Annotated in this window: 141 protein-coding genes and 1 pseudogene; 47 read left to right on the top strand and 95 right to left on the bottom strand. The window is 67.5% G+C overall.

Annotated elements, in window-relative coordinates:
• Nucleotides 1-264 (top strand): hypothetical protein (locus JUB13_RS21575; RefSeq protein WP_456237119.1); only part of this gene is annotated, 264 nt, incomplete at its 5' end.
• Between the two features lie 71 nt (nucleotides 265-335).
• Here the strand turns inward: JUB13_RS21575 and JUB13_RS21570 are convergent.
• The 3 genes and pseudogenes from JUB13_RS21570 to JUB13_RS32240 form a co-directional block, all read right to left on the bottom strand.
• Complete coding sequence (locus JUB13_RS21570; RefSeq protein WP_207482502.1) at nucleotides 336-1,190, bottom strand: ADYC domain-containing protein; 855 nt, start codon at nucleotides 1,188-1,190, stop codon at nucleotides 336-338.
• 12 nt (nucleotides 1,191-1,202) lie between these two features.
• Nucleotides 1,203-1,535, bottom strand: coding sequence for a pentapeptide repeat-containing protein (locus JUB13_RS21565; protein ID WP_207482500.1), 333 nt, complete (start codon nucleotides 1,533-1,535; stop codon nucleotides 1,203-1,205).
• 96 nt (nucleotides 1,536-1,631) lie between these two features.
• Nucleotides 1,632-1,784, bottom strand: a pseudogene (locus JUB13_RS32240) (ester cyclase); the annotation flags it as partial.
• Between the two features lie 370 nt (nucleotides 1,785-2,154).
• Here JUB13_RS32240 and JUB13_RS21555 point away from each other — a divergent pair.
• Both JUB13_RS21555 and JUB13_RS21550 read left to right on the top strand, forming a co-directional pair.
• Nucleotides 2,155-2,379 (top strand): hypothetical protein, encoded by a 225-nt coding sequence (locus tag JUB13_RS21555; protein ID WP_207482498.1) that lies wholly within the window; start codon nucleotides 2,155-2,157, stop codon nucleotides 2,377-2,379.
• 361 nt (nucleotides 2,380-2,740) lie between these two features.
• Nucleotides 2,741-4,117 (top strand): metal-dependent hydrolase family protein, encoded by a 1,377-nt coding sequence (locus tag JUB13_RS21550; RefSeq protein ID WP_207482496.1) that lies wholly within the window; start codon nucleotides 2,741-2,743, stop codon nucleotides 4,115-4,117.
• Nucleotides 4,118-4,465: 348 nt separating this feature from the next.
• On the opposite strand, the gene JUB13_RS21545 is transcribed toward JUB13_RS21550, so the two are convergent.
• The 11 genes from JUB13_RS21545 to JUB13_RS21495 all read right to left on the bottom strand — a co-directional run bounded on the left by JUB13_RS21545 (nucleotide 4,466) and on the right by JUB13_RS21495 (nucleotide 16,802).
• Entirely contained in the window at nucleotides 4,466-5,173 is a 708-nt protein-coding gene (locus JUB13_RS21545) for an ABC transporter ATP-binding protein (protein ID WP_207482494.1), read from the bottom strand.
• 5 nt (nucleotides 5,174-5,178) lie between these two features.
• Complete coding sequence (locus JUB13_RS21540) at nucleotides 5,179-5,922, bottom strand: ABC transporter ATP-binding protein (RefSeq protein ID WP_207482517.1); 744 nt, start codon at nucleotides 5,920-5,922, stop codon at nucleotides 5,179-5,181.
• Nucleotides 5,919-6,944 carry a branched-chain amino acid ABC transporter permease gene (locus JUB13_RS21535; RefSeq protein ID WP_207482492.1) on the bottom strand — a complete coding sequence of 342 codons (1,026 nt, stop codon included), beginning with the start codon at nucleotides 6,942-6,944 and terminating at the stop codon, nucleotides 5,919-5,921. The genes JUB13_RS21540 and JUB13_RS21535 overlap by 4 nt, the downstream gene beginning before the upstream one ends.
• Complete coding sequence (locus JUB13_RS21530; protein WP_207482490.1) at nucleotides 6,937-7,830, bottom strand: branched-chain amino acid ABC transporter permease; 894 nt, start codon at nucleotides 7,828-7,830, stop codon at nucleotides 6,937-6,939. The genes JUB13_RS21535 and JUB13_RS21530 overlap by 8 nt, the downstream gene beginning before the upstream one ends.
• A gap of 65 nt (nucleotides 7,831-7,895) precedes the next feature.
• Nucleotides 7,896-9,065 carry an ABC transporter substrate-binding protein gene (locus tag JUB13_RS21525; RefSeq protein ID WP_207482488.1) on the bottom strand — a complete coding sequence of 390 codons (1,170 nt, stop codon included), beginning with the start codon at nucleotides 9,063-9,065 and terminating at the stop codon, nucleotides 7,896-7,898.
• 24 nt (nucleotides 9,066-9,089) lie between these two features.
• Complete coding sequence (locus JUB13_RS21520; protein ID WP_207482486.1) at nucleotides 9,090-9,899, bottom strand: enoyl-CoA hydratase/isomerase family protein; 810 nt, start codon at nucleotides 9,897-9,899, stop codon at nucleotides 9,090-9,092.
• Nucleotides 9,900-9,915: 16 nt separating this feature from the next.
• Nucleotides 9,916-11,451: an AMP-binding protein gene (locus JUB13_RS21515; RefSeq protein WP_207482484.1), complete on the bottom strand. Its 1,536-nt coding sequence runs from the start codon at nucleotides 11,449-11,451 to the stop codon at nucleotides 9,916-9,918.
• Entirely contained in the window at nucleotides 11,444-11,938 is a 495-nt protein-coding gene (locus JUB13_RS21510) for a (2Fe-2S)-binding protein (RefSeq protein ID WP_207482515.1), read from the bottom strand. Before JUB13_RS21510 ends, JUB13_RS21515 begins: the two co-directional genes overlap by 8 nt.
• Entirely contained in the window at nucleotides 11,938-12,762 is an 825-nt protein-coding gene (locus JUB13_RS21505; RefSeq protein WP_207482481.1) for an FAD binding domain-containing protein, read from the bottom strand. The genes JUB13_RS21510 and JUB13_RS21505 overlap by 1 nt, the downstream gene beginning before the upstream one ends.
• Nucleotides 12,759-15,824, bottom strand: coding sequence for a xanthine dehydrogenase family protein molybdopterin-binding subunit (locus JUB13_RS21500; RefSeq protein WP_207482479.1), 3,066 nt, complete (start codon nucleotides 15,822-15,824; stop codon nucleotides 12,759-12,761). The genes JUB13_RS21505 and JUB13_RS21500 overlap by 4 nt, the downstream gene beginning before the upstream one ends.
• A 105-nt stretch (nucleotides 15,825-15,929) precedes the next feature.
• Nucleotides 15,930-16,802 carry a helix-turn-helix transcriptional regulator gene (locus JUB13_RS21495; protein ID WP_207482477.1) on the bottom strand — a complete coding sequence of 291 codons (873 nt, stop codon included), beginning with the start codon at nucleotides 16,800-16,802 and terminating at the stop codon, nucleotides 15,930-15,932.
• A gap of 442 nt (nucleotides 16,803-17,244) precedes the next feature.
• Here JUB13_RS21495 and JUB13_RS21490 point away from each other — a divergent pair, with 442 nt between their 5' ends.
• The 12 genes from JUB13_RS21490 (at nucleotide 17,245) to JUB13_RS21435 (ending at nucleotide 31,278) form a co-directional block, all read left to right on the top strand.
• A complete protein-coding gene (locus JUB13_RS21490) occupies nucleotides 17,245-18,093 on the top strand; it encodes a hypothetical protein (protein WP_207482475.1) in 849 nt (282 codons plus the stop codon).
• A gap of 446 nt (nucleotides 18,094-18,539) precedes the next feature.
• The gene (locus tag JUB13_RS21485; protein WP_207482473.1) at nucleotides 18,540-19,994 is read left to right on the top strand and encodes a hypothetical protein; all 1,455 of its coding nucleotides are present in this window, start codon (nucleotides 18,540-18,542) and stop codon (nucleotides 19,992-19,994) included.
• A gap of 25 nt (nucleotides 19,995-20,019) precedes the next feature.
• Nucleotides 20,020-21,855 (top strand): TraB/GumN family protein, encoded by a 1,836-nt coding sequence (locus JUB13_RS21480; RefSeq protein ID WP_207482471.1) that lies wholly within the window; start codon nucleotides 20,020-20,022, stop codon nucleotides 21,853-21,855.
• 948 nt (nucleotides 21,856-22,803) lie between these two features.
• Entirely contained in the window at nucleotides 22,804-23,958 is a 1,155-nt protein-coding gene (locus tag JUB13_RS21475) for a transporter substrate-binding domain-containing protein (protein WP_207482469.1), read from the top strand.
• On the top strand, nucleotides 23,958-24,617 hold the full coding sequence (locus JUB13_RS21470) for an ANTAR domain-containing response regulator (protein WP_207482467.1): 660 nt from the start codon (nucleotides 23,958-23,960) through the stop codon (nucleotides 24,615-24,617). The genes JUB13_RS21475 and JUB13_RS21470 overlap by 1 nt, the downstream gene beginning before the upstream one ends.
• Nucleotides 24,618-24,658: 41 nt before the next feature.
• Nucleotides 24,659-25,900 (top strand): urea ABC transporter substrate-binding protein, encoded by a 1,242-nt coding sequence (locus JUB13_RS21465; RefSeq protein ID WP_207482465.1) that lies wholly within the window; start codon nucleotides 24,659-24,661, stop codon nucleotides 25,898-25,900.
• Between the two features lie 67 nt (nucleotides 25,901-25,967).
• Nucleotides 25,968-26,840, top strand: coding sequence for an ABC transporter permease subunit (locus tag JUB13_RS21460; RefSeq protein WP_207482463.1), 873 nt, complete (start codon nucleotides 25,968-25,970; stop codon nucleotides 26,838-26,840).
• 20 nt (nucleotides 26,841-26,860) lie between these two features.
• Nucleotides 26,861-27,937 carry a branched-chain amino acid ABC transporter permease gene (locus JUB13_RS21455; RefSeq protein WP_207482462.1) on the top strand — a complete coding sequence of 359 codons (1,077 nt, stop codon included), beginning with the start codon at nucleotides 26,861-26,863 and terminating at the stop codon, nucleotides 27,935-27,937.
• A 2-nt stretch (nucleotides 27,938-27,939) separates the two neighbouring features.
• A complete protein-coding gene (locus JUB13_RS21450) occupies nucleotides 27,940-28,656 on the top strand; it encodes an ABC transporter ATP-binding protein (RefSeq protein ID WP_207482460.1) in 717 nt (238 codons plus the stop codon).
• Entirely contained in the window at nucleotides 28,649-29,365 is a 717-nt protein-coding gene (locus JUB13_RS21445; protein WP_207482458.1) for an ABC transporter ATP-binding protein, read from the top strand. Before JUB13_RS21450 ends, JUB13_RS21445 begins: the two co-directional genes overlap by 8 nt.
• A gap of 73 nt (nucleotides 29,366-29,438) precedes the next feature.
• Nucleotides 29,439-30,428, top strand: coding sequence for an acetamidase/formamidase family protein (locus JUB13_RS21440; protein WP_207482456.1), 990 nt, complete (start codon nucleotides 29,439-29,441; stop codon nucleotides 30,426-30,428).
• Nucleotides 30,429-30,516: 88 nt separating this feature from the next.
• Nucleotides 30,517-31,278 (top strand): SDR family NAD(P)-dependent oxidoreductase, encoded by a 762-nt coding sequence (locus JUB13_RS21435; protein ID WP_207482453.1) that lies wholly within the window; start codon nucleotides 30,517-30,519, stop codon nucleotides 31,276-31,278.
• Between the two features lie 248 nt (nucleotides 31,279-31,526).
• Here the strand turns inward: JUB13_RS21435 and JUB13_RS21430 are convergent, their stop codons facing one another.
• The 3 genes from JUB13_RS21430 to JUB13_RS21420 all read right to left on the bottom strand — a co-directional run bounded on the left by JUB13_RS21430 (nucleotide 31,527) and on the right by JUB13_RS21420 (nucleotide 33,643).
• Nucleotides 31,527-31,919 carry a DUF4280 domain-containing protein gene (locus JUB13_RS21430; protein ID WP_207482450.1) on the bottom strand — a complete coding sequence of 131 codons (393 nt, stop codon included), beginning with the start codon at nucleotides 31,917-31,919 and terminating at the stop codon, nucleotides 31,527-31,529.
• A gap of 207 nt (nucleotides 31,920-32,126) precedes the next feature.
• Nucleotides 32,127-32,624: a GNAT family N-acetyltransferase gene (locus tag JUB13_RS21425; protein ID WP_207482448.1), complete on the bottom strand. Its 498-nt coding sequence runs from the start codon at nucleotides 32,622-32,624 to the stop codon at nucleotides 32,127-32,129.
• On the bottom strand, nucleotides 32,621-33,643 hold the full coding sequence (locus tag JUB13_RS21420; RefSeq protein WP_207482447.1) for an ABC transporter substrate-binding protein: 1,023 nt from the start codon (nucleotides 33,641-33,643) through the stop codon (nucleotides 32,621-32,623). Before JUB13_RS21420 ends, JUB13_RS21425 begins: the two co-directional genes overlap by 4 nt.
• Before the next feature lie 145 nt (nucleotides 33,644-33,788).
• Between JUB13_RS21420 and JUB13_RS21415 the strand changes: the two genes are divergently transcribed.
• The 5 genes from JUB13_RS21415 (at nucleotide 33,789) to JUB13_RS21395 (ending at nucleotide 38,257) form a co-directional block, all read left to right on the top strand.
• Entirely contained in the window at nucleotides 33,789-35,117 is a 1,329-nt protein-coding gene (locus JUB13_RS21415) for a methyltransferase domain-containing protein (protein WP_207482446.1), read from the top strand.
• A gap of 52 nt (nucleotides 35,118-35,169) precedes the next feature.
• Nucleotides 35,170-35,775 carry a type VI secretion system tube protein Hcp gene (locus tag JUB13_RS21410; protein WP_207482445.1) on the top strand — a complete coding sequence of 202 codons (606 nt, stop codon included), beginning with the start codon at nucleotides 35,170-35,172 and terminating at the stop codon, nucleotides 35,773-35,775.
• Nucleotides 35,776-35,788: 13 nt separating this feature from the next.
• Entirely contained in the window at nucleotides 35,789-36,322 is a 534-nt protein-coding gene (locus tag JUB13_RS21405) for a type VI secretion system tube protein Hcp (protein WP_207482443.1), read from the top strand.
• A gap of 24 nt (nucleotides 36,323-36,346) precedes the next feature.
• Complete coding sequence (locus JUB13_RS21400; protein WP_207482441.1) at nucleotides 36,347-36,982, top strand: Hcp family type VI secretion system effector; 636 nt, start codon at nucleotides 36,347-36,349, stop codon at nucleotides 36,980-36,982.
• 288 nt (nucleotides 36,983-37,270) lie between these two features.
• Complete coding sequence (locus JUB13_RS21395) at nucleotides 37,271-38,257, top strand: ligand-gated ion channel (protein ID WP_207482439.1); 987 nt, start codon at nucleotides 37,271-37,273, stop codon at nucleotides 38,255-38,257.
• Nucleotides 38,258-38,293: 36 nt separating this feature from the next.
• On the opposite strand, the gene JUB13_RS21390 is transcribed toward JUB13_RS21395, so the two are convergent.
• The 26 genes from JUB13_RS21390 to JUB13_RS21265 form a co-directional block, all read right to left on the bottom strand.
• On the bottom strand, nucleotides 38,294-38,872 hold the full coding sequence (locus JUB13_RS21390; RefSeq protein ID WP_207482437.1) for a hypothetical protein: 579 nt from the start codon (nucleotides 38,870-38,872) through the stop codon (nucleotides 38,294-38,296).
• A gap of 15 nt (nucleotides 38,873-38,887) precedes the next feature.
• Entirely contained in the window at nucleotides 38,888-39,499 is a 612-nt protein-coding gene (locus JUB13_RS21385; protein ID WP_207482435.1) for a J domain-containing protein, read from the bottom strand.
• A gap of 245 nt (nucleotides 39,500-39,744) precedes the next feature.
• Entirely contained in the window at nucleotides 39,745-40,584 is an 840-nt protein-coding gene (locus JUB13_RS21380) for an ion transporter (RefSeq protein WP_207482433.1), read from the bottom strand.
• Nucleotides 40,585-40,649: 65 nt separating this feature from the next.
• A complete protein-coding gene (locus JUB13_RS21375; RefSeq protein ID WP_207482432.1) occupies nucleotides 40,650-40,895 on the bottom strand; it encodes a hypothetical protein in 246 nt (81 codons plus the stop codon).
• Between the two features lie 161 nt (nucleotides 40,896-41,056).
• Nucleotides 41,057-41,599 (bottom strand): type VI secretion system baseplate subunit TssE, encoded by a 543-nt coding sequence (gene tssE, locus JUB13_RS21370; RefSeq protein WP_207482431.1) that lies wholly within the window; start codon nucleotides 41,597-41,599, stop codon nucleotides 41,057-41,059.
• A gap of 15 nt (nucleotides 41,600-41,614) precedes the next feature.
• A complete protein-coding gene (locus JUB13_RS21365; protein ID WP_207482430.1) occupies nucleotides 41,615-42,667 on the bottom strand; it encodes a helix-turn-helix domain-containing protein in 1,053 nt (350 codons plus the stop codon).
• Between the two features lie 71 nt (nucleotides 42,668-42,738).
• On the bottom strand, nucleotides 42,739-43,428 hold the full coding sequence (locus JUB13_RS21360; protein WP_207482429.1) for a toxin-antitoxin system YwqK family antitoxin: 690 nt from the start codon (nucleotides 43,426-43,428) through the stop codon (nucleotides 42,739-42,741).
• 6 nt (nucleotides 43,429-43,434) lie between these two features.
• The gene (locus JUB13_RS21355; protein ID WP_207482428.1) at nucleotides 43,435-45,486 is read right to left on the bottom strand and encodes a type VI secretion system Vgr family protein; all 2,052 of its coding nucleotides are present in this window, start codon (nucleotides 45,484-45,486) and stop codon (nucleotides 43,435-43,437) included.
• Nucleotides 45,483-48,116 carry a type VI secretion system ATPase TssH gene (tssH, locus tag JUB13_RS21350; RefSeq protein ID WP_207482427.1) on the bottom strand — a complete coding sequence of 878 codons (2,634 nt, stop codon included), beginning with the start codon at nucleotides 48,114-48,116 and terminating at the stop codon, nucleotides 45,483-45,485. Before tssH ends, JUB13_RS21355 begins: the two co-directional genes overlap by 4 nt.
• Nucleotides 48,113-49,144, bottom strand: a complete 1,032-nt coding sequence (gene tssG / locus JUB13_RS21345; RefSeq protein ID WP_207482426.1) for a type VI secretion system baseplate subunit TssG — start codon at nucleotides 49,142-49,144, stop codon at nucleotides 48,113-48,115. Before tssG ends, tssH begins: the two co-directional genes overlap by 4 nt.
• Nucleotides 49,108-50,901, bottom strand: a complete 1,794-nt coding sequence (tssF, locus tag JUB13_RS21340) for a type VI secretion system baseplate subunit TssF (RefSeq protein ID WP_207482424.1) — start codon at nucleotides 50,899-50,901, stop codon at nucleotides 49,108-49,110. Before tssF ends, tssG begins: the two co-directional genes overlap by 37 nt.
• Before the next feature lie 83 nt (nucleotides 50,902-50,984).
• Nucleotides 50,985-51,479, bottom strand: coding sequence for an Hcp family type VI secretion system effector (locus JUB13_RS21335; RefSeq protein ID WP_207482422.1), 495 nt, complete (start codon nucleotides 51,477-51,479; stop codon nucleotides 50,985-50,987).
• A gap of 32 nt (nucleotides 51,480-51,511) precedes the next feature.
• Nucleotides 51,512-52,984, bottom strand: coding sequence for a type VI secretion system contractile sheath large subunit (gene tssC, locus JUB13_RS21330; RefSeq protein ID WP_328702982.1), 1,473 nt, complete (start codon nucleotides 52,982-52,984; stop codon nucleotides 51,512-51,514).
• 31 nt (nucleotides 52,985-53,015) lie between these two features.
• A complete protein-coding gene (gene tssB / locus JUB13_RS21325) occupies nucleotides 53,016-53,534 on the bottom strand; it encodes a type VI secretion system contractile sheath small subunit (protein ID WP_207482421.1) in 519 nt (172 codons plus the stop codon).
• Nucleotides 53,535-53,710: 176 nt separating this feature from the next.
• On the bottom strand, nucleotides 53,711-54,877 hold the full coding sequence (gene tssA / locus JUB13_RS21320) for a type VI secretion system protein TssA (protein WP_207482420.1): 1,167 nt from the start codon (nucleotides 54,875-54,877) through the stop codon (nucleotides 53,711-53,713).
• A 1-nt stretch (nucleotide 54,878) separates the two neighbouring features.
• Nucleotides 54,879-58,976 carry a type VI secretion system protein gene (locus tag JUB13_RS21315; RefSeq protein WP_207482419.1) on the bottom strand — a complete coding sequence of 1,366 codons (4,098 nt, stop codon included), beginning with the start codon at nucleotides 58,974-58,976 and terminating at the stop codon, nucleotides 54,879-54,881.
• Between the two features lie 33 nt (nucleotides 58,977-59,009).
• Nucleotides 59,010-59,927, bottom strand: coding sequence for a DotU family type IV/VI secretion system protein (locus tag JUB13_RS21310; protein WP_207482418.1), 918 nt, complete (start codon nucleotides 59,925-59,927; stop codon nucleotides 59,010-59,012).
• Nucleotides 59,924-61,252: a type VI secretion system baseplate subunit TssK gene (gene tssK / locus JUB13_RS21305; RefSeq protein WP_207482417.1), complete on the bottom strand. Its 1,329-nt coding sequence runs from the start codon at nucleotides 61,250-61,252 to the stop codon at nucleotides 59,924-59,926. The genes JUB13_RS21310 and tssK overlap by 4 nt, the downstream gene beginning before the upstream one ends.
• Nucleotides 61,249-61,749, bottom strand: coding sequence for a hypothetical protein (locus JUB13_RS21300; RefSeq protein WP_211115609.1), 501 nt, complete (start codon nucleotides 61,747-61,749; stop codon nucleotides 61,249-61,251). The genes tssK and JUB13_RS21300 overlap by 4 nt, the downstream gene beginning before the upstream one ends.
• Entirely contained in the window at nucleotides 61,746-62,660 is a 915-nt protein-coding gene (locus JUB13_RS21295) for an SPOR domain-containing protein (RefSeq protein WP_207482415.1), read from the bottom strand. Before JUB13_RS21295 ends, JUB13_RS21300 begins: the two co-directional genes overlap by 4 nt.
• A 25-nt stretch (nucleotides 62,661-62,685) precedes the next feature.
• Nucleotides 62,686-63,159: an SPOR domain-containing protein gene (locus JUB13_RS21290; RefSeq protein WP_207482413.1), complete on the bottom strand. Its 474-nt coding sequence runs from the start codon at nucleotides 63,157-63,159 to the stop codon at nucleotides 62,686-62,688.
• 17 nt (nucleotides 63,160-63,176) lie between these two features.
• The gene (locus tag JUB13_RS21285) at nucleotides 63,177-63,512 is read right to left on the bottom strand and encodes a hypothetical protein (RefSeq protein ID WP_207482411.1); all 336 of its coding nucleotides are present in this window, start codon (nucleotides 63,510-63,512) and stop codon (nucleotides 63,177-63,179) included.
• A 197-nt stretch (nucleotides 63,513-63,709) separates the two neighbouring features.
• Nucleotides 63,710-64,252, bottom strand: a complete 543-nt coding sequence (locus JUB13_RS21280; protein ID WP_207482409.1) for a transglycosylase SLT domain-containing protein — start codon at nucleotides 64,250-64,252, stop codon at nucleotides 63,710-63,712.
• Between the two features lie 17 nt (nucleotides 64,253-64,269).
• Entirely contained in the window at nucleotides 64,270-66,291 is a 2,022-nt protein-coding gene (locus JUB13_RS21275) for a PP2C family protein-serine/threonine phosphatase (protein WP_207482407.1), read from the bottom strand.
• Nucleotide 66,292: 1 nt separating this feature from the next.
• A complete protein-coding gene (locus tag JUB13_RS21270; RefSeq protein WP_207482405.1) occupies nucleotides 66,293-68,233 on the bottom strand; it encodes a hypothetical protein in 1,941 nt (646 codons plus the stop codon).
• Complete coding sequence (locus JUB13_RS21265) at nucleotides 68,230-69,096, bottom strand: hypothetical protein (protein WP_207482404.1); 867 nt, start codon at nucleotides 69,094-69,096, stop codon at nucleotides 68,230-68,232. The genes JUB13_RS21270 and JUB13_RS21265 overlap by 4 nt, the downstream gene beginning before the upstream one ends.
• 121 nt (nucleotides 69,097-69,217) lie before the next feature.
• On the opposite strand from JUB13_RS21265, the gene JUB13_RS21260 reads away from it, so the two are divergent.
• Both JUB13_RS21260 and JUB13_RS21255 read left to right on the top strand, forming a co-directional pair.
• Nucleotides 69,218-70,483: a tetratricopeptide repeat protein gene (locus tag JUB13_RS21260; RefSeq protein WP_207482403.1), complete on the top strand. Its 1,266-nt coding sequence runs from the start codon at nucleotides 69,218-69,220 to the stop codon at nucleotides 70,481-70,483.
• On the top strand, nucleotides 70,480-70,830 hold the full coding sequence (locus tag JUB13_RS21255) for a hypothetical protein (RefSeq protein WP_207482402.1): 351 nt from the start codon (nucleotides 70,480-70,482) through the stop codon (nucleotides 70,828-70,830). The genes JUB13_RS21260 and JUB13_RS21255 overlap by 4 nt, the downstream gene beginning before the upstream one ends.
• 12 nt (nucleotides 70,831-70,842) lie before the next feature.
• On the opposite strand, the gene JUB13_RS21250 is transcribed toward JUB13_RS21255, so the two are convergent.
• The 6 genes from JUB13_RS21250 to JUB13_RS21225 all read right to left on the bottom strand — a co-directional run bounded on the left by JUB13_RS21250 (nucleotide 70,843) and on the right by JUB13_RS21225 (nucleotide 78,431).
• Nucleotides 70,843-71,331: a hypothetical protein gene (locus tag JUB13_RS21250; RefSeq protein WP_207482401.1), complete on the bottom strand. Its 489-nt coding sequence runs from the start codon at nucleotides 71,329-71,331 to the stop codon at nucleotides 70,843-70,845.
• A gap of 215 nt (nucleotides 71,332-71,546) precedes the next feature.
• Nucleotides 71,547-72,275 (bottom strand): GNAT family N-acetyltransferase, encoded by a 729-nt coding sequence (locus JUB13_RS21245; RefSeq protein WP_207482400.1) that lies wholly within the window; start codon nucleotides 72,273-72,275, stop codon nucleotides 71,547-71,549.
• Nucleotides 72,272-74,596, bottom strand: a complete 2,325-nt coding sequence (locus tag JUB13_RS21240; RefSeq protein WP_207482399.1) for an MFS transporter — start codon at nucleotides 74,594-74,596, stop codon at nucleotides 72,272-72,274. Before JUB13_RS21240 ends, JUB13_RS21245 begins: the two co-directional genes overlap by 4 nt.
• Before the next feature lie 2 nt (nucleotides 74,597-74,598).
• Nucleotides 74,599-75,777, bottom strand: a complete 1,179-nt coding sequence (locus tag JUB13_RS21235) for an ABC transporter substrate binding protein (RefSeq protein ID WP_207482398.1) — start codon at nucleotides 75,775-75,777, stop codon at nucleotides 74,599-74,601.
• Entirely contained in the window at nucleotides 75,777-76,988 is a 1,212-nt protein-coding gene (gene alr, locus JUB13_RS21230; RefSeq protein WP_207482396.1) for an alanine racemase, read from the bottom strand. Before alr ends, JUB13_RS21235 begins: the two co-directional genes overlap by 1 nt.
• Nucleotides 76,989-77,690: 702 nt before the next feature.
• Entirely contained in the window at nucleotides 77,691-78,431 is a 741-nt protein-coding gene (locus JUB13_RS21225) for a hypothetical protein (RefSeq protein WP_207482395.1), read from the bottom strand.
• A gap of 411 nt (nucleotides 78,432-78,842) precedes the next feature.
• On the opposite strand from JUB13_RS21225, the gene JUB13_RS21220 reads away from it, so the two are divergent.
• On the top strand, nucleotides 78,843-79,895 hold the full coding sequence (locus JUB13_RS21220; RefSeq protein WP_207482394.1) for a hypothetical protein: 1,053 nt from the start codon (nucleotides 78,843-78,845) through the stop codon (nucleotides 79,893-79,895).
• 83 nt (nucleotides 79,896-79,978) lie between these two features.
• Here the strand turns inward: JUB13_RS21220 and JUB13_RS21215 are convergent, their stop codons facing one another.
• The 5 genes from JUB13_RS21215 to JUB13_RS21195 all read right to left on the bottom strand — a co-directional run bounded on the left by JUB13_RS21215 (nucleotide 79,979) and on the right by JUB13_RS21195 (nucleotide 85,380).
• The gene (locus JUB13_RS21215; protein ID WP_207482393.1) at nucleotides 79,979-81,025 is read right to left on the bottom strand and encodes a cyclase family protein; all 1,047 of its coding nucleotides are present in this window, start codon (nucleotides 81,023-81,025) and stop codon (nucleotides 79,979-79,981) included.
• 284 nt (nucleotides 81,026-81,309) lie between these two features.
• Nucleotides 81,310-82,512, bottom strand: a complete 1,203-nt coding sequence (locus JUB13_RS21210; RefSeq protein ID WP_207482392.1) for an ABC transporter substrate-binding protein — start codon at nucleotides 82,510-82,512, stop codon at nucleotides 81,310-81,312.
• A 114-nt stretch (nucleotides 82,513-82,626) separates the two neighbouring features.
• Nucleotides 82,627-83,406, bottom strand: coding sequence for a 3-hydroxybutyrate dehydrogenase (locus JUB13_RS21205; protein WP_207482391.1), 780 nt, complete (start codon nucleotides 83,404-83,406; stop codon nucleotides 82,627-82,629).
• Nucleotides 83,407-83,454: 48 nt separating this feature from the next.
• The gene (locus tag JUB13_RS21200) at nucleotides 83,455-84,393 is read right to left on the bottom strand and encodes a BKACE family enzyme (protein ID WP_207482389.1); all 939 of its coding nucleotides are present in this window, start codon (nucleotides 84,391-84,393) and stop codon (nucleotides 83,455-83,457) included.
• 75 nt (nucleotides 84,394-84,468) lie between these two features.
• The gene (locus JUB13_RS21195) at nucleotides 84,469-85,380 is read right to left on the bottom strand and encodes a 3-hydroxyacyl-CoA dehydrogenase family protein (RefSeq protein WP_207482388.1); all 912 of its coding nucleotides are present in this window, start codon (nucleotides 85,378-85,380) and stop codon (nucleotides 84,469-84,471) included.
• A 195-nt stretch (nucleotides 85,381-85,575) separates the two neighbouring features.
• Here JUB13_RS21195 and JUB13_RS21190 point away from each other — a divergent pair, with 195 nt between their 5' ends.
• Nucleotides 85,576-87,102, top strand: coding sequence for a sigma-54 interaction domain-containing protein (locus tag JUB13_RS21190; RefSeq protein ID WP_328702981.1), 1,527 nt, complete (start codon nucleotides 85,576-85,578; stop codon nucleotides 87,100-87,102).
• A gap of 243 nt (nucleotides 87,103-87,345) precedes the next feature.
• Complete coding sequence (locus JUB13_RS21185; protein ID WP_207482387.1) at nucleotides 87,346-88,530, top strand: AAA family ATPase; 1,185 nt, start codon at nucleotides 87,346-87,348, stop codon at nucleotides 88,528-88,530.
• A 386-nt stretch (nucleotides 88,531-88,916) separates the two neighbouring features.
• On the opposite strand, the gene JUB13_RS21180 is transcribed toward JUB13_RS21185, so the two are convergent.
• Entirely contained in the window at nucleotides 88,917-89,909 is a 993-nt protein-coding gene (locus tag JUB13_RS21180) for a potassium channel family protein (RefSeq protein ID WP_236025117.1), read from the bottom strand.
• 255 nt (nucleotides 89,910-90,164) lie between these two features.
• A complete protein-coding gene (locus tag JUB13_RS21175; RefSeq protein ID WP_207482385.1) occupies nucleotides 90,165-90,548 on the bottom strand; it encodes a response regulator in 384 nt (127 codons plus the stop codon).
• Nucleotides 90,549-90,701: 153 nt separating this feature from the next.
• Here JUB13_RS21175 and JUB13_RS21170 point away from each other — a divergent pair, with 153 nt between their 5' ends.
• From JUB13_RS21170 to JUB13_RS21160, 3 genes are read left to right on the top strand one after another with little or no spacing between them, the layout of a single operon-like run.
• Complete coding sequence (locus JUB13_RS21170; RefSeq protein WP_207482384.1) at nucleotides 90,702-92,096, top strand: sensor histidine kinase; 1,395 nt, start codon at nucleotides 90,702-90,704, stop codon at nucleotides 92,094-92,096.
• Nucleotides 92,093-95,263 carry a PAS domain S-box protein gene (locus JUB13_RS21165; protein ID WP_207482383.1) on the top strand — a complete coding sequence of 1,057 codons (3,171 nt, stop codon included), beginning with the start codon at nucleotides 92,093-92,095 and terminating at the stop codon, nucleotides 95,261-95,263. Before JUB13_RS21170 ends, JUB13_RS21165 begins: the two co-directional genes overlap by 4 nt.
• A complete protein-coding gene (locus JUB13_RS21160) occupies nucleotides 95,253-95,702 on the top strand; it encodes a response regulator (RefSeq protein ID WP_207482382.1) in 450 nt (149 codons plus the stop codon). The genes JUB13_RS21165 and JUB13_RS21160 overlap by 11 nt, the downstream gene beginning before the upstream one ends.
• Nucleotides 95,703-96,081: 379 nt before the next feature.
• On the opposite strand, the gene JUB13_RS21155 is transcribed toward JUB13_RS21160, so the two are convergent.
• The gene (locus JUB13_RS21155; RefSeq protein ID WP_207482381.1) at nucleotides 96,082-96,897 is read right to left on the bottom strand and encodes a YsnF/AvaK domain-containing protein; all 816 of its coding nucleotides are present in this window, start codon (nucleotides 96,895-96,897) and stop codon (nucleotides 96,082-96,084) included.
• Between the two features lie 515 nt (nucleotides 96,898-97,412).
• On the opposite strand from JUB13_RS21155, the gene JUB13_RS21150 reads away from it, so the two are divergent.
• Nucleotides 97,413-98,315 carry a hypothetical protein gene (locus JUB13_RS21150; RefSeq protein WP_207482380.1) on the top strand — a complete coding sequence of 301 codons (903 nt, stop codon included), beginning with the start codon at nucleotides 97,413-97,415 and terminating at the stop codon, nucleotides 98,313-98,315.
• Entirely contained in the window at nucleotides 98,312-99,223 is a 912-nt protein-coding gene (locus JUB13_RS21145) for a YihY/virulence factor BrkB family protein (RefSeq protein WP_328702980.1), read from the top strand. The genes JUB13_RS21150 and JUB13_RS21145 overlap by 4 nt, the downstream gene beginning before the upstream one ends.
• A 340-nt stretch (nucleotides 99,224-99,563) precedes the next feature.
• Here the strand turns inward: JUB13_RS21145 and JUB13_RS21140 are convergent, their stop codons facing one another.
• Nucleotides 99,564-100,991, bottom strand: a complete 1,428-nt coding sequence (locus JUB13_RS21140) for an OmpA family protein (protein WP_207482378.1) — start codon at nucleotides 100,989-100,991, stop codon at nucleotides 99,564-99,566.
• Nucleotides 100,992-102,853: 1,862 nt separating this feature from the next.
• On the opposite strand from JUB13_RS21140, the gene JUB13_RS21135 reads away from it, so the two are divergent.
• Nucleotides 102,854-104,065 carry an MFS transporter gene (locus JUB13_RS21135; RefSeq protein ID WP_207482377.1) on the top strand — a complete coding sequence of 404 codons (1,212 nt, stop codon included), beginning with the start codon at nucleotides 102,854-102,856 and terminating at the stop codon, nucleotides 104,063-104,065.
• Between the two features lie 162 nt (nucleotides 104,066-104,227).
• Nucleotides 104,228-105,373: an alpha-hydroxy acid oxidase gene (locus JUB13_RS21130; protein WP_207482375.1), complete on the top strand. Its 1,146-nt coding sequence runs from the start codon at nucleotides 104,228-104,230 to the stop codon at nucleotides 105,371-105,373.
• Nucleotides 105,374-105,469: 96 nt separating this feature from the next.
• On the opposite strand, the gene JUB13_RS21125 is transcribed toward JUB13_RS21130, so the two are convergent.
• On the bottom strand, nucleotides 105,470-105,628 hold the full coding sequence (locus JUB13_RS21125; protein WP_207482373.1) for a hypothetical protein: 159 nt from the start codon (nucleotides 105,626-105,628) through the stop codon (nucleotides 105,470-105,472).
• 457 nt (nucleotides 105,629-106,085) lie between these two features.
• Here JUB13_RS21125 and JUB13_RS21120 point away from each other — a divergent pair, with 457 nt between their 5' ends.
• Complete coding sequence (locus JUB13_RS21120; protein WP_207482371.1) at nucleotides 106,086-106,481, top strand: response regulator; 396 nt, start codon at nucleotides 106,086-106,088, stop codon at nucleotides 106,479-106,481.
• A 20-nt stretch (nucleotides 106,482-106,501) separates the two neighbouring features.
• Here JUB13_RS21120 and JUB13_RS21115 read toward each other — a convergent pair whose 3' ends face one another.
• The 21 genes from JUB13_RS21115 to JUB13_RS21015 form a co-directional block, all read right to left on the bottom strand.
• Nucleotides 106,502-106,825 (bottom strand): hypothetical protein, encoded by a 324-nt coding sequence (locus tag JUB13_RS21115; RefSeq protein ID WP_207482369.1) that lies wholly within the window; start codon nucleotides 106,823-106,825, stop codon nucleotides 106,502-106,504.
• Between the two features lie 506 nt (nucleotides 106,826-107,331).
• Nucleotides 107,332-107,610 (bottom strand): hypothetical protein, encoded by a 279-nt coding sequence (locus JUB13_RS21110; RefSeq protein WP_207482368.1) that lies wholly within the window; start codon nucleotides 107,608-107,610, stop codon nucleotides 107,332-107,334.
• 693 nt (nucleotides 107,611-108,303) lie between these two features.
• A complete protein-coding gene (locus JUB13_RS21105) occupies nucleotides 108,304-109,332 on the bottom strand; it encodes a WD40 repeat domain-containing protein (protein ID WP_207482367.1) in 1,029 nt (342 codons plus the stop codon).
• Nucleotides 109,333-109,339: 7 nt separating this feature from the next.
• On the bottom strand, nucleotides 109,340-110,296 hold the full coding sequence (locus JUB13_RS21100) for a CobW family GTP-binding protein (protein WP_207482366.1): 957 nt from the start codon (nucleotides 110,294-110,296) through the stop codon (nucleotides 109,340-109,342).
• A gap of 11 nt (nucleotides 110,297-110,307) precedes the next feature.
• Entirely contained in the window at nucleotides 110,308-111,201 is an 894-nt protein-coding gene (locus JUB13_RS21095) for a metal ABC transporter substrate-binding protein (RefSeq protein ID WP_207482365.1), read from the bottom strand.
• A 17-nt stretch (nucleotides 111,202-111,218) separates the two neighbouring features.
• Nucleotides 111,219-112,094 carry a metal ABC transporter permease gene (locus JUB13_RS21090; protein WP_207482364.1) on the bottom strand — a complete coding sequence of 292 codons (876 nt, stop codon included), beginning with the start codon at nucleotides 112,092-112,094 and terminating at the stop codon, nucleotides 111,219-111,221.
• Complete coding sequence (gene aztA / locus JUB13_RS21085; RefSeq protein WP_207482363.1) at nucleotides 112,091-112,831, bottom strand: zinc ABC transporter ATP-binding protein AztA; 741 nt, start codon at nucleotides 112,829-112,831, stop codon at nucleotides 112,091-112,093. Before aztA ends, JUB13_RS21090 begins: the two co-directional genes overlap by 4 nt.
• 745 nt (nucleotides 112,832-113,576) lie before the next feature.
• The gene (locus JUB13_RS21080) at nucleotides 113,577-115,028 is read right to left on the bottom strand and encodes an amidase (protein WP_207482361.1); all 1,452 of its coding nucleotides are present in this window, start codon (nucleotides 115,026-115,028) and stop codon (nucleotides 113,577-113,579) included.
• A gap of 881 nt (nucleotides 115,029-115,909) precedes the next feature.
• Complete coding sequence (locus tag JUB13_RS21075; protein WP_207482359.1) at nucleotides 115,910-118,006, bottom strand: site-2 protease family protein; 2,097 nt, start codon at nucleotides 118,004-118,006, stop codon at nucleotides 115,910-115,912.
• Nucleotides 118,003-119,352, bottom strand: coding sequence for an efflux RND transporter periplasmic adaptor subunit (locus JUB13_RS21070; RefSeq protein WP_207482357.1), 1,350 nt, complete (start codon nucleotides 119,350-119,352; stop codon nucleotides 118,003-118,005). The genes JUB13_RS21075 and JUB13_RS21070 overlap by 4 nt, the downstream gene beginning before the upstream one ends.
• Nucleotides 119,349-120,140 carry an efflux RND transporter periplasmic adaptor subunit gene (locus JUB13_RS21065; protein WP_207482355.1) on the bottom strand — a complete coding sequence of 264 codons (792 nt, stop codon included), beginning with the start codon at nucleotides 120,138-120,140 and terminating at the stop codon, nucleotides 119,349-119,351. Before JUB13_RS21065 ends, JUB13_RS21070 begins: the two co-directional genes overlap by 4 nt.
• Nucleotides 120,137-121,759, bottom strand: a complete 1,623-nt coding sequence (locus tag JUB13_RS21060) for a TolC family protein (protein WP_207482353.1) — start codon at nucleotides 121,757-121,759, stop codon at nucleotides 120,137-120,139. The genes JUB13_RS21065 and JUB13_RS21060 overlap by 4 nt, the downstream gene beginning before the upstream one ends.
• 40 nt (nucleotides 121,760-121,799) lie before the next feature.
• The gene (locus JUB13_RS21055) at nucleotides 121,800-134,033 is read right to left on the bottom strand and encodes a DUF4347 domain-containing protein (protein WP_236025116.1); all 12,234 of its coding nucleotides are present in this window, start codon (nucleotides 134,031-134,033) and stop codon (nucleotides 121,800-121,802) included.
• A 428-nt stretch (nucleotides 134,034-134,461) separates the two neighbouring features.
• On the bottom strand, nucleotides 134,462-134,641 hold the full coding sequence (locus tag JUB13_RS21050; protein ID WP_207482349.1) for a hypothetical protein: 180 nt from the start codon (nucleotides 134,639-134,641) through the stop codon (nucleotides 134,462-134,464).
• Between the two features lie 121 nt (nucleotides 134,642-134,762).
• The gene (locus tag JUB13_RS21045) at nucleotides 134,763-136,730 is read right to left on the bottom strand and encodes a methyl-accepting chemotaxis protein (RefSeq protein WP_236025115.1); all 1,968 of its coding nucleotides are present in this window, start codon (nucleotides 136,728-136,730) and stop codon (nucleotides 134,763-134,765) included.
• 453 nt (nucleotides 136,731-137,183) lie between these two features.
• Nucleotides 137,184-138,107: an ROK family protein gene (locus JUB13_RS21040; RefSeq protein ID WP_236025114.1), complete on the bottom strand. Its 924-nt coding sequence runs from the start codon at nucleotides 138,105-138,107 to the stop codon at nucleotides 137,184-137,186.
• Nucleotides 138,107-139,099 (bottom strand): SIS domain-containing protein, encoded by a 993-nt coding sequence (locus JUB13_RS21035; protein WP_207482345.1) that lies wholly within the window; start codon nucleotides 139,097-139,099, stop codon nucleotides 138,107-138,109. Before JUB13_RS21035 ends, JUB13_RS21040 begins: the two co-directional genes overlap by 1 nt.
• Nucleotides 139,100-139,163: 64 nt before the next feature.
• A complete protein-coding gene (locus tag JUB13_RS21030; protein ID WP_207482344.1) occupies nucleotides 139,164-140,306 on the bottom strand; it encodes an ABC transporter ATP-binding protein in 1,143 nt (380 codons plus the stop codon).
• Between the two features lie 51 nt (nucleotides 140,307-140,357).
• Entirely contained in the window at nucleotides 140,358-141,170 is an 813-nt protein-coding gene (locus JUB13_RS21025; protein ID WP_207482343.1) for a carbohydrate ABC transporter permease, read from the bottom strand.
• Nucleotides 141,171-141,181: 11 nt separating this feature from the next.
• Complete coding sequence (locus JUB13_RS21020; protein ID WP_207482342.1) at nucleotides 141,182-142,078, bottom strand: carbohydrate ABC transporter permease; 897 nt, start codon at nucleotides 142,076-142,078, stop codon at nucleotides 141,182-141,184.
• 81 nt (nucleotides 142,079-142,159) lie between these two features.
• A complete protein-coding gene (locus JUB13_RS21015; protein ID WP_207482341.1) occupies nucleotides 142,160-143,434 on the bottom strand; it encodes an extracellular solute-binding protein in 1,275 nt (424 codons plus the stop codon).
• Nucleotides 143,435-143,679: 245 nt separating this feature from the next.
• Between JUB13_RS21015 and JUB13_RS21010 the strand changes: the two genes are divergently transcribed.
• The 6 genes from JUB13_RS21010 to JUB13_RS20985 are packed head-to-tail and all read left to right on the top strand — an operon-like array spanning nucleotide 143,680 to nucleotide 148,795.
• Nucleotides 143,680-144,894: an ROK family transcriptional regulator gene (locus JUB13_RS21010; protein ID WP_207482340.1), complete on the top strand. Its 1,215-nt coding sequence runs from the start codon at nucleotides 143,680-143,682 to the stop codon at nucleotides 144,892-144,894.
• A gap of 8 nt (nucleotides 144,895-144,902) precedes the next feature.
• Entirely contained in the window at nucleotides 144,903-145,871 is a 969-nt protein-coding gene (locus JUB13_RS21005; RefSeq protein ID WP_207482339.1) for an aldose 1-epimerase family protein, read from the top strand.
• Nucleotides 145,872-145,889: 18 nt separating this feature from the next.
• Entirely contained in the window at nucleotides 145,890-146,960 is a 1,071-nt protein-coding gene (locus tag JUB13_RS21000) for an amidohydrolase family protein (RefSeq protein ID WP_207482337.1), read from the top strand.
• Nucleotides 146,957-148,060, top strand: coding sequence for an amidohydrolase family protein (locus JUB13_RS20995; RefSeq protein WP_207482335.1), 1,104 nt, complete (start codon nucleotides 146,957-146,959; stop codon nucleotides 148,058-148,060). The genes JUB13_RS21000 and JUB13_RS20995 overlap by 4 nt, the downstream gene beginning before the upstream one ends.
• 1 nt (nucleotide 148,061) lies before the next feature.
• Nucleotides 148,062-148,475, top strand: coding sequence for a Rieske (2Fe-2S) protein (locus tag JUB13_RS20990; RefSeq protein WP_207482333.1), 414 nt, complete (start codon nucleotides 148,062-148,064; stop codon nucleotides 148,473-148,475).
• 47 nt (nucleotides 148,476-148,522) lie between these two features.
• Nucleotides 148,523-148,795 carry a hypothetical protein gene (locus JUB13_RS20985; RefSeq protein ID WP_207482331.1) on the top strand — a complete coding sequence of 91 codons (273 nt, stop codon included), beginning with the start codon at nucleotides 148,523-148,525 and terminating at the stop codon, nucleotides 148,793-148,795.
• Here JUB13_RS20985 and JUB13_RS20980 read toward each other — a convergent pair.
• The 4 genes from JUB13_RS20980 to JUB13_RS20965 form a co-directional block, all read right to left on the bottom strand.
• Complete coding sequence (locus JUB13_RS20980; protein WP_207482329.1) at nucleotides 148,776-149,579, bottom strand: alpha/beta fold hydrolase; 804 nt, start codon at nucleotides 149,577-149,579, stop codon at nucleotides 148,776-148,778. The genes JUB13_RS20985 and JUB13_RS20980 overlap by 20 nt on opposite strands.
• A gap of 81 nt (nucleotides 149,580-149,660) precedes the next feature.
• Nucleotides 149,661-150,026 (bottom strand): nuclear transport factor 2 family protein, encoded by a 366-nt coding sequence (locus tag JUB13_RS20975; RefSeq protein WP_207482328.1) that lies wholly within the window; start codon nucleotides 150,024-150,026, stop codon nucleotides 149,661-149,663.
• Nucleotides 150,027-150,613: 587 nt separating this feature from the next.
• Nucleotides 150,614-151,099, bottom strand: a complete 486-nt coding sequence (locus JUB13_RS20970; RefSeq protein ID WP_207482327.1) for a TY-Chap domain-containing protein — start codon at nucleotides 151,097-151,099, stop codon at nucleotides 150,614-150,616.
• A 226-nt stretch (nucleotides 151,100-151,325) separates the two neighbouring features.
• Nucleotides 151,326-151,769 (bottom strand): prolyl oligopeptidase family serine peptidase, encoded by a 444-nt coding sequence (locus JUB13_RS20965; RefSeq protein WP_236025113.1) that lies wholly within the window; start codon nucleotides 151,767-151,769, stop codon nucleotides 151,326-151,328.
• A 151-nt stretch (nucleotides 151,770-151,920) separates the two neighbouring features.
• Between JUB13_RS20965 and JUB13_RS20960 the strand changes: the two genes are divergently transcribed.
• The gene (locus JUB13_RS20960; RefSeq protein WP_207482325.1) at nucleotides 151,921-153,066 is read left to right on the top strand and encodes a calcium-binding protein; all 1,146 of its coding nucleotides are present in this window, start codon (nucleotides 151,921-151,923) and stop codon (nucleotides 153,064-153,066) included.
• A gap of 415 nt (nucleotides 153,067-153,481) precedes the next feature.
• Here the strand turns inward: JUB13_RS20960 and JUB13_RS20955 are convergent, their stop codons facing one another.
• Nucleotides 153,482-153,844, bottom strand: a complete 363-nt coding sequence (locus JUB13_RS20955; protein WP_207482324.1) for a hypothetical protein — start codon at nucleotides 153,842-153,844, stop codon at nucleotides 153,482-153,484.
• 1,292 nt (nucleotides 153,845-155,136) lie between these two features.
• Here JUB13_RS20955 and JUB13_RS20950 point away from each other — a divergent pair.
• Nucleotides 155,137-157,356: a PAS domain-containing hybrid sensor histidine kinase/response regulator gene (locus JUB13_RS20950; protein WP_207482322.1), complete on the top strand. Its 2,220-nt coding sequence runs from the start codon at nucleotides 155,137-155,139 to the stop codon at nucleotides 157,354-157,356.
• 171 nt (nucleotides 157,357-157,527) lie between these two features.
• Here JUB13_RS20950 and JUB13_RS20945 read toward each other — a convergent pair whose 3' ends face one another.
• Nucleotides 157,528-157,953: a hypothetical protein gene (locus tag JUB13_RS20945; RefSeq protein WP_207482320.1), complete on the bottom strand. Its 426-nt coding sequence runs from the start codon at nucleotides 157,951-157,953 to the stop codon at nucleotides 157,528-157,530.
• A gap of 96 nt (nucleotides 157,954-158,049) precedes the next feature.
• Nucleotides 158,050-159,807, bottom strand: coding sequence for a methyl-accepting chemotaxis protein (locus tag JUB13_RS20940; protein ID WP_236025112.1), 1,758 nt, complete (start codon nucleotides 159,805-159,807; stop codon nucleotides 158,050-158,052).
• 583 nt (nucleotides 159,808-160,390) lie between these two features.
• Between JUB13_RS20940 and JUB13_RS20935 the strand changes: the two genes are divergently transcribed.
• Both JUB13_RS20935 and JUB13_RS20930 read left to right on the top strand, forming a co-directional pair.
• Nucleotides 160,391-162,478 carry a hybrid sensor histidine kinase/response regulator gene (locus JUB13_RS20935; protein WP_207482318.1) on the top strand — a complete coding sequence of 696 codons (2,088 nt, stop codon included), beginning with the start codon at nucleotides 160,391-160,393 and terminating at the stop codon, nucleotides 162,476-162,478.
• Between the two features lie 76 nt (nucleotides 162,479-162,554).
• Nucleotides 162,555-164,282 carry a sensor histidine kinase gene (locus JUB13_RS20930; RefSeq protein WP_207482316.1) on the top strand — a complete coding sequence of 576 codons (1,728 nt, stop codon included), beginning with the start codon at nucleotides 162,555-162,557 and terminating at the stop codon, nucleotides 164,280-164,282.
• Nucleotides 164,283-164,468: 186 nt separating this feature from the next.
• Here the strand turns inward: JUB13_RS20930 and JUB13_RS20925 are convergent, their stop codons facing one another.
• The 5 genes from JUB13_RS20925 to JUB13_RS20905 all read right to left on the bottom strand — a co-directional run bounded on the left by JUB13_RS20925 (nucleotide 164,469) and on the right by JUB13_RS20905 (nucleotide 169,773).
• Nucleotides 164,469-164,672: a hypothetical protein gene (locus JUB13_RS20925; protein WP_207482314.1), complete on the bottom strand. Its 204-nt coding sequence runs from the start codon at nucleotides 164,670-164,672 to the stop codon at nucleotides 164,469-164,471.
• A gap of 332 nt (nucleotides 164,673-165,004) precedes the next feature.
• A complete protein-coding gene (locus tag JUB13_RS20920; protein WP_207482312.1) occupies nucleotides 165,005-167,245 on the bottom strand; it encodes a xanthine dehydrogenase family protein molybdopterin-binding subunit in 2,241 nt (746 codons plus the stop codon).
• Between the two features lie 3 nt (nucleotides 167,246-167,248).
• Complete coding sequence (locus JUB13_RS20915; RefSeq protein ID WP_207482310.1) at nucleotides 167,249-167,707, bottom strand: (2Fe-2S)-binding protein; 459 nt, start codon at nucleotides 167,705-167,707, stop codon at nucleotides 167,249-167,251.
• 9 nt (nucleotides 167,708-167,716) lie between these two features.
• Nucleotides 167,717-168,088, bottom strand: coding sequence for a c-type cytochrome (locus tag JUB13_RS20910; protein ID WP_207482308.1), 372 nt, complete (start codon nucleotides 168,086-168,088; stop codon nucleotides 167,717-167,719).
• 23 nt (nucleotides 168,089-168,111) lie between these two features.
• Nucleotides 168,112-169,773 (bottom strand): methyl-accepting chemotaxis protein, encoded by a 1,662-nt coding sequence (locus JUB13_RS20905; protein ID WP_207482306.1) that lies wholly within the window; start codon nucleotides 169,771-169,773, stop codon nucleotides 168,112-168,114.
• A gap of 663 nt (nucleotides 169,774-170,436) precedes the next feature.
• Between JUB13_RS20905 and JUB13_RS20900 the strand changes: the two genes are divergently transcribed.
• Nucleotides 170,437-172,134 carry a methyl-accepting chemotaxis protein gene (locus JUB13_RS20900; RefSeq protein ID WP_207482304.1) on the top strand — a complete coding sequence of 566 codons (1,698 nt, stop codon included), beginning with the start codon at nucleotides 170,437-170,439 and terminating at the stop codon, nucleotides 172,132-172,134.
• A 70-nt stretch (nucleotides 172,135-172,204) separates the two neighbouring features.
• Here JUB13_RS20900 and JUB13_RS20895 read toward each other — a convergent pair whose 3' ends face one another.
• Together JUB13_RS20895 and JUB13_RS20890 are read right to left on the bottom strand one after the other, a co-directional pair.
• Nucleotides 172,205-172,366 (bottom strand): hypothetical protein, encoded by a 162-nt coding sequence (locus tag JUB13_RS20895; RefSeq protein WP_207482302.1) that lies wholly within the window; start codon nucleotides 172,364-172,366, stop codon nucleotides 172,205-172,207.
• Between the two features lie 10 nt (nucleotides 172,367-172,376).
• Entirely contained in the window at nucleotides 172,377-173,039 is a 663-nt protein-coding gene (locus JUB13_RS20890; RefSeq protein WP_207482300.1) for a hydrolase, read from the bottom strand.
• 141 nt (nucleotides 173,040-173,180) lie between these two features.
• Between JUB13_RS20890 and JUB13_RS20885 the strand changes: the two genes are divergently transcribed.
• Nucleotides 173,181-174,074: a LysR family transcriptional regulator gene (locus tag JUB13_RS20885; protein WP_207482298.1), complete on the top strand. Its 894-nt coding sequence runs from the start codon at nucleotides 173,181-173,183 to the stop codon at nucleotides 174,072-174,074.
• Nucleotides 174,075-174,620: 546 nt separating this feature from the next.
• Complete coding sequence (locus tag JUB13_RS20880; RefSeq protein ID WP_236025111.1) at nucleotides 174,621-176,279, top strand: methyl-accepting chemotaxis protein; 1,659 nt, start codon at nucleotides 174,621-174,623, stop codon at nucleotides 176,277-176,279.
• A gap of 650 nt (nucleotides 176,280-176,929) precedes the next feature.
• On the opposite strand, the gene JUB13_RS20875 is transcribed toward JUB13_RS20880, so the two are convergent.
• Nucleotides 176,930-177,949: a zinc-dependent alcohol dehydrogenase family protein gene (locus JUB13_RS20875; RefSeq protein ID WP_236025110.1), complete on the bottom strand. Its 1,020-nt coding sequence runs from the start codon at nucleotides 177,947-177,949 to the stop codon at nucleotides 176,930-176,932.
• A 25-nt stretch (nucleotides 177,950-177,974) separates the two neighbouring features.
• On the opposite strand from JUB13_RS20875, the gene JUB13_RS20870 reads away from it, so the two are divergent.
• On the top strand, nucleotides 177,975-178,973 hold the full coding sequence (locus tag JUB13_RS20870) for a LysR family transcriptional regulator (protein WP_236025109.1): 999 nt from the start codon (nucleotides 177,975-177,977) through the stop codon (nucleotides 178,971-178,973).
• Nucleotides 178,974-179,172 lie beyond the last annotated feature (199 nt).

Here is a 179,172-nt window from a genome sequence, read left to right as displayed (position 1 = left end):
GCCGACCTCGTGAGCCAGGAGGTCGCGGACAAGGTCGGCAAGTGCTGGGGCCTGGGCTCCGACACGCCCAAGGACCCCGGCCCCTGGGAAGGGGAGCTGCGCAACATGTGGAAGCCGACCCAGCAGGAGGCGCTGTGGTTCCATGGCGGCAACCTATCGCAGTCGCGCTTCTACTCGCACTTCCTGGCGCTGCAGCTCAAGGCGCGCATGGAGGGCATCCCGACGCCGGTCTACAAGCTCCAACCGGTATATCACAAGGCCTGACCCTGGCGGCGGCGACACTGCCCAGGACCGGCTTCCGCCAGCGCGCCAGCCAGGTCGGCCGAAGGCTCCCGTCAGGGTGCCGACCGGTTCAGGACCAGCGCCCCTCGTGCGCGGGCTTCGTCATCGGTGCACATCTCACCGACATGGCCCGCCAGGCGCCGAGGGCAGGCCTTGGCGAGCGCATCCAAGGACGCGAGCCCGGGAACACGCGGATGATGCACGCAGACGGCCCCGGCCGGGTCCCACCCAGCCTCGAAGCTCAAAGTCGGGGAGCCACCGGATACCTGTATTCCAAGCGGATCGTAGACATCGACAAGCGTGCCGTCGAGGGTCCTGGAGACGCCGTCGCCACAGTAGTCGGCCATGATCATGCGCACACACGCCGCATGGAGCGGCGCCAGAGAATTCCCGTCTGGTCCGGCCTTCCAGGGCTTGTAGCCGAGGCGCACGCATTTGCCTACGGCGCCGCCGGTGCAGGTGAGGGCGAACTCGCCGGCCAGGGCCTTGCCCTCGCTCCCATGGGACGGGCCGATCGGAAAACCCAGGGCGATCCCGTCCGGTCCCGGAGCGCACAGGTTGCGCCAGCCGCCGTCCGGGTTCCGCACCGACAGCCCGTAGAGGATCGTCTCGCTCTCCGGGTCTGCGGGATCGACCTGGACGCTGTCGATGCGGATACCCATCTCCGCGCCAGCGGGATCCCGCAGGGAGATAACCATTCCGACGAGTGCCGCTCCTGATATCTCGCGGCCACCAAGGGATACTCGCAGCTCGGTCCCGATAACGGCGACTTGGGCGGTGACATGGACGTTGCCATCGTCACCGCCATGACCCGCCGTCGCGCCCGAGAGCATCAGGACAGCGACCGCCAACCCCACGGGTGCCTGAGAGCCCCGGAGCCAACCCTTGGACGGCACCCCCGCTTCCATCGGAGCTCCGCATCAGTGCGCGGGCCTGATGGTCTGGACCCGCAGCCTGCCGAGGTCGGGAGCGCCATCGCGCTCCGAAAAGGCCGGACCCTCGCCTCGATCCCCGCTGCCGTTGAGGCTCGCGCCATTCAGGCTCGTACCGTTGAGATTTGCCCCATTGAGGCTTTCGCCGTTCAGGTTCGTCCCGTTGAAGCTGACTCCGTTGAGATTCTCGCCATTATAGCTCAAGCCGTTGAAGCTCGTTCCGTTAACGCTGATGCCGTTGAGGCTCAGGCCCGCCAAGGCGCCATGGCTCACGGTGAGGAATGTTACAATCGTAACATAGAATACGCTGCTTTTCTCCATAGACATTTGACCCTCCCATTTCATTGATTCTCGGAAAGCACAACAAATACTCCAACACCCGCCAATATTACTGCGATATATTTGTTTCATGCAAGTTCATGCAGGCGACTGAGGGTGTGCCTGACCCTGCTGGCGTCGAAGAGCTTCGTAATCGTCGACACACCGGTTCTCGACGATACGGCCATCGGCGACCCGCATGACGTCCGCGGACAGATAGTCGATCCGCTGCCCGGTGCCGTGGGTGCCGTCGCGACTGCCGAGAAAGCGGTCCGTGACCTACAGATGGCCGACCGTCCGATCGCTCCGATCTGCTGGCGAACATGCACCCGGCCATTGGGAAGGCTCGCGGAAGCGGCGCTGCGCCGCCGGCGAGCCGCTCGGCTCCGGCGCGCGTCCGGCACCGGACGGCGGTCGGCATAGGCGGGAGAGACCATCTCCTCGAACAAGGCTTCGCTGCCGTTGTCCAGAAGCCCAAATAGCGCTGTGTCAGCGCCGCGATCCCTTCCAAAATCCGAGGAGGGGCCTCCTCTTGATCGATCAAGAGGAGGCCGCCCGACCGGGTGCCGGCTTTCGCCGCTGCGTGTTACCGTCTTGCGGATAGCAGGAAAGGGAGGTTGGCGTGCGCTACCATATCGCGGCAAGCGGCCAGATGGGCGTTGTCGGCCTGAAGCGCGATACGATCGCGGGTGCCCTCAAGAAAGCTCGCGAGCTTCGTGGCGAAGGCATCTACAGCGACGTACGTATTGTGGACAGCGACACCGGGGCTGAAGTGGATGAGGCGCAATCCGGCGACGCTCGCTCGCCAGCGGGCGACCGAACTCCGGACGTGCCGGGTCAGGGCTGAACGCGTAGTTCCATTTCAACCTGCCGGGGGGCGGCACGCCTGTCCGGCCGACGTGCCACGGGGTGACGGCACCGGTCAGGTCGCCCTGAGAGAGCAGCTCGTCCGCATGGACGAAACTGGGTGTGTCCCCATGCCCTTGGATCAGCATCCCCGACGGCCTCGGACATCGGAGCGGGCTATCGTTTGGGAGAGAACGCATTCGCGACCTTGATCCGCCGTCGAAACGGGGATTCATCCTGGAAGCGGTATGGAGCGGCAGAGGCGCGCAGCGGTTGAGCTGACATCCGGCGTCGGATTGCAATCCGTCGCGGCTGTGGCTGCGGCCGCGTGCCGGGCCGGTACCGGGAAGGAGAGCCGTCAAATGAGACTGACTTCATTCCTGCCCTGCCTGACATGCGCCGGGCTCATGCTGTCATCCGCCGCCCATGCCCAGGACAGGCCGGCCGCGCAGGCGCCCGACCGGTGGAAGATCATCCATGCCGGGACATTGCTCGCCCTGCCCGGCTCGCCAGCTCGGCAGAACGCCAGCATCATCGTCAGGAACGACAGAATCCACGAAGTGCGCGACGGGTTCGTCGAGGCCGGCGCGATGTCGGGAACGACAGGGAGCGCCGTCACGGTCGTCGACCTGTCGAAGCACTTCGTCCTGCCCGGCCTCATCGACAGCCACGTCCATATCACCGACGAGCGGTCGCCCACGACGCAGCTCGACCGGGTGACCAAGACGGGGGAGGCTATGGCCCTGGAGGGCACTCTCTACGCCCGGCGCACCCTGGAGGCGGGCTTCACGACCGTCCGCGACCTCGGCTCGCGCGGGAATCCCTCCCTCGCCCTGCGCGATGCGATCCGCAAGGGGCAGGTTCCGGGCCCTCGCATCGTGGCCGCGGGCCAGTCGATCTCCGCAACCGGCGGTCATTCCGACGTCAACGGCTATGCGCCCGACATCTTCCCCGAACTCGGGGAGAACATCTGCAACGGCGCCGATCAATGCCGCCACGCCGCGCGCCTGCAGGTGAAGCGTGGGGCGGACGTCATCAAGATCACGGCCACGGGCGGCGTGCTCAGCAACGTCGCGGCGGGCACAGGTCTTCAGATGTTCGAGGACGAGCTGAAGGCTATCGTGGACGCATCGCATGCGTTGGGCCGCAGGGTTGCGGCGCACGCCCATGGAGCCGATGGAGTGAACGCGGCCCTGCGGGCCGGCGTCGATTCGATCGAGCACGGCACCTATCTCGACGACGAGTCGATCGCGCTCTTCAAGAAGTCCGGAGCCTGGTTGGTCCCCACGGTCCTGGCGGGCGAGACCGTCACCGTGATGGCGGAACAGGAGGGCTTCTTCCCACCGGCGGTGCGGGACAAGGCGCGGGCCGTGGGGCCCCAGATGATCAACATGCTGCGCCGCGCCTACCAGGGCGGCGTGAAGATCGCCTTCGGCACGGACACCGGCGTCAGCCGGCACGGCCAGAATGCCAAGGAGTTCGCGCTGATGACGAGGGCCGGAATTCCGGCCGAGGTCGCGATCCGGATGGCGACGGTCGATGCGGCTGATCTCCTGGGCCTTTCCGGCCAGATCGGCACGATCGAGCCGGGCAAGGCCGCTGACGTCGTCGCCGTGACTGGAAATCCGACCGAGGACATCACTGAGCTGGAGCGGGTTGCGTTCGTGATGAAGGACGGCAACGTCCACAAGGGCCCCGAGCCCCTTGTGTCGGCAGGGGCCGCCACGCCGACCCCCTGATCGGACCGGGGGCGTCGCGCCCCACCGCGACGGGGCCGCGACGACCGGACCAAGGGGCCGTGGCGAGGCCGCCGCTCTCCGGCCCCTCGCCCGCCTCGCCGTCGGACGGCGACGGCGGGGCATCAAGCCGCACCTCGATGGCTTCCAAGCCCTCGCCCACGCCCTCGAAGATGGGAGCCCGGAGCTTCCCGTCAGGTGTCCGGCGGCGCATTGAATGGAGGCTCGTCCTTCAGCCGAAGGACCAGCCGGCCGAGGAGCGTGGCTTGCGCCTTCGCACTACCGGCTCGTCTGACAACATCCTCCTGGGGCTGGCCGTAATCCTTCCACGCCGCGGCCTCGCCCGAATCCTCACACGGCAATGATCTCCATGAGCCGGCTGCGGTCGTTGGCATTGGCAGCGGACCCGCTGAACACGACCCTTCCCCGCTCGATGGCATAGAAGCGGTTCGTCACCTCGAGCGCGCGATGCACGTTCTGCTCGACCAGAAGGATCAGCAGACCCTGGTCGCGCAGCGCCGTGATGATCTGGAAGATCTCGTCCACGATCATCGGCGCGAGGCCTTCGGTCGGCTCGTCGATCAGCAGGATGCGCGGCTTGCCCACCATGACGCGGGCCATGGCCAGCATCTGCTGCTCGCCGCCCGAAAGCGTCGTGCCCATCTGATGCCGCCTTTCCCTCAGACGGGGAAAGCTCTCGAAGACCCGGTCGAGCGCCGCGCGCTGCTCGGCCCGGGAGCGCCCAGGGGACTGGAGCAGGCCGAGCTCCAGATTCTCCTGCACGGAAAGTCCCGGGAAGATCCGGCGGTCCTCCGGAACGATCCCGAGCCCGAGGCGACAGATGCGGTCGGCCGGCTGGCCGCCGATCTCCGTCTCGGCGAACCGGACCGTGCCGGCCGTCGGCTTCACCCATCCCGCGATGGTCTTCACGATGGTGGTCTTGCCGACGCCGTTGCGGCCGAACAGGCTGACGACCTCGCCGGCATTCCCGACGAGATCGACGCCCTGCAGGACGTGGCTGAGCCCGTAATGGGCGTGCAGGTTCGTGACGTTCAACATGGTTCTCACGCGTGTCCGAAATAGGCCGCCTGGACGGCCGGGTCGGCGCGCACGGCGGCGGGGGTGCCCTCGGCAAGCTTGCGGCCCTGATGCATGACCACGACATGGTCCGACAGGGTCATCACCAGGCCGATGTCATGCTCGATCAGGAGAACGGTCATTTCGCCGGCCAGCCGGCGGATCATCTCGGCAGTTTCCGCCGTGTCGCCATGGCTCATGCCCTGGGTCGGCTCGTCGAGGAGCAGCACCCGCGGATAGCCCGCGAGGGCCACCGCGATCTCCAGCCGCCGCTGCTCGCCATGAGACAGGCTGCCGGCCAGCTCGTGCGCCTTGCCCGAGAGGCCGAAGCTCTCCAGCAGCTCGTCCGCCCGGCGAAGCGCGCGCGGGCTTCGTGCCACCGGCAGAAGGGACCGCAGCGGCGGCTCCAGGATCTGGGCGGCCAAGCGCAGGTTCTCGATCACCGAGAGCTCGAAGAACAGGTTGGTGATCTGGAACGAGCGGGCGAGCCCGGCGGCCAGCATCCGGAACGGCGGGCGGCCGGTCACGTCGACGCCTTCCAGCCTTACCATCCCGGCCGTCGGGCGGATGGCCCCGCTGATGAGATTGAACAGCGAGCTCTTTCCCGCGCCGTTGGGTCCGATAACCGAGGTGATGCGCCCGGGGGCCGCGTCGAAGCTGATGCTGTTGACCGCGACCAGGGCGCCGAAATTGACGGTCAGGTCGTGGACGGACAGGGCGGCGGCGCTCATCGGGGGGTCTCCGACCCGGTCAGGCGGTGCTGGAGCCACGGCCGTATCGCGCCGATCAGCCCCTTGGGCAGGAGGATGACGGACAGCATGAAGAGGACCCCGATCACGATCAGGTGGTGCTCGGTCCAGGTGCCGACGACCGAGCGGAGCGCCGTCAGCAGCACGCTGCCGAGGATGGGCCCGATCAGGGTCCCGACGCCGCCGACGATCACGGTGATGACAGCGTTTCCGGAGGTATGGAAGAACATCAGCTCCGGCGAGACGAAACCGCGCAGCATCGGGTAGAGGGCACCCGTCAGCGCCGCCACGTTGGCGGCCAGAACGTAGGCCAGCATGCGGTAGACCAGCGGGTTGGATCCCAGGAACGGCACGCGCCTGTCATTGGCGCGGATCGCGGTCAGGGTCCGACCGAACGGGGTGTCCATCAGATAGGCGATGCCGGCATAGAGCAGCAGGACGAAGGCCAGCACGAAGAGGAAGAACGCCGCTGGGTTCGCCGCCTCGACCGTGAAGAGACCGAGCGGGATGGTGATCTCCGGCACGCCGATCAGGCCGTCCGAGGCACCGAGCTCGCGCGTGTTGTAGACGACCTTGGCCACCACCTGGGCCAAGCCGAAGGTGATGAGCGCGAAATAGACGCCCTTCACCCGGTTCGCGATGAACCCGCCAAGCGTGCCGGCCAGCGTCGCGAGGACCAGCGTCATTCCCATGGCGAGCCAGAAGGAGGGCCCAATGTCGCGCAGGACGACCGCCGAGGTATAGGCGCCGAGCCCGAAATAGAGCGCCTGGCCGAGCGATAGCAGCCCCGTGTAGCCCAGCAGGATGTCCACGCTCATGGCCAGGCCCGCGAAGATCAGGGCCTCGGTGGCGAGCCTGAGATAGAAGGTGTCCCCGGCCGCCCAGGCGATCACGCCGAAGGCGATGGCGAGCAGGAGGAAGACGAGCGCCAGGAGGTGCACGGCATTGCGCACGGCTCCCCCGCCGCGGGTGGCCAGCCGGCCCGAGAGCATGACGTCACGCATTGCCGAGCTTCCCGAAAAGGCCCTGCGGCCGCACCATCAGGACCATGACCATGATCCCGAACACCAGCGGGTCCGACCACACGGGAGAGATGTAGAGGCTCGAGATCGCCTGCACCTGGGTCAGCAGCACGCCCGCGACCACCGCCCCCTGGATGGACCCCATCCCTCCGACGATGACCACCGTGAAGGCCATCAGGATGAAGTCCCGCCCCATGGTCGGGAAGACCGAGTAGATCGGGGCGAGCAGCACCCCCGAGAGCCCCGCCAGTGCCACCCCGAAGGCGAAGGTGCCGGAATAGACGAGGCGCACCGGCACCCCCAGGGAAGAGGCCATGTCCTTGTCCCAGGCAGCCGCCCGCACCATGGCGCCGAGGCGGGAGCGGAACACGACGAGCCACACGGCCAGGATCAGGGCGGCGCCGAAGACGATCAGGAACAGCCGGTAGTTCGGCAGGAAGATCCCGAGGATCTCGGTCCCGCCGCCGATCGGCGTCGGGGGCTTCTGCGTGTTGGGGCCGTAGACGAGCTTTAGGACGTCCTCGAGCACCATGCCGAACCCGAAGGTCAGCAGCAGCGTGAGGATATGGCGCTCGCGGCTGTGGAAGACGCGCTGGATCAGGACCTGCTCCGTCAGCCAGCCGATCGGCACCATCATCAGCGGGACCACTGCCAGCATCACCCAGAAGTCGAAGCCGAGCGCGCCGACGCTGAGCGCGAGGAAGGCTCCGATGGCATAGAACTCGCCATGCGCCATGTTGATGACGTCGAGCAGGCCGAAGATGATCGTCAGCCCCAGCGCCATCAGGATCACGGCAACCCCGAGCGAGAGGCCGTTCAGCATCTGGGGCGCCAGGACGAACTGGAAGTAGTCGAGAAACTCGGGCATCGGCCCCTCCGGGGTGAAGGCTCCCCTCCGGTCCCCGGACGGGACCGAGGGGAGCGGCACCTGCCTCAGAACTTCGTGCAGAGATCCTGTCCGATGGCGGCCTCGCCGGGGACCGTGCCGACGATGCGGAACTTCCCGTCCGTGACCTGCACCGCGTACATCTCCTGCACCGCCTGGTGATCGCCGCCGCGCATGGTCTTGGTGCCCTGCGGCGTCTGCCACTGGATGCCGCGCATCGCATCGCGCAGGGCGGCCGTGGCGGTAGTGCCCGCCTTCTCGACCGCGGCCTTGTAGAAGTGGATCAGGCCGAAGCTGTCGGCGCCGTACAGGTCCGGATCCGTCTTGTAGGCGGCGCGGAAGGCGTCGACGAAGGCCTTGTTCTCGGGCGTGCCGATCTCGGGCGAGTAGCCGACACCGGTGACGAAGCCCTCGGCCGCCTTGCCGATGGCGCCGATGTTCTGGGAGGTCACCGTGCCCGAGGCGCCGACGACGGTCAGGTTGCGCAGCAGCCCGTATTCCTCGAGCTGCGTCAGCAGGCGGACCGTGTCGTTGCCGGCCACGGAGGTGTAGATCACGGCCGGCCGCGACGCCCGGAGCTGGCCGAAATACTGGGTGTAGTCCTTGCTGTCGAGCGGGGCGAACACCTCGCCGGCATCGGACGCGCCCTTGTCGGTCGCGGCCTGCTTGAAGGCCGCGACGGTCGAACGGCCCATCTCGTAGTCGGGGCCCAGGAAGAAGACCTTGCTCTTCGGCTTCTCCTTGTTCAGCCACTCGGCCAGCGCCGCCGATTGCTGCCCGGCGCGGGCGTTCACCCGGAATACGTTGGGCGAGCATTTGTCGGTTGTGATCGAATCCGCGAAGGAGACGGTGGTCGCCAGCAGCCGGTCGTTCCGCTCCGCGACCTGCCCGACGGCCAGGGTGGAGCCGGAATTGACGGTCCCCGTCAGGAAGTCGACCTTGGCGACCTGGAACAGCTTCTCGGCCTTCTGCACGGCGACGGCCGGGTTGGCTTCCTCGTCCTCGAACAGCAGCTCCACCGGGCGCCCGGCGATGCCGCCCTTGTCGTTGACCTGCTTTGCAGCCAGCTCCAGGCCCCAGCGGACCTGCTGGCCGATCGGGGCGTAGGTGCCCGACAGCGGCGTCACGACGCCGATGCGGATCGGATCGGCGGCAAGCGCCGTCCCGGCCGAGGTCAGGAGCAGGGCGGCGGCCAGTGCAGATGTCTTCTTGGTCATTGTTTCCTCCCGCATGGTGTTGGTTCAGCGACCGACGAAGGACGGCTTGCGCTTCTCGTGGAAGGAGGCGACGCCTTCCCTGAAGTCCTCGGACGTCCGAAGGCGGCCGTAGGCCTGGCCCTCGATCTCGATGGCGCCCTGCACGGAGGTGTGCTGGCCGCGGTTCAGCACGGTCTTGATCGTGCGCTGGGCGAGCGGCGAGAAGCCGCGCAGCTCGTCCGCCAGGGCCGCGACCGTCTTCTCCAGATCGGCATCGGCCACGCATTCGGTGACGAAGCCCCACTCCGCGGCCTGGCGGCCGGGAACGCGCCGGGCGCGCATCACCATGTCCTTGGTCCGGGCGATGCCGATCATGTGCAGCAGCCGTGCCGACCCGCCGGAGCCGGGGATCATGCCGATGCGCATCTCGGGCAGGGCGAAGAAAGCGGTCTCGGAGGCGATGCGGAAGTCGCAGGCCAGCGACAGCTCGAAGCCGACGCCGAAGCAGTAGCCGCGGATCTGCGCGATCACCGGCTTGCGGCAGCGCTCGGGGGCCGCGATGTTGACGGCCAGCTCCGAGACATGCTCGGGCGAGGCCTCCATGAACCCCGCGATGTTGCCGCCCGAGGAGAAGTTCTCGCCTTCGGCGCGCAGCACGATCACGCGCACGCGGTCGTCGCGATCCAGGGCTTCGAAGACGGCGCGGAACTGGTCGCGCTGACGCATGGAGACGATGTTGAGCGGCGGGCGGTCCAGCACGATGTCCGCGCGCTCCCTGGCGGCATCGAACTCGACGCGGAAACCGTCGGGCTCCCGCAGGAGCGGGCTGTCGTCGGTGAACTCGTATGCGGGCATGGATCGGGACCTCTGCTTAGACGGCGTCGTGCCGTTCGTGGTGGAATTCGCCGGCCTGCAGCTTGCGGCGCAGGATCTTGCCGACCGGCGATTTGGGAATGGCGTCGAGGAAGACGTATTCGCGGGGGCGCTTGAAGTTCGCGAGCCCCGATCTCCGGCAGTGGCCGTCCAGGTCGGCCTCGCTCACGCCGGCCGTGCGCTTGACGAAGGCGACGACCTTCTGGCCCCAGCGCTCGTCGGGAAGGCCGGCCACGGCGACTTCGAGCACGCCCGCATGCAGCGAGAGCACGCTCTCGATCTCCACCGGCGAGACGTTCTCGCCGCCGGTGATGATCATGTCGTCGACGCGGCCGGAGACGAAGAGATCGCCATCCGCGTCGAAGAACCCGGTATCGCCGGTGAAGTACCAGCCGTCGTGCAGCGCCTTGGCGTCGGCGTCGGGGCGGTTCAGGTAACCCTCGAACGCCTCGTCGCCCGCGAGATCGGCGATGATCTGACCTTCCTCCCCTGGCGCCGCCAGCGCGTCCGGATCCGTGGAGCCCAGCTTCACGACGCGGATGCGCTGGTTCAGCGCGGCCCTGCCGGCCGATCCCGGCTTGGCCGGGGCGTTCTGGTTGATGGTGAAGGTGTAGACCTCGGACGAGCCGTAATGGTTCACGAAGAGCTGCGGCGAGAAGGCGGCGGCAAGGCGCTGCAGCAGACCGTCGGTCATCGGCGCGCCGGCGAAGCCCAGCTTGCGCACCGAGGAGACGTCGGTCCGCGCGAAACGCGGGTTCGCCAGCAGGTCGTGGTAGAGCGTCGGGACCAGGTAGAGGCAGGTCAGCCTCTCCTGCTCGATCAGCGCCAGGGCGTCCGTCGTGTCGAAGCGCGGCTGGCAGACGAAGGTCCCGTCGACCAGCGCCATCGAGAGCAGCGAGCGCACGCCCATGGTGTGGTAGAGCGGCATGACGCCCAGCGTCCGCTCGCCGAGGGCGTAGCAGTTCTGGGCCACATGGGCCACGGCCGCGGCCCGCTCGGTTCGGTGGCGGCGCGGAACGCCCTTGGGCCTTCCGGTGGTCCCCGAGGTGTAGAGCAGCAGCGACAGGCTCTCCGCACTCGCGCGGGAGACGGGTGCCGCCGCGGGGCCGGCCAGCAGGGCCTCGACGGCCAGGACCCCGCCCGCGGCCCCCTTCGCCGAGATCCGCAGCAGCGCCTGCGCGACCCTCGACTCCGCCACCGCCTCGGACGAGACGTCCTGGAAGAAGATCAGGGCGGCGCCGGCATCCGGCAGGCAGTAGTCGAGCTCTTCCGCCTTGATGCGCCAGTTGAAGGGGGCGACCGTCAATCCGGCGAGCTGGCAGGCCCAGTGGATGGTCGCCATCTCCCAGGTGTTCTGAAGGGCCGTGGCGACGGTATCGCCGGGCTTCAGGCCGAGGCTGTCGAAGGCGCCGACCAGGCGGCGGACTTTCTCGGACCATTGCCGGTAGGTCAGGCGAACCGGGCCGTCGACCAGGGCCAGCGCCTCCGGGCTGCGCTCGACGGTGGCGAGGAAGCTCCGGCCGAGGTCAAACATCCGCCACCTCCGTCGACGCCCCGGTCACGTCCATCACGGCCCGGACGATTCCGGCATAGCCGGTGCAGCGGCACAGGTGCCCGCTGAGCATGTCGCGCAGTTCTCCCTCGGTGGGTCTGGGGACGCGCTCCAGGTAGTCGGAGAGCGACATCAGGATGCCGGCGGTGCAGAAGCCGCATTGCAGGGCGTGGTGGCGGCGGAAGGCTTCCTGGAGGGCCGTCATGCGGCCCTCCGGGGCAAGCCCTTCCACGGTATCCACGCGCCGCCCGTCCGCCTGCACGGCCAGGGTCAGGCAGGTGCGCTGGGCCACGCCGTCGATGCGCACCGTGCAGGCGCCGCAGACGCCGTGCTCGCAGCCCACGCGCGTTCCATGCGCCCCCAGCTCGTGCCTGAGGAAATCGCTCAGGAGCATGCGCGGGTGCGCGTGTCCGGTCCGTGACCGGCCGTTCAGCGTGATCGTCACGGGGTGACGCGTGTCGGCGTTCATTATCGGCAAGAAAGAGCCTCCTCGATCACGGCCCTGCCGACGCCGCGGACGAGCGTCCGGCGGTACGCGGCCGTGGCATGCTGGTCGTCGTCGCCGCCGAGATCCCAGGCGAAGGCGTTCAGCGCCTCGTCCATTGCGGCACCGAAAAGGAAGGGCCAGTCGCGGGCGGTCGGGCGGTCCGCGACGCCACCGACGGCAAGGCGCAGGACATGGGCGTCGGCCACCGCGGCGCAGGCCGTGATGGCGAAGTCGCCATGGCGCATCGCGACCTCGCGGAATGCGTATCCGGTGCCGGACCCGCGCAGCGGGAAGCGCACGGCCTCGATGATCTCGTCCGCCGCCTTCACGGTGGTCAGCGGTCCCAGGAAGAAGGATTCGGCCGGAACGGCGCGGCGTGCCCGGGCCGAACGCAGCAGCACCTGCCCCCGCAGGGCCACGAGGCACAGCGGAATTTCGGCGCTCGGGTCGGCATGGGCGACGGAACCGCACACGGTCCCGCGGTTGCGCGTCTGGAAATGGCCGACCCAGGGCAGCGCCGCCGCAAGCAGCGGCACCTCCTCCGCCAGTGTGGAACGCGCCATCAGCTCCGACTGGGTCACGGCGGCCCCGACCTCGAGCCAGCCGTCGCGGCTGTCCAGCCTGCGCAGCTCCTCCAGGCGCGACAGGTCGACCAGCAGCCGCGGCTGGACGAGGCGCATGTTGAGCATGGGCATCAGCGACTGGCCGCCCGCGACGACGCGGGCGTCCTCGCCGCCCCGGGCGAGCGCAGCCAGGGCCTCCGCGACGCTGGCCGGGCGCAGATAGTCGAAGGCCGCGGGCTTCATCGGCGGATCCCCAGGAGCCGGAGCAGCCTGTCCAGCAGCCCAGGCTGCCCCCTTGGCCGCCCCGCCGGCGTGGCGGGACCGCCGGCGCGGCCGATCAGCCTGTCGAAGAACTGTCCGATCAGCAGGCGCGCGGCGCTGTCGAGCATGCGACCGCCGACCGCGGCCACCTTGCCCCCCACCTCGGCCGTGTAGGCGTAGTGGACGAGCGTCCCCTCTGCCGTGCGCTCCAGCCTCACCCGGCCGGTGCCTCTCCCGGTGCCGAGCGCGCTGGACCCGCTGCCGGTCAGGGTCAGCGCGTTGGGCGGGTCGAGGTCGGAAAGCGCGACCTCGGCGGTGTAGCGCCCACGCACGGGTCCGATGCCGACGACGACCTCCGCCCGATAGGTGTTCGGGCCGGCAAGCTGCAATGCCTCGCAGCCCGGAAGCAGCGCCGCCAGCTCCTTCGGATCGAGCAGGATCGCCCAGACCTGCTCCGGCGGGACGGGGACGGCCCGGCTGCCCTCCCCCTTCATGCCGCGGCCGTCGGGCGTCGTGGCTGGCAGGGCCGAAACCCGAGGGGCCTGGACCGCGGCCCCTGCCGGCCGCGGCGGTTCCGCGCCGTGGATCACGGCGGCGACCCTGGACGGGGTCAGCGGCAGCGACACGGTGTCGACGCCCAGGGCGTCCGCGACCGCGTTGGCGATGCAGACGGGCGTGCTCATGTTGTTGCCTTCGCCCGCCCCCTTGGCGCCCAACGGCGTCACGGGCGAGGGGCTTTCCCGGTGCAGGATCACCGGGACGGGCACCTCCACCGCGGTCGGAACGAGATAGTCGGCGAAGGTCCCCGACAGGAAGCGCCCGTCCGCGCCATAGGCGTATTCCTCGTAGAGCGCGACGCCGACCGCCTGCGAGAAGCCGCCGAGGATCTGCCCCTCCATCAGCAGCGGGTTCAGGATCCGCCCGGCATCGTGCATCGTGACGTAGCGGTCGATGCGGACCTGCCCGGTGACGCGATCGACCTCCACCCCGCAGAAGTCGAAGATGAAGCCGTAGCAGGCGGAGCTGTTGATGTGATCGCCGTCGGTCGGCGCCTTCAGCGGCTCCGGCGTCCAGAAGACGGTCTCCCTGAGGGCCGCCTCCTGCCCGTCGGGCAGCGTGCCCGGAGCCCAGTGCCCGGCCGCGGCCAGGCGCGAGAAGGACAGGGCGTTCTCCGGATTGCCGGCGGCGAAGACCTTGCCGCCAGCGAAGCGGATCTCGCCGGCCGGGGCGTTGAGCTGCCCGGCTGCGAGCCGCGCCAGCCTGTCCCGCAGCTTCGTCGCGGCGAGATGCGCGGTTCCCGCGACCGCGCCGGCGAAGCGGCTCGAATAGTTCCCGGCGGCGATCGACCACGCGTCCTTGGCCGTGTCGAAATCGGTGACGACGCGGATGTCCTCGAACCTCAGCCCCAGGACGTCGGCGACCACCTGCGCCAGGACGGTGCGGTGCCCCTGGCCCTGCGGCACCGAGGCGACCGAGACGGACACGCCTCCGGTCGGGTCGACGGCCACGGTGGCGCTGGCCTGGGCACCGTTCTTCGGACCGGCCTTGCGCCGCTCCTCGGCGGTCAGGACCGTGGTGATGTACCCCATGTTCGAGATCGAGGGCTCGACGACCGCGGCATAGCCGATGCCGTAGAGCCGCCCCTCGGCGCGCGCGGCGTCGCGCCGGGCCCTCAGGGCGGCAAGCCCGCCGCGCTCCACCGCCTCCTCGAGCGTGGCCGGGAAGTCGCCGGAATCCAGCAACCCGCCCGAGGCGGTCGTGTAGGGCATTGCCGAGGCCGGGACGAGGTTCCGCCGGATGACGTCCAGCGGATCGAGCCCGAGCGTCCGGGCGATGCGGTCCATCAGCCGCTCCAGCCCGAAATAGAGCTGTCCGCCGCCGAAGCCGCGGTTCAGACCGCTTGGCGTCTTGTTGGTGACGGCGATTCGGTTCACGACCGCGAGATGCGGGATGCAGTAGGCGCCCGTGAGGTTGCCGTGGTTCCGATAGAGCGAGGCCGGTTCGGGCGCGCGCAGATAGGCGCCGCAATCCTCGGTTTGCCGGAGGCTCAGGGCCAGCACCTTGCCGTCCGGCGCGACCGCGGCCTCCAGGTCCACGCGGCGCCCGGTGGCGGAGGTGGCGGCCATCAGGTGCTCCAGCCGGTCCTCGACCCATTTGACCGGCCGGCCGGCGGCGCGGGCGCAGACGCCCATGAGCACGATGTAGGGGAAGACGGCCTGCTTGTTGCCGAAGCTGCCCCCGGAATGCGGCGGGCTCCTGAGCCGCAGCCTGGAGCCCGGCACGTTCAGGGCCCGCGCCATCACGGGGTGCACCGCGAAGGGGCCGGAGAAGTTGGACAGGACCTCGTAGGAATCCTCGGCCGGGTCATAGTCGGCCAGCACCACGAAGCACTCCATGGGCGTGCAGGAGTTGCGCGGGTAATGGACCGTCAGGGCAACCCGATGCTCCGCGGCGGCAAGAACCCGCCCGGGCTCGCCATAGGTGAAGCTGCGCGTGTTGACGATGTTCGATCCGACGGTCGGGTGCAGGAGCTCCGATGCGGGATCGGCCGCCTGCTCCACGCTCATTACCGCCGCGAGAGGGCGGTAGCGCACCGCGACGCGGTCCAGCGCGTCCTCGGCCAGGTAGCGGTCCTCGGCCAGGACCACGGCCACCGGCTCGCCCAGGTAGCGGACACGGTCCACGGCGAGACACCAGTGCTCCATCGGAGCCTTCACGCCGACCAGGAAGGGGCTGGCGAAGCGACGCGCCTCGGCGCCGGTCACGACCGCGGCGACGCCGGGGAGAGCCAGCGCCGCCGAAGGATCGATGCCCAGCAGCTCGGCATGGGCGTGGGGGGAGCGCAGTATGGCGGCGTGCAGCGTCCCGGGCTTCACGGGAAGATCGTCGCCGTAGCGCCCGGCCCCGGTCAGAAGGGCAGCGTCCTCGATCCGCGGGATCGGCTGCCCGACCAGCGGCCCCCGGTCGCCGGCATGCGCGGCTGAATGCCCGGCTGCGCGGTCCCTGTCCCGGGCTGTCTCCTGAGCGGCCTTCAGCGCTGTCATTCGCCCTCCTCCAGAACGGGAAGGCTAGCGCTGCATCCGCGGATTCCGCTTACCGGGGAGTTCCGGGATTTACCCTACAGTCTCATTTTTCCGTTCTGCGGACGGTCACTGAAGCGAACCGGTCGGGTGGGAAGCGATCAGGTTGACGACGCGGCGGTATTCCGTCGGCGTCACGCCCTGGTTGTTCCGGAAGAAGCGCGTGAAATGGCTCGGCGCCGGGAAGCCCAGCCGGGAGGCGATCTCGCTCACGCTCTCGGACCCGTTCGCCATCGCGTCGATGGCGCTCTCCATCCGCAGGACGTTGAAGTACAGGGCCGGCGTGATCTGCACCGTCCGCTGGAACAGCCGGAACAGATGGGCCCGCGACAGGCCGGCCGCCATGGCGACGCGGTCGATGTTGAACTCCTCGCCCTCGACCAGCGTCTGGCGCATGAAGCGGACGGCGCTTCGGACCCGGAAGTCGCTGGCCGGCAGGCTGGCCAGGCTGCGGGAGCCGCGCAGGCTGCGCCATTCTGAGAAATGGTCGATGATCGCGATCATCAGATCCATCAGGGACTGCTCGTGCCGCTCCGCTGCGGCATCGTCGAACAGCAGCTCCTCCGCCATGCGGTTCGCGAGGCGACGGATCCCGGGCGTGAGCTGGCAGCAGGGCTGCGGAAAGAATCCGGGGCTGGCGCAGGCCGTGAAATCCCGCTGCATGTCGGCCAGCCATCGCGGCTCGATATAGAGCGCCAGGATCACCGTGCCGGGGGCGCCCTGCTGGTGCGCATAGGAATGCGGCTCCCAGGTGTTGACGAGCACGGCTGTATCGTCGCGCAGCGGATGCAGCCGGTTGCGCACGGCGAAGAAGGTGTCGGCCCCCGATGCCTTGATGAGGACATGGCAATGCGGATGAGCGTGATGGATCAGCGCACCATCCATGTCGAGCAGGGCCACACGGCCGAATTGCCCCTGAAAGATCCGCAGGGCCCTGGACATGATCGCCTCCCGATGTCCACGCGATGCGCAAGACGGCTTCGGCCCGGCCGCCCGCATCGTTACATAATCATATAATTGTATGGGCGCACCATTTCGAGAGCCATATGCATCCCGGGGGACGACGGACCTGCCGCATCTCCAGGTCCCCTTGCCCATGGGCGTGCTTGCAGCGGACCCGAAGGTTGAATGGGTGCGCGCTTCCCGGATTGATAAGTTTTTGTGACTCAAGCATAGCACCTTTCGCCAGGCCAGGGACGCCGCCCACCCCGCCGGCTCGCCGCGCGCGGCCGAAATGTTCCCGTGAGCTCTGCCGGTGTCCCTCCCGACAGGCGCCAAGCTTTGGCGCACCTTTCAGTTGATGCGGTCGGCGGGACTCAACCCTTAACTTTGTTTTTACGGGAAGTGCGCAGGCTTCCCGCATTCTCAGGATGGGAGAGGACGCGTGACGTATCTCAAGGAATGGCAGGACGCGAAGAAAGCCTTCGAGACAGCCACGGGGAAGAAGAAGCCCAGCGAGAGTTTCCTCGGTGTCTTCCGGAAGTCGAGCGGCCTCGAAAGCGCATGCAAGGGCCTCGACGATGCCATCAAGAAGCCCACTCTGGACGGTCTCACCAAGGCCCTGATGGCCTTCGACAAGGCGCGCCTGGATTACGTGAAGCTTCTCTCGAAGGCGGATGCCTCGGACAAGGATGGCGACTACGCCAAGGAGATCCAGAAGCTCGAGAACGCCCTGGAAGGCATTCAGAAGAACTATGCGCAGGAGATGCAGGAAGCGCTGCAGCGCGCGCCGCGCCCGCTGCAGGACATTCTCGGCAAGCACTTCCAGGAGCTGACCACCAACGTCCTCGGCACCAAGGCGAGCTGCAAGTGGTTCGCGACCGCGAAGGAGCTCGCGGTTTCGGGGATCGACGGATCGCCGCTCGCCGACGCCGCGAAGGCCCAGAAGGACTTCACGGCCGAGGTGCAGGCCTATGTGAAGGCGGTCAATGACCTGAAGAAGGCCGGGAAGACGCAGCTCGCGACCCGCGAGGGCGTCGCCTTTGCCAGCAAGTCCGCCGACGACATCCTCTCGCACATCTACCCGATCTCGGAAGGTGCCCAGTATCACTTCCGCATGTGGGTCGATGCGCAGGAAACGGCCTTCAAGAAAGCCAACAAGCAGTCCGAGTTCAAGGCGTTCATGGAAAGCGGTCCCCTGGCGGCCAAGTTGAAGGCGGTCGGCGACGACCTGACCAACGAGTCCGTCCGCGTCACCAACGCGCTCGCCGCTGTCGAGAAGCTCGTGCGCTGACACGGGCGATGGAAGGGCCCCGCCCTCCGGGTGGGGCCCCCTCTGCCAGCGACGCAACCGCGAACCCACTGCTGCAACGCGGATAGCGGCTCTGCCGGAGCAGTTGCATCTCCGCCGCGCTCCGGCGACCTTCTTCACGGTGCCCCCATTCCCACCACGCGAGAGCCTGCCGCGCGAGCTCGGCGCAGATCCGCGGCAGGACAGCCGTCGGGGCAGGCCAGCAGCACGACCCCGTGCACGGTTGATCGCGTCCCCCTGCGAGCGCGTTCTCCCACGGGTTCGGGACTCGGCCGAAAGTATCAGTGGAGACGGCGCAAGCGGTCAAAACTAAATACAGTTTGATGACAGGACTTACCTTATAGATCGGATTAGCATAAGAGTCGTATCGAGACTCGGCGTCCGGCTCCATCGGCATGGGCGCGTCGCCAATGGAGGGGAGATCGCCGATGCCCGTGGATCCGATGTTCGAACCCGCGACGGCGCAGAAGCTGATACGTGCCGCGAAGGACCAAGCCGTCTCGTTCGCCTTCGGCCTCGGGGGCGAGCCCGACAAGCACCTGCTCGCCGTCGACAAGAAGAAGGACGGAAAGGCGCTTTTCGCCCTCCTGAAGAAGGAGAACGGCGCGACGAAGGGCAGCTGGGGTACCGTGCTGTTCAAGGACGGTTCCGCTGTCTTCTCATGCGAGAAGGACGGGATCACGGGCCTGGGCAAGCTGCTCGAAGTACACTTCAAGCGCGCCAAGATCACCCTGTCGGTTGAGATCGCCGATGGTGCAACGGCCGAGGAAGGCAGCACTGAGGCTGAGGCCCGCGCGCGGGGATCCCGGCAGGCGCCCACGGACGTTGACGACGCCGACGACGAGACGGAGGTCGACGACGATCTCCCCGATAATCGCCTGTTCGACCCCGTGATCGTCAAGGCGCTCGTGAAGAAGGCCCGCAAGGTACCCGTGGGCTTCGCCTTCGGCATCGACCGGGAGCGAAGCCTGTTCGTCCTGCACGCCAAGAAGGCGGGCATGGCCTTGGCCAAGCTCACCAAGGCCGAGGGGGCCGCCAAGGGAAGCTGGGGCGTCCTGCAGGTCGAGGGCAAAGAGGCGGTTTTCGAGTGCGAGAAGGCGCCGATCTCGGGCCTCAAGAAGCGTCTGAAGGCCTGGTTCAAGGAGAACGGCCTCGCCTATACGATCCGGGTCACAGGCCCGGACGGCGATTTTGACGATCCCGATGACGTGGAGACCGTCGCGGAGGCCGCGGACCAGAGGTCCTCGCAGTCGCCGCCGGTCGCCGAGGAACTCGAGCGGCTGAAAGCCCGAATCGCCGACATGATGCCGAGCCTACGCACCATCGGCACGACGGTTCCGGCGCGGACGGATGCGATCAAGGCGTTGCTGGCCGAGTTCAGGACGGTCCTGGCGGCGTCGGACGCTGCGCGGGCGCGCGAGATCGTCTTCGAACTGGCGGTGCTCGCGCGTCCGGTGGCCGGCGCCTCTGAAGAGATCCGCTCGGGCACCGTGGAGTTCGCCAAGATCCGCCTGGACTGGCAGTCCGCGAAGAAGGCGGTGGAGGCCGAATTGGCCGATCTCCGCGACGCCATGGAGACCGACGGCGATGACGAGGAGGCGGCGGTGATCGCGACGGCCGTCCGCAAGCTGGATGGGGTGCTGGCCCGCTTCAACGAGGGCCTTGCCGACACTATCGACGCCATGACCAACGCGACCGACGCGGCCGGTCGCTCGGACCTGCAGCGCAAGGCCGGCGACATCGCACGGTCCTACCTCTCCTACATCGGTTCCGACCCGATCATCCGCCATCTCGAGACCAACCCGTACCAGCCGCTGAAGATCGCCGACACGCTTCGCGCGCCGCTGTCGGCACTGACCGACAAGCTGATGGCGACGGCCTGAGCCGAAGAGACGAGGAATCCGGACCATGGCACGCCCCAACTACGTCTTCCCCTTCACCGAGGCCCAGTGGAAGGAGATCCACGACCCCGCGCACCCGAAGGCGGCTGCAATCGCCGCTTCGCTGCAGGACCCCATGATCCGCGAGGACGCGGCCGCGCGGAAGATCGAGATCGACTATTACTTCGGCGACTTCCTGAACCTCCACCGCGACTTCCGCTCCGCGCTCAAGCTGGTGACGAACAAGACCGAGTGGCTTGAGCTCTACGGCACGGAAGCTTTCCGGCGCGAGGAGGAAGAGCGGATCGAGGCGTCCCGCGACGCGTTGCGCGATGTCGACCCGCCCCTGCGGGATCCGAACGCGAACCTGGCCCTGCCGCACGACTGCGAGGCCGAGGCGGGCGTACAGAACATCCTGCTGGACAATGACGGCGTCTGCCTGGGCCACGCGCACGACCAGGCGAATGCCTATGGGGCGCTGACCAGCATCATCGACAACGCCGCCGCCAATTTCGGCCCGGGCGGCGGCATGGTCTTCGTCGAGGAGCTGCCGGCCTATCTGCAGGACGAGATCGACGCGTACCTGGCGTCCAATCCCGAAGCCGCATGGCTCCCCACGACCCAGGCCTTCTTCGACACGGTGGCGCGGGCTCGCGGCCTGAAGGACGACCAGCGGCTCGATGCCATGCTGAAGAAGGCCCGCGAGAAGAACATCAAGGTCTATTCCATCGACTCCGGTGCCTGCTCGCCCTCAATCGGCGGATCCGCCTCCTTCGGCGAGATGCGGACCGCGAACATGAACGCCTTCGGCAAGGAGGTCATGGACAAGGCGATCCGCGACAATCCCGACCGGAAGTTCGTGGTGTTCTGTGGCGCAGCCCATTCCAACACCCACGAGGGCGGCATCCCGGGCTTCTCCCAGATCTACGACATCCCGGCCGTGGCGATGCGGAACGACGGGACGATTGAGCCCGACAACGAGGACCGCTCGTTGCGCGGCATGCCGTCCAAGGAGGAGCAGGTCTTCATCGACCGCTTCCTGGCCGAGTTCGACCGCAAGGCGAAAAAGAACGAGATTCCTCGGGACGAGTTCCCGGACGGCGACGAGCTCAAGAAGCTGGCTGTCGCGATGGCCGGGAAGATGAAGGCCGAGGGGAAGCTGCCGGATTTCTCGTCCATCGAGAACCTGAGGAAGGACCCGTCGCCCCAGGCGCAGGAGCAGTACCGGACCCGCAAGGCCGAGCTGACCGCACAGGCCAAGGGCGTGGCAGACTCCGTGCCGAGCGGCCGGAACCAGCGCGCCGAGGCGGCCAAGGAGGCGATCCGCAACGGCGACGTCGACAGGCTCCGAGACCTGATCGAGCTCGACCCCGATATCGTCCTCGTTCGCAGCAAGGACCCCAAGAAGGCCGGCGAGAACCTGTTGGCCACGGCCACGGCATCGGGCGCCCGCAACGCGGCGAATCTCGTGCGCGAGCAGATGCTGGCCCAGATCGAGCAGAGGATCACGTTGGGCAAAGGCGTCCCGGAGGAGGACCTGGCCGAGGCGGTCCTCGTCAAGGCCGAGCAGAAGGTCTGGGAGGGCGTCGGCGGCACCGGGGGCGACCAGGGCCTCGAGGTGAACCCGAAGAAGCACAAGGAACTGGTGGCGAAACTCGCCGCCGACATCAAGGCGCTGCCAAAGGACAAGAAGACCGACCCGGCCCGTATCGTCGATCAGCTCAGCACCACCTTGGCCTCCGATCCCAGGAACGGCTTCTTCAAGAAGAAGCCGGCATTCCTGCGCAAGGCTGATCCCGACCATGTCAGCATCGACCGGAAGAAGGCTGCCAAGGCCTGGATGCGCGCACTGGCAGCACTATGACACGGAGGCGGTGCGCGTCCGGTCACTGGATCCTCATACCGGCGAGCGGATGAAGTGACCCGGCTTGAGAGTTCGATAGCGATCGGCTGCTGATCGGCGGGGATCGCCCGGGCCGGGTGGCGCGCCGTATGAAGATGTCCCGCCAGAAGGTCCGCCCGGAGCACCCGGAGCGCGATCTTTCGGCGCAGGCGCGCTTCAGGACGGGGGGCTCCGCGCGGCCAGCGCCCCCCCCCCGGCCGCTGTCGCTGCCACTGCCGCTGCCACCGCCGCTGCCACCGCCGCTGCCACCGCCGCTGCCACCGCCGCTGCCACCGCCGCTGCCAGCGGGCCTACATCTTCACGGCCGGGCGTCGGGCCATCGGCGAAGACGTCACCCTCGTGCTGCCGAGCGTCAACGCCGGTCTCATGCACCTCTTCCTGGCGCGGTCAGCGGCCGGCCTGCCGCAGGACGACCACGCCGTGCTGCCGCTCGACGGCGCTCGTTGGCGCGACCCGCGGGCACTGCACGTCCCGGCAAGCCTCACCTTGGTGCCGCTGCCGGCCTATAGCCCGGAGATCGACCCCGTTGAACGCGTCCGGGCCGCCACGGGCCCGCTGCCTTTCCGGCGGCAGGGCGGGTGCATAGACCTTCACCAGAGGGCCCATTTTCACGGCATGGTCCGTCGGACAACTGAGCCGGAGGCGCCCGGAAATCTGTCATTATCTGCTGGCACAGGTCTTGCTAGCCGACGGAGCCCTGTGGCTGCGGCGCCGGACGTTCATTCTGCGGCCTCAGGCGCTTCGGCTTCGAAGGAGTTGTTGACAAGGTCGATTTTCGAACGGACTGTAATGTAGCGCTGGGCAATGAAGCCCCCGAAGGCGCCCTAAGCCGATCCACATCCTTACTAGGCAATGCTGCCTGCGGCAATTTTGCTGCGCGGATGCGTATTCGTGTTGGGGTGCCTGTAAATGCGTCGCGAACCCTATCGAATTGGCGTTCTCTTCTCGACGACGGGGTCCTATTCCGTCGTTTCGCGCTCCATGCTCAACGGTGCGCTGCTTGCCTTCGAGGAGAGCGCCGAGCTTTGGGACGGCTACCGGATCGAGCCGGTGGTAGCGGATCCGCAGGGCGACAACAGGCTCTATGCCGAGTACGTGAACGGCTTCCTCGATGAAGGCATCCGCCACGTCGTCGGCTGCTATACCTCGTCCAGCCGCAAGGAAGTCATCCCCCATTTCGAGAAGCGCGACGCGCTGCTCTGGTATCCGTCCCATTACGAGGGATTCGAGAGCTCCAGCAACGTCGTCTATACCGGCGCCGCGCCAAACCAGCACATCCTGCCGCTGATCGACTACTGCTTCTCGCGCTTCGGCAAGCGCGTCTTCTGCGTGGGCTCGAACTACATCTGGGCCTGGGAGAACAACCGGATCATGCGCGAGGGAGCGCTCGGCTGCGGCGGCGCCGTGCTCGCCGAGCGCTACTATCCCGTGGGCGAGACCGACTTCGCCAAGGTGATCGACGAGATCCTGATCAGCCGGCCCGACTTCGTCTTCAACACCGTCATCGGGACCAGCGCCTACACCTTCTTCCGGGAGTTTCGGGCCGCCTGCAAGGCCCGTGGGATCCGTCAGCCCGCGGAGATCCCGGTGGCGAGCTGCAGCCTGTCGGAGCCCGAGCTGCGCGAGATCGGCGAAGGCGCCCTCGACGGTCATATCAGCTCCAGCGTGTACTTCTCCACGATCAAGACCGCGCAGAACGCCCAGTTCATCGCGCGCTACGCCGACGCCTTCCCCGACGGGCCGGCCGCATCGGCGGATGCCGAAGCCTCCTACGTGGCGGTGAAGCTTCTGGTCATGGCGCTGGCCCGTGCAGGAAGCGATGCGTCCGACGCGGTCAAGGCGGCCCTTGCGGGATGCGGCATCGATGCCCCGCAGGGCCACGTGCGCATCGATCCCGAGAACTGGCATGCCTGGCTGACGCCGCGCATCGGCCTTTCTAACGCCCGCGGCGAGTTCGACGTGGTCTTCGAGGCGACGGAGACGGTCGCACCCGATCCGTACCTCGTGAACACGGCACCCCGCTACGCCAGCGATTCGAAACCCCGGAACCTGAGGGTCGTGTGATGCCGCCACTTCGCCTCGTCCAGAACTTCCGTGGCTTCCGTGCGCATCTTGCGACCTCGGACCTGCGCCAGGTCGAGAACCTGGAGGCCTCGCTCGCACGGCTGGGACTGACCGTCGCCCATGTCGACCCGCTGCAGGGCGACAGGACGCCCGACATGGCCTCGCTCAGGCACGACCGCGACGTGCTGTTCATCGACGGCGATCTGGAGCCGCAGCCCTGGGCCGCGCCGGATCCCATCGGGACGCTGCTGCAAGCGCCCGTGATCGGCCTAGTCGGCGTCGAGGCGCCCAGCCGGCTGAAGGCGCTGCTGTCCGTGGGGGCGACAGCGTTCCTGCGCAAGCCCGTGCACGGATCCACGGTCTATTCCGCGCTCTTCATGGGCGTGAACGAGTTCCTGCGGCGGCGCCACCTCGAGATCCGCCTGCAGGAGCACGAGCGGCGGCGCTGGGGCCGGCGCTTCGTCATCAGGGCCGTGATGATCCTCACCCGGGACGGCGCCATGGACGAGGATCGGGCCTACGAGACCCTGCGGCGCGAGAGCATGAAGCAACGGCTCAGCCTCGAGGACTACTGCGAGCGCTTCGTCGGTGGAGGCGCAAGCATCCCGTCGGCGGAGACGGGCGGGCTGCCGCCCGGGCGGGCCGCCCAATCCAAATGACTGGAAGCAATCCAAATCGAGCGAACAGAGGAGGGAAACACATGTCTGCGCTTTCGCGTCATCGCGCATTTCTGCTTGGCCTCATGGGCACCGCGACGCTCGCGGCGGGCCCGGCCCTTGCTGCCGATCCCATCAAGGTCGGCGTCCTCGAGGACCAGTCCGGCGACTTCGCCGCCGCGACGCTTGGGAAGGTGCACGCGATCCAGCTCGCGACCGAGGAGATCAACAAGGCCGGCGGCATCGCGGGCCGCCCGATCGAGCTCGTGCTCTACGACACGCAGTCTGACAACACGCGCTATCAGGAGTTCATGCGCCGCGTCCTGCAGCGCGACAAGGTGGACGTGGTCTTCGCCGGCTTCTCCTCGGCCTCGCGCGAGGCGTACCGGCCCATCGTGAACCAGCTCGACGGCCTCGCCTTCTACAACAACCAGTACGAGGGCGGCGTCTGCGACGCCAACATGGTGGTGACCGGCGCCGTGCCCGAGCAGCAGTTCTCCACGCTGATCCCGTGGATGATGGAGACCTACGGGAAGAACGTCTACACGATCGCCGCGGACTACAACTTCGGCCAGATCTCGGCCGAATGGGTCCGCAACATCGTGAAGGAGAAGGGCGGCAACATGGTCGGGGAGGAGTTCATCCCCCTCGGCGTCTCGCAGTTCTCCCAGACCATCCAGAACATCCAGCGCGCCAAGCCGGACTTCGTAGTGACCCTGCTGGTGGGCGCGGCCCAGGCCTCCTACTACGAGCAGGCGGCCTCGGCCAACATGCGGCTGCCCATGGCCTCCTCGGTCAATGTCGGCCAGGGCTACGAGCACAAGCGCTTCACGCCACCCTCGCTGGCCAACATGCACGTGACGACCAACTACATCGAGGAGGTCGACACGCCGGCCAGCAAGAACTTCCTTGCCAAGTTCAAGGCCAAGTTCCCGGACGAGCCCTACGTGAACCAGGAGGCCGCGAACTCCTACATCGCCCTGAACCTCTACAAGCAGATGGTCGAGCGGGCCGGCGGTTCGACCAAGCGCAACGACCTGCGCAAGGTGCTCGCCCAGGGCGACGTCTGCTTCGATGGCCCCTCGGGCAAGGTGTGCCTGGACCCCAAGAGCCAGCACATGTCCCACACGATCTATCTCGCCAAGGTGACCGACAAGCACGCCATCGAGTTCCCCAAGGTCTGGGAGGACATCAAGCCCTACTGGCTGGGCGAGGCGGGCTGCGACCTGACCAAGAAGGACCCGAGCGCCCAGTACACGCCGTCGAACCCTCCGCCGAAGAGCTGATGACACGTTCCTGCGGCCGGGCCCATCGCCCGGCCGCATCGTCTCCTGAGGCATGAGGCTGGGCATCATGGACGTTCTCGGCGCGGTCGCCGCATCACTGTTCCAGTTCGGCGACACCTTCGCCTTCCTGGTCCTGTCGGCCAGCGGGCTTGCGATCATCTTCGGCATGATGGGCGTGATCAATCTCGCCCACGGCGAATTCATCATGTGCGGCGCCTATGTGACGGTGCTGGCCTCGCGCGCGGGGCTGCCGCTCCCGGCCGCGATCCTGGCGGGCGCGCTTGCGGCCGGACTCGCCGGCATGGTGGTCGAGCGCCTCGTGGTCAGGCACCTCTATTCCCGGCCCCTGGACACCATCGTCGCGACCTGGGGGATCAGCCTGATCGCCTCCCAGGGCACGCTGATCCTGATGGGCTCGACTATGCAGGGCGTCGGCACGCCCCTGGGCAGCCTCGAGGTCGGGGGCTATCATTACTCCGGCTACCGGCTGGTGCTGATCGCCGTCGCGCTCGCGCTGCTGCTGGCGCTGTACCTGTTCTTCAACCGCACGCGCTTCGGGGTCCTGGCCAGGGCCACCATCCAGGTTCCCCACATGGCCGAGGCGCTGGGCGTCGACACGCGCCGGGTCTATTCCCTGACCTTCGGCCTGGGCGCGGCGCTGGCGGGGCTGACCGGCGGCCTCTACGCCCCCACGATGACCATGGTGCCCACCATGGGTGCAACCTTCATCGTCGAGGCCTTCGTGACCGTGGTGGTAGGCGGCGCCGACGTCTTCCTCGGCACGGCCCCGGCGGCGGCGGTGCTCGGCGTCGTCAAGGCCGGGCTGACGGCGGGCTACGGCCAGCTCTTCGGGCAGATCGGCCTGCTGGTCGCCGTGATCGGCTTCATCCGGATGCTGCCCAAGGGCATCTCCGGCTTCATCCTGCGCGAGCGCGCCTGAGCGGACGGAGACCGAGCCCCATGTCCTTCGCCCGCCTGATCTCCCGCATCGAGGGGCCACAGACCCTGGGCCGCGGCCCGGCGTTCTGGGGTGGCTTCGCCGTCGTGCTGGCCGCGGCCTACGGCTACCCGCTGCTGGCCGACGGCTACACCGTCGGCAACACCGCCTACTTCCTGACCTGGACCTTCATGGCGCTGGGCCTCTGCCTGATCTGGGGCTACGGCGGCGTGCTGAGCTTCGGGCAGACCGCCTTCTTCGGCATGGCCGGCTACGGCTACGGCGTCCTGACCCTCAACTTCGGCGAGGCCTACGGCTTCACCCTGCTGGCCCTCGTGCTGGCGGTCGCGGCCGCCGCGCTCCTCGCGGTCGTCCTCGGCTATTTCCTGTTCTTCGGCCGCATCAGCGGCGTCTTCCTGGGAATCGTCACGCTGTCGGTGACTCTGGTCTTCGAGCGGTTCATGGCGCAGACCGCGGGGCCCGAATGGCGCATCGGCGCCGCCCGCCTCAACGGGTTCAACGGCATGAGCGGCATGCCGCCGCTGACCGTGCCGTGGTTCGGCGGCGACATCGTGCTCTTTCCCGACGTCGCGCTCTACTACGTGCTCCTGACGCTCCTGCTGGTGGTCTATCTGGCCCTCAGGATCCTCGTGAACTCGCGCTTCGGCAACGTGCTCGTCGCGATCCGCGAGAATCCCGAGCGGGCTGAGATGCTCGGCTACGACATCCGGAGGTACCAGCTCGGCGCCTTCGTGATCGGCGCCGCGCTCGCGGGCCTGTCGGGCGTGCTCTACACGTCGTGGGGCCAGTACATCACGCCGTCCAGCATGGGCATAACGGCCGCGGCCCTGCCCATCATCTGGGTCGCCGTTGGCGGCCGCTCGGACCTGACGGCGACGCTGGTCGGGACGCTGGCGATCCTGGCGCTCTTCCAGGCGCTCACGATCCACGGCAGCCAGTACGCGCTGGTGGTCATGGGGGCGCTGCTGGTGGTCACGGTCCTGGCCGCGCCCGAGGGCATCGTCACCGCGCTGCTGAAGCTGCCGGGCCGCTTCGGGCGGAGGTCCGCGGTGCGCGCCATCACCGAGGCGGAGGGCTGAGCATGCCGATCCTCGAAACCCGGGGCCTCAACAAGCATTTCGGCGGCCTTCACGTGACGGCCGACGTGAACCTGGCGATCCCGGCCGGCGAGATCCATTGCCTGATCGGCCCCAACGGCGCCGGCAAGAGCACGCTCTTCCGCCTGATCCTGGGAGAGCACCAGCCCTCCAGCGGCCAGGTCCTCTACGACGGCGAGGACATCACGCGCCTGAAGTCCTTCGAGCGCATCCGCCGGGGCATGAGCGTGAAGTTCCAGGTGCCGGGCATCTTCAAGGCGCTCAGCGTACGCCAGAACCTGGAGATCGCGCTGCAGCACCACCTGGACCATGGCTCCCTGCGCCAGGAGATCGACGAGCTGCTGGGCTTCCTCTCGCTGCGCGATGCCGCGGGGCAGCTCGCCGGGAACCTGAGCCACGGGCAGAAGCAGTGGCTGGAGATCGGCATGGCCGTGGCCCTGAAGCCGAAGCTGCTGCTGCTGGACGAGCCGACCGCCGGCATGTCGCCGGACGAGACCCATGCGACCGGCGAGATGGTGAAGGAGCTCCGGCGAGGCGGGGTCACGGTGCTTGCGGTCGAGCACGACATGGACTTCGTCCGCCAGGTCGCCGACCGCGTCACGGTCCTGCACATGGGCCGCGTCTTCGCCCAGGGCACGATCGGCGAGATCGTCGCCGACGAGCGCGTGGCCGCCATCTATCTGGGAGAGGTCCATGCCTGACGGAACCCTGCTCGCGACGACGGGGCTGCGGGCCGGATACGGCGGCAAGCCCGTGCTGCAGAACGTGGACCTGGCGGTCCGCAGGGGCGAGATCGTCGCCGTCATCGGGCGCAACGGCGTCGGCAAGAGCACGCTGATGAAGACGCTGATGGGCCTGCTGCCGGCCTCGGCCGGGTCGGTCACCCTGGAGGGCAGGCCCATCGACGGCCTTCCGGCGCACCGCCGCGCGCGGCTCGGCGTCGGCTACGTGCCCCAGGGGCGCGACGTCTTCCCCCGCATGACCGTCGAGGAGAACCTCCGGGTCGGCGAGATGCTGCGCAACGGACCCGTTCCCCGGGCCGACTACGACGAGATCTACGCGTCCTTCCCGATCCTTGCGGAGCGGCGGGCCCAGCGCGCCGGGACGATGTCGGGCGGACAGCAGCAGCAGCTCGCCATCGCCCGGGTCCTGATCGGCCGGCCGGGCCTGATCCTTCTCGACGAGCCGTCGGAGGGCATTCAGCCCTCCATCGTGCAGGAAATCGGGCAGCGCATGGTGGCCCTGAACCGCGCGACGGGTCTGACGATCATCCTGGTCGAGCAGAACCTCGACATGATCCGGGCCATGGCCCAGCGCTGCTACGTCATGGACAAGGGGCGCATCGTCGCGGAGCTCGACGCGGAGGCGCTGTCCGACCGCGACACCGTCCGCCGCTACCTCGCGGTCTGAGACGGGCCGAACCCACGGGCCGAACCCGCGAACCGCAATCACGAACCGAAACCACAGACGATAGGAGGAATCCATGTCCTGGCTCGAAACGTCCATCATGGCCCGCCGGGGCGTCGCGCGCGGCGAAGCACGCTCGGAACATGCGATCACCGAGAAGACGCAGGGCAAGTACCACTACGTCTACGGGCCCTATGCCAAGCCGGTTCTGACCGTGCAGCCCGGCGCCGTCGTCTCGGCCGAGACGCACGACGCCTTCGAGGGCGCGATCAAGTCGGAGACCGACCGCCCCTCCGAGAAGCTGAACTTCCCGTACCTGAACCCCCAGAACGGGCCGATCTACGTGGAGGGCGCCGAAAAGGGCGACACGCTCGCGGTCTACATCAAGTCGATCGTGCCGCGCGGGCCGCAGCCCTGCGGGACCACCTGCCTGATCCCGGAGTTCGGCGGGCTCGTCGGCACGGGCGACACGGCGCTGCTGAACGCCCCGCTCCCCGAGAAGGTGAGAAAGGTCGAGGTGGACCCCGTGAAGGGGGTGAAGTGGTCCGACAAGATCACGCTGCCCTACGAGCCCTTCATCGGGACCATCGGCACCTCGCCCGAGATCGAGGCCATCACCTCGCTGCAGCCGGACTATTACGGCGGCAACATGGACCTGCCCGACGTGGCGCCGGGCGCGGTGATCTACCTGCCGGTCAATGCCCCGGGCGCGCTGCTCTATCTCGGCGACTGCCACGCGGCGCAGGGCGACGGCGAGCTCTGCGGCGTCGCCCTGGAGCATCCGACCGTGACCACCGTCCAGATCGACCTGATCAAGGGCTGGAGGTTCAAATGGCCGCGGCTGGAGACCGCCGAGCGCATCATGACGATCGGCTCGGGCCGCCCCATGGAGGACGCGGCGCGCATCGCCTATCGCGAGCTCGTGCGCTGGATGGCGGCCGAGTACGGCTTCGACGAGCTCGACGCCTACATGCTGCTGACCCAGGCGGGGCGGGTGCGGCTCGGCAACATGGTCGACCCGAAATACACGCTGGGCGCCTCCATCGCGAAGTCGCTCCTGGCCTGAAGGCGGAGAGGGCGCCCCTGTCCGGAACGGCTGCGGGGGCGCCCCGTCCGGAACAACTGCTGCCCACCACTGCGGAACGGAGGAGGTCATGGATCTGGGACTGCGGGGTCTGAACGCCCTGGTCACGGGCGGGACCAAGGGGATCGGGCGCGCCATCGCCGAGACGCTGGCAGGCGAGGGCGCGAACGTGGCGATCTGCGCCCGCGTGCAGGGCGAGGTGGACGAGGCGCTGGCGTCGCTGCGCGGCAAGGGCGTGCAGGCCTTCGGCCGCGCTCTGGACGTGGCCGGTGCGAACGCGCTGAAGGCGTGGGTGGCGGATGCCGGTGAGGCCTTCGGCGGCATCGACATCGCGGTTGCCAATGTCAGCGCCCTCGCGGTCTCCAACGACGAGGAGAGCTGGCGGAAGGGCTTCGAGGTCGACATGATGCACACGGTGCGCATGGTCGATGCCGCCATGCCCTTCCTGGCCGAGAGCCGGGCACCGGCCATCGTGACGATCTCCAGCGTCTCCGGCCGCGAGATCGACTTCGCCGCGGGCCCCTATGGCGCCTTCAAGGCGGCGCTGGTGCACTACACCCAGGGCCTTGCCTTCAAGCTCGCCTCCAAGGGCATCCGTGCCAATACGGTCTCTCCCGGAAACACCTTCTTCGAGGGCGGCTTCTGGGACTACGCCAGGAACAACCTGCAGGACCTCTACGCCGAAGCCCTGGCCTTGAACCCGACGGGCCGCATGGGCACCGCCCAGGAGGTCGCCAATGCCGTCGCCTTCCTGGCGAGCCCCGCCGCCAGCTTCGTGACCGGCACCAACCTGGTGGTGGACGGCGCGCTGACCCGCGGCGTGCAGCTCTGAGCCGGACCCGATGCTCTCGAACCGGGTCGCTTCATCCGCTCGCAGGGATCAGGGGCTGATTTCGCCCTCTCGGCGCCGGTTTCCGGCGCGGTCAGCTTGTCGCCGAGCAGAAAAGCCGGTCCCGGCAGGATGAATGCAAGTCCTTGGCGCCCATGCCCCGCGTCTCGCCCGCAGGCATGGGTTCCTGTGCTCACCCCGATGCCGCCAGCGGCCGAGCCGGATCGGCCTCCCCTCCAGATCTGCCGGCCTCAGGGCACCATCGTCGTGAACTGGCCGGGGAGGACGATCTGGATCACGCCTCCGTAGGCGCACATCAGCTTCGATGTGCTGCTCAGGGCGGGCATGTTGGCCACCATGACGGTGGGCGAGCCGGGCACCCAGGGCGCGGGGATGGTTGGCGTGCAGGGCTGTGGCTTGATCACGCCGGGGGGCGGCACCGGAATCTTGGAGGCGACCTGGGGATTGGCCGGGCTCGTGCACATGCCGAAGGGCGGCACGTTCACGAAGGGTTTGTTGTCCATGATATTGGCGGCAGGCGGCCCGCCCGCTGTGACCCGGTTGGCGGGCAGCACCGCCAGGGTCGAGGGGGCCATGCCGAAGCTGCACATCATCATGGCGCCCGCGCAAACAGCCTGTGCCATTACACCACCTCCAGAGGTTCGCTGGTCGCCGGACGCCGGATTCGCACCCGGGAGACGTACGGTCGCGAACAATCCTTACCGATTGATTTCGCTCCCGGCCTTTCGCCCGGGTACGGCAAGAGCGGCCTCCCGCGTGCGCAAGAGCCGCCGAACCTGGCGCTGGTCCGGCCCGACTGGCGGTCGGCGGCGATCCATGCGGTCAGGCCATCAGGGCCGCGACCTCACGAAGCTGTAGCCGAACTCCTCGAAGCCGAGATGACGGTACAGCTCGTGGGCCACGTTCCTGGCGTAAGAGGTCGCCACGATCACCTTGGCGCATCCGCGAGCGCTCAGGAGGTCCAGGGCCCATTCCATCATGCTGCGCCCGACGCCCTGGCCGCGGAAATCCGCGTCCACCACCACCGAGTCGATCTGCGCCTTGATCCGGGGCGTGCGCACGAGGTTCTCGTAGATCACCAACTGGCAGGTGGCGATGACCCGCCCGCCCAGTTCACCGACCACCACCAAGCCAGCCTCGGGCCGGGCGTCCATGCGCGCCAGCGCCGACCTCATGTCCTCGATGCTCGGGGACTCGTCGGGCACGAGCTGGAGGTAGAGGCGCCGCAGGCTCGGCAGGTCGTCGGGCTGGGCCGAGCGGAACCGGAGGGCGGACATGTTGATCCGGGTCGGCGCCAGGGCTTCCAGGGAGGCATGCCCCGCGCTCATTGGATGAACTCGGCGAAACGGATCAGCTTCATGGGCGGGTACAGCTTCAGCTCCTTGGCCACGGGCAGGTTGACGAGGAAGGAGAAGCGCTTTGGCGCCTCGATGGGGATCGATTCCGGTCGGGCGCCGCGCAGCACTTGCTCGGCCTTGAGTGCAGTGAGCTGGCCCACGACGTAGTACTGGTTGACCACCCCCATCAGCGCCTTGGCCGTGCGCACGGGCGCCTCGCCCGCGGCGAAGACGGGGATGCCGCTGCGCACGGCCTCTTCCGTGAGCGCGACGCGGTTGATGTTCAGGAAGGTGTCCGCCCCCTGGTAGATCAGGTCCACACGCTCCGCGGCGAGCTCCTTGACGAGGCGCGGGATGCTGGCGGGATCAGGCTTGCCGTCCTTGTCCGTGGCAACCGTCCGCTCCACGACCTGGAAGCCCATGCGCTTGCCGGTCTCGCGCAGTTGCTGGACGTTGACGACCGAGTTCTGCTCCGTTGCCGTGTAGATCACGCCAACTCGGCTGAAGCCGAAGTAGCTCTGCGCCGCCTCGATCTGCACCGCCTCCGGAACGAGGTAGAGCGTGCCCGTGATGTTGCGCCGGGACGAGGCGAGGTCCGGGACGAGCTTCAGCTCCAAGGGCGCCGCTACGATCATGAAGACGCCGGGAATGTCCGTGATGAAGGGCGAGGTGTCCGCCGCGTCGAAGGGGCCGAAGGTCCGCATGGCCGTGGTGGTGCCCCACGTCACCACGAGGTCGGGACGGCGCTGCTTGATCTCGGCCACGAAGCCGGGAATGCGGTTCGCGTCCGTGGCGGCGTCGTGGAGCCGGATTTCCACGGGGACCTTGCGGCTTGCCAGGAAGTCCCTGAAGCCCCGGCAGCCGTCCTCGCAGCCCCGGAACACGATCATCTCGATCTTGAAGGGGTTCTCGTGCGTGCCCTTGGGCGCCGCCGCGCGCTGAGCCCGACCGTCTCCCGGGACCAGCCAGAGAGCGAGCGTGATCAGGGCCGCGATCAGAAGCCTGGTCATGGCGTGTCGCCTGGCTCGTTGCACCAAAGGATCGAAAGCGAGGCCCAAGTGACATCGCCACGGAAGACGAGGATAAACTAAGGACTGGGCGGCCACAACCACGCCCGTGGTTGCCGCCCCGCGACCCGGGGCATAGTGTGCGTCCATGGATCACTGCCCCGCCCCAGCGCCGGACCAGGCCGCGGCCATCGATGCAGCCAACGCGCTCTTCTCCGCGGGCGACACCGAGGGCGCGGTCGCTGCCTACCGCGACCTGCTGGCGAGGCGTCCCTCATCGCCTCAGGCCTGGCAGAACCTGGGCGTGGTCGCCGCGGCCCTGGGCGACGCAGGGGCCTCGGCGCGGCACATCGCGCGCGCCCTCCGGATCGCGCCAGACTACGACCTGGCGCTCCGCAACCTGGTCGAGGCCCGCCGGCGCGGCGGCGATATCGAGGGCGCGCTGGCAGCGGGCTGCGGCTGGCTTGCGCGCCACCCCGCGGACGCGAACATGCACCTCCTTCTGGGCGGGCTGCACCTGGACCGACGCGATGGGGACCGACGCGATGGACGCCGGGCCGCCCAGGCCATCCTGCGGGCCGTGCGGCTTGCCCCGACCGACGCCGAGCTGCTGCTCAAGGCCGCGGACGCGCTGGGCCGGCTCGGCATGATGGACGAGGCGATCCGCGCCTGCCGCCTCGCCGTAGCAGCCGAGCCCGGGGCCGAGGCCCGCTTCCTCCTCGCCCGGCTCCTGGAGCGGGCGGGTGAGCTCGACGAGGCTCTCGGGATTCTGGACGGGCTGATGGAGGAGCTGCCGGGAAACGGCGTCGTCGCCCACACCCGCGACACGCTCTCGGGCCGCCCCAGCCGGGACCGCGCCCCGCCCGACTATGTCCGCCGCCTTTTCGACGCCAGCGCGGCTGACTTCGACGAGCACCTCGTGGGGCGGCTGCGCTATCGGGCCCACGAGGTCGTGGCCGCCGTGGCCGAGGCCCGCCTCCGGGGGCCTGGCACCGTGGTGGATGCAGGCTGCGGTACGGGCCTGCTGGGAGAGCGTCTCGCTCCGCTCGGGCACCGGCTGGTCGGAGTGGACATTTCGCCCGGCATGCTCGCCCGAGCGAGGGAGCGCGGCGTCTACCACGAACTGCACGAGGCGGAACTGGTCTCCTTCCTCGAATCATTGCCCGAGGGCTCGGTCGACGCCGTCCTCGCCGCGGACGTGCTCTGCTACTTCGGCGACCTGCGGCCGGTCGTGGCCGCCGCGTCCCGGGCGCTCGCCCCTGGCGGCGTCATGGCCTTCACCCTGGAGGAGGAGCCCGGCGAGGGTTGGCGGCTGACCCCCTCGGGTCGCTACGCCCACGGTATCGGTCACGTGCGCGAAGCGAGCCGGGGCCTGCTGGCCCTCGCGGGGCTCGGCACCGAGGGCCTGCGCTTCGAGGCCGGTCGGCCGGTGCGCGGCCTGCTCTGCGTGCTCGCCAAGATCGGCGGCAGAGCTTGAAGGGAGGTTTCGCGAGGTCTATAAGCGATCTCGCGAGGGACGGAGCTGCGCCGTGACCCAGATCGTTCTGATGATCCCCCGGGTGTCCGGCGTCACCGATGCCGCCATCAAGTCGAAGCAGGCGGCCATCGAGAAGAATGGCCTGGCGTCGACGGCGTCGGACCTGCCGTGGATTACCGGCGAGTGTCAGCTCCACGGTTACCGGTTCATGATCACGGCCGACAGCGTCACCTGGTCCACGGACGTCGAGGTCGACGCCGAGGTGTCGTCCATGGCGCGACGCACGATCCACGCACCCAAGGCCAGCCCGATCCAGATCACGAAGCAGGTCGACGCGGCGTCCGCCGCCCTGACCAAGTCCACGCTGATGGGCAAGGTCTTCGACAGTCCATGGGAGATCTACTTCATGAGAACCCTGGGCGGCGAGCCCGGGACGGCGCACCTGTCCGGGAAGGTGCACGTCAGGTTCTTCACCCTGCGCCTGCACCACGCGCTCATCACCCGATGCAGCCATGGCGTCGACGAGGGCACGGGGGTGGAGACGCTGGAGGTCAGCCCTGCGGCCATCGAGTGGGTCTACCGTCGCATGGACGAGACGAACGAGGTCCGCGGCTTCCAGTCCGTGAGGTACAACGTCCAAACCGGTACCGTGGGCTGAGGGGCCGGCGAGAATGGCCATCGTCATCCTCAAGATCCCGACCGGCCCGACGTCCTTCATTAAGGGCGACTGCACGGTTCAGGGATACGAGGACTTGATCCTATGCAAGTCCGTCACCTACGACATCAGCGTCACGAGCGAAATGAACACGGACGCCGGACGGAGCATTCACACGGCGGACGTTTCGGTGGTCAACATCGAGCGAGACTTCGACCCGGCGAGCGTCGACCTCGCGCGCATGATCCTGTCCCATGGCATCACCACCGCCCCGTGGGAGATCTACATGCTGAGGGCCGCGAACGGTCCTCCCGCGCCGTCGACGTCCACGGCCGCCGCAGCAACGCACTGGGCCTGCTATCTCACCCTCAAGCTGCACCATGCCTTGGTGACCAAGCAGGACGTGTCGGCCGGGCAGGACGGCGTGACCGAGTCCATCGACGTCAGCGCCTCGGCCATCGAGTGGCGCTACACGCTGTTCGACCGCGCGCAGTCCCCGCTCGGCTTCAATTCCTTCCGATTCAACCTTCAGACGGGAACGCTCGACTGAGCGGGTGCCCATGAGGTCGCGGAGATGCAACTGATTCTCTTGAGCTATCCGGACGTGACGGGCGAAGTCACCCTGAAGGACAAGACAAACCTGATCGCCTGCAACACCGTGAAGTTCAACATCAAGAACGAAGGTGGTGTCGGTACGCCGGGCTTCAACGACGCCCAGAAATCGGTGCCCAAGCCGGGGGAGAGAAACGGCGGCGACCCCAGGTCGGGCTCAACCTCCAATCCAGAATCAGGGGTGAGCGCCGTCACGCTCACCCGCAAGGTCGACCGTGCCACGCCCAAGTTCATGGAACTGGCCTTCGCCAAGAAGGGCGAGGAGGAGAAAGAGGCCACGATTACCGTCTATCGCGTGTTCGAAAGGCAGGTGAGCAACTACGGCACCGTGAATACCAGCTTCGAAGCGGCGATTGCCGGCAACATCGACACAGACCCGAGCATGGTCGCCTGGCACGAGCCCATCATGAAGATCACGCTGAAAGGGGTTCGGATTGCCTCTCATGAAGTGGACATCGGCGCCAGCGAATTGACCGACACCGTTCAGATCTCCTTCAAGGAGATCTCGCTCGAGTACTTCCTGTTCAAGAACGGCAAGAGCCTCGGCGTGGCGCCCGGCAAGGTGACCGTCAAGGTTACGAACCCGGGCGCCGCCTGATCGCGGCACCCGCGCCGCTCTATCCGAGAACGAAACCTGGATCGCGCCGCGGTCGCTCGTCGCCATGCATGAGCTTCGAGGGCGGGCATGTCGGCGGGGTGCGCCGGCGGATCGCCCCGAAGCCGCACCCCCTCCTGGTCCCCATGCAACTGGCCTGACCCGAGGCATCACCCCGGTCCGGAACCATCCCCTGTGCAGAGCCGCGCGCGCCGGCCCCGGTCCGCGAGCGAGGCGTTGCAGTCAGGGTCAGCTTAAGTGAGATTACGCGAGGTCTTAGACGAGGGTCCGATGACGAAGTTGCTGCGCATCCTGGCTTTCCTCCTTTCGGCACTGGTGCCCGTTGCCGCAGCAGCGCCCCAGGCGGCGGCCCAACCTGCGGCCCAGCCCGAGGTCGTCACCATCGGCACCTATGTGCACCAGCTCGACGGCATGAGCCTGCGCGATGGCAAGATCGGCGTGGACTTCTATGTCTGGACCCGCTGGCGCAGCCGGGACATCGACCCCATGGAAGGTCTGGAGATCATGAACGGCCAGATCGAGGAGAAGCAGATCCAGGACGTCAAGGACATCGGGGAGGAGCGCTATGCCCTGGCGCGCATCCGAGCCCAGATCAAGGAGAACTGGGACGTCTTCCGCTTCCCCCTGGACCGGCAGGAGTTCGGCATCGCCCTCGAGCACACCACCCTCGATTCGCGTCGCTTGGTCTTCGTGCCCGACGCCCGCAACATCGAACTGGCGCCCGACCTCGAAGTGCCGGGCTATGATATCGGCCACGCCTCCGCCCGGGTCGGCGACGTCACCTACCGGACCAACTACGGCGACACCAGCCTGCCCTCCGGGAACGAGAGCACCTACTCCCGCTACGTCCACAGCATCGAGCTGGTACGACCCGGCCTCGGCTACTTCTTCAAGCTGTTCTCGTCCATTTTCATCTCGACGCTGGTGGCGTTCCTGGCCTTCCTCGTCAAGCCGACAGACCTGGACCCCCGCTTCGGCCTCGGCGTTGGCGCCGTGTTCGCCGTGGTGGCCTGCGCCTTCGTGATCTCGTCCCAGCTCCCCGACACGGCGGAGTTCGCCCTTGCGGACCGCATCAACCTCGTTTCCATGGGGCTGATCTTCTTCAGCATCATCCAGAGCGCGATCTCGCTGACGCTCTACGAGACGGCGCCAGCGGCCTCCCGCCGGTTCGACCTGGCGTGTCTGGTCCTGTTCCCGGTCGTCTATGCCTTTGCCATCATGTCCATGGCGGTGGGCACGGGCCTCGACTTCGCCTGAGGCGGCGCGCCCAGGCGCGAGCGGCCATGGGCACGGCTACGCCTCTGCAGGACCGTCGCCCGGATCCAGGTCCGCGTAGGCCGAGGCGAGAAACAGGCTGGCCGGCACGGAGGCGAGGCGGACGGTAGCGTCGATCCCCTCGACCCTCTCCTCGAACCAGCCATCGCCAATGCGCCGCCGTGACCTGCACAGGGGCGCCCCGGCAGAGAAGACCAGCAGATCGCACAGGCCGGGTCGCCGTGAGAAGACGGCGAGGCGCTCCTCGGCCTCCGCTCCCGGCGCATCGGCGTCGGCCACCACCAGGCAGGCGACCGCGGGCACGCGGCGGCGGCGCTTGCCGTCGGGCAGGGCCAGAACCAGGTCCGCGACCCGGTAGTGGTCACCCTCGGGGTCCTCGATGCCAATGCCTACCCCCATCTCGATGCGGGCATCGATCTTCGCCCTCCGGATGCACGACGCGAAGGCGGCACTCAGCCCGAGGGTTCGCTCGGCGATCTCTTCGGACCGGTTCCCGAGGACGCGCACCTCCCCGGCCACGAGTTCCTGCCGCCACCCGCTCTCGGACATGTAGGGGTTGGCCGAGACGAACTCCGCCAGTCGCAGCTTCTCCGTCAACTGTCCCTCCCTGGGTCAGGCTTTCAAATAGGCGAGCAGGATCTTTCGCGCCTCGACCAGCTGGCGCATGCGGTCCGGGCAGGCCATGAGGCCGGTGTCCGGGTGAAAGACGGGCGCCAGCTCCCGGAAGCGACGTGACACGGACTCCTCGGTGCAGCCGAACTCGCTGGCGAGACCCAGGATGCGGGCCGCCTGGGCGGGGGTGCGGACACCGCCCTCGATGGGCCGGAAGGCGAGCCGCCGCAGCATCTCCCTGACATGGCCGGTGTCCATGGCCTGTTGCCGCTCACGATCCCGCCACTCCCGCTCCCAGGCGTCGATGGTGGCCTTCGGCAGCAGGCGCCAGCCATCGGGGTCCTCCAGGGCCAGGGCAGCGGCAAGGCAGCGGCGGAGGGTGGGCGGGTCCAGTTCCTCGCGGAGCATGAGGACCACCAGGGGAAAGTCGCGGACCCGGCGCAGGCGCCCGGTGCGCGACCGGTGCCAACCCATGGCGACCTCGGCGGCCGAGGGCTCGCCGGGATCCTCGAAGCCCTGCAGCCGGGCGGGGGGCAGTAGCAGGCGGACGGCGGTCACCAGCTCGCCGGGGCTGACCGCGCGGCGCCGGCAGCAGGCATGCACGGCATCCACGAAGTGCCGCCGGGCCCGCAGGCGAATGCGGCGGAGGCGCCCGCCGCGGGGCAACGGCTCAGGCGCGGGCTCAGGCGCGGGCTCCGGTTCGGAAGCCGTCGACGGCGGCGCGAGCTGATCCAGAAACGGCAGAGGGAACTGGTCGAACGCCATGCACCGGCTCATTTCAGGCTTCGCGACGGGGACGGCCCAGCCTCCCACACCACGGCGAGGGGGCCAGCCCGCCGGCCCGCATACAGCGGCGCTCAGCCGCGCTCCCTGATCGCCGCAGTCAGGCCTGCGATCTGGCGCTCGAGCTCGCCGATGCGATTGGTGAGGGCCATCAGCTCGCCGTCTGCCTTCGCCTTTTTGGCCGCCTCCTTCGCACTCTTCTGCTCCTCATGCAGCTCCTCCATGGAGCTGACGATGATGCCGATGAAGAGGTTCAGCACCGTGAAGGTGGCGAGCAGCAGGAAAACCACGAAGAACAGCCACGCCCAGGGCATGTCCTCCATCACGCCGCGAGCGATGTCGGGCCAACCCTCGACCGTCATGATCTGGAACAGCGTGAACATGGAGGCGCCCAGGGTCCCGAAGAACTCGGGCGCGATCTCGCCAAAGAGGTTGGTGCCCAGCACCGCGCCAACATAGACGATCAGCACCAGGAGCGCTGCAATGGACCCCATGCCGGGGAGGGCCCGGAACATGGCGTCGATCACCATGCGCATGCTCGGCACGATGGAGATCATGCGCAGCAACCGGAGCACGCGCAGCGCGCGGAGCGCGGACAGCGGCCCCGAGGACGGCATCAGCGAGACGCCGACCACGACGAAGTCGAAGACGTTCCAGCCGCTTTTGAAGAAGCTGGGCCTATAGGCGATCAGCTTCAGGACCAGCTCGACTGCGAAAATGCCGAGGATCACGTTGTCGATGGCGTCGAGCGCCGGGCCGATTGCGGCCTCCACCGACTTGGACGTGGCGAGGCCAAGGGTCACGGCGTTGACGACGATCAGCGCGACGAGGCCGTTCTGGACCCTCTCGGATTCGAGGAACTGGCGCAGGCGCGAAGTTGAGTCCTGGGCAGGGGTGGCGGACGCGTCGATCATGGCTCTGGCCTACCTCGATTGGGCTGCCCCAGAGGGTACGAGAGCCGTTTCTCAATGCAAGGGATCTATTTTGAACCTTCGGTAATCTCTGGACCGCGCTCGCAGAATCCCTTCAGGAGGTCGATCACCTCTGGCGCGTCCACGTTCATGATGGGGATGCGGATTCCGACGCGGACGCCCGAGTCGGCATCCTCAAGAAAGCCGCAGATAGCTACAACGGGCATTCCATCGCCGATGGCGATGGTGAAGGGTCCCTCGATCACGGGCATGTCGGCGGCGCCGTCGTGGACCGGCAGGTTCATGGTGAGCACGTCGTACCCCCGCGCTGTCCCGGGGCACCAAGCCCCTGCCCCAGCACGCTAGGGGCTTCAGCCCGACCGGACAATCCCGCCATGGGGGTTGAGCCGCACGGGCCGCCCTCCATCGGGCAGGGTACCGCCGCTTCCCGCGGGGAGGACGCGCCAGCGGGCGATCACGCGGTGGTAAGGACCCCCGTCCCTTCGGCATCCCCGGCCATGGCCGCCTTGCGCACCCGGCCGAGGACCTTGAGTTCCACGCCCACGGAGAAGGACAGCGGCTCCAGCGAGTTCCCGAAGGCCACGTCGCCGCTGATCTCCACGTGGGCGGCGTCGCCCCCGGGACGCACGTGCAGGCTGGCGGCGGGGTTGATCAGGCGAGGCTCGTAGGTCCGGATGGCATCGACGACAGCCCTTTCGATCTGCCTCCGGTCTGCCCTGGAACGCACGCAGAGGTGGGTCATGTCGGGCACGCCGTAGCGAAGCACCGTCTTGGAGATGTCGACGCGCGACGCGTCCTCAGATCGAACACCGTCGTTGGCCTGCCAGGGCAGCCGGGTGTCGATCAGGCGCGAGACCTCCCGCCGGATGGAGGCGAGGACCACCTCGCGCGTCTGGAACCGAAGGTCCCGCTCATCCACGGGCGAGTTCGGCTCCAGATCCGTCAGCTTTTCGAACAGCGGGGCCGCCAAACCCCTCAGCGACTTCGGCTGGGTCATGGGCTCGTCCTGCAATCACGCGGGTTTCGGGTCGGCAAACGGATCCTCGTCGTCCGCGGACGCGAAGGGGTCGGGCTCGTCCTTCACGGCAAAAGGATCCTCGTCGTCCTCGGATGCGAATGGATCGTCGCTCGCGAACGGGTCGTCGCCGTCCTTCGTGGCGAATGGATCCTCCTCGTCCTTCGTGGCGAAGGGATCCTCCTCGTCCTTGCTCGCGAAGGGATCATCCTCGTCCTTGCTCGCGAAGGGATCGTCGCCGTCGTCCGAGGCGAAGGGATCGCTCGCGAAGGGGTCGTCCGAGGCGCTGGAACCAAAAGGATCGTCCGAGGCCTCGCCGGAGCCGAAGGGATCCTCGTCCGGCGGCGCGCCACGCCGCGGACGCCCCTCCTCCCGCTCCGCCGGAGCACGGCTGCGAAGAGCATCCAACTCGCCCCGGACGTCGGACTTGAACTGCTCGAGCTCGGAGCGAAGGGCCTCCACGGCCGACAAGATCTCCTGCTTGGTGCCCTCGATGGCCTCGCGCTCGGCCTTCATCTCGGCCAGGACCTTGCTTTGGGCCTCGGCCTCCTTGGCCTTTTCCTTGCCGAAGCCGCCGATGAGGTCGCGGACGTACTTCTCGAAGGCCGAGAACTGGAGGCCCAGGACCTCCACCCGATGCTCCAGATCGCCGTCGGCCGCGGCGGCGGCGACGGGCGCCGGGCCGGCCGAGACAGGAGCGGGCCGGGCGGGGACCGGATCCGGCGGCGCAGCGTCCGCGCGCGGCTCGGCGCGAGCCGGCGTCGGGGCCGCCTCGATTCGTGGGACCGGCGGGGATGGCGACGGGGGCGGGGCGGGCTGCATGTCCCCCGAGAGCCAGCGGCCGATCATGATGTAGGGGACGCCCAGCGTCTCGGCGATGCGGCGATAGCTCCAGCCGGCGCGGCGCAGGCGATGGGCCGCGGTCTCGCGGTCCTTCTCCTTCTTGAGTTTACCGGACTCCTTGGCCGCCTGAGGGACGGACGCGTTGTCGGCAACGGGCGTGGCGACAATGATCGCCTCCGACAGCTGTTCGATGCGCCCCTGCAGCATGATCACCACGATCGAAGGAGTGACGGGTTGAAACTAAACCAAAGCGAAGAGCCAGTCCAAGCCACTGGGGCTCAGCCGGCCGCACCAGGCGGAATCTCGGCGATCACCCGCCCCTGCTCGTCCAGGGACCTGAGCGGCTCGACCAGCAGCCCCGCGCGGTAGGCCCCCTGCTGCATTGGCCTTCCCGATGGGAAGAAGCGCTCGAACCGCCCCTCCAGCAGGCCCGCCTTGTAGGTGGCGGTCTCCTGTACGGCCCCGTTCTCGTAGTAGGTCACCGAGGGTCCCTCCTGCCTGTCGTCCGCGTAGGCGGCCGTCCTCAGCACCGCCCCCTCGGTGGTAAAGTAGGTCGCGATGCCGTGCATCCGTCCCTCCTTGAAGGGGATCACGGCGGAGACCTTGCCCGTGGGGGCGTAGTAGACGCTGTCTCCGTCCAGCACGCCCTGCCGGTAGCTCATGCGGCAGAGCGGGCGCTGGCTGTCGTAGCAGACCGTGAGCCCATGCTGGGCCCCGGCCCGGTACTGCGCCACAAGCACCAGGCTGCCGTTCTCCGCGTAGCGGCGCAGCTCCCCATCCAGCCGGCCGTCGACCATGGTCGCGCGCTGTGCGACCTTGCCCTTCGGCCACCACTCCACGCCCTCGCCCCGCAGCATCCCGTCCACCACCTGCCCCTGGAAGGTGATCCGCCCCTCGGCGTCCCGAAGCTCGACCTGCCGAGGCTCCTCGGGCGCGGCGTCGGCCATCTCCTGCGTCGCGTCGTCCATGAGGCCTCAGTTGATCTGGACCAGGGAGCCCTTGACGGCCGTGATCCCGCCGCTCTTCACCGTGGTGCTGGCGCCGCCCTCGGCCGTCAGCCCGAGGCCGCCCTTGATCGCGACGTTCATGCCGCCCTTGGCGTTGAGGTTCATGCCCGCGTCCAGCGTCGTGTCCATGGCCGACTTCACGTCCAGGGCGGCCCCGGACTTGATGGCCATGGCGGCTCCGGACTTGATCTCCGTGCCCGCGCCCGAGGCCAGCTTCATGTCGGTGCTGGACTTGGCCTTGATCTCGGCCGAGGTGCTCTCGAAGCTCAGGGACTTGCCCTTGAACACGACGTCGCCGGTGACGGTGATGGTCAGGTTGCCGTCGATCTTGAGGGTGTAGTCCTTGGCCACCTTGTGTTCGAAGGAGTCCTCGTTGATGTGGGTCTCCGCGCCCTTGACCTTGATGGAGCGGGTGCCCTTCTCGACCTTCAGGTCGTAGTTGCCCTCGGTGACCGCGGTCTTGCGGTCGTTCTTCACGGTCATCAAGTGATCGTGCTTGACGTCTTCCTTGTAGTCATTGAGCACATCCACGACCATATCCTTCTGGGCGTGGATGTAGATCTCCTCGGCGTCCTTCTTGTCCTCGAACCGGATCTCGTTGAACTTGCCGGCCCCTTCCTTTGTGCTCAGCGTCTTGATGGTGCTCTTGGTGGCGTTGGCCGGCAGCGCGTAGGGGAGCGTCTGCTCGGCGTTGTAGACCGCCCCGGTGACCAGCGGCTTGTCGGGGTCGCCGTCGAGGAAGCTCACCACCACCTCCTGCCCGACGCGGGGCAGGAACCAGATCCCGTAGGCCTTGCCGGCCCAGTTCTGGGCGACCCGGATCCAGCACGAGCTCTTCTCGGCCGTGTCGGCAGCGCGGTCCCAGTGGAACTTGACCTTGATGCGCCCGTACTTGTCCGTGAGGATCTCGTCGCCTTCCGCGCCCACCACGATCGCCGTCTGGGAGGAGTGGATCCGCGGCTTCACCGATGTGCCCATGGGCCGGTACTGGGTCGCCGAGGGAAAGGCGTTGAAGGTCGCCAGATAGTCCGTGCGCGATGCCTCCACCCTTACGCGGGAGAGCACGTACTCGGCGTTGATCTCGGCCCGCGGGTGGTTCTTCACGGTGACCTTGCCGCCGGCCACCAGCGAACGCAGCCGGCCCGAGCCATGGAGGGTCTTGCCCTGGACCGCGTTGGCCTGCTGGAGGACCTTTGCGTAGCCCTCGCCCTGGGTCGATTGCAGGTAGTTGTGGGTGTAGAGGTGGCGGGAGCCGATCCCGGTCTTGCCTTCGGCCTTGGTGTAGAGGTCGGTGGAGGGCGTCTCGAAGTTGAAGCTGTCCACGCCGACGGTCTTGGTCGTCACCGCCTGCTCGAGCCGGAGGCTGGTCACCACGTCGTCGTCCGTGTCGAAGGCCTGGTTCGGGCGGAAGCGGATCTCCTTGACACTCGGACAGTCCACGAATGCGCTGGCCGCGTCCCCCAGCACCATCTCGTGCTTGCCGTCGCTATGGCTGAAGTAGAAGAAGATGCCCTCCTCTTCCAGCAGCCGGGCCACGAAGTTGTAGTCGGTCTCGCCGAACTGGACGCAGTATTCCCGCGCCGCGTAGGTCCCCGTGAGCGACTTCTTGACGAAGGCATAGCCTGCGTCGGTGCAGACCTTCTCGACGATCTCGGGGACCGTCTTGTCCTGGAAGATGCGGCAGTCGCCGGAGAGGGTCAGCAGCCACAGCCAGGGCCTCAGCTCCGCCTCGTAGTAGGCGATGTTCTCGCGGTCGTCGAAGGAGGTCAGCTCGAACCGGGTGACGATCCCGTCGATGTAGCGCACGACCTCGGTCTCGCCCATCTTGATGGTGACCGTGGCGGTCTTGCCGATGACGCGGTCGAAAGCCAGCGTCTCGTCGTCCGACAGCATCTTGATGCGGTAGTGAAACAGGCCGGAGACGCTGTCCTCTCCCGCGAGCTCGCGCAGAATGAGCTTGTCCTTCCCGAGCGGCGTCGAGATGGAGATGTACTGGTTGTCCTGGCCGAGGGTGGTCACGCAACCGCCTCCGCGATCCCGGCCTCGGCCGTGCGCCGACAGACGAGCCTGCCCTCGACGTCCGCGTCCACCTCGAAGGTCCCGACCTCGCTGCCGGTGACCATGGAGTCCAGGACGGAGCTCGCGAGCTCTGGGATCACGGTCCCGTTGAGCACGTTGTCGATCAGCCGGGCCCCGGAATCCGCCACCAGCGCCCGGCGCACGATCTCCTCCCGCGCGGCCTCGGTGAAGGACAGGCCGCTGCCCTGGCGGTCGGCGAAGCGGCGGGCGATCCGGTCGCAGCGCATGTCCACGATGCGGCGGACATCCGCCTCCGCCAGCGGCAGGTAGGGCACGACCGTCAGCCGCCCCAGGAATGCCGGGCGGAAGCGGCGGCGCAGCACGGGCGAGACCACCTCCACCGCCATTTCCAGCACGCGCTGGGCGCCGTCGGCATTGCGCATGCCCGCGGCCAGGGAGCCCAGCTCCTCCTCGCCCAGGTTGCTGGTCAGCAGGATCAGCGTGTGCTTGAAATCCACCTCCACGCCCTCGCCGTCCTCCAGAACCCCCTTGTCGAAGACTTGGTAGAACATGTCGAGCACGTCGGGATGGGCCTTCTCCACCTCGTCCAGCAGGACCACGGAATAGGGGCGGCGACGCACGGCCTCCGTCAGGACGCCACCCTGCCCGTAGCCGACATAGCCCGGGGGGGCGCCGCGGAGCGTCGCCACCGAATGGGCCTCCTGGTACTCGGACATGTTGACGGTGACGAGGTTGCCCTCCCCGCCGTAGAGCAGGTCGGCGAGCGCGGAGGCCGTCTCGGTCTTGCCGACGCCGCTCGGGCCGCACAGCAGGAAGACGCCGACCGGGCGACCGGGCTCGCCCAGACCTGCGCGATAGCCGCGCACGGCGCGGGAGATGGCCGTCACAGCCTGGTCCTGGCCCACGATCCGCTCGGCAAGCTTGCTCTCGAGAGTGCGCACCGCCTCGGCGTCGTCGCGGGACATGGAACCCGCCGGGATCCCCGTCCACTCCGAGATCACGGCGGCGACCACCGCCTCGTCCACGCACCAGGACACGAGCGGCCGGTCGCCCTGCAGTTCCGACAGCTCCGAGCGAAGCCCGCGCACGGTCTCGGCCGGGGCGCCGTTCGCCAGGGCCTCGTCCAGCCTCGCGACGAGCACCTTCTCGGCATCCCAGCGCGCGGCGAGCGCGGCGCGCTCGGCGGCGGCCTCGGCCTGGCGGGACGCGATCGCCGCGAGCCGCCCGGGGTCGCCGCCGCCTGGCTGACGATCCAGGATCGCCTTCTCGGTGGCCAGGGTCTCGGCCTCACGGTCCAGAGTGTCGATGGCCTCGGGCACCACGCCGCGCCCGACCGCCACGCGGGCCGAGGCGGTGTCGAGCACGCTGATGGCCTTGTCGGGAAGCTGGCGGGCCGGGATGTAGCGGGCGGAGAGGGAGACGGCGGCCATTATGGCCTCGTCCAGGATGCGCACCCCGTGGTGGCCTTCCAGCTTTCCCACGAGGCCGCGCAGCATGCTCGCCGCCGCGGCCTCGTCGGGCTCGGCCACCTTGATGGGCTGGAAACGGCGGGCGAGCGCCGGGTCCTTCTCGAAGTAGCGCTTGTACTCGCTCCAGGTCGTCGCGGCGATCGTCCGGAACTCGCCCCGCGCGAGCGCGGGCTTCAGCAGGTTGGCCGCGTCCCCCTGCCCCGCCGCCCCACCCGCGCCGATCAGGGCGTGGGCCTCGTCGATGAAGATCACGACCGGCGTGGGCTGTGCTGCGACCTCGGCGATGATGCGCTTCAGCCGGTCCTCGAACTCGCCCTTCACGCCCGCGCCCGCCTGCAGCAGGCCCAGGTCCAGCGAGCGCACCACCATGGGGCGGAGCGGCGCCGGCACGTCGCCCGCGGCGATCCGGAGGGCCAGCCCCTCGACCACGGCGGTCTTGCCGACGCCGGGGTCGCCCACCAGGATCGGGTTGTTCTGCCGCCGCCGCATCATGACGTCGACGAGCTGGCGGATCTCGCTCTCTCGCGCGGTGACGGGGTCGATCTTGCCGGCCTTGGCCAGCGCCGTCAGGTCGATGGTGTACTGGTCCAGGGCGGTCTTCTCGCCGCCCGAGGGCGTCGTCGCCTCGGGCGCGGCGCCCAGGGCCGGGGCCGTGCGGGGCTTCGGCGCCTGCTTGTCGCGCACGAGGTCGGGCAGCAGCTCCAGCGCCTCGGCCACGTCGATTCGCGCCAGCAGAGGCATGGAATCCAGCAGCAGGCCGCGCAGCGGATCCTTCTCCAGCGGCGCCACCAGCAGGGTCGGGACAGCGATGGTCGGCGTCTCCAGCACCGCGACCGAGGTCAGCAGCGCCTTCTCCAGCATGTCGGGCAGGCGGGGGGAGAAGGCCGGGGTGCGGCCGTTGCCGCGCTTGAGCTTGCCCAGGGCCTCCTCGATCTCGCGCTCCAGCGCCGGCGCGTCGATGCCGTAGCGTCCCAGCAGCGCCATCACCACGGCGTCCTTGGCCTTGACCAAGGCGAGCAGCAGGTGCTCGGGCTCCACGTCGAAATGGGTCTGCGACACGCAGATGGTCGCCGCCTGCTCCAGCACCTTGCGCGCGGAGCGGTCCAGCTTCGAGATCAGCGTCTTCAGCTCGATGGTCACGCGTGTCCTCCCTTGGCCGTCAGGCGCACCCTGCCCTCCCGTTTCGCCCCGCCGGTCCCCAGCACCCAGCTCGTCCACCCGAGCCTGGCACCGTCCTTGGCCGAGAGCTTGAGCCCAGGCACGGCCGGCGCGTCCAGCACCAATTCCAGGACGGGGTCGCAGGTGTCGCCACCATGGAAGCGGCAGTACGAGGCGACGGCCTTGTGGTGGCGCCCGGTCGGCAGGAACTCCACGAAGCGCGCCACGTCATTGAATCGGAATTCCACCACGTAGGCCGCGTGCTGGTCCCAGACGCGGGACCCCAGAACCGCGCCGCCGCCCAGGCGCCGCGGCTCCTCGGGCGCGTTCCGCCCCAGGATCCCGAGCGAGCCCTCCTCGAGCGCAAGCCAGCGGCCCTCGAAGGACCGGATCCGCACGGGCGTCCCGAATGCACCCGCCAGAACGGTCCGGAGCGCCGAGGCCGAGCGGCGCCGGTCGGCGAAGATGCCGGCGAATCCCAGCAGCATGCGATCCGGCACGTCGGGCAGCCGGTTGGAGAGGCCCGGCGATCCAAGCCCGACGAAGGCGCGGAGCGCCGTCGCCGCCACCGACCGCTCGGGGTGGGCGTCCAGGAGCGGCAGGGTCGAGCGGCGAACCCTGTAGAGGATCGATGTCAGGCGATGATTGAAGATGTCCAGGAAGGCCGCCATGGCGCGGTCGCGCCTGGACAGCCGCTCCAGCATGCCCTCGGTGTAGGCGTAGGGCATGGGCCCCGAGATGCCTGAAAGACCGATGGCCGGCGTGCGCAGCACCGGGCGCCCGTCGCCCCCCGGCTTGACCGAGCTGACGTCGCTGGCGGGGAAGGCCAGGGTTGGATCCTGCTCGATCCGGAAGCCTTCCAGCTCGGGGTCGATGCCCTCGCCCAAGGGAGCGCCCTCGGGCGCGGAGCGCTCGAGGATGGCGATCGCCTGGACCAGCTCGAAGCCCCAGGGACTCGCGAGCAGCTCCTCGATCAGAGGACGTGCTGGGACCCTGCGATGCGCGACCATGTCTTCCAAGTCCCGCCCCGCTGCATGGAGCGGAAGCGCAGTTGAACGAAGCTGTTGATGCCGGCGTAGAGGCCGAGGAAGCGGGCGAGTACCTCGCCGAAGACCAGCGGGCTCGCGCCCACGAAGCCACGCTCGTCCACCTCGAGGGTGACCTCCAGGCCGCGGCAGAATCCGCGCCAGGCGTCCTGCCCCACCCGGTGCACTGCAGGGCGCGTCTCCAGCGCCCGGAGCGCCGCGACCTGGACCCGCGATGCGGGATCCTCCAGCGCGTGCAGCGTCAGGATCTCCTGGAGCGCGCGGAGCGAGTCCTGCCCGCCCGTGAGGCTCAGGTGGTTGAGCGACATCTGGGAGACGAGGCGCCATGCCGTCTCGCCCGCGGCGCCCCGGTAGCGGGGCAGGCTCGGCTTGTAGAGGAGCCGCACGTTGGCGATAGGCGCTGCGTCCTCCATGGACAGGACCGCCTTCGCCGGCACCTCCTCGGCGAGGCCGCGGTTGGTGCAGAGGGTCTGGACCAGCAGCGTCTCGGCCGCGGGTTGCGCGGGGTCGAAATTCAGGTCGACGAGACTGATCCAGGTGTCCGTGCCGACCCGGTCGTCCCTGTGGGTGGGTTCGCGGCTTGCGTACCAGAAGGCGTCCTGGGCGTCGCCCGCCGCGGCGTGCTCGGTGGAGAAGAGCGGCACGTAGGGCACGCGCCGCCCATCGTCGCGGATACCCGCGACCGAGCGCACCTGGTAGACCTCGGTGATCCGGTCGCGGAGCGCGTCGGGCAGCACCAGGTAGGCGGTCTTGCGCTGGTCGAGCCGGATCGGCTCCGCCGCCCGGTTGAACAGGTTTACGACCGGCGCGCAGCCCATGACCAAGGTGTCCGGGCGGATCGCGAGACGGGCCGGCGGCGGCTTGCGCAGACCCAGCAGGATCCGACCCCGGCCGCCCCTCAGCGCCCCCTCGGGGATCGCGAGGTCGAGGAACAGGAACTTCTGCGGGAAGGCGAAGTATTCCTGGAGAAGCCGATAGGCGGGGTGGCCGTTGGCGGGATAGGGGAAGAGGGAATCCTCGGGCTCCAGCCCCGCAGGCGATACGGCGCTCGCGCCCGGGCGCAGGTGGAAGGCCTGGCCGTCCTCACCCTCGTAGATGGCTTCCACAACGTCGCAGGTCATGGATTCGTAAAGGGCGGCGGCGACCGTGGGCTCGGCGTCGATGAAGACCCGCAGCCGGCGCAAGGACAGCGCCTCGAAGGGCGTGCCCAGGGCGGCAAGATCGATGCGCAGGACGGAGGAGACGAGCCCGTCCGTGAAGGCATAGGCATCGGCGCCCTGGATCGAGGTCCCTTCCAGCGCCACGGGCCAGAGGTCCACGTCGGAGCAGGTCGTGAAGCGGCAGCGGAGATCCTCGCCGGCCATTGCGTGGACCGGCGTGCCGCGCCGGATGCGATAGCCGTCGGTCAGCGGCCCCTTGTCGGGATCCACCGAGAACCGCGCGATCGCGCAGGACGGGATCGGCGCCGTCAGGTGCGGGTAGAGGATGCCCAGCAGGGCGTCCGTGAATCTCGGAAACTCGCGGTCCAGGTTGAGCTGGAGGCGCGCGGTCAGGAACGCGAAGGATTCGATCAGGCGCTCGACATGGGGGTCGCCCGCCTGCTCGGGGCCGAGGGCCAGCCGCCCCGCGATCTTGGGATACGCCCGGGAGAAGCCCTCCCCCGCGCGCCGGAGGTATAGAAGTTCGCGCTCGTAGTGGCCGAGGAGGTCTTCGCGGCGCATGGATGCCTACTGCGCGTTCCGGGTAGAAGCGACGTGACCGCCGGCGTGGGATCTCCCCACGCCGGCGGCCGGGAGCCGGACCGTCAGCCGACGGTGCCCTGAAGGGAGTCGTACTCCGCAGTGTGCTTGCCAGGGTTGGTGTTGGAGGCGTCGTGCGGCGCGTAGATCCACTCGATCTTTGTCGCGTTGATCTCGATGGACTCCGTGGTGTCGCCCTCGTTCACGTTGAGGCTGTGCTTCGCCAGGATGGCATGCGTCAGCTTCATCGTGAGGAACTCGACGTACTGGTTCTCGCCGCCCAGCGCCTTGAGGCAGTGGATGATCCACGGCTTATCGGGCTCCTTCTGGGCCGTGCCCCTCAGCAGCCTCCGGATCAGGTGCACCGAGGCAGCGTCCCACTTCCGCTCAAGGGCGATGTTGTTGATCTTCGCGGTGCTGACGGTGCGGCGAGCATTGGTCGACATCTCGATTTCAAGCTCGAGGTCGTGGGACAAGGACTCGCACAGGATCATATCCTTGTAGTCCTTGAGCGCGCATTCGCCGTTAACGCCCGGGATTTCGAGAATTACCTGGGACATCTAAGTGACTCCTGATTGAACGATTGCGGGGATCAGGCGGCGCCGGGCGCGGGCAGCTCCGCCACGAGCCGGATCGAGGCCGACAGCTCCTCGAGCTGGAAGTGCGGGCGCAGGAACACGGTGGCGCGGTACACACCCGGCCGGCCCGGGACGTCGTAGACGTCGACCCGGCCCTCGCGCAGGGGATAGCTCGCCTTCTGGCTCTGCGATGCGTCGTCGTCCAGCAGGACGTAGCCGGCCATCCAGGTGTTCAGGAAGTTCTCGACATTGCCTCGGGTCATGAAGGACCCGATCTTGTCGCGCATGATCACCTTGATGTAGTGCGCGAAGCGGCTCGAGGCGAGGATGTAGGGCAGGAGCGCCGAGATCCGCGCATTCGCGTTCGCCTCGTTGGTGTTGTAGACCTTGGGCTTGTTGCAGGTCTGGCCGCCGAAGAACGCCGCGTAGTCCGTGTTCTTGCAGTGCACCAGCGAGATGAAGCCGAGGTCCGACAGCTCCTTCTCGCGCCGGTCCGTGATCGCGATCTCGGTCGGGCACTTGAGCGCGATGTCGCCCTCGTCGGTCTTGAAGGTGTGGGCCGGCAGGCCCTCGACCTTGCCGCCGCCCTCGACGCCCCGGATCGCAGCCATCCAGCCGTACTTGGCGAAGGCAGTGGTGATGCGCAGGCCGAGCGCCCAAGCGGCGTTGCCCCACAGGTACTTGGAGTGATCGCTGCCGTCCACGTCCTCGACGAAGTTCACGCCCTCCACGGGGATGGTCTTCGGGCCGTAGGGAAGGCGCAGCAGGATGTGCGGCATGGTCAGCGCCACGTACCGGCTGTCCTCGCTCTCCCGGAAGCTGCGCCACTTGATCAGTTCGGAGCTCTCGAAGATCTTCGCGAGGTCGCGCGGCTGGGCGAGCTCAGTGAAGCTGCTCATGTCGAAGAGCTTCGGGCTGGCGGCTGCGATCACCGGCGCGTGGGCGGCGGCGGCCACGTTGGAGATCTTCTCGAGCAGGGCGACGTCCTGCGGGTGACGGCCGAACTCGTAGTCGGCGACGAGGCAGCTGTAGGGCGTGCCGCCGAGCGAGCCGTACTCCTCCTCGTAAATCTTCTTGAAGAGAGCGCTCTGGTCGAACTCGACGGCCTTCTCCAGGTCCTTGAGCAGGTCGGCCTTCGAGACGTTCATGACCCGGAGCTTGAGGCGGGTCGAGGTCTCGGTGTTCATGACGAGGTAGTGCATGCCCCGCCACGTGGCCTCCAGCTTTTGGAAGTCCGGGTGGTGCAGGACCTCGTTCAGCTGCAGGCTGATCAGCTCGTCGATCTGCGCGATGCGCGCGTTGATCATCTCCACGACGTCGGCCTGGGCGACGCCGCTGGTCTCTGCCAGGACCTGGTCCACGAACTCGGCGATGAGGTCGCGGGCATAGGGGCGCTGGGCCTCGTCACGGGCCATCTTGCCCTCGACCATCATGCGGTCGAGGAGGTTGGTCGGCTCGGCGCTCTGAACAGCGGTTTCGGTGCTCACGGATTCTCTCCCTGTACCTTGCGGTCGCGGATCAGGCGTCGGCGGGCGTGGGGTCGGACGAACCCAGCAGGCCCTTCAGCTCGGTCTGCTGCTCGGTGTTCGCGACTACGTCGTTGAGGATGCTGCCGAGCTCGTCGTTGCCGTCGAGCTTGCCCAGCAGGTCGGACAGCCGTTGCCGGGCCTCCAGCAGGCGGGCGAGCGCCGGGACCTGCTTGATCACGGCGACCGGGCCGAAGTCGTCGATCTCCCGGAAGTTCAGGAGGACGTTCATCTTGCTGCCATCGTCCTGCAGCTTGTTCTCGACCTGGAAGGCGAGACGCGGGCCGGAGGCCGCGAGGACGTCGTTGAAGTTGTCGCGGTCGATCTCGACGAACTTCCGGTCCTTCACCTTGGGCAGGGGCTCCGCGGGCTTACCCGAGAGATCCGCCAGGATGCCCATGAGGAGCGGCAGCTCCTTCTTCTCGGTCGCGTTCCCGATGTGGACGTCATAGGTGATCTGGACGCGCGGCGGACGAATGCGGTCCAACTTCTTTTGCGTGCTCTCAGACATGATGCGACAGCCTCCTCACCTTGGCAGTCAAATCGACGGACATTGCCATGACTTGACGGGGTTTTAACATCGTTTCGGCACAAAGGCCACTCAAACTAGGTCACTTGCTCTACTTTAGACTCACTCGCCGTGTGACAAGATTTCCCAACGAGGCTTAAGCTTTTGCCCTTCTCCCGTCAGTCGTCCGCCAAGGCGGTGGCCCGGCGCCGGCGCGCCGGCCGGCCGTCCTCCTCGTTCATGCCAAGGACCTCGAAGATCGCGGACGGGTCCGCGCCTTTGGCCATGAGCTCGCCGAGCACCTCCCTGAGGCTCCGGTCCTCCCAGGACACGGCGCGCTTGACGAGGTACGGCGCGGGGCTGTGCGGCTCGTTCTCCAGCAGCCAGTCGGCGGCGTAGTCGAGCAGGGCGTAGGCCGCGCGCCGATTGGAGATCGCAGGCATGCCCGCGGCGATCTGAAAGCGGGGCGGGTTCACGCGCGCGGGCATGTCTTCTTCCTCGTTGTCGCTGGCGGGCTCGGGATCGGGATCGGGTCGCCGGTCCAGGCCACGCTCCGCCGCCGCTTGGCCCAGGAAGCGCTCGACGTCCTGGAGCACTCCGAGGAACTCGGAGAGGCTCGGCGCCTGCCGGCCGGCGGTGGCGTCCAGCGCTGCGCACAGGCGGCGGGCGGCGGCGAGCGCCAGCCGGACCTCGTCCCGCCGATCCTGGACGAACCGATCGGAGGTCTGGGCAAAGGCGGCGTCGGCGTCCTCGGGGGAGCGTTCCCCCTCGGATAGCGCCTGCTGATAGGCTCTCGGGTTGTTGCTCGCCAGGTGGCGGAGCTTGCGCGACCGGATGATGCCCTGGAAGTCGAGCCCTTGCCGCTCGTTGGGCGGGGGCTCGGTCACCACGGCCTGGAGGACCTCCGACTTCAGGTGGGCGTCCATCCAGAAGTAGGGCCCGAGGCGCGGCTCCAGGTCGTCCTCGTCCGGGCGCGGCCACAGCGACGGCCAGAAGGCCTCGGTCAGCCGCGTGACCAGGTCGACGCCCACGGCCAGCCCCTTGAGCCCGTGTTGCCGGGCAAGCGCCTGGACCAGCCAGACCGCAACCTGGAGGTCCTTGGACCGCGTCTCCAGCAGGTCGGCGGACATGCGGACCACCGCGCGCCAGTCGGCCTTCTTGAAGGAGGTCTGCCAGACGCCCTGCTCGGTCTCGTCCTCGGTTCGGCGCGCCTCGGCCAACGCGTCCATTTCGGGCGCGTAGCGGATGTCCTCGCCGGCCCCTTCGCCCTCCGGAAGCGGGGCGAGCAGGGCCGCGAGGTCGAGGCCGACCTCCCGGTAGACGCTCTCTGGAAGCTCGGAGACCATGCTATCTCCCCGTTGCCCGGGGCTCGGCGGCCGGCCCGGCGGCCGGCTGCCCGAGCCTGAACAGGGCCTCGTCTAGGGTGGAGGTGCCGGCCGGCGCCTGGACGGTCTGCGCCCCGAAGCCGGGCCCCCGCGCCATGGCGGCCGGCTGCGGTGCGACGACAGGCAGGCGCGGCAGGGCCAGCGGCTCCTCCTTGACCCGTCCGTCGGCCTCCGTCGCCTTGCGAAGCTGGAAGGAGACAAAGACGCGGGTGTCGCTCGCCTTCGCGGGCTCGCCGGGCCGGAGTTCGACGGGCCTGCCGTCCGTCGGCGAGCCTTCGGCGGACTTGGTCGCGACCTCGAAGGCCGTCAGCACCGTGCCGGGCCGAAGATCGCCCGTGCGATCGCGGGCCGTCACCTCCCGCTCCTTCAGGAAGGACACCAGAGACCAGGCGCCCTCACGGCCGAAGCGTGCAATTCGTCCGTCCACCTCCAAGGCGCCGGGACCGCGGGCCTCGGCCGGGATCACGGTGCCGTCCTTGGCCCAGCGCAGCTCCAGCGTGACTCGGTCGCCGGGGAGCCACCGGGGTTTCTCGCGCGGCCCGAAGTTGGAGACCGAACGCTCACCCACCGACAGGCGCCATTCGATGATCTCGCTGCCGCCGGTCTCGCGCTCCCGGTTGGCGCGGAAGACGGGGTCCACCAGCAGCGCCGTGTTGGGCTCGGGCTGGGCAACCTGCATCAGCAGCGGCCTCGCCTGGGCCATGGCCTCGACGAAGCGAGCGGCCTCACGCCACTCGCCCCGCGTTCGCGCCGCGGCCGAGACGGGTGCGACCACGTCAGCGGACCGGGCATCGAAGGCGGCGTAGAACTCGCGCACGTCGGCCAGCGAGGCCGGGAGGCCCTTGCCGTCCTGGTCGAAGGGTGCGCGGCCCGACAGGCGCTCGTTGAAGATCGTTGCGAGCTCCTGGTAGCCGAGGGCCAGCTTCTCGTCCACCAGCGCGAGGCAGCGCTGCCGGACTGCCGTCCGGATACCCTCCAGCCGATCCGCGAAGAAGTCGATGGAAGCGGCGGGCGAGGGCCCCAGCTGAAGGCAGTTGCGGTCGTCGATCTTGCCGAGTTCCTCCGTCACGAAGCGTTCGAGGAGGGCCAGCGTGCTGTTGGGCCGGCCGCCATCGTACTGCTCGATGGCCGTGACCACCTGGAGCCACCTGCTGGACAGGGCGGAGCCCTGGGGTGACTGCATGGTCGGCCTGGACAGGATCTCGATCATCGGGGACGCGATCTCACGCGCGAGGGTGGCGATCTCGACCCGTGAGGTCACCATCCACTGCATCAGCCCGCCCGGCGAGGGCTGGCCGAAGAAGGCGTGGGGCTCGATAGGACCGGAGCGCCAACCCGAGAGGTAGAGCTGGCTCGGCCGGTAGAGCTGGTCCTCCTCGATGATGCGGTTCGCCTGGCGCAGGAGCATCGCCGCCTGCTGGACCACGCGCTCCTTCAGCGCTTCCGCGGGCTGGGGCATCCCGAGCTGGACGAAAGTCTGCACGGCCTGGTCCAGAACCGGGAAGGCCGTGCGCAGCGAGCGGGCCCAGTCGCGCATCACGGCGATGGAAGTCTCGCGCTCGGCGGCGAGGCCGCCGGTGCCGCCGCCGGCCCGCTCCAGCGCCCGCTCCACCGAGGCCGTGAGCCCGTGCTGCGCGGCCGAGCGCATGGCCGGGCGCAATGCCTGGGGAACCTGAGGCAGGTCCTTGGCCTCGAACAGCAGGTAGTCCTCGAAGAGAGGCGGGATGGCCTCCAGCACGGACGCGTCCCATCCGAAGCCGCGGGCGCCGGCCCTGGCCTCCAAGGAACCGGGGGCGGTCCATTGCATGAAGCGCCGGCCCATCCACTGGGCGAGGGACTGACGCAGACCGTCCGCGGTCGAGGTCAAGGATGCGGTGCCGTCGGCGTTGCGCGCCACGAGCGGCCCGATGACCGACGAGACCGAGCCAACTTGACCGCGGATCTCGTCATAGCGACGGCGCGCGAGCTGATTGCTCTCGTCCCTCGACGCGGGACCGAGCAGCTCGGAGCTGGCGGCCACGTCCAAGAGCTCCTGGATGTTCGGCGGCAGGAACGGCTGGTCGGCCCCGACCCAGGAAGCCTGCCCCACTCCCAGCAGCCCGGCTGCGTCCTCGAGACCCGCCAGGACCTCGGTGAAGCCGGCGACGGCGTCGGGGCCGGCGCGCCGGCCCGAGGCGATGAAGCCCAGCTCCACGGAGACGATGGCGAGCCTCGCCCCCACCTGCCCGCCGTTCGCGAGCTGGCGGAAGTAGGCATCCGCCAGCTCCTTGAAGGCAGAGAGCGCGCCGTCACGATAGCGCGCCGTGTCGATGCGGAGGTCGGGGTCGTCCACGGGCGAGGCGCCTGCCCCGATCGCACCCCACGCCTCCAGCTTCGCGATGGAGGAGCGCGGGACCTGGATCTGAAGGCCGTACTGCAGCATGTCGCGGATCGGCAGGTCGGCGCCACCGCGGCCGATCTGGTTGAAGGCCTTTGCGAAGGCCTCAGCCTCGGCGACGCGCCCCAGATAGCGGACGAAGGCTTGGTCGGCGGCGACGTCGCCGCCCCCGGGACGCGCCAACCCTTCCAGCCGCTGCTCGATGGTGCGCTTGACCGCGCCCAGGACAATCTTGCGCCAGCCCGCCTCCATCGCGGCCTGGACGCCGTAGGGGTCCTCGCCGAGCCAGGTCAGGGGCATGAACACCATCGGCTCGGACCGGTCGAGGACCGTCACGTTCCGCATGTAACGCACCGCCGCGTCCACATAGGCGTCCGCGGTGGCCGTGGCGTCGGCCTGGCGGCGGCCCGCCACCGCTTCGATGTCGGCGGCGGTGGCCCGGAGGATGGGCACCATGAGGCCCCGATACTGCTCGACCCGGACCAGCGACACCCAGACGGTCGCGACGGCGGCGGCCGAGGCCGCGGCGACGCTGACGGGCCAGGCATAGCGGCGGAAGAGCCGCGAGCGGGAGGCGCCCTGCAGCAATTTGGAGAGGCCGCTCTCCGCCAGGACCTTCTTTTCCAGGAGGTCGTGGGCGAAGGAGGCCGGACGGTCGGCGTCGGGCCGGGCCGTCAGGTAGATCCCGCGGAAGAACAGCGACTCCTGGTAGGCCGTGCGGCGGAGCGCGGTGGTCAGGAACAGCCGCAGCGGCTCCTCCAGGCCCCGGATCTCTTCGCGCGCCTTCAGGATGTCCGAGCCGCGATGGGACTCCATCACGCTGCCGAAGGCCTCGAGGCTCGCGGCCAACATGGCCTCTTCCACGGTGTGGAGGGCCTCGCCCACGTACTCGCCCGTGAAGGCGGTCTCCAGGGCGTAGGGGAAGGACCACCCGATCATGCCGTCGCGGAGGCCCGCGGGCAGCGTCTCCTCGAAGGCGGCGAAGCCCTCAAGGGACTCCCCGCCCGTGATCACCACATACACCGGCACGGCGAAGCCGAGCTGACGCTGGGCCTGCCACAGCCTGGTATAGGCCTCGGCCCCGCGGGCGGCGGCCCGGCGCGCGTCCGACAGCGCCGAGACGGGCACCGTCAGGAGGATCCCGTCGATGGGGTTGGCCGGCCGCTGGCGCGACACGAAGGACAGGACCTCGCCCCAGGACTCGGGATCGTGGACGTCGATCACCACGCCGCGGTCGTAGAGGTGCCAGGCCACGCCCTCGCGCCGGGCGTCGCCTACGGCGGGCCGGGTCTCGTCGAGTGCGGAGAGGACGCCGGCATCGTCAGGCTCGCCGACGCCGACGCGAAGGACCCAGGGCACCAGGTACGGGTTGCGGGCGTAGGCCTCCCGATAGGCGGCGAGGCCGTCCCTCATCAGACGGCGGAGGTTGCGGGCGCCTTGGGCGGCAGCCTCGCGCTTGGCAACCAGCGCCCCCTCCTCGCCCACGGGGATCGCGACCAGCTCCAGGTCGGCCTTGCCGTCCCCTGGCGCAGGCGGAACGTCCGCCCGCGCGGCGCGCTTCGCCTTGACGACGGCTACGGCCATCAGCAGGACGGTCAGGAGCACCAGGAAGGCCAGCACGCCCAGGACCAGGAGCTGGTTCGAGGCGGCGACGGCGAAGACGGTTTCGACCATGCTCATCATGCGGGGTGCCTCGCGGTCATCGGGGCCTCGAGGTCATCGGGTCTGGCCGGCGGCGCGCAGAACGGCGCCGGAGGCTTCCGAGAGGCGGGAGGAAGAGGTCATCCAGAGGGCCTGGCCCACCAGCAACCAGACGGCGAGGACGCCCGCCAGCACCATGGGCCAACGCGGGTGCCAGCGCCCGCGCCGGGCGGCGTCGCCGCGCACGGTGTGGGCGTAGGCCGCCGGGACCAGCGGGCGCATGGCGCCGGACCACGTGCCCAGCAGGTCGGGCTCACGGCCCGACAGCATTTCGAACAGCCGCTCGGCATAGCCGCGGATGCGGACGTCTCCGCCTGGTCCCCGGTGGCGGCCCTTGAAGCCGAGGGACAGGATGCAGAGGTAGACCGAGGCGAGCTGCAGCAGGCGCCGGTCCCCCGAGGCCAGCAGCGCGTCCATGCGCTCGAAGATGCGATCGCCCGCGAGGCGTGAGCGAAAGAGCCTCTGCTCCAGGTGGTTGAGCCGCCAGACCTCGCGCCCGTCCCACTCGATCTCGTGCAGGAAGACGTCGTCGGCCAGCGCCGCCATGGCGTACTGGGCCTCACGGTACTGGGCCAGCATCACGTCCGAGGCTCGCCGGCCGAAGCCGGCCGCCTGGGTCTCCAGGAAGGCCTGGAGCCGCTCCAGGATCACCTCGGGATCCACGGGCGGCGCCGAGGCCGGCGCCGTGGCCGCGTCGGGGAAGGCGGCCGGACGCTCGGCCGCCATGACGGGCGCGTCCAGAAGGAAGGCGGGAAAGTCCGAGGACGGCGCCGGCACGGCCTCGGCCGGCGGCAGGCCGGGGAGCTCGGGTGCCGGGGCGCGCCGTGCGCGCCGGCTCTCCACCGAGGCGCGGTGACGCGCCAGCTCGGCCGCGAAGGCCAGGAAGCAGTCGAGGATGTCTCGCCTGCCGAGGAGGGTGGGCTCTGTCGTCATGTCAGCACGTAGAGCGCCACGTCGGCGGGCCGCTGGCGGCTGCCGAGGTTGTCGGGGTTCCAGATCTCTAGCCGCTCGCCGGCCAGGATCAGGTCGGGATCCTTCTCCACCGTGAAGAGCACGGTACCGCGGGGCGGCGTCACGCCGGCCTCGCCGGTGTTGTCCACCACTGCGCGCACGGCGCCGGTGACGCGGAGCGCCGCCAGCTTCTCGAGCCTGGGGCGGGACGCGATCACCGCGTTCTCGATCCAGGCCACCACGTCGGCCGTGGGCATCCCGGCCGGGCCGCGCACGCCGATCAGCAGCTTGCCGCGCAGCCACTCCTCGCGCATCTCGAGACCGAACATGCCGTCCTCGAAGGTGAAGCGGATGGGCTCGGCGACCTCCCGCACGCGCTCGACCATGCGCGCGATGAAGTCGCGGATCTCGGCGAAGGCGGGCAGCGGGTCGTCATGGTCGTAGCGCGACAGCTTCGGCGGGATCGCCCCCGCCGCCAGCGCCGAGACGTGGCCGGCGAGCCCTGCCATGGACAGGTAGACCTGGAAGGGATGGCAGGCCTCCACCGCGAGCTGCGCCTCCAGCGGCGGCAGCCCGACCACAAGGGCGCGGACCTCGTCGAACGGGGAGACATCGCCGCCGTCGCGGCCCGCACCCGCGCCCATGCGCTCGGACAGCAGCATGGCCTTCTCGCGCAGGCGCCGCGCCACGTCTGCGCAGAGCCGCCCGACCGGCGAGTTAGCGGTGACCGCCAGCGAGGGCGGCGCGAACTCCGTGAGCGCGAAGGCATCGTTGGCGAAGGCGATCCGTGCCAGCGGCATGGAGACGTAGCGCTGGGGCGGGCGCTCGCCGGCCTGGGCCGTCACCACCAGCGAGAGGCGGGGGCGAAGCCTGGGGATCGACAGCTCGTCGCCGCCGTTCTCGTCCAGCACCGGGCGTCCCTCCACCGACTGCCAGCGCTGCGCCCCACCCCAGCTGCCGGAGCGGGCGGCGGGCACCGCCAGGTGGATGGTCAGCGGCGCCTGCGCCAGGGGGTCCGCGTGGCCGGAGATGTCCAGCTCCAGCGGGGCGGGCGCGGTGGAATCGTGCCAGACGATCAGGCCGTCCGGCATCACCGCCTCCAGCTCCAGGATCCGGACGAGGCCGGATACCAGGGCGACGCGGTCCAGCAGCAGGTGCACCACGCCCCAGTGGAAGGTTCCGGCCAGGCCCATATGGGCGGCCACCATGGCCTGGGTGCGCAGCGCCTCCTGCTGGAAGTGCTGGGGCGCGAGCAGCATGCCCTCGTGCCACTGGATGGGATCGGGTACATCCCTGATGCCGGTCACGGCGTTCTCCGGTCTGCGGCAGGCGCGGTGGGTTCGACGAAGGCCGGGGCGGTCTCGCCCAGGCGGATGGCGACAGGGCCGGGGTCGGCGAGGCGCAGCCGGTGCGGGCCGCCCTTGGCGTAGTTGGCGAAGACAAGGCCAGCCCAGGCCGCGGGTTCCTGGGGCAGCGTCTGGCTCAGGCTCTGGCCCGGCACGACCTCGTAGGAATGGGCGCTGAGCGCCCTCGGGTGGTCGCGCAGGTACTGCTCGCGCTTCTGGAACCACTCGCCCGCGCTCAGCTTCAGCAGTTCGTCCAGCAGCTTCTGGTCGCGCACCAGGAGGACGTCCACCGCCACGGGGGAAAAGTCGTTGGCCCGCGGCTCGGCTTGAATCGCAACGCTGCCGAGGGTCAGAGCCGGCTTCTCGGCGCAGGCCCCCAGCAGTGACAGGAGCAGCAGCGCGGCCAGGGCCGCGCCACGCCGACCGCGCGCGGCGGGGTCGCGTCGGATCTGGGTCAAGGGATGCCTCCGGATGTATTCTGGCTGACCACGGTGCCGCCGAAGCCGCGGCCGCGCAGGCGCCGCAGCGCCTCCGTAGCCTCGGCCTGGCTCGAGAAACGCCCGGTGCGGACGACGTGCCAGCGCCCGGTCGGGCCCGCATCGAGCGCGACGCGCGCGTCCACCCCACGCCGGCTCAGTTCGCCCGTGAAGGCCTCCGCGTTGGCGGGCGTGGCGAACCGGGCGAACTCGATCGTGAACGCGCCCTGCGGGGCGTGGGACGGTACCGGTGCGGCCGCCGCCCCCGGGCCCGCGGCCGGAGGCGCGCCAGGAACCGCCCCGATCGGCGCTGCCCCCACCGCCCCTGCCCCGCCGGCCCCTGCCTCGCCCTGCATCGGGCGCGCGGCCGCCTCTGCGCCCCCGGGGACCCGGGACCCCAGAACCACCTGCTTGGTGCCTGCGATGCCGCCGCGAACGGTCTCCTCGACGCCGCCCTCCACCGCATCCGCGACGACGCTGCGCGTCTTGAAGCGCGCGTACTGCGTCATCCAGGGAAGCTGGTCCGCGAGGAATCCGGGAAGCACCTCGCCAGCGGCGTCGGCGACGCCGTCGAGGATCGGCATGGCGGCCTGCTGCGCGGCGACGCCGACCGTATCGCCGGCGTCATCCGCCATGATCCTGGTGCGCGAGTCCAGGAACCTGTCGACGCCCCTCTCGCCGGTGTAATGCGCGTCAGGTGCCTGGCCCTGCGGCGAGGCGGCCGCCGGCGTCCCGCCCGGCGCCGCCGCCTGGAGCGTCGGGGCGGGCGCCGAGGCGGTCGTCATGGCGGGAACCCCGAAGGCCACCAGCCCAATCAGGAATCCGAGCAGCAGGAGCATGAGCGACCCGACCGCCAAGACGGCGGTGTGGACCTTCCCGAGGGCGAGCTTCATGGCGTCGGCTCCATGACTCGTCCGCTCACCGCGCCGCGGTGGGCTGGGGGAACTCGGTCGTCACGACCCCGAAGATCCCGGCGATGCGCTCGACCTCGGGCAGGCGCGCCGCCGCCTGGCGGGGATCGTCGAACCGGCCGAACCGCACCCGGAACCAGGACCTTCCACCTGCGTCTACGGTCTCCACCAACTCGACCGCCAGGTTCCGCTGCGCCATGACCTCGGCGTACTCCCTGGCCCTGTCCAGGTCACGGAACGCCGCGAGCTCGATGGAGAAAACGGGCCACTCGGCAGGGCGCACGATCTCCTCCACCTTGCGTGGCGGGGCCGGTGCGGGGGCCTCGGCCTTGGCGGAGGCGGCAGCCGGAGCAGGCGCCTCCGCCGCGGCGGGCGGCGGGGCCGGCGGCGCCTCCCCCGTCACGCGGCCGGCATAGAACGCGCCGCCGCCGACGGCTCCGAGGGCGAGCGTCCCTCCCAGTGCGGCGACGGCGGGCTTCATGTCCTGCGGGTCCCCGCTCAGCTGCAGCACATGCCGGTGCACACCACCTGGGTGCCCACGGCCGTGGCACGCTGCGGCTCGGTCCGCGGCGGCATGGTGGCAGGGGATTGCCGGTTCACTCCGGCGCCCGCTTCGGGCGATGGACCTCGGTCGTAGCCGGGCTGCAGCGTCACCGTCTGCAGGTCCGCCAAGGATTGGGGCCGCTCGGTCGGTGGCGGCGCGTCCTTGAGCGCCGACGGCACGGCCGTGCCTGCCGAGGTCGGGGTCTGCGTCACGACGAGCCGGCTGGTGGAGGCGGCGTCTTGGCCCTTCACCGCGTTGGAGGAGGGGAGCGCCAGGGGAGGCGGCACCATGGCAAATCCAGAGTTGCAGACCCGTGCGCTTGCGGCATTACCCGCGCAAGCAAACATTGCGGCCAGCAGTCCCGCAGTGATCCGCCGCATCTGCCCTACCCTGTTTGGTACCTTTCCGAAAGGATGTCATGGATACGCACAACGAGCAAGTTCGTGAGTGAAATGATTAACCCTGTCACAGCAATTTAACCCATTAGTTAGTCCCTGCCCTTGCCGCAGAGATCCATCATCGCTTCGTTGGGTTCCTGGTAGCCGAGCTGGACTCTGCGTTGCAGCACTCGGCACAGGTACCCGGCCTGGGCCACCGGCTCAGAGCCGTGATAGTGCCGAACGGCCTCTCCCCAGGAGCCGTGTGACCGCCGCAGCGAGATCAGGAAAGCCGCGGCATAGCGGACGTTGGTCACGGGGTTGATCAGCTCGGCGTGGTCGGGGAAGCGCTCGCCGTGCCAGCGCAGGTGCACCTGCATGCAGCCCACGGCCACGTCGGTTCCAAACCTGTCCACCGCCGCCCGGGCCAAGACGACCGCGTCGGACTTCGAGTTCATGTAGAAGGGCCGGCCCCCGACATTGAGGGTCCAGGGCCAGGCGACCCCGCCCAGGCCCGATTCGACCAGCGCGATGGCCTGGAGGATACCCGGCGGTATGCCATGCAGGCGCTCGGCCTCCCGGGCGAGGACCACGCAGTCGACCGGAGATGCGTGCGCCCGCCCGCCCGCGACCAGCGCGAGCGCGGCTGCCACAAGGGCGAGCGCCCCCCTCAGACCAGCAGTCTTGCGGCGGCGCACAGCCTGTCCCTCGCTCCACGCTGCCCGCCGGTGTGGGCGAGCAGGGCTTTGCGGAGCGCCTCCAGCACGCCGACCACGGCCGGGTCCTCGGCGTCCCGAAGCGCGGCCAGCAGGCGATCGCGTCCGAAGCCCGACTGAAAGGCGCCGGTCGCCGCGGCGATGCCCGGCGACACCAGCAGCACCGTCGCACGGGATGGGATGGCCAGGGCGTGCTCGGTGACCGTGCGTTCAGGGTCGCCGTCCAGCGGCGGCTCGGGCTCGAAGGGGAGCGGCACCGCGTCGCCCAGGCGGCGCACCATAACCGGGGCGTCCACCCCCGCCGCCGCCCAGGAGAGCTTCAGCTCGCCCGGCCGCAGCACCGCCGCGCCGAGCCCGTAGCCGAGGGAGTTCTCGTCCCCCGTGAGCAGCCGGGCCGTGCGGGTCAGGCAATCGCCCGGCGAGAACCCGGCCGAGAGGAGCGCGCGAAGGGAGGTGCGCACCGTGGCCGAGGCGACGCTGGAGGCGAGGCCCCCCTTGGCCGGCTGTCCAATGACCAGTGCGAAGGCCCCGTCGGCCAGGGCGAAGTAGTCGTAGAAGCCGCCATCGAATTCGGCCGCGGGCATCAGAAGTCCCGCCGCCTCCAGATCGGGGCGGGGCGGCAGGCCTCGGGGCAGCATCCCCTCCTGCAGGCGGCGGGCGACCTCAACCTGCTGCTGCAGGGCGAAGAGCTCGGTCCGGGTCTCAAGCGCCGCGCTCAGCTCGCGCACCAGCTTGTCCAGCCGGTCGTGCTGCTCGCATACGCGCTCGGCCATGATCTCGAAGGCCACGGCCAAGGACCGATCATCCCCCTCGCCCCCGGTGCCGCCCGTCGCCGCCTCGATCCGGCCGAGGTCGGCAAGGAACGCCTGGCGGCCCTCGTCCGGCAAGGTGTCGGCGAGCTGCCGCATCTGCACCTGGATGAATTCCTGCTGGCGGTGCCACTGGCGGCGCCGCCGCTCGTCCGAATCGCGCAGGCGCCTGTTACGATCCCGGAAGGCCTGGACCGAACGGGCGATCATCCCGATCTCGTCCCCGCGCGCGGCGCCCGGCACCTCGACGCCCGTGTCGCCCTCGGCCAGGGCCGAGAGCGCGGTAATGGAGCTGCCCAGCGGCGCGAGGTTCCGGGTCAGCGCCCAACGGAACATCACCAGAAGGCCCAGGCAGAACAGCACCGTCAGCCCCACGGCCACGCTGTCCACCACCTCGAGCCAGCGGGACTGCACCGTTACGTCTCGGGCGAGGACCAGCTGCCCCAGCACCCCGACCTGCGGGTCGCGCACGGGCAGCACCACCAGCTGGACGCGCTGGTTGCCCACGTCCGCCTCGAAAAGGTCGCCGTCCCGCCGGGCGAAGGAGGGCTCGAGCTCGGCCCAGCCTTGCAGACCCGAGGCGGCCAGCACCTGCCCGCCCGCGTCCAGGATGAAACCGGACGCGCCCAGGGTCGCGGCCACCTCTGCCAGCACCCCCTCGAGCCCCGCCGAGGCGACATAGGCGGCACGCCCCGGGTCGGGGTTGTCGAAGGCGCCGCCCGCCACGAGCCTGGGCCGATCCCCGGCCATGCGGAGCCCCTGGAACGGTGTCCGGGCCGAGACGATCTGGCTGATCCGGCCGCTTTCCACCACCGGGGCGGCGGCACCGTCGGGCCAGGACAGGCCCTGGGTGCCGAAGCCGTCATAGAAGATCAGGGAGGCGATGCCTCGGCGCGCCAGCTCGGCCGCTTCGGGATCTGCCAGACGGCCGGCCTGTGCGCGCTGCCCGGCCTGACCCTGGCGCGTCGCCTCGACCACGGCGGTGCGGACTCGCTCGGCCTCCTTCTGGAGAGCGCGCTCCCAGATCCTGAGGGTCGCGTGGATCTCCGCCTCCTCCCGGAGGTCGGTCTCGATGGCGCGGCGGACGAGGGTCGTTCCCGCGGCGACGACCAGCACGCCGATGACGCAGGCCATGGCGAAGAGCAAGATTCGGCGGGAGATGGACATCTCAGGAAACCTCCGCCCGGCGCGGCCCGCGCATGGTGTCCCACAGCGAGAGCACCGCGAGGCCCGCCCCGGCGAGGGTGACCGTCGCGAAGACCGAGGCGCCCAGGGTCGGGCTGCCCGACGGGGCCACCGCGAGGGCCAGCGCGACCCCGGCGACGAGGCCGCTGGTCGCCGTCAGCATGCCGCTCTCCTTCCTCGCCGCGAGGCACTCGGTCGCGCCTGCGAGCCCGGCGCCCAGGAGCGCGGCCGTCGCGACCGCCCCACCCCCCTCGAAGATCGAGAGGCCGACGCCGGGCACCAGCACCAGCAGGAAGGAGGTCAGCGCATGGGCCAGCTCGGCCCCGGTGCGCCCGGGCCAGGCCTGGATCGCCAGCCGCCCGGCGGCGGCCCCCATAGCCAGCGCGAAGCCGGCGGCGAAGACGAAGAGGCCGAGGTCGCGGGTGGGATTGCTGCCGTCATGCACGGCCGCAGCGTCGGGCCGCGCGAGGGCGAGCCAGACCCCAAAGGCCACGAACAGCAGCCAAGCGGGGGAGGCGAGCACCGCCGCCAACATCACCTGTCCGAGCCGCTTGGTCGAGAGGCGCCGGCGCTCCCGGGCTACAGCCGGCGGGGCCGAGCGCAGGGCCAGCAGCAAGCCGGCTCCCAAAGCCACGGCGGCGACTGGGTAGCTCGCCCACATGCCGAAGTGGCCGGAGTCCAGCACCACCACGCCGCCGCCCGTGGCGATGCCCGCGGCGGCGTGCCCGATCCGCCCGGCGGCGGCCCGGATGCCCAGCGGCGCGACCGCGGCGGCCACGCTGGCGCTGCCGGCGACCGCGAGCGCAGCCCCGGCCAGGGTCGCCCCGGTCCCCGACAGGAAGGAGAGCGCCAGACCCCCGGCGAAAGCGACCGCGCCGCCGCCCAGGATCCTGACCCGGGGGCCCAGGCGGGCAGCCAAGGCAGCGGCCAGCAGCCCCGTCGCGACCGCGGTCGCCGCAGGCAGGATCCCGTGCTCCCCGGCCTCGGTCGTCGCCGAAAGTGAGGCGAGCGCCCCGGCGATCCCAGCCACCACCCCCCCGCAGAAGGCCGAAGGCCCGGCGAACAGGTCGCCCATGTGGACCCGGAGCTCCTTCAGCCCCTCCGGCGCGAACCGGGCGGACGCCGCGAGGGCCGCCTGGTAGCGCGCGGCCTCGGCCGGAGCCGCGGGGTTGAAGCTCATCTCCCGGATCTCGTCGAGATAGGAGGCGACCCGGGCGTACCGGTCGTTGAGCGCGGCCAGCAGCCGGTTCAGCGCCTCCGCGACCGGGGCGGCGGGCCCACCGTGGGGGACCGGGGCGGTGCGGTCGAACTGTCGCCGCTCGGCGCGGCGCTCGATGGCCGCCACCGTCTGGAGCGGCAGGGAGACGGACTGGCGGTAGGCCACCAGCACGTGCTGCGCCCCGATGGCCAGAATCACGCCGAGGGCCACGAGGAAGTCGGACACCACGCGCCCGGCATGGGGGATTCCGGGCGCGGCATCGCGCGCGAGGATCAGCCGCCCGACCTGCTGGCCCTTGTGGACGATCGGGAAGGTCGCGGCCGCGAGGTGCAGCGCCCGCCAGTCCGACTGCGCCGTGAAGCGCCGCCCCACGAGGTCGTCCCGACCAGGGCGAAGGTAGTGGCCGACCACGCGGCCATCCTCGGTGGCGATCAGCGCCACCATCACCTCGTCCTCACCCGCGAGGTCCTCGGCCAGATAAGCGTCGAAGCCGACGCCGCGGTCGAGCGAGATGTCGATGCCGAGATACGCGTTGAGGTCACGCGCCATGGAGCCGCCGACGATCTCCATGCGCGCGCCGGCTGCGTCGCGGGCGAGGTGGGCGGCAGACAGCATGGACGCGGCAAGGGTGGCGAGCCACGGGACCACGACCACGGCGAGCCCGACGAGGCAAAGGCGGAGAACCGTGCGATCGGAAACGGTCATGCCCGCATCTCCTCGGCCGCACGGGAGCGGGCGGGTCGTTCGGGCCCGTTCGGGGAGGCCGAGCCCACGCCCGGCTCGCCGGCGGCGCCCGCGCGGTGTCCGGCCCTGCCGGCGACCGCCCGGTCGATGCCGCGGCACGCTTCCTCGACGGCGTCCAGCGCCGTGACCGCGCGGGCGGTGGCGGCCATCATGCCCCGGTCGCCCTCGGGCTCGAGGGCGATGCCCATGCGGAGATCCGCGGTGGCGGCGCGGAAGCCCTCCTCCATGGTTCTCAGCCGCACCGCCAGGGGCTGCGTGGCGAGGGAAGTGCCGAGCCAGGCGACGAGTCCCACCAATACCAGGAACACACCCGACACGACCACGCTGAGGCGGAGCGCGCCGAACACGTCCATGACGGCGCCGTCGCGCGAGGCCCGCGCGATCACCGTCCCGATGGGCGCCCCGAAGGCATTGACCACGGCGGCGCCAACCACTGTCTCGCCGCGCGACTGGGCGGTCCAGCTCGCCGCGGCGCTGCCGTCCCCGTACCAATGGGCGGGTGCGGTGGAGCCGATGGCGCCCTGGTCGCTGGCGAAGACGACCACGCCGTCCGGGTTCAGGATGAAGAGGTCCTCGGTCCGCCCGGCCTCCACGGTCACCGCGTCCACCAGGAACTGGAGGTCGGACTGGTACTCCAGCGGGAAGCCCAGGGCTGCCATGGCAGAGACCGGAGCCACGGCGCGGGCGAGCAGCGTCTGGAGCTGGCGCTGGGTCTCGACCGAGCGGACCTCGTCGACGCCGTTGAAGAAGGCGAGCAGCGCGAAGAACTGGCCCAGCGCGGCGCACAACCAGATCCTGACCGCGAGCCCGCCAAAACCGCGCATGGGACACACTCCGGAACGCCGGCCGCCGAGGGGCGAAACCGCTTCAAGCGACGCCTGCTTTGGCATACAACTTATTCTGGGTACCTGAAAACGAGGCTCGGAAGCAAGGTTCGCCCCGCAGATGACTCAAGCGGTTCCCCCGCCCGATCCTCATTCGAATGCTGACGTTCTTCTTGACGAGGGCGTCGAGCTGCTGTCCTCCGGCCGCTACGAGGAGGCCGTCGAGGTCCTTCTGACAGCGCTGGACGAGAGGCCGGACCACGCGCCCACCCTCAACAACCTGGGTGTCGCGCTGCGTGGTGCCGGCCGCCGGGACGAGGCGCTGGAGACCTTCCGCGACGCGGTGGCCGCGGCCCCGGACCACGGCCCCTCCGCCACCAACCTCGCCAAGACCCTCCTCTCAGCCCGTCGCCTCGAGGAGGCGCTGGAAGCGGCCGAGCGTGCCGTGGAGCTCCGCCCCGAGGATGGTGGGTCGCTCGCGGCGCTGGGCGTGATCCTGGTGGAGCTGGGCCGCCCCACCGCCGCCGTGCCGCACCTGCGCCGGGCGTTCGACCTCACGAGCAGCAAGGCAGAGATCCGATGTTCCCTCGCCAAGGCCCTGGATCGGCTCGGCGAGGGAGAGGAGGCGCTGGAGCAGGCGCGCATCGCCTTCCGTGAGGCTCCGCACAGCCTTGCCTGCGCCATGCTGGTCCACGAGCTCGAGGCCAAGGACCGCGAGGGCCGCCGGAACCGCCGGCCACCCGAAACCGCCACGCGGGGAGAGCCGGACGCTCCCGCGCCGGAACAGACGTGGCGCGCCATCGACGGCAAGGACGCCGACAGGTTCGGCGAGCACCCGCCCGGACGAGCGGACGACGCCGCGCATCGCCATGTCGCCGCGGGCGTGGCCGCCGTCCTCGCCGGCGGCCGGGCCCCGCGCGCGCTCGACCTCGGCTGCGGAACCGGCCTTTGCGGCGCGCTCCTGCGGCCCCATGTCGACCGGCTGGAAGGCGTCGACCTCTCAGGGGAGATGCTGGTGCAGGCGCGGGCGGCCGGCCATTACGACGTCCTCCACCACGCGGACCTGATGGCCTTCCTGGAACGGGAGCGCGGGTCCTGGGACCTGATCGCGGCGGCGGACGCCCTGGCCCACCTGGGCGACCTCGGACCGGTGGTCCGCGCCGTGCGAGCCCGCATGGCGCCGAAGGGCCTCTTCGCCTTCGCCGTCGAGCGCCAGGAAGCGCCGGGCTTCCGCCCTACGGCTTCCGGCCGCTTCGCGCACGGCGCCGACCACGTGGAGGCCTGCGCCCGCGGCCTGTTCTCGACCGAGATCCGGGACGTCGTCCTGCGAGGGGAGGCGGATCGACACGCCCCGGGCTTCCTTTGCCTGCTGCGGCCGGCTGGGTGAGCAACGGTCCGCAAGGTGGCGGCTCCACGAGCCTGGACCGGCGCATCCGCACGGTGCTGACCCGCCTCGCCGGCGCCACGGGCGGCGAGGCGGTGGCCGCGCTTGCGGCGCTCGAGCGGCTGCTGCCGCCCGGCCAGTCCCTGGCCGACGTGCTCTATGTGGGCATGCACCACATGCGCCAGGACCTGGAGGACGCCTCCCTCGCCGCCGAGGTCCGCGCGCTCCAGAGGCGGACCGAGGAAGCGGAGCGCCGGGAAGAGCGCGCCCGCCGACGCGCCGAGGCGCTCGAGCGCGCGCTCGGCGAAACGCTCCGCGACCTCGAGGCGGCCCGGCGCGCCGCGCGCTGAGCGCGCATCCGCTCAGCCCTGGTGCTCGAACCCGCCGGCCTGCGCGTGCCGGGACATGAGGTCCAGGAGCCGGTTGAGACGGTCTATCTCGGCCAGCCGGGCCTCGCGCTCCTCGCGCAGCATCCGCCACAGCATCTCGTTCTCCTCGCGGAGCATGGCCGCCGCGGCCCCAATGCCGGTCTCGGCCTTCTGGGACGCCGTATTCTGGGGTGTCGTATTCTGGGGCCTCGTATTCTGGGGCCTCGTATTCTGGGGCCTCGTATTCTGGGGCGTCGTATTCTGGGGCGCCGCGGATTCCGGGCGGTGCTTGCCCAGGCGCAGGGGGCGCGGCTTGGCACGTCCGCGCTCGGCGCCCCACTCGTCCACGACCCGGGCGAGCCGGGCGTAGCTGCCGCCGCCGGCGGCCTCGCGCAGAACGTTGATGCGCACGACGCCATCGCGCTCGGCGATCTCGTCGCACAGTCGGCGGAGGTCAACGTCGCTGATTTTCTCGTTTGCCATGGCCAAGCACCCGCGCTTCGGACAGGCCACCTCACCGGCGACCTCCCTTGGACATGGTTGTAGGTCACGCGAGGCTTGTCACAAACATCGCAAAGGACGTACCCGCCTGGCTGTGCGGCTAGGTCGCTCTACTCCTGTTCGGGGATCTTCCTGTCCGGCCCGGTCGCAGGTCTGGCAAGGTACGGTGCGTCGACCGGCAGGCTCCGAGGCCAGGGCTACAGGGCGTCGGCCGCATCCGCCAGAGCGGCGTTCGCCGCGCCGTGCGCCCGCACCGGCAGGCCGAAGCGGATCCCGCCGGGTGACGAGGCGAAGCCGCGGAAGCCCGCGCCGACTAGCTCGCGCTGGAGATCGAGCGCGCCGGCGGGCACCTCCTCCACCTGTTCGTAGGCAACCGGCGGGGCCAAGCGGTCGAGCATGAAAAGGTAACGCAGGTTTCCGTCGTACTTGGCGAGGATCGCTGCGATCTCGGCCCCCACCGACAGGAAATTGCGGGCGCTTGGAAGGTTCTCGCACCGCGCGGTGGCGAGCCAGAAGCGCGTCCTGGGCAGGTCCAGCGCACGCTGCGCCGCCATTGCCAGACGCCGATGAAGGCCGTTGCCCCGGTAGTCCGGGTGGACGATCACGGCCGTCCAATGGGCCACCGCGTTCAGCTCCGCCTGACCGAGCCCAAGATGCAGTCCGAGGTTCGCCTCGCCGCGGCCGGGCACCGTCGCGGCCATGAAGCCGGCCAGCCGCCCGCCGACGAAGGCGCCCACCGTGCGCCCGCCGGGCCCCAGCATGTCCGCGATCTGCCCGGGCGTGACGGGAAACATGAGGTCGCCAAGCCCCTCGTCCTGAAGGCGCGCGACGTCCTCGGCCTCCCCGGGGGAGAGCTGCCGGATCTCGGCAAGCTCGATGCGCCCGTCCGGGCGATGCCGGACGTGCAGGACCTCGGTCTCCATCATGCCGTGGCCAGCGTGCGCTTGAGCAGGATGGCGGCGGAGAGGACGAAGACGACCATCAGCACGGCCAGCGCCATGCCCAACACGCCGACGCCTGCCACCCCCATCGCCGCGACGCCGGAGAAGAGCAGCGGACCCACCACCTGTCCGACCTTGCGGGCGTTGAGCTGATAGGCCTGGACCGTGGCCCGGCCGAGCCGCCGCGCGATGGGGAGCGAGGCGACGAAGCTGCTCTGCGCCGGCGAGCCGAAGCTGTCGGCGATGCCGATCAGCAGCACTGCAAGGAACGCGGCGACCAGCGTGCCTTGCCAACCGAACAGCACCAGCGCCAGCGCCAGGATCCCCGCGGAAACCGCTACGGTCCAGTGCGGCGACAGGTGCTTGCGTGCCTTGGCGGCGAGCCAGGGGCCCAGGAACACGAAGCACAGGCCGTTGATCAGGAAGGCGCGGCCGATGACGTTGGAACCCTCGCCGAGGCTCGCCGCGAAGACCGGGAAGAAGTAGGGCAGGAACATGGCCGCGGCGGAAGTCGGGATGCTGATCAGCAGGAAGAAGCCGACCACCGACAGGTCGCCGAGGCCCCAACGCTTCGGGACCGCCTCGGCGGCCTTGATCTCGGCCCGCGCGGCGCGAACCTCGGTGGGCACGCCCAGGCGGATGTAGGCCAGGGTCAGGGCCAGGACGGCCGCCGCCACCAGGAATACCGGCTGGTAGCCGAGCTGGGAGGCGAGCAGCGCCCCGGTGATGGCACCGCAGTTCACGCCGGCATACATGCCGGCCAGCATCTCGGGCAGGGCGGCGTCGCGCTGCTCCTGGCTCCGGATGGTGTCGATCATCCCGTAGATGCTGACAAGCAGGCACATGGAACCCACGCCCGTCAGCGCCCTCGCCGCCACGAAGGCCAGCGGCGAGGGTGAGAGCCAAGCCGCCGCCGCGGCGAGCACGATGGTGGCCGCGCCGAAATAGGCGATGCTGAGCCAGCCGAAACGCCGGATGAGCGAGCCCGCGACCAGGATCGCCAGCGACCCGAACGCCATTTCCACCGAGATCGGAATGGCGGCAGCCTGGCTTCCGGTGAGGCCGAGGAAACCCTCGTCGAAGGTTCCCATGACCAGAGGCACGAAGGACGCCGACATGAAGAGGCCGAAATACATCAGAAAGGCCAGGAAACGGCTGCAGATGCGCTGGGGCGCGCGGTCCTTCTCGGACGCGGCCGCGGACTCCTCCGGCCTTTGCTGTCCGCGCCGGTTCAGCAGCAGACTCATCTCGAACATGAACATGAGGCTTGTCAGCAGGATCGCGCCGGAATCCAGCAGGATGTCGCGCAGACGGCGCTCGACATATTCCTCGGACACTGCGATGCCCAGCGACGCCGATGCGCCGGCCCCGTCCGCGGCCAGCGGATAGCGGGTCAGCCCGGGGTCCTGGGCAGCCGGGCGGGCCTGCCCCCCGCGATCCAGGACGATGCTGCGGAAATGGGGAACCGAGCCCTGGACGCCGGCCAGGTAGGTCTCGATCCCATGGAGCTGGTCGTAGCGCACCCCGCGCTGGAGAAGCCCCTCGATGTCGGACTGGAGGATGCGGCTGACGATGGCCGTCGTCCGCTGCGTGCTCTCGATGTAGGCGTCGCGGAAGGAACCGTAGCTGTAGATGCCGGCCGCGATCTGGACGAGGCCGATCACCACCAGCGCACCCGTGCGCTGGAAGCGCGCCCCGTCGGGCCGCGACGCCGAGATCATGGCGAGAGCGAGCAGGGCCACGGCGCCCGCCAGGGCGATCACCCCCACCTGTTGGATCAGGCTCTCGGAGAAGGCCTGGGCGTATTCCTTCACCGCGGTGCCCTTGGCCACGATCACCAGCGTGCCGGCGGCGGGGCCGCCTGCCTCGGGCCGGATCGGCAGGAACAGGCGGTAGGTCCCGCTGGTGTCGTCATAAGCGAAGGTCTGCGGCTTGGCGGCGAGGTCGCGGCGGATCTGCCGCTGCTCGGCCGCGGACAGCGCGCCGGTGGCGCGGCCGTTCTCGTCGTACATCACGCGGCCGTCGGCGAGGGCCACCATGACCCGATCCACCTCGGGCAGCGAGGCCTTGACTTGGCCCAGGAACCGCTCGATGCCGTGGAAGTCGTCCAGCGGCTTGCCGTAGCGTAGCGCCTGCTCGATGTTTCGGGCCGCCTTGCCGCCTGCGACCGCAAAGCTGGTCATGACCGAGGCGGTGTGGTTCTGGCGGAACGAGCCGATGCTGATGGCGGTCGAGAAGCCGATCGCGAGGACCAGCAGCACGACCGAAAGGAGGACGGAGGAGCCGACCTTGTTGCCCTGCCTCATGATCAGCCCCCGAACCCCGTGATCTTGGTGTAGATGTTGTCGGCCGCAAGCAGCGCATTGAACGGCACCTGGAAGCCGATCCGCTGGGCCACCTCCAGGTTCCAGGCGATGGTCGGCGTGTCGAAGTAGACCTGCGGCAGGCCGCGCGGCTTGGCGCCGCCCAGGACCCGCGCGACGGTGGTCGCGCCGAAGTTCCCGATCCCGCGGAAGTCGGCCCGCGCGATGGACATGAGGACCCCGCGCTCGACCTCCTCCGGCCCGCTCTGGGAAAAGGTCGGGACCCTGCGGTCGATGAGGATGCGCGCCAGGGCCGGAAAGCGGTCGGGAGTCCACTGGCCGAACGTCACGTATACGGCGTCCGCCTCGCCCGCGATCTCCGTCCAGGCCCGGGAGAGCTCGGCGTAGTAGCGCTCCATGATCTCGGGGTCGCGGGTGTTGGTGGGCCTGTCGACGAAGCGGCGCACCAGGGTGAAGCCCAGCCTCTCGGCCACCTCCTCCACCTGACCGATGGAGGCGACGCCCCGCCCGCCGGCGGTGTCCTCGTAGACCACGCCCAGCTTCTTGAAGCGGAAGGTCTCGTAGAACAGGCGCAGCTGGCGGGTCGTGCGCGACAGGTCCATGTGGGCCCAGACGTGATCGCGCCCGCTGTCCGATTCGGACTTGGCGAAGCCCGCCGTCACGGGGTTGGTGGCGCTGAAAACGAGCGTCGGAGTGGTGTGGGCGTCGGTCGCGAGCTTCTGCCCGGCCACCGTGCCCATGACGATCATCAGGTCGAGGTCGCCTGCCCGGAGCTGCTCGACGATGGGCTCTGCCGGGGCGCTGGAGAGGCCGCCGAAATGGGCGTCGGGCACGAACTCTACGTACTGGTCGTCGCGGGCCGCGAGCCAGTCCCACATGGCCTTCGTGTCGCTCTGCCCATCCACGTAGGGCATGCCGGAGGTGTCGGAGATCCAGCCCTGCCGGTCCAGGCCGCGGACGATGCCCTCCAGCGTTCCGGCGAAGTTGATGAAGGAAAGCCCTTCGGCGTAGCCGATCCGCCAGCGGCGGTTGCCGTTCCGACGTGGCACCGGGAACGCCGGCGTCGCGGCGATGGACGCGGTTCCGGAGGCACCCAGAAGGCTCGATCCCAAGATGGGGAGCAGGGCCGCTCTCCTGACGAAATCCCGTCTGTCCATCCTCATCAGACCTTCCCCAGCATGGCGTTCTCATGGCTCAAGGGTCGCCCCGCGGAGGGGCGGCAATCCCGGTACACCCGCGCCACGCCCTGGCCGAGCAGTGGCACGGCGGAGGGGCGGACCCGGCTATACGCCCCGACGTCCTCGACGGTGATCGTATGCGGCCCGTCGGCCCCGACGAGCGTGGCCACGTCGCCCGGGCTCACGTCAGGCACGGCCGATGCGTCGGCGAGCAGGGTGCTCATGAAGGGGCGCCCCAGGATCGGTAGGCGCGTTCCCCTGACCAGGACCCAGCCACCCTCCGCATGGAACAGGAAGCCGGCCTGCGCAAAACCCATGGCCACCGTCGCCACCCGGCGCGGCCGGTCCGTTTCGCAGCCGCGCTCGTAGGCGGTCGCCTGTCCGGCGGGGATGGCGCGGACGTCGAGGACCCTCGCGCCGATCTCCATGACGGGCCGGATCCCGGGCGGCGCCGCGGGGACCATGCGGATTCCGTAGAGCAGCGAGCCCACCCGGACCGCGTCCAGCGGGTCGATGCCCCCGATCGCGACGCCAGGGCTGCTCAAGGCGTGGACGAGCGGCGGCCGGAGGCCGGAGGCCGAGACCGCTTCGACGAGGGACGCCACTGCCGCCCTCTCGGCGTCCATCATCGCGGGATCGCCGCGATACGCACCCGCATTGTGCGTATAGAGGCCTTCCACCTCGATTCCGCCCAGGCTGTGCAGCCAGCCGAGGAACTGGACGGCCTGATCCGCCGGCAGGCCGAACCCGGCGAGGCTCAGGTCGACACGGACATGCGCCCTGGCCCGACGGCCCGCGGCGGCGGCGGCGGCGCCCAATGCGAGGGCCAGGGAGCTGGACGACACGGTGACCGCGAGATCGAAACCGACCGCGGCGGCCGCCTCCTCCGGGAGGATGGGGCCGAGCACAAGGATCGGGCAGTGGATGCCGACCTTCCGCAGCTCGATGCCTTCGGAGGTCGAGCTGACCGCCAGGGCGTCGACACCGACGCCCTCCAGCTCCTTCGCGACGCGGGTAGAGCCGTGCCCGTAGGCGTCGGCCTTGACCACGGCGTGGACCTGGGTCCGATGCGGCAGCACCCTTCGGATGGCCGCCAGGTTACCGCGCAGACGGTCCAGGTGGACCGTTGCCCAGGCCGTGGACCCAGCCGGATGCCCATTCCACTGGGAAAAGACAGCCGCGTCTCGCACACCCATCGATCCCTCGTCCCGTCGCCTCGTCTGGCGCGCCCCCGCAGCGTCGGCGCCCTGGGCGACCGTGCGGTTTCCCGCCCCACTATAATGCAGCCCGGCCACCATTTTGAATGCGAGAATACCTCCTAATAGGGATAACGGATATTTTGGACGGCCTGTTGCAAGCCGCGTGGCGTAAGGACCGAAGCAGTACGCCGACATCCTGCCACTGAGGGAATGCTTTCGAATCAGCGACGCCTTACTCGTGTCCACCGGCAGCACCGCTGGCGTCCGTCCAAGGTGGAACGCAATGGCATCAGGTCCCTCTTTTCGCCCCTGATCGGCTTCTGGGCACGACCGTGATCCAGAAGGGCTCCTGCGGAGGGCGGCATCGTCACTCCCTGCTATCCTCGAATCCCGGGCGCCAATTGGCATGACCCCTCGGAACACTCGCAAAAACGTATTGGATTATCGGCAAACTGGGTAGGTGAGATTACGAAGGATTATTTTTGCTACCGACGCTCGGTCCGACCTGAGGCGAGGGAGCCTCGCAGCTGCCCGCACGCACGTAGCGGCCTGGCCCGGCCTGCGGGCGTGGATGGGTACTGGCGCTCAAACGTCGTATGCCGGCGTCGGCCTGCCCTGGTCGAAGAAGCAAGGCCGCAAGAGAACCCCTCGTGCATGCCGACGAAGGGAGGGGCGCGGCGAGGCGCCCCTCGATCAGCGTCAGGCCAGTTCCTTCTGGGTCCTCGAGACCAGTTCCTTCACCTTCGTCTTCGCGACGGAAAGCTGCTTTTCGTCCTTCGGGATGCCCTTCTGGGACACCCAGGGACGCCATGCCTCCGTCAGTGTCTCCTGACCCGGGATCCTGGACAGTGCGGCGGCCAACCCGCGAAGGCTCTCCTTCCAGTAGTCCGCGTAGGTCTCCACGGTCTGGCCATCGAGACCCTTCGCCACCTTGGCCAGGTAGCTCTTGGCCGAATCCTGGACCAGCTTGACCTTCTTCTCGATGTTCACGCGGGCGGCAGCCGCGTCCTTCTCGACGGCACTGCCAATGGATGATTTGTTGACCACCACGAGGAAGTTGCTCGCTTCCTTGGCGACCTGGGCGGCATAGGCGGCCGACTCCTTCGGGATCAGCTTGTTCGACTTGAACTTGGCGGCGGCGTCCGAAGCCTTCTTGTCGACATCCATGATCGTCTTGCGCAGCGGTTCGAGATTCTTCATCTCGTCTCCCGCCGCGGCGAGAGCGGCGTCGACCACGCCCACATCGAAAACGCTGTTCGACGGGATCTGCTTGTCCATGTCGAACTTGTCCCAATTGACCTTCTTGAATGCGGCCTCCATGGCCTTCAAGGCCGCGCCCACGCCGGTTTCCCCGGCCAGCTTGGCGATCGCTCCCTTTTTCTTCTGCCACTCGGCATCGGTCAGGACCTTCGGGATCGCTGGTTTCGTGTAGTTCGGCACTCGGCTGTCCTCCCTGTTTCGGAGATCCACTGTATTCTAAATTTAGGTTAAGCAATCTTTACGAACATCACCGCGGTGAAGCGTCATGCCGATGCCGGAAGGGCAACCGGAGAAGAAGGACAGGATGTGCCGGAAGGGTGCTGGCCGTGGCTCAGTCTGAAGCCAATCCTTGCGGCCATCGGCCTTTCCTTGAGATCAGGAACCACGCCATGAAGCCTTGGCGAGGCCGGCTGGAAAGCCTGCAAACGGCCAAACGCACCCGAAACGAAACCTCTCTCCGGCAGCCAGGCCAGGGACGGCGGTGATCAGAAGGTTCTCCGCCGTGCCGGAGCGACGTCTTCAGGGCCCCGGAAGTTAAGCAATTTCTGGGGAATTGAAGGCATCCTCCCCGCGCAGATTTCGGAGGACGCGATGGGAGGCGATGCCAGCCCGATGGTCATGCACGAGAATGGCGGACGCCTTTCGGTGGAGGGCGTCGGTGAATTTGAACGCCCGATGCGGACCTTCGTCCTGGAGGCTACGTCGTTCGGCCTGAGCGAAGGGATCTCGACCTTCCGCGCCCGCGACGGAGTCGATGTCGCCGTGTCCTGCTCGGCCATGCTCGACGACTCCGGGATCGCGCTGATCGAACCCAACGCCAAGGTCATTCGGAAATTCTCGCTGTCGATCCGGTCTTTCTGGGGCGAGGGGGACGAGGCGCCGGAGGAAGCCGAGGATGACCGCGAGCGAATTCCGAACAGCCGCGCGGCCATGGGCTTCAATGCCCCGGACCGGGAGACGGGCAACGAAGACGAGTGGTGGGCGGACATCGCCGTGCCCCCCGACGTTCACGCGCACCTGGTGAACTCCATCCGGTCCGGCCAGGTGGAAGCGATCCAGGTGGGATTGCGCCTGCCCGACGCATGGACCACGGACTTGCACGCACCGCCGAGCGAGCCGATCACCTGGTACCTCAAGCCGCAGCACGGGGGCACGGGCGGCTACACCCCCGCCAGGCTTCAGTTCATGCGTTTCGCGGGGCCCGAGCGCCGGGTGCTTCCCAAGTGGTTCCGGCGGACCTGGCCGGATGCCGCCGACGATCGGGTCGAGGGACAAGCCGATCGCGGCACCAAAGAAGAGGCGCCGGCCCAAAGCCTTCCCGATGATCGCATCGAGCGCCTCGTCGCGGCGCAGGCACGGCAGACCAAGGTGGTGTGGCAGGGAACGCAACGCCTCGTCGCCACGCAGGCGGGGCAGACCAAGGTGCTGTCGCAGGGATTGCGCATGCTCCTGGGCCGAATCAAGGACGGGACGGATGAGAAGAGTCTCGTGCCGGTTTCCCTTGAGGACCGGATGGAGCGCCTCGTCTCGGCACAAGCGCGTCAGACCGAGGTGCTGAAGCAAGGATTGCGCGTGCTCTCCTGGGCTGTCGGGGCGCTCGCCGTATCGGTGCTGGCCGCCGCGGTGCTGATCGGATCATCCTGAAAAGTCGGGATCGGGTGTGAAGCCATGCGAATTCGACCCGAAGCCTGCCTCCGGGAGAGGATGTCTCTCCCGGAGGCTCGGTTTCAACGCAGGGCGATGGGACGCAGGGCCGTCCCGGCGACCGTGCCGCGAATGGCATTGGTGGAGAGAATGTAGGCGAACTCGAAGGCGCGGTCGGCGGCGAGTTGCTCCAGGTTGTTGAATTCCAGGATATGGACGCCCTGCTGCGTCAGCAGATAGACATGGACGGGGTTGAAGCTGCCGCCGACCGCCTGGGAGTCCTCGGGCTTCGGCGGGACGTATTCCAGGCCTGACGTGTCGGACCCGATCATGAGGGCCCCCTTCTGCTCGACGAGCCACTTGGCCGCCGTCAAGCCGATTCCGGAAGAGTCGTGTTCGCCGATCTTGGCATGGTCGCTGCCGTTCCTTCCCCAGTACCGTGCGGTACCGGTTCGGATCAGCGCGACCGTTCCCGGCGTGACGTCGACGTTCTGGGCCCGCAGCGCGCCTTCGAGGTCCTCGACCGTGATCTCGTAATGGCCTGGCAGGGCATCCACCTTCTTGTAGCCCGCCACATCGATCAGGACTCCCCGCGCGACGACCGGCGGGATGGTGGTGACGTCCGTCTTCCGCAGTCCGAAGTCGCCGCCCCACTCGGCGGCCTTGAACCCGTTGTAGAAATGGTCGTCGGGTCCATGGGTTATATGGCCGAGACCATCGATCTGCGTGGCGACGTTGTCGCTGATGAACAGGGCGCTGCTATGCCAGGCCGTGCCCCCCGCGTTGCCGCCCTCGGGCGTGGTGAAGGGAAGATCCTTCTGGCCCTTGACGCCGGCAGGCGTGCGGAAGCTCATGACCTCGCCCGGACTGTGGCCGGGCCACTTGTAGGAGGTCCGGTCGTATGGCAGGCCGAGATCATAGGCCTTGCCTTGCCTGACCAGTTGCAGGGCGGCCAGGCGGGAGGCATCGGTCATCTCGTTGAGGGCACCGACCTCATCGTCCGGACCCCAGACCCAGCCCCACCCCTTGCCCTTTGTCCATTGCCGCATGCCGGCATCCTGTGCGGCCAAGGGGCTGAGCGTGAACGCGACCATGCCGGCGGAGATCATCAGCACTCTGAAAAGAGGCATCTGGCATTCCCTCCCATGGAAGATCCCGGCCCCGGCGGGGCCGGTGACGCGTTAGAGAGTTGGAAGTAGCGGCTTCCTTGATCGGTTGGCTGGACGAACCGCGACAGCGTTTCCTGCCGACCCGGCCGCCTTCGATGTAGCTTACCCGCAGTGGAGAGGCCCGATGATGGGAATCGACTCAATCCCCCGTTAGGCCAGTTGCACCACCGCCAGGCGAAGTCGGCCGGAGGACCGCAAACCCTCTTTGCGCCCGGTGTCGGGACGAGCCCGATACTCCTATGCCTTCACTTCACGAGGGGGCAGCCGCTGGCCTTCGGGTCGATGTAGGCCTGGTCGCCCGGGATCGTCTTGACGATCTTGAAGTAGTCCCAGGCGTATTTGGACTCGCCCGGGGTCTTCACCTGCGCCAGGTACATGTCGCCGAACACGCGGCCGTTCTCGGCAATCCTGGCGTTCTTCATCATCATGTCGGTGACCGGCACGCTGCGCATCCGGGCGGACACCTTGTCGGCATCGTCGGTGCCGAGCTCCTGCACGGTCTTCAGGTAGTGCCGCACGGCCGAGTACACGCCAGCCTGGTTCATGGACGGCTTGCGGCCGGTCTTCTCCTCGAACTTCTTCGACCAGGCGCGGGTCTCCTCGTTCATGTCCCAGTAAAAGGAGTTGGCCAGCATCAGGCCCTGCGAGGTCTGCAGGCCAAGCGCATGGATGTCGTTGATGTTCAGCAGAAGGCCGGCCAGCGTCTGGCCCCCCTGGGGAACGCCGAACTCGGCCGCCTGCTTGATGGCGGTGATCGTGTCGCCGCCCGCATTGGCAAAGGCGACGACCTGCGCGCCCGAGCCCTGCGCGGTCAGCAGGAACGACGAGAAGTCGGGCGTCGCCAGGGGATGGCGCACGGTGCCCGCCACCGTGCCGCCGAGCTGCTTGACGGTGTTGGCGGCCTCGGTCTCCAGCGAATGGCCGAAGGCGTAGTCGGCGGTGATGAAGTACCAGCTCTTGCGGCCCTGCTCGACCAGGGCGCGCGCGGTCGCCGAGGCGACCGCATGGTTGTCCCAGGTCCACTGGAACCCGTAGGGGCTGCAGTCCTTGCCCGTCAGGTCGGTCGAGCCGGGCCCGGACATCAGGAAGATGCGCTTCTTGTCGCGAGTGATGCCCTGCACCGCCAGGGCGGCGGCGGAGTTCGGAACGTCGGCGACGACGTCGACCTGCTCGGCGTCGAGCCACTGGCGCGTCAGGTTGGCGGCGATGTCGGCCTTGTTCTGGTGATCGCCGACGATGATCTCGATCCGGGTGCCCTTGATGGCGTTGCCGAACTCCTCGGCGGCCATGCGCGCGGCCACCGCCGAGCCCTCGCCGTTGATGTCGGCATAGATCCCGGACCGGTCGGACAGCATGCCGATCTTGATTACGCCCTCGGACATCTGCGCCTGGGCGGTACCACATGCCAGCGAGGCCAAGGCCGCGCCGGAAAGAACATGAATCCGCATGTTTCGCTCCCTAGAATAACGGTTCAAGATTATTTAGGATTTCCGTGAGCACGAGACCGCGATTACCGTTTCTCTTCTCAATCGCCGCCGGATTCCTGTCAACCGTGCGGCGCCTCAATGGGCCGTGTAGCCGCCGTCCACGGCGATGGCGGCGCCGGTGATCGATGCCGCGGCTTCCGAGCACAGGAAAGCAATGGTGGCGGCAATCTCCTCGGCCGGCACCGGTCTGCCGGTCGGCATCTTCCCGAGGAACACCGCCTTGAGCACTTGGTCCTGCGGCAGGCCGGTGACCTGCGCCTGCTGGGCGATCTGCTTCTCGATGATCGGGGTCATCACGGTGCCCGGGCACACCGCGTTGCAGGTGATGCCATGTTCGGCGACCTCGATCGCCACGGCCTTGGTCAGACCGATGACACCATGCTTCGCGGCGACGTAGGCGGGCTTGTGCGGGGCTCCCACCATCCCGAGCACCGACGCCGTATTGACGATCCGGCCCCAGCGCCGTTCCCTCATGGAGGGGAGCACCGCCTTGATGGCGTGGAAAGCGGCGCTCAGGTTGACCGCCAGCAGCAGATCCCACTTGTCCTCGGGGAACTCGTGCAGGGCCGCGACGTGCTGCACTCCTGCGTTGTTCACCACGATGTCGATCGGCCCCAGGGCTTCTGCGGCTTCGGCCATCATGGTGCGGACCTGCTCGGGCTTGCTCAGATCGGCTCCCGAATAGACGATCTTCGTGCCGCTCTGCGCCGCGATCTCGGCGCAAAGCCGGTCGACCTCCGGCGGGTCACCGAAGCCGTTGAGCATCACATGGCAGCCCCGCTTGGCAAGCTCGCGAGCGGTCGCCAAGCCGATGCCGCTGGTTGAGCCGGTGACGACCGCGTTCCTGGCCTGCATCGCATCCCCCTTTTCAGATCTTCCCGGATACCGAGCGGTCCGGCGGCATCAGAACGCCACCTGGTCCGCACCCTTGAGGCCAAGCATGGCGCGCGCCTCGTCGGGCGTGGCAACCTCGAGCGAAAGCTCGTCGAGGATCCGGCGGATCTTGGCCACCTGCTCGCCGCTGTTGCGGGCGAGCCGGCCCTTGCCGAGATAGAGGCTGTCCTCCAGGCCGACCCGGACATTGCCGCCCATGATCGCGGCCATGGTGACGAAGGGCATCTGGTGGCGGCCGGCGGCGAGAACGGACCACTCGTAGGCATCACCGAACAGGCGATCGGCCGTCTCCCTCATGAAGGTGAGGTTGCGCTCCTCGGCGCCGATGCCCCCGAGGATCCCGAAGATCGTCTGGACGAAGAGCGGCGGCTTCACCAACCCCCGATCGAGAAAATGCGCGAGATTGTACAGGTGGCCGAGGTCATAGCACTCGAACTCGAACCGCGTTCCGCAGCCCTCGCCCAGGTGTTCGAGGATGTAGGCGATATCCCGGAAGGTGTTGCGGAAAATGAAGTCGTCGGTGCTGCGCAGGTACGGCTCTTCCCAGTCGTGCTTCCACGACTTGTAGCGATCGGCCATCGGGAAGATGCCGAAGTTCATCGAGCCCATGTTGAGAGAGCACATCTCCGGCCGGGCCCGGAGCGGGGCGGCGAGGCGCTCCTGCACGGACATGTCGAGCGAGCCACCCGTGGTGATGTTGAGCACCGCGTCGGTGGATTGCTTGAGCCGCGGCAGGAACTGCATGAACACCGCGGGATCCGGCGTCGGCCGCCCCGTCCGGGGGTCACGGGCGTGCAGATGCAGGATTGCCGCCCCCGCCTCGGCCGCCCCGACGCCCTGCTCTACGATCTCGTCCGGTGTTATCGGCAACGCATCCGACATCGTAGGTGTATGGACGGAGCCCGTCAGGGCGCAGCTGATGATGACCTTCTTCCGTGATGCGGCCATGCGAGGCCCTCCTGGGTATCCGGCCCGACGGACCGTTGAAGACTGACAATCCGGCGCCGTCTCGGCGCCCCCCGATCACCCGCGTTCGACGCCTTGAAGCCGGTGGAGATGGAGAGCCAGGCGGGTGCGCAGCTCCGCCTGCTGCTCCTCGCTCCAGGTCCGGAAGCCCGCCCCCGCCTTCATGCCGAGCCGGCCCGTCGCAACCAGCTCGCGCAGCAGGGGCAGCGGGCCGGGCGTGCGGTCGAGATCCGCCAGAACATATTCATGAACCGCCAGCGTCAGGTCCGTGCCGACGAGATCGGCATTCTCCAGCGGCCCTAGAACCGCCATGCGCCGTCCGAAGCTCGCCTTGACCACGGTATCGACGGTCTCTGCGTCGCATACCCCGTTCTGGACGAGGGCGATCGCCTCGCGCCATAGCGCATGCTGGAGACGGTTGCCGATGAAGCCGGGGACATCCCTGCGGACATGCACCGGCATTTTGCCGATGGAGGTCAGCAGCTGGATCATCGCGGCGATCGTGGCTTCGGAGGTCTCGGCGGTCTGGATGACCTCCACCAGCGGGATCAGGTAAGGCGGGTTCCACCAGTGGGCGCCCAGCGCACGGGCCCTGTTCCGCAGCGGCTCGATGATCCGGGTGATCGGGATCACCGAAGTGTTGCTCGCGAGCAGGGCGTGAGGCGGAGCCGCGTCCTCGACGGCAGCGAAGATGCGCTGCTTGAGCTCCAGGTTCTCGGGCACCGCCTCGAAGACGATATCCGCGTCCCGGACGGTTGTTTCGAGGGTATCGCAGGGCCGGACCAGATCCGCCGCCGCGCCATCCTGCCCGAGTTCGAGAAGGTTGCCGCGGATACGCCCGACGATCCCGCTCCGACGCCCGGCATCCCGCTCGTGGATGTCGACCTGGTACCCCGCGACGGCAAAGGCCTGCGCAATTCCGTGCCCCATCAACCCGGCGCCAATGATTCCAATGCGCAGCTTGGTCACGCCTTCCGTTCCCCGTCTTCCTCACCGAGCGCCGTACGGATGCGCTGTACCGCCGGGACGAGCTTCAACGAGCCATCGCCGAACTGTTTGCGCAATCCATCTTCAGCACCGCCCATTAGCAAGCTATATGCCAGAGCGGGTAACCGGCTTTTATCCGTGGCTTAGCTAGACTCGGTCCGGGCGCATGGGGGCGCAGTGCTCCCGATCCGACACAGCGCATTCGTGCCGAGGGGCACTTACAAGCAATTCCGCCCTTTCCACGTGTGTCGAATCCTGACAGATACTGTTCAGAAAATTGACAGGGCTGAAACCGGGGAGGTGCGAGCCATGGCCAAAGAAACGGCGGAGCGGTTCGCCGCAGCACGCGCCCTGCTCGTGATGATAGAAGAAATGATCGACGGCGCCACCTTGGTCGACAAGTATGCGCGGATCGTATGGTTCAGCGACAATCAGATGGAAATCCTGGGCCTCCGATCCCTGGCGGACGTGGTGGGACAGGAGATCGAACGCGTCATTCCGCACAGCCGGATGCGCGAGGTGGTCGAGACCGGCCGCTCATTCCCGCTCGATATCATGCAGTATGGCGATCGCACGCTGCTGGTCAGCCGGCTTCCGCTGCGTGACGAGCGGGGCGAGATCATCGGCGCCATCGCCTTCGCACTGAAGAACAGCCTGACATATCTCCGGCCGATCGCCGACCGGTTCAACAAGCTGCAGTCGCGCCTGGCAAGGGCGGAGCAGGCGCTCGCAGCCAGCCGCTCGTCGAAGTACACCGTGGAGAACCTGATCGGCTTCAGCCCGGCGATGCTCGAGGTGAAACGGCTGGTGCGCAAGGCCGGCCAGATCAACTCGGCGGTGCTGCTGCTGGGCGAGACCGGGACGGGCAAGGAACTGGTGGCGCACGCGATCCATGCCGCCTCGGACCGGGTCGACGGCCCCTTCGTTGCCCTCAATGTCGCCGCCATCCCCGAGAACCTGCTGGAGGCGGAGTTCTTCGGCGTGGCCCCCGGCGCCTTCACCGGCGCCGGCCGGCAGGCGCGCCCGGGGAAGTTCCAGCTCGCGCACGGGGGGACGCTGTTCCTCGACGAGATCGGCGACCTGCCGCTGCCGCTCCAGGCGAAGCTCCTGCGTGCCCTGCAGGAGCGCGAGGTCGAGCTGCTGGGCTCGAACCAGGTCATCAAGGTCGACGTCCGCATCGTCGCGGCAACCAGCCGGCCGATTCAGGACATGGTGCGGAACGGCTCGTTCCGGGCTGACCTCTACTACCGGCTCAACGTCTTCCCGATCCAGCTCCCTGCGCTCAGGGACCGCAGGGAGGACATCGAGAATCTCGCCTCCGTCTTTTCGGAACGGGTGGCCATGGGCCTGGATCAGCCGATGCGCGATTTTGCGCCGTCGGCACTGGACGTGCTGCGGAGCTATCAGTGGCCCGGCAACGTGCGCGAGCTCGCCAATGTCATAGAGCAGGTCTATGTGCGCACCGAGGGAGAGCGTATAGCGGCCGAAGACTTCATCACGATCCTTCCGGGGGAATTCGTCCATCTCCCTGCCGTGGCGAAAACGCCGCGCCCACTCAGCGAAGCCGTCGACGAGCTGGAGCGGGCGCTCATCCATGCGGCTCTCGACGACGCAAAGGGAAACAAGCTCAAGGCTGCCCAAATCCTTGGCCTGTCGCGAACCAATCTCTACGCGAAGATGCGCAAGCACGACATGGCGCCCTAGCACCGGGCCTGCCAGCCGCCGAACCAGCCCCCACCAGACGCCAGGACCGGAAGGGCCTTGTCGGCGCGAGTGGCTCCTAAGGAGTGCGTCGCCACCTTTCAGCTGGAACAAAATCCAGGTACTCTGCTCCCATTGAGGTAGAAGGGCTGCCCATTGGGGCGAGATCGGCTTTAACGACGAAGCCCTCTCGCTGGACCAATATCGGCCCGCTCGACCGAAGCGCCGAATACACGGGAGCCGAGCATGGGGTCGACGATCACTCTGGAATATACAGACAAGATCACACCGAAGACCACCAAGCACCTCAAATGCGATCCGATCCCTGTCTCCTTCACCTACGACCTGGAGGTCGAGGAGGCCGAAGCCTCCATCGAGCGCATCATCCGGGACGAGTTCGAAAAGCAGCTCTCGACGCTGATAAACGGCCAGCTGAGGCACCTCAACACCTGGTTGGAAGAGAAGTCCGACCTGATCGACGACCTCAGCAAGCAGATCGACCAGGTGGCTCGCAACGGCATGCCCACCACACCCGCGGAGTTCGCAGCGGTTGAGAGCCTGAATGCCGCCTTGAAGAAGGTGAAGGGTCTATCGCCGGACGAGCTCAAGGCCGAGTTCAAGACGATTGTCGAGAACTGGGCGGAGAACGTGGCCGAACAGCAGGGGATCATCGCTGCCGGTCAGGCGGTGAAGAAGGCCCGCGCCACCGCGGTGAAGGGCAAGAAGGCGCGCCTTACCAAGGCGACAGTTCTCAAGGTCGTGCTGATCGTGGGCGGGATCGCAATCGGTGTGGCGGCGACGGTGGTGTCGTTCGGCGCCATGGCCGTGGTCTTTGGCGCCCTGGCGGCAACCGCCGTGTCGATCAGCGGTGTCACCGGTCTCGCGAAGTCGGTCAAGGCCTTCAAGGAAACCGGAAATTACGAGAAGCGGCTGCTGGGCAAGCTGCAAGGCGAAATCGACAGCCTGACGACGGCGCTGGGCCAGGTTCAGGAGGCCAGGGGCGGGCTGCCGAAGTATGTCACCGAGCTCGAACTGCTGATCAAGTCGCGCGCCGACGAGGTCTCCGATGCCGAATCGAAGCTGGCGCGGCCGCGCGCCCAGCTCGACATCTACCGAGCCGAGCTCAAGAAGCTGAAGGGCAATGCGGTTGTCGACGATGCCGAGGTTGCCAAGCGGGAAAAGAGCATGAGCCAGCTCGGCACCGCGATGGACAAGGTGCTTCAGGACATCGCGCAGATGCGCAAGGATATCGGCGATGCCGAACAACTGCTGGCGAAGCTGAAGGAGCTGGGCGTCAACCTGGAGGCGCTCAAGCGCGTGTCGCCGGGATCCGTGACGGCCAACATCAAGGAGCGCCTGAAGACTGCGGACGGCTGGCTGGACCTGGCCGACAATCTGGGCGGCCTCGTCGGTGCCGCCTCGGGTTTCTGAGAAGTCGTTTGCAGAGCCCTTGCGGGACGTCCTCCCCACGAGATCCGCCGAGCACTGGTCGGTTTCCCGTGCCCTTGGTGTGGAGAGGCAGGCATTGGCAGCGGAACCGAAAGGGGCCTAGCCTAGCATTGAATCTTGGCATTGAATCTTGGGTTGGAACGGCCACTGCGCCATTGGGCCATGGAACCGGAGGGCCAACTCCAGAACCAGGGTCATGATGCGTTCCTGATAGCGCGCTTGGCCGTCATACCTGCCGGCGGAGAAGCTATGGGCTTTGACGGCCCCGCTGACGGAAGCGGGTTACTGGCCTGCACCAGACCCGGCGGGGCAAGTAAGGGGTAGGCTGACGGCGGCGCGGCCCTGCGGTCACATGCAAGGATACGCCTTCAACGGCGGTCCCGTGGGTAAACCTGATCCGGCGAACCGATGAACAGCAGGACATCTCCATCCTGGATGGTGTAGGCGTCCCGTTCCCTGAACGAGATGTCCCGACCATTGCTGTGAACGTGGACGACCACGCCGGGAGCCACGTCGGCCATGGTCTTGCCGATGTCGCCGGGACCAGCCTGCCGCTCGCTCAGGACCATTCGGCCGCCCGCCGACATGAGGTCGCACAGGAATGGCGCCGCGTGGGTTGTCTCCACGGCGTCGGCAAGGAGGAAACCCCCGATCTTGGGGGGCGAGACCACCGTGTCGGCCCCGCTGAGATGCGCCAGCTTGATGTTCTCCTCCTGCTTCACGCTGGCCACGATCTTCGCCTCGGCGGAAAGGTGGCGCACCGTCAGGATCACCAGGACCGTGGTGTCGTCCCGGCCCGCGCTGACGATCACCGCCTTCGCGCGTCCGACGCAGGCCCAGGTCAGAATATCCTCGCTGGTGGCGTCCCCGAGCAGGCCGATAAAGCCCTCCTCCGCCGCGATCCGGATGCGCGCCTCGGACTCGTCTATGACGACGATCCGATCCCGCGGATGGCCCTTTGCAACGCTTTCCTCGACCGCGACGCGACCGCTGTGGCCGAAGCCGCACAGGACGATGTGACCGTGGAGGTCCTTCTGAATGCGGCTCATGCGGTAGTCCTCCACGATCCTCTGGACGACGAACTCGTAGGCCGTGCCCAGAAAGATGAACCAGATGAAGACCCGGATCGGCGTTACGGCAAAGGCATCGATCAGCCGGGCCGTGTGGCTGATCGGCACGATGTCGCCATAGCCCACAGTGGTGATGGTGATCATCGTGAAGTAGAGGATGTCTGGGAAGCTGACCTGTCCGTCGATGTTGTCCTTCAGCCCGTCGCGATCGAACCAGAAGACGGCGATGACGAGGGCGAGCAGGACCGCGACCAGAATGCCGCGGACGCACAGGGTCCTCTCCGGCGACATCCCGGACCGGACGTGGAGGATGCGTCCGCGCCGCAGGGACCGCCTGCCCGGTGGAGATCTCGAAGACGATCGGTCAACCGACTTCTGCATCGGTTCGTCCCTCGCTCGGGCTGACCCCGGACATCCGCTCAACAGTGCCCACCACCCTCATGGCTCGCGATGCCACGACGGTTCTCGCACCGGGCAAGGGCGCTCGACACCTCGGGACCGGCAATACGCAGGTCGGCGTATTCCCAACCGACGGCGCGACGGCCGCTATCCCGGCAGCATGGTTCGGACATGCTGAACGAGGGCGGCCGGATTCACGGGCTTCTGAAGGAAGACGGCGCCCTCGACCCTGGAGATCCGCTCCAGGGTCTCCTGCTCTCCTGAGCCGGAGACGAAGACAATCCCGCACACGTGCCGCTCGCGCAGGCGCTCCGCGACGTGGATACCGTCCGGTCCAGGGCCGAGGCGGATGTCGATGACCGCCGCCGCGGGCCTGACTGCCGCGGCGACCGACAGTGCTTCTTCGGCGGCGTTCGCCACACCCGACACCGGGATGCTCGCGTCTTCGAGGATCATCTCCAGGAGCATGGCGATCATGCTCTCGTCCTCGACGATCAGGACGCCGCCAGCCTCGCTCCGAACCAATTCCATCTACCTGCTGTTGCCCTTCAACGGCCCGGGTCCGGCGTCACCGTCCCGTACGCCGAGTGTAGAACGTGCGGCGCGGACTGCTAGTCGGCAAAGGGGCGGATGTCGAGTCGGCCATCTGTGATAATTGGCAGCTCAAAGCGCTTGAGAGAGAACATGATCGTTCTGCACGTCGACGACAATCCAGACGATCGCGCGATGGTGCTAAGGGGACTGACCCGAGCAATACCCGATGCAATTCTCAGGCAAGTCGGAACCTCCGAGGAACTCGACTTGGCAATTGCGGAGTCCACCCCGGACGTTTCGGTCATCGACTTTTCTCTTGGGTGGGCGAATGGCATTGAAGTCTTTAGGCGTATTCGCGACAAGCATCCGGACTGCGGGGTCGTCATGTTCACGGGGTCCTTGGGTGAGGAGGACGCCGTAGAGGTGATGAAGGCGGGGCTGGACGACTACGTCGTGAAGGATCCCTCACGGATCCCCCGGCTCGCAGCAGCGGTCACCTCGCTCGCCCGTCAGGCCGGGGAACGCCGGGCGCGGCGGCGCGCCGAGGCCCGCCACGCCGCTATCTACAGGTCCTCCGGCATCGGCATGTTCGCCTGCCGCCTTGACGGCCAGCTGCTCGCGGCGAACCCAGCGCTGCGGCGGATGCTCGAAATGACTGACGACGCGGATGTCGCGTCGCTCAACCTTTTCGATTTTCTCAATGCCGACGGGCTCCGGGCCGACGGGCTCCGGGCCGACGGGCTCCGGGGCGACGGGCTCCGGGATGCCTGGGCCGCGCATGGCGGGGTCAGCATCCAGGGGCTTGAGGTCACTTACAGCAACAGGACCAAGCGCACCGCCCTGCTCGACGCTCATGCGGTCCCCGAGGCGGATGGGGAGGTCGAGTGCGTCCTGACCGACGTCACCGCTTTGCGGGCTGCGGTCGAGCGCGGCGACGTCCTCCTGCGCGAGCTCTATCACCGCGTGTACAACAACCTTCAGGTCATCGACGCTTTCCTCATGCTCCAGGCAAGGCGCTTCGCGGACCCGGAGGTCCGGGCCGGGTTCAAGAAGGTCAGCGAGAGAATCCAGGCCCTTGCGCTGATACAGCAGCGCCTGCATCAGGGGAACGACTTCGAGTTCCTGGAGTTCACGGCATATCTTCGGGAACTCACGGAGAAGCTCGCCTTTATCCATGGCCGTCCCGAGATCCAGATCGTGGTGGACGCCGAAGTGATGCGGCTGCCCATCGACACCGCCATCCCGCTCGGGCTCATTGTCACCGAGCTGCTCATGAACGCACTCAAGCATGCCTTCCCGGGCGGCCGGGCAGGTCGCATTTCGGTGGCGCTGCACCCGGCCGGGGACGCCGCGCGGCTCGAGATCTCAGACGACGGCATCGGGGCACCGAACGATATCTACGCCCCCGGGACTCGGCAGGGCGGCGTCGGCTCGCGTGTCGTCCTGAACCTCGTGAAGCAGATCGACGCCACGGTGCTGGTCTCGACCGGCGACGGCACGTCCGTGACGGTGACGGTACCCTTGGCCTCGCCGGGAGGACCATGACACATGCGTCGCAGGGCTTTTTCGCCCCGTCCGCCGACCGGAGCGCCTGGCTGCCATGGGCTGCGGCGCTCGCCGGACTGATTGCTTCGGCCCTCTTCTGGCATGCGTTGCTGGATGCCGACCGGCACACCGCGCGAGTCGCTGCCGAAGCAAGGCTGGACGCCGCCACTCGCGCCGTCCAGGACAGCCTAAGGGAACGCACTCGGGCGCTCGCGCGCATGGCGCGCCGATGGGAGATCGAAGGGAACCGCGACCGAGCAGGATTCGATCTCGAGGCCGAAGTGCTGCGCGAGGGCTTTCCCAGCTTTCGCGCCGTCGGATGGGTCGATCCGGGCTATCACGTCCGCTGGATCCATCCTGTGCAGGGGAATGAGGCGGCGCTCGGTCTCTCCGTCAATGCCGAGCCCGTGCGCGCGGCCACATACGCGCGGGCGCGGGATACCGGCATGCCTGCGGTCACGCCGCCGATCGACTTCGTTCAGGGTGGGCGCGGCGTGCTCGACGTCGTCCCCATCAACACGCCATCCGGGAACGCGGGCTTCGTCTATGCGGCCATCGACCTTCAGGTTCTGCTGGAACGCGAGCTCAGCACCTTCGATCCCGGATACGCGCTCAGCCTGACGGCGGATGGCGCACATGCCTTCAAGATCGGCGACCCTCGCGGAGAGAAGGTCGTCCTGTCGCGCTTCGAGCACGCGGGGGTGACCTGGGCGGTCACGGTCGCGCCGCGGCTGGAGACCGCCGGACGTCCCGTGCTGCCGCATGTCGTTTTCGCGGTCAGCGCCGCCTTGTCGGTAATGCTCGGCCTCGCCATGCGGGGCCGCATGCTCGCCGCGGCCAGGGCGAGGCAGGCCGAGGAAGCGACCAAGCGGTTCCGGGAAAGCGAACGGCGTTATCGTTTCCTCGCGGAGACGGTCCCTCAGATCGTCTGGACCGCCACGCCGGAAGGCGGTCTCGATTACGTGAACCCCCAGTGGGACAGGTTCACGGGCAAGCCCCAGCAGGCGGCACACGGCGCCTCGTGGGCGCAGCACATCCATCCCGACGACCTCGAACGGACGAACCAGGCTTGGCAAAATGCGCTCCAGACCGGATGCGAGTACCAGGTCGAGCATCGCCTGCGCTCCGTGGAAGGCGCCTACCGCTGGCTTCGGACGCGAGCCGCCCCTCTCAAGGACGAGAGCGGGAATGTCCTGATGTGGATCGGAACGGCCGCGGACTTCGATGACGAGCGACGAGCGCTGGATGCGCTGCGGACCAGCGAGGCCAGCCTGCGGGCCATCGTCGACACCGCACTTGACGCCATCGTCGTGACGGACGCCGAGGGCACTGTCCGGACGTTCAACCGCGCCGCCGAGCGGCTTTTCGGCTACGGCGCGGAGGAGGTGCTGGGCCAGAACGTGAGGATGCTGATGCCCGGCGAGCACGCGCGGCGGCATGACGTCTACATGCACCGGTATCGCGAGACCGGCGAGCGCCGGATCATCGGCATCGGACGAGAGCTCGACGGGTGCCGCAAGGATGGCTCGACGTTTCCGTTCGAGGTCACCATCGCCGAATGGGACGCCGCGGGGCGCCCCATGTTCACCGCCATCATGCGGGATGTGACCGACCGCAGAAGGGCCGAAGCCGAGATCCGCGCAAGCGAGGCGCGCTTCAGGGAACTCTTCGAGACCCTGCCGGTCGGCGTTGTGATCATCGATCCTTCCGACACCTCCGTCGAAGCCTTCAATCCTTCGGCTTGCACCATGCTGGGCTATGACGCCGAGGAGTTCGGTCGAACCCGCCTGGCCGACATGGCCATCGGGATCGGCGTGGAAGCCTCTCCGATAGGACGGGAGGACTTCATCACCCTCGTACAGTCCGGGATCGACCCGAAGGCTCTGGCCCAGGGTGAAGTGCGCTACCGCCGCAAGGACGGGAGCGAGGTCGATGTCCTGGTTACCCGGCGTCCGATCCGGACGGAGGCGGGAATGCGTGTGCTCGCCATCTGGCTCGACGTGACCCAACGGCGCCAGGCCGAGCGAGCCCTGGCGGAGAGCGGACGCCTTTTGCAGTCGGTGATCGACGGCGCGGCTGACCCGATCTTCGTCAAGGACACGGAAGGCCGCTTCCTCCTGGCGAACCGGCGGACCCTGCGGCTGCTCGGCTCCCACCACGACGCCGTCATCGGGCGCCGAGACCGCGACTTCCTGCCCGCCCCTTTGGCAGACGCGGTTGAGGCCGACGATGCGCGCGTGATGGCCGAGGGCCGCGCGGTCGAATTCGAGGAGGTCATTCCAGAACAGGGAGAATCGCGAACCTTCCTCTCCGCCAAGTCCCCTCTGCCGGATGAGAACGGCAGGGTTCGCGGCATCATCGGCGTGCTGCGGGACATCACGGAGCGCAAGGCCGCCGAGGAGGAGGTTCGGCGTCTGAACCGGGACCTGGAACGCCGCGTCGACGAACGCACGCGCCAGCTTGCGGATGCCAACGCCGAACTCCAGGGCTTCGCCCATTCCGTCGCCCACGACCTTCGTGCGCCCCTACGGACCCTGCGCGGATTTAGCCAGGCGCTTGTAGAGGACTACGGCGAGCTTCTGGACGAGACCGCCCGCGATTACCTCGGCAGGATCGCGGACGGAGCGGTCCGCATGGATCACCTCATCCAGGACCTGCTGGCCTACAGCAGGATCAGCCGAGAGGAACTGGTCCTGGAGCCGCTGGAACTCGACCGTGTGGTTGTGGACGTCCTCCGACAGCTGGAAGGCACCCTGAATGGAGCCGAGGCGACCGTGCACGTCGTCAGACCTCTGCCCTGGGTGAAGGGGCACCGGGCGGTGCTGGGGCAGGTGCTGGCCAACCTGGTGTCGAATGCGGTGAAGTTCGTTGCGGCCGACACGAAGCCGGAGGTCAGGATTCGCGCCGAGAGGCGCTCCGAAGGCCATGTGCGGCTCTGGGTCAAGGACAACGGCATCGGCATTGCCCTGGAGCATCAGACGCGCATCTTCCAGGTGTTCCAGCGCCTTCACGGGATGATGCAGTACCCGGGAACGGGCATCGGGCTTGCCATCGTCCGTCGCGGCGCCGAGCGCATGGGAGGCTCTGCGGGTGTCGAATCAGAGCCCGGGGCAGGCAGCCGGTTCTGGGTGGACCTCCAGGAAGCGGAGAGCACGGATGAAAAGTGACGTGGAGCCGATCCTGCTGGTCGAGGACGATCCCAACGACCAGTTGCTGATCCGGCGGGCCTTCGCCAAGGCCAAGCTGATGAACCCGCTGCTCGTCGTTGAGGATGGTGACGCCGCGGTTGCCTACCTTGCGGGGGAAGGCGCCTACGCGGACCGCTCGGAAAACCCGCTGCCCGCCGTGATGCTTCTCGATCTCAAGCTGCCGCGGCGATCCGGGCTGGAGGTCCTGGAATGGCTGCGGTCCCAGCCCGGGAGCCTGGGACGAACACCGGTGGTCGTCCTTACGTCCTCACGCGAGAACAGTGACCTGGATCGGGCCTATGACCTCGGAGCCAACAGCTACCTCGTGAAGCCCGTCGACTTCGACGGATTGCTCGACCTGGTGCGGACAGCCGGGCTCTACTGGACGGTGCTGAACGAACGCCCGCGGAATCAGTAACCTACGCCGTCGAGGCCTCACTTGGAGCTCCACTCGGCGGAGCCCCATCCAGGACTGCAGGTGGACCGTGGGAACCCATGCGCTCGGCGCGGCGCGGGTCTTCCAAGAAGGCCGGGACGCCCTGGCACGAGGTTCGGACGATCGTCACAGCCGTCCATGTCCCCTCAGCCTCCTGGCGGGCTCAAGTCCCCGCCCAGTCCTTTGGGATCCGGTCAGGAGAGGTCATGGGGTTGCAGCTCGCCCGGCTCGTGGCGTGCGCTTCGCGTTTTGGATGGGGCCGCGCGACCACCGGCCACTTCCGGCCGGCGCGGGGCCCAATCTCCGTCATGACGCGATGGGGCGCGGCAGGACGCCGCGCCCCTTCTTGTCAGCCTCGGACCTAGACGTCGGTACGGTCGACGCGGGTGCGGGCGACGCCTTCGGTCCGGTCGTCCTCGACCTCGACCTCGGTGCGTCGCACGGTGTCGGAGACGGTTTGCGCCCGCTCCTCCACGTCCTTGCGGATCACCAGCTCCTCGCGCACGCGTGCATCCTTCGAGACCACCGCCTCCTCGTCGGTTTCCGTCACCTCGATCGTGCGCTCTCGGAACGCATCGGCGGGGATCTCGCCGGCCGGCAGGTCCACTGCGCGCCGCTCCACCGAGACCGTCTCGTTGCGCAGCGCCACGGACTCGGTGACCGGCGTCTCGACGACGTAGCTGCGGACGCGCACGCCGCCACGCTCCACCGCGCGCTTGCCAACGCGCAGTTCCTCCTCGACGATCGGGATGACCTCCTCGCCCTCGCCGCGAACGGTGTCCGCGCGAGCACTGCCGGCAATGCCGCCGTCCGCGACAGTTCGGGTGGTCGCGGTGCCGTCGGTCAGGCCGGCATCAACATCGCGGAGCTGCCCGGCCGCGGCAGACAGGCCTTCCTCCACGTTCACGGGGCCATAGTCGTCCATGATCGCCTCGGCCCGATCCAGGTCGGCTTCGGCGACGGATCCCACCAGAAGCGCGTTGCCGCCCGCGAGTGCCTGGCGGTAGGTACGCGCGTCGTCGCTCGGCACGTTGCGCGCGGTGAGCCGCTCCTCGACAGAAGCGTCGGACGCGGTGAAAACCTCCGCGTCCGTCAGCGCCACGCCCTCTTGGGCCAGCCGCTCGCGAACCTGTCCGATCGTATCGCGGTCGCGAAAACAGGTCACCATGGTCAGCATGTCGTCGTCTCCTCAGATGTTGATCAGGCGGCGCCGCAGAGCGCTTCGGCGCGCTCGTAGGGCAGGTTCAGACGGGCGGCTAGGAACTGCAGATACGGGCGCTCGCCCGTGATCTCGCCGACCGCGGGCGGGTTCGCCTGCGAAATCGGCCATTCCGTTCCGTCCTGTCCGGATGTACCGACCCATGCAAACCGAAGAGGATCCGATACGTTCCACTCCAATTTCCGCGCTTGATGATCAATATCGAAACTGATTGCAGTTACGCGGTTGCATATAGAAGAACATCCGAAACATTAGAAGGCGGATTCGTTTCAGAAATTGCTCACCGGGCAGATCATATTTCGGCGAGGTTTTGGTCGCAAATCTGCGGATACCTATGCTTTCGCATATAACAACGCTGATCCTGATGACATTTCGATTAGAACGGGAACGCAATCCCAACGATCCGGTTTGCGGGGCGGGCGTGCTCGCCAGCTCCACGAGAAGCGCCGGATTCAGCGGAAGGGATTCTTCGCATGCTCCACAAAGCGGCGGTCTACGGAACACGAAATGCCGGCGCGTCCACGGTGCAAGGGGCGGGGCACGGCGTCACCGTCACGACCGGCACGCACCGCCGGGTCTCCTGGGGTGCGCTGTTCGCGGGCGTCGTACTCGCACTCGCCCTGCAACTTCTGCTGAGCCTGCTGGGTGTCGGCGTGGGGCTGTCGACGATCGACCCCACTCAGGCGGGCGGCACGCCGGCCGCATCGAGCCTGGGGATTGGGGCCGGCATCTGGTGGACCCTCAGCTACATGGTCTCGCTCGCGGCCGGCGGATACGTCGCGGCGCGGCTTGCCGGGGTTGTGGTGAAGGGCGATGGTATGATCCACGGTGTGCTCACATGGGCACTCGCGCTGATGGTCAGCGCCTACCTCCTGACCAGCGCGCTCGGCACCGTGGCCAGCCGCACCGCCGGCATGCTCGGCAGCGTGGCGGGCACTGCCACCGAGGCGCTCCAGCAGGCGGCCCCCCAGGCCACCTCCGCTCTGCCCTCGGCCGACCGGTTGCGCACCCTGGCGGGCGACCTGCTGCGCCCGGGCGACCAGCCGCAGGGCGGCGACGCGCAGTCCCGCATGATGGACGCCCTGGGCCGCATTGTGACGGGCGGTGCCGGAGCCCAGCAGGCACGCGAGGAGGCGATCACCGTGATCGCCGAGCAGGCCCGTGTCGGGCGCGACGTGGCGGCCCAGCGCGTGCAGCAGGTCGAGGACCAGGTCAGGCAGCTCCGCGGGCAGGCCGCCGGGGCGGCAGGGGCGACCACCGATACGCTGTCCGCGGCCGGCATTGGCGGGTTCGTCGCCCTGGTCCTCGGCGCGCTGGCGGCACTCTTTGGCGGGCGCGCCGGCACCAGGAATCCGGAGGACGTCGTCCGGCAGTGACCAGCGATTTAGCGAGACCGGGCGTCCATGACGTAGACCGTCCGGCGGACCTCCCCGGTGCTGCCTGGCAGCGTGTCCTCGTCCAGGTATGGCGAAGTTCCGGGGAGAAGGGTCTCTGGGTGGCGGCAGCGGGGGTCGCGTTCTTCGCCTTCCTCGCCCTGGTGCCTGCGCTCGGGCTCGTCGTGCAGGCGCACGGGTTGCTGGCCGGACCCGAGGCCGTCTCCAGCGAGGTCGGGGAGCTCGGCGGCTTTCTGCCTGACGAGGCGATGCGGGCACTTCTGGGCCAGCTGATGGGCAAGGCGGCCGACGCGGGCGCGGGCTTCGGCTGGGGCATCGCCGGCAGCTTGACGCTGTTCTTCTGGAGCCTTCTGTTCGCCATGCGCGCGCTGATGGCGGCGCTCAATCACGCCTACCGGGAGACGGAGCGCCGGGGCTTCCTCGCTCTGAACGGCCGCGCAATCCTACTGGGGCTCTGCGGTCTCGGGCTGGCGGTGGGCTCGACCGCGCTCCTGTCGGGAGACCCCGCCGCGCTCGCGTCGGACCCTGGCTGGAGCCGGATCGCCCGGATCGCGCGCTGGCCGTTCGTGGCGATGATCGTCGCGCTGGCTCTTGCCGTCTTCTACCGCCTCGGCCCGTGCCGGACCCCGCCGAAATGGCGATGGGTGATCTGGGGCGCTGTGACAGGGGCATTCCTGTGGGTCCTGGCTTCCTACAGCTTCTCCATCTACGTCAAGCAGTTCGCTCGCTATGAGGCGGCCTACGGACTGGCCGGCGCAGTCCTGACGCTGATGCTGTGGCTGTACCTGCTCGCCTATGCCGTGTTGCTGGGCGCGGCGCTGAACGCCGCCACGGAACGGCAGACACGGCTCGACACGACGGTGAGCGCGCAGAGATCCTCCAGAGAGTAACAAAGCCGGTCGCCGGAACCATGTGGCCGGGCGCAATCGGGCGGCGTGGCTCGTATAGGCAGATCCGATCAGGCGTTTGCGGGTTAGGCGTTGCAGACGTGCAGCCAGCGAAAACGAGCGAAGGCACGTCGTGGCTGGATGCGAGACGTCCTGGCGCAGGATGCCCTGGATCGCGTCGATGCGGCGTCTGTCGATGGTGCAGGATTCATGCGCCGGAGGCGCTGCGACCAGACCGCCCCAACGGGGATCTGGTAGACGGACGCTCGAACCCGCATTCGCGTGGACGGGCCAGGGCCCCCCTCCCAGCCGAGCCTCATCGCATCGACGTCTCCGAGAATGGTCAGGAGGCGCTGCGGGATTCGGACGCGCCGGCCTCCCGCCCCGTGTCCGGACACACGAACGGCCGGAACTCGACCCGGCGGTCGAGCGCGTCGGAGGCATCGTCGGCCCCGGTGCCCACGAGGTTCTCCGTGGAGCCCGCCCCCCGGGTCGTCGCCTCCTCTCCAACCGAGAGGACATGCTTGGCGAGGCCGACCCTCACCGTTTCCGCCCGGGCGTGCGACAGTTTCTCGTTAAGCGCGAGCGGCCCGGTGGGGCTGGTATGTCCGACCAGCTCCAGGCACTTACCCGACGGCTCGGTGCGCCGCGCAATCTGGCGCAGCCACATGTCATAGCGGCCGCCTGACGCGGGATCATGCCAGTACGCCGTGGAACTCGGCTTGAACAGCATCTTCATCGCCAGGCGCTCGTGGCGCAGCCCGAAGTCCACGAGTTCGGAGAAGGCCGCCTCCGCGTCGCCGGGCCGCCCGAGCTTGCCGTATACGAGATGGAGGCCGTTCAGGACGTCGAGCTGATCGCCCCCTGGCAGACGACGCGAGGACTGAAACAGCTCCAGCGCCTCCTCGTACTGGCCGCCCTCGTAGGCCTGCACGCCGTCGGCGGCCAGCGCGGCGGCCAAGATCCCGTCCAGGTAGGCGGGGTCCACGGGCGCCCCCACTTTCGAGAGACAGGTGCGCAGGTAGCCCTGGGTCCTGGCGTCCACCAGCCAAGCCGGGCTGTCCCGGAAGAAGGCCGTGGGCGTCTGATCGACCGTGTCGGGCCGCGCCCAGGCCATGCCGTGCCCGACGACCATTCCGCTCCGCAGATCGGCGAGGGAGAACCAGATCCGGTAGGCCTCCGGAATACCCGGCGCAAGGCCGCTGCGGCCGACGCCCCGCACGCTTCCGACCAGAACCAGCGGCGCTTGGTTCAAGGCCGCAGTGTCCAGCGGCCGCAACTCGTACTCGTGCTGCCGGTCCTCAACGTAGGCGGCCAGGCTCCGCTGCATGGACCGGGTGGCGCCGGTCTGTCCGCCGGTGGCTCCGTCCACGAGCGGATCGATGACCAGCAGCCGCCGCTCCCGCCCGGTTCGCACGGCGGGCGGAACGCTTGCGAAGAGGTCCATCGCAGCGCGCTGCACCGCCTGATCCAGGGACAGGGCCTCGTCCGGCGCAGGTGGCAGGACGGGATCAGCTGGCACCGGAAGGCCGGCGGGAACGACTGCCGCCGCCCGGGGTCCGGTAGCCGGAGCCTGGACGACATCGGAGGCCCCATTCGTCGCCCCTGGTCGATCGCCGGCCGGCACGGCCGTTGTCGCATCGGGGTGCGAGGCGCAGCCGGATACTGCGACGATCAGCACGAACGCCGCCAAGCGGACGGCACGCCTGCCCAGCATCCGACGCGCGTGCGTGGCACCCGTCTGCGAAACGGGTCGAAGAACGATGGTCATGCGCGGGGTCTCCCTGGTTTGCAGCGAGGACGTCGCGGTCGGGATGTGCGTTTGCTCCCGCATGCCGCTGTCCGCCAGGTATGCATCTGGCCGTGCTCGAGCCCGACGGCCTTGGCAGGGACCGTCAGGCTGTTGCCGTCCCGGATCAGGAGCCCGCGGCCACTCACGCCGAAGCTGTCGAGCTGCATGAGCACGGTTCATGTGCGGGTCAGCCGCGGACGTGTCCATGATGTCCGGGACCGCGGCGAACGACGGCACGCCCGCATCGGAGCCGTCGCCCTGACCGGCTGTTCCGCGCCAGGGGCACTGGCCGACGTCATGGTCGCGATCGGAATGCAGCATTCTGACATCCTGTCGCAAGCGCCCGGAAACGTTCGGCCGCGTCGCTCGGTCTCGGTCCCGACCGGAAGCTCCTGTGGCGAACCACCTGCGATCGCATACGAATCCGGCAAGCGTTTCGGATGCGGATCGCGGCCGAGAACAGGCACACCTAGACCGAATGGCCTGGACTATCCGCCCGATCGCGCAGCTGCTGGCATCGAGCTGTCGGCAAGCGCCCCAGCTCCCGAGACCAACAGGCACGCTGGACGAGCCCACTGGTCCTGTGACCAGCGCGGCGACTCCCAAAGGGTCCAAGCCAGCCGGCACGATCAGTCGATCCCGCGCGTGCGCCAGGGCTTGGCTGCCGGAGGTGTCTCAACACCCCCATATGCTGAGGCGGGCGAGCAGCGGAATCCCTGTCGCGGCGTCGGGCGGCATTTCACGCGCCCGGGATGGCGTGGACGGGATGGCGTGGACGGGGCGGCGCCTGTCGATGGAATGGCAGGCGCCGCGTGGCCAGAACCGATCGGTCAGGCATCGGATCATGGCGGAAGCTCCTGGCCGAGGCTCTCAGCCGCGGACCCTGTCATGCTCCCTCGTCCTCGGAATCTGGGCCAAGCGCCGCCCGATATGCCCACTCCGGATCCAGACCATCATCCATCGGACTGCGCGCCGCACGAGGTTCCCGTAGACGGTTGCCCTCGAAGCCAGGTAATCGATCCGTAGACGCTTGGCCTCGATCTTGTGGCGATCGTAGTCGATCTTCATCGCGGACCTCCCCGATTCTGACGAGACCCCGGGTATCATTGCCCGGTTTTGCGACCCTATGCCCTGAGCACCGAGAAAGATGTGAATTAACCCACGGCTGGTCGGTTGCAGCCCCCCGGTGGGCCCAGAACCCTCCGGGATGAATGCGGCGGTCGTCCCGGACACGTGCCGCGATGGTGGCGGCCCTCACCCGGGCCGAGATCTCTCGGATCGCCGGCTCGCTGCCGTGACGCGGAGCGCTCGGCCCCGGCGAGCAGGCGACCCGCACCGTCGGCGCCGGACCGGCCGCGGCGGCGGGCGGTGCGGGTCTGGTCGCTCGCCAGCGCCTCGGAGCACCGGACGATGCCGACGCCTGCAAGCATCGCTTGCGCGACGGCCAGCGGAGGCATGGGAAGCGTTGGTAGCGCGACGTCTTCGGGGAGGAGGCGGAACTGGACTGCCCTGGGCTCCCTGCAGCCCTGCTCGCGACGCCCTATCCGATGCCCTTGGTGCGGACACGATCCCGGGCGAGGGCAATTCCCGTCATACTTGTCACTCCCGGCCTTTGCATCCGGCTCCGACAATGTCGCGTGACGGACAACGAGGTGCGGTGGCGAAATGGTGCATGCGATGATGCCGCCGACCGCCGTCCCGCTGCTGCAGCGATACAGCCGTGAGTCGCCGAGACAGCAGAACGAGCCACGCCGGCGACTGGCGGTCGCCGGCACTTCGCATGTCGGCAACGCGGCGGTTGAAACGCCCTGGGCTTTAACAAGGTAACCGGAGACGCAGAGATGAGCATTACGCCCTATCGCTGGGTGATCGTCGCGTCGGGCGGCCTCCTGGGCTGCGTCGCGATGGGTGCGATGTTTTCGCTGCCGGTGCTCCTCACGCCCATCGCGCGGACCACTGGATGGTCCTTGACCGGCGTATCGACGGCGATGACCTTCGCGTTCGTCGCCATGGCGCTGGGCAGCATGGCCTGGGGAAGCCTGTCGGACCGCTTCGGCCCCCGTCTCGTCGTGCTGACCGGGTCCATCCTGTTGGCCACAGGCCTGGCGCTCGCGAGCCGCGCGACCTCGCTCGTCCAGTTCCAGCTCCTCTTCGGCATTGTCGTCGGCGGCGCCACCGCGGCCATTTTCGCGCCCATGATGGCCTGCGTGACGGGCTGGTTCGATACGCAACGCAGTCTCGCTGTGTCACTCGTCTCCGCCGGCATGGGCATGGCACCCATGACCATGTCACCGCTGGTCGCGTGGCTCGTCACGATCCACGACTGGCGAACGACCCTGTTGATCGTCGCCGCGATCGTGACGGTCGTCATGGTCCCCGTTGCATTCCTGGTGCGCCGCCCGCCTGCGGTGCCGGGCGAGACCGCCGCGCCCGTCGGCGACGGCCCGCAGGCAGGCATGTCCATGGCCCAAGCGCTACGCTCGCCGCAGTTCACCATCCTGCTGCTCACAAGCTTCTTCTGCTGCGCCACCCACTCGGGTCCGATCTTCCATACGGTGAGCTATGCCGTGAGCTGCGGCATCCCGCTGATCGCCGCCGTCTCGATCTACAGCCTCGAAGGGCTCGCCGGCCTGGGCGGCCGCGTCGCCTTCGGCATCTTGGGCGACCGTTTCGGCGCCAAGCGCGTGCTGGTCCTTGGCCTGCTGGTACAAGCCTTCGGCGCGTTGTCCTACACCGCCGTGCGCGAGCTCGGCGCCTTTTACGCGGTCGCTGCCCTGTTCGGCTTCGTCTACGCGGGCGTCATGCCCCTCTACGCTGTCATCGCGCGCGAGAACTTTCCGCTGCGGATGATGGGCACCGTGATCGGCGGGACGGCGATGGCGGGCGGACTTGGCATGGCGACAGGACCGATCGCGGGCGGCCTGATCTACGACGCCTTCGCCAACTACGCCTGGCTCTTCGTCGGGTCCTTCGCCCTCGGTGTCGGCGCCTTCCTGATCATGCTGACCTTCAGACCTTTCCCGAAGGAACGGTCAGCGCCCGCGGTCGCCTGACGTTGGGCGGAACGGATCATCAAGATCGGCCCGCCCCGCAACCGCGCTTTCGCGGCATGCCCGGAACTCTGCCGGGCTCGCATCGAATGATCGCCGAGGAGCGTCGCGGGCGATAAGTTCCTCGCTGTTGCTCTTTCGGCAAAGCGATCGGGAAGAGGCGAGATGCGCATACAGGACTGCTACAACTTCCACGATTTCCGGCGCATGGCCAGGCGCCGCCTGCCGGGACCGATCTTCAACTACATCGACGGCGCCGCGGACGACGAGACGACCTACCGCCGCAACACCGCCGCCTTCGAGAGTTGCGACCTCGTCCCGAATGTGCTGCGCGGCGTGAGCGAAGTCGACATGTCGGTGACGGTGATGGGCCAGAAGCTTGCCATGCCGGTCTACTGCTCGCCGACCGCGCTGCAGCGGCTGTTCCATCACCAGGGCGAGCGGGCCGTCGCCGCAGCCGCCGCCAAATACGGCACGATGTTCGGCGTGTCGTCGCTGGGCACCGTAAGCCTGGAGGAGGCGCGGCAGATCAGCAGCGGCCCGCAGGTCTACCAGTTCTACTTCCACAAGGACCGCGGGCTGAACCGCGAGATGATGGCGCGCGCCAAGCGGGCCGGCATCGAGGTCATGATGCTGACGGTCGACAGCATCACCGGCGGCAACCGCGAGCGCGACAAGCGCACCGGCTTCGCCATCCCGTTCAGGCTGAACCTGGCCGGCATCACGCAGTTCGCGATCAAGCCCTCCTGGGCGATCAACTATCTCACCCATGAGTCCTTCAAGCTTCCACAGCTGGAAAGCCACGTCGACATGGGACGCGGCGCCATATCGATCAGCCGGTACTTCACCGAGATGCTGGACCCTGCCCTGTCGTGGGACGACGTGGCCGAAATGGTGCAGGAATGGGGCGGCCAGTTCTGCCTGAAGGGCGTCATGTCCGCGGCTGACGCCGAGCGGGCCGCCGAGATCGGCTGCACGGGCGTCGTGCTCTCGAACCATGGTGGACGTCAGCTCGACGGGTCGCGCTCGGCCTTCGACCAGCTTGCAGAGGTCGTGGATGCGGTCGGGGACCGGATCGACGTCATCATGGACGGCGGTGTTCAACGCGGTACGCACGTGCTCAAGGCGCTCTCGCTCGGCGCGAAGGCGGTCGGCGTCGGGCGGTATTACCTGTTTCCCCTCGCCGCCGCGGGGCAGGCCGGTGTCGAGCGGGCACTGGAGCTCATGAAGATCGAGATCGAGCGGGACATGAGACTCATGGGATGCACGAAGATCAGCCAACTGAACCGGACGAACCTGCGCTTCAGATGACGCCGGGCTGTGGTCACCCCTCGCCGGACGCAGCCTTGGCGATCGCAGCGTCGAACACGTGTCTCGGCCGCCTTGCCGATGTTCCGTGGAAGTCGATCAGGGGGCGCCGCTCATCGTGTAGGGGTCAGCCCGGTCCATGACCAGGCGCGTGCGCCACGCGAGAAGCTCGGCATCGGCCGCGATCTCGCGGATCGCCGGCTCGTTGTCGGGGCGCGCGAGGCGCTTCGTTCCGCTGCCCCCAGACCAGCGCCGCATAGCCGAGGTCGGTGACCTCCTGCGGGCCCGCGCGCCAGACCTCGCAGGCGTTCCGCGTCCACTGACCGGCTGCGGAACGCGGCATCGTGACTGATGCGGAAGAGGATCCCGGAGAGATTCATGAACGGCACGCTGGTCGGCCAGCCGTCGACGCTCCGTCCTCGCGGCCTGTGGCGCGGAATATGACGGACGGCCGCTCCCGCCGTTCCGGCCGCCCGGTTGAGGGCTCGGTCGAACTCGCGGCCGTTCAAGATGCCGAGGAGACGTCCGCCACAATCTCAAGCAGGCACTGTTGCTCTGGAAGGTGGACCATCATCGGGGCAGTCATGATATTTCATTCCGGTTCACTGCATAGTTATGAATTGTCCGTGCGCCGGCCGGCGCGCTGTTCCCGGACCATCGTTCCTGCGGCCGGCCCTGATGGAACGTCCTCGGTGACGCCGAGCATGGTCTGACGATGCGAATTCTGATCGTCGAGGACCACTTCCTCGTCTCGGAAGCCCTGCGGCTGACCCTGGTCGAGGCCGGTCACATTGTCGTTGCCGTCGCGTCCGAGGCGTCCGAGGCGGTTCGTCTGGCCGCCGAACATAGCCCCGATCTGGCGCTCGTCGACATCCAGCTCGCGCAAGGGAGCAATGGAATCGACGCCGCCAGGGCTATGGAACAGGACTTTGCCGTGCCCTGCTTCTTCGTCACCAGCAATCCGGAAGCCGCACGGCTGGCTGGCAGGGTTGGCTTGGGCTGCCTGACAAAGCCGTATACGGCGGAGGAGGTTCGCGCCGCGGTCCAAGCAGCCGAGAAAATCCTCAATGGCGGCGAAGTGGACGCAAGAGGCGGCTTCGAATTGTACTGAACGGGCGGCAGCGACGCGGGTCAGTTCATGTCGAAGTCCTCGGCCTCATGAGCCTCGGCTACCGGGATGATGATCGGCTTGTCGTTGAACATGCCGTGCACGGGCGTACAAACGAAGTACCGTGACTGTCGCGCATCCAGGAAGATGGCGAACACGTCGTCATCATGATACGGGTCCGGGCGCCCGACCTCGGCGATACGCGTCGTTCCACCCTGGATGAAGGCAATACGCCATATCCTTCGTGGATCGAGCTTTCCAAGCTGGCTTTCCACGTTACCGCGAACCAAGCGGTAGAGCTCGGCCTGCGCCTGCACGTCGTTCGTGTGCGGGACGAAGAACCTCATCAATCCTCCGACTTGTCGGGGCTCCGACATACGCACGGCAATCACCATTTGCTAAGCTCCTCTCGGCATCATGAGGCGCAGCTTTGACGATCCGCTTTCAAAGCGGCATGGTCGGCGCGTCGTGTGTATGCATTATGCAGCTCAGGCAACAGCCTGCATGCCGGATTGTCACCCGGGGCTACCAACCTGGATTCCGTCTGATCGCCTGAGTAGGTGCCGGACCATGGCGGAGGCTCCTAACCGAGGCTTCCAGCCGTGGACGCAGTTATGGTCCCTCGTGCTTGGGATCCGGACCAGGCGCCGCCCGATATGGCCGCTCCGGAACCGGATCATCATCCGTCGGCCCGCGCGCCGCACGAGGATCCCATAGACGGTGCCCCTCTCCTGCTGCAGTGACGCCGCGGAACGGAGCTTCCACAAGGCTCCGCTTTCCCGTCAGTCTGCATGGAGAGAGCGGCCGGTTGGTCCGGACGGTCCCCGGCACCTTCGAAAGCGGTTTCGGACGGTCACTGAGGCCGGTGCTGCGCCTTGGCATCACCGGCGATGTGAGCGGCGAGTTCACGAAGGACCAAGGCCACGCCCGTCGCTCCATAGGTGTCCACGAGGCGCGGGATGATTTCGAGCATGAATGCCGCAAGCAACGCGTGCTCCGAAACGCCCGCCGCATGACAGGCCGCGGTCGCGGCCCGAACCCGCGTCAGAGCCTCCGTCAGACCGGGCGTGGTGGTTTCGGGGTCGTCGCCCCCATTTCCGAAATGGTCGATGCTTGGCAGACGCATTGCCATAGGTGAACTCCAAATGTGAGGCGCAATGGACTGTGACCGCTGTCAGTGGAGCACACGCCCGAGAGTCCACCGGAAGACCTCGGTATACGCGTCGGGCAGCGGAACATCGGGGTGATGGAAGCGGTGAATGAACAGGGCAGCCTCGAACGCATGCCGATCCGGCACTCCACCTGCCCTCATCTCATCAAACGCGCGTTCGACGGCGGCGCGGCAGCACATTGTGAGTCTCCGTGTCGGAACGCGAGGCTCTGTTCCTGGGATGTGCACTGCGAGGTGCCGCAGATCCTGCGGAGACGGCCTTGCTGAGCGGCGTCCAGGTCAGTGACGCACTTCCTGATCCAGACGCAGCGGGCGCGCACTCAGCGGCGGCGCTCCCCGGCCTTGGGGCCCGCCAAGCCCTGCGATATGGGACAGGCAACTGCCCCCGGATCCGAGCCATGACCAGCCGCTTGAGCTCGTTGGGAATCCTCGAAGGCACGCGCCATCGCACCACGAGGTCCGCGGCGATGCTTTCGGCCGCGATCTCGCGTCCATTTTCATAGCGATGCTGGTCCGACTCGCTCCAGCCGTCAGCCACGCGGTAATCGAAGGGACGCCCGGCAACAGCCTCCTGGAACCCCTGAAAGAACTTGGGATGGCGCAGGATGACCTTTGCCTGCCGCCACGAACGTGCAAGGCGGAACGCATCATTCATCACGCGGGATCCAGGTCGATTACGCAGGCTTCGCCATCCGCTGTTCCCGCCGCCAGGAACGTGCCGTCGGCCGACCAGGCAAGGGCCTCCACGGCGCCGCCGCCGGGCGGGCGCAGGAGGAGCTCGGCGCTCGCGTCGAGCGCCGCGGCGACGACGGCGCCGTCATCGAAGCCTGCGGCGAGCACAGGCAGGCGCGGGTGCCAGGCCACGCGAGTGACAAGGGCCTTCTCACGTGCGGCTAGAACGACGGGCTGCCGGCCCGACGGCCCTCTCCCGGAGAAGGACCACAGGATTGCCCCTTGGCTGCCGGAGGTCGCCAGCAGGCCCGACCGGCAGCTCCAGTCCATGGAGCGCACCTTGGCCGTATAGCCTCCCATGCGGACCTCCGCCGACTTGCCACCCAGCGGCCATCCGTGCAGCTCTCGCTCTTGCATGGATGTCATGAGCCATGCACCGTCGGGGCTCCAGCTGACGCCGATGTGCGATCCCGGGAAGGCGAGATCAACGGGCACTCCGTCGATGCCGCTACACCACCGCAGCGTCACACCACCGTAATGGGCGATCGCCAGCCGCTTGCCCTTGGGATTGAAGGCGATGCCCGCGACGGTGCTCGGATGCTCGGCCGCAGCGCCCAGCAGGACGCCCTGGCGGTCATAGAGGCGAACCTCCCGGTCGGCAGCAATCGCCCGGAACTCGGTCACAGGGCTGACGGCAAGTTCCTCGATCCAGCAGCCCGGGAATGATGCCAGCTCAATGACACTGCCATCCGCCTCGATGCGCAGTGCGCGCCCGTCGTCCCCACCCGACAGAAATGCGCCCGGTCCGGTCTCGGCAACCAGCCGCAGCACGGCGCCGTGGTGGAGCGAAACCGTAGCGAGAGACGTGAAGCCGTCCGCCCGTGAGCCCAGGCGCACGGTCCCGTCGCCGAGCGCGAATGCGACGGTGCTTGCACCGCGGTCAAAGGCCAGGGCCGTCACGGGTGCGTCGAAGGTATGGACGGCAGGCCGGCTTCGCGGCACCTGGAGCATCGTCGCATCAGGCCGCGCAGGCATCGAACCCGGCCCGGAGTATTGCCGCATCGAGATTGCGGCCGATCAGGACGAAGCGGCTGATCCGCGGCTCGCCATCTCCCCAGCGCGGCAGGTTGGTGCTGTCCGCCAGCATATGGACACCCTGCACGACCGTCTTGCGGTCCGAGCCGGCGAAGGCCAGGATCCCCTTGAAGCGCAGGATGTCTGCACCTTGCTCGATCAGAAGGCGGCGCATCCACAGGTCGAAGCGCTCGGGTTCGAGAGGGCGCCCACTGGTCAAGGAAACGCTGCCGATCGCCTGGTCGTGCTCGTGGTCGTCCTCGGACAGGAATTCCGGCTCCATCTCCAGGATTCGTCGGAGGTCAAAGCCGCCGCGGCCAAGCACCTGATCGATCGGGACGGAGCATCGCTCGGTCCGGTGGATCGTCGCGAACGGGTTCATCGCGCGGATGCGTGCCTCGACGGCACCAAGCATGTCCGCGTCCACCAGATCGGTTTTGTTGAGGAGGATCACGTCGGCGAACGCGACCTGCTCCTGCGCCTCGTGACTGTCCTCCAGACGGCTCAGGAGATGCTTGGCATCCGCCACCGTCACGATGCTGTCGAGCTTCGCGCGACCGGCCACGTCATCGTCGACGAAGAAGGTCTGCGCGACGGGCGCCGGATCGGCCAGGCCAGTGGTTTCGATCAGGATTCCGTCGAGATCGCCCTTGCGCTTCAGGAGCCCGCCGATGATGCGGATCAGGTCGCCGCGCACGGTGCAACAGATGCAACCGTTGTTCATCTCGAAGACCTCCTCGCGCGCGCCGACGACGAGATCGTTGTCGATGCCGATCTCCCCGAACTCGTTTACGACCACGGCGTAGCGCAGGCCGTGGCTCTCGGAGAGGATGCGGTTCAACAGCGTGGTCTTTCCGGCTCCGAGATAGCCGGTCAGGACTGTGACGGGGATCTTGTCCATGGTCGTTCCTCTCATTCGCCGGCGAGCGCGCCCGCGATTTGGCGGGCGTTCTGGCGGATCATCTCGACATAGGTCGCGGCTGGGCCGCCGGGCGCCGACAGCGCGTCGGAGTAGAGCGTGCCGCCCACCTTGGCCCCGCTCTCGCGAGCAATCTGCTCGATCAGGCGGGGATCAGTGATGTTCTCGATGAAGACGGCGCGCACGCGCTCCTTTCGAACCTGACGGATCAGCCGCGCAACCTCGCCGGCCGAAGGCTCCGCCTCGGTGCTGAAGCCCACGGGGGCCAGGAAGGTGATGCGGTAATCGCGGGCGAAGTAACCGAAGGCGTCGTGCGAAGTCAGCACCTTGAGACGGTCGGCCGGCACGGCGGCAAATGTCCTCCGGACCCCGGCATCCAGTCGGTCGAGTTCCTCCCGGTAGGCCGCGGCCCGGGCGCGGAACACCTCCGCGCGCAGCGGCGCTGCCTGGATCAGCCCCGACAGGATGTTGTCGACGTAGATCATGGCGTTCAAGATCGAGTGCCAGGCGTGCGGATCCGCACCACCATGGCCGTGACCATGCCCGTGGTTCTCGTCCTCGGAGATCGGCTTAACCCGGGCGCTCGCCGTGACCACGCGAGCCTTCGTGCCCGAGGCGCGGATGAGCCGATCCATCCAGCCCTCGAAGCCCAGGCCGTTGACCACGACGAGGTCGGCGCCTGCGACGGCGCGGGCGTCGGCGGGGCTAGGCTCGTAGACATGCGCGTCCTGGTCAGGGCCGACCAGCGTTGTGACGCTCACCTCCTCGCCGCCGACCTGGCGCACCATGTCGTCCAGGATGCTGAAGCTGGCAACCACCTTCAGTGGCTCTGCGGCGACAGGCGTTGCGGCCGCGAGGCCGAGGACCAGCAGAAGGCGCCTCAACATGGGGTCTCCATGGTTCGTCAGGATTCCAGGTGCCGGGCGGGCAGCAGCGCGGCCCGGAAGCTGCCGCGCGTCCCGAGCAGGACGGACGCGCAGTAGAGCGTCCCGGCCGCGAGCACGATGGACGGTCCCGAGGGGAGGTCGAAATGGAACGAGACGAGCAATCCGCAGTAGCCCGCGGCCAGGGCCATGCCCGAGGCGACGACCGAGGCCGGCCAGACGCCGTCGGCCCAGAACCGCGCTGCCGCCGCCGGCAGCATCATCAGGCCGACGGCCATCAGCGTGCCCAGCGCCTGAAACCCGCCGACCAGGTTAAGCACGACGAGAACCAGGAAGGTCAGGTGGTAGCGGCCCCCATGGCCGCCAACCGCACGCAGGAAGCCGGGATCGAAGCACTCGACAACCAGGGGCCGGTAGATCCAGGCGAGGCCCAATAGGGTCGTGGTAGCGATGCCGGCGACCACCGCGAGCGCGTGATCGTCGACCGCCAGCACGGTGCCGAAGAGCACGTGCATGAGGTCGACGTTTCCGCCCCGGGTCGAGACGATCAGCACGCCCAAAGCGAGCGAGATCAGGTAGAAGGCCGCGAAGCTCGCGTCCTCGCGCAGCGGCGTGATCCGGCTGACCACGCCGGCGAGGCCTGCGACCGCCAGCCCTGCGGCGAGGCCGCCAAGCCCCATGACCGGCAGCGACAGCCCGGCCAGCAGGTAGCCGACCGCAGCCCCGGGCAGGACGGCGTGGGCAAGCGCGTCGCCCATCAGTGCCATCCGCCGTAGAATCAGCAGCACACCCACGGGACCGCAGCCGAGTGCCAGCGCCAGGACAGCCACCAGCGCCCGGCGCATGAAGGTGAAGTCGGCGAATGGCCCGATCAGCCATCCATAGAGATCCGTCATGCGGATCGCCTCCGGCATACGGCGGCGCGGTCGTCCCAGGCTTCCGACATGGTCCGCGCCCGCGCCAAGTTCGCGGGCGTCAGGACCTCGCGTGTCGGTCCCCAGGCGACCGGCTCGCGAGCGAGCAGCAGCGTCTCGGGAAAATGGGCACGCACTTGGTCAAGGTCGTGGAGCACCGCCAGCACCGTCCGGCGCTCGGCGGCCCAGCGGGCCACGATGCGCAGCAGGTCCTCGGTCGTCCTGGCATCGATCGCGGTAAAGGGCTCGTCCAGCAGGATGAGCCGGGCGTCCTGGAGCAGCATGCGGGCAAACAGGACCCGCTGGAACTGGCCGGCGGACAGGCTGCGGATCGGCCGGCGCGAGAAGCCATCGAGCCCCACTGCCGTCAGGGCCTCGAGAACGGCGGCGCCGTGCTCGCGCCGGAGCGCTCCGAATGGGCCGATGCGCTGCCAATGGCCGAGCATGACGACCTCCTCGACGGAAATCGGGAAGGAGCGGTCGATCTCGGCCTGCTGGGGCAGGTAGGCAACGCTGGCGCCGTGGAGTTCGATCGCTCCGTCGAGAGGGCGCAGCAGGCCGGCGATGGACTTGAGTAGCGTGCTCTTCCCGGCTCCATTGGGGCCAACCACTGCCGTCAGCGAGGCTGCGGCGATCGTGCCACCAAGGTGATGGACGGCTGGCCGACGCTCGTATCCAAGCGTCAGGTCGCGAAAGATGATGCTTGCCGCGAGGCTCATGCGAGCGCCCACAGGACTGCCGCCCACAGACCTGCTGACAGCACCGTGGCCACCGCGACCCGGCGGACCGCCGACGCTGCGAGAAGTAATCCGGACTGCATCATTTGGCGTGCACCCCGGCGCACGTCGGTTGGGAAGGGGCAATGGGCGCGGCGCGCCGTCGGAACGTCATGTCGCTGTCCTCATGCTGTCCGGCACAGCATAGATATGTTATATCATAACATCAAGTTCCCACATAGCCGGCGGCCTTACCTTGGCCAAGGCGCCTGACGCCGAGGTGCCGCACCAGCGTTCCAGCCGCCCTTCGCCATCATCGCGTCAGGATTTGAGAGCCTCGCCGAGCGCCCCTTGAGTCGGTCAGTTTGATCTGCCAGACCGCTGCCGCGGGGTGCTGAAGAAGAAGTCCTGTCCCACCTTCAGGTCGTTCAAGAGCGCCGGATCGACGTCAATTATGCAGTGCTGCTGGCGAAACTCCTGCCAAACCGCATCCAACGCATGGACCTGAAAGCAGGCGGCACAGAATCTATGGATTGCAACGCTACTTGCACGCAAATGTGCAATCCGAGCTCACGACGAGAGCGTCGCCCGGCTTCACGCGCCTGAGAGAGCGGAAGCAGTGACCCTGCCGGCCCTCTTCGCCTCGGTAGACCTGCAAGCGCATGGGGGCGAGCTGACCGGTCCGAACGCAACGGGCAGCGGCTCTCGCGGGCCTATGGACCCGCTTGGGCCGGACTGGTCGAACGCATCACCCCACGTCGAGGATGGGTGGCCGCTTCTCTCCCCAGCGCAATTCCTCCTCGAGCGACCTGGCGATCTGCAGGAGCGCATGCTCCCCGCGGTTCGGGGCGACGATCTGCATTCCCATGGGCAGGCCGGATCCGTTGAAGCCGACCGGCACGCTGATCGCCGGGCAGCCCGACATCGTCACCGGAATGACGACCTCCATCCAGCGATGGTACGTGTCCATGGTGCGGCCCGCGATCTGCCTGGGCCAGGGAGTCTCCACGGCGAAGGGGAAGACCTGCGCGCTCGGAAGCACGAGATAGTCGTAAGCTTCGAACAGGCCCCGGACCGTGTGGTACCAGGCCGTGCGGACCTTGGAGGCCTCCGCCACCGCGAAGGCGGACAGCTTCGCTCCCTGCTCGACCTCCCATTGCGCCTCCGGCTTCAGGAGCGCGCGCTTGGCGGGATCGCGATAGGCGGCCGCGAGGCTGGACCCGACGAGCCAGGCCCGCAGGACGAGCCAGGCGTTCCAGATCGCCTCCGGAGGGAAATCGGGCAGGACGGCCTCGACCGTGCATCCGACCCGCTCCAGGGCCGCGAGGCCCCTGCCGCACAGATCGAGAATGCCCTCTTCCAGCGGGAGATAGCCGCCGAGATCGCCGAGCCAGCCGATGCGCGTGCCCTTGAAGTCCCGGGTGAGATCCCGGGCCAGACGCGCCGGGTCCTCGCCGATCGAGAGCGGTGCGCGCGCATCGTAGCCGGACTGGACCGACAGCAGCGCGGCAAGATCCTCCACCGTCCGCGCCATCGGGCCCGCCACGCCGAGCTGCGGAAGGAAGACCTCCTCGCTGTCGGAGGGGACCCGGCCGAAGGAGGGCCGCAGGCCGAGCACGTTGTTGAAGGCGGCCGGGTTACGCAGGGACCCGGCATGATCGCTGCCGTCGGCCACGGGAAGCATGCGCAGGGCAAGCGCCACCGCGGCACCGCCGCTCGATCCCCCCGCGGTCCGGGTCTGGTCGAAAGCGTTCCGCGTCGGCCCGAAGACGGGATTGTAGGTCTGGGAGCCGAGACCGAATTCCGGCGTGTTGGTCTTGCCGATCAGAATGGCGCCCGCCGCGCGGATCCGTTCGACAAAGATGGCGTCGGCGGCGGGGATGGTATCCCGAAAGAGCGGCGAGCCCTGCGTGGTCCGGATGCCCCTGGTTGCCGCGAGGTCCTTGATGGCCTGCGGCAATCCGTGGAGCCAGCCGCGCACCTCGCCGCGCGCGAGCTCCCGATCGCGCTCGGCCGCCTCGGCGAGCAGATCGGCCTCGTCGCGCAAGGACACGATCGCGTTCACGCGTGGATTGAACCGCGCGATGTGATCGAGATAGGCCCGCATCACCTCCACGCAGGAAACCTCCCGCATGCGGATCTTCTGCGAGAGCGTGCAGGCATTCATCAGCACGAGATCAGAGGGCGTCCGCAGCTCCATGCTTGCTCTGCTCCGGTTGGAAGGGGGGAGGGTCTGGTCCAGAGGCGAGGCGGGACTTCAGGACGAAGCTGCTCGCCCGGCTCGCGACCGTGGACCAGGCGCCAGGCAGCCCGTGCTGGTCAGCGAAGCCGTGGCCGAGCCGGGGTGCCGTTGCCGCGCGCCCTGCTCGGCGGTACGCCGGCGGACGGCAAGGTCGCACAGGCCGGGCCTGCGCAGCCGGATCTCAAGCAGGCCGCGCTCCTGGCGATGCTGCCTCATGGTCCGCATGCGATCGGCGGCCGGCGTCATCCTCGCGTCCTCTCTGCCGTAGAGCGTTACACACCGTAACGCGTGACAGGTCCCGCGATAAGCCCTGCTCGGCAGCTTTGGAAGATTGCCCTGGTCGGGCACCGCGCTCTCCAGGTACCGACCCTTTGCCCCGGATGCCGGCGGCGGCATCGCCGTAACGTGCAGTTCGGGACGCCGACCTCGTCCGAGTATCGTCTCTCGACAGCTGCGCCTCGCTGGGACGGACCGGCGAGCGCATTGCTTTGCTCCACGGGTCGTGGCGGCACGCCAGAGCCAGGCTGACGGAAACCCGGCAGGTCCTGCGTGACGAGATCGACGCCAGGCAGGTGCTGGGATTGACGCAGGGCGTGCAAGCGGCGGGTGCCTATCTGAAACGGGTCGGGAGGCCGTCTCAGGGAATGCCGGCCGGACGTATGATCACCAACCGCAATCCCGACTGAAGACGATGGCGAAATCAAGCTAGGCCGCTGACGTTTCCAGGCCGCTGCAGCTAGCGTAGGCTCTCCTGCTCGGCCGACGGGACCCAGTGGTCCGTACGAGCGCCTCGTGGCAGTGTCGGTCCGTTCGTCTTCCGCCAAGTCGGATGCCGGCTTTCACAACCCACTCTCGCGAATCAGCACACCCAGCATCTGGCGCCAGAAACGACCGGCAGGACTGACCGGCTCCGCCTCGATCACGACATGCCCGCGCATGGCCCGGAGCGGGGCCGGCATGGGTTCCGCCGTCTCGAACGTCGCGAGATTGACGGCCTCCTGGATCTGGATCTCGCCCTGCGAGGTCAGGTGCGATGCCACCTCGCCGCCATAGACGGATGCAACCTCGGGATCGTCGGTCGTGCGCGCTGCCGTTGGAGCCAGCGACACCAGCCGAAGATGAACCGACGGCGCCAACCCGTCCTGGCCATAAAAGCGGGCCGCGGCGCCCGCCACCAGGCGGGAAAGCTCGGATTCCGGCACATAGGCGCGGACGAGCGCGCGGTCGCTGACGATCATGCCGACGGGCTCGCGTGCAGCAATCCAGTCGCCCGAATGCAGATGGTCCGGGACGTCGATCACGATGCCCGGAACGGTCGCCCGCACCTCCAGCTCGGCCCGGCGGGTCCGCAGCGCCTCGAGTTCAGCGCCGGCGGCTTCGAGCTCCTGCCAGGCAACGACGCTCCTCTGCGCAGCTTCGGCATCGACAGAGGCCAGCGCCACCTGTGCCGTGACATGCTCGAGGCGCTTCTCGGCGGCCGATATGCGCAAGCCGAGATCCGGCAGGTCCAACTGGGCGACCAGGTCTCCCGGAACGACCCGCGTCCCCTCCTGGGGCGGCACGGCAAGCCGGCCCGCGACGGGCGTATAGAGCAAGGCCTCGGCCGATGCCTGCAGGACACCCTGCGCGGTGACGCTCTTCTGCCAGGGCAGCACGGCAACCGCCCCGAGGGCGCAGGTTGCGGCCAAGAGGAAGGAGGTTCTGATGTTCATGCGGAAGCGGCTTCGGCGTTCGGCCCAGACCTTCAGCTCGTTCGCGATCGGGCGGAGGACGAACCACCACATCTCGACCGCGAAGAGGAAAAGCCCCAGCAGTTTGAATGCCATGTGGTAGACCAGGATCGCGATCCCGGTGAAGACGACGAGGCGATACAGCCAGATCACCCAGGCATAGAGGGTGAAGATAATCCGACGCCGGCGTGGCAGCGGCTCGGGCGCTGGGTCGCCGAAACCGAAGAGGGTCTCGCGCAGGCGCCAGCGGCCGTGAGCGAAGGCTCGGTCCTGGAGGTTCGGCTCGTCGAGCAGATCCGAGATCAGATAGTAGCCGTCGAAGCGCATCAGCGGGTTCACGTTGACCGCAAGGGTCGAGATCCACGTCGTCCCCGCCAGGAGATGTGCGGCATCACGTGCCGCGCCATCGGGCAGCAATGCCCATGCGACCGAGGCGAAGGCGGCCAGCGCCAGCTCGACCATGATCCCCGCCGCGTCGATGGCGAGCCGCTGGCGCCGCGAGGTCAGGCGCCATGCACCCGTCGTGTCGGTCCACAGCATCGGCCACAACACGATGAAGGCGATACCCATGGCTGGAACCCGGCAGCCGAAGCGGCGCGCCGCATAGCCATGCCCGAATTCGTGCAGCACCTTTACGCCGGTCAGGACAAGCGCCACCGTCGCAGCCCCTTCAAGGCTCGCGTAGCCGGCAAACCCCGCTAGGAAGGCGTCCCATTGGCGCCCGACCAGCCACAGCCCAAGCAGGGCCGCGAGGCCAACCACCATCAGAAAGCCCCGCGAAAACATCCAGGCGACGAGCGGCAGGGTTGCTTCCAGAAAGCGGTCAGGCCTGACCAGCCTCAGGCGAAGGAACAGGTAGTTCTTCAGCAGCCACGTCAGCGGTCCTTTGCGAACCGCCTCGCGCTGGCGCAGCAGGCGTGCCTGGGCCTCCGGCCCGCGCGCCGTGCACAGCCCGTGGTCCTCGAGAAATCGAGCGAAGGCGGAGACATCGGGCTCGCCCACGGCGATGGTGGTCTCGCGCAACAGCGCCTGCGCGACGGCGCCGGAGGCGCCCAGGCTCCAGCGCGATAGCATCTCGAACTCCAGCCAGCCGATCCGGAAGTACCGATTGGCCAGGGGATCGTGCAGCGTCCAGGTCGGAGCGCCATGCAGGCTGTGTGGTCCCTCCAGCAGCCGGAGGTCGTCACGCAGCTGCGGAAGGGTCATAGCCCCAGCCACTGCCGCACCGCCGCGATCGGCCGGCGCAGCGCCCAGAGCGCCAGCGGAGCCTCCTCGCCGTAGATCTTGGCCGTGCCCTTCAGCCCGATGCGCAGCCCCTCGCCCTGTCCTTCGAAACCGGCCTTCAGCCGATAGGACAGCGTGCCGTCCGTGTCCGGCGACGTGCGGTAGCCGATCCGGTCGACGCGCGCCGCAACGGGCGCATCCGGTGCCACGTTCAGAAAGAACAGAGCCTCGGCCCCGACGTCGATCGGCAGCGCCTCCCCGACCGGCACGCGGATCTCGAGCGCGACCTGCGCGGGGTCGGCGAGCAGCATCACCCGCTCACCGACCGTCACCGGCTTGCCGGTCCAGTCGTTCACGTCGTCGAAGACGGCGACGCCATCGCGCGGTGCCGACACGCGCACCCGCTCGAGCAGCGCCTGGACAAGCGCCACTTCGGCGTTCTGCTGCTCGACCTTGGCCTGGAGCACGGACAGCCTGGCCTTGGCCTTGGGATCGACCACCGCGAGCTGCGCCGCTTGCAGGTACTCGGCCTGGGCGATCTCACGCGCCTTGATGGAAACCTTCAGGCGGCTGCGAAGCTGCGTGTCATCGATCGCGAAGAGCGCCTGGCCGGAACGCACGGCCTCGTAAGGCTGCACCTCGAACCGGTCGACAATGCCCTCGATGGGAGCGCGCACGAGCACGGGATCGCGCGGGACGATCTCGGCCGGCGCCAGCACCGATTGCCGGACCGGGTAGAAGCCTGCCGCGAACAGCGCCGCGACCAGTGCCAGGGCCAGCTTGCCGGGGAGCGGACGCTTGGCCCAGGGCAGCCGGCCAGTCTGGTGCGCCAGGATCCAGGAGTGGGCGTAGGCCCCGCAGAGATACTCGAGAACGTGCTCGTCGGCCTCGGTCCAGGGCTCGTCCCGCACGAGGAGGAGCGCTCCGACGACGATCCCGCCAGGCGCCACCATGGGCACCCACAGCGCCTGGCGTGGCAGCCAATCAGCCCATTCGCGCGCGATACCCGGATGATCCGTCAGCGCATCCGCCGCGATGGCATGAATCCGCCCAGCTTCAGCCGTGCGCGAGACCACTGCGAACAGCTGAGAGAGCCACCGCAGATAGGGACCATCGGGATCGTGCAGGGCCACGCCGGACGTCGCGACGATGCGTCCGCCGCGACGCTCGGCCGCCTGCCACAGCACCGCCTGACGGTACGGGAGGACCGAGGCCGTCTCGTTGACGATCAGAAAAGGAAGCGTGTCCGCCGTGCTGCCGCGCGCCCTGTGCTCGAGCTGCAGCAGGGTGCTGAGGCGCAGGAGCTGGCGATTCAGGCTTTCGCTCATCGCGCCTCGCGCGCGCCATCGGGAGGCTCGATCAGGGCGCGCCCGCTCATGCCGGCCAGCAGTTCCGGCGCGCGCTTGGACAGCCGGGCATAGACCTTGATGGAGCGGCTGACCGGATCGACCCGGCCGGCCAGGCGTACGACCGTGGCCGGGTAGCTGCGGCCCGTCTCCTCGATCGCCACCGCGAAGCCATGGCCGGGGCCCAGCCAGGAGAGCCAGGCGGAGGGTACGATCATCTCGGCTTCGAGTTCGCCGTCGTCCGCGATCTCCAGCAGGGGCTGGCCCTCGCCGATGAACTGCCATTGGCGCGCAGGCACGTCGACGATCCGGCCGGCGAAGGGGGCCGTGACGGTGCACCGCGCAACCATCGCCTCCATCAGCCGAACCTCAGCCGCGGCCTCCTGGACCTCGGCCTCGTTCACGTCGACGTCGAGCCGCGTGACCGAGCCGAGCTTGACGAGCCGCTCGTTCACTTCGCGCACACGGCGGCGTTTCTCGAGAGCTGCCCGGCTGCGGGCGAGCTGGCTCTGCTGGATGGCGCAGTCGAAGCGGACGACGACCTGGCCTTCCTTGACCGCCTCACCGTCCCGCCATGGCAGCTCGACGATCCGGCCGGCCATGGGGCTCGCCATGGGGGTGTTCCGGCGCGGCACCAGCTGCGCCCGGATCTGCCGCTCCAGGGCAACACCGAGCTCGTCCGACGACGGAGCGGGAAGGTCCTGGGCCGCGAGCGGTCCCGCGATGCCCAGGATCACGAGAAGCGCGGGGAAGAGCCGTATCAGGGTCATGTCACGGGAGCGGGAAGGATCTGGGACATTGGAATGCCCGTCGATAACGGCATGGTCGGCTCGGCTGCTTTCTCGGACGCGGGCGGCTCTGGCTGCGGCAGGGCCGGCAGCATGCCGGACTCCATTCGGACGAGGGATGCGCGAACCTGCTCGCGCAGGATGTGGTAGTCGTCGCTCTGCGCGCCCGCGGGCAGCGGGTCCATACCGATTGCGACGTAGATGTTGGAGACGGCGCCCTGCAGCTCCGACAGCGCTCGGTCGCGCTCCAGCTCGGCCGCGATCGCCGAGGTGCTGCGCCGGATCCGCTCCAGCTCCGGCACCGCCTGGGCGTCGTTCCCGCCGCGGGTGAGGCTGGTGATCTTCGCCTCAACGTCGCTGATCGCTTGGGCCGTGCGGTAGGCTTCGCGCGCCTGAAGGAACTGCTGGTAGCTGATGTTGATCTGGGTGATGACTGCGATGCTGAGCGCGAGCCGCCGCGCCGCCGTCACGGCACCCTGGCTCTCGGCCACTTCGACCGCCTTGGGGCCCTGAAGCAAGCCGATCAGGTTCCAGGTCACGCGGAAGCCGGCCTCGTTCCACTGGTTGTTAACGAGATAGGAATTGCTGTCGTAGTTGGGTCCCGCGAAGAGCGAGACACCCGGAACCATGCGCAGGATCTCGCGATACACGTTCTGGCGATCCACCCGCTCCTGGTAGACCTCCTCGCGCAGCTCGGGGCGCAGTGTCAGCCCATAGAGCTCAAGCTCGGCGAGCGGTGCCGTGGGCGGCTGCGGGACGGGCATCCGCTCGAGGCCCGCGGCAGCGATGGCGAAGGAGGTCCCCGGCGGGATGTTGACCAGTGATGCGAGCTGGGATTTGGCGACCGACAGGTCGGAACGCAGCCGGCGCAGCTGCGAGACGACTTGCAGGATCGTGCGCTGGTATTCCAGCGTCTCGACCGGCGCCTGCAGCCCGTCGCGCTCGATCTCGCGCGAAGCCTCCAGCGCCTTCTCGGCCTCGTTGATCACCGGCTCGATCTGCGGCAGCAGGCGCTCGGCGGTCGCGGCCCGCCAATAGGCCGAACGGACCTCGCGGATCATGTTGTTGACGACGCGTCGGCGCCGCTCGACGGCGATCAGCGCGCGATCCGCCTGCTGCTTGGCCTGAAAGTAGCTGAGGCCGAAATCCAGCAGGTTCCAGGTGAAGGTGATGTCGCCGGTCCAACGGCTCTCGTCCTGCGAGACCGAGGGCTCCAGCGACTGCCGGCGGGTCAGGATCGAGACGCTCGACGACGCGGTCTCCACGTCGCGCACGGTGTAGCCGGCATTGGCAGCCAGCCGCGGCAGCATGTTGAAGTTCGCCAGCGTGAGCTGGCTGTTCTGAAGTGTCTGCTCGAGCAGCGCCAGCCGGTGGTCGTAGTTGAAACGGAGGGCCCGCGCGATGGCTTCCTCGAGAGTCAGGGGTCCATCGATCGCCGGAACTGCTTCATAGAGCTTCTGTCGCTCGGCCTGTGCGCGTGCGAGGTGCTGGCCGTCCGAGATCGGGTCGGGCGAAATGGCGCAGGCACCGAGCAGGAGGACGCCGGCCAGGGCGCAGGAGCAGCGGACGACGCGGTTCATGCCAGTGCGGGGAGAGTTCATGTCGGGGGTTCGCGTATTCGTGGTGGAAGCTAGCAGCGGATCAGGCGGCCGACCGTGACAAATCCGGTGCCTGCGGTTGAGGAGCGCGGGCCAGGCTATCGAGAAGCGCGCGCCCCTCGGCATAGAGCCCTGCGCGCCCGGCCTGCCGGATCTGGGCTGCCAGCGAAGAACTCCCCTCGGCGCCGTGCCCGGCCTCGGGAAGCCAGCCGGCTGCACGCTGCGAAGGTGCCTCACGCAGATCGAGAAGCGCCCCGTCGTCGTCCCGAGCCGGGGCATCGCCGTTCCGGACCTGCTCGGAAGGTTGAGCTTCGGTCGGCGGGATCCCCGCGGGCGGCGACGCATTGCCTTCTGGGGGCACCTGCGGCGCTTCATTCCTCTCTTGGTCCGCCGGCTGCCGGGTTCCCTGGCCCTGGAGGCCGCCCTCCTGGACATCCCGGGTGATGGTGATCCGGAACGGGGCCGCAGCCTGTGCGCCGCGGGTGTCCCGCGCGACGATCACGACGTCCAGGTTGCCGATCGCATCGGCCGGCGGACGGCCGATGAAGGTCAGCGTTTCGGTATCGAAGCGCAGCCAGCCCGGCAGCGGCTCGCCGTTGGGCCGCTTTGCCTCGAACGCCAGGCGCTCTCCGGGGTTCGAATGCCGGAAGATCGTGCGCGGCACCTGGAACGTCGCGTTCTGCTCGGGAATCAGCACGCGGTTTCCGGGTGAGCCCACCAGGAGCAGCTCCAGCCGGCGGCTTCCGCCAAGGTCGAAAAGGCTGCTCTGGCTCAGGAGCCCATTTTCCCCTGGTCGATCGCTCCCCTGGAAGCCGCCATTGCCGCTCGCCTCATCGTCGCCATCGATGGGCGGATTCGTGATGAGGCCGGGATCGGCCGGCTTGGTCGGGCTGGTAATCGGATCGTTGTTGCTTGCCGGAGGCGTCCCGCCGCCACCCGTCCCGGTGCCGGGAGCCGGGACCGGGGGCACGGTATCGGGCGGCGTGACGACCGGGGCCTCGGGAAGCGGCGTGACCACGAAGGAATAGGGAATGGTGACCGAGGCGCCGGCCCGGTCGGTTGCCACGACCTCGACCCGGATGGAACCGGCGTCGCCGCGTGCCGGGGTGGCCGTGAAGCTGCCCGTGGCGGGATCGAACCGCAGCCAGCCAGGCAGCGGCGCACCACCCGCGAGCTGCGCGGACAGAGTGACCGTGTCCCCGGTGTCGATATCGCCGAACAGCCCCGGAGGCAGGAGGTAGCCGATCGGCGTTTCCTCGGCCGTGATGCGATCAGGCAATGTGCCAAGCGCCTGCGGCGCGTCGTTGACGGGCGTGATCGCGACGGTGACCTGCTGGGAGGTCTGGGCAGAGTCGCCGTTTTCGGCCTCGGTCGCGATTGCGGTGACCGTCAGCGTGAAGCTGACATCGCGGTTCGCCGGCGGGATGATCGCCAAGCCGGCCAGCTGGGCCGCGGTCAGCGTCGCGCTGCCGCCCGAGATCGCGATCGCATCGCCGGCGCCATTGATCAGCCGTGAGCCCTCCGGGATGTTCGCGATCACGATGCGCAGGCTCTCGGACCCGTCCGTATCGGTCGCGGCCGCGTTGATCACCAACGGGATCGCCGTGTCCTCGAGACCGCTTGCGGAGGCGGACAGCGTCGGCATGTCGGCCACCGGCGTCACGGCGATGGCAATCGTGACATCGTCCTGCTTGGCACCGCCGGAACCGGCGTTCCCGAGATCGTTGGTCACGATCCGCAGGCTGGCCGATCCGCCGAAGTCCTGGCCGGGCAGGAAAACGAGGCCGTCCAGCGCTGCGTTGATGTCGGTGATCGTTCCGGTCATCGTGATGATCGGGTCGCCGGTGCCGTCGCCAACCGTGAAGGTCAGGCCGGTCGTGCGGGACAGGGTGATCGTGCCATTGGTCGCGACGAGCCGGACCTGCACCGCAGCATTTTCCGCATCGGGATCCGCGATGCTGATGCGGTTGCTGCCCGTGAAGGAGAAGGGGGTGTCCTCGCGCGTGGTGACGGCGGTCGGCGCGGTGTTGACCGGCGGATCATTCACGGCGGCGAAAACGACGGTCACGCTGCCCGTCGCCACAAGGGCACCGCCGGTGCCCTGGTCGGTGTCTCCGGTATTGCCGTCGCTCAGGTGCCAGCCGACGGAGATCGAGGCAGGCAGAGAGGCGGCATCGTTGGCAAAGGTGATCTGGCTCAGGACCTGACCGGCCAGGGCCGTGGTCGCATTGGCGCCGAACACGATCCTGATCTGCCCGGCTGCGGGCGCCGACCAGGTTCCGACCGTCACGCCGTCGACCGTCACGTCCCCGCCGTTCGCGAACTGCAGCGTTCCCGTGCTACCGAACCGGTCCTGCGCGTTCGGAGCCGGCACGCCATCCACGACGCGCGAGAGAGTCAGCACGGCCCCAGCCCAGTTGTCGCGGCCGCCCAGTTCGACGTCCGACAGCGCCGCCGCGGGCGCGAGCACCTTGGCGGTGGCAGCCTCCGCGTAGTTGAGGGTGCCGCCGAGGCCGGAAAGCACCGGCGCATCGTTGACCGGAGTGACGGTGAGGGAGACGGTGTCGCTTGCGGTCGAGAAGGGCAAGGTGCCGCCGGTGCCGACCGTGGTGATGTCGGCCGTGCCGCCGTTGCTGCCGGCGCTCAGGTCCCAGGCGCGGATCGTCAGCGCCGAGCCCAGCACGCCGTTCCAGTCGGCGTTCGGCTGGAAGTGGATACGCGTGCTGCCATCCGAGGCCAGCAGGCGCGCCGCACCCTCGCTCGGCGTGCCGAGCGCGGACCAGCTCGCCCCGCCGTCGGTCGAGAACCACCACGTGCCCTGGCTGGCATCGGCGCCCACGACGGCGATGCCCCGCCCGGCCGTCAGGTCCGGGTCCGTGATGCCGCCGATCAGGCTGGAGACCAGCGTGCCCGAGGCAACACCCGCCACCGGCGCGCCGGTATCCTCCGGGATCGCGTCCAGCACCAGCGTGGCGGCCGGATTGAGGACCGGCGCGTCGTTGGTCGCGGTGAGCGTGACGGTGACCGAGCCGGTGCCGGTCAGCGGAACGCCGGTCGCGCCCTGGTCGGGAATGCCGGTGTTGGCGTCGCTGATCGTCCAGCTGATGGTGACGGAGGCCGGCGGGGCATCGCCCGCATAGCGGTAGGCGATGTTCTGCACCACCCGGTCCACCAGCGCCGGCGTAGCGCTGGCGTTGAAGGTGATCTGCAGCCGGCCGGCCGTGGCCGTGGACCAGCTGCCGACCACCGTGGTCCCGTCGAGCACGACGTCGCCATTGCCGGCGAGCGAGAGCGCGCCCGCGCCCGTGAACTGGTCGCTGGCATTCGCACCGCCCTGGCGCTCCAGCGTCAGCACCGCCCCGGCCCAGCTGCCGCGCAGGTCGAGATCGGCATCGGACAGCGCCGCGCCGGGGGCGAGCACCGTGGCGGCGGCGCCCTCCGTGTGGCCGACCGTGCCGCCCAGCCCGGACAGCGCGGGGGCGTCGTTCACGCGCGAGACGGTCAGGGTGATGTCGGGCGAGGTGTAGGTGTCGGTGCCGCCCAGCGCCGTGCCGTCGCCGTCGACGACGGTCAGCCGGGCCGTGCGCGGGGCGGTGTCCGGATGCTCGGAGACGTTCGAGAAGGTCAGGTTCTCGATCAGCGCCTCGACCGCCGCGCGCGTCGCCGCGGTGGAGGTGAAGGTGACGACCAGCGGGGTGGTGCCGCTGCCGCCCGCCACGGTGCCGATGACGGCGCCGCCATAGGTCAGGGTGGTGCCGTCGAAGCCGATCTGGCCGGCGCCGGTGCCCTGGTTGCGGATCGACAGCCGGTCGTCCGCCGTGCCGCCGGAGAGCAGCGCCAGCCTCAGCGAGCCGCCGTTGAAGTCCGGGCTGTCGATGTCGCCCAGCGTGACGGCCGGGCCGATCACCGTCGGGCTCGCCCCTTCGGCGTAGGAGGCCGAGGCCGGCAGCCCGCTCAGCGTCGGCGCATCGTTGACCGGAGTGACGGTGAGGGAGACGGTGTCGCTTGCGGTCGAGAAGGGCAAGGTGCCGCCGGTGCCGACCGTGGTGATGTCGGCCGTGCCGCCGTTGCTGCCGGCGCTCAGGTCCCAGGCGCGGATCGTCAGCGCCGAGCCCAGCACGCCGTTCCAGTCGGCGTTCGGCTGGAAGTGGATACGCGTGCTGCCATCCGAGGCCAGCAGGCGCGCCGCACCCTCGCTCGGCGTGCCGAGCGCGGACCAGCTCGCCCCGCCGTCGGTCGAGAACCACCACGTGCCCTGGCTGGCATCGGCGCCCACGACGGCGATGCCCCGCCCGGCCGTCAGGTCCGGGTCCGTGATGCCGCCGATCAGGCTGGAGACCAGCGTGCCCGAGGCAACACCCGCCACCGGCGCGCCGGTATCCTCCGGGATCGCGTCCAGCACCAGCGTGGCGGCCGGATTGAGGACCGGCGCGTCGTTGGTCGCGGTGAGCGTGACGGTGACCGAGCCGGTGCCGGTCAGCGGAACGCCGGTCGCGCCCTGGTCGGGAATGCCGGTGTTGGCGTCGCTGATCGTCCAGCTGATGGTGACGGAGGCCGGCGGGGCATCGCCCGCATAGCGGTAGGCGATGTTCTGCACCACCCGGTCCACCAGCGCCGGCGTAGCGCTGGCGTTGAAGGTGATCTGCAGCCGGCCGGCCGTGGCCGTGGACCAGCTGCCGACCACCGTGGTCCCGTCGAGCACGACGTCGCCATTGCCGGCGAGCGAGAGCGCGCCCGCGCCCGTGAACTGGTCGCTGGCATTCGCACCGCCCTGGCGCTCCAGCGTCAGCACCGCCCCGGCCCAGCTGCCGCGCAGGTCGAGATCGGCAGCGGACAGCGCGGCGCCGGGCGCGAGCACCGTGGCGGCGGCGCCCTCCGTGTGGCCGACCGTGCCGCCCAGCCCGGACAGCGCGGGGGCGTCGTTCACGCGCGAGACGGTCAGGGTGATGTCGGGCGAGGTGTAGGTGTCGGTGCCGCCCAGCGCCGTGCCGTCGCCGTCGACGACGGTCAGCCGGGCCGTGCGCGGGGCGGTGTCCGGATGCTCGGAGACGTTCGAGAAGGTCAGGTTCTCGATCAGCGCCTCGACCGCCGCGCGCGTCGCCGCGGTGGAGGTGAAGGTGACGACCAGCGGGGTGGTGCCGCTGCCGCCCGCCACGGTGCCGATGACGGCGCCGCCATAGGTCAGGGTGGTGCCGTCGAAGCCGATCTGGCCGGCGCCGGTGCCCTGGTTGCGGATCGACAGCCGGTCGTCCGCCGTGCCGCCGGAGAGCAGCGCCAGCCTCAGCGAGCCGCCGTTGAAGTCCGGGCTGTCGATGTCGCCCAGCGTGACGGCCGGGCCGATCACCGTCGGGCTCGCCCCCTCGGCGTAGGAGGCCGAGGCCGGCAGCCCGCCCAGCGTCGGTGCGTCGTTCACGGGCGTGATATCGACGGTGACAGTGGCGGCCGAGCTGGTCTGGGCGGCACCACCTTGGCTGCTGGCGTTGCCGCCATCGTTCACGATGTAGGCGAGGGTGACCGAGGCCGGTGGGTTCTGGTTCGTGTTCCGGTAGGCGATCTGCTGGACGACCGCATCGACGCGGGCCGAGGTTGCCTGGCCGTTGAAGGTGATCGTGAGCTGACCGCCCGACATGGTGTAGGCGCCAACCGTCGTGCCGTTCAGGACGACGTTGTTTCCGGAAAGCATCAGGGTGCCGGAGCCCTCGAAGACGTCCTCGGCATTGGCGCCGCCGTTCCGTCGGATCGTCAGCGTCGCGCCGCTCCAGTTGTTCGCGGCATCGAGCTCCGCATCGAAGAGGTCGACATTGCCGTCGAGGACGACCGCCGGCTGGTCCTCGACATAGCTCGGCCTGTTGTCGAGCCCGGAGACACCGGGGCTGTCGTTGTGGCGGGTGACGTTGACCGTCAGGTCGTAGGTGGCGGTCTTCCTGCCCCCGCTCCCCTGGTCGGCAGTGCCGGTGTTGCCGTCGTCGATCTGGATGCGCAGCACCAGCGAGGCGGGTGGCGCGTCGCCGTCATGGCGGTAGGTGATCTGCTGCAGCACCGAGGCGACCGTGGCGTTGGTCGCGGCATAATTGAACGTGATCTCGATCCGGCCCGGGGCCGGCATCGAATAGGTGCCGACCGTCGTGCCGCCGATCACGACATTTCCGGTTCCGGCGCCGCTGGACACGAAGCTGAGCGAGCCGGTCGTCTCGAAGACGTCGTTCGCATCGGGCGAGAAGTCGCTGCCGGAATAGCGTGCGATGGTCAGCACCGCGCCGTTCCAGTCGCCGCTGCCTCCGGCGCGGCCGCCGAGCTCGACATCGGAGATCGTCGCATCGGCATCCAGCCGGATGCCGGGGCCATTCTCGGTATAGGTGACCGGCCCGGCGAGACTGCCGAAAACCGGCGCGTCGTTCACGGGCGTGACCGTGATGTCCACGGTCTGGGTCGTCACCAGCTTGTTGGAGGAGCCGTCCTCGTAACCGGCGCCCGGCGTGCTGACCGAGCCAGGGCGGTTGCCCGTGTTGCCGTTGTCGAAGACCTTCACCACGAGGCTGTCGCTGCCGTGGAAGTTCAGCGCGCCACGGTAGGAGAGGCCCGCGAGGACCGTGTTGATATGCGCTTCGGTCCCCGTGATCACGAGAGTCGCGGTGTTGTTGCCCGTGACGCCCGTCGTGTTCGTCACGCTCAGCGTGCCGTTGGTCACCCGCAGTTCGGCCCGCAGGGTGCCGCCGAAATCGTCGGGATCCGCGACGGTGATGCGGTGTTCCCCGTTGAAGGCCAGGGAGGTGTCCTCATCGACGGTCTGGGCGGCCGGTACGGTCACCTGCGGCGGATCGTTGTCGCTCGATGCGTTGATCTGGATGGTCTTGGCGTCGGTCTTTGCCCCCGTGCCTCCGTTCGCGCGGTCGTCGGCGGTCACACGGAGCTGGACCGTCCGGTCGATGTTGTTGGGCGAGGTATAGCTGAGGCCGTCGAGCGCGGCGTTGATCGCGTCGATCGTCCCTTCGATTACGAGCGGCCCGCCGGCACCCGATGTCGACGTGACGGTATGGCCGGCCGCAGGGTCATAGGTGATGCCGTCGACGAAGGTGATGCCGGCGGTCGAGGCGAGCTTGAGGACGCCGTAGCTCGCCGGAGCCGGCGTCCAGCCCTGGGTCGGGTCGAGCGTGATGCGAATCACGTTGGTGCCGGCCATGCCGTTGATCGGCACACCCTTCACGTCGACATCGGTGACGCTGATCGCATTTCCGTTGGCCGTGCTGAACACCACCGGGGCTGTGGTCGACGCCGTCTGCGTCCCCGACGGTGCGGTCACGACGGGCGCATCGTTGACGGGATTGACCGTCACCTGGATGGTCCGCTCGACCTGGCTGGCACCGCCGACGCCGATGCCGCTCGCCGTGTTCGCGAGCACCCTGACGGTGATCTGGTCCGGTGTAAGCGTGTTCGTGTAGTTCAGCTTGCCGGTATAGGTCAGCGTCAGCAGCGCCGCGTTCAGCTGCGCCAGCGTGCCGGTCAGCGTGAGATCGCCGCTGTCGTTGCTGCCGGCCGTTACGGTTGCGCCGTTCAGGTCGCCGATCCGCAGATTGCCGTTGCCGGCCAGGAGACGGATGCTGCCGGTCGCCGAGGCGATCGGGAAGGCGTCGACATCCGCGATCTCGACCCTGTTGGCGCCGGTGAAGGCGAGCGCCGCTTCCTCGTTGACCGACAGGCTGGACGGAATGTTGACGAAGGTCGGGTCGTCGGGCGTGGCGCTGGCGTAGACCGTGAAGGTGTGGGTTGCGACGTTGCTGGTGCCGTCGATGACGGTGCCGTCCTGGTTGACCGGGCCGCCATTGGCCCCGGAGGTCAGGTTTCCGGTCTCGTCCCGCAGCCGGTCGTCCACCGAAACCTTGACCGATACGGCGCCGTCGACATCGGCCGGGTTCCCGCCTTCGTCCACGAAGTCCAGGCTCAGCCCGTTGAGGGCTTGCTGCACTGCGGCGGCGCTGCCCTGAATGACGAGCTTCTCGCCGCGCCCGCCGCCCTGGATGACGGTCAGTCCCGGAATGGGCCCGCTCAGGTTCAGGCGGGCGTTCGGGTTCTGCGCCTCCACCGTCACCTGGACGAAGTCCTGCTCGCCGGTTCCGATGGCGGCGAGATCGAGGTCCGTGATGCTGATCGCATTGCCGCCCGTGAAGGTGAGCGGCGATGCGTTGCCATGGGCGATCGTTCCCGGCCCGGTCAGCGTCGGCTTGTCGTTCGCGGGAGTGATGATGATGTCGAAGCGGGCGACCGCCGTTTTGACGACGCCGTCGCTCACCACGAAGCTGAAGCTGTCGGTAACGGTCTCGCTTCCGTCGTGGGTGTAGGTGATGCGGCCGCTGTCAAGGTCGTCCTGGGTGAAGACGCTTCCTACGCCGAGCGCCACGCCGGACCGCCGCAGCGTGCCGTGATCGGTCGCATCGGTAATCCTGAACTGGCGCTGCACGGTCGTGTTGTCCGGATCGACCGCCGCGAGATGATCCTTCAAGGAGACGTTCGTCTGCCCCTCCGCGACCGTCAGCGGATTGTTCACGCCCGTGCGGACCGTGCCGCCCGAATCCGTGACGACGGGATCCGTCGCGTCGGGGGTGAGGGCAACCAGCGGGGCATCGTTCAGCGGTGCGATCTCGATCGTGATCGAGGCCGTGTCGCTGAGATTGTTGGCGGCCGGGGCCGCCAGTCCGGTCTGGACGGACCAGGCGTCGGCGGGTGGTCCGAGATCGTCGCGGACCTCTACCGTAAAGCCGTCGGTGAAGTTCGCGGCCTGGTCGCCACCGGCATGGACGTAGCGAAGGGCGCCCGTGCCGCCGTCGATGCCGGTTGCGGTCAGCGCCTCGATCGGCAGCCAGTCGTTCGTGGTCACGGCAACCCACGTGGTGCCGTTCCAGCGCTGCAGCGCGCCGTCGGCCGGCAGCGTCAGGACCCTGAACCACAGATTGTCCTTGGCGCCCTCACCCACCTGCAATTCGGGCTGCAGCGCCAGATCCACGTCGGATGCCCGGATCTGCTGGCCGGTGATCCGGACGGTGCCGCCTTCCGTCGTCGTGACGGTCGTTCCCGCCGAGGCGGAGGGGCGGTCGTTGGTCGGAGCGACCTTGATCTCGAAGGTGCTCGTGACGGAATGGGGGCCGCCGTTGCTGACGATGTAGTTGAAGCTGCTGTGGAAGTCCTCGCCGCTGTCGTGGACGAAGCGGACATTGCCGAGATTGATGTCCTGCTGCGTGAAGGTCCCGTAGTCGTGGATCCTCGTCCAGACGCCGGCCGCCTTCAGCTCCAGCCAGCCATTCGCTGGCTGCCCCGTCACGGTGTAGACCACCTCCGCGTCGGGCACGACATAGCCGCCGATCTCGAACTGGTACTTCAGCATGCTCTGGTTGAGCAGAGCGTCCTGCCCCTCGCCCGGAATGGCGGCCTGCGATCCCTGGTAGTTATTGTTGGTCATCCCGATGGGCGTCGGTGTCGGCGCATTGCCGGGATCGGTCGGGGAGCCGCCGCCCCCGCCACCGCCCTCACCGCCGCCACCCTCGCCGCCCCCACCGCCATAGCCGGGATCCGGATCGGAGATCGTCCCGCCTCCCGGCGTGGCATCGGCGATGTTGATGGTGAAGGTTTTGGTCGCGATCGCGGCACCGTCGCGCACGGCGCCGGCTGTGCCCGGCACCGGCCAGGCCTGGTACATCGAATCGCGGACGGAGAAGGTGAAGCTGTCGGTGCTGGCCACACCGTCGCCCTGATGGACGTACCGGACCCGGCCCTGGTCGATGTCCTCCTGGGTGAAGCGGCCGCCGATCCCGAGCGTCTTCCAGTTCGCGCCGCCCGTGCGGTCGATGTTGAGCTGGATCACGCCCTGGGTCGGACGCGATTCCATGAGATAGACCAGGAGATTTCTGTTCAGCGTATCGACGTCGGTGACGGAAAGCTCCGCCGGGCTCAGCACCCTCGTGTCCGTGCCCTCTGCGACGAGCAGGGGGGCATTGACGGCCAGCACCGGATCGTCGTTCACCGGCACGACAGGGATGGTGATCTGGCGTTCCGTCGAGAGAGCGGCGCCAGAGCCGTGCCCGCCGCCCGCATCCGTCACCCGCACGGTGAAGGAGGGCGGCGTCGTGCGGTTGGTCTCGCTGCCATAATGCGAAAAGCGAAGCTGGGCGGCCTCTTCGCCCGAGAAGGTCTGTCCGACCGCGACGGCTTCGCCGGTATCGAAGGTGCCATTGCCGTTGGTGTCCCTGTAGAGGACGCCTTCCCCACCGAGGTTGAGCGATACGATCTCCACCCTCGAATTGGCCAGGCTATCGGCATGGCCGCTCTCGCGGTCGGTGATCGTCAGTCCGACCGGGACGTCCTGTCGCCCCTCGTAGAAGGTGCCACCGGGGGCGAAGCCAACGATCGGGGCCTGATTGACCGGCGTCAGCGAGATCGTGACGGCCTGCGAGGCGCTCCAGGCCCCGTTGCCATCGGCTCCGCCTGCACCGTCGTTCACGGAGATGCTGAAATGATCCGTGTCGCCGGTGCGAACGTCGGCGCCGCCGTGCGAGTAGGTGAGCTTTGCGAGATCGGCCAGAGAGAAGGTGGAGCCGACCACCACGCCGAAGCCGTTGAACCGCAGCGTGCCCGTGGTGGGCAGGCTGTCGATGCGGATCATCACCTGCTCGGGCAGATTGTCCACATCGACGACATTGAGATTGGCCGTCGAGAAGGAGACATCCTTCTGGCCCTCTGCGACCGTGAGGCCGGGTACAACAGGCGTGGGGGCATCGTTGACCGGCGTCACGGCGAGGCTGACGGTCCGGGTGGACGAGGCCAGGGAGAGATCAATCGCCGTGATCGTCAGCGTCGCCGATCCGCTGGCGTTCAACCCCATGCGGTAGACCATCCCGCCGATCGCCGCATTGAGATCGGCAAGGCTTCCGGTCACGTCGATGGTGGCCGAACCGTTCGCGGTGCCGGCATTGAAGGTCAGCCCGGACACGCCAGCCAGCGTGATCGTTCCGGTATCGACCGTCAGCTGCAGCCGCAGGGTCGTATCGGCCGGGTCCGCGTCGCCGACCGTGATCCCGGAGATCACGAGGGCCGTGTCTTCGATCTGCGTCCGGACCGTGGTCGCCGCATCGGAGATGGTCGGCGCCGCCAGGAGATGGGCGTAATCGGCGATCGCCGTATCGTCGAGCGCCAGCGCGGAATCGATCTGCCCCGAGCGGGTCTCCATGTCCCAGTCTCCGCCGAGAGCGGCGGAGCCCGTACTGTCCACGGAAGCGGCCACATCGGCCCCTGTCAGGGCGGCCAAGCCTGCGACGAAGGCCTTGCCGTCTTCGGTCTCGGCGACATTGCAGCCCAGCAGCAGGATGTCGGCCTCGGCGGTCAGGCCCAGGCCCCAGGCCGCGATGGCATCGCGGGCCCCACCAACAAGGGTTGCGGAGCTTATGGAATCGCGGCCCAGCACGATACTGCCGGGCGTACCGTGCGAGATGATCTGCAGCGAGGCGACCCCGCCGCCCGAGACCGCACGCGCGACTGCGGCGATGCCATCTTCCTCGGCACCGATCCTGACGACCTCTACACCGTCGGGGAGCCCTTCCAGCAGCCTGTCGGTATCGGCAATCCGGCCATCCACCACCACCACGGTCCGGCCCGCTGGCAGCGGCTCGGACGTCGTGCCGGCATCGAGGCCGACGATGTCGCCGAGGCTTTCGGCGAAGGCCGCGGTTGCTGTCGTGCGAGATCCGTGGACGGTGATCGTGCCTGGGTCTTCGAAGGCATCGCGCCAACCGGCGATTTCGCTGCCGCGGCCGGTCACGATCGCCTCCGTCAACGGCGCCGAGCCCAGGCGCAGGCCGTCCTCCCCTTCGAAACCCACGAGATGCAGGGAGTCTATTCCCCGGCGGTCGGCGAGCGCCGCTGTGACGCTGTTGACGGGATCAGCGTCTGCAGCGACTACGACGACCTCTCGGCCTGGACCTGCCGAAGCTACAAGCGAGTCACGTTCCGGCGAGCGAGCATCGACCACGACCACAGTCGGGGAGTGAGTGCTGCCATACGAAGAGGGCGCTACAGCGGAGCCTGGGACATCAGGGCCATTATTATCCGGATGGCTATCGGGCGCCGCGGCATCTGCCCCCTGATCGTTCACCTCGGCAATGGTGGCGACCAAGGCTGCATCGAATACCAAGCGGGGCTCGAGCGCCAGGCGGACGGAATGGGATGCGATCGTGGTGCTCTTTCGGGAGGAAGGAGCCTTGGCAGCGGGCTTGTCGTGGGAGCTCGAAGCCATGTCGCGTCCTTCTGTCGTCCGGCAAGAGTGTGTGGAGGCACGATAACGAGACCGTCCGAACAGAGTAATGTGTGATTTGTATAAATTTTGTATACAAATTCAGTTACCCACTAGACATAGAGTTCATCACGCTCCGCCGATCACCAGAATCTACTATAAAGTGAATGACCAGTTCCCCGCCCGCCATGATAGCAATGCGCGAGTTTTAAATCCCCTTAACACTTGCTTATATCTACAGGACCCTTATGATTACTTTTGATGATGAGAGCGCCGATGCAATAATAGGTCTTTTAGCTCATCGTCATTGTCTGCATCTTTCTTTATGCGCGGCTGTGACCGACGGCTGGAGCGGCAGAGCCATGCAAGCATCTGCTTGGCAAGTTCACGGATGCGGGTCGCATTGGGGCCGTCAGACTCGGCGAGCGCCGCTACGCCATGGCCGCCTGGGCCAACAGGGTCTTCGCAGAGACAGCCGAAACTCCCGCCGCCGGCGTCAGACATGCCTCGATCGGCTCACGCCGAGCTCTGGCCAGGGCAGGCGACGACTGGCCGCTGATGATCGTCGCGGGCACCGCCCGCGCCGATTCGGAATTCAGCTTGCGCAGCATCGCGGCCCGTCTCGCCCGGTGAGCATGCGGACAGGCGCCGCCACACGAATGGGGCAAAGGTCGGGGCTGCTCGCTGCGACGCCACCGTGAGTACGGGCAGTCCCGGCTTCCTCGCGATGGCCTACGCGGCTCTGACGGTCGCGATGAAGGTCTCCACTTCACGACGCAACGTCTCGGCCTCGCGGGACAACCCGTCGGCCGCGCCAAGGACCTGCGTCGCGGCGGACCCGGTCTCCGCCGCCGCCTGGTTGACGCCGGCGATGTTCTCCGAGACCTCCTGCGTGCCGCGGGCGGCTTGCTGCACGTTCGAGGAAATGTCGCGGGTGGCCGCCCCCTGTTGCTCGACGGAGGCCGCGATGGCGCCAGCGATCTCGTTCAGCCGCGCGATCGTGCCCTCGATGTTCTCGACCGCCGCCTTGGCGCCTCCAGTGGCGCCCTGGATTTCCTGGACCCTGGCCTGGATCTCCTCGGTAGCATTCGCAGTCTGGTTGGCCAAGGCCTTGACCTCGGAGGCAACCACCGCAAAGCCCTTGCCTGCCTCGCCGGCCCGCGCCGCCTCGATCGTGGCGTTCAGCGCCAGCAGGTTCGTCTGGCCGGCAATCGACTGGATCATCTCGACCACCGCGCCGATCTGGCGTGAGGCCTCGACGAGCCCGGTCATGGTCTCCGCCGTGCGCCGGGCATCCTGGACGGCCTGGCTCGCGATGCGGGTGGAGGTCGAGACCTGCCGGCCAATCTCCTGGATGGAGGCGGCAAGCTCCTCCGTGGCGGTCGCAACGGTCTGCACGTTGGCGCTGGTCTGCTCCGAGGCCGAGGCCACCGCAACGGTCTGGCGGCTCGCCTCCTCGGCCGTGCCGGACATCGCCGTTGCCGCAGCCTGCATCTCCGTTGCAGCCGAAGCGACCGTCTCGACGACACCCTTCACGCTCACCTCGAAGCGGTCGGCTAGGCGCACGAGGGCAGCCTTCCGCTCCTGCTCGGCCCTGGCCTTCGCCTGGGCCTGCTCGGCTTCAAGCCGATCCATTTCGAGAGCATTGTCTTTGAAGACCTGAACCGCCATGGCCATCCGCCCGATCTCGTCGCGTCGCCCGACGGCGGGGATCGCGGTCGTCCGATCTCCGCCGGCAAGCCGGCCCATGGCGGCGGCCAGAGCGAGGATCGGCCGGGTCACACCCCCGGCTATCAGGACGCTCAGGACAGACAGGACGGCGACGATTACGGCCAGGGCGACCCAGGTGAGGAGATCGGCCTTGCGGCGCACCTCCTCGCTCGCAGCGCGTGCAGCGGCACCGACCTCCTGCTGCCGACCGAAGGCGTCCTCGAGGACGGGCTCCACGCGGGCGTATCCCTCCGAGAGCGCCTTGAGCTGCGCGCCGAGCGCGAGCGTGGCCTCGGTCAGCTTCAGGAAGTCGCGCTCGTATGCGGCGAGCTTCTCGGCCATGTCACGCTTGACGGCGTCAGGCAGCGACGAGCCCGTCAGGGCTGTGGCGAAATCGGATACGACCTTCCTGAAGGCCTCCACGTATTTCGGGTTCGTCCGTGCCAGAAAGTCCTTCTCGTGCCGACGAAGCGTCAGCATGGCGATCGTGAGCGCCGGCTGGTCGCGGCCGCTCAGCGAGGCCTCGATGTCGTGCACGGACTTTCGCAACGCGCCTTGCAGGCCGTGGTTCTCATCGAGGCCAATCCGGGCCTGCACCGCCACAATCTCAGCGAAGTTGCTGCCGTAGCTCGTCAGCTCCGTTCTTGCCTTGGTGAGTTGCTCCGAGATGAGCGCCGCCTCGGGTTGTGCCAACGCCTCGGCGATGATCGCCTCGGCCTTGGCGACGAGATCGGCATTACGCTTTGCGTATTTCTCGTCCTTGCGAAGGAGGAAATCCTTTTCGGAGCGGCGCGCATCGAGCAGGGTTGCGTGGAGCGCCTCCATCCGATCACCCATGGCTGCCGCGCTCTGGGCGGCGGCCAGGAACGCTGCTTGCCTTGCCGCCTGGTATTGGTCGAAGCCACCGAGCAGCAGTACGGCCAAGGTGCCCAATGCTCCGACCAGGCCGATCTGGATCCTAAGGCCAAAGCGCGAGAGCAAGTCACCCATGGAGCCACCTCGATTTCAGGCCAGCCGCACCGGTTTGATGGCAGCGCCAGTCACCCTTATATTTTGTCAGGATTAATAAGAAAGTAATGCACTTTCCTAAGTAATTGTCGGCCTTGACCAGGGACAGCACCTTAAGACGCAACCTTGAAAAGTTGCGCGGGGGTGGAATTTTTCTGGCGTTGGAGGAGGCCTGCTGGCTCGCTCTGGCGGTGTTCAAACGTCGCGCACAAGAGCTCGACGATACGTATCAAAGAACGGCCGGGCCCTGCAGTAGAATCCTTCGACCGATGCCCGAACCATGTAGCCGTGGCGGGGCACGAGCCCGTCCAGGTGCTGCGACATGATACTGCGCACGCTGCCGTAATCGGCCGCCTTGTCAGCTCTAGTCGTCGGGCACGTCCCCGCATGGCCGGCGCCCCCGCATCATTCAGGGTCAGGGTACCGCGACCTTGTTCAACCGGCTCGGGCCTCGAGCCGCGCCAGGGCCATGGCGGCGGCTCCGACCATCCCGGCCTCATTTCCGAGTTCGGCGACTGCAATCCTGGAACGGCTCAGCAGGAAGGGCCAAGTGAAGTCAGGCATGTGGGCTTCGATGCGTTCGGTCAGGATCGCGCCGGCGGCAGACATGCCGCCGCCGACAAGGCAGGCTTCCAGACCGAGCGCATTCACGAGGGAGCCGAACACCTGAGCGATGCACCGACAGGCGCCGTCCACAACCGCAGCCGCTTCCGCGTCGCCAGCACCGGCGAGGCCGAAGAGCTCCTCGGCCGATCCCACGGTTGCCGCCCCGCCGCGAGCCCGGTAGGCCTCGATGAGGCTGCCGGATGACGCTACCTGCTCCAGCGTAGCCATCCGTCCACGGCCATCAGGCGTCGATGCCACCGGCACGATGGCACCGAGCTCCGGGGGCTCGCCGTTCGGCCCGGCAATGGCCTCCCCATCCAGGACGACGGCACCGCCCACGCCGGTACCGAAGGTCGCGAGAACGAAGCGCCGCAGGCGTCGGCCGGCACCGAACATGGCCTCGCCTTGGGCGGCGGCGACGCCGTCGTTCTGCACCGATGCCGGGATACGCAGCTGCCGCGACAGGGCTTGTGCGATCGATCGACCGCGCAGAGGAGGGACGTTGCCTCCACCGTCGAGCAGGACGCCCGTCAGGGGGTCGCTGTAGCCCGGCGTCGCAACGCCAATAGCGGCCGGCGGATGCTCCAGCCCGCGGGACAGGCTCTCGCAGATGTCGGCGATCCCGCCGAGAAGGTCATCGAAGCTCCAGGTGCGGTCGAACGGGATTCGCTGAAAGGCGTGTATCGTCCCGTCGGCGCCCACCACGCCGCATTTGATCGCCGTGCCGCCGATGTCGATGCCGAAGGCGTTCATCATGCCGTCCGGGCCAGCTTGATGCCGAGGCGCTGCGAGAGCCCTGGATAGCGCATCCGGTGCGGCTCCATGCCCCGTCGGCGCGCCAATGCCATTGCGAGCCACTGGATTGGGATGATCCCCGCCATTGCGTCGAAGGGGGGCGTGGTGCCGATCATGTCGCTCGGCCAGCCGAAGGGACCGGCCTCCCCGCGGAGGTCAAGTCCGAGGATCCGCACCCCGGAGGCCTGCATGACCGCTGCCACGTGCTCCGCCGTGGCCTTGTGCTCGGCGGTGGCGGCGATCATGACGCAGAGGCTTCGCTCCGACAGGCCGTGCAGACGTCCATGGAGCAGCTCCTCGGTCGTGAAACCGGCCGCAGGAACCCCGCAGATCTCCGAGATCTTCAGGGATCCCTCCTGCGCAGTCCCGTAGTGGCGTTCCTCGCCCGCAATGGCGATGTAGTCCACGGCATCGAGCTCTTCGGCAAGGGCGGTCGCCGCCGCCTCCGCCCGCGGCAGCAGCGCATCCAAATCGGAGACGGGAACCGCCGCGTCCATCGACTTCCCGTTCATCCAGTTGGACAGCTGGGAAAGCACTGCGAGCGAGACCGTGTATCCCTTCGTCTTGGGGCCGACCGGCTCATCCCCGACGGGAAGGTGCAGCGTCCGTCGGGCAACCTGCGCGATGGGGCTCTCCAGATCAGCGGTCAGGGTGATCGTCACGGCACCGGCGGATTGCGCGCGGGTGACCGACTGCACGCTCGTGTCGCTGGTCCCGGTCTGGGACAGCACGACGACACAGGTCGTTCCCGGCGAAGGGATGGGCATCTGCAGGAACGATCGCGGGTTGACGACATCCACCCGGCGATACCCGTTGGCGAGTTCCGGCGCCGCGACCATCAGGGCATTCAGCGACGTCCCCGATCCGACGAGGATCAGACGCTCGGGATCCATGGAACCCCACGGGGCGAGCTGCTCCGCTGCGCCACGCCACGCGTCGGCGATCCTCACGGGCTGCTCGCGGATAAAGCCCTCCAGAAGGCACCGGGGCCCCGCCTCCCGGTTCTGCACGCCGTCACGAGACATGGCCGAGCCCCGCAATGGATTCCGGCACCGACGCGTCCACATCGGATCCATGGGCGATCAGGTCGCCGGTCGCAGCGTCGAAGACATGGCCGCGCCCTGCGTCGAGCGTTGCGAAGATACTCGAGCCCGCGCTGATCCCGACCATGGTCGGCACCACCACCTGGAAGGGCCGGCCCTCATGCAGGCCGATCAGGATCGTCTCCGTACCGAGATGCTCGACAGCGTCAAGCGTCAGCCGCAGCGTGCCGGAGCCGGGCGCTGCAGCGAGCCCCACGAACTGTGGGCGCAGGCCGAAGAGGACCGCCTTGCCCGACCAGGGCTTCAGGGCCGCTCGAAGCGGCGGAGGCACCGGAATGGTGACGGGGCCGCTGCGCAGCTCCGTTCCGTGCTGCTCGACCACGCAGGGCAGCATGTTCATCGCGGGCGATCCGATGAAACCTGCGACGAACGCGTTCGCAGGGCGTCTGAAAAGCTCGAGCGGAGCGCCCGCCTGCCGGATGCGGCCGTGGTCGAGCACGACGATCCTGTCGCCCATCGTCATGGCCTCCACCTGGTCGTGGGTGACGTAGATCATGGTGGCCCCGAGCTGCCGGTGCAGCCTCACGAGCTCGGTCCGCATGTGGACGCGAAGATGCGCGTCGAGGTTCGAGAGCGGCTCGTCGAAGAGGAAGATCTTGGGTTCTCGCACCATCGCGCGTCCCACGGCGACACGCTGGCGCTGTCCGCCGGAAAGCTGCGCGGGGCGGCGCTCCAGAAGGGCGTCGAGACCAAGGACACGCGCAGCGGCCCTCACGCGCTCGTCGACCTCCCTGGCCGGAGTCTTCCGCATGCGGAGTCCGAAGGCCATGTTGTCGTAGACCGACTTGTCCGGATACAGAGCGTAGTTCTGGAAGACCATCGCGATATCGCGATCCTTCGGCAGGACGTCGGTGACGTCGCGCCCGTCGATCCAGATCTCGCCGTCGCTCGACGGCTCGAGGCCGGCGATCAGACGCATCAGGGTCGACTTTCCGCAACCCGACGGGCCGACGAAGACGACGAACTCGCCCTTTTCGATCGCAAGGTCCAGCGGCGGGATCACCTCGTGTGAACCGAACCGCTTTGCGACCTTGCGCAACTCGAGGAATGCCATGTCCGTGTTTCCGTTCCTGGCGTCACCGTCGACGCATGTCCGACCGGCGCCTCATCCCTTCACGGCCCCGATGGTCAGGCCGCGGACGAGGTGACGCTGAAAGAAGAGCATGAAGGTCAAGATGGGAAGCATGATGCCGATTGCGCCGGCGGCCGAGAGAGACCAGTAGTTCAGGTCCTCGCCGCCGTACTCGGCGATGGCGACCGGAAGCGTCTTCGTGTCGGTCCCGGTCAGGACCAGCGCGAACAGGAACTCATTGTAGGCGAGCAGCAGGCTGAACAGCGACGTGACGACCATTCCCGGGCGCGCAAGAGGCAGGATCACGTTCCAGAAAGCCTGCCAGGCGTTGCATCCGTCGATGTAGGCGGCCTCGTCCAGCTCGCGCGGGATCTCGAGGAAGAAGCTGCGCATGAGCCAGACGGTGAAGGGCTGGTTCAGGGCCACCATGGCCGCGATCATCGCGGGGTAGGTGTTGATCATCTCCAGGGAGCGGGCCATCACGAAGAACGGGATGACCAGGAGCACGTGCGGGAACATCCGCACGACCAGCAGGCTCATGAGCAGCGAGCGGCTCGCCCGGGTCTGGATCCGCGACAGGGCATAGGCGGCCAACGTCCCGACCGGCACCGACACCAGGACCGTTCCGGCCGCGATGATCGCGCTGTTGAGGAAGAAGCCCAGGAAGCCGCGTCCGAGCCAGATGTCGACGTGGTAGCGGAAGGTCGGCTCCACGAGGATCTTGGGCGGGATCGAGAAGGCGTCGATGGGTTCCCGGATCGAGATGAGCAGCGCCCAGACGATGGGGGTCAGGCTGAAGACCGTGAAGAGCGTCAGGCCGACCAGGATCAGGACCTGGACCCGCATGCGCCTAACCATCAGAACGCCCCCTTGTCGCGGCGGTAGACGACGGAGATCACCATCAGGATGAGCCCCGTCACCACGAGCAGGGTCAGCACCCCCATGGCCGAGGCGCGGCCCACCTCAAGCTGCTTGAACGCAAGCATGTAGGTGTAGAGGGTCATGGTCTCGGTGGCCGTTCCCGGTCCGCCGCCGGTCAGCACATAGATGCTGTCGAAGGTCCGGAACGCATCCATCAGTCGAATCGCCAGAACGAACAGAATCTGAGGCCGCAGAGCCGGCAGGATCACATGCCAGACCAGGCGCGCTCCGGAGGCGCCGTCGATCCGTCCCGCCTCCAGGAGGGATGGGTTGATCCCCTGAAGGCCCGCGAACAGGATCAGCATGATGAAGGGGGTGAACTGCCAGATGTCGGCGACCACCAGGGTGACGAAGGCCCAACTTGGCGCCCCCAGCCAGTCCGGCGGGAAGATGTTCATCGAGGCGATCAGGGCGTCTGCCAGGCCCCAGCGCGATGCGAAGACCCAGCGCAGGAAGAGCGCGGCCACGACCGGCGTGATCAGATAGGGGACGAACATCAACGTCGAGAACAGCTTGGCGCCGCGCACGAGCTTGTAGAGCGCAAGCGCCAGAAGCAGACCCAGCACGAACTCGATCAAAATGGAGACGACGACAAGCGACAGGGTGACGCGGAGCGCGGACCAGACGCGGTCCTGGGCAAGCAGGGATACGTAGTTCTGCAGGCCGATAAAGTTCGAGCTCGCAGCTCCCAGGTAAAAGTCCGTGAAGCTGAGGTAGAGGGCGTAGGCGAGCGGATAGATCTGAACGGAGATGATGATCAGAGCACTCGGCACGACGAACGGCCAGAGGGAGCGCCGTCGGTCGAGCCGGCTCCTGCGATGCGTGGATGCCATGGAATTTTAAGGTCCGCTGCCGTGCCGTCACAAGGGTGGAAGGACCGGGATCAACCGATCCTTCCAGTTCCGAAGCCGATGCTATCTCTTGTAGAAGCCGCGGCGGGTCAGGAACTCCTCGGCCTCCTTGGCACCGGTGTCGAGCGCCTGCTGAACCGGCATCTCACCGGTCACCGCCTGGACGATGCGCCGCGAGACGAGTTCGCTGACTTCCTTGAACTCCGGGAACTTCGGGAATGAGGTCGCGTTCTGGAGCGCCGGCACCAGGACGCGGTAGTAGCGGTAGCGCTGCTGGAGCTCGGGATCCTGGAGCACGGAGATGCGCGTGGGAACCGCTCGATCCGAACCTTCGCGCTGGTTGGCGGCGCTCAGGGTCGCCGCCAGCAGGCGGAAGAGCGTGTCCTTGTTCTTGGACGAGAACCTGGAGATCGCGTAGCTGTCGGCAACCACGATCTGCTTTCCGCCGGGAGGTGCGACCCAGTTCATCTTCCCGATCACCCGGGACTGCTGCGGGTTTTCCATCGCGCCTGTCCGTGTCAGCCACTGCAGCCCCATGGCGGCGGCGCCCTGCTGGAACAGAATGGTCGACTCGTCGTTGCCGTTGGCCGTGTAGCCGCGCGGCGCGAACTGGGCCATGCGCTTCATGGTCTCGATGGCCTTCACCCCGTTGGGGCTGTTGAAGACGGGCTTGCCGTCCTTGTCGAACCAGCCGTCGCCGATCGCATTCAGGTACCAGTGCGCCTCGTTCATGGTGCCTTCGCCCTTCAGCGTCATCACCGTGCCGGCCATTGCCGGAGAGTGCAGAGCCTTTGCCGCCTTTTCGTAATCCTCGAAGGTCGCGGGCGGGGTCAGGCCCTTGTCCTTGAAGACGTCCTCGCGGTAGGCGAACAGCATCGTATTGGTCAGGATGGGTAGCGCGTACTTCTTCCCGTTGTAGGAGACGGCGTTCAGGGCGGCAGGGGCTATGTCGTCCAGCTTGAACTCGTCCTTGTATTTCTCGAAGAACTCGTCAAGCGGCTCCAGCCAGCCATTCGCGGCGAAGTTCGTGATCGTGAGATCATTGCCCCACAGAATGTCGATCGAGTCCGATCCCGAGGACAGCGTGATGGTCTGGAGTTCCGCCGCCTGCGCATTCGGCATCAGGTCCGTGGTGACCGCGACCCCGGGCAGTGCGGATTTCATTTTCTCGGCATAGAACTCCAGCGCCGGATACCGATGGCTGACAAGCCTGACCGGCTTGCCGTCTTGCGCAGTCGCCGGTCCGGCGCTGGTCGCCATGACGATGGCCAGCGCGCCGGCCAACATGGTCCCGGTGCGGGCAAGCCTGCCGACAAGGCTCTTACTGGTTCGTTGCATGACGTCTTCCCCCCTTCCCGCGGTCGTTGCTGCGCTCGCGTGTTCTGGAGCTGCATTCGGTTAGGGCCCGAAGCTTCTCCCGATTGGATTTTTCCATCCTGCATGAGCCCCAACAATCCGTAAACCCCTCCTTTTTGGCCTTGGCTGTCGGCCATAAGGGGGCACGGCGGTAAACTTCTATTATATAGAAATAATGCCTTCCCACGGTCCCCGACCGGGGCCTATGCTCGCAGAGGAGGTTTGAAATGGTGAATGTCAGGGGGGCGAACCTTGAGCATGCGCGGCGCCTGAACCGCCGTGCGGTCCTCGATGCGGTTCGGCTACGGGCGCCCTCGTCCAGGGCCGAGATCGCGCGACTGACCGGCCTTTCACCTCAGACCATCGCCAACATCACCGACGAGCTCTGCGCGGCCGGCCTGCTGATTGCGAAAAGCTACAGGACGGGGGGACGGGGGCAGCCAGCGCTGGGTTTCGAAATCAATGCCGAAGGCGGGTTCACGTTCGGAATCTCGCTCGACCACAGCGGGCTGGTGATCCTGCTGACGGATGTCGCGGGCGGCATCAGGGACCGGGAGCAGCTGCCGCTGAAATCGCTGCCTCCGGAGATCGTCATCGGGATGATCGCCTCGGCTGTCGAGGCGATGCTGGCCCGCTCGGGCGTGGATCGACGCAGGGTCTGGGGCGCCGGCGTGGTCGTGCCCGCGCGCCAGTCGGATGGGCAGGTCGTCGCCTATGGCCCCTGCACATTGCCGTCCTGGAAGCAATTTCCCCTCAAGAGCGAGCTGGGCACCGCCCTCGGCATGCCGGTCTTCGTCGAGAATGATGCGGTCGCCGCTGCCGTTGCAGAGCGGCTCCATGGGATCGGCAAGGCCCATGCGGACTTCGTGTACCTGTATTTCGGCGCCGGCATTGGCGGGGGATTGATGCTGGGCGGCAGGCCCTACCGGGGAGGCTCGGCGAAGGCGGGACAGCTCGGCCATGTCGTGGTGCAGACCGGAGGAAGGCCTTGTCATTGCGGCCAGTGCGGCTGCCTCGAGCGCTATGCGTCGCTCTCCGCGGCGCAGGCGCTGCTGACGGGACTGCCCGAAGGGGAGCAGCCTCTGGACATCGCGCTGATCAACGATGCCTTCATGCTGGGCGACGCCCAGCTCCTCGGTTGGATGGACGAAGCCGCGGACAAGCTCAGCACGGCCGTCCGCATCATCGATTACATCTTCGACCCCGAGGGAGTCGTGCTGGGTGGCATCATTCCCCGCCCGCTCCTGGAAGGGCTGCATGGACGACTGGTGCAGCGGCTTGCCGGAGGCCGGCCGGTCGAGGACCGGGCGCCGCCGACGGTCCTGGTCTCCGAGATCGGCCGCGACACGCCGGCGCTCGGCGCCTCCGCGCTTCCCATTTTCGACGGCATCACCCCCGAGCTCAGCCTCGTGTTCGAGGCTGGCTCGGTCGAGGCGATCTGAGATCGGCCATGCAATCCTCGCCTGCGCCATCCGCGAACGGGACGGGCTCGCCGCCGGAGTGCGCCGACGGGGCAGTGGAGCTGCGGGCCGGCCGGGCCGGCGCCACAATCGCCGCGCGAGGGGCCGAGGTCATCTCCTGGTCGATCGCAGGCCGGCAGCTTCTATGGTCCGGGGACAGCGCATGGTGGCCCCAGGTGAGCCCGATCCTCTTCCCGATCGTCGGCCGCGTGCGGGAGGGCCGGGCGCTCGTGGACGGCGTCGCCTATCCGCTCGGGATTCACGGATTTGCGTCGTTCCAGCGCTTCGAGATCACCGAGGTTCTGGAGGGCGCGGTCCGGCTGGAGCTCCGTGCCACGCCCGGGACGCTGGCGCTCTACCCCTTCGACTTCGGGCTGAGCATTGCCTACGAGCTGACCGAATCGGGGCTTTCGGTCGCCATCGAGGTCGCGAACCGCGGCGCTGGCGACATGCCTTATGCCGTCGGGTTCCATCCTGGTTTCCGATGGCCACTGGCCGCGGAGCCGAGGAGCGCACATACCGTGCGGTTCGAGGCCGAGGAGCGGGCCGAGGTTCCGATCCTGACCCCGCAGGGCCTGTTTTCGGACAGAAGACGGCCCGTACCCATCCTCGGCCGTGACCTGCCGCTGTCCGAGGACCTGTTCGCACAGGGTGCGCTCTGCTTCCTCGATGCGGCGAGCCGTTCAATGGTCTTCGGCGCCGGTCCGGGCGGTCCGTCGATCCGCATGGCTGCGGAGAATCTTCCGCATCTCGCGCTCTGGTCCAGGCCGGGCGCCGGCTTCCTGTGCATGGAGGCCTGGAGCGGCCACGGCGATCCCGACGGCTTCGAAGGCGAGCTCCGCGACAAGCCATCGATGCGGATCCTTCGACCCACCGAGAGGGCGACCCATCGCGTGACGCTGGAGTATCGCGGGGGAATGGGGGCGGGGCATGCGGCTGCGGACGCCGCCCGGACGTAAACGACGGGGAGGGGTACAGTGAAGCTCTTGGACGTATCGGCCATCGACTGCGATGTCCATCCGACGGTGCCAGATCTCGCGGATCTCCTTCCCTACATGGAGCCGCATTGGCGGGACACCATTTCGGACCGTGGCATCGAGGCCTTCGAGTCCATCAGCTACCCGCCGAATGCGCCCCTGAGCGCCCGCCCCGACTGGCGGGACGAACGGGGGCGCGCGGCGCAGAACGTCACCAGCCTGGCAACCCAGGCGCTCGACCGCTGGAACCTCCGTTTCGCGGTCGGCAACTGCATCTACGGCGTGCACATGGCGTTCAGCGAGGATCTGGCCGCCGTCCTTGCGCGTGCGGTGAACGACTGGCTCGTGCGCGAGTGGCTCGATCGGGAGCCGCGGCTGCGCGCCTCCATTGTCGTGCCTCTGCAGAACCCGGAACTTGCCGTCGACGAGATCCGTCGCCGATCCGAGGACCGGCGCTTCGTGCAGGTGCTGCTGCCCGCAATGGCCGAGGCGCCGCTGGGCCGCCGCCATTTCTGGCCGATCTATTCCGCTGCGGAGAGGGCGGGGCTGCCGATCGGGATCCATGCCGGGAGCAGCTACCGTCATCCGGTGACCCCGGTCGGCTGGCCAAGCCATTACGTCGAGGATTATGCCAGCCAGGCGCAGGCCTTTCAGGGTCAGCTCGCAAGCCTCGTCTGCGAAGGGGTCTTCACGAAGTTCCCCAACCTCAAGGTCGTCCTGATCGAGTCAGGAGTCACCTGGCTGACGCCCTTCCTGTGGCGCCTGACGAAGTTCTGGCGCGGGCTGCGCAGCGAGGTGCCGTGGGTCGACCGTCCCCCGTCCGAGATTGTGCGCGAGCATGTCCGGATGACGATCCAGCCCTTCGATGCGCCCGACGGGACGGAAAGGCTGGAAAGGATCATCGACCATCTCCAGTCCGACAGAATGCTGCTGTTCTCGTCCGATTTTCCGCATTGGCAGTTCGACGGGGACGAGGTTCTGCCCAACGGGTTTCCGGAATCCCTGGTGGGAAGGATCGCGGTCGACAATCCGCTGGAAACCTATCCCCGCATGAAGGAGTGCATGCCATGAACGACATGACCCAGGGCGCCGGCGTGCGGGCGGGTGATGCCCCGGTCGAGGCAGGCATCGTGGACTGCGACATCCATCCCGCGGTCAAGTCCTGGAACGACCTCAGGCCCTACCTGTCGGACCGCTGGTGGAACTACCTGCAGACCTACGGCCTCAGGGCCCGGCACGGTTTCGTGCGCGGGACGCCCTATCCCAAGATGTCGCCCCTGGCCACCCGGCGGGACGCGTGGCCTGATGAGGGGCAGCCCGGGAGCGACCTCGAGCTCATGCGGCGCCAGCATCTCGACGCGCTGGGCATCGGGATGGGCATCCTCAACCCGCTTTCGCCAACGGGCGGCGATCAGAACGTCGCGTTCAGTGCCGCCCTCTGCACAGCGACCAACGAGTGGCAGCTCGAGGCATGGACCCGCCAGGAGCCGCGCCTGAAAGCCTCGGTCGTCATCCCCTACGAGGATGGAGAGGCCTCGAAGGCGGAGATCCGGCGTCGCGCGGGCGTCGCGGACTTCGTCCAGGTGCTCCTTCTCAGCCGCACGAGCGAGCCGCTCGGCAAGCGGCGATACTGGCCGATCTACGAGGCCGCCACGGAGCAAGGCCTGCCTGTCGCCGTGCACGTGTTCGGCTACAGCGGCTACCCGATGACCAACAGCGGCTGGCCGAGCTTCTATATCGAGGAGGGAGCGGCCCACCCGGCATCATGCCAAGCCTCGATCGCAAGTCTGGTTTTCGAAGGCGTCTTCGAGCGCTACCCGGCCATGAAGCTTCTCGTCATCGAAGCGGGCTTCGCCTGGCTGCCGGCACTCGCGTGGCGTCTGGATAAGATCTGGCATCGCATGCGGGATGAGGTTCCGCATGTCAGGCGGCCCCCATCGGAATACATACGCGAGCACGTCTGGCTGACGACCCAGCCGATGGAGGAGGCGACCCGTCCGCGGCAGGTCCTGGACGTCATGGATTGGATCGGCTGGGACAGGCTGCTCTTCGCCAGCGACTATCCCCATTGGGATTTCGACGACCCCCGGTTCAGCCTCCCGCCTGCGCTGAGCACCGAGCAGAAGAATGCAGTGCGGTTCGGCAATGCACGCGCGCTTTATGGAGGGTGACATGGACCGACATGTGGTCGCGCGCGCCGATGAGATCGGGCCCGGTGAGCGCAAGCTCGTCCATGTCCGTGGACGTGCGGTCGTGCTGTTCAACGTCGACGGGGAATTTTTCGCGATCCTGGATCGGTGCCCCCATCAGGGCGGAAGCCTCTGCGAAGGGCGGCTCACGGGTCTCGTGACGTCCAAGGAGCCAGGGCAATATGAGTATTCGCACAGGGGGGCCGTGATCCGGTGTCCCTGGCATGCCTGGGAGTTCGACATTCGGACCGGACAGTCCTGGTGCGAGCCTGGACGGATCCGCGTGAAAAGCTTCAAGACCGAGGTACAGGCGGGTGCCGGCCTCGTGCAGGGCCCCTACGTGGCAGAGACCTTTCCCGTGACCCGGGATGGGGACTATGTCGTCATCGAAGCCTGACGGCGAATGGCGGCCGGGCCATGCCAGCACGACCGGGATGAGCACGGGTGGGGGTAGTCCTGGGCGGTCCTGCTGAAGCTCCGGCGCCATGCGCCGGAGGCGACTTCGCCCGCGACAGCGGCAAGCTCGTCAAGAACGACGCGCTCGGCGCCGAGGTCATCCCGCTGCTTGCCGAGCGCATCCGTCCCGAGCCGCACCCGGTCAGCGAAACCGAGGACCAGGGGCTCGGCCCGGCCGCGCCGCCGGGAGTGATCGCCGCCGGGAGTGATCGCCGCCCGGAGCGAACTCCGCGCGGCGGCATCAGGCCTGCTCACGGATGAAATGCGTGAGATCCTGGTTCAGGCGCTCCTTGTGGGTGAAGTAGAGCCCGTGCGGAGCTCCCTCGTACACCATCAGGCGGGCTCCCGGGATCAGGGCCGCGGCGGGCCGTCCCGTGATCTCGATCGGCGCCGAGGCATCGCGATCGCCATGCAGGATGAGCACCGGCACATCGAGCCGGGCCAGCTCGGACCGGAAGTCGGTGGATACCTGGATCCGGTTCAACTCCCCCGCGGCCTGCAGAGAGGTCTGGGTCATCATCCGGATGGTCCAGTCAGCCGTGGCTCGAGAGGTGCCGGGCACGAAGTAGGGCTCCGCGTTGTCTTCTGCCCAGCCGGCAAAATCGCTGAGGAAGGCATCGCGCATCTGGGCGAAAGCCGCCTCCGGAACCCCGATCGGGTTGTCATCCGTGCGTAGCAGGAACGGGATTGCCGCCGGCGCGATCAGCGCCACCCTGGCGATCCGGGCCGAGCCGTGCCGCGTCAGGTAGCGTACGACCTCGCCGCTGGCGAAGGAGTGCGCCACCAGGGTGAGGTTTTCCAGCCGCAGCGCCTCGATGACGTCCGCGAGATCGTCCGCGAGCGTATCGTAGTCATAGCCCCGGCCGGGATCGCTTGAGCGGCCATGTGCCCTCCGGTCATATGCGGCGCAGCGGAATCCCTGCCGCGACAGCGGCTCCATCTGGTAGGCCCACATGTCAGAGCTGAGGGTCCAGCCAGCCAGGAACAGGATCGGGTCACCCGCACCCCAGTCGCGATAGAACAGGCTAGCGCCCTGCCCGGTCATGATCGTGTTCGGACCGACGGTGCGGGCGTCTCTTACGGAGTTCATCGGCTCTGTTTCCGTCATTGGGCATGAACAAGCGGGTCAGGAGGCAACCGGCACCTGATCGAGGAAGCCGACGACGCTTTTCAAACGGCCATTCTCCAGGGTGGCGAAGTCGGTGCCCTTGATGGGTCCGTCGGTCCCTTCCTGGCCGAGCTGCCAGGAGAACCGCACCTGATTGCCGTAGCCGTCGGGCTCACCCACGAGAGAGAAGCAGAAACCGGGGAAGCGGCTCTGCACGCCCGCGATCAGGCCATCGATCTGGTCGTGGCCGTGGCCCTGCATGAGCGGGTCCTGATAGGTGCCGTTCTCGTTCCAGAGTTCGGTCAGCAAGGCCCTGCGACGCTCCTGAGCGGGCTCGTTCCAGAGAGCGATGTAGCGGGCGGCGATGGCGGCGGCGTTCGTCATGGGAGGTCTCCTGGTGAGGCGCGGGATCAGCCCCGGCGAGAGCACCATGGCCGAGGAGCCGTAGGGCGTCGATTACGCCCCAGGTAATGAGGCCGGCTGACGGCTCACCACTGGCCAGGGCGCCACACTCGGCGCCTCGCGTCGCCCTTGCGCCCGCCGTGGACACGGTGCTGCTGATCTCGCCTGCCAGCTTCCGACTGACCTGGCAGCACGCCGCCTCCCCGACGTATCCGCTCGGGTCCTGCTCTTCGCCTCAGTCGAGGAGGCCGAGGCGCATCTCGAGCCGGTCGATGCCGAGGATGGCGTCTGCCCGTCCGCTTGCATGCCCGAAGGGAGGCCGCTGGAGTTCAGCATCCGCCGTGACCGGCGACACGGTGTGCCGCAAGTTCGACCGCGCTTTGATCGACGGTATGCTGGCAGCATCGTCCTGGACGGCGCCGCCCGACCCCGGGTGTCGGCACATGAGAGGCCCGCCGCCAAGGCACAGCTGACAAGACACAGCTGAGGCCTCCCGGTCCAGGGCGGCCGCGGCCGCCTGTCGGCGCATCTCTCGTGAGGCGGCCTGCGGCAATGGTCTCGCGGACGACCTAGCCCGTGACCTCGGTGCCGATCGTCAGGGACAACGCCTCGGCCTGGTCCATGCCATAGGCGCGCAGCGCCTTGGCCACCTCCTCGACGGCGGCCGCTTCGGTACCGAGGTGCTTTGTCCAGTTGCCGCCCTCGTTCTCAGGCGCCTGCCAGCCAAGCTGCTTGAGTGAATCGGCCGTGCTGTCCTTCATCAAGGGATAGTTGAACTTGCTGACGGCCTCCGCCCTGACACCGGATCCGTCGTTGGTCACGATCACGTAGTATTTCTCGTCCTCGGCTGCGATCTTCGCCGCCATCCTGGGATGTGTGGCGACGTACGACACCAGTTCCGTCAAACAGCTCTCGCTGTAGCGGCGCAGTTGCAGCGTCATCGTGCCGGCGCACGAAGACGGACCGGTTTGCTGGGCGGCGGCGACCGTAGGCTCCAGGGCGAAGCCGGAAATGAGCATCAACCCGGCTCGGATGAACGTCCGTGCGTTGCCCATCGCCCGCGCCTCCGCTGGTTATGCAATGAGCAAACCACCATTCGTGGTTTTCGTTTCATGTCGGTTCTGGCTTCGGCCCGAACGGTACTGCATGGGCGAAACGGCGCTTCTCGCGCATTCGGAAACCCGACGGGAGAAGGCGTTCAAGACCGCACTGCCATCTGGCAGCGGCGTTGATGCCTGAAGCTTCGTATGATCTCGGGTGCCATACCCGATGGGTCAGTCCTCAGTTCCGACTTCCAAACCAGTCCAGCGCGCCCACGGCAGCGACCAGCAGACCGCCATTGGATTCACCCTGGATCGCAAGCCCGTCAGCAGAGGCGATGCCCTCGCTCTTCAGATACTCGGCTGCAGCAATGAAGTCGGCGAACACATTCTGTTTATTCGTAAGCCGCCCCGCATCGCGCCATGCCTTGCCGTATTCCCCACCACTACGCAAGTTGGCGATGGCATAAGCGCCCCCCGCTTCCAACCAACGCTCGAGCGTTGTCGCCCTCCGGGTTGCAGCCGCTTCATCCTGAATGAACGCGAGACGTGTGCCGAGCCGCGTGGAGCGCCACAACGAAAGGCTCTGTTCGGGTTGGCCGCTGGAAGTCGCGTGCCACCCCTTGCCTGCCGGGCAGTCATTGATGCGAGCGCGGCGCGAGGCAAACGGGCGGAGCGTTTCCAAACGTTGTCGACACAGTTGGTACAAAGGGAAGGGATGAACGGCATCGCCCTGAAACAGGAGCGGGACATAAAGCGACGGCCGGCGCGCGGACCCCGGACGCCCGCCACGGGCACGGAACGCGAGCCGCCGGAGCATCGCGGGATACGATGATATGGCCCTTATCAACGGCACCAACGGCAACGACGCGGGCATCTTCGCCCTGATGGGCACGAATTCGGCCGATACGATCCTCGGGCTGGACGGCAACGACCAGTTGTACGGATACGGCGGTAACGACCTCCTCGCAGGCGGCTACGGCGTCAACCTGATCAACGGGGGCGCAGGCTCGGACACTGTGTCCTACGCCTTTGTGACCGGCGCTTCCGTCTGCCTCTCCCTGACCGACGGCAAGGCGACGTCCCTGGACATCAAGGACGCCATCGACACCCTCTTCGGGATCGAGAACGTGATCGGGACGAAATCGGGAGATGAAATCCAGGGGGACGTCGGCGTCAACGAGCTCTACGGCGGCTGGGGCTACGACACGCTTGAGGGGATGGGCGGGGCGGACATCATCAACGGCGGGTCAGGACGCGACAAGGCCTCCTACGCCCATTCGGACGCGGCTGTGAAGGTAAACCTGGGGACGGACGAGGCTTCGGGAGGCCATGGAACCGGAGACAAGCTCTACAACATCGAGAGCCTCATAGGATCCGGGTTCGGGGACGAGCTCACCGGCTCGAGCGGAGAAAACGCGCTGTTCGGGGGCGGTGGCTCGGACGTGCTGCGCGGCGAGGGGGGCGACGACGCGCTCCTGGGCGAGGCGGGCGCGGACTTCATCTACGGTGGCCCCGGCGTCGACTCCGCGCATGGCGGCGACGGGAATGACATGATCTTCGGCGGTTCTGGCGACGACCGCATGGCCTTTCATGGCCTGCTTGAAGGCGGAGCTGCCGACGACATGATCTACGGGCAGGAAGGCAATGACACGCTTGAGGGCGGTGCCGGGAACGATTGGCTGGTCGGCGGTGCGGGAGACGACGAGTACCTCTACCAGTTCCGTGACGACTGGGACGGCATCAAGCAGGTCGGCCACGACACCGTCCACGGCTTCGAAGGGGCCGGCGTGGCCGGTGGCGACACGCTGATCTTCCTCGACCGCGACCTCGGCGACATCTCGGCGAGCGTGAAGGGAGGCAAGACCATCCTGACCTGGAGTGAGTTCCAGCCCGGCGACAACTCGGTCACGATTGACGCCGTCGGGTTGGTCGCCGGCGTCGACTACATCTCCCTACCCTGGGAGAGCTTCTGGACCTGATCCGAGGCGTGGAGGCGGTCGTACGCCCTGCCGATCCAGTTTCCGGTCGGTGGGGCCGCGGGGCGTCGGGACGCCGTCATCGTCCAGGGGAGCGGCGTCTCATGGGTGCAACGAGGGTCCCTACAGGCAGACCGAAGCGGCATGCCCCCACCATCGTCTTCCGGGGACATGCTGTCCCCGGTCCCCTGCCCCCTCGATTTCGCCGACCGTCGTGGTCGAGCAGCCGGCCGAAGCGGTCTCGCAGTCCCCGCAATGCTGACCCCAAGCGGTGTCCAGGTCGGCATCGAGGCGCAGCCCGCCAAGCGCGCACCGCCGGGGTTTTCAGCGGCGACATGGATCCGGCCGCGCGGGCCCGCCCGGCTGGCCAGACGAACCTGACCTGTCGCGAGGCGACCCGCACCTACATTTGGAATATCTATACAGCCTTCCTGCTCGGGAATGGCGCGAGTGAGTCAGATGACGGCGTGATCGCCGCTGCACCTGTGATCGGGGCGTCCGTCTCCTCAAGAATCTCGATGATCATGAGCTCCCATAAGAGCTCAGGAATTCCTCCCAGCCCCTCGTCGGATTGAAGCTCGGCCCAGCGTCTCGTCAACGCCGCCGCGATCTCCGGAGTCGGCTCGCGCAGTGTCCTCAAAGCGGCCGCAGCCATATGCCGATACAATGCCTTGTCATCAGCGCTCGCGCGCCTCCACTGATCCGCCCCTTCTGCCTGGCATGCTTGATCCAGCGAGGAGTAGATGGCACACGCGACGCGATCCAACATCGTATCGGACAAAGGGCTCTCCCTAATTAAGACGGGCGACACACGGGGTCAGCGTCGAGGTGGGTTCAAACCATATTCCGCGGCGCTCAGCCGTCGCCTCCGGGCGGAGATGAACGCTCTGACGGCGTACCCTACCGCAAAGCCAATGATCCCTGCCCATAAGACGGCGATTTCCATGCCGGCCTCTCATCGCCTCCGTCACGTTGTTTTCATGGAACCATAGTTTGCATACGAGTCGATATGGCATTCGGATAGCATCGAATCACTGAGCAGATGCGTCTTCACACGCATCATAGGCGTCGTATCCGATAATTAGGCATGCTCTTGGAAGGGATTATATTCTTTTGCCTAAGGTCCCATACCTCTGATCAGCGATTAAACTTTGCGACTGCGACTGACACCTTTGCGCATCCCAGCCAATGTCGACACTCATTTCTGTTCTCTTCGTGATCTTGTCGAGTTGGCTGGTTCTTGCCCCATTGGCAACACCGGCCGCTTGGATCATCGCGAGGGACGCTGAGCTTCCGCCGTGGCGCGCGTTGCTGTTGCTCGTTCCGTACGTCGGGCTGTTAGCCTTCGTCATCATGCTGTTACGCCCAAGGGCAGGAGGCCGAATACCAGCCGAGCTCACGTCTACCGAGGTGGCATGAGCTTTCCTGCTTTCCAGATTGCCATGGCAATGGGACTGGCTATAGCGATAGCCGTGCTTCAAGTCTCATTCTGGCATTGCGCTCGGCGCCTGGGCTTTCCGGGCGCAGCAGCCCTCGTGCTGCTGGTACCGCTGGCAGGTTTGGTGGTGGCCTATCATCTGGCTCTCACGCACCGCGCCAAGCGTCTGCGAGAGCCGACCCGCAGATAATGTACGCGTCGGGCCCCATCCTGTATGGGCCTGTCCGTTAGCCCGTAAAGAAACAGATGTGCCGGAGGACAAGCGCCAGCTCGCCTCGCCTTCTGCAACGATTGGTTTGGCGGCCCACCGCCATGGCTCCGGCGCCTGTCCGGTTTGTTGTCCGGTCTCTCCCACGCAGGCTATACGTCCGCATAGGGAGTGCAGATGGTTAATGCCACGTTAATCTGTGCGGAGCGATGTTGCCGCGCCCCGGCTACGACCTTACGAGCATAGAGAAGGTACCCGAAATGCCGTGTGCGTTCCCAAAGGCTCCACGGATGCCTCGGGCATTCGCCAGGCATTGTGGAAGCCTGGACTGCTCGCCGGCGACGTTTTTCGGGCGGTTTTATTCCGCTCCTCCTCGGGTCCATTCGTTCCAGCGCCCCCATCGCGCCCTCCGAATAGACGCCTCCCCATGAGCCTGCCGACCCGTCTCGTGCTGCTCATGGCCCGGTCAGCGGCCACGCTCGCAGGCGTCCTCCGGAAGCCCCTCGCCGCAGCGGTCCACGCCAACAGGCGCTGGCGTTCGGTCAGCCGTCCGCTCCGGACCGGCATGCGGCAGACCGGCTTGGAACCCGCCGCCATCCGACATGCGTTCGACGACATGGCCGAAACCCTCGAGGCTCGCGACCGGCAGCGCCGTGCCGCGGAGGAGGCGGCTGCCGACAGCGAGCGGCGGTATCGCTTCATGGCCGACACCGTCCCGCAGATCGTCTGGACCGCCGGTCCGGACGGCACCCTGGACTTCATCGGGGCGCGCCTCGCGGAGTACTTGGGCGCCGAGGACATCCGCCCGTACCTGGACAAGGGCTGGACGGACATCCTGCATCCCGATGACCTGCCGGGCACCTTGGCGCTCTGGACGGAAGCGCTGCGGACCGGCGAGGACTTCGAGGCCGAGTACCGGCTCAGGCGGCACGACGGCCAACACCGCTGGCATCTCGCTCGCGCCGTCGCGATGCGGGACGGGTCCGGAGGGGTGGTCAAGTGGTTCGGCTCCACTGCCGATATCCACGACCGACGCTTGCAGGAGGACGCGCTCAGGGCCGCGCGCGACGAGGCCGAGCGCGCCACGGCGCTCGCCCACAGGCAGCTTCAGGAGCTAGAGGGCATCTACGCGGCGGCGCCCATCGGCCTGTGGCTGGGCGACCGGAACTGCCGCTTCCTCCGTGTCAACACGGTAATGGCGGAGATCAACGGCCTGCCGATCGAGGCCCAGATCGGCCGGACGGTCGCGGAGACGGTGCCCGGAGTCTACGAGTTCATCAAGCCATATTACGACCGGGTCCTGGAGACCGGGCAGCCCGTCACCTTCGAGGTGACCGGGACGACGGAGAAGCAGCCCGGGGCCATGCGGGAATGGGTGGTCAGCTATCATCCCTTGACCGACGAGACTGGGGTCTACGCAGTCAGCAGCGTCGTGTGGGAGGTGACGGAGGAACGGCGGACCAAGCGGGCGCTGGCGGCGGCGAAGGACGAGGCGGAGCGTGCGAACATGTCGAAATCCAAGTTCCTGGCTGCTGCCAGCCATGACCTGCGCCAGCCGCTGCAGTCGATGTTCCTCTTCGCGGAGACCTTGCGGGGCCATGTCCGCGGCGACGCGGCCCGGAACCAGCTAACGCTGCTGGAGCGCGGCCTCGACACCCTCAAGCTCATGCTCGACAGCCTGCTAGACATCTCGCGCCTGGATGCCCGCACCGTCACCCCGCACCTCGAGGCCGTGCCGCTCGCGTCCCTTGTCCAATACGTCGGCGCATCCTACGAGCCGGTCGCGGCCACCAAGGGTCTGGCGCTCAAGATCGGCGATTGCTGCGATGTGAACGTGCGGAGCGATCCGAACCTGCTCGGGCGCATGCTGCGCAACCTGATCGAGAACGCCATCCGCTACACTGGGGAGGGAGAGGTCCGGATCGAGTGCCGGATCAGCGGCGACAGGGTTCGGGTCGAGGTCCGCGACACCGGGATCGGGATCCCGCCGGAGCACCGAGACCGAATTTTCGAGGAGTTCCATCAGGTCGGCAACTCTGAGAGGGACCGCAGCCATGGGCTGGGCCTGGGCCTAGCCATCGTGCGGCGGCTCTCGAAACTGCTCGACCATCCAGTCCAGGTCGTCTCAGAGCCAGGCTTAGGGTCGGTCTTCTCGATCGAGATGCCCGTCGACAGGTCCGCGGCCGTCAGGGCGCCGCCCCCGGAGCGGCCCGAGCCGAGGTCCGGGGAGAATCGCACGGCCGTGATCGTCGACGACGACCCCATGGTGCTGCTTGGGCTTCAGGGCCTTCTCCAGAACTGGGGCTATGAGGTGCTCGTCGCCGGCTCGGTCGAGGAGTCGATCGAATGCCTGCGACACGCCGCGGACGTCCCGGACATCATCGTGGCCGACTACCGGCTGCGCGACGGCCACGTCGGGACGGAAGCGGTGGAAGCGATCCGCGCGGCGCTCGGTGTGCCGGTCCCAGCGATTATCCTCACGGGCGAGACGACGGTCGAGTGCCAGCGGGAGGTCGCGGCCCTCGGCCTGGGCGTGGCGCACAAGCCGGTGACACCGCGTCAGCTGGGCATGGCGATCGAGAAGCAGATGAAGACGGGCGCCGTTCAGGCGACGAGGTTCGGCGATGGACAGGCCGCGTCTGCCTGATTGGCTCGCCGAGCAGCCGGCCAAGGTCCGTCGCGCCATCGACATGCTCGAGGAGCACAAGCGGCATGTCCGGCCCGGCGCGGAATTAGATCCGGCGCGCGACTCCGCACGGCCGAAGTCGAGCAATGGGGCCGCGGTTATTCCCCTCGCCCAGGCGCCAAGGCCATCGCGTTACGAGATGGGAACGTCGAAACCGTCCGGGTCAGAAGGAGCAGGCGAGCCGCTGTCTCCCAGATCGATCCGGTCGGGCGCGCCGGGCTCTTCACCAGGATCCCGAGAAGATACAGCGCTGCGAAGCGTCTTGGGTAGGAGCCGCAGGGCCTCGTAGCTCACCGGCTTCGGCAGGAGACCCGCGCAGATCGCCTTCGCCTCGGCGCTGACGTTCTCGACGTTCCCGGTAACGAAGATGGGGATGATCCCCATTTCCGGATGCAGTTGCAACGCGATGCCGGACCCGGCTTCACCGTCCTTGGGCCGAAGATCGACAAGGACGACGTCGGGTCTTCCGCTTCGCGCCAGATCGACGGCGCTGGCCGTGTCCGTAGCCGTGCCGACGTATGTCAGGCCGGCCTCGATGATTGCCTGCTCGTGCTCCATGGCGAGCAGGAGAGATCAGCAGTGCCAGATCTCCTGGCACACGACTTGACCAGGAGGCCCGGTCCCCGCGCGAGCGGGGACCGGCTCTTGATCTCACTAGGCGGCGCGGATGCCTTCCAGGAAGCGCTCGACTTGGCGCCGAAGGCCGTCGGACTGCTGAGCGAGACCGGTTGCGGCCGACAGCACCTCCCTGGCGGCCGCTCCCGTCTGGTTCGCAGCGCTGGTCACCTGGCCGATGTTGGAGGACACCTCCGCGGTCCCGGCGGCCGCCTGCTGCACATTGCGCGCGATCTCCGATGTCGCGGCCGTCTGCTCCTCGACTGCCGATGCGATGGTCGCGGCAATCTCGTTGATCGAGGCAATCGTCTGCCCGATGCTGCCGATCGCTTCCACAGCCTCGCCGGTGGCGCCCTGCATTCCCGCCACTTGGGCCGCGATCTCGTCCGTCGCCCTGGCGGTCTGGTTGGCAAGGCTCTTGACCTCGCTGGCCACCACAGCAAAGCCCTTGCCGGCCTCGCCGGCGCGGGCCGCCTCGATGGTCGCATTCAGCGCCAGCAGGTTTGTCTGACCTGCGATCGAGTTGATGAGCTCAACCACCTGACCGATCTTCTGGGCGGCATCGGCGAGCCCACGAACCGTAGTGTTCGTCCGCTCGGCCTCCTCAACGGCTTGCCGCGCTACTGACGTCGACTTCGCCACCTGCGAGGAGATCTCCTGGAGCGTCGATGCCATCTCCTCTGCCGCCGAGGCGACCGTCTGCACGTTGGCCGAGGTCTGCTCGGCGGCTGCGGCCGAGGCCGTTGCCTGGCGGTTGGTTTGCTCGGCCACGGATGCCATCGACTGGGCCGTGGTGTTCAGCTGCCCCGCGGCGCTTCCGACAGTGCCGAGCGCCTCGACAGCCGCAGCCTCGAACCCTCGGATTAAGGCTTCAACGGCTTCGGCGCGACGCTCCTTAGCGGCCTGCTCTTCGGCCTGCACCTTGGCCAGCCTATCGGCCTCGATCGCGTTGCGCTTGAAGACCTCGACCGCCTGCGCCATGGCGCCGATCTCGTCCTTGCGGCCGAGCCCCTGGACCACGATGGATTTGTCACCGGCGGCGAGCCGTCCCATCAGCGCCGTCATCCCCGTGATCGGCGCCCCGATCCCGCGGGCCAGCAGGAAGCAGAGCAAGCACGCAAGGGCGGCTGCAGCCACGGCACCGCCAGACGTGACCGCATAGGTCGTTGCGAACGCACTGTCCTGTGCGCCCTTGCGCTGGGTCAACAGGTCGGTCTCAACTTTCTTGATCTCGGCGACCTTCGCACGGATGGCGTCCATGGACTGCTTGCCCGCGCCGTCGATCTCCATCTGGAGCGCCTGCTCCCGGGTAGCAGGGTTCCGAACGAGCGAAATTTGCCTGCCCGCGATCTCATCCATCCAGATGCGCGCGCTGCGCTGTAGCGCATCGAGGCGTTCCTGCTGGGCCGGGTTGTCGGACGTCAGACGCTTCACTTCCGCGAACGCGCGTTCGAAGGCTTCCCTTCCCACGCGCGTCGGCTCCAGGAACTTGTCGTCGGCCGCCAGCAGGAAGCCGCGCAGGCCCGTCTCCTGGTCCACCATGGCGGCCATCAAACGATCCATGGTCTCCAGAACACGATAGGTGTGGATCGTCCGCTCGTTCGTCTCCTGAATGAAGGACACCTTGGTCCAGGTGGTCGCCGCGACGACCAGCATGATGGCGATCACTGCCGCGAAGGCTGCCATCAGCTTCTTCAAGATGCTGAGATTGCTGAGGTAAGTGGCCAAAGGATGTGTCTCCGAGAACGCGCGAGACGTGGTGAGCTGCCAGTCGTCGTGGCGGTGCGCACTGGACATGTCTCATCGCTCGCTGAATCAGTCGCAGGAGCACCCAGCCGGGTAAGCGAGGCGGCCCAATCCGTACGGAAATTAGCTCGGAGTTTTCGCGAATAAAGCCTCTACACTCGAATTAGGTACCTAACCAGAGGTATATTCGACGTGGCGGACCTCATATGCCCAACGGCTTTCCGCTAGGACGGCTCGCTTCGTGCTAACGGCTCAAACCGGTCCCAGGCCCGGTCGGTCCACACATTTTGAACGGGAAACCCTCACGAGCGGGTCCTTCAATCGCTTCACATCCGGCTGTAATTCCGGAAAGCCATGACCCGGACGCCAGTCAACGCCCTACAGCGCCATTTTTGGCTGAGTCATCGCGACCGGAGTTTGAGTTCGGAATGCCGACCCCAGCCATCGGCCAATACGGCGCAAGGGCTAGACAAAAGGGCGATATCGCGGTTTTGGAAGCCCTATGATAGCACGGCGGACCACTCCGCCAGTCGCCCCGAAGTCCGGATTACCCAAAGTGAATAATCCCGCTGTCACCAGCCGAAGCTCGGAACAACGGGATCTCCAAAGGACCGTCCGAGCGCTCAAAGGGTTGTTGATCACGAGCATCATCGCCCCACCCCTGCTGTTTGGCGCCGCCGCATGGCGCGACTACCGACAGATGATGAGTGGCGCGGAAGGTCAGGCCCAATCGACCGTGAACATGCTCCGGGAACATGCACTCCGAGTTCTCGACACGCATGTCCTCGCGCTCAAGCAGGTCGATGAACGAACCAGAGGTTTGGATTTCGACACGATCGAGGCGGATCCAGATATCCATAGATTTCTTGCGGAACTCAGCCGCGATCTGGGATCACCCAATACGTTGTGGATCACAGATGCCGACGGGCGCACGCGCGCGAGCAGCCTTTCCCATCCCGCCCCTTCGTTGGACATCTCGGATCGCGAGTACTTCCAGGCGCAAAAGGAAAGGGACGCGGGATCCTTCGTAAGCGTGCCCTACCGGCGCCGTGGGGGGGACCAGGGTTGGGCCTTCGGCATCAGTCGACGACGGTCAACGACTGGCGGCTTTGACGGCATCGTCCATGTCTCGATCGACACCCGGTTCTTCTCAGACTTCTGGAGGACGGCCGGGCCAGTGGCGGCACATATCGTTCCCTTGATGCGCGACGACCGAGAATTGCTCGTGCGTTATCCATCCCACGTGGGCGAGCGGCTTCGCCTCGCCCCCGATGCACCTTTTCCAAGGGCCGTCGCACAAGCTCCGGACGGACACTACACCGCCGTCTCGAATGTCGATCACATAGAACGCATCAATGCGTATCGACGTATCGACGGCTACCCCCTCACCATCAGCTACAGCATCGAAACGCGTGCACTCCTAGGTGCTTGGTGGCGGGGCATGGCGCCATACGGCTTGCTTTCTTTGATATCGTGGATCGCGCTCGTCACGGCGACCCTAGTGGCGCTGCGCCACACGCGCCGTGCGATGGCGGCGCTGGATGAGCTGCACGCCGAGGCACGGCGCCGAGATTTGGCGGAGGCGGCCTTGCGCAGAACACAGCGCTTCGAGGCCATGGGGCAGCTGACTGGTGGCGTCGCCCACGACTTCAACAATCTCCTCCAGGTGATCGCCGGTGGCCTGCGCCTGCTGTCACGTTCCAGCGCCGAGAACATGCGCGGGAAGGTTCTGGAGTCCCTCCAGCAGGCCGTGCTGCGAGGTCAGGGCTTGACCCGGCACCTGCTGAGCTTTGCTCGTAGGCAAGCGCTCGCGCCAGAAGTCATAAATCTGGGCGCGGAGATCGCCAGGCTCGAGCCTCTCCTTCAGCAGGTGTTGCGGGGTAATATCACCCTCGGGATCGAGTTGACGTCTGACGCGCACGTAGAGGTTGACGTCGGAGAACTCGAACTGGCGCTGCTCAACCTCGTCGTCAACGCCCGAGATGCGATCGCAGGTGAAGGGAAGGTGACGATCTCAGTGCAGGATCCTTCTTTCGCAGAACGCGAGGCGAACAAACAAGAGCCCGACGACGTGGCGATCTCTGTCAAGGATACCGGGTGCGGCATACCCGCGGAACTGCATGACACCGTTTTCGAGCCGTTCTTCACGACCAAGCCCGAAGGCAAAGGCAGCGGGCTCGGCCTGAGTCAGGTCTATGGCTTCGCTCAGCAAGCCGGTGGACGTGTGACCATAAAGTCCGCTCCTGGCCTAGGCACCACAGTAACTATCCTGCTACCCCGGGCAGGAGAGCCCCCATTCCGTCGGCCGATCCCAGAGGAGAAAGAGGTCATCCGGCCAATCCGACCGTTGCGAATCCTCATGGTGGAGGACAATCCGGAAGTTGGAGCAATGACGAGATCCGTGCTGCAGCGCCAAGGCCATCATGTGGAGTTGGCGACCAACGGTCGTAGCGCGCTTGAGATCCTCGAAACAGGGAAACGGTTCGATGTCGTGTTCTCTGACATCGTTATGCCGGAAGGTGTCGGCGGGCTCGATCTCGCCCGTCATGTGAGACTGCGCTGGCCCAGCGTCGCTGTCATTCTCGCCACTGGATATAGCGATCAGGTTCAGGACGCTGTGGCTGAGGCGTTTCAGGTCCTTCGGAAACCCTACGATTATGGTGAGTTAGAGCAGGTACTCCAAACCCTTACGACTCCGGCCGTTGCCTTGCCGCCGTCATGACTTCATCGAGAGGAATGGGCAGCCAGACGGCTGCTGTCGGTGCGCTCTCGGGAGATGGCGGAAGGAGGTTCGCGCCATGACCCTGATGACGCGTCTTTACCTTTTGGTGCTGCTCGCCATCCTCCCGGCAATCGGTCTACTCGCATTCCAGCATTGGCACGACCGCACCGAGCACCGGAGAACCGCCGAGGCCGATGCGTTGAGATATGCGCATCTCCTCTCCGGCGAACTCGACCGGGTTGTCGAAAGCATTCGCACGCTGTTGAGCGCCGTCGCCGAAGCTCCTGTCGTGCAAGCGTTCCGGGATCCCGCATGTGGTGAATACCTTCGTCGGCTCGAGGCGAAGAACCCTGCCACCACGTCAGTGTCTGTCTACGATCTGAACGGTGATCGCCGGTGTAGCAACGTCGATCTCGTCAACGTCATGGACCGCGCCTACTTCCAGCAGGCGCTCGACAGCGACAGTCTTGTCACTGGCGAATACGTCGTTGGCAAGACGTCTGGTCAGCCGGTGCTTCCCTTCGCCCTTCGCATCGAGCGGGAGGGCCAGGTGGTCGGCATCATCGTCACGACCCTGCGCCTGGATTGGCTCCGACATTACCTTGCTGAGAGAAGCAAAAATTTCCCGCAGAGCAGTTCCATTACCGTCGTGGATCGCGGGGCGACGATCCTCGTGCGAATTCCGAACCGGGAACGTGAAGGAACGAAGCTCTTCCGATACCCCCAGCTTCTCACCGCGCCGGCAGGAGGAGCGACGCTGCACTCGCAGGCAGGCAACACCGCTGATGGCGTTGCACGCCTGCTAGGCTACACGGCCTTGGTGGATCCTCCCGTAGGTCTGGTTATCGCTGTCGGACTGCCGGAGGAATATGTCTTTGCCGGAATTGACGAGGCCGCGGCTCGCAACTTCCTGCTGCTCGCTCTCACTGCGGTCCTGGCGTTTGTAGCCGCGAACATTGTTGGCCGAGCCTTCATCATCCGCCCTGTGTCCGGACTGCTCTCCGTCGCGGATCGCTTGGGGCGAGGGGAGTTCGGGGCGAGAGCGAATGTTTCTGCGCCACAATCTGAACTCGGCCGCCTCGGGGCAGCTATCAACAGCATGGCGGCGAAACTGGAAACGGCAATCACGTACAAGGACGTGCTCTTGCAGGAGCTTAGCCACAGGGTCATGAACAGCCTGCATACCCTCGCGTCGATATCGGCCATGCAAGCCCGTCAAATCGGAGACGCCGAGGCACGGCGGCAAGTCGAGCAAGCCGGTGCGCGCATCCGCTCGGTAGCTATGGCCTACAGGCGACTGCATGCGCACCGAGGCGTGGAAATGATTGAGTTCTCCGTCCTGCTTCAAGAACTGTGCAGGGAACTTCAGGCATCGATGCTCGCTGATAACCGCCATATGGCCGTTGAAGCGGCATCACTGTTTCTCGAACCCGAGCAAGCAATGCCACTGGCGCTGGTTGTCAACGAACTCATCACGAATGCCATCAAACACGGAGGCGACAATCCAGATATTCATGTTAAGCTTGTCTGCTCGAATGAGGGGGCGCGCTTGGCGGTTCGCAACCGCGGCATCCTGCCCGCGGGCTATGATGCGTCTTCATCAAGTGGCTTTGGAATGCGCATGATCAGATCGACCGTCGCTCAGATCGGTGGACGGCTCGAGGCCATGTCCATGTCGGGAATGACCGAATTTGCTGTCAGCTTCACACCCAGCTTAACGCAGCCGGCCGTGTTCCGCCCTGTCAAGACGAGCGTGGATGAAACTTTGAGCACCAGCCAGTCTGCGTCGGATCACATGGTTTGAGCAAAAGCCCAAATTTGGATGCCGCCCAGGAGGCGTTCCATCCGACGGCGTTGTTGTGCATCCTGCCCGACGTGCTCGATCATTTCTGGGTGCGCTAGTGCTCACCAGAGGAGGTCGACCGGGACAGTTTTCGATCGCGTAGGCCGGGGCGACATCCGGCGTATCCCCGTTCCTCGGGTGTCTACCTCACGCGACCGCGGTGGCACCCTGCTGCGCAGGCTTGCCGACGAACAGCTTCAGACCGTGCGGTGGCCTCGGCGGATCCAGCCCCACCACGTTCTCGCCGAGGGTGCCAAGGGTGCCAAGCAAACGCTTCGGCAGCACGGGTTTGATCAGACAGCCGAGCGCGAGACCGGCGGCGTCCTGCGCCCGGTGTTCATGGGTGGCCACCAGGATTATGAGCGCCTACAACTACAGTGATCCAGCTACGCCTCGGCTTCGTCCTCAACGACGTCGCGCTATCAGCTCTCCACCCGCCCCGCTCCGGTCGTTGCTCCGCGATAGCCCGGCGCCTTCAAAATCGTCCGCTGCGGCGGGTTGCAAATTTCGCCACCCCGACCGAGATCGGCGCCACCCACTTGCGCGGGAGTTCGTTTCCGCTTGAGCAGCTACACGGCGTGATCGAAAGCGATTTCGACGAAGGACCAGGTACCGACGCAGGACGGAAAAGGGCGCCTCCGACATCGGAGGCGCCCTTGGCACGCAAGGATTCGGCAGTCGCGCTAGGCGCGGATCGCCTCGAGGACATTCCTGGGCGTGAGCGGGATCGTACGAACCCGCTTTCCTATCGCATCGGCCACAGCATTGCCCAGCGCCGCAGCCGTGGGGCCTTGGCTGGCCTCGCCGGCGCCCACGGGCGGCAGGCCCGCCTGCTGAACAATGGCGACCTCGACCTTCGGCGCGATGTCGAAGCCGATGATCGGGTAGCTGCCGTAGCTGTTGGATGTGATCAGCTTGTCGTCGTACTTGGCGCCCTCGAGGAGGGTCTGGCTGGTCGACTGGATGATGCCACCCTCGACCTGGTTGATCACGCCGTCCGGGCTGACCGCGTGACCGACATCGACCGCGCAGTGCATAGAGATCGGCGTTATGTCGCCGGTCTTGGTGTCGACCTCGACCGTGGCGACGATTGCTAGATAGGCCTCGCTGTTCTTGTACCGCGACACAGCGATGCCGGTGCCGGTCACGACGCCCGATAGCTGGCGCGGCCCGGCGGGACGAGGTGTCCAGCCGGCCATCTCGACTGCCTTGCGTGTCACTGCGGCGAGCCGCGGATCAGCGAAATGGGCGAGGCGGAAGGACACCGGGTCCTTGCCGGCAGCCGCAGCCACCTCATCGAGGAAGCACTCGGCCGAGAACACGTTCATGTATGCGCCCAGCGTACGCAGAGCCGAGGTGCGGATCGGTGAGACACTGTGGTGGTTTACCGTCACCTTCTGGTTTGGAAAAGCGTAGCCCTGAGGCACTGCGTTGCGGTCGGCGGCGCCGTTCGGCAGCGGCGCGTTGACGCGCTTCGGCACGGGCAGGGGTTCGGCCAGATACCAAGCCGAAAGCAGGTTGTTGCCTTCCTTGGACGAGCCCGGGCGGGAGTTGTGCGTGAGGCTCCAAACCGTGTGACTCCAGGCCGAGACCTTGCCCTCGGCGTCGAGCACGGCCTGCAGCTCGGTCTCCATCGCCGAGCTGTAGGGTTCCCATGTCATCTCTTCCTCATGGGTCCACAGCACGCGCACCGGCCGGCCGGGCACGGCTCGGGCCAGCAGGGCGGCGTCGAGTGCCACATCGTCAGCCCCGTTGTGGCCGTAACAGCCCGAACCCTGAGCATGAATTACGCGGACCTTCTCCGGCGCCATCTTCAGGGCCGCGGAGAGCTCACGGCGCAGTGGGAACACCCCCTGCGTGTGCGACCACACGGTCAGCTCGTCGCCCTGCATCACCGCCAGCGCGCAGGACGCGCCGATGGAGGCGTGGGACTGGAACGCCCGTTGGTATGATGCCTTGATTGCCCTACCCTGTGCCGCCGCGACGTCGCCGACATTGTGCACGACCTTGTTGTCGTCGGCCGCGGACTTCAGATAGTCGAAGATCGGCTTGCCGCCGAAGAGCGCGCCAGGAAGCGTCCACTGGCTGGCCTTGGCGATGGCTGCGGCGGCTGCTCGAACCTGCTCCTCGCGCGTGCCGATGACGCCGATGAAGGATCCGTCGACCACCGTCTTGACGACCGCGGGATAGGCCCTTGTGACGTCGAGCGCAGCGCTCGTCAGCTTCGCGCCATAGGCGGGCGGGCGGGCGACGGCACCGAACAGCATGCCCTCCGGGCGCATGTCCTGGATGAAGGTGGGCCGGCCGAACACCTTGTCTGGGATGTCGACCCGTTTCACCGAGGTGCCAATGACGCTGTAATCTTTCTGACTCTTGCGTTTGGCGGTTGGGTCGACGTCACGCACGAGGTTGACCGCTCTCGCCGCCTCACCATAGGGCATGGCGCGCCCGTTGGGGCCCTTGATGATGCCGTTCTCGACCGTCAGCTGATCGACGGAGCTCGACCAGGCCGTTGCGGCCGCCGCCATCAGCGTGGCGCGTGCATCGGCACAGGCATGCCCCAGAGCCTCGCCGCCGTAATGGATCGACTGCGATCCGGCGGTCTGCCCTTCGTCGGGCGTCAGCGCGGTGTCGCCGGACACGAGGGTCAGGCGGTCGATGGCGACGTCCAGCTCGTCCGCCGCAATCTGCAGCATAGCCGTGCGCACGCCTTGGCCGAGCTCAACGCGGCCAGTGAAGACCGTGATGGCGCCATCGGGGCCAATTTTCACCCAGCCGTTCAACTTCGGGTTAGTCGCCAGCATTCCCTTGAGCTTGGGCGCCTCTTGGGCCGTAGCGACCGGGAAGCGGATCGTCAGCCCGGCGGCCGCGGCCGCCAAGGCCCCACCCGTGAAGGCACGGCGCGAGATCATCATTTTGGACATGACTCAGACCCCCTCCGTGGCGGCGCGCTTGACGGCCTTTAGCACGCGGTTCTGCGAGCCACAGCGGCAGAGATTGGCGGCAAGCGCTGCGCGGATCTCCTCCTCGCTGGGCTTCGGCTTGTTAGAGAGCAGCTCAGCAGCCTGCATGATCATGCCGTTCGTGCAGTAGCCGCACTGCAGGGCCTGCTCCTCGATGAAGGCCTTCTGCAGCGGGTGGGGTTTCTCAGGCGTGCCGAGCCCTTCGAGCGTCACCACCTTTTTGCCCGCCACTGACTCCAGCGGGATGCTGCACGAGCGCAGGGCGCGGCCGTCGACGTGCACGGTGCAGGCGCCACATTCCCCTTTGGCGCAGCCAAGGCGCGGACCACTCAGGCTGAGGTCATTGCGCAGCACGTAGACGAGCGGTGTCTCCTTCGGAACGTCGACGGAGACCGGCTTGCCGTTTACTGAGAGGGTGATCATCAGGCGCTCCTACTTCAGGGTCTTCAGGTAGGCGATCACGTCAGCCCTCTCTGCAGGGGTCGGCAGGCCGCTATAGGGCATCTTGTTGCCGGGGACGCGGCCTACGGGGTCGGACAAATATTCCTCGAGCGTCTGGTCGCTCCAGGTGAGATCGGCCCGGCGCATGGCGCGCGAATAGGCGAAATCCGCGGTATCGCCGGACTTGCGGCCGACCACGCCGGCGAGGCCTGGACCCGTGCCGGCTTGGTTGGTCACCGCATGGCAGCGCGCGCAGTTGGCCTCGTAGAGCTGTTTGCCCTTAGCCGCATCCTGAGCCAGGGCGGAAGCGGCGCCGAGCGGGGCAGCGAGAACGAGGGCCGCAAGGATGAGTTTTCTGGTCACTGGTCTTAGGCTCCGTTGTATAATCACGCGGCGCTGAGGCGGTCACGGAAGGCGGCGGCACCGCTCCGCAACTCGTTGATCACCTGGTTGATGTTCTTGCCGGAACGCGCGACGCTGGACGCAACGTCAGCCGTTGCGGCCGCCGCGTTGCGCACTTCGACGATGCTCTTCGCGACCTCGGTCGTACCGATCGCTGCCTGGTCGAGGTTCTCGGCGATCGCGCTGGTGGTTTCGCGCTGGACCGCGATGGCCGAAGCAACCGCCCCAGACAGCTCGCTTAGCTCTTCGATGGTTCGGCTGATCCCGACCATCGCGGTCACCGTCTCGGAGGTGACGTCCTGGACGGCTTGAATCTGGCTGGCGATCTCCTCGGTCGCACGCGCCGTCTGGCTCGCCAGGTTCTTGACCTCCTGCGCGACCACGGCGAAGCCCTTGCCGGCCTCCCCGGCGCGCGCCGCCTCGATGGTCGCGTTCAGCGCCAACAGGTTGGTCTGGTTCGCAATCTCGGAGATCAATTGCACCACGGCGCCGATCCGCTCGGCGGTTGTCGAAAGCTCGTTCACCTTGGCGTCGGTGTCCTTGGCATCCTGGGCGCCGCGCTGAGCGATCCGCAGAGCCGTGCCGACGCGCTGCTCGATCTCGGCAATGGATGCGCTCAGCTCCTGCGTGGCGGCCGCCACGGCGGAAACGTTCGCACTCGCCTCGTCGCTGCTGGCCCCGGCGATCATGCCCTGGGACGCAGTGATTTCGGTCCGGCTGAGCATCGTCTCGGCAAAGCCCGACAGGGCGCCGGCCTCGCGGTCGATCTCCTCGACCGTCGCCGCGATACTACCCGTAAAGTCGGCGGCAACTCGGTCTAGCATGGCCCTGCGCTCCTGCTCGCGCAGTTCGCGCTCGCGGTCCTGCTCTTGGCGCATCGTGTGGACCTTCAGCGCGTTTTCCTTGAAGACCTGCACCGTCCGAGCCATGGCGCCGAGTTCGTCCCTACGACCGGCATCGGGCACCTCGGTGTCGAGTGCGTCAGCAGCCAGCCGCTCCATGGCGCGGGTCAGCCGCCCGACGGGACGCGAAATCGTCCGGCCGATGAAGAGCGTCAGCGGCGTCAGCACCAGAATAGTCGTGATCAGAGTCGCGATGCCGATCTGGCTGGCGCGAAGCGACTCGTGCTCCACAGCCTCGAGCCCCGCCTTCAGCTCGGCTTGAGCGACGCCGTGATAGCTCTCCATCCGCTCGGTCAGCCCGGTGAGGATGTCGGTCGCGTTCGCCAGCGGGGCCGAGGCGTCGGCTCCCTTCCGCAACTCGGCCCGGATCCGTTCGATTTCGGCATCGGCCTTGGCGAAGGTCTCGGGCAGGTCGGCCTTCCAGCCAGAAGCGGCGGATACTCGATCGATGAAGGCCGCAACGTCCTGAGCCCGGCTAGCGAAGATCGCCGCCTGGCGCTCCAGGTCCTTTATAATGAACTTGTCGTCGGGCGCCTGCTCAAGGACGAGGTCGCGGACCGAGGCCGAACGGTCGACGATTGCAATGTGCATGGAGGAGAGCCGCTCGACGACGTCACGAAGCTGCTCGGCCGCCCGCGCATCGGCAGAGATGGCCGATGCTGTGTATACGGCGGTCGCGCCCTGGACCGAGACGGCGATCAAAGCCACGATCAGCAGGATGGAAAGTCTCTTGGCAATGGTCATAGATCTCGACCTCCGGGTGCGACTCCGTGTCACAGGCGCAAGTGTTTTCCCGAAGGGATTAAAAAGAGGTTTCTAAAACTTAGGGACAGAATGAATAAAAATGTACGCGCGAATGAGTGATGCTGTATTAATTTAAAATTTTCTGAAATCGCGACTGCAAGGGCGACCGGCAAGAGCCTCAGGCATTCGAATCTTTTATCAAACTGGACCACCCTAGCGAGGTGAAGGCGCAAGCCAATCAAACCGCAAAGGCAACTGAGGAGATCCGGGCCAAGGTGCTGGAAATCAGCAGGCCACCTTGTCAAGAAAGACCGGCTGACACGGCCGAACCGACTATCGCAGCCGTTCCCCCCCTGCCGGGGTCGAGGAAAACGGAGCCGGGCGCTAGGTCCCGACGGTTGCACGGAACCCGTCGTGAGAGATCCTCCGAGCTGGGCCGGCCCAGAACGGCAAGGAGCCAGGTTGCTCAACCTGTAAGTCGCTCCACCGTATCGCTTGGCTATGGCGCCATGCGCATCCTTATTGCGAGAATCCCCAGGCTCCATTCGCGCTTGTTGCAAATCTTAACCCATCTTGCACCTTTTGTATGATCATCATTCAGCCATTCTGATTAATCTCCGGGCAGGCGCTTGGCGTCGCCCTCCAACCTGGGTTTCTTCATCCATGAACCGATTGCTGTCCAACCTGCCGCTCCTGGGCAAGCTCGCGGTCCCCCTGGTCACCTTGCTGCTGGTAATTGTCCTCACCGTCTGGCAGGGCCTTTCAGGCATCGGCCAGCTGAACGACTCGACCAGCCACGCACTCGGGGTGGTGGCGCGACGTCAGGCCTTGGCGCTTGCCGTTACGGCCCAAGCCAATGACGCCGTCGTGTTCGAGAAGAACATCATCGTTGAAACCAAGAACGACGCAATGCAGGGCTTCTTGCGCTCTTACGAAGCCGCGATGAAGGAAGCTCGCTCCAAGGCGGAAGAACTTGTCGGTTTGGCCAGCGACCCGGCCCGGCGACGCGTGCTGGAGTCGCTTCGCGACGCATTAGCAGGTCTCGAGGAGGCCACGCGCCGCTCTGTCGCGCTCGGCCTCAAGAACGAGACTGAGGCTGCTGCGAAGATTTCTCTCGAGCAGGTCAGGCCGGCGCGATTGAAGGTGAGCGAGATCGCTGCGGAGGTGGTGGGCTACAACGCGGCGCAGATGCAGGAAACGATCCGATCTACTGGAGAACTCGCCGCCACCGTTGACAGGAACCTTAAGCTCGTTTCTGCGCTGGGCTTTGCCGGCGGGTTCGCCCTACTCGCCTGGATCGTCCTCGGCTACGTGGTCCGACCGCTCCGGCGTATGGCCGGCGCTATGGAGACGATCGCTCGGGGTGACCTGACGCTGCAGGTGGAGGGTACCGGGCGGAAGGACGAGGTGGGAACGCTGGCGCGCTCGCTCCAGGTCTTCAAGGAAAACGGGCTCGAGATGCGGCGCCTCCAGGCCGAGCAGGAGGCTTTGAAGGAAAAGGCCGAGGCGGATCGAAAGAAGGCGCTGCGCCAGCTCGCCGACAGCTTCGAGGCGAGCGTCAAGGGCGTGGTCGAGACGGTCGCCTCGGCGGCAACGGAAATGCAGAGTGCGGCCGCGTCGATGTCGGGCACCGCCGAAGAGGCAAGCCGGCAAGCCATGGCAGTCGCCTCTGCAGCAGAGCAGGCAAGCGCCAATGTCCAGACAGTGGCGACGGCGACCGAGGAGCTGACGGCGTCCATCCAGGAGATCGGGCGGCAGGTCGCCACCTCGACCCAGGTCGCGGGACAGGCGGTACTGGAGACCCGGCGCACGGCCGAGTCGATCGGCGGGCTCGTCGCAGCCGCCAAGCAGATCGGTGCCGTGGTGGACATGATCCAGAGCATCGCCGGGCAGACCAATCTGCTGGCGCTCAATGCCACTATCGAGGCCGCGCGGGCGGGTGATGCCGGAAAGGGCTTCGCGGTGGTGGCTAGCGAGGTGAAGGCGCTAGCCAATCAAACCGCGAAAGCGACTGAGGAGATCCAGGCCAAGGTGCAGGAGATCCAGCAGGCCACCGGGGGTGCCGAGGCGGCGGTCGAGGGGATCGAAGGGACGATCGGGCGGATGAACGAGATCGCCGGCGCCATAGCTGCGGCGGTCGAGCAGCAGAGTGCCGCAACGCGCGACATCTCGGACAATGTCCAGCAGGCCGCGCGCGGAACGGAGGAGGTGTCGTCCAACATCTCAGGCGTCAACCAGGCTGCCGCAGAGACCGGGTCCGCCGCAACCCAGGTGCTCGGTACCGCGGGAGCGTTGTCGAAAGAAGCCGAGACGCTCCGGCGTGAGGTCACCAGCTTCATCGCGACCGTACGAGCAGCCTGATGCGTGGGCGCTTGATGGTTGCCATCAAGCGCCCTTCCTACGGCAGCTTTCCTTTGCGCCACGCCATCCCCTACAGCAGGAACGCCCGCTCGCCGTGCCGCGTCAGCGCCGACATGCCGGCCGTGCGCGCGGTGTCGCAATGCGCGTCGGTCGGCAGCCAATCCACAGCAGGGTGACGAGGGCCGAGAGGCAAGCTGCTGCGCAGCCACGCATCGCGCAGTTCCCTCGTCACCCAGCTCAGATCAGCCCGCGGCGCTCGGCGTGCTCGGCACCGGCGTGTTGAGAAGCTGCTGCTCCCACAGATATGCGATGCCGCTGCCGGCAGCATGGTGCTTGATCACCTCGGTCACAGCGGTTGCCGTTTCCACGCGTGCCCAGTCGCGCTGCCATTCGGCCGCCACCGCCAGCCACGTCATCATGTTCGCGCCCGCTGTGATCATGCGCTGGATCGCGACCGCATGCGCTTCGACCGAGGTGCCGCCCGAAGCGTCGGTGACCACAGTGACGTCCCAGCCTTCACCGAGCGCCTGGATCGCCGGCATCGCGACGCATACTTCCGTCCACAGGCCAGCGATGATCAACTGCTTGCGCCCTGTCGCCTTGACCGCGTCCACCACCTTCGGGTCCTCCCAGGTGTTGATGAACGTGCGGTCGATCACTTCCTGACCGGGAAACACATCGGTGATCTGCGGGAACAGAAGCCCCCCTCGCTCAGCGATCACGGTCGTCAGAATGGTTGGGACGCCGTAGACCTTGGCAGCCTTCGCGAGACCCACGGTATTATTGACCACCATCTGCGGTTCGTGGCTGTTCAGGTTGGCGAGCTGGTAAGGCTGGTGATCGATCAGGACGAGGACCGAGTCCTCGGGGCGAAGAAGAGACGCAAGGCCGTTGCGGAAGGTCATGGCAAACCTCTGCTTACGTTTGAGTTGATAGAGCTCGAGGCGCGCCGGCTGAGGCGTTCCTGGACGTGACATTGCCATTCCACTTTGTGGCGCAGTAGCATCCCTCCCTGACACGCTGTGTCGCGCATCGGGGAACGCCGGATGGATATCGAAGAGCTGCAGACCTTCGTGGAAGTTGCCGATGCCGGCGGTGTTTCGCCTGCTGCGCGCCGCCTCGGCGTGTCCAAGTCGATTGTCAGCCGGCGGCTTGCCAGGCTTGAGGCTGATCTCGGCGTTCAACTGCTTGCACGGACCACCCGCGGCGCGGCTCTCACCGAGGCCGGAGCGACTTTCCGGGACTATGCGGCGAAAGCGTGCGCCGAGATCGACAACGCAAAAGAAACGATTTTACCCGCCGGGGAGCTTCGCGGCCGTCTTCGGATCGCAGCGCCGCTTTCCTTCGGACCGACCCACTTGGCGCACGTAGTCGCAGACATGGCGCGCCGTCACCCGAAGCTTCACATCCACACCTGCTATACTGACCGCTTCGTCGATCTTATCTCAGAGGGTTATGACTGCGCGATACGGGTTGGATATCTTCAGGATTCAAACCTGATCGCGAGGCGCATCGGACCAATTCATGGAAAGCTCGTCGCCAGTCGCAGCTATATCGAGGCGCATGGGGCACCAGAGACGCCGGAAGAGCTCCTCGCGCACGAGGCGCTCATGCAGGGAACCGAAAGCTGGCAGTTCCTGGATGGCGGGAGGACCATCACCGTTCGACCGCAAGGACGCTTCAAGGCTGATAATGGCACCGCACTGGTTGCCGCCGCCGTGGCCGGGCTAGGGATTGCTTACCTTCCAGATGGGCTCACGGATGTTCATGTGGAGGCCGGCGACCTCGTGGCGGTTATGACACGGTATCCGCCGCCCCCGGCAGGCATTTTCGTGCTCCGCCCGCCAGGTCAGCACCCTGCGCGGAAAATACGGGTCCTGACAGAGATGCTGATCGAGTGTTTCGGACAGATGCCACCGGCTGCACAACCCGCTCGCTGACCGCGACGCAGCTTTGTCCCGGTCAGCACTGCCGCGCGGCCGATGCTGCCTTCGCCGGTCGTTGTGCCGCGTCAGCGCCGGAACGTGCAGCACACTTTCCTCTCGGTGACTTGTTGGTTGTGACGGCGCCGCGTCGACCACATGCCGTCCACGCTTCTGGAGCGCCATCACGAGCAGCTCGGGTCCGGAGAACACAACTCCGGACGGAGTCCAGGTTTCGCTTCCTTGAGGGAATGCTCGCCGCCGGCAGTCAAGCGTATTCCGCACCGATGTCCGCGCGACGTGAGTCAGCACAGGCACACCTCGCAATACCAAGCACCCATTATAGTAATTATATTTCTTCATGCTGCCATTCGGCAGATAGGCCCGAGTAACGATCAGCCGTTGAGCGAATGAACGATTCTGAAACCCAGATTTTAACCTGATCATAATTTTTGCCATCCCCACTCTATTGGGGTGACTAAGAGCCTTTGGCTGATCCATGAGATCCCGCTTACAAAGTTGAGGTGGCGCATGCTTGGAGTTGTACGCAACCAGTCGGTCAGGATGAAAATCGGGCTGTCGTTCGTTGGCATCCTGGTCATCGTCGCAGCGATGGGCGTCTATATCAGTTCGCAGATCTCGGTCATCCGCCGAACAACCGATTGGAACACCCATACCTATCGGGTGCTCGACAGCGTCGATTCCATCGTGTCCGGCATGGTAGGCCAGGAGACTGGTCTGCGCGGCTATCTCGTCGCGGGCAAGAAGGACTTTCTCGAGCCGTACAACGCCGGCGTGAAGGAGGCTGCGGACGGCTGGGCGAGGGCCAAGGAACTGACGGCGGACAATCCCGCCCAACAGCGGCGCCTCGACGATCTCAAGGCAGCCATCGAGCAGTGGCAGAAGGGCGTCGCCGAGCGGGAGATCGCCTTGATGGCGAATGAAGCCACGATGCAGCAGGCCCGCGACATGGAAGCCAGCGGCGCCGGCAAGGCTGCCTTCGATGCCCTCCGCCGCATCGCGGGCGAGATCCGCAAGGTCGAGAGCGACCTGCTTAAGACCCGGGCGGCCGAGCAAGGTGCGGCGATGGACGGGGCGCAATTGGCGACCTGGATCGGCATGGCCGTCGCGCTCGCGTTCTGCTCGCTCTTGGGCTTCCTGCTGGCCCGCGGTATCAGCGTGCCCGTTACCGGGATCACGGATGTGATGCGCAGGCTCGCCGCCAACGACAAGGCGGTCGAGGTGCCGTTCCGGGAGCGTGGCGACGAGATCGGCAGGATGGCGGCGGCGGTCCAGGTGTTCAAGGAGAATGCCATGGAGATGGAGCGCCTCCAGGCCGAACAGGAGGCGCTGAAGGTCAGAACCGAGAAGGAGCGCCGCGCTGCGATGCTGAAGCTGGCCGAGGACTTCGAGGCAAGTGTCAAGGGCGTCGTCGAGATCGTCGCGTCGGCCGCAACCGAGATGCAGGGCGCGGCCACCGCGATGTCGGGCACGGCCGAGGAGGCGAGCCGACAGGCCATGGCGGTGGCATCGGCCTCCGAGCAGGCCAGTGCGAATGTGCAGACGGTCGCCACCGCCACCGAAGAGCTCGCCGCCTCGATCCAGGAGATCGGCCGGCAAGTCTCCGTCTCCACGCAGATCGCGGGGCAGGCCGTTCAGGATACCCGGCGCACGGCCGAGATCATGACCAGCCTTGTTTCGGCGGCTCAGCAGATCGGTCAGGTGGTTGAGCTCATCAACTCGATCGCGGGACAAACCAATCTGCTGGCGCTCAACGCGACCATCGAGGCGGCACGGGCCGGCGACGCCGGCAAGGGCTTCGCGGTGGTCGCATCCGAGGTCAAGGCGCTGGCCACCCAGACGGCGCGTGCAACAGAGGACATCCAGGCCAAGGTGCAGGAGATCCAGGGCGCCACCGGCGGAGCCAAGGCGGCGGTCGAAGGCATCGAGAGCACGATCGCACGTCTGAACGAGATCGCCGGGACCATTGCGGCGGCGGTCGAGCAGCAGGGGGCGGCAACCCGCGACATCTCGTCGAACGTCCAGCAGGCCGCGCGCGGCACGCAGGAAGTCTCGACCAACATCGCCGGCGTCAACCAGGCTGCGGCCGAGACCGGTTCAGCAGCGACCCAGGTGCTCGGCGCCGCCGGCGGCCTGTCGAAGGAGGCCGACACCCTCCGGCGCGAGGTCACGAGCTTCATCGCTACCGTGCGGGCCGCCTGATCGGTCGGGAGGACGGGGCGACCCGTCCTCCCAGGCACTTCCGGGACGTGAACCCGCCGGGCGGCTGATCATCTCGAAGGGCGTCGAGGGACGCGTCACCCGGATCCTCCGCATCAGTCATCCCGAGGCTCGGAGGAGCTTGGCGGCGTCGGCCGCGTATTTCGAACGCCGGGAAGCGGCACTGCTGGAGCCGCGATTTGCGATAGAGCTGATTTTTAAAGCGGCCTTATTGCCGACTTCCAGTATGTGCCTGTAGTTAGGATCCAGGATCCGCGGGATCCGGCTCGAGAGGCTACCTCGCGACCGCATAGCTGCCGCGGCCGCAGACCGAGGCAGGCCGTGCCCGCAGGGCCCAGACCCAGCTGTGCACGGGGAACAACCCGTCGTTGAGGCTCCGTACCGACGGAGGGATCATTGCAGCGGTCCGCCGCGCTCGGGAGCGCGCGGCGTGTCGCATGGCGGATAGATGCGGCCCTTGTAAGGCCAAGTGATCACCAGCCAGTGCACTGGTAACCGCCCGGGACCGGTCTTGGAACGCAGTCGACAAGGAACCGGGCCGCAGCAGGCCTCCTCCGTCGGATGGACTGATGGCGGATCGGGCGGGCTGAGTAGCACTGGCACGTCGGCCTGCTCCGGTGGCTCCTCGCATTTCAATTATGGTGCGCCAAAACAACCTTGCCGAAATGGGCGCCGCTTTCAAGATAACGCATGGCATCTGCAACATCTGTCCATGGGAAAACGCGGTCGACAACGGGCTTCAGGTCGTTTCCTTCAATGGCACGGACCATGGCCTCGAAAGAGGCGCGCGATCCGACGGGAATGCCACGGACGCGGACCTGCCGGCGGAAGATTTCCAGCGGGTTGATCGAACCTTCGCTACCTCCGAGATAACCGATCACGTTGATCTGGCCGCCGCGATGCACCGCCTTCAGTGATTGAGAAAAGCTCTGCGGACCGCCGACCTCGATGACGTGGTCGACGCCGCGGCCTTCGGTCAGATCGAGGACCGCAGCGCCCCACTCCGGGGTGGAGCGGTAATTGATCCCTACAAACGCGCCAAGGGCTTTCGCCTTCTCGATCTTGGCGTCACTGCTGCTGGTGACGATGACGCGTGCGCCGCCGGCAACGGCGAACTGCAGGGCGAATAGCGAGACGCCGCCGGTGCCCTGTACCAGCACAGTATCACCGGCCTTCATCGCTCCTTCCGATACGAGTGCGTGCCAAGCTGTCACGCCTGCGCAGGACAGCGTCGCCGCCTCCAGATCACTCAAGTTGCGGGGCGCCAGCACCGCCGCCTGCTCGTCGAGCAGAGCGTACTCTGAAAGCAACCCATCGCGCGGTCCGCCACGCTGGTTTGAGGCTTCGGCCATCTCGAAGGGACCGGCAACCCAGCGCTGCCAGAAGGTGCTGCACACCCGGTCACCCACGCTGAAGCGCGTGACCTCGTCGCCGATGGCGACAACCTCGCCAACTGCGTCGGATAGCGGAATCAGCGGCAGCGGAAAGGTCGTATGATAGCTGCCGCGGGCGATCTCGACATCGCGGTAGTTCAACGAAGTCGCCCGGACGCGGATTAAGACCTCCTGACGGCGAGGGTGCGGGACCGGGCGCTCGACCATTCTCAAGTTGTCGAAGCCCGAGCTGCCCTGAAGAACAATCGCTTTGGCCATCATGCGCTCCCGTTGTGGACGACGCATGACGGTGGCCTTGCGACCGAGATGTGGCAAATTCATAATCTTCACAAAGATTATGCACGAGGCGATGATGTTGAACGAGATGCGGACGTTCGTCCTCTTCGCCGAGGAGGGCTCGCTGCAAAAGGTCGCCCGACGCCTGCCGCTGACGCAGCCAGCGGTCAGTCGCCAGATCCAGCGGCTGGAGCAGTCGATCGGCACGTCTTTGTTGGACCGGCGCCAGAAACCGCCGGTACTTACGGCTGCCGGTCGGGAGGTTTTAGCCCGAAGCCGCGAAATCCTGGCAGCCTACGCGGCGATGAAGGGGATCGCTGCCGCCACAGAGCCGACAGGCGTCCTGCGGCTTGGCATCGCCAATGGGCTGGCGCAGGGCAGCCTCGTCGAAGCAGTTCTCGCGGTGATGGCCCGTTTCCCGAGGGTGTCACTACGCCTCAAGGCGGGCTGGAGCGCGGCCCTGGTGGAAGAGCATCGTCTCGGCATGCTCGATGCGGCCATTCTGCTGAGCGACGGATCGAAGTCGTATGGGGGCGAGACCCTTGGCTCGGAAAGGCTGTCGATCATTGGCGGCACGATGCTCCCGAACACGCTCGAGACGGTCTGCGCGATGCCGTGGGTTCTCAGCCCAGAACCGTGCGACGCCCGCCGCCTCCTGACGGGCGCGTTTACGCGCCATGGCCGCAGCCTGGTTGTCGCGGCAGAGGTCGAGGATGCTGGGTTGCAGGTCGCTCTCGTGCGCAAAGGGCTCGGCCTCGGCCTCATGCCGGAACGGATTCTACGGAAAGCTCAGCCGGAGGGCATCGTTCCGATCACCGCTGGTGCGTTCGCGTTACGGCTGGACGTGGTGCAGTTGCGTTCCCCGCATCTGGGCGTCCTTGGCGCCGTCGTGGACGCCCTGTCGCCCGCCCTGCGCGATGTCCTCGAGATGCTCGTCCACAAGGGCCATGGTCCCAGCGATCCAAGCGGCAGATCTGGGAACAGCGCGTCAAGGACCGCCTTCTGAGGGCGGATCACGCAGACGAACTGATCGCGTTTGGCTTCGGGCATCTTGCCGGCCCGGAGGGCGCCTTCATCACCGGTGCCCTGATCGCAGTAGATGGTGGCTACAACGCGTAGGGCTGACCGCCGGCGAGATCACATGGATTGAGCTCTTTATACGCGGGAGCGGACGAGTTCCCTTACTGCGATTGTGGCAATGCTCA

It is taken from the genome of Arenibaculum pallidiluteum (assembly GCF_017355985.1).
Lineage (GTDB): Bacteria > Pseudomonadota > Alphaproteobacteria > Azospirillales > Azospirillaceae > Arenibaculum > Arenibaculum pallidiluteum.
Note: the sequence above shows the minus strand (reverse complement) of the source record. Positions and strands in the feature narration are given on the sequence as shown.

Bases quoted from the DNA above. Each gene is read 5' to 3' on its own strand.
- JUB13_RS21570 (WP_207482502.1), bottom strand. From the start codon at position 1,190: ATGGAAGCGGGGGTGCCGTCCAAGGGTTGGCTCCGGGGCTCTCAGGCA.
- JUB13_RS21565 (WP_207482500.1), bottom strand. From the start codon at position 1,535: ATGGAGAAAAGCAGCGTATTCTATGTTACGATTGTAACATTCCTCACC.
- JUB13_RS21550 (WP_207482496.1), top strand. From the start codon at position 2,741: ATGAGACTGACTTCATTCCTGCCCTGCCTGACATGCGCCGGGCTCATG.
- JUB13_RS21545 (WP_207482494.1), bottom strand. From the start codon at position 5,173: ATGTTGAACGTCACGAACCTGCACGCCCATTACGGGCTCAGCCACGTC.
- JUB13_RS21540 (WP_207482517.1), bottom strand. From the start codon at position 5,922: ATGAGCGCCGCCGCCCTGTCCGTCCACGACCTGACCGTCAATTTCGGC.
- JUB13_RS21535 (WP_207482492.1), bottom strand. From the start codon at position 6,944: ATGCGTGACGTCATGCTCTCGGGCCGGCTGGCCACCCGCGGCGGGGGA.
- JUB13_RS21530 (WP_207482490.1), bottom strand. From the start codon at position 7,830: ATGCCCGAGTTTCTCGACTACTTCCAGTTCGTCCTGGCGCCCCAGATG.
- JUB13_RS21525 (WP_207482488.1), bottom strand. From the start codon at position 9,065: ATGACCAAGAAGACATCTGCACTGGCCGCCGCCCTGCTCCTGACCTCG.
- JUB13_RS21520 (WP_207482486.1), bottom strand. From the start codon at position 9,899: ATGCCCGCATACGAGTTCACCGACGACAGCCCGCTCCTGCGGGAGCCC.
- JUB13_RS21515 (WP_207482484.1), bottom strand. From the start codon at position 11,451: ATGTTTGACCTCGGCCGGAGCTTCCTCGCCACCGTCGAGCGCAGCCCG.
- JUB13_RS21510 (WP_207482515.1), bottom strand. From the start codon at position 11,938: ATGAACGCCGACACGCGTCACCCCGTGACGATCACGCTGAACGGCCGG.
- JUB13_RS21505 (WP_207482481.1), bottom strand. From the start codon at position 12,762: ATGAAGCCCGCGGCCTTCGACTATCTGCGCCCGGCCAGCGTCGCGGAG.
- JUB13_RS21500 (WP_207482479.1), bottom strand. From the start codon at position 15,824: ATGACAGCGCTGAAGGCCGCTCAGGAGACAGCCCGGGACAGGGACCGC.
- JUB13_RS21495 (WP_207482477.1), bottom strand. From the start codon at position 16,802: ATGTCCAGGGCCCTGCGGATCTTTCAGGGGCAATTCGGCCGTGTGGCC.
- JUB13_RS21485 (WP_207482473.1), top strand. From the start codon at position 18,540: ATGCCCGTGGATCCGATGTTCGAACCCGCGACGGCGCAGAAGCTGATA.
- JUB13_RS21480 (WP_207482471.1), top strand. From the start codon at position 20,020: ATGGCACGCCCCAACTACGTCTTCCCCTTCACCGAGGCCCAGTGGAAG.
- JUB13_RS21475 (WP_207482469.1), top strand. From the start codon at position 22,804: ATGCGTCGCGAACCCTATCGAATTGGCGTTCTCTTCTCGACGACGGGG.
- JUB13_RS21470 (WP_207482467.1), top strand. From the start codon at position 23,958: ATGCCGCCACTTCGCCTCGTCCAGAACTTCCGTGGCTTCCGTGCGCAT.
- JUB13_RS21465 (WP_207482465.1), top strand. From the start codon at position 24,659: ATGTCTGCGCTTTCGCGTCATCGCGCATTTCTGCTTGGCCTCATGGGC.
- JUB13_RS21460 (WP_207482463.1), top strand. From the start codon at position 25,968: ATGGACGTTCTCGGCGCGGTCGCCGCATCACTGTTCCAGTTCGGCGAC.
- JUB13_RS21455 (WP_207482462.1), top strand. From the start codon at position 26,861: ATGTCCTTCGCCCGCCTGATCTCCCGCATCGAGGGGCCACAGACCCTG.
- JUB13_RS21450 (WP_207482460.1), top strand. From the start codon at position 27,940: ATGCCGATCCTCGAAACCCGGGGCCTCAACAAGCATTTCGGCGGCCTT.
- JUB13_RS21445 (WP_207482458.1), top strand. From the start codon at position 28,649: ATGCCTGACGGAACCCTGCTCGCGACGACGGGGCTGCGGGCCGGATAC.
- JUB13_RS21440 (WP_207482456.1), top strand. From the start codon at position 29,439: ATGTCCTGGCTCGAAACGTCCATCATGGCCCGCCGGGGCGTCGCGCGC.
- JUB13_RS21435 (WP_207482453.1), top strand. From the start codon at position 30,517: ATGGATCTGGGACTGCGGGGTCTGAACGCCCTGGTCACGGGCGGGACC.
- JUB13_RS21430 (WP_207482450.1), bottom strand. From the start codon at position 31,919: ATGGCACAGGCTGTTTGCGCGGGCGCCATGATGATGTGCAGCTTCGGC.
- JUB13_RS21425 (WP_207482448.1), bottom strand. From the start codon at position 32,624: ATGAGCGCGGGGCATGCCTCCCTGGAAGCCCTGGCGCCGACCCGGATC.
- JUB13_RS21420 (WP_207482447.1), bottom strand. From the start codon at position 33,643: ATGACCAGGCTTCTGATCGCGGCCCTGATCACGCTCGCTCTCTGGCTG.
- JUB13_RS21415 (WP_207482446.1), top strand. From the start codon at position 33,789: ATGGATCACTGCCCCGCCCCAGCGCCGGACCAGGCCGCGGCCATCGAT.
- JUB13_RS21405 (WP_207482443.1), top strand. From the start codon at position 35,789: ATGGCCATCGTCATCCTCAAGATCCCGACCGGCCCGACGTCCTTCATT.
- JUB13_RS21400 (WP_207482441.1), top strand. From the start codon at position 36,347: ATGCAACTGATTCTCTTGAGCTATCCGGACGTGACGGGCGAAGTCACC.
- JUB13_RS21395 (WP_207482439.1), top strand. From the start codon at position 37,271: ATGACGAAGTTGCTGCGCATCCTGGCTTTCCTCCTTTCGGCACTGGTG.
- JUB13_RS21380 (WP_207482433.1), bottom strand. From the start codon at position 40,584: ATGATCGACGCGTCCGCCACCCCTGCCCAGGACTCAACTTCGCGCCTG.
- tssE (WP_207482431.1), bottom strand. From the start codon at position 41,599: ATGACCCAGCCGAAGTCGCTGAGGGGTTTGGCGGCCCCGCTGTTCGAA.
- JUB13_RS21365 (WP_207482430.1), bottom strand. From the start codon at position 42,667: ATGCTGCAGGGGCGCATCGAACAGCTGTCGGAGGCGATCATTGTCGCC.
- JUB13_RS21360 (WP_207482429.1), bottom strand. From the start codon at position 43,428: ATGGACGACGCGACGCAGGAGATGGCCGACGCCGCGCCCGAGGAGCCT.
- tssG (WP_207482426.1), bottom strand. From the start codon at position 49,144: ATGGTCGCGCATCGCAGGGTCCCAGCACGTCCTCTGATCGAGGAGCTG.
- tssF (WP_207482424.1), bottom strand. From the start codon at position 50,901: ATGCGCCGCGAAGACCTCCTCGGCCACTACGAGCGCGAACTTCTATAC.
- JUB13_RS21335 (WP_207482422.1), bottom strand. From the start codon at position 51,479: ATGTCCCAGGTAATTCTCGAAATCCCGGGCGTTAACGGCGAATGCGCG.
- tssB (WP_207482421.1), bottom strand. From the start codon at position 53,534: ATGTCTGAGAGCACGCAAAAGAAGTTGGACCGCATTCGTCCGCCGCGC.
- tssA (WP_207482420.1), bottom strand. From the start codon at position 54,877: ATGGTCTCCGAGCTTCCAGAGAGCGTCTACCGGGAGGTCGGCCTCGAC.
- JUB13_RS21315 (WP_207482419.1), bottom strand. From the start codon at position 58,976: ATGATGAGCATGGTCGAAACCGTCTTCGCCGTCGCCGCCTCGAACCAG.
- JUB13_RS21310 (WP_207482418.1), bottom strand. From the start codon at position 59,927: ATGACGACAGAGCCCACCCTCCTCGGCAGGCGAGACATCCTCGACTGC.
- JUB13_RS21295 (WP_207482415.1), bottom strand. From the start codon at position 62,660: ATGAAGCTCGCCCTCGGGAAGGTCCACACCGCCGTCTTGGCGGTCGGG.
- JUB13_RS21290 (WP_207482413.1), bottom strand. From the start codon at position 63,159: ATGAAGCCCGCCGTCGCCGCACTGGGAGGGACGCTCGCCCTCGGAGCC.
- JUB13_RS21285 (WP_207482411.1), bottom strand. From the start codon at position 63,512: ATGGTGCCGCCTCCCCTGGCGCTCCCCTCCTCCAACGCGGTGAAGGGC.
- JUB13_RS21275 (WP_207482407.1), bottom strand. From the start codon at position 66,291: ATGTCCATCTCCCGCCGAATCTTGCTCTTCGCCATGGCCTGCGTCATC.
- JUB13_RS21270 (WP_207482405.1), bottom strand. From the start codon at position 68,233: ATGACCGTTTCCGATCGCACGGTTCTCCGCCTTTGCCTCGTCGGGCTC.
- JUB13_RS21265 (WP_207482404.1), bottom strand. From the start codon at position 69,096: ATGCGCGGTTTTGGCGGGCTCGCGGTCAGGATCTGGTTGTGCGCCGCG.
- JUB13_RS21260 (WP_207482403.1), top strand. From the start codon at position 69,218: ATGACTCAAGCGGTTCCCCCGCCCGATCCTCATTCGAATGCTGACGTT.
- JUB13_RS21250 (WP_207482401.1), bottom strand. From the start codon at position 71,331: ATGGCAAACGAGAAAATCAGCGACGTTGACCTCCGCCGACTGTGCGAC.
- JUB13_RS21245 (WP_207482400.1), bottom strand. From the start codon at position 72,275: ATGATGGAGACCGAGGTCCTGCACGTCCGGCATCGCCCGGACGGGCGC.
- JUB13_RS21240 (WP_207482399.1), bottom strand. From the start codon at position 74,596: ATGAGGCAGGGCAACAAGGTCGGCTCCTCCGTCCTCCTTTCGGTCGTG.
- JUB13_RS21235 (WP_207482398.1), bottom strand. From the start codon at position 75,777: ATGAGGATGGACAGACGGGATTTCGTCAGGAGAGCGGCCCTGCTCCCC.
- alr (WP_207482396.1), bottom strand. From the start codon at position 76,988: ATGGGTGTGCGAGACGCGGCTGTCTTTTCCCAGTGGAATGGGCATCCG.
- JUB13_RS21220 (WP_207482394.1), top strand. From the start codon at position 78,843: ATGGGAGGCGATGCCAGCCCGATGGTCATGCACGAGAATGGCGGACGC.
- JUB13_RS21215 (WP_207482393.1), bottom strand. From the start codon at position 81,025: ATGCCTCTTTTCAGAGTGCTGATGATCTCCGCCGGCATGGTCGCGTTC.
- JUB13_RS21210 (WP_207482392.1), bottom strand. From the start codon at position 82,512: ATGCGGATTCATGTTCTTTCCGGCGCGGCCTTGGCCTCGCTGGCATGT.
- JUB13_RS21205 (WP_207482391.1), bottom strand. From the start codon at position 83,406: ATGCAGGCCAGGAACGCGGTCGTCACCGGCTCAACCAGCGGCATCGGC.
- JUB13_RS21200 (WP_207482389.1), bottom strand. From the start codon at position 84,393: ATGGCCGCATCACGGAAGAAGGTCATCATCAGCTGCGCCCTGACGGGC.
- JUB13_RS21185 (WP_207482387.1), top strand. From the start codon at position 87,346: ATGGGGTCGACGATCACTCTGGAATATACAGACAAGATCACACCGAAG.
- JUB13_RS21180 (WP_236025117.1), bottom strand. From the start codon at position 89,909: ATGTCGCCGGAGAGGACCCTGTGCGTCCGCGGCATTCTGGTCGCGGTC.
- JUB13_RS21175 (WP_207482385.1), bottom strand. From the start codon at position 90,548: ATGGAATTGGTTCGGAGCGAGGCTGGCGGCGTCCTGATCGTCGAGGAC.
- JUB13_RS21170 (WP_207482384.1), top strand. From the start codon at position 90,702: ATGATCGTTCTGCACGTCGACGACAATCCAGACGATCGCGCGATGGTG.
- JUB13_RS21165 (WP_207482383.1), top strand. From the start codon at position 92,093: ATGACACATGCGTCGCAGGGCTTTTTCGCCCCGTCCGCCGACCGGAGC.
- JUB13_RS21160 (WP_207482382.1), top strand. From the start codon at position 95,253: ATGAAAAGTGACGTGGAGCCGATCCTGCTGGTCGAGGACGATCCCAAC.
- JUB13_RS21155 (WP_207482381.1), bottom strand. From the start codon at position 96,897: ATGCTGACCATGGTGACCTGTTTTCGCGACCGCGATACGATCGGACAG.
- JUB13_RS21150 (WP_207482380.1), top strand. From the start codon at position 97,413: ATGCTCCACAAAGCGGCGGTCTACGGAACACGAAATGCCGGCGCGTCC.
- JUB13_RS21140 (WP_207482378.1), bottom strand. From the start codon at position 100,991: ATGACCATCGTTCTTCGACCCGTTTCGCAGACGGGTGCCACGCACGCG.
- JUB13_RS21135 (WP_207482377.1), top strand. From the start codon at position 102,854: ATGAGCATTACGCCCTATCGCTGGGTGATCGTCGCGTCGGGCGGCCTC.
- JUB13_RS21130 (WP_207482375.1), top strand. From the start codon at position 104,228: ATGCGCATACAGGACTGCTACAACTTCCACGATTTCCGGCGCATGGCC.
- JUB13_RS21125 (WP_207482373.1), bottom strand. From the start codon at position 105,628: ATGCGGCGCTGGTCTGGGGGCAGCGGAACGAAGCGCCTCGCGCGCCCC.
- JUB13_RS21120 (WP_207482371.1), top strand. From the start codon at position 106,086: ATGCGAATTCTGATCGTCGAGGACCACTTCCTCGTCTCGGAAGCCCTG.
- JUB13_RS21115 (WP_207482369.1), bottom strand. From the start codon at position 106,825: ATGAGGTTCTTCGTCCCGCACACGAACGACGTGCAGGCGCAGGCCGAG.
- JUB13_RS21110 (WP_207482368.1), bottom strand. From the start codon at position 107,610: ATGGCAATGCGTCTGCCAAGCATCGACCATTTCGGAAATGGGGGCGAC.
- JUB13_RS21105 (WP_207482367.1), bottom strand. From the start codon at position 109,332: ATGCTCCAGGTGCCGCGAAGCCGGCCTGCCGTCCATACCTTCGACGCA.
- JUB13_RS21100 (WP_207482366.1), bottom strand. From the start codon at position 110,296: ATGGACAAGATCCCCGTCACAGTCCTGACCGGCTATCTCGGAGCCGGA.
- JUB13_RS21095 (WP_207482365.1), bottom strand. From the start codon at position 111,201: ATGTTGAGGCGCCTTCTGCTGGTCCTCGGCCTCGCGGCCGCAACGCCT.
- JUB13_RS21090 (WP_207482364.1), bottom strand. From the start codon at position 112,094: ATGACGGATCTCTATGGATGGCTGATCGGGCCATTCGCCGACTTCACC.
- aztA (WP_207482363.1), bottom strand. From the start codon at position 112,831: ATGAGCCTCGCGGCAAGCATCATCTTTCGCGACCTGACGCTTGGATAC.
- JUB13_RS21080 (WP_207482361.1), bottom strand. From the start codon at position 115,028: ATGGAGCTGCGGACGCCCTCTGATCTCGTGCTGATGAATGCCTGCACG.
- JUB13_RS21075 (WP_207482359.1), bottom strand. From the start codon at position 118,006: ATGACCCTTCCGCAGCTGCGTGACGACCTCCGGCTGCTGGAGGGACCA.
- JUB13_RS21070 (WP_207482357.1), bottom strand. From the start codon at position 119,352: ATGAGCGAAAGCCTGAATCGCCAGCTCCTGCGCCTCAGCACCCTGCTG.
- JUB13_RS21065 (WP_207482355.1), bottom strand. From the start codon at position 120,140: ATGACCCTGATACGGCTCTTCCCCGCGCTTCTCGTGATCCTGGGCATC.
- JUB13_RS21060 (WP_207482353.1), bottom strand. From the start codon at position 121,759: ATGAACTCTCCCCGCACTGGCATGAACCGCGTCGTCCGCTGCTCCTGC.
- JUB13_RS21055 (WP_236025116.1), bottom strand. From the start codon at position 134,033: ATGGCTTCGAGCTCCCACGACAAGCCCGCTGCCAAGGCTCCTTCCTCC.
- JUB13_RS21050 (WP_207482349.1), bottom strand. From the start codon at position 134,641: ATGCTGCGCAAGCTGAATTCCGAATCGGCGCGGGCGGTGCCCGCGACG.
- JUB13_RS21045 (WP_236025115.1), bottom strand. From the start codon at position 136,730: ATGGGTGACTTGCTCTCGCGCTTTGGCCTTAGGATCCAGATCGGCCTG.
- JUB13_RS21040 (WP_236025114.1), bottom strand. From the start codon at position 138,107: ATGAACGCCTTCGGCATCGACATCGGCGGCACGGCGATCAAATGCGGC.
- JUB13_RS21030 (WP_207482344.1), bottom strand. From the start codon at position 140,306: ATGGCATTCCTCGAGTTGCGCAAGGTCGCAAAGCGGTTCGGTTCACAC.
- JUB13_RS21025 (WP_207482343.1), bottom strand. From the start codon at position 141,170: ATGCGGGTCCAGGTCCTGATCCTGGTCGGCCTGACGCTCTTCACGGTC.
- JUB13_RS21020 (WP_207482342.1), bottom strand. From the start codon at position 142,078: ATGGCATCCACGCATCGCAGGAGCCGGCTCGACCGACGGCGCTCCCTC.
- JUB13_RS21015 (WP_207482341.1), bottom strand. From the start codon at position 143,434: ATGCAACGAACCAGTAAGAGCCTTGTCGGCAGGCTTGCCCGCACCGGG.
- JUB13_RS21010 (WP_207482340.1), top strand. From the start codon at position 143,680: ATGGTGAATGTCAGGGGGGCGAACCTTGAGCATGCGCGGCGCCTGAAC.
- JUB13_RS21005 (WP_207482339.1), top strand. From the start codon at position 144,903: ATGCAATCCTCGCCTGCGCCATCCGCGAACGGGACGGGCTCGCCGCCG.
- JUB13_RS20995 (WP_207482335.1), top strand. From the start codon at position 146,957: ATGAACGACATGACCCAGGGCGCCGGCGTGCGGGCGGGTGATGCCCCG.
- JUB13_RS20990 (WP_207482333.1), top strand. From the start codon at position 148,062: ATGGACCGACATGTGGTCGCGCGCGCCGATGAGATCGGGCCCGGTGAG.
- JUB13_RS20980 (WP_207482329.1), bottom strand. From the start codon at position 149,579: ATGACCGGGCAGGGCGCTAGCCTGTTCTATCGCGACTGGGGTGCGGGT.
- JUB13_RS20975 (WP_207482328.1), bottom strand. From the start codon at position 150,026: ATGACGAACGCCGCCGCCATCGCCGCCCGCTACATCGCTCTCTGGAAC.
- JUB13_RS20970 (WP_207482327.1), bottom strand. From the start codon at position 151,099: ATGGGCAACGCACGGACGTTCATCCGAGCCGGGTTGATGCTCATTTCC.
- JUB13_RS20960 (WP_207482325.1), top strand. From the start codon at position 151,921: ATGGCCCTTATCAACGGCACCAACGGCAACGACGCGGGCATCTTCGCC.
- JUB13_RS20950 (WP_207482322.1), top strand. From the start codon at position 155,137: ATGAGCCTGCCGACCCGTCTCGTGCTGCTCATGGCCCGGTCAGCGGCC.
- JUB13_RS20945 (WP_207482320.1), bottom strand. From the start codon at position 157,953: ATGGAGCACGAGCAGGCAATCATCGAGGCCGGCCTGACATACGTCGGC.
- JUB13_RS20940 (WP_236025112.1), bottom strand. From the start codon at position 159,807: ATGTCCAGTGCGCACCGCCACGACGACTGGCAGCTCACCACGTCTCGC.
- JUB13_RS20930 (WP_207482316.1), top strand. From the start codon at position 162,555: ATGACCCTGATGACGCGTCTTTACCTTTTGGTGCTGCTCGCCATCCTC.
- JUB13_RS20920 (WP_207482312.1), bottom strand. From the start codon at position 167,245: ATGTCCAAAATGATGATCTCGCGCCGTGCCTTCACGGGTGGGGCCTTG.
- JUB13_RS20915 (WP_207482310.1), bottom strand. From the start codon at position 167,707: ATGATCACCCTCTCAGTAAACGGCAAGCCGGTCTCCGTCGACGTTCCG.
- JUB13_RS20905 (WP_207482306.1), bottom strand. From the start codon at position 169,773: ATGACCATTGCCAAGAGACTTTCCATCCTGCTGATCGTGGCTTTGATC.
- JUB13_RS20900 (WP_207482304.1), top strand. From the start codon at position 170,437: ATGAACCGATTGCTGTCCAACCTGCCGCTCCTGGGCAAGCTCGCGGTC.
- JUB13_RS20890 (WP_207482300.1), bottom strand. From the start codon at position 173,039: ATGACCTTCCGCAACGGCCTTGCGTCTCTTCTTCGCCCCGAGGACTCG.
- JUB13_RS20885 (WP_207482298.1), top strand. From the start codon at position 173,181: ATGGATATCGAAGAGCTGCAGACCTTCGTGGAAGTTGCCGATGCCGGC.
- JUB13_RS20880 (WP_236025111.1), top strand. From the start codon at position 174,621: ATGAAAATCGGGCTGTCGTTCGTTGGCATCCTGGTCATCGTCGCAGCG.
- JUB13_RS20875 (WP_236025110.1), bottom strand. From the start codon at position 177,949: ATGGCCAAAGCGATTGTTCTTCAGGGCAGCTCGGGCTTCGACAACTTG.
- JUB13_RS20870 (WP_236025109.1), top strand. From the start codon at position 177,975: ATGACGGTGGCCTTGCGACCGAGATGTGGCAAATTCATAATCTTCACA.